Origin of the sequence: Pseudoxanthomonas sp. X-1 (genome assembly GCF_020042665.1) — a bacterium.
GTDB classification, from domain to species: Bacteria; Pseudomonadota; Gammaproteobacteria; order Xanthomonadales; family Xanthomonadaceae; genus Pseudoxanthomonas_A; species Pseudoxanthomonas_A spadix_A.
The window spans coordinates 3,864,147-4,091,405 of record NZ_CP083376.1; the positions used below are offsets into that span (position 1 = coordinate 3,864,147).

Genomic DNA, 227,259 nt, shown 5'->3' on the forward strand with positions numbered 1-227,259 from the left:
TGCTGCACAACCTCTCCGGCGACCCGCTGCCCTCGCGCAGTGACGTGCTCTACCACCCGCAGGTCGATCCGCGCCCGGCGCGCCTGGCCGGCGCCGACCCGGAGCCGCCGGACGATCTGGCCTGGCAGGACGCGCTCAACCTGTACGCGCTGCCGGGCGCCAGCCGGCGCGTGCTGACCAGCGCCAACTGGCTGCCGACGCGGCTGGACGCGGCCGGCAGCCCGCTGACGATGCGCGACACGCGCGCGGCCACGGCCGACCTGTTCGCCATGTTCGACATTCCCTTCGTCTACGGATCGGGCTGGTCGCAGGCCGACGACGAGAAGCGCGCGCAAGTGGTGGTGATCACCCGCTCGCTCAACGATGCGCTGTTCGGCGGCGCCGACAGCGTCGGGCGCACGCTGGTGATCGCCACGCGCAACTTCCGCGTGGTCGGCGTGATCGAGAACTGGAACCCGCAGCCGCGCTTCTACGATCTCAACTCCAGCACCTTCGGCAAGGCCGCGCAGCTGTACATGCCGTTCTTCACCTGGCTGGAGCTGCCCCAGGACTACGGCTACGGGCCGATGGCCTGCTGGGGCCAGGGCAGCACCGGGCTGCACGATCCCAAGGCGCCGAACTGCACCTGGGCGCAGTTCTGGGTGCAGCTGGACGACGCGGCGCAGGCGTCGGCCTATCGCCGGGCGCTGGAGAACTACAGCGCCCAGCAGCGCCAGCTGGGGCGTTTCGAACGCGCCCCCAACGTGCGCCTGCGCGGCCTGGTGGACTGGCTGGATTACAAGCGCGTGGTGCCGGCGACGGTGCGCATGCAGACCTGGATCGCCTTCGGCGTGCTGCTGGTGTGCCTGGTCAACGCGGTGGGACTGCTGGTCTCCAAGTTCATGCGCAAGGCCGGCGAGGTGGGCGTGCGCCGGGCGCTCGGCGCCAGCCGCCGCGCGGTGTTCGCCCAGTGCATGACCGAGTCGGCGCTGATCGGCGCGCTGGGCGGCGCGGCCGGCCTGCCCCTGGCCTGGCTTGGCCTGTGGCTGGTGCGGCAGCAGCCCATGAGCTACGCCGCTTCGGTGCATCTGGATCCGCAGATGCTGCTCGTGGCGCTGATGGTGGCCGTCGGCGCGGCCGTGCTGGCCGGCGTGTGGCCGGCCTGGCGGGCCTCACGCATCGCCCCCGCCCTGCAGGTGAAATCGCTATGAGCCCCTTCGAGACCGTCCGCCCCATCCTCAGCGCGCTGCGCAGCCACCGCGCCGCCGCCCTGCTGCTGGCGCTGGAAATCGCCCTGACCCTGGCGGTGCTGTGCAACCTGGTGTTCATCGTTTCGGGCAATCTGCAGCGCGCGCGCACGCCGACCGGCGTCCCCGAGTCCGACATCGCCCTGATCCAGAGCATCGGCGTGATCGGCGCGGACAACCCCGGCACCGCCGGCAGCAACCTGGCCACGCTGCAGTCGGTGCCAGGCGTGCTGTCGGCGGCCTACGGCGGGCCGCCGCTCTGGCGCGTGGACCGCATCGGCCTGTTCGACAGCGCCGATGCGCAGCAGCCGCTGGCGCAGGCGTATGTATTCGCCGGCAGCCAGGGACTCAACCGCACGCTGGGAGTGCGCATCGTCGAAGGCCGGGACATCGAGGACGCCGAACTGCCCGGCGTGGCCGAACTGGCCGGTGATCCTGCCTCCACGCCTTCGGCCAGCCGGCAGATGCCGGCCCTGCTGACCGCGCCCTTGGCCAGGAAGCTGTTCCCGGGCCAGGCGGCAATCGGCCAGATCCTGCACGCGAACATCTTCGACACGCCGATCAATCTGCGCGTGGTCGGCGTGATGGCGCCGGTGCGCGCGGCGATCACCGGGCGCGCCGAGGACGCCGACGCGGTGCTGACCGAGTTCCGCGTGGCCGGCGAGGGCCTGGGCGGCGGCTACATGATCCGCAGCCAGCCCGGCCAGCTGGCGCAGGTGCTGCCGCTGGCGGCCCGCGCCATGCAGCAGGCCAATCCCGGGCATGTGCAGCAGCGCGTGGTGCCCATGACCAGCCTGCGCGAGGAGCAGTTCCGCAACGATACGGCCACCAACCGCATGCTGCTGACGATCATGGGCATCCTGCTGACGGTCACCGCGCTGGGCGTGGGCGGCCTGGCCAGCTTCTGGGTGCAGCAGCGCACCAAGCAGATCGGCATCCGTCGCGCGCTGGGCGCCACCCGCAACGACATCCTGCGCTACTTCCAGCTGGAGAACTTCCTGATCGTGGGCGGCGGCGTGGCGATCGGCGCGCTGCTGGCCTTCGTGCTCAACCAGTGGCTGATGCAGCACTACGAACTGGACCGCCTCGACGTGAAGACCGTCCTGGCCGGCGTGGTGGCGGTCTGCCTGCTGGGCCAGCTGGCCGTCCTCGGACCGGCCCTGCGCGCCGCCTCCATTCCGCCCGTTGTCGCCACCCGCAGCGCCTGACCCTCCGGAGAGCCCATGTTCGCCTACTACTTCAACCTGGCCCTGCGCAGCTTCAGGCGCAACAAGGTCCTGACCGCGCTGATGGTGCTGGCCGTGGCGCTGGGCATCGGGGCGTCGATGACCACGCTGACGGTGTTTCACATCCTGTCGGGCAACCCGATTCCCGCCAAGAGCGACAAGCTGTTCTACGTGCAGATGGACCCGCGGCCGATGGCCGGCTACAAGCCCGGTGGCGATCCGCTGGATCAGATGACCCGCTTCGACGCCGAGACGCTGCTGCGCGACAAGCGCGCCGACCGTCAGGCGGTGATGAGCGCGGGCAACGTGGCGATCGAGCCGGATACGCCCGGGCTGACGCCGTTCGTGCTGGAGGCGCGCTTCACCTCGGCCGACTTCTTCCCGATGTTCGACGTGCCCGTCGTGCAGGGCCGGGCGTGGACGGGCGAGGACGATGCGGCGCGGGCGCGGGTGGTGCTGCTGTCCAGCGCGCTGGCGCAGAAGCTGTTCGGGAACGCCGATCCGACCGGACGCACGCTGCAGCTGGGCAAGACCGCCTTCCGCGTGATCGGTGTGGTCGGCGACTGGAACCCCAACCCGCGCTTCTACGACCTCACCAACGGCCGCTACAACGGCGAGCCGGAGGAGATCTACGTGCCGTTCTCCACCTCGCGCGATCTGCACTGGGGCAGCACCGGCAACATGAACTGCTGGGGCGATGGCGACGACAAGGATCCGGAAGGCGCCACCGGCCCGAACCAGCCGTGCGCCTGGCTGCAGTACTGGGCACAGCTGGACACGCCGCAGAAGGTCGCCGACTACCGCGCTTATCTGACCAACTACTCCGACCGCCAGCACGCGGCTGGCCGCTTCCAGCGGCCCACCAACGTGCGCCTGAGTGATGTGATGACCTGGCTGGACTTCAACCAGGTCGTGCCCAGCGACGTGCGCCTGCAGGCCTGGCTGGCGCTGGGCTTCCTGGGCGTGTGCCTGCTCAACACCGTCGGGCTGCTGCTGGCCAAGTTCCTGCGCCGCGGCGGCGAGGTCGGCGTGCGCCGCGCACTGGGCGCCACGCGCAGGGACATCTTCCTGCAGTGCCTGATCGAGGCCGGCACCGTCGGCCTGGCCGGCGGCGTGCTGGGCCTGGGGCTGGCGACGCTGGGCCTGTGGGCGGTACGCCATCAGCCGACCGACTACGCAGACCTGGCCCACCTCGACCTGCCAATGCTGCTGGCGACCTTCGTCCTGGCGATCGTCAGCAGCCTCATCGCCGGCGTCCTGCCCGCCTGGCGGGCGATGCAGGTCACCCCTGCCATCCAGCTGAAAACGCAGTGAGGCAGGAGTGAGCGCGGAGCAGTGAGACGCGAGCAAGGCAACGGCCAGACGCTCCGAATTCCTCTTCTACCGCTCACTCCTCACTTCTCACCACTCACTTCCCGCACAGGCCTCCCATGGACATCCGCCCCATCCTCTCCACGCTGCTGCGCCACAAGACCGCCGCCGCCCTGATCGTGCTGGAGATCGCGCTGAGCTGCGCCATCGTGTGCAACGCGCTGTTCCTGATCGGCAATCGGCTCGACCATATGCAGCGGCCCAGTGGGTTCGACGAGACGCATCTGGTGTTCGTGAAGGCTAACGGCATCACCAAGGACGAGGAGGCCAAGGCCGTCACCCGGGCCGACCTGGACGGCCTGAGGGCCATTCCCGGCGTGGATTCGGCCACCGTGGTCAATCAGATCCCGTTCGGAAGCTCGGTGTGGATGAGCGGCATCAAGCTGCGCCCGGAGCAGGAGGACTCGACCCTCAGTTCGACCAATTACATGGTGTCCGAAGACGGGCTCAAGACCCTCGGCCTGCGGCTGCTGGAAGGCCGCGATTTCGCCGCGTCGGAGTACGTGGACGACGGCGACGGCTGGATTCCGTCGGTGATCGTCAGCAAGGCGCTGGCCCAGCGCCTGTTCCCCGATCAGGGCGCGGTCGGCCAGTCAATCTACGTCTTCGGCAACAAGCCGCACCGGATCGTCGGCATCGTCGAGCATCTGCCCAGGCCACGCGACGGCGGCGCCTCGGCGGCCGAGTACGACATGAGCATGCTGTTCCCCGCGCGCGTCAGCTACAGCGATGGCGGCACCTATGCCCTGCGCGTGGGCGACCCGGCGCGGCGCGCGGCGGTGCTGGAGCAGGCCAAGCAGGTCATCGCCTCGCACGGACCCACCCGCATCATCAGCAAAGGCGGCACCGGCACGATGGAAGACAAGCGTGCGCGCTACTACCGCAACGACCGCGCCATGGCCTGGCTGCTGGTGGCGGTAAGCGCGGCGCTGCTGGTGGTCACCGCGCTGGGCATCGTCGGCCTGGCCAGCTTCTGGGTGGCCCAGCGCACCCGCCAGATCGGCGTGCGCCGCGCCCTGGGCGCGACCAAGGGACAGATCCTGCGCTACTTCCAGACCGAGAACTTCATCCTGGCCACCCTCGGCATCGTGCTCGGCATGGTGCTGGCCTACGCCATCAACCAGCTGCTGATGAGCAAGTACGAGCTGCCGCGCCTGCCGCTGAGCTACCTGCCGGTGGGCGCGGTGCTGCTGTGGCTGCTGGGACAGATCGCCGTGCTCTGGCCCGCGCGCCGCGCCGCGGCCGTGCCGCCGGCCATCGCCACGCGCTCGGCGTGATGCCGGCGCACCGCATGTCACGAGGAGTCCGAACGTGATCGCCTACTACCTCCGCCTGGCCCTGCGCAGCCTGCGCCGCACGCCGGTGATGACCGCGCTGATGGTCTGCGCCATCGGCCTGGGCATCGGTGCGAGCATGACCATGCTGACCGTCCTGCACGTCATGACGCAGGATCCGATTCCGTCCAAGAGCGGCGTGCTGTTCTATCCCACGCTCGATCCGCTGCCGTCGGACTACCAGACGAGCACCTGGGGCAACCCGGCCGACAACCTGACCTGGCCCGATGCGATGGCCCTGCTGCGCCAGGGCAAGCCCGCGCGCCAGGCCGTCATGGCCGGCGGCGGGCTGCTGGTCTGGCCGCTGGATGCGGCCGGGCGTCCCACCGAACACGGCGGGCGCTACACCACCTGGCAGTTCTTCGACCTGTTCGGCGTGCCGCTGGAGCACGGCGGCGGCTGGACCGCGGCGGACGATGCCCAGCAGGCCCGCGTCGTGGTGCTGGGACGCGACCTGGCGATGAAGCTGTTCGGCAGCACCGACGTGGTGGGCCGCAGCGTGCGCCTGAAAGACACCGCCTTCCGCATCGTGGGCGTCGCCGCGCCCTGGTCGCCGCAGCCGCGCTTCTATGTGGACCTGGGCGGCGGCCGCTCCTTCGGCGAGGCCGACGACTTCTTCCTTCCGCTGTCCACGGCGATGGGGTTGCAGTTCGACATCTCGGGCAACCGGTCCAGCTGGGCCGAGACCGACATGCAGGACAAGCTGCGCTCGCCCAGCATGACCTGGCTGCAGATGTGGGTGGAACTGGACACGCCGCAGCAGGTCGCCGACTACCGGCGCTTCCTGCACGACTACGCGGCCCAGGAGCATGCCAGCGGCCGCTTCCAGCGCGATCCCGACACCGCGAGGCTGTATCCGCTGATGGACTGGCTGGGCCACAAGAAGCTGGTGCCGTCCGAGGTGCAGCTGCAGCTGTGGCTGGCGATCGGCTTCCTGGTGGTGTGCCTGGTCAACATCGTCGCGCTGCTGCTGGCCAAGTTCCTGCGCCGCGGCGGCGAGGTCGGCGTGCGCCGCGCGCTCGGCGCGCGTGCATCCGACATCCTGCTGCAGCTGGGCTGCGAGGCGGCGCTGATCGGCGTGGCCGGCGGCGTGCTGGGGACCGTCCTGGCCCAGCTCGGCCTGTGGAGCGTGCGCCGTCGCCCCGACGGCTATGCCCGCATCGCGCAGATGGACGCCAGCATGCTGATGGCCTCCGTCGCGCTGGCCATCCTCGCCACGCTGCTGGCCGGCCTGATCCCGGCGTGGCGCGCCAGCCGCATCTCCCCCGCCCTGCAGATCAAGGCAGTCTGACATGGCCCTGCCGCTCAAGCCCATCCTTTCCGCGCTGCGCCACCATCGCCTGACCGCGGCGCTGCTGACGCTGCAGGTCGCGCTGACCTGCGCCATCGTCATCAACGCCGGCTTCCTGCTGGTCGAACGCATCCAACGCATCGACACCGCTTCGGGCCTGGTGGAGGACGAGCTGTCGGTGGTGAGCGCGCGCGGCCTGGACGAATCGGCCAATGCCGCCGCGCAGCAGCGCACCGACCTGGCGGCGCTGCGGGCCCTGGACGGCGTCAAGGCCGCCGCGGCGATCAACGGCGGCAGCCTGCCGCTGTCGAGCAACATCGACATGTCCGGCGCCTGCGCTTCCCAGGCCGATTTCGACCGGGCCAAGGCCGCCCGCGACACCCGCGGCATCGCCGGCTGCATCTCGATGTCGCTCTACAGCGGGTCGGACGGCATGCTCGAAGCGCTGGGGCTGCGCCTGCTGGCCGGCCGCGACTTCACCGCCGCCGAGCGCGAGGCCGACAAGATCACCGCCGTGATCGTCTCGCGCACCCTGGCCCAGCGCCTGTGGCCCGGGGAAAGCCCGGTGGGCAAGCAGCTCTACGGCTTCGAGGGCCCCGTCCCCGTCGTGGGCATGATCGCCGACATCCTCAGCCCGGTGCTGGGCATCGGCGTGGACGATCACATGGTGATGCTGACCGCGCGCAACCGCGCGGAGATCTCCAGCACTTACGTCCTGCGCAGCGCGCCGCAGGATCGCCAGCGCGTCATGCACGCCGCCGCGGCCGCACTGGACAAGGCCGGGCCTGTCAGGCTGATCCCGGAGGACGGGCAGCGGACGTATAGCCAGATCCGCCGCAACTACTTCCAGCGCGATACCACCATGCTCGGCCTGCTGCTCGCCTCGTCGCTGGCGCTGCTGTTCGTCACCGCGCTGGGCATCGGCGGACTGGCGAACTTCTGGGTCGGCCAGCGCACGCGGCAGATCGGCATCCGCCGGGCCGTGGGCGCCACGCGGCGCGACATCCTGCGCCACTTCCAGACCGAGAACTTCCTGATCGTCGGCGCCGGCGTGGTGCTGGGCATGCTGCTGGCCTACGGCCTGAACCAGTTGCTGATGCGCCAGTACGAACTGGACCGCCTGCCGCTGTTCTACCTGCCCATCGGCGCCGCCGTGCTGTGGGCGCTGGGTCAGCTCGCCGTGCTCGGCCCCGCGCTGCGCGCCACGCGCGTGCCGCCAGCCATCGGCACACGGGGCGGCTGAGCCGTGCCCATCCCGAGGAGAACCTGACCATGCCACGCCCTGTCCTGCTCGCCCTGTTGCTGGCCAGCGCCGCGCCCGCGGCGCTCGCCGTCGCTCCGACCGACCGTTCCAGCCACCACGAAAGTCATCTGCGCGTCGACGACAGCTCGCTCACCTGGGACAGCGATGGTCGCAGGCTGGCCCTGCGGGACGCCGCCGATGGTGTTCGCGTCGTGGAGGCCAACACCCTGCGCATGCAGCCGGGCGATGTGGTGACCCGGGTCGGCGAGACGCCAGTGCACGATGTGCGGCAGTGGCTCGCCGCCCTGCGCGCTCGCCCGGGCCTCAGCGTGGCCCTGCAGGTCCGCGGGGGCGACGGCCGCACGCGCGTGGTGCAGCTCTCCGGCGGCGAGACCGCCGACCTGGCGCCGCCACCGCCACCGCGGCCGCCGTTGCCGCCACCCCCGCCTCTGGCCCCGGCGCCGATCCGCTGATGTGCCGATGTCCCACGCAGCGCGTGTCCATTCCGCAGGTCCGGCCGCGATGCACCCCGCGCGGTAAGCTGCATACGATCTGGTCCCTGGCAGGAGTCCGACAATGAAGAGCGTCACCCTGGGCGCGTTGCTGGCCCTCGCGTCGAGCCTGCCGGCCGGCATGGCCGCCGCGCAGGCGCCCTCCCTGCAGGACACCATCGCCGCACTGGATGCGCAGGTGTTCGACGCGTTCAACCGCTGCCAGGATCCGGCGCAGCTGGCGCGCCACGCGGCGTACTTCGATCCGGCCGTGGAGTTCTATCACGACACCGGCGGGGTGACCTGGACCCGTGATGCGATGCTGGCCAACACCAAGCAATACGCCTGTGGCCACTACACGCGCCAGCTGGTGGCGGGCAGCCTGAAGGTCTATCCGGTCAAGGATTTCGGCGCCATCGAACAGGGCCAGCACCGCTTCTGCCAGGCCGGATCGCAGCAATGCGAAGGGCTGGCGGACTTCGTCATTGTCTGGCGCCAGCAGGACGGGCAGTGGACCATCACCCGTGTACTGAGCTACGGGCACCGCAGCCAGTGAGCCATGCCATGATCTGGCCCCGTTCCCCTGACCGGACCGCGCCGATGCGTCTTCCTGCTTCCCTGCTGCTGGCGGCTGCCCTGTGCGCCCTGCCATGGCATGTCGCCGCGCAGGCCGCGCCCGACCAGGGCGTGCTGATCTCGCAGGACACGCTGGATGGCTACACCGGCCGCTACCTCACGCCCGACAGGCTGGCGCTGCGCGTATGGCGCGAGGGCGGCGTGCTGAAGCTGCAGCCCGACTGCGGCACGCCCACGACGCTGATCGCCGATTCGGAGACCACGTTCCATACGAGCGGCGGGACCGCGCGCGTGGAGTTCGCCTTCGACGCGGCCGACCAGGTCAGCCACCTGCTGCTGGTCCAGGGCGGCGCCACGGTCAAGGCCTTAAGACAGCAATGAGTGGCGAGGCGGGAGGAAAGAGTCAAAGCACCCGTCCCTCGCTCCCGCCCTTGCTCGCTGCGCATTCCTCCAAGCTCACTGCCCGCTCCACCTCATGCCGACCCTGCTGATCATCGACGACAACCCGGCCGTGGCCACGGCGCTGAACGTGCTGTTCTCGCTGCACGACATCGCCACGCTGCACGCGTCCACGCCGGATGAGGGCCTTGCATTGCTGGAACGCGAGGCGGTGGACCTGGTGATCCAGGACATGAACTTCTCCGCCGACACCACCAGCGGCGAGGAAGGCCAGGCGCTGTTCGCGCAGATCCGCGCGCGCCATCCCGATCTGCCGGTGGTGCTGCTGACCGCGTGGACGCACCTGGAAGCGGCGGTGGAACTGGTCAAGGCCGGCGCGGCCGATTACATGGGCAAGCCCTGGGACGACCGCCGCCTGCTGGCCACGGTCAACACGCTGCTGGAACTGTCCGAGGCGCGCGCCGAACTGGACCGCCGCCGCGCGCGTGACCGCCTCCAGCGCACGCAACTGGAGCAGAAGTACGACCTGCGCGGCGTGGTGTTCGACGACCCGGCCAGCGAGCGCGTGCTGGCGCTGGCCTGCCAGGTGGCGCGCAGCGACCTGCCGGTGCTGATCACCGGGCCCAACGGCAGCGGCAAGGAGAAGATCGCGCAGATCGTGCAGGCCAACTCGGCGGTACGCCACGGCGCCTTCGTCACGCTCAACTGCGGTGCGCTGCCGAGCGAGTTGATCGAGGCCGAACTGTTCGGCGCCGACGCCGGCGCCTACACCGGCGCCAACAAGGCGCGCGAGGGCAAGTTCGAGGCGGCCGACGGCGGCACGCTGTTCCTGGACGAGATCGGCAACCTGCCGCTGGCCGGGCAGATGAAGCTGCTGCGCGTGCTGGAGACCGGCACGTTCGAGCGTCTGGGCTCCAACCGCGAGCGCAGCGTGCGCGTGCGCGTGATCAGCGCCACCAACGCCGACCTGCCGGCGATGATCCGCGACGGCACGTTCCGCGAGGATCTCTACTACCGCCTCAACGCGATCGAGCTGGCGCTGCCGCCGCTGGCCGAGCGCCCCGGCGACATCCTGCCCCTGGCCGCGCACTTCGCCGACAAGCCCATCGGCGAATCGGCGCGCGCCGCGCTGCTGCGCCACCCCTGGCCCGGCAACGTGCGCGAACTGCGCAACGTGATCCAGCGCGCCAGCCTGCTCAGCCCCGGCGCGCACATCGAGGCGGCCGACCTGAACCTGCCGGCCGCCGCCGCGCCCATGCGCGCCCACGCGCCGGCCCACGAGCCGGACCGGGCGCAGATCGAAGCGGCCATCGCCCGCGCCGGCGGCGTCATCGCCCAGGCCGCCAGCGAACTGGGCCTGAGCCGCCAGGCGCTGTACCGGCGCATGGAGCGCCACGGCATCAAGACCCCGACATGAAGCACTCGCTCGCCGGCCGCCTGCTGCTGTGGCTGATCCCGCTGGGCGTGGCGGCCATCGCGTTGCCGCTGACGCTGCGGCGGTGGCTCGACGACGACTGGCTGGTGGGCATGATCAGCGCCGCGATCCTGCTGCCGCTGGCGGCGTGGATGCTGCACCAGGCGCTGGCGCCGGTGCAGTCGCTGTTCCGCGCGCTGTCCGGCTCGGTCAACAGCTATCGCGACGGGGAGTTCAACTTCGGCATCCACTGGCAGGGCCACGACGAACTGGCCGGCCTGGTGACCTCGCACGAGGAACTGGGCCAGGTGCTGCGCAGCCAGCGCCAGGGTCTGGCCCAGCGCGAGCTGCTGCTGGACAGCATGGTCCAGCACTCGCCGGTGGCGATGCTGCTGCTGGCGCCCGGCGGCGATGGCGGCCTGCGCGTGGTGTTCGCAAACCTGGCCGCGCGCACGCTGCTCTACGGTGGCCGCCGCATGGAAGGCCAGCCGTTCGATCCGCTGCTGCAGCAGGCCCAGCCCGAGCTGGTCGAGGCCCTGCAGCGCGGCGGCGACAGCCTCTTCGCCGTGCCGGCCGACGAGGAAGGCGGCGAGGAGCAGATCTATCACCTGGCGCGGCGCCGCTTCCAGCTCAATGGCCGCCAGCAGGAGCTGCTGCAGCTCTGGCGCCTGACCACCGAACTGCGCCGCCAGGAAGTGCAGACCTGGAAGAAGGTCATCCGCGTGATCAGCCACGAGCTCAACAATTCGCTGGCGCCGGTGGCCTCGCTGGCGCACTCGGGCGGCGAACTGGTGCGGCGGGGACGCCACGACCAGCTCGAACACGTGTTCGCCACCATCGAGGAGCGCGCGCGGCATCTGGAGGAGTTCATCCGCGGCTATGCGCGCTTCGCCAAGCTGCCGCAGCCGCAGAAGCAGCCGGTCGAGTGGGCGGCCTTCCTGCGCGGGCTGCAGCAGCAGATCGGCTTCACCATCGAGGGCCACGCCCAGGACACGCACAGCAGGATCGACCCGGCGCAGTTCGGCCAGGCCCTGCTCAACCTGGTCAAGAACGCGCACGAGTCCGGCGGCGATCCGGCGCAGGTCACCGTGCGCGTGCTGCCGCTGGGCGGCCAGGTGCGCGTGGAAGTGCTGGACCGCGGCAGCGGCATGAACGAGGCCGTGCTGCAGAACGCGCTGGTACCGTTCTACTCGACCAAGCGCAACGGCACCGGCCTGGGCCTGGCGCTGACCCGCGAGATCATCGAGGCCCACGACGGCCGCATCGCCCTGCACAACCGCGAGGGCGGCGGCCTGTGCGTGACCCTGCACCTGCCCACCACCTGATCGGCGGGATGTGCGGCCGGATCGGTGTGGGAGCCGCCATGGCGGCGATGAGGCTTTACCGATAAAGCCCAATCGCCGCCCTGGGTCGAAAGGGCCGCAACGGCGACTCCTGCCTAGACCCTCAGCGTCCCCCGGCGTACGCCGTGCAGTCCACTTCCAGCAGCGCCTTCATCGGCAGCGCGCTTACCGCCATCGCGCTGCGCGCCGGCAGCCGTTCGGGCTTGAAGGCCGCGGTATAGATGGCATTGAACGCAGACCAGTTGGCCATGTCGGTGATCATGACCGTACAGCGCGCCACATCGTCCATCGACCGACCGGCGCGCTGCAGCGCCTTGGCCACGTTGGCCATGGTGTTGCGCGCCTGCGCGTCGAAATCCTCCGGCAGCTTGCCCTCCCCATCGACGCCCAGCTGGCCGGAGACGTACACCGTATCGCCCGCGCGCACTGCCGCCGCATAGGGCGCCTTGCTGCCGGGGGGGCTGAAGTACTCGAGGTCCGCGGCGGGCGCGGCATGCGCGAACAGGGACAGGGACAGGGACAGGGACAGGGACAGGGACAGCAGCACGGTGCTGCAGGGCAGGAGGAAGAAGCGCGTCATGGAGCGGATTCCAGGCAGGAGAGCGGAAGATGCGGACGCAGGCGCCGCGTGATGGCCCCTGCTCTCGCACCGCGTTGCGCGCAACGCCTCCCCTTGAGCGCCCAGCGAACTTACCCGCCTTGCCCGCGCAGGACCAGTGCCGCCCGGGGCGAGCAGCGCGTGGGAAGCGTGGGGAGTGATGACGGCCGCCGGCTCGGCCGCTCAGCCGGCGGGCAGCGGACAGCGCATCGCCACCCGTAGAGGCATCGGGAAGCCGAGCGCGGCCTCCTGCCGCAGCGTCGCGCGCAGCTGCGGCCCCCACTGCGCGGGCGGCAGCTCGACGAAGCCTTCGCTGGCGTAGAAGGGCGCATTCCACGGCACGTCACGCAGCGTGGTCAGCAGCATGCACGGAAAGCCGGCCGCCGTCGCAGCAGCGCGCGCGTGCCGCAGCAGCGCGCGACCGTGGCCACGGCGCGCATGGCACGGGTCCACGTCCATCTGCTGCACGTGGAAGCCCTCGTCCAGCCGCCCGCCGAGCAGGTAACCGGCGCAGGCGCCCTCCTCGTCCAGCGCCACCCAGAGCTGACCGCGCGCGAGCCCGTCGCGCAGGACGTCCAGATCCAGCGCGTGCGCCGCGAACACGGCCTGCGCCACATGCCCCTCCAGCAGCGCACCGGCGCGGCGTTCGATCTCGGGCAGCAGCGCCAGCTCCTGCGCGCGCGCCGCGCGGACGCAGCTGGCCACGGCTTACTTGCGCTTGACCGGGCGCGTCCAGCCTTCGAGCGTCTGCTGGCGGGCGCGGGCGAGGGTCAGCTCGCCGGCCGGCGCATCGCGGGTGATGACCGAGCCGGCGCCCAGCGTGGCGCCATCGCCGATGGAGATCGGCGCCACCAGCGCGCTGTTGCTGCCGACGAACACGTTGTCGCCGATGGTGGTGGTGAACTTGTTCACCCCGTCGTAGTTGCAGGTGATGACGCCCGCGCCGACGTTGGTGCGGCTGCCGATGACCGTATCGCCCAGGTAGCTGAGGTGGTTGGCCTTGGTCCCCACGCCCAGCACGGCATTCTTGGTCTCCACGAAGTTGCCGACATGGACACCGTCGGCCAGCACCGTGCCCGGCCGCAGCCGCGCGAACGGACCGATCTGCACCGCGCCCTCGGTGGTCACGCCTTCGAGATCGCAATGCGCACGCACCTCGGTGCCCGGACCGAGCTTGACGTTCTTCAGCCGCACGAACGGGCCGATCTGCACGCCATCGCCCAGTTCGACCTCGCCTTCCAGCACCACGTCCACGTCGATCTGCACGTCCAGGCCCACGCGCACGGTGCCGCGCTGGTCCACGCGCGCCGGATCGAGCAGCCGCGCGCCGGCCAGGCACAGGGCCTTGGCCTGGCGCATCTGCCAGGTGCGCTCCAGCTGCGCGAGCTGCCACGGGTCGTTGGCGCCCTCGGCCTCCAGCGGGTCGGACACCAGCACCATCTCGGCCGGAGTGAACTCGGCCGCGGCCATGCCGAAGATGTCGGTGAGGTAGTACTCGCCCTGCGCGTTGTCGTTGGACAGCTGCGCCAGCCAGCGGTGCAGCGCGGTCGATTCGGCGGTGACGATGCCGGTGTTGATGGTGCGGATGCGGCGCTGCTCGTCGTCGGCGTCCTTGTGCTCGACGATGGCGCCGACCTTGCCGTTGGCGTCGCGCACGATGCGGCCATAGCCGCTCGGATCGTCCGGCTCGGCCACGAGCACCGCCAGGCGTCCCGGCGCGTGCAGCAGGCGCAGCAGCGTCTCGGCGCGGATCAGCGGCACATCGCCGTAGAGCACCAGTACCGTGGCCGCGTCGGGCACCTGCTCCATCGCCTGCTGCACGGCATGGCCGGTGCCCAGGCGCACGGCCTGTTCGGCCCACTGCAGGTCGGGCTGGTCGGCGAACGCCTCGCGCACCGCCTCGCCACCGTGGCCGTAGACCACGTGGATCGCCTCGGGCTGGAGCGCGCGCGCGGTGTCGATCACGTGCGCCAGCATCGGCCGCCCCGCGACCGGCTGCAGCACCTTGGGCCGCACCGACCGCATGCGCTTGCCCTCGCCGGCGGCCAGGATGATCACGTGCAGGGGAAGCGTCATGGGAGTCCCTTACGCCCGCCACGGGGCTTTCAAACAGCCTGTTAGCATAGCCGAGCGCCTCGCGCGCCCCACAAGGACATCTGCGATACGTGAACAGGAAGATCGAAAGCGCACTGGTCTGGCTTGGACCCGTGCTGCTGTTGTTGGGCTTCTGCCTGCATCACCTCTGGACGCAATGGCCTTCGGGCCGCTTCGCTGAACTGGTCGCCATCGCCCTGGCCGCGCTGGGCTTGGCCAAACTGCTGCAGCGCCTGGCCGGTGGATCGTTGGCCACCTGGCTGGCGGCGATCTGGTGCCTGGCCCTGCTGTTGTTCGCCGGTCCAATCCCTGTCCTGGCAACGGCGCTGTTCTTCCTCTCGCTGGCGGCGCTGGGTGGGTTGCTGTGTCCCTCACAGCCACTGCCGCTGCAGGTCCTGCTGGGCGCGCTGATGTCAGCCGGGATGATCGGCTGGCTGCTGCCGCTCCCCCTCCACTCTGGCTGGAGCTATGGCGTCCTGTGTGCCGGCCTGATCGTTTGGCGGCGCAAGCACCTGCGCATCCAGCTACGCACAACCGCCGCGGCATGGACCGCGGCGGTCGCGGCCTCTCCCGGCAGCGCGGCCTTCGGGATCGTGGCGCTCGGCCTGGCCACGACTCCGGCCTGGCTGCCAACGCTGCAGTTCGATGACCTGGCCTACCACCTGCGCCTGCCGTGGCAGCTGCAGCAGCAGGGCTTCTATGCTGCGGCGCCTGAGCATCAGGTCTGGGCGCTCGCCCCCTGGGCCGCGGACATCCTGCAGGCGATTCCGCAGCTGATCGCGCATCAGGAGGCCCGCGGGCCCGTCAACGCGGTCTGGATCGTGTTGTTGGGCGGTGGCCTCTGGCGGATCGGTGGCAACCTTGGCGTGCCACCGCAGGCGCGCTGGCTGACGGTGGCGCTCGCCGCGAGCTTGCCACTGACCGCGGCATTGGCCGCCAGCATGCAGACCGAGTTGTTGACCGCGGCAGCGCTGGTCTGGATGGCGGCCCTGGTGACTCAGCCACGTAGCGCGGGCCTGCGCTTCTGGCTCGCCCTGGCCGTCCTGGCGGGAGGGCTCGCGGAACTGAAACTGGTCGCCTTGGCCATGGCGGCGGTGATGGTGATCTGGGCATTGGCCCGGCATCGCTGGCCTTCGCCGGCTCGCGGCCTGATCGCCTTGCTCGTCGGTGCCGCGATCGCCGGCTCCAGTTACACCTACGGGTGGCTGCTGGCCGGAAATCCGCTGCTTCCGCTGTTCAACAGCGTTTTCAGGTCCCCCTACTTCGCCCATCAGGACTTCAGCGATCCGCGCTGGCAGACCGGCTTCCACCCCGACCTGATCTGGAACCTCACCTTCTCCACCCACGAGTACCTCGAGGGTTACGACGGCGCGGCAGGCTTCCTGCTGATCGGCCTGTGCGGCGTCTGGCTTGTGGCGCTCCTGCGCAGGGAGACCCGCTCGCTGGCCTGGGTGGCCACGCTGCTGCTCCTGCTGCCGCTCATCCCCATGCAGTACGTTCGCTATGCGTACCCTGGCATGGTGCTGCTTTGCGTATCGCTCGTCGCCGCTCTTTTCCTGACACTTCGTGGGCGACCTCCGCTGGTCCTGGTGATCGCGCTGTGCGTGCTCAACATCAGCTTCCAGGCGAACGCCAACTGGATGCTGCGCAATGGCGCGCTCAAGCAGACCATCAAGACCGCCGGACGGGATCTGCCGCTGATGAAGCGCTACGCACCCCAGCGCGCGCTGGCGGTGTCGATCCGCGATGCCGGCGAAGAACAAGGCAACGTGCTGGTCGTTGGCGAAAGCGCGCCGTTCTTCGCAGAGTTCGGAATCTACGGCCGCTCGGTCAGCTGGTACGCCCCCTCCCTGCACACGCTGGCGGCTGAGGCGAACCGGGACGACACAGGCCTGGCCTGGTCGAAACTCCTGCGCCAGCAGCATGTTCGCCATGTGCTCGTCGACGCGCCGCCTGCGCCAGCGCTCTCCCACGCGCTACGCCTGCTGGGCGCCACGCGTCGGGAAACGGTCGGCGAAACCGCGTGGTGGTCGATCCCCGCAGCACCAGAAACAAGCCAATAAGCGACAGGGCCAGCCATCGTCTCCGCGACCACCAAAGGTCGAAGCGCACGCCCCACGCCCGGTGATGCGAGCGGACGAGGGGTTTCTCCCTGGCTATCATGGCGGCCCCACTCCACACTCCAGGCCCGTGTCACTTCTTCGTCAAGGCGGTAGCTACGTCGTGGTCGGGCTGGCCCAGCTCATCCTGGACTGGAGCGTCTTCGTCGCGCTGAGCGCGTTCGGCCTGCCGGCGGTGCCGGCCAACCTGGCCGGGCGTGTGGCGGGCGCGATGCTGGGGTTCTGGCTCAACGGGCGCTACACCTTCGCCTCGCGCGAGGGCGGGGCGCGGCTGGGATGGTCGCGGTTCGCGCGCTTTCTGGCGGTGTGGATCCCCGCCACGGTGCTCAGCACCTGGCTGATCGTGCTGGTGGAGCAGCGCCTGGGACTGCAGCTGGCGTGGTTGGCCAAGCCGCTGGTGGAAGGCGTGCTGGCCGTGCTGACCTTCGCCGCCAGCCGCTATGTGATCTATCGCTGAAGCCGCGTCGCTTGGTTGGAGCTGGCGTGGCTGACCGAGCCGCTGAGCCGCTAAGCCGCTGATGGAAGGTGGCTGGCGATGCTGACCTCCACCGCTAGTTGCTCGCTGAAGAGCGTCGCTTCAGGTGGAAGCCGCCATGGCGATGATGAGGCCTTCCCTGAAAACTTTCCCGGGTAAAGCCCCATCATCGCCATGGCGGCTCCCACCAAACGTGGGCAGCCCCGCTCCCACAACGCGAAACGCCGGCTTGCGCCGGCGTTTCGCATTTCGCGTCTGCGGCCCAGGCCGGGCCGCCCGAGCGCTCAGTGCTTGAGCGTCTTGCGCAGGCGCTCGAGGGCCTGCAGCTGGACCACCGCTTCCATCAGCTTGCGCTGGGCCTCGGCCAGGTCCTCGGTCTCGCCGCGGTTGGCCAGCACGCGCTCGGCCTCGTCCTTGGCCGCCTTGACCGCGGCCTCGTCGATGTCCTGCGCGCGGATGGCGGTATCGGCCAGCACGGTCACCACCTGCGGCTGGACCTCCAGGATCCCGCCGGAAATGGCGAAGTCCAGCTGCTCGCCCGACGGCGTGGTCACCACGACCTTGCCCGCCTTCAGGCGCGTGATCAGCGGCGCGTGCTTGGGCGCGATGCCCAGCTCGCCCAGCTCACCGGTGGCGACCACCAGGGTGGCTTCCCCGTGGTAGATCTCCTGCTCGGCGCTGACGATGTCGCAACGGATGGTGCTCATGGTTACCTCGCTAGTGCGAGGCGGGATTGGGGATTCGGGATTGGGGATTGGGTAAAGCGGCCGCGCCGCTTCGTCCTCATTCCCACGCCCTTCTCCTCGATACCGCCTTGCAAATCCCTAATCCCGAATCCCGAATCCCAGCCCTTAAGCCTTCTCAGCCAGCTTCTTGGCCTTTTCCACGGCCTCGTCGATGCCGCCGACCATGTAGAAGGCCTGCTCGGGCAGGTGGTCGTACTCGCCGTCCAGGATGCCCTTGAAGCCGCGGATGGTGTCCTTCAGCGCCACGTACTTGCCCGGGGCACCGGTGAACACTTCGGCCACGTGGAAGGGCTGGCTGAAGAAGCGCTCGATCTTGCGCGCGCGCGAGACGGCCTGCTTGTCTTCCTCGGACAGCTCGTCCATGCCCAGGATGGCGATGATGTCCTTCAGTTCCTTGTACTTCTGCAGCGTGGACTGCACGCGACGGGCGACGTCGTAGTGCTCGGCGCCCACCACCAGCGGATCCAGCTGGCGGCTGGTGGAGTCCAGCGGGTCCACGGCCGGGTAGATGCCCAGCGAGGCGATCTGGCGGCTCAGGGTGACAGTGGAGTCCAGGTGCGCGAAGGTGGTCGCCGGCGAGGGGTCGGTCAGGTCGTCCGCGGGCACGTACACGGCCTGGATCGAGGTGATCGAGCCGGACTTGGTCGAGGTGATGCGCTCCTGCAGCACGCCCATTTCCTCGGCCAGCGTGGGCTGGTAGCCCACCGCCGACGGCATGCGGCCCAGCAGCGCCGACACTTCGGTACCGGCCAGCGTGTAGCGGTAGATGTTGTCGACGAACAGCAGCACGTCCTTGCCCTTGCCCGAGGCGTCCTTCTCGTCGCGGAAGTACTCGGCCATGGTCAGGCCGGTCAGGGCCACGCGCAGACGGTTGCCCGGCGGCTCGTTCATCTGGCCGTAGACCATCGCCACCTTGTCCAGGACGTTGGAGTCCTTCATCTCGTGGTAGAAGTCGTTGCCCTCGCGGGTCCGCTCGCCCACGCCGGCGAACACGGACAGGCCGCTGTGCGCCTTGGCGATGTTGTTGATCAGCTCCATCATGTTGACGGTCTTGCCGACGCCGGCGCCGCCGAACAGGCCGACCTTGCCGCCCTTGGCGAACGGGCACATCAGGTCGATGACCTTGATGCCGGTCTCCAGCAGTTCGGTGGAGGAGGACTGGTCCTCGTAGGACGGGGCGGCGCGGTGGATCTCCCAGCTGTCGCTGCCCTCGACCGGGCCGGCCTCGTCGATCGGGCGCCCCAGCACGTCCATGATGCGGCCCAGCGTGGCGCTGCCGACCGGCACGGAGATCGCCTTGCCGGTGTTGGTGGCCACCAGGTTGCGCTTGAGGCCATCGGTGGAACCCAGTGCGATGGTGCGGACCACGCCGTCGCCCAGCTGCTGCTGCACTTCCAGCGTGATCTCGGTGTTGTCCACCTTCAGCGCGTCGTACACCTTCGGCACTTCGCCGCGCGGGAATTCGACGTCGACGACCGCGCCGATGATCTGAACGATCTTGCCCTGACTCATTTTGCTGCTCCGGTTAGCTTTATTTCTGTCCGGATGGCCTGCGCCATCCCTTGGGTTTCGTGATTGGGGATTCGGGATTCGGGAGTGGCGAAAGCGCGCTGCGCTGCTCTTGCCGATCCCGCATCTCCAATCCCGAATCCCGGCACTTACACAGCGGCCGCGCCGCCGACGATCTCGGAGATTTCCTGGGTGATCGCCGCCTGGCGGGCCTTGTTGTAGGACAGCTGCAGGGTGCCAATCAGCTTGCTGGCGTTGTCGCTGGCGGCCTTCATCGCCACCATGCGCGCGGCATGCTCGGAGGCCACGTTCTCCAGCACCGCCTGGTACACCAGCGACTCGACGTAGCGCACCAGCACGTGCTCGAGCACGGTCTTGGCGTCGGGTTCGTAGATGTAGTCCCAGTCGTGCTTGGCGACCTCACCCTCGGCTTCCGGCAGCGGCAGCAGCTGGTCGAAGGAGGCCTTCTGCGACATCGTGTTGACGAAGTGGTTGTAGACCAGGAAGACGCGGTCGACCTTGCCCGACTCGTAGGCCTCCAGCATCACCTTGACCACGCCGATCAGCTGCTCCACGTGCGGCACGTCGCCCAGGTGGCTCAGGCTGCCGACCATGTCGACCTTGAGGCGGCGGAAGAACACCGAGGCCTTCTGGCCGATGGTGACCACGTCGACCTGCGCGCCCTTGTCCTGCCACTGGCGCATTTCGCCCAGGGTCTTGCGGAACAGGTTGTTGTTCAGGCCGCCGGCCAGGCCGCGGTCGGAGGACACGATGATGTAGCCGACGCGCTCGACCTTCTCGCGCTCCACCAGGTAGGGGTGCTGGAAGTCGGTGTTGGCCTGGGCCAGATGGCTGATGACCTGGCGCATCGCCCGCGCGTACGGGCGCGAGGTCTTCATGCGGTCCTGGGCGCGGCGGATCTTCGCGGCCGAGACCATCTCCAGGGCGCGCGTCACCTTGCGGGTGTTCTGCACGCTCTTGATCTTGTTCTTGATTTCGCGTCCGCCTGCCATTACTCGCTCCGCTCGTGGGATTCGGGAATCGGGAATCGGGATTGGCCGAAGCCACCCGCATCCCGCTCCTGCGAATCCCTAATGCCTAATCCCCAATCCCGGCCGCTGCTTACCAGCTACCGGTCTGCTTGAACTCTGCGATGCCCTGCTTGAAGACGCCTTCGATCTCGCCGTCCCAGGCACCGGTGCCGTTGATCTTGTCCAGCAGCGCGCCCTGGGTGTTGGTGAAGTGCGCATGCAGGCCGGCTTCGAAGGCCAGCAGCTTGTTCACCGGCACGTCGTCCAGGTAGCCCTCGTTGACCGCGTAGATGGACAGCGCCTGCAGGGCGATGGACATCGGCGCGTACTGCTTCTGCTTCATCAGCTCGGTCACGCGCTGACCGCGCTCGAGCTGCTTGCGGGTGGCTTCGTCCAGGTCCGAGGCGAACTGCGCGAACGCCGCCAGCTCACGGTACTGCGCCAGCGAGATGCGGATGCCGCCGGAGAGCTTCTTGATGATCTTGGTCTGGGCGGCGCCACCGACGCGCGAGACCGAGATACCGGCGTTGACCGCCGGGCGGATGCCGGCGTTGAACAGGTCGGTCTCCAGGAAGATCTGGCCGTCGGTGATCGAGATCACGTTGGTCGGCACGAACGCCGAGACGTCGCCGGCCTGGGTCTCGATGATCGGCAGCGCGGTCAGCGAACCGGTCTTGCCCTTGACCTCACCCTTGGTGAACTGCTCGACGTAGTCCTCGGACACGCGGCAGGCGCGCTCCAGCAGGCGCGAGTGCAGGTAGAACACGTCGCCCGGGTAGGCTTCGCGACCCGGCGGGCGCTTGAGCAGCAGCGAAATCTGGCGATAGGCCACGGCCTGCTTGGACAGGTCGTCGTACACGATCAGCGCGTCCTGGCCGCGATCCAGGAAGTACTCGCCCATGGTGCAGCCGGAGTAGGCGCTGATGTACTGCATCGCGGCCGACTCGGAGGCGGTGGCGGCCACCACGATGGTGTGGGCCAGCGCGCCGTTCTCCTCGAGCTTGCGCACGATGTTGGCCACCGTCGAGGCCTTCTGGCCGATGGCAACGTACACGCACTTGATGCCCGAGTCCTTCTGGTTGATCACCGCGTCGATGGCCATCGCGGTCTTGCCGGTCTGGCGGTCGCCGATGATCAGCTCGCGCTGGCCGCGGCCGATCGGGATCATGGCGTCGACCGACTTGTAACCGGTCTGCACCGGCTCGTCGACCGACTTGCGCCAGATCACGCCCGGGGCCACGCGCTCGACCGGCGCGGTCTGCGCGGTGTTGATCGGGCCCTTGCCGTCGATCGGCTCGCCCAGCGCGTTGACCACGCGACCCAGCAGCTCGGGGCCGACCGGCACTTCCAGGATGCGGCCGGTGGTCTTGGCCACGTCGCCTTCGCGCAGGTGCTCGTAGTCGCCCAGCACCACGGCGCCGACCGAGTCGCGCTCCAGGTTCAGGGCCAGGGCAAAGGTGGGCGTGCCCTCACCGGCGGGCGGCAGCTCGATCATTTCGCCCTGCATCACGTCGGCCAGGCCGAAGATGCGCACGATGCCGTCGGACACGCTGGTCACGGTGCCTTCGTTGCGCGACTCGGCGGCCAGCTTGACCTGCTCGATGCGGGTCTTGATGAGGTCGCTGATTTCAGAGGGGTTGAGCGTGGTGGCCATGATGGGTTTCCTTGTGCAGCCGGTGCGCGGCTGCGGATAAATGAAAGCGTGTGCCTGTCGCCAGCCGGCCGCTTCGCGTGCCGGCGGCGCCTGGAATCAGCCCGCCAGCGCCGTCTGCAGGCGCGCCAGCTTGCCCTTGAGCGAACCATCGATGACCACGTCGCCGGCATCGATGACGGCGCCGCCGATCAGCGAGGCGTCCACCTCGGTGGTCACCTCGACCTGGCGGCCGAAACGCTTGGCCAGGGCGGCCTTGATCACGTCCAGCTCGCCCGGCGGCAGTTCGGCCGCCGAGGTCACCCGCGCCAGCACGACATGCTCGGCCTGCGCGCGCAGCTGTTCGTAGAGCGCGGCGATCTCGGGCAGCAGCGCCAGGCGGCCGGCATCGGCCAGCACGCCCAGAAAGCGCGCGAATTCCTCGCCCGCGCCTTCGGGGGCCAGCAGCGCCAGGGCCTGCTCGCGGGTCAGCTGCGGATTGGGCAGCAGCGCGGCGACCTGCGGATCGGCCGCGACCTGGGCGGAGAAGCCCAGCGCCTGCGACCACGCCGGCAGCTGCTGCGCATCCTGCGCCGCGCCGAAGGCGGCGCGGGCGTAGGGGCGGGCGAGCGTGATGGACTGACTCATGATCGGATCATCCGCCTTAGATCTGCGCGGCCAGTTCGTCCAGCAGCGCCTTGTGGGCGGCCGGATCGATCTCGCGGTGCAGCAGCTTCTCGGCGCCGCTCACGGCCAGCACGGACACCTGCTTGCGCAGATCCTCGCGGGCGCGGTTGGCGGCGGCGGCGATCTCTTCCTGGGCCAGTTCCTTCTGCCGGTTCGCCTCGGCGATCGCCTCGTTGCGGGCGGCCTCGACGATCTGGTTGGCGCGGGCATGTGCCTGGTCGATGATCTCGTTGGCCTTGACGCGTGCGTCCTTGAGGGCCTCGTTGGCCTTCTCCTGCGCCTGCGCCAGGTCCTTCTGGCTGCGGTCTGCAGCGGCCAGGCCCTCGGCGATCTTCTTCTGCCGTTCTTCAAGCGCCGCGTTCAGCGGCGGCCAGATGAACTTCATCGTGAACACAATCAGGATCACGAAGGAAAGCATCTGGCCGAAGAAGGTCATGTTGACGTTCATGACGTGTCCTCAACGGATTTCGTTCAACCCGCCATGCGTAGGTGCCTGGCGGGCGTTGCCTGGCGGTTCACCTCATGGCGAACCGCGTGCCGGCTGATTAGCCGGCAGCCTGCTGGACAGCGGTCAGCAGCGGGTTGGCGATACCGAAGTACAGCGCGATGGCCAGGCCGATGATGAACGCGGCGTCGATCAGGCCGGCCAGCAGGAACATGCGGCCCTGCAGCACCGGGATCAGCTCCGGCTGACGGGCGGCCGATTCCAGGAACTTGGAACCCATGATGGCGATGCCCAGGCAGGCACCCAGGGCGCCCAGGCCGATGATGAGGCCGATGGCGATGGCGGTCATGCCCTGCAGGTGTGCGATGAATTCCATGAAAACTCTCCAGCGATTGGTTGGTTAGTACGAAAGGGTGAAACGAAAAACGGACGAAGCGGCTTGTTCAGTGGCCTTCACGCGCACCGGCGATGTAGACGACGGTGAGGATCATGAAGATGAAAGCCTGCAGCAGGATGATCAGGATGTGGAAGATGCCCCAGGCCGCGTTGGCGATCACGCCCGGCAGGAAGGTCACCCAGCCGCTCATCAGGCCGGCGATCAGCATGAACACCAGCTCGCCACCGTACATGTTGCCGAACAACCGCATGGCCAGCGAGATCGGCTTGACCAGCCACTCGATGATGTTCATGGCCAGGTTGACCGGCGCCAGGACGATCGCCCCGATGCCGTGCGCGTGGAACGGCGCGGTCAGCAGCTCCTTGCCGAAGCCGAAGCCGCCCTTGGCCGCCAGCGCGTGGCCGATCAGGATGAAGAACACGGTGACCGACAGGGCCAGCGTGGTGTTCAGGTCGGCCGTGGGGACCAGTCGGAAGTAGGTGTGGTGCGCCGCTTCGGCGCCCGCGGTATGGGTGATGAGGAACGACGGCAGATCCAGCGGGATCAGGTCCATCGTGTTCATGAAGACCACCCACATGAAGATGGTCAGCGCCAGCGGCGTCACCGAGTTGCGGTTGCCGTGGTAGGTGTCCTTGACCTGGCCGTCGACGAATTCCATGACCAGCTCGACGAAGGCCTGGCCCTTGGACGGCACGCCGGCGGTGGCGCGGCGAGCGAAGAACGCGAACCAGGCCACAAAAATCAGGCCCAGCGTCAGCGCGATCAGCCAGCTGTCGAAATGGAACGTGCCGCCCAGCGCCTGGCCGGCGTTGTGGCCCAGGTGATGGGTGATGTATTCGGTCAGACCGCCCGAATTGTTGGCTTCACTCACGTGGCAACACCTTTGCGTTGGATCAGATTGGCCAGCACCATGCCCAGCGCGGCCCCGACAAGTCCGGTGATCAGCGCCAGGCCCGGCAACCGAAATCCGGCCAGACCCGCCACCAGCACCAGCAGTACCACTCCCCACTTCGCCGCCACCCCCATCAGCAGTCGCGCGAACGCGACGCCGGCCGGAGCGATCCCGCCGCCCAGCGCCACTTTCGCGGCAGCCCAGGAGCCTGCGGTGAAACCCAGCCCGCCATACAGCGCCCCGAGGGCGTGTTGCGGCGAGTGTGCCAGCCAGGCCAGCGCGACCAACACGGCGGCGGCAGCCTGCCAGGCTGTCGCCCGCTGTGCCAGTTGCCGACCCGTGTCTACGGAGTTCAGCACGTGCGTTGGCCTTGTGGGGTGCGAGAGACGGTGAGTTCGAGTGGCCCCGTCAAGCCGCGAAAGTATAGCAGCGCGGCCATTTTCGCGACAACCTTCAAAAGTCTGATTTGTCTACGAAAAACCTGTCGGTTCGCTCATCTCGCGGCGGGCGCCGCGCTGGAAGCGTTTCCGCAGCACGGCGCGCGCGTGCGCCCTGGCGGGAACTTTCCAGGAGCCCGCCGGTCAATGGCAGGCGAGGTCTGCGACCCACTTCCTCGTCGATGCTCTGTCGCAGACCTTCCCGAGCCCCGGCGCGCGCGTCGGGGCTCTTTTGTTGCCCACCGGGTCGCCATGTGGCTTCGAGCGACACGCGCCGGGCCGTCGGATGAGCGCGATCGCGAACTGCAGGGCATTGCGGCCCGGGAGTCGGCCGTCACACGCTTTGCGCATGAATGAACCTGGCAGTCTCATTTCTTCACTAGCCGTGCACCGGTTCGCGTGCAGCGTGTGCGCACCTGGGCCGGACGTCACCGGCGTTACATTCGATCGCAGAGAGAGCTCTCATGAAAGCCACCCCCTCCCTGGCCTTGGCAGGCCTGTCCCTCGCCCTGCTGGGCACCCTCGCCGCGCCGGCCAGCGCGCAGCAGAACAACGACACCTTCACCCTGCGCGTGGGCGCGATGAACGCCGACGGCGACGCCACCCTGCGCGGCAGCGCCGAGGGCTTCGGCCAGAGCGTGAGCGGCAAGCGCGACTTCGACTTCGGCAGCGCCGAGGTGTCCCCGCGCGTGGATGGCGTGTGGCACATCAGCAACCGCAACCGCCTGATCTTCGACTACTTCCGCTACGAGAAGGACAACAAGCAGACCCTGTCCGAGGACATCTCCTACCAGGGCAACACGGTGCCGAGCGGCAGCTTCGTCAAGCTGGACTCGCGCTTCCAGCTGGCCAGCCTGATCTATGACTTCTCGGTCGTGGAGACCGACAAGTTCTCCCTGGGCCTGGAACTGGGCGCCGAGTGGGCCAAGCTGGACGCCAAGGCCACCGCCGACGCCGGCACGCTGGGCCGCTACCGCGAGACCTGGAAGGAAGACGGCGTTGCCCCCGTGGTCGGCGTGCGCTTCACCGCCACCCCGGGCGATCGCTGGCTGATCAACGTGCAGGGCCAGTACCTGGACGCGAACTGGGGCAACTTCGACTACGACGGCAAGATCAAGCGCGCCAACGCCACGGTCGAGTACAAGTTCACCCAGAACTTCGGCGTGTTCGCCGGCTACGACTGGTTCAAGATCAACTACAGCGAGCCCTACACCTCCGGCGACATCACCGGCCGCGCCGGCCTGGACCTGGAGTTCAAGGGCCCGACGGTGGGTCTGACGTTCGCGTTCTAACGCGCTTCAACGCGATGCGCGCTGAAGCCCCAAGGTTTGCTACGCAAACCTTGGGCCCCGGCTTATACGTCTCCAGATCCCCGCGCCTTCGGCGCGCCCCCTTGACTCAAGGGGGTAGCGCTTCAACGCGCAACGCGCGCTGAAGCCCCAAAGTTTGCTTTGCAAACTTCGGGCCCCGGCTTATGAGTCACCAGATCCCCGCGCCTTCGGCGCGCCCCCTTGACTCAAGGGGGCTCTCCTTTCGGGGCGTGGGTCGGGGCTTGATGAGAGGCCTGGTTCGCGACACAAAAAAGCCCCGGCATGCCGGGGCTTTTTCTTTGGTCAAATTGCGCGCGGGTCTGGAGCTGCCGACGAAACTCCTAGCGTCATTCACGCGAGCGGAAATCCAGGACTTTCACGCGAAGCCCCATAGCCCGACATCGTCGCTCCCGCGATCGCGGGAGCGACGGATGCCGCTTACTTCTTCTTCGGGATGTAGAGGTCGGTGATCGTGCCGTCGTAGACCTCGGCGGCCATGCCGACCGATTCGCTCAGGGTCGGATGGGCGTGGATGGTGTGACCGATGTCCTCGGCCTCGGCGCCCATCTCGATCGCCAGGCCGATCTCGGCCAGCAGGTCGCCGGCATGCACGCCGACGATGCCGCCGCCGACGATGCGGTGCGTGTCCTCGTCGAAGATCAGCTTGGTGAAACCTTCTGTGCGGCCGATGCCGATGGCGCGGCCGCTGGCCGCCCATGGGAACTTGGCCACGCCGACCTTCAGCCCCTTGGCCTTGGCCTCGGTTTCGGTGACGCCGACCCAGGCGATTTCCGGGTTCGTATAGGCCACCGACGGGATCACGCGGGCCACCCACTCCTTCTTCTCGCCTGCGGCGACTTCGGCCGCCAGCTTGCCCTCGTGCGTGGCCTTGTGGGCCAGCATCGGGTTCCCGACGATGTCGCCGATGGCGAAGATGTGCGGCACGTTGGTGCGCATCTGCGGGTCGACCGGGATGAAACCACGGTCGGTGACCTGCACGCCGGCCTTGTCCGCGCCGATCTTCTTGCCGTTGGGCGCACGGCCCACGGCCACCAGCACGCGGTCCCAGGTGCCGGATTCCAGATCGGGCTTGGCGCCCTCGGTGGCCGACTCGAAGGTCACGGTGATGCCCTTCTTCTCGGCCTTGACGCCGGCGGCCTTGGTCTTCAGATGCACCACCACGCCCTGCTTCTTCAGGCGGTCGGCCAGCGGCTTGACCAGGTCCTTGTCGGCGCCCGGCATCAGCTGGTCCATGAACTCGACCACGGTCACCTGGCTGCCCAGCGCGCTGTACACGGTGGCCATTTCCAGGCCGATGATGCCGCCGCCGACCACGAGCAGGGACTTGGGCACTTCGGCCAGTCCCAGCGCGTCGGTGGAATCCATCACGCGCTTGTCTTCCCACGGGAAGTTCGGCAGCTTCACCGCCTGGCTGCCCGCGGCGATGATGCACTGCTCGAAGCGCAGCAGCTGGGTCTTGCCGTCGCCGCCGACGATCTCGATCTCGTTGGCGGACACGAAGGTGCCCACGCCCTGGACCACGCGCACCTTGCGCTGCTTGGCCATGCCGGCCAGGCCCTTGGTCAGCGTGCCGACGACCTTGTCCTTGTAGCTGCGCAGCTTGTCCAGGTGGATCTTGGGCGCGGCGAACTCGATGCCGCACTCCTCGGCGTGGGCAGCCTCGTCGATGACGTTAGCCGAATGCAGCAGCGCCTTGGACGGGATGCAGCCGACGTTGAGGCACACGCCGCCCAGGCTGGCGTAGCGCTCGATCAGCACCGTATCCAGGCCCAGATCCGCGGCGCGGAACGCGGCGGTGTAGCCGCCGGGGCCGGAGCCCAGCACTACGATGCGGCATTCGATGTCGGCCTGGCGGCCGGTGCCGGCCGCGGCCTTCGGCGCTGGCGCGCCTGCGGCCGGCGCGGGCGACGGGTTGGCCGGCGCGGCGCGTGGGGCGTCTGCCGGCGCGGCCGCCGCCTCGCCTTCCAGCACCACCACCAGGTCGCCCTGGTTGACCTTGTCGCCGACCTTGACCTTGATCTCCTTGACCTTGCCGGCGGCCGAGGACGGCACTTCCAGCGTGGCCTTGTCCGATTCCAGGGTCAGCAGGCCCTGCTCCTTGGCCACCGTGTCGCCGACGGCGACCAGCACCTCGATCACCGGCACGTCGGAGAAGTCGCCGATGTCGGGCACCTTCACCTCGATGGGGCCGGCGGCCGGCGCGGGCGCGGCGGCTTCGGGCTTGGACTCGACCTTCTCGGCCTTGGGCGCTTCGGCCTTGGCCGGCGCGGCCGGCGGGGGCGCGGCGGGGGCCGGCGCGGCGGCGGCTTCGCCCGCGGCTTCCAGCACCACGACGACGCTGCCCTGCGAGACCTTGTCACCGACCTTGATCTTGATCTCCTTCACCACGCCGTCGGCCGAGGACGGCACTTCCAGCGTGGCCTTGTCCGATTCCAGCGTGGCCAGGCCCTGTTCCTTGGTCACGGTGTCGCCGACCGAGACCAGCACCTCGATCACCGGCACGTCGGAAAAATCGCCGATGTCCGGCACCTTCACTTCAATGGTGTTCGCCATGCGCGCAGCCTCCGGTTACAGCAGGACCCGGCGCATGTCGCCGAGCACCTTGGCCAGATCAGCGGTGAAGCGCGCGGCCAGCGCGCCATCGATCACGCGGTGGTCGTAGCTCAGCGACAGCGGCAGCATCAGCCGCGGCTGGAACGCCTTGCCGTCCCACACCGGCTGGATGCTCGACTTGGACACGCCCAGGATCGCCACCTCCGGCGCGTTGACGATCGGGGTGAAGGCCGTGCCGCCGATGCCGCCCAGCGAGGAGATCGAGAAGCAGCCGCCGGTCATCTCGGCCGGGCCGAGCTTGCCCTCGCGCGCCTTCTTGGCCAGCTCGCCGGTCTCGGTGGCGATGTCGTTGACGCCCTTCTTGTCCACGTCGCGAATCACCGGCACCACCAGCCCGTTGGGCGTGTCGGCGGCGAAGCCGATGTGAAAGTACTTCTTCAGCGTCAGGTTCTCGCCGGTCGCGTCCAGCGAAGCGTTGAAGGTCGGATACTTCTTCAGCAGCGCGGCGCTGGCCTTGATCAGGAACGCCAGCATGGTCAGCTTGACGCCGGACTTGGACTTCTCCGCCTCCTTGTTGAGCGTCACGCGCAGGTCTTCCAGATCGGTGATGTCGGCCGAGTCGAACTGGGTGACGTGCGGGATCATGGCCCAGTTGCGCGCCAGGTTGGCGCCGGAGATCTTCTGGATGCGCGAGAGCGGCTTGACCTCGGTCTCGCCGAACTTGGCGAAGTCCACCTTCGGCCAGGGCAGCAGGCTCAAGCCATTGCCGCCACCGGCGGCCGGCGCGGCGGCGCCCGCTGCGGTCGCGGCGCCGGCCCCGGACAGGGCCTGCTTGACGAAGCCCTGCACGTCCTCGCGGGTGATGCGGCCCTTGCGCGCGCTGCCGCTGACCTGGGTCAGGTCCACGCCCAGCTCGCGGGCGAACAGGCGCACAGCCGGGCTGGCGTGCGGCACCTTGTCGGGCATCACGCGCGAGGCGTCGAAGCTCACCGGCGGGGTGCTGGTCGGCGGCGACGGCGGCTCGGCCTGGCCGGCGGTGGCGCCGGAGGCGGTGCGCGACTGGGCCTGGGCGATCTCGCGCTGGGTCAGCTTGTCCGGCGTGGTGCCGGCGGTATCGACCGGCTCGACCGGCACATCGGGCTCGACCGGCTTGGCCGGCGACGGCGCCGCCTTGGGCGCCTCGGCGGGCTTGGCCTCGGCCTTGGGCGCGTCGCCCTCGCCGGCCGGCTCGATCAGGGCCACGACCGACCCTTCGGAGAGGGTGTCGCCGACCTTGACCTTGAGTTCCTTGACCACGCCGCCGAAGGCGGCCGGCACTTCCAGGGTGGCCTTGTCCGATTCCAGGGTGATCAGCCCCTGGTCCTTCTGCACCGTGTCCCCGACGGACACCAGCACCTCGATCACGGGCACGTCGCTGTAGTCGCCGATATCGGGGACGCGCGCTTCCTGGGCTTGAGCCATCTTGGGGAACTCCGAAGGATTGGGTGGGACGGGCCGGGCATTGTACGTCCGCAGGGGGGCGCGCCAAGCTTGGCGGATGGTCGTAGCCGAAATTCTGTCAGCGATTGACGAGATATCGTCTTATGCGCCCGATTTCGGCTCGATGAGGGTCCAACACCGCCCGTTCACCCCGGGTTGAGAACAATGCGGGCCGTCGTTTGCACGTTGAAGACGCCCCGCGGATCGCGCCGCCCCATGGCCACCACCGTTCCCAACCGTTTCCCGAGTCCGCCCGCCCTGGGCCAGAACTGCGCGCTGTTCCTGGACGTGGATGGCACCCTGCTGGAATTTCGCGACGACCCCGAGTCGGTCCGTCTGCCGGAAGGCGGCCTGGACACGATCACGCGCCTGGCCGCGGCGCTGGACGGTGCGCTGGCGGTGGTCAGCGGCCGCCCGCTGCAGGCGCTGGACCGGGTGTTCGCGCCGCTCACGCTGCCGGCGGCGGGCATGCACGGGCAGGAACTGCGCGGCGCGCCCCAGGTGACGCGCACGGTCCCGGTTGAGGCCCTGGCGGCCCTGCGTCGCGAGGCCAGCGTGCTGGCGCATCGCTATCCCGGCGTGCGCATCGAGGACAAGGGCAGCAATATCGCCCTGCACTGGCGCGCCGCGCCACGCGCGGCAGAGCCGCTGCGCGCGCTGGCCGCCCGGCATCTGCCGCAGCTGGCGGGATATCGCCTGCAACCCGGCGACCACGTGCTGGAACTGGTACCCAGCGATGTGGACAAGGGCCGCGCAGTGCGTAGGCTGCTCGAACAGCCGCCGTTCGCCGGGCGTACCCCGGTCTTCGTCGGCGACGACCTGACCGACGAGTATGGGTTCGAGGCCGCCAACAGCGCCGGCGGCTGGAGCGTGCTGGTCGGCCGTCGCGCCAACAGCCATGCGATGTACGCGCTGCCCGACGTGGCCGCCGTGCACGCCTGGCTGCAGGCTAGCCTGCGGCACGCATGATGGCGTAGCGGGCTCGGCCCGCTCCGCCACACCGCAATGCTCACTGGTTCCTTCCTCCCCACTTCGCAGCACCCCCACGGAGACCGCATGCGTCAACCCAACCTGGACATGGGCGTGATCGGCAATGGCAGCTTTGGCGCCCTGATCGACAAGCAGGGCCGCGTGGTCTGGAGCTGCATGCCCGCCTTCGATGGCGACCCGGCGTTCTGCGCGCTGCTGGGACCGAAGGACCAGGCCGGCGGCGACTTCGCGGTGGAACTGGAGGACCTGGCCTCCAGCGAACAGCACTACCTCACCAACACCGCGATCCTGCGCACCGTGCTGCGCGACGCGCACGGCAACGCGCTGGAGATCATCGACTTCGCCCCGCGCTGGCGCGAGAACCAGCGCTTCTACCGCCCGGTCAGCATCATCCGCCAGATCCGCCCGCTCACCGGCAACCCGCGCATCCGCGTGCGCGCCCGGCCGCTGGCCGACTGGGGCGCGCGCAAGCCCGAATCGACCTGGGGCAGCAACCACGTGCGCTGGCTGCTGCCCGAGTTCACCCTGCGCCTGACCACCGACGTGCCGGTGCGCTTCATCCGCGAGGAAACCGCCTTCGTCCTCAACCACCCGGTGCACCTGGTGCTGGGCGCGGACGAATCGCTGCGCCGTTCGCTGCCTGGCTACGTGCGCGAGGCCCAGGAGAACACCCACCACTACTGGGCCGAATGGGTGCGCTACCTGTCCATCCCGCTGGACTGGCAGGACGCGGTGATCCGCAGCGCCATCACCCTGAAGCTGTGCCAGTACGAGGACAGCGGCGGCATCATCGCGGCGATGACCACCTCCATTCCGGAGGCGCCGGACACGCCGCGCAACTGGGACTACCGCTATTGCTGGCTGCGCGATGCCGGCTTCGTGGTGCGCGCGCTCAACCGCCTGGGCGCCACGCGCACGATGGAGCAGTTCATCGGCTACATCTTCAACATCGCCACCCACGACGGCACGCTGCAGCCGATGTACGGCATCAACTTCGAGGTGGAGCTGCACGAGCACGAGGTCCCCAGCCTGGCCGGCTACCGCGGCATGGGGCCGGTGCGGCGCGGCAACCTGGCCTGGATCCAGAAGCAGCACGACGTGTACGGCTCGGTGGTGCTGGCCTCGACCCAGCTGTTCTTCGACCAGCGCCTGGTCGATCCGGGCGACCGCCATACCTTCGAGCGGCTCGAACCGTTGGGCGAGCGCGCCTTCGCGCTGTACGACGTGCCCGACGCGGGGCTGTGGGAGTTCCGCGGCCGCGCCGAGGTGCATACCTACACCAGCGTGATGTGCTGGGCCGCCTGTGATCGCCTGGCCAAGATCGCCGAGCGCCTGGAGCTGCCCGAACGCGCCGCGCACTGGCGCGCGCGCGCCGACACCATCCGCGCCACCACGCTCGAACGCGCCTGGCGCGCGGACCTTGGCTGGTTCAGCGCCTCGTTCGAAAGCGACTACCTGGACGCCTCGCTGCTGCTGCTGGCCGACGTGGGCTTCATCGCGGCCGACGACCCCAGGTTCGTCGGCACCGTCGAGGCCATCGGCCGCACGCTGAAGAAGGGCGACGCGCTGTTCCGCTATGTGGCGCCGGACGACTTCGGCGAGCCGGAGACCAGCTTCACCATCTGCACCTTCTGGTACATCGACGCGCTGGCGGCGATGGGCCGCAAGGACGAGGCGCGGGCGATGTTCGAGCGCATCCTGGCGCGCCGCAACCACGTCGGCCTGCTCTCGGAGGACCTGACCTTCGACGACGGCGAGGCCTGGGGCAACTTCCCGCAGACCTATTCGCACGTGGGCCTGATCACCGCGGCCATGCGCCTGTCGCGCTCGTGGCAGGAGGCCTCGTGAGCCGGCTGGTCGTCGTCTCCAACCGCGTCGCCCTGCCCGGCCAGCCGCAGACCGGCGGCCTGGCCACGGGCCTGCGCGCGGCGCTGACCGAGCGCGGCGGCGTGTGGTTCGGCTGGAGCGGCAAGGTCACGCGCGAGCCCAGCGGCAAGCTGCACGAACAGCGCGAGGGCGACATCACCTTCGTCACCATGGACCTGGACCGCGCCGACCACGACGCCTACTACACCGGCTTCGCCAACGGTTCACTGTGGCCGCTGCTGCACTTCCGCCTGGACCTGGTCGACTACGACCGCAGCAAGCGCGAGGGCTACGCGCGCGTCAACGCGCTGTTCGCCGACAAGCTGGCGCCGCTGCTTAAGGACAGTGACACCGTCTGGATCCACGACTACCACCTGATTCCGCTGGCCTCGCTGCTGCGCGAACGTGGCGTCGGCTGCAGGATCGGCTTCTTCCTGCACACGCCGATGCCCTCGGCCGACCTGATCGTGGCCCTGCCCGATCACCAGGGGATCTTCAGCACGCTCTACGCCTACGACCTGATCGGCTTCCACACCCGGCGCGACGTGGAGCGCTACCAGGCCTATGTGCGCCTGTTCGCCGGCGGCAAGGTGCTCGGCCAGGACCTGATCGAGGCTCCCGACGGGCGCCGCGTGCGCACCGGCGACTTTCCGATCAGCATCGATACCGGGCTGATCGCCCAGCAGGCCCGCGCCGCGGCCAACAAGGCGCCGGTGCGCGCGCTGCGCGAGAGCCTGCGCGGCCGCGAGCTGGCCATCGGCGTGGACCGGCTGGATTATTCCAAGGGCCTGCCCGAGCGCTTCAACGGGTTCGAGCGCTACCTGCAGCGGCACAAGGCCCAGCGCGGCAGCCTGACCTTCCTGCAGATCGCGCCGGTCTCGCGCGGCGAGGTCGCCGAGTACCGCCTGCTGCGCGGCCAGCTCGAACAGATCGCCGGCCACGTCAACGGCACCTACGCCGAAGCCGACTGGACCCCGATCCGCTACGTCAACCAGAACTACACCCACGCCACGCTGACCGGCTTCTACCGCATGGCCCGCGTCGGCCTGGTCACCCCCCTGCGCGATGGCATGAACCTGGTCGCCAAGGAATACGTGGCGGCCCAGGACCCCGAGGACCCGGGCGTGCTGGTGCTGTCGATCCTGGCCGGCGCGGCCGACGAGCTGGGCCAGGCGCTGATCGTCAATCCGCACGACCTGGACGGCGTGGCCGACGCGATCGCCACGGCCGCCGCGATGCCCAAGGCCGAGCGCATCGAGCGCTGGCGGGCGATGTTCGCGCATCTGCAGAAGCACGATATTTCCGAGTGGCGGCGGCGCTATCTGGAGGCGCTGGAGCAGGGGTGAGGGACCGCGATGGGAGGCGGCGTCATGGTGCCCCCTCAGGTTGACGGGCTGGACGTCTGAAGGGCGGGAGTTCAGCGCTCATGCCTTCAGGCGCTCCCAAGTATCTAAAGTTCGAAGCTGGAGCCTCCCTCACCTCCGAGAGGAGCGGAGCCTGCCGGATTGCGACGCAACGCTCTGCCAGCTCTCCGCACTTGCCGGCGGACGGCACACTCGCAACCACCTGTCCCTCCCTGCACGCTGGGCGGCATGAAGCCACGGCCAGCGATTGGAGGAGGGATAGAGGCTTTGCCGATATCAACGGCGATGCACCCTATGGCCGCTCCGGCGAAAGCGGGAACCCATGGACTTCTGGAACAGGCGCGCCCAACGCGCCGGCATCGCGTTTTCGCGGACGATGTGCTGACGGGGACGACAGTTTCAGCATGCTGACACGGCGTGGAACCTGCAGCTCGTCGTATGTCCTTACGACGACGGCGCATCTGCGTCTCTGCGCAAATCGTTGCCGAAACCGTCACCCAGGCTGAACGCCGCCATTCAAAATCGCATCGCCTGCGCGTGAAGAAATCCGCCGGGATTTAACACTTTTCTACACCACGCCTAGCGCTGCGCGTTGACGCGCATCCAACAAGATGAAGCGCTGCTGTGCGTGAGCCTGAACCACGTCTGCCGTGCAGGGAATCGTTCATTCGGGCGCGCCTACGTTGTGCGCCGTCCCGCCAACGAGCGGGCCCCACAAGACAAGAACGAAGAGGAAGTCCCCATGAAGTCGATCCGTTTGGTTGGCCTGGCCCTGGTGCCGCTGCTCGCCGCCCCGCCGGTCTTTGCGCAGGAAGCCGTCAACGATTCCACGCCGCACGGCGTGGCCACCAACAGCACTACCGGCGGCGACGCTGACGCGGCGTTCAAGCGCTGGGCCGTGGTCGGCAGCGCCACGATGCTGCAGCCGTCCTCGCGTCCGCTGAAGGGCACCAGCCTCGACGTCGATGGCGACACCGCGCCGACGATCAGCGCCAGCTTCTACGCCACCCCCAACATCGCCGTCGAACTGTGGGGCGCGGCTGACAAGTTCAAGCACGACGTCAGCGACAACGCCGGCAAGATCGGCAGCGTCGACCAGCTGCCGATCGCGCTGAGCGCGCAGTACCACTTCGGCACCCCGGACCAGGTGTTCCGTCCGTTCGTGGGCGTGGGCTACTACCAGTCCAACTTCAGCAACGAGAACCTCGGCAGCGTCCCCGGCGCGCACGTGGGCATCGAAGACGCCAAGGGCGCCATCGGCACCGTCGGCGTCGACATGAACATCAACCCGACCTGGTTCGCCCGCTTCGACGCCCGCTACCTCGACGGTTCGCCGGACCTGACCGTCAACGGCAAGAGCAGCGGCGAGTCGCTGGATCTGAACCCGTGGACGGTCGGCTTCGGTATCGGCGCGCGCTTCTGATCCAAGGCGTCGGTGACATCGCAACCGACAACGCGGCGGCCCTCAGGGGCCGCCGCTTTTTTGTGTGTTTCCGCCAAGGTCCGGGATAGGCAACGCACTTCGCCAACCGGCCTCGACCCGGCCGAGTCGAGCTCCTGCGCATGGAGCAGGACTTCTTTCGACCCGAAGCCAGTCATCAAGACACGCGAGGCAGCGGTCCGGCGGGCGGTGGCCGCGGCAAGCGAGGCAGGAGCCGAGCGCCCGACTCACGGCAGGATGCCCTGAGGGAGGGAAAAGCGGCCACCGCCCGCCGGACCTCTGCCCCTCCAAAGCCAAGAAACATCCGCAGCCCGTCACTCGACGCTCGGAAGAAGAGTTTCTATTTGCAGGACACCCCGGCGCTCACCGCGCCTTCGCGCAAGCGTGGTCAGCATCCTGCGGTAACGAACCATCTGGAGAACCCCATGCCCACCCTGCGCCTGCGCGTGACCGGCGACGATGCCTCCACCCTGCAGCTGACCGATGCGCTGGAGTCGATCGAAGGCATCGAACACATCGAGGAGATCGAGGACCTGATGCCGCACGGGGACGACGACGACTCCAGTTCGGCCGGCCTGAGCGACGACATGGCGTCGAGCTATGCGGTGATCGAGGTCGAGGCGCCCAACGACGAAGGCGTGCGCCGCGTGCGCGAGGTCGCCGAACGCGTGGCCTTCGTCACCGGCGCGGTGATCGAGGTGCTCAACGAGGAAGACGAGCCGTACTGAGTCCGGCCCTGACGGCGCCGCCGCGCTGCGCTACCCTTTGCGCCTTCTTTTCCCGCGCAAGGTGCCCATGCCCTCCTTCGACGTCGTTTCCGAGGTCAATTCCCACGAGTTGACCAACGCGGTCGACCAAGCCAACCGCGAGTTGTCCAACCGCTTCGACTTCAAGGGCGTGGACGCGAAGTTCGTGCTGGAGGACGGCGTCATCACCCAGTCGGCGCCGAGCGATTTCCAGCTCAAGCAGATGGAGGACATCCTGCGCGCGCGTCTGATCGCCCGTGGCATCGATGCGCGCTGCCTGGAGTTCGGCGAGGTGGAGAGCAACCTGGCCGGCGCGCGCCAGAAGATCACCGTCAAGCAGGGCATCGAGCAGAAGCTGGCCAAGCAGATCGCCGCGAAGATCAAGGAATCCAAGATCAAGGTCGATACCCAGATCAACGGCGACAAGCTGCGCGTCAACGGCAAGAAGCGCGACGACCTGCAGGAGACCATCGCGCTGCTGAAGCAGCACGAGTTCGAGCAGCCGCTGCAGTTCGACAATTTCCGCGACTAGTCCGCCCGCATGTCCGACCAGCCCACCGCCACCCTGCACGACCCGCTCGCCGACACCCGCCGCTGGCTGGAGCGCGCGGTGATCGGGCTGAACCTGTGTCCGTTCGCCAAAGCGGTGTACGTCAAGCAGCAGGTGCGCATGGTGCTCAGCGATGCCACCACGCCCGAGGCGCTGCTGGAACAGCTGATGGAGGAACTGGTGCTGCTGCGGGAAACCCCGGCCGAGCTCATCGACACCACGCTGATCGTGCATCCGGACGTGCTGACCGACTTCCTGGACTACAACGACTTCCTCGACAACGCCGACATGGCGGTCGAACAGCTGGATCTGCAGGGCATCCTGCAGGTGGCCAGCTTCCACCCGGATTACCAGTTCGCCGGCGCCGCCCCGGACGATGTGTCTAACTACACCAACCGCTCGCCGTGGCCGACGCTGCACCTGCTGCGCGAGGACAGCGTCGAGCGCGCGGTGGCCGCCTTTCCCGATCCGGACGTGATCGTGGAGCGCAACATCGCCACGCTCGACGGCCTGGGCGTGGAAGGCTGGCGCCGCCTGCTGGACGACTGAGCGCGGCGCACACGCGCCGCAGATGCGGGTGCGCGGAGACTGGGGCGCCATCGCCACCGGAACGCCGACATGCCGCTGACCCCGCCGATCACAGCCTGGAATCCCGCGCCGCTGGCCGGCCGCGTGGTGATGATCACCGGCGGCGCGCAGGGCATCGGGCGCGGCATCGCGCAGGCCGTGCTCGGCGCGGGCGGCCGTGTGGCGATCGGCGACCTGGATGACGAAGCCGGCAAGGCCAGCCTGGCCGAGTGGGCCCGTGGGGACGATGCCTTCTTCAAGCGCCTGGATGTGGCCAGCGAACGCAGCGTGGCTGCATTCGTGGCCGCGGCCCTGAAGCGCTTCGGCCGGCTGGACGGGCTGGTCAACAACGCCGGGCCGCCCGACCCGCACGTGCCGCCGCTGGACATGCTGGACCTGGCGCAATGGAACCAGCGCCTGGCCAGCCTGCACGGCGCTTTCCTGTGCAGCCGGCACGCGCTGCCGGCGCTGCGTATCCATGGCGAGGGCGCCATCGTCAACATCGCCTCGACCCGCGCGCACCAGTCCGAGCCGCACAGCGAGGCCTACGCCGCGGCCAAGGGCGGGCTGGTCGCCTTCACCCATGCGCTGGCCTTGAGCGAAGGCCCGCGCGTACGGGTCAACGCGATCAGCCCGGGCTGGATCGCCACCGAGGCCTGGCGCGGCCCTTCGCGCCGGCGTGCGCCCAGGCTTTCCAAGGCCGATCACGCCCAGCATCCGGCCGGGCGCGTGGGCACCCCAGAGGACATCGGCGCGCTGGCCGTGCAGCTGCTGGCGCCGACGCTGTCCGGCTTCGTCACCGGACAGGAATTCATCGTCGACGGCGGGATGACGCGCAAGATGCAGTACGCCTGAAGCGGCGCGCCGCCTGCTTCACGCGGCGGCTTCCAGTTCGGCGATCCGCGCTTCCACGACCGCGATCTCTTCCTGCAGCTGCGCCAGGCGGGTGCGCAGCTGCGGCAGTTCCAGGTCCTCGACCGGCTTGGCCGCGGGTTTGGGCCGCTTCTTGGCATCGCGCACGCGCTTGGCGGCTTCCTTCAGCTCCTGCGCGCCGCCCTGCGCCGCGGCCTGTTGCTCCTGCGCCGGCAAGGTGGCGACCACGGCGGCGGCGTTGATTGACAGCTCGCCCGCGCGTACCGCGGCGATGACCTCGGGCGCGGCCTGCTTCTGGATCCTCTCGATCGCCGCGACCTGGCTGTTGCTGAGCTTGGCGGCCCGGGCGAGCTCCTCGCGCGTGGGCAGCATCGCCGCGGTCACCGCCGGCGCGGCGGAGGCCGGCGCGCTGGTGTCCCACGGCGGAGCCCCGGCGTCGCCTTCGCCGGCGGGTTCCTGCGCCGCCGGCGCGGGCGCGGCCTGGCGCGAACGTTCGAGCAGGATGTCGCGACGGCGCAGTGCCAGCACGCCGCGCTGGAAGTCCGACACGCTGCGTCGCCCCAGGTGCTGGTCGATCATCCACAGGTGCACGTCTTCCATCGAGGTGAAGCGCGTGTGCTGCACGGTGTTGAAGGGCAGCCCGTGCTTCTGGCAGATGCCATAGCGGTTGTGGCCATCGACCAGCACATCGCCCCACAGCACCAGCGCGTCGCGGCAGCCTTCGGCCAGCAGGCTCTGCTCCAGCGCGGCGTACTCGTCGGGCGTGAGCGGATCGATGTAGGCCTTGAGGTCTTCTCTGACGACGATGTTCATGCGGCTGCCGGGCGTGCGGGGGGGCGGCATTGTAGGCAGCCGGGACGCGCACGTCGCCCTTGCATTGCAGGCGGTTTGCGTGCGGCGTCAGGCACCGGCCAGCCGCGCTTCCAGCAGGCGCTGGGCATCGGTGAGCGAGGCCACGATGCGGTGGCCTCGCGCGCGCAGGGCCTCGTCCGGCATCACCAGATCGGGCACCTGGATCACCGTCATGCCCGCGGCCAGCGCGGCGGTGACGCCGGCCGGCGAATCCTCCAGCGCCAGGCAGCGCACCGGGTCGGCGCCCAGGCGCTGCGCGGCCAGCAGATAGATGTCCGGCGCCGGCTTGGGCCGGCTCACGTCATTGCCCGCGGTCACCGCGTCGAAGTACGCCAGCAGGCCCGCGCTCTGCAGCTTGCGTGGCGCCAGCGGCCGCCGCGTGGAGGTCGCCACGCCGCGCGGAATGCCCTGCTGTTGCAGCCACTGCAGCAGCGCCACGATGCCGGGCCGCAGCGGCACGCCGGCCTCGACTTCCTCGTGGTACAGCACGTGGCACCGCGCCAGCAGCGCTTCGATCTGGCCTTCGTCCAGGCGCTCGCGCAGGATCGCCTTGCAGGCGGCCGTGCTGTGCCCGACCATGCGCAGCCAGTAGTCGTCCTCGATCTGGAAGCCCGCCTCGCGCGCGGCCTGGCTCCAGCAGCGCAGCGAGGCGCGCTCGCTGTCCAGCATCAGCCCGTCCATGTCGAAGATCACCGCCTCGGGCAGGAAGGGCAGCGCGGCCACGTCGGCCTTCATGCCCTGTTCCCCGCGAACAGCGTGGCGAGGTCGACCGCGTCCAGCGCGCGCCACTGGCCTTCGGGCAGATCGCCCAGCGCCAGTCCGCCGATGCGGCTGCGATGCAGGGCCGCGACGTGGTTGCCGACTGCGGCGAACATGCGCCGCACCTGGTGGTAGCGGCCCTCGTGCAGGGTTAGGCGCACCTGACGCGGGGCGATGACCTCCAGTTCGGCCGGCAGCAGCGGCTTGGGGTCCGATTCCAGCTGCAGCGTGCCGCTGGCGAAGGTCTGCGCTTCGTCGCCGCGCAGGTCCTGCGCCAGCGTGGCCTCGTAGACCTTCGGCAGCTGCGCCTTGGGCGAGATGATCCGGTGCAGCAGGCCGCCGTCATCGGTGAGCAGCAGCAGGCCGCTGGTGTCCTTGTCGAGCCGGCCCACGGTGGACAGCGCCGGGTCGCGCCGGCGCCAGCGCGCGGGCAGCAGGTCGTAGACCAGGCGTCCGGTGTCCTTGGTCGAACAGGTGTAGCCGACCGGCTTGTGCAGCAGCACGCACAGGCCCGGCGCGGGATCGAGCGGCTCCCCGTCAATGCGGATGGCGTCGTGCTCGACCGGATCGTCGGTGTAGAGCACCTCGCCGACCGCATCGGTGACGCGGCCCTCACGGAACAACGCCTGCACCTGCTTGCGGCTGCCATAGCCGAGATTGGCGATGTGACGCACGATCTTCATGCGCGCGCGCCGGTGGCGGCGATGACCTTGAAGCCGGCGCTCTCGGCGGCCACGCGCACCTGTTCGAAACGCGCTTCCAGCACGGCCTCGTACGGCAGATGCCGGTTGGCGACCAGCCACAGCTGGCCATTGCGGTTCAGCGAGGAGGCCGCCACCTCGATGAAGCGCCGGCCGATGTCCGGCCGCTCGCCGCGCGCCAGCGCATGGAACGGCGGATTGCTGACGATGAGGTCGTACTTCCTCGGCAGGCCGGCAGCCACGTCGTGCCAGTGGAAGCCCAGCGCCACGCGCGCGGCGTGCGGCGCCAGGTTCCGTTCGGCCAGCGCCAGCGCCCGCTGCTCGGCCTCAAACAGGTCCAGCGAGGCAATCCCCGCGCACCGCGTCAGCAGCGCATCGGCCAGGAAGCCCCAGCCGGACCCCAGATCGGCCGCGCTGCCGCGCAGGTTCGCCGGCAGCGCATCGGCCAGCAGCTGCGAGGCGGGATCGATCCGGTCCCAGGCGAACACGCCCGGTCGGCTCTGGAAACGCCCACCGAGGATGGGGCGCACGCCATCCAGCTGCCGCCATTGCTCCAGCAATGCCGCATCGTGCGATCCGTGCAGCGGCGGGCTCCAGAACACCCGGCAGTGATGCTTGGCGATCGAGCCGCCCAGCCCGGTCAACCGCGCCAGATCCTTCTCGACCGACCTGGCGCCTTCGTCGTTGGCCACGCTGGCCACCACCTGTCCCCCTGGGCCGCAGCGCGAGACCGCGTGTGCCAGCAGTGCGCGCATCTCTTCCTTCTGCCGCGGCGGCAGCAGCAGCACCAGCGGGGCCGTTTCGCTGGCCGCATCTTCGTTGGCCCCAACTTCGAACCCGTCCCGCTGCAGCGCATCGAAGACAGGCCTGAAGGTCTGGGTGCAGCGCAGCGTCAGCCCGAGGCCCCGCAGAGCCGCGCCGGGGCGGGCGCGCAGGAACAGTGTCCGACCGGCCTTGCCGGTGAGGCGGTTCGCGCTCAGCGCGTGCGCGAGCGCCTCAAGAGGAAGATCAGGGGTCGCCAAGGGAAAGAACGCAAAAGCTCGGCCAGGGAGGCGACATTTTAGATCGAATGCATCCGATAGGACGGGCGATGGTCTCATCGCCCCGCCTTGGGTCTCACAGAACACTGGCCCGCTTGGCGGTCGAAAGGCCGTCACGAACGCGTTGTAGGCGAGCGCAGGGCGTGCCCTTCATCCCAGTATTGCGCGGTCGCATCAGACCTAAGGCATGAGCAGATTCCGGATGCATTCGGGTAGCGCTTGAGCTTGCAACTGGGCCGGTGCTACCTTCGCGGCCACATCGCGACTGTCTAGGGATGGATCATGAAGATCAAAGCAAGCACGCTGACGTCCGCCGTCGTCCTGCTGTGCGCAACCGCTTCGCCGGTCATGGCGCAGCAGGTCACCATTTTCGACCTGGCCGATACCAACAAGGACGGTTACGTCGACAAGGCTGAGGACGAAGCGGCCAATCTGAAGAGCTTCAAGCGCTATGACACCGACGGCGATGGCCGCCTGTCCCAGGCGGAAATGGCCGCCAAGTTCAAGGGACTGCCGGCCTCCGAGGTTGCTCGGGGCGTCACCGCCAATCTGTCGTTGATGGATACCGACAAGGATGGCGCCATTTCCTGGGAAGAGTTCAAGCGCTGGTACTCGGCCAAAATGTTCGATGGCCTGGACCAGGACCACGATGGGCGCCTGTCCAAGAGCGAGTTCATTCTCAACGAGAATGCCCCCTGAGTCAGTGCGGGGCCACAAGGTCACGACGCAAAAAGAGCCCCATGCGGGGCTCTTTTTTACTCGGCGGAATGGTTAATGGCTGCCAGGCGAGTCCTTGGCCGCTTTGCCATTGCCTTTCCAGCTGCCGGGCTGCCGGCCAATTGGACACACAGCCTCGTATGCCAGAAAGCCTTTCCAGTCATCGTTAGTCCATGGACGCGGCTGGAACCAGCCGAAGCTGACCGGACATTGGGTGTTGCCCGGATGGGGGACCGGGCACCACGGCAGGAAATGGACGAGGAACGCCATGCCTCCCGTGTATGGATAAGTCGGGTTCCAGGCAGTGTTGCCCCAGTTACCGTTACGCTTCCAGCCCTCGGTGCAGAACACAAACGGATCGTCTTGGCGCGAATCCTTGCGGTAATTGATCGTGTTCTGCTGCGCATATGCTTGGCAGGCCAGCGGGATCAATAGCAATAGTGCCCAACGCAGCTTCATGCTTCACCTCCATGTCCGTGAACAGTGTCGCGGCCGTTAATCGCGGGTTTGGCCTACGCCAAACCAGGGGGGCCAGGCGCGATCTTATCAACTGTTTCGACACCGGCAATGGCATCCCCGACCTCTGTGACATGGCCGGGGAGTTCAAATGGCCGCGCTGTGACGACATCCACGCTTGGCCCTACACGCACCGCCTCTAGGGCCTGGATCCCTCCAAACCGCGGCCCTGGCGGTGGCGACCTACCTGTTCTTGACCTTCCGATCCCCCAGCAGCGCGCTGATCACGATGCTGGCGCCCAGCAGGGCGCCGATGAAGAACAGGATCAGCGCGATGGTGGGATAGCCGAACAGCGTGCTGGCGGTGGGGATGCGCATCATCAGCGCCGAGGCCAGGATCAGCGCGGCGGTGACCACGCCGGCGGCGACGCGGTTGGCGATCTTCTGCAGGCTCTCCATCAGGTGCGATTCTTCCAGCCCGGAGATGCGCATCTGCATCTTGTTTTCCGACAGCAGGCCCAGGATGTCCGAGACCCGGCGCGGGCCTTCGCGGGCCAGCGTCTGCAGGTCCATCAACTCGCTGGCCATGTTGGGCGAAGAGAACGACTGGCGCAGGCGGGCGCGCATGACGTGCTGCAGGTGGCCTTCGACCACGGCCTTGGCGTCCAGCTCGGGCGAGAGCGCACGGCAGACAGTGTCCAGGTTCAGCAGCGCTTTGCCCAGCATCGACAGTTCCGGCGGCGTGCGCAGGCCGCAGGCCATCGCGGTGCGCACCAGGTCCAGCACCACGCGGCCTTCGGAGGTGGTGGCGCTGTGCGCGGAATAGCGGCTGATCAGCTGGCCGATCTCGCGGTTGAAGCGCTCGCCGTCGAAGTCCTCCAGCTGGGTGCCCAGGGCGAGCATCTCGCGCGCGACCTGCTCGCCGCGGCCATCGACCGCGGCGAACAGCAGCTTGAGCAGGGTCTCGCGCTGGCCCGGCGGGACGTTGGCGACCATCCCCAGGTCGAAGATCGCCAGCCGGTTGTCCGGGGTGACGCGCAGGTTGCCCGGATGCGGATCGGCGTGGATTTCCCCGTAGATGAAGATCTGATCGAGGTAGCCGCGCAGCAGCGCCGCCGACAGCGGCTGCATGGAGTGCTCGGTGCGGCGCAGCGGCGAGATCTGGTCCACGCGCGCGCCCTGCACCAGCTCCATGGTCAGCACGCGGCGGCGGGTCAGGTCCCACACCGGGCGCGGCACCATCAGCTCCGGGTGATCCTTCAGATGGGTGGCGAAGCGCTCCAGGTTCTCCGCCTCGGCCACGTAGTCCAGCTCGGCCACCAGCGTGCGGCCGAATTCCTCCAGCCAGTCGCTGAAGCGCAGGTTGCGGCCGACCTTGGTCAGCCGATCGGCGGCGCCGGCGATCGAGCGCAGCATCGACAGGTCCGACAGCAGGCGCTGGGCCACGCCGGGCTTCTGCACCTTGACCGCCACCACCGTGCCGTCGCGCAGCACCGCGCGGTGCACCTGCGCCAGCGAGGCGGTGCCCAGGGGCTCGGGATCGAAGGTCTTGAAGATCTTGCTCAGGCGCACACCCAGCTCGGCCTCCAGCGCCACGCGGATCTGCTCGGCCGGCACCGGCGAGACGTCCTCCTGCATGCGCTCGAGCGCCACGGCATAGGCCGGCGGCACGATGTCCGGGCGCGTGGATAGCATCTGGCCCAGCTTGATGAAGGTCGGCCCGAGCGCCTCGAGGTCGCGGCTGAACTCGTCCGGGGTGCCGTCCTCGACGGTGACGGTGCTCAACAGGGCGTCCTGCGAGAACCCGGAGAACACGCCGGAGCGGCGGTACCGGAACAGGAACTTCATGATCTGCTTGCGCCGCTCCATCGCGCCCTCGCTGTGCGGGGCGGCGGACGGATCGCCGGGAGCGGACGCGGATGCTTCGGTCATGCGGGCCAGGCCTTGAGACAGGTCCACGATTGTGTGAAGGCCGCGGTCTGTGGAGGGTGAAGTGGGCGTCGGCGCTGCCTGTAAGCGCTGTGTAGGGGAGTTGTCTGTGGGAGCCGCCATGGCGGCGAGGGAGGCGCTACCGGCCAAGCCCCATCGCCGCCATGGCGGCTCCCACCGGGGCTCCGCCTTCCTGGCCGAGGCGACGCCCGCCCTACCCCTGCAGCTCGCGCAGCGTCACCGAGGGCGGGGCGTCGAGCACCTTGCGCGTGGCGATCAGGCCGGCGATCAGCGCGGCCAGCATGCCCAGCGCGCCGCCGACCAGGGCCAGCGTCCAGTTCGGCTGCCACGGCAGGTCGAACACCCGCACCGCGACCACCCCGGACAGCACCGAAGCGGCGACGGCGGCCACCAGCCCGGACAGCAGGCCGATGACGGCGAACTCCGAGGCCTGCGCGGCGCGCAGCTGGCGCCGACTGCCGCCGAGCACGCGCATCACGCCACCCTCGAGCAGGCGCTCGTCCTGGCTGGCGCTGACCGCGGCCATCAGCACCAGCAGGCCGGCCGCCAGCGAGAACCAGAACACCACCTGCACCACCGTGCTCACCTGGTCGGCGGTGCTGCGCACCTGGGTCAGCACCTGATCGATGTCGATCACCGACAGGTTGGGAAAGGCCTGCACCAGCTGCGCGGTGAAGCGCGGGTGGTCCGGCGGCACGCGCACGGCGGTGATGTGGCTGGCCGCGTAGTCCTGCAGCACGCCGGGCGAGACCAGCACAAAGAAATTGGGCTTGAAGCTTTCCCAGTCGACCTTGCGCAGGCTGGTGATCCTGCCTTCCAGCGACTGGCCGGCGATATCGAAGCTGACCGTATCGCCGACCTCCCAGCCCAGCTGTTCGGCGAAACCCTCCTCGACCGACAGTTCGGTGCCCGACGTCGGCGTCGCGCCCCAGAACCGGCCGGCGGTCACCTTGTTGTCGTCCCGCAGCGTGGCCGCCGTGGAGAGATTGAATTCGCGCTCTGCGCGGCGGCGCGCTTCCTCGTCGGCGTAGCGCGCGCCGCTGGTCGGCTGCCCGTTATGGGTCACCAGGCGGCCGCGCACCATCGGGAACAGCGTCGGCGCACCCAGCCCCTGGCTGGCGAGGAAGTCGGCCACCGGCCGTACCTGGTCGTCCTGCACGTTGATGATGAAGCGGTTGGGCGCATCGGCCTGCAGCGCCACCTGCCAGCGGTCGAGCAGGTCGGTGCGCACGAAGGTCAGCAACAGCAGCGCCATCAGCCCCAGCCCCAGCGCGGAGATCTGCGCGATGCTGGTGCCGGCGCGGCGGCTGACGTTGGCCAGGCCATAGCGCAGCGCCCCGCGCAGGCGGCCACGCAGGCGCCGCACGGCCAGGATCAGCAGCAGCGCCAGCGTGGCCAGCACCGCTAGGGTGGCGGCGATGCCGGCCAGCATCGCCAGTCCCAGCGTGGCCGAACCGGCCTGCCACCACAGCAGCGCGCCCAGCCCGGCCAGGCCGGCCAGCCCGACCAGCAGGGCGCTGGGCTCGGTGGGATCCAGATCGCGGCGCAGCACGCGCAGGGCCGGCACCCGGCGCAGTGCCAGCACCGGCGGCGCGCCGAAGGCCAGCAGCACCACCAGGCCGACGCCATAGCCACGCAAAACCGGCAGCCAGCCGGCCGGCGGGATCTGCACCTTCAACGCCTGCGCGAGCCAGCCGCCGATGCCCCACTGCAGGGCGAAGGCGATGGCCACGCCGATGGTGCAGGCGATCAGCCCCAGCAGGACCAGCTCGCCGACATGGATGCCGACCAGCCGCGACTGCTGCGCGCCCAGGCAGCGCATGACCGCCACGCCGGACAGGTGCCGCTCGCTGTGCCGGCGCGCGGCCATCGCCACGGCCACGGCCGCCAGGATCACCGACACCAGCGCGGCCAGGCCGAGGAAGCGGCTGGCGCGATCCAGCGCCGAGCGCACTTCCGGGCGCGCGTCCTGGATGGTCTCCAGGCGCTGGCCGCGGCCCAGCGCCTCACGCGCGGTGGCGGTGAAGCGCTCCACCGCGCCAGCGTCGCCGGCCACTACCAGCCGGTAGCCGATGCGGCTGCCCAGCTGCACCAGCCCGGTGGCGGGCAGGTCGTCGGCGTTGAGGAACACCTTGGGCGCGACATTGAAGTAGTCCAGCGCGGCGTCGGGTTCCTGGGTCACCAGCGCGACCAGGGTCAGCGTGGCATCACCCAGGCTGACGCGATCGCCGAGCCTGGCGCCCAGCGTGTCGGCGCCGGCGCGCGTCATCCACAGCGTGCCGCGCGCGGGGATGCCGCGGGCGGCGTGTTCGCCGGGCTTGGCCGCATCGACCAGGGTGAAGCTGCCGCGCAGTGGAAAGCCGGCGCCCAGCGCGCGCAGGTCGCCCAGCCGCAGCTGCGCGTCCTCGCCCTGCCCGACGCGGATCATGGTGTTGAGTTCGGTGGTCTGCGCGCTGCGCAGGCCGCTGGCCCTGGACGCCGCGAGGATCGCGCCGCCGATGGGCGCATCGCCGCGCACCACCACGTCGCCGCCGAGCAGGCGGTTGGCCTCGATCGCCAGCGCGCGCCCGGCGCGGTCGGTGACGAAGCCCACCGAACTCACCGCCACCACGGCCAGCACCAGCGCGGCCAGCAGGATGCGGATCTCGCCCGCGACCAGGTCGCGCCGCAGCTGGCGCCAGGCCAGGCGCAGGGTGTTCATGCGCCGGCCACCAGCACGCCGCTGTCCAGGCGCAGCACCCGCGTGCAGCGCGCGGCCAGCGCTTCGTCATGGGTGACCAGCACCAGCGTGGTGCCGGCCTGCGCGTTGAGCGCGAACAGCAATTCCTCGATGGCATGGCCGGTGCGCTGGTCAAGATTGCCGGTGGGCTCGTCGGCGAACAGCAGGGCCGGCCGGGTCACGAAGGCGCGCGCCAGCGCCACGCGCTGCTGCTCGCCGCCGGACAGCTGCCGCGGGTAGTGGCCCAGGCGCCCGGACAGGCCGACCTCGGCCAGGATGCGTTCCGCCGGCCCCTGCGGATCGGCGTCGCCGCGCAGTTCCAGCGGCAGCATGACGTTCTCCAGTGCGGTCAGCGAGGGCAGCAGCTGGAAGTTCTGGAACACGAAGCCCACCTTCTCCCCACGTACTCGCGCGCGCCCGTCCTCGTCCATCGCCGACAGCACCGCCCCATCCAGCGTGACCGTGCCACTGCTGGGCACATCCAGCCCGGCCAGCAGCGAGAGCAGCGTGCTCTTGCCCGAACCAGAGGCGCCGACGATGGCCACGGTATCGCCCGGGGCGATCTCGAAGGACACGCCATCGAGGATGGTCAGCGTGCTGCCCGGCAGCTGGACCTGCTTGCCCAGCGCCTGGACCTGCAGCACCGGCAGGCGCCGGGAAGTGAGGGAGGTGTCAGCGTGCGGCAAGGCGGCGTCGGCCATGATGAGAAGGTCTTCGGGAACGGGAAAGATGACGATGCCTTCAGCTTATGCGGCCATCGCGCGCACCATGCAATGGGCGCTGGCACTGTGCGTGCTGACATTCATGCCACCTGCGCTGGCGCAGGCGCCGGCCGGCGGCAAGACGGTGCTGGTGATGGGCGACTCCCTCTCGGCCGGCTACGGCCTGGGCCCGCGCGAAGGCTGGGTGCCGCTGACCGCGGCCAGGCTCAGCCGCGAGGCGCCCGGCTGGACGCTGGTCAACGCCAGCGTCAGCGGCGAGACCAGCGCCGGCGGCGCGGCGCGCATCGGCGCCCAGCTGCAGCGACTCAAGCCAGCGGTGGTGGTGATCGAACTGGGCGCCAACGACGGCCTGCGCGGCCTGCCGCTGGCGCAGACCAAGGCCAACCTGGACAAGATGATCCGGGCCTCGCAAGGGGCCGGGGCGAAGGTGCTGGTGCTGGGCATGCGCATGCCGCCCAACCTGGGCCGCGACTACACGCAGGGGTTCGCCGAGACGTTCAGCTCGCTGGCCAAACAGTACAAGACCGGATTCGTGCCGTTCTTCCTCGAGCCCATCGCCAGCGATCGGGCCAACTTCCAGCCCGACAACCTGCATCCCACCGCGGCGGCGCAGCCGGCGATCCGCGACCATGTCTGGCCAGCGCTGGCGCCGCTGCTGAAGTAGTCGCCGGCGTCGGTAGTTCCGTCCGTGCCGGACCGCGGCACGGAACGGTGGCGCGTCCGCGCTCATGGGACCGTCTTCGCATTTCTCCAATGTCCGCTTCATGCCTGGGAAACATCACCCCACCCATGATCGGACCGACTTCCCCCAGCGGAGCGTCCCCATGTTGCGTGCCCTGTTTGTCGGTGGCGTCGTGGACAACAGCGAAATGGATCTGGAAGGCCCCCAGCCGCCGGTCCACTACCCCGAAAACGGCCATACCGGTCATCCCCGCTATCGCCTGCATCTGGTCGGCAAGCACGCCCCGGACAACGCGGTGGTCTATGCGGTCTATGGCGCGCCGGACCTGCCTAGCGAGGAAGTCCAGAGGGTGGCCGAGGAGCGTGGCTATGCGCGGCGCTTCGAGGCTGCGCCTCAGCCGGTCGAGTAAGTCCCCGTGCCGGGCGGGGCCAAGCCCGCCCGGCACTGCTGGATCGAACCGCTTAAAAGGTGCCCAGCGGCATCACCTTGCGCACCTGGTCGAGCCACACGTATTGCGCATGCGCGGGATGGGCGATGTCGTCCAGCCGCAGGAGCGCGTTGTTGCCCTCGTTGCCGTGGTAGTCGCGGAACAGCTGCACGGTGGGGCGCACGGCGACGGTGCCGCGCAGTTCGCGCCCGTCGTCGAGGGTCAGCGCGACCCTGGCCTCGGAGGGGAGTTCGGTGACCAGGGTCTCCAGGCGCGCGATCTCGATCGGATCGGTGTGGACGCGGTCGGCAAGCTGGCTCATATGCGATGCCTGTCAGGACGGAAGGCAAAGATGCTGGCAAGCGGCGCCGTAACGGCGCGTCGAGGCCGAGGGCGTCGCGGATCGGACTTTTCCTACAGGGTGACAGGGCGGCGCCCGAGTGCGGACCGCCTCGATCCGGGAGCACGCTGACGCCTGGCATCCCCCGATGCGATGAGGTCACACCATGCAGCGTCTCCTGCTCACTGTCGCCGCGCGTGACCAGGGCTGGCAGCTCTACGAAGGCGAACACGGCCGCCAGTTCTTCGACAGGCGCGAGGACGCGCTGCACATGGCAAGGCTGGTCGCCAGCGACCTGCATCAGCAGCACGGCGTGCGCAGCGTCGTGGTGATGGACATGGCCGGGCACGAGGCCGTGCTGGTGTCGCGCCACGGCTAGGAGCCGGGGCGCAGCGCCTGCCATGCCTGAGGCCGTGGGCGCCCCGATTGGTTCGCGCGAAAGTCGCCAGGGTCCCGCGCGCGCGGGAACGACGGTAGCGGGTTTGTCGGCGGTTCCGGGTACGAACGGGAGCTGCCAAGACGCCCGCGGCGCAGTGCCGGTGAACGCGCGATTTCCCTGGCGGGGCGCTCGCTCCATGCGAGCACCGCGGCCACGCATTTGCCGCACGGGTCCGCCTCCGGCCTCCTTCGGGGGCGGATCGCGCCTGCGCTACTGCGCGATCCCGGACAGCTGGCGCAGGGCCTGCTCGAAGGTGTCCACCGGCTGGCCGCCCTGCAGCAGGTGCTGCTGGTTGAACACCAGCGAGGGGACCGCGCTGATGCCGGCCTGGCGCCACTGCGCCTCGTCCTGGCGCACGGCCTGGGCGTAGCGATCGCTGTCCAGCACCGCACGGGCCTCGTCGGCCGGCAGTCCGGCCTGCGCGGCAACCTCGGCGAGCACGGCGTGATCGGACACGTCCAGGCCTTCGGTGAAGTACGCCGTCAGCAGCGCCTGCTTGAGCCGCAGCTGCGCCTGGGCGCCGTCGCGTTCGCCGACCCAGTGCAGCAGCCGGTGCGCGTCGAAGGTGTTGAAGCTGCGGGTGCGCTTGTCCAGGTCGAAGACGAAGCCCAGTTCGGCCCCGCGCGCACGAATCGCCTCGCTGTTGGCCTTGTACTGCTGGGCGCTCATGCCGTACTTGCGCATCAGCCGCTGCTGCAGGTCTTCGCCGCCGGGGGCCAGGTCCGGGTCCAGTTCGAACGGCTGGAAATGCAGGTCCAGCTGCAGACCCTCGATGCGCCGCGCGGCGGTCAGCAGCGAGGCCAGGCCGATGGCGCACCACGGGCAGACCACGTCGGAGACGAAATCCACGCGCACCGGGCGGCCGATGCTGTCGGGTACCGCGCTCATGTCCTGCTCCTGGTCCAGGGTCGATGCGCGCATTGCAGCGCGCCCCGGCCAGCGGCTCAACGACGCCGGTGGGATGGATCGTCGCCTCAGCCGGCCGGCAGCGACTGCCGGATCTCGCCGATGCCCGCCCAGGGGTCGGCCTTGAGCCGCGCGGCCCGCTGCAGCGCCTTGTCCAGTGTGAACTGCCCCGGCGAGGTGATCCTGCCCAGGTCCTCCCAGCGCAGTGGCACGGCCACGGTCGCGTGTTCGCGCGCGCGCAGCGACCAGCTGCACACGCTGGTGTTGCCGCGCCCGTTGCGCAGCCAGTCGATGAAGATCCGTCCCTCGCGCTTGGCCTTGCTCATGGTGGCGATGTAGCGGCGCGGTTGCTGCTGGGCCATCGCATTGGCGAACGCCTCGCAGAAGCCCTTGGCCGTGTCCCAGTCCGGCCCGGGCGTGATCGGCACCACCACGTGCAGGCCCTTGCCGCCGGACAGGCGCACGAAGCTTTCCAGCCCGGCCTGGCGCAGGTTCTCGCGCACCTCGCGCGCGGCGTCCTTGGTCGCCGCCCAGGACACGCCCGGGCCGGGATCCAGGTCGAACACCAGCCGGTCCGGCCGCTCCGGCGCGGCCACGGTCGACCCCCAGGGATGCAGCTCCAGCGTATTCATCTGCACCAGCGCCAGCACGCCGGCCACGTCCTCGACGTAGAGGTAGTCCTCCTTGCCGCTCTTCTGCCGCAGCGGGATCGCATGCACGCCGGGGCCAAGCGCGGCGGCGTGATGCTTCTGGAAGAAGCACTGCCCGCCGGCACCCTCCGGACAGCGCAGCAGCGACAGCGGCCGGCCGGCCAGTTCGGGCAGCAGCAGCGGCGCGATGCGCCGGTAATAGTCGGCGACCTGGCCCTTGGTGATGCCGTCGGCCGGGTACACGACGCGCTCGGGATGGGTGATCGTCACCGTCTGCTCCGGCACGGGGTCCTGCTTGGGATCGGCCATCGACTTGTCCTCGCGCAGCCGCATGAAGGCGGCCTGGCGCAGCAGGCCCTCCTTGCCCCAGCCGCGATATGCCACCTCGGCCACCAGCTGCGGCTTGACCCAGTGCACGGAGCGCGCGTTGAACGGCACGTGCGCCGGCAGCGCCACGGCCGCCTTGTCGGTGTGCAGGGGCTTCAAGGTCTTCAACAGCGCGGTCAGCGTGGCATCGTCGAAGCCGGTGCCGACCCGGCCCACGTACCGCAGCGCGCCCTCCTGCAGACGCGCCAGCAGCAGCGAGCCGAAGCCGGTGCGCGCGCCCTTGGGCGGGGTGTAGCCGACGATGGCGAAGTCGTCGGACTGCTCGTGCTTGGTCTTGACCCAGGTGCCGCTGCGCTGGCCCACGTAGGGCGCATCGGCGCGCTTGCTGACGATGCCCTCCAGCCCGGCCTTGCCGCTGGCGGCGAAGACCTCCGGGCCGTGGCCGACCACATGCTCGCTGTAGGCGATCAGGCCGGGCCTGGGCCCGATCAACGTCTTGAGCAGCGCCTTGCGCTCGGCCAGCGGCGCGCGGCTGATGTCGACGCCGGCCACACCCGGCAGGTCGAACACCAGGTAGCGCAGCTGCGCCTTTGACGTCCCCTCGATGCTGCGCTGCAGGGCCGCGAAATCGCTGCGCCCGTCTGCGTCGATCACCACCAGCTCGCCATCCAGGCGTGCATCGTCCACCGGCAGCGCGCGCACGGCCTCGACGACGTCCGGGAAGGTGGCGTTCCAGTCCAGGCCGTTGCGCGAGCGCAGCCGCACCTGGCCGTCGACCAGATCGGCCAGCAGCCGGTAGCCGTCCCACTTGATCTCGTGCAGCCAGTCCTCCCCGTCCGGCGCCTGCGCCCGCAGCGTGCACAGCTGCGCGGCGAAGCCGGCCGGATACGGCGTATCGCGCGCGCCCTCCAGGGCCAGCGCGCGCCGCCGCACGTCGGCGCCGCGCTTGCGGCTGGCGCGCGGCGTAGACGTGCCAGGCCGCGCGGCCTTGGCGCGCGTCTTCGGCTTCGCCGGGCCGTCCGGCTTGGACCCAGCCGCATCGACCAGGTCGTCGGCCTCCGCGTCGGCCGCGTACGCATCGCTGCGCTTGATCAGCAGCCACTGCTTCTGGCGGCCCTTCATCCGCGTGCGCACCAGCTTCCAGGCGCCGCCGAGCTTGTCGCCACGCAGCACGAAGTCCAGCTTGCCCGCCGCGATCGCCTCCAGCGGATCGCCCTCGCAGGCCCAATGGCCATGGTCGAACACATCCACGTGGCCGGCGCCATAGTGGCCCTCGGGGATGTCGCCCTCGAAGGTCGCGTAGTCCAGCGGATGGTCCTCCACCTCCACCGCCAGGCGCTTCTCGCCCGGGCGCAGCGACGGGCCCTTGGGCACGGCCCAGCTCTTGAGCACGCCGTCGGCCTCCAGGCGGAAGTCGTAGTGGCGCGAGGACGCATGGTGCAGCTGCACGACGAAGATCGGCCGGTGGCGCGCGACCTTGCCATCGCCGCGCGGTTCGGGCGTCTGGTCGAAGCGGCGCTTGCGCGTGTACTCGTGCAGCGACATGCCGGTCCCCTTAGCCCGCCTTGCGCAGCGGCGCCTTCTTCGCCGCCTTCTTGGCCGGCTTGGCAGCGGACTTCCTGGCGGTCTTCTTGGCCTCCTTCTTCACCGCCTTGGTGGCCTTGGCCGGACGCTTGGCGACCTGCTCGGTGGCGGTCTTCTTGGCCGGGGTGCGCTTGTTCTCGCCCAGCGACTTCTGCAGCAGCGCCATGAAGTCGACCACGTTGGTGGCATCGCCTTCGCGCTCGTGCGCCGGCTCCTCCACCCGCGCGGTGGCGCCCTTGGCCTGGATGCGCTCGGCGATGATGGCCTGCAGGCGTTCGCGGAACTCGTCGTGGTACTCGTCCGGGTTCCACTCCCCGCTCATGGACTGGATCAGCTTGCGCGCCATCTCCATTTCCTTGGGCGAGACGCGGTAATCGCCGGCATTGCCGCTGGGCAGCTTGTAGTCGTCCGGGGCGACCAGCTCCTGCGGATAGCGCAGCAGCATCAGCACCAGCGCGTCGCCCTGCGGCAGGACCGCGCACAGGTACTGGCGGGTGCGGATCACCACCCGCGCGATACCGGCCTGGCCGGTGTCGCGCAGGGTCTCGCGCAGCAGCACGTAGCCCTTCTCGGCCTTCTTGCCCGGCACCAGGATGTAGGGCTTCTCGTAGTAGCGCACGTCGATCTGCGACGCATCGACGAAGGTCTCCACCTCGACCGACTCATGGCCCTCCGGCGCGGCGGACTTGATGTCCTCCTGCTCGACCACGACGTAGTTGCCCTTGTCATACTCGAAGGCCTTGACGATGTCCTTCCACGGCACTTCCTCGCCGGTCTCGGCATTGACGCGCTCGAAGCGGATCGGCGACTTGTCGCGCGAATCGAGCATGCGGAAGTGCAGATCGACCTTGCGCTCACCGGACATCAGCGACACCGGCACGTTGAGCAGGCCGAAGGTCAGGGTGCCGCTCCAGATCGGTCGGGCCATGACGGGTCCTTCGCACGCGGCAGGCGCCGCAAGGCCACCGAGTGTGCGAACTGCGCCCGTGGATGGATCGTGACGGGCCGCGGCGCCGGCGGCGGCTCAGTCCGCGTCGGGCAGCGCGTAGGCCAGGTCGTAGAAGTGCTGGCCGTTCTCGATGCGGATGGCCAGGGTGCCGGTGATGCCGGCCAGCGCACCGGTGCCCGACGCCGGCGCGACCTGCACTTCCAGCTGCTGGCGCTCGCCCTGCATCACGCCGCGATGCACCAGCACGAAGCTGCCGGCCTTGCCATGCAGCGTGCCGGTGACCCGCTCGATGGCCACGTACGCGGCCGAGGTGGGCACCGCGGCGCGGGCGGCCAGCATTTCGCCGACGCCGGTGGCGACCAGATCGCCGCTGAAACGCTTGTCCAGCGACAGGCGCGAGAGGCTGTTGCCATCGCCCGCATCCGCGCCGATCTCGCCCTGCGGCTGCAGCTTGACCTCGAAGGTCCCCGTGGCGTGATGCATGGCTGGCTCCTGGGCGAAAGCGGAAAAGGGCATCGGCACCACGACCGTCGCTAGCGCCAGGCCCTGTCTCATCCACCGTGCGTGCATCACGCGAGCCCCCCCGTCGACGTAGGCGGCATCCTAACCGAACCCGGAGCAGCACAACGCCGGCCAAACGCGAGGCAGGAGCGCCCGCGTGGCCGGCGCACCTTCAGCGGCACGGGCGTAGCATCGACGCATTCCCCCAAGGCGGGAGTTCCGTCATGAAACGCCCTGTTGTCCTGGCCGGCCTGATGCTGGCCGTCCTCAGCCTGCCGGCCCTGGCCGCGCGCTCCAACGTCACCGATCCCGACCTGCCGCGCGCCCTGCCCGCGCAGGGCCCGGTATCGGTGTCCTGGACCGATCCGGCGCAGTTCACCGACATCCGCAACAGCCCCAACCGCTGGGAAGCCGAGCGCGGCACCTGGGTCGCCGACCTGGCCGGCTACCTGCGTCAGGCGGCCGCCAGGCAGCTGCCTGCGGGACAGACGCTGGACGTGCGCATCACCGATATCCACCGCGCCGGCGAGTACGAGCCCTGGCACGGGCCATCGGCCGATCACATCCGCATCCTCAAGGACATCTATCCGCCGCGCCTGAGCTTCGACTACACACTGCACGATGCCAGCGGCAAGATGCTCGACCAGGGCCAGGCCAAGCTGGTGGACATGTCCTACCTGATGGGGGCCCGGCCGATGGATTCGGACCCGCTGCGTTACGAGAAGCGCATGATCGACCAGTGGACGCGCCGCCAGCTGGGCCGCGACGCCCGGGTCGCCAGCACGCCGTGAGAGACGGCGGCGCGGCGGCGGTTGAACACCGCGCGCGCCGCCGCCATCTTCCCGTCTTCTCCCTGAGACCGCAGGCCCCGCCATGTCCGATTTCGACCTGACGCCCCCCGACACCCTCCAGCGCGCCGAGCTGATCGCGGGCCTGAGCGAGGAGGAACGCCACGTCCTGCTGCAGCACGGCACCGAGGCGCCGTTCTGCGGCGCCTTCCTGGACAACAAGCTCGAAGGCGTCTACACCTGCCGCCTGTGTGGGCTGCCGCTGTTCGCCTCCAGCGCCAAGTTCGACTCGGGCACCGGCTGGCCGAGCTTCTTCAGGCCCTACGACCCGGCCCACATCAAGACCATCCGCGACACCAGCTACGGGATGATCCGCACCGAGATCACCTGCGCGCGCTGCGGCAGCCACCTGGGCCACGTCTTCCCCGACGGCCCGCCGCCGACCTACGAGCGCCATTGCCTCAACTCGGTCTCGCTGTCTTTCACCGAGGCCGGCCAGCCGCTGCCTGATCCGCTGCACCGCGGTGGCGCCGAGGCGCAGCTGGCGCAGGCGGCCTGAGCCGGCGGATCAGCGCCAGCTGAAGTCCCACCGCGTCAGGCGCCCATCGCCGTCGCGGTCGTACTGGGCCATGGCCTGTTCGGCGTAATCGATGAACTCCGCCTCGCTGATCAGCTTGTCGTAGTTCTTGTCCATGGCCTCGATGCGGGCGCGCGCCGTGCCCTCGCGGCCGATGCCGCCGGTGTTGGGATCGATCGAGGCGCGCATCTCGTCCAGGGTGACAAAGCCATCGTGGTCCAGGTCCAGGGCCGCGAAGGACACACGCGCGCCGGCATCGTATTCGGCCAGGTCCACCACCCCGTTGTGGTCGGCATCGAGCTGGTCGAACCGCGCCTGCGAGACCTGCGCCAGCACGGGCGCGGACAGGCCCAGCAGCACCAGGCCGAGCAGCGGTTCGGGGCGGAGACGGGGCATCGCGGGCGGGCCAGGCGGGATCTGGGCGTCATCGTGCCATGCCCCACGCCCGGCCGGTACGGCGGCCGCCCGGTTTTCCGGCCCGGCTATGCTGTGCGCATGAGCGTGTACGTGGACGATGCGGTCTGGCCCTGGCGCGGACGGCGCTGGGCGCACCTAATGGCCGATTCGCTGGACGAACTGCACGCCTTCGCCGCGCGCCTGGGGCTGCCGCGCCGTAGTTTCCAGGACAAGACCAGCGGCGCGCATTACGACGTCGACGCGGAGACCCGCGCCGTGGCCCTGGCACTGGGCGCAGTGGCGATCTCGCGCCACCGCGACCGCGCCCAGGTGCGCGCGGTGATCGCCCGGGCCAAGGCGCAGGGACGCGGGCTGGCCCCATAGCGGTGCCGGGCGCGCCGCCCTTGCCCAGCGTGGGCCCTCGGGCCTCGCAAGGCGGGCCAGCGACCTGGAGGCAGTTCGCGCGTTCGGCCTACACGGTCGGGGCGAAGATCCGCCCGATCCTGCGAAGCGCGCTCAGCCTGCCTCGCTGGCCAGGCGCAGGTCGAAGCCCAGCAGCTGGCTCAGCGCGCGCATGGCCTCGTCGTCGCGGCGCAGCGCCATCCAGCCGCCATAGCCGTCGGCATCGGCGTTCCAGCACCACAGCGTGTAGCCGTGCGGGCGCAGGCTGTCGTAGGCGATGGACAGCAGCTGCGGCACGTCCAGGCCGTCCATGAAGTCCTCGTCGTCGCGGTCGCCGCCCCACTCGATCTGCAGGCCGTAACGCGCGGCCAGTTCGTCGAGCGCCTCCATCGTGGCGTCGATGTCGTCCGGGCCGACGAAGAAGCCCGAGGTCCAGTCCACGATGTCGCGCAGCAGCCAGGGCAAGGGCTGATCATCGCCGGCGGCCAGGCGTTCGCGCAGCAGATCGAACTGGCGCAGCGCGGTGTCCTCATCGCCGGGGTTGATCAGCACCAGCAGGTTCCAGGCCAGCGCCTCGGGCGTGTCGGCCTCGTCCAGGTCCAGGCGATCGGCGTCGTCTTCGTAGTCGGCGGTGTTGTCGGGCATGGCGGGACTCGCTGTGCGGGAAAAGAGGCCCGGCGCACGCGGGATGCGCGCGGCCGGGCCGGCCATTATCCTGTGCGCCCTCGTTGCCCGCAGTGACCGTCCCACCATGAGCGATACCCCTCCCGACCGCCTGGCCGTCGACCCGTCCAGCCGCTTCCACGACCAGGCCGCGCTGGACCGCGGCGTCGGCGTGCGCTTCAACGGCGTCGAGCGCGACAACGTGGAGGAGTACAGCGTGTCCGAAGGCTGGATCCGGGTGCAGGTGGGCAAGTCGCTGGACCGCCGCGGCCAGCCGATGACGCTGAAGATCAAGGGCAAGGTCGAGCCGTACTTCAAGACCGAGGCGGCTTGATCGGCGCATCCCTCTTTGCCCTTGTGGCTTAAGGACTTCACCGGGACAACTCCTCGCCGCCATGGCGGCTCCTGCCGGTCGCGGCTCAGCGCTGGCGGGTTTCGAGCAGGTCCAGGTTGCGGACGAGCTTGCGCGAGACCTCTTCGGAGATCTTGCGTTCGCGCGCCAGGCGGAACAGTTCGGCGCGCTCGGCGCGCAGGCCGGCCTGGCGCATCTGGCGTTCGACCTGCTCGATCCGGCGCGCCTGCTCCGGGGCGATGTCGGCTTCGCCGCCCAGGCGGTCCACGTGGCGCTGGTAGAGCTGGCTGACGCGTTCGGCGCAGGCACCATAGAGCTCCTGCTCCTCGACCTCCTCGGCCGAGGCCACCAGCCGCTGGCGCTCGCTTTCCACCGCCGCCAGGGCGGCGCGGGCGGCGGCCTTGCGCGCCAGGTCCTCTTCCTTCTGGTCATCCTGCTCTTCGGGCAGCTGCAGGTTCTTCAGCAGCGGCGGCAGCGCCACCGAGGCGATCAGCAGCGAGACCAGGATCACCGCCGCGGCCAGGAAGATCGCCAGATCGCGGGCCGGGAACGGTGAGCCATCGCCCATCGCCAGCGGCAGGGTCAGCACGCCGGCCAGGGTGATGGCGCCGCGCACGCCGGCCAGCGAGGTCGCCACGATGATCCGCCAGTTGGGGCTGGCCCGCTCCACGCCGCGCGCGCGGTCGCGCAGGATGTTCAGGCCCAGCGACAGCCACACCCAGGCCAGACGCAGCAGGATCAGGCCCAGGCTGATGGCGGCCACGTAGACGGCCAGCCACCAGGGCTGCAGGTGGCCGGTCTCGTCGATGCTGCGGATGGCGTTGCGCACGATGCCCGGCAGCTGCTCGCCGAGCAGGGTGAAGACGATGCCGTTGAGGGTGAACTGCACCATGTCCCACACCGCCGTGCGCTGGATACGCACGCTGGCCGCGGCGCGGCCGGACAGCTCGACATAGCTCATCGTGATGCCGGCCGAGACCGCCGCCAGGATGCCCGAGGCGCTGACCGCCTCGGCCACCACGTAGGCGGCGAACGGCGTCAGCAGGCTGACCAGGATCGACGAGCCGGCCTCCTCGCCGAAGTGGCGCATGATCCAGCGCTGCAGCACGTTGATCGCCCAGGTCACGCCGATGCCGCAGCCCAGGCCGGCCAGCGCCACCCAGAGGAAGGTCAGCGAGGCGTCGGCCAGCGAGAACGCGCCGGTCAGCGCGGCGGCCACCGCGAACTGGAAGCACACCAGGCCCGAGGCGTCGTTGAGCAGCGACTCGCCTTCCAGGATGTGCATCAGGCGCTTGGGGATGGGCACGCGCGAGGCGATCGCCGACAGCGCCACCGGATCGGTGGGCGAGAGGATCGCCGCCAGGGCGAAGGCCACGGCCACCGGCATGGCCGGGATCATCCAGTGGATCAGGAAGCCCGCGCCGACCACGGTGAACACCACCAGCCCCAGCGCCAGTTCCAGGATCACCGTGCGGTCGCGGAACAGCCCCTGCTTGGGGATGCGCCAGCCGTCCAGGAACAGCAGCGGCGGCAGGAACAGCAGGAAGAACAGCTCCGGGTCCAGCTCCACGCCATGGTTGAACATCGAAATGACCGCGCCCAGCCCGATCTGCACCAGCGGCAGCGGCAGCGAGAATGGCAGGACGCGGACCAGGAAGCCGCTGGCGGCCACGGCCAGCAGCATGGCCAGGACGATTTCGATCGAGTGCATGACCGTGAACTTACCAGACCGACATGCACTGCCTGCTGATCCGGACCGGGCGATGCCTCAGGTCTTGATCTTCCAGCCGGTGCGGAACATCGCCCAGACCGCGACCAGGCACAGCGCCAAAAAGCCGCAGATCGCCGCCAGGCTGACGCCCACGTCCACGTCTGCCAGGCCGAAGAAGCTCCAGCGGAAGCCGCTGATCAGGTACACGACCGGGTTGAACAGGGTGATCTTCTGCCACACCGGCGGCAGCATCGACACCGAGTAGAACGCCCCGCCGAGGAAGGTCAGCGGGGTGACCACCATCAGCGGGATCACCTGCAGCTTCTGGAAGTCGTCGGCCCACAGCCCGATGATGAAGCCGAACAGCGAGAACGTCAGCGCGGTCAGCAGCAGGAAGGCCACCATCCACACCGGGTGCTGGATCTCGTAGGGCACGAACAGCCGTGCCGTGACCAGGATCAGCAGGCCCAGCATCAGCGACTTGGTCGCCGCCGCGCCCACGTAGCCCAGCACCACCTCCACGAACGAGACCGGCGCGGAGAGCAATTCGTAGATCGTCCCGGACCACTTGGGCATGTAGATGCCGAAGGAGGCGTTGGAGATGCTCTCGTTGAGCAGCGAGAGCATGATCAGGCCGGGGATGATGAAGGCGCCGTAGCTCACGCCTTCGACCGATCCCATGCGCGAGCCGATCGCCGCGCCGAACACCACGAAGTACAGCGAGGTCGACAGCACCGGCGAGGCGATCGACTGGGTGATGGTGCGGAAGGTGCGCGCCATCTCGAAGCGGTAGATCGCCAGCACCGCATGCCAATTCAGGCCCAGGCTCATGCGCGCGCCTCCCGCACCAGGCTGACGAAGATGTCCTCCAGCGAGGACTGCGAGGAATGCAGGTCCTTGAAGTCGATGCCCTGCTCGGCCAGGCGCCGGAGCAGCGCGGCGATGCCGGTCTCCTCGGCCTGCACATCGAAGGTATAGACCAGCTGCGTGCCGTCGGCCTGCAGCTCCAGCGGCAGGTCGGCCAGGGCGGCGGGCACGGCCTGCAGCGGCTGCTGCAGGGTCAGGGCGAGCTGCTTCTTGCCCAGCTTGCGCATCAGCGTGGCCTTGTCCTCGACCAGCACCAGGCGGCCGCCGGTGATCACGCCGATGCGGTCGGCCATTTCCTCGGCCTCTTCGATGTAATGGGTGGTCAGCACGACCGTGGTGCCGCGGTCGCGCAGCGCGCGCACCAGCTTCCACATGTCGTGGCGCAGCTCGACGTCCACGCCGGCGGTGGGCTCGTCGAGGAACAGCACGCTGGGCTCGTGCGCCAGCGCCTTGGCGATCAGCACGCGACGCTTCATACCGCCGGACAGCGCCATGATCTTGGAATCGCGCTTGTCCCACAGCGACAGATCGCGCAGGACGCGCTCCAGCAACGCCGGGTCGGCCGGCTTGCCGAACAGTCCGCGCGAGAAACGTACCGCGGCCCGCACCGTCTCGAAGGACTCGGTCGCCAGCTCCTGCGGCACCAGACCGACCAGCTTGCGCACCGCGCGATAGTCGCGCACCACATCATGCCCCTCGATCCGCACGCTCCCCTCGCCCGGACGGACGATGCCGCACAGGATGCTGATCAGCGTGGTCTTGCCGGCGCCGTTGGGGCCGAGCAGCGCGAAGATCTCGCCCTTGCGGATTTCCAGGTCGACGCCCTTGAGCGCCTGGAAACCGCCGTCGTAGGTCTTGGTCAGCCCCTGCACCGAGATGGCGGAGGTCATGATGGCTCCTGTGTTGCGAGGATGGAACGACGCGCCGTGCGCGCAGGCCGCGTAGCCTGCGGCAACCTCCGTGATCGGACAATGCAGATCCGCGCGACGCTGTGTCCGTCGGCCGAGCCGCCGCCGGCCGATTGCGTTCGACGGGATCGTCGCCATGGGCGCGCAGGCCCACGCAGCCCGGCGCACCTCGATCGAATCACGGCGCCGCGGGGCGCATGCTCACCCCGACGTCGCGCAGGCCGCGGCGCGGGCGCGCATTTGGGCGGCCTCGCGCGCGTTGCGGGTCAGCGCGGCGGCCTGCTCGAAACAGGCGCGCGCCTCATCGAGCCGGCCGAGTCGCTCGAGCAGATCGCCGCGCACCGCGGGCAGCGCCGGGTATTCGCGCAGCGCGGCCTCGTCGAGGAGCGTATCGGCCAGCGCAAGGCCGGCCTGTGCGCCCGCGGCACGGCCCAGGGCGACGGCGCGGTTGAGCTCGACGACCGGCGAGGGCGCGACCTGCGCCAGCCGCGCATACAGCCCCGCGATGCGCGGCCAGTCGGTGTCCTGGCTGCGCAGTGCGCGGGCATGGCAGGCGGCGATGGCGGCCTGCAGCGTGTACGGCGCGTCGGCGCCGCCCAGGCGCAGCGCGCGCTCCAGCGCCTGCAGTCCACGGGCGATCTGCAGCCGGTCCCAGCGCGCGCGGTCCTGCGCCTCCAGCAGCACCGGCGTGCCGTCCGGCAGGGCGCGCGCGGCGGTACGCGAGGCCTGCAGTTCCATCAGCGCGAGCAGGCCGAACGCCTCCGGCTCTCGCGGCATCAGCCCGGCCAGCACGCGCCCCAGGCGCAGCGCCTCGGCGCACAGCGCCGGCCGCATCCAGTCCTGGCCGGCGCTGGCCGAATAGCCCTCGTTGAAGATCAGGTAGAGCACGTCCAGCACCGCGTCCACACGCTCGGGCAGATCCTCGCGCGCCGGTGCTTCGAACGCCACCCGCTGCGCGGCCAGCGTGCGCTTGGCGCGCACGATGCGCTGGGCCACGGTCGCCTCCGGCTGCAGGAAGGCGCGCGCGATCTCGGCGGTGCTCAGCCCGCCGAGCAGGCGCAGGGTCAGTGCCACGCGCGAATCGGCCGGCAGTACTGGATGGCAGGCGATGAACATCAGCCGCAGCAGGTCGTCGCCGATGGCGTCGTCCAGCTGCACGGTGCTGTCAGGTCCCGCCATGACCTGGCCCTCCAGTTCGAAGGCGATGTCGGCGTGCTTGCGCTGGTGCAGCTGCCGCTGACGCAGGCGGTCGATCGCGCGGCGCTTGGCGGTGGCCATCCACCACGCGGCCGGATTGTCCGGCAGGCCTTCGCGCGGCCAGTGCTCGAGCGCGGCGACCAACGCATCCTGCGCCAGTTCCTCGGCCTGGTCGAGGTCGCGCAGCATGCGGGTCAGCACCGCCAGCACCTTGGGGGCTTCCATGCGCCACAGCGTGTCGATGGTGCGGTGGAGGTCGGCGGCCATGGTCGGCGATCAGACCACCAGCCGGCGACGCGCGCAACCGCGCCGGCGCGGTGCAGGCGCCCGCCCGGCGCGACGCCGCGCGCACCGATGCGGGGACGCGCCGCGACGTCCCCATGCGCATCCTGACCATGCCCGCGACGCCGCCACGCGCCTAGCGCCGCACGAGCGTCTTGAATCCGCCCCAGACCATGCGCTTGCCGTCGAAGGGCGGCGTCTCCGGCCCCCACCGCTTGAGGCGCGGATCGTCCATCGCGCGCTTGTTGACCCGATCGCGGTGGGCGCGCGACCTGAACACGATGTAGGCGAACACCACGACCTCGTCCGGCTTGAGCTTGACCGCCTGCGGGAACGACGTGTGCTTGCCCGGCTTGACGTCGTCGGCGATGCATTCGACGTACTGCAGCGCGCCATGGTCCATCCAGACCCTGCTGCCCACCCGCGCCATCGCGCGGTAGGCGGCCAGTCTGGCGGTCGGAACGGGAATCACGAAACCATCGACATAGGCCATGTCGGTCTCCTTCGCATCGGATCGGGATGTATCGGGTCGGGGCCGGGGTCAGACCTCGCAGCCCGGCGCAGGGACGGCCACATTGAGCATCCATGGCGTGCCGAAGCGGTCGGTGAGCATGGCGAAGCGCGGCGACCAGAAGGTCGGCCCCAGCGGCAGCTGGATCTGCGCGCCATCGGCCAGGGCCGCATACAGGCGCTCGGCCTGGGCTTCGTCGTCCAGCTGCAGGCTCACGGTGATGCCGTGCGGCGGCGTGTAGTCCTGCGGGGGGCAGGCATCGGAGGCCATCAGGGTGACGCCGCCGGCGACAACCATCGCATGCATCACCGCGTCGTCGGGCATGCCGGGCATCCTGGCGTCGGGCGGCGCCTCGCCGACGGTGGCCATGGCCACCACCGCGCCGCCGAGGATCTCGGCGTAGAAGCGCATCGCCTCGCGGCAGTTGCCATTGAAGAACAGGTACGGGGCTACGTTCATGGGCTTGCTCCTTGGGGTGTGGGGATCAGGACTGGCCGGCGGTGCGTTCGCGCAGCTGGGCTTCCTGCTCGCGCAGTTCGGGCGTGAGGGCCTGGCCGAAGTCCTCCATTTCGAACAGCGGACGCAGCTCGACCTCGGCGCCACCGTCGAAGGGCGCGCGCTTGAGCCACTCGATGGCCTCGTCCAGCGAACGCACCTGCCACAGCCAGAAGCCGGCGATCAGTTCCTTGCTCTCGGCGAACGGGCCATCGATCACCGTGCGGACCTGGCCGTCAAAGCGCACCCGCGCGCCGCGACTGGATGGATGCAGGCCCTCGCCGGCCAGCATGATCCCGGCGTTGACCAGTTCCTCGTTGTAGCGGCCCATGGCGGCGAGCAGTTCGGTGGACGGCATGACGCCGGCCTCCGAATCCGCATCGGCCTTGACGATCACCATCACTTTCATCGCAGTGCTCCTGTCGGTGGATACGCGGACCGCAAGGCCCGCGCTGTGATGGAACGACGTGCCAGCGCGCGCCGGATCGACATCGCGGCGCGAAAAGAATCCGCGATTACCGCCGCGCGGTCCCTGCGGGCGCCGCATGCGCGCCTGCGGCATCATGCGCGCACGCCCTCGCCCAGGAGCCTTCATGCAGTTCCTCATGCTGATCCACGTCGATCCCGCGCTGATGCAGACCCTGCCGCAGGCCGAGTTCGACCGCCTGATGCGCGGCTGCTTCGAGCATGCCGACGCCCTGCAGCGGCAGGGCGTGCTGCTGGCCTCGCAGCAGCTGGAGGGCGCGGAGACCGCGCGTTCGCTGCGCGTGCGCGGTGGCCAGACCCGCGTGACCGACGGCCCCTTCGCCGAGACCAAGGAGCTGCTGGCCGGCTTCAACCTGATCGAGGCGCCGGACATGGCCGCGGCCGAGGCGATCGCACGGAAGTTCCCCTGGGCCGCCTACGGCTGCATCGAGCTGCGCCCGGTGCGCGACATGAACCGGGTGCGCGAGCAGGTGGGCGCCGCGCCCGGCGCGCTGGAGCTGGCGCGCGCTTGACGGCTGCTTCACCGCAGCGGCTCCTAAAGTGCGATGACGTCCGACATCGACGCCCATAGGAGGGCTGCATGTCCGTATCCACGCCATCGACCGATCCGGGCGCGCGCGCCATCGTGGTGGATATCCAGCACGAGCTGCGCTGGTGGCGCGAGCACTACCAGCAGACAGGCCGTGGCGGCTTCGCCCGGGCCGAGCCGACGCTGAAGTTCGCCTACGACAGCTACCTGCTGCATCCGCACGAGCGCCTGCACGCGCTGTGGCCGGACATCCGCCGGCGCTATGCGCTGCTGCCCGCGCACGAGCAGCTCGACCCCGCGCAAGCCGAACGGATCATCGCCGAGGTCTGGGACCACATCCACGCGGGTTGAAGGCCGCGTCGTCGGTCAGCCGCCTGGGGAGGGGGCGCCGTCCGGCGCAGGCGAGACGGCCACGTCGTTCCGCGCGGTCATGTACAGCAGGATCGCGATCGCGACCGCGGAGAGGTTGAGCCCGGCGCCCCACACGCCGCCGCCTCCCAGCACCAGGTGGGACATCGCTCCGAGCCGGCCCACGAACCCCATGGCGCCATTCGATCCATCGAACCACACGCTGAGATTGAACGGCGCCCAGAACTGATAGGACACCAGCGGGCTGTAGACCTGCAAGGTCTGCGGCAGCCAGAACGCCACGCCCAGTGCGGGTGCCGTCGACCAGCCTTCGATCAAGGCGAGCCCAGCGACGATGCCCACCCCATACGCAACCGCGAACAGGCCAAGCAACAACCAGGCAATGGGTTGGGTCACCTGCCCCGAGGCGGCCTGCTGAGTCAGGACGGCCAGACCCGCGCCGCTTCCGGCAATCGCGCCAATCCCCAGCGCCCGTCGCCACCCGCGGCGCAGGGATGTCGCTGCAACGTCCTTGCGCAAGACACATCTCCCTGGGGTTCGAGCGCATGTTCACGTGCGCCCTTGAAGCGGTCAAGCAGATGCGCGGACATCGGGCACCAGCAATGCCAGGTCCTGCCTGAGCAGCGCATAGGCGTCTTCGCGCGCCTTGGCATCGGGCTGGCGCAGCACCCAGGACGGATGCACGGTGGCCAGCGCACGCGCGCCATCGGCCATGACCCGCCACTGGCCGCGCTGGGCCATCAGCTGGAAGTCGGCGCCCAGGACCGCGCGCGCGGCGTTCGCGCCCAGGCAGACGATCGCCTTCGGATCCAGGCGCGCGAGTTCCTGCTGCAGCCAGGGGCGGCAGGCGGCCACCTGCGAGGAGGTCGGGTTGCGGTGCAGGCGGCGCTTGCCGCGCTGTTCGAACCGGAAATGCTTCACCGCGTTGGTCAGGTACAGCGCGCCCCGGTCGATGCCCAGCTCGGCCAGCACGCGATCGAGCAGCTTGCCGGCCGGGCCCACGAACGGCCGGCCGCTGAGATCCTCCTCGTCGCCCGGCTGTTCGCCGACCAGCACGATGCGCGCGTCGGCGGGGCCTTCGCCGAACACGGTGCGGGTGGCCGGCTGCCACAGTTCGCAGCGGCGGCACGCGGCGGCCGCGGCACGCACCGCGTCGAGCGAATCGTCGGCGCGCAGGACCGGTTCCGGCGCGGCTTCGGGAATGCGGCGGCGAGGTGCCTCGGGCATGCGCTCGGCCATCTCGCGCACGCGCGCGCCGGCGGACTGCAGCAGCTCGGGCAGCAGCGCGGCCTCGGGCAGATGCTTCCAATACTTCTGCGGCATCTCCGAACGCATCATGGTCGGGTTGAGCCGTGCGGGATTGAAGATGTTGGCGTAGTAGGTGCGCCACAGCGCCTCGCGCGCATCGTCGGCCGGGGCATCGGCACGCACGCCGCCCGGGCCGAAGGCCAGGGCATCGCCGTCCCAGTGCGCGCTGCGGTAGGGGGTGAGGATCGCCCAGCGCATGCCGGCGAAGCGCCGCGCGAAGAATGGGGCGACGCGGTCGACGATGTGGTGCTCGGGCTCGAACCAGGCCACGAAGGCGTTCGCCTCGCCGGGCACTTCGCGGAAGCGCACGAAGGCCTTCATCTTGTGGCTGTCGCGCCGCACCGCCTTGGCCAGCACGCCGGCGCGATGCACGTCCGCGTCGGTCGCATGCGCGAGCAGGCCGCGCTCGCCCTGCCCCATCCGCCACAGCAGGCGGTACAGCAAGCCATGCCGGTGCGGATCGCGATGGCAGAGCACGGCGCCGGCCAGCGCCAGGAAATCGGAGGAAACCCGCGGCGCTTCGCGCTGGGCCGGCAGGGTCGTCACTTCGGGCGTCGCCAGCAGGCCGCCCTGGGCGCCGCCTTCCCAATCCACCTGGTCCGGGGCCACGTTTGCGCACCAGGCCGCTCGGGCCGCGATGCGCCAGGCCTCGAGGCTCCATGCCGGCTCTACGCGTGCACTGAACATCTCAGCCTGCCCGCCGTGCGGCGCTGCTGCCTTGAAGCAGTGCACTTATTTTGCGCGAGGGATGTCCTGCGCTCACGGCGATTTGAGCGAAGGCATCCACGCGCGAATGCATCAGCGTGGGTGCATCCCCCAACTGCGGAATGGCGGGGCGTGCGCGCTCCGGCTTCGGAGGGGCAGCGGGCCAGCGGGCCGTGACCGCTTTTCCCTCGGTCAGGGCATCCTGCCCTGACTCGGGCGCTCTGCGTCCTGCCTCGCTAGGCGCGGCCACGGCCCGCCGGCCCGCTGCCGCGCGCGTCAAGTCGAAGGACTTCGGATCGAAGGAAGTCCTGATCCATTTGCTGCGGTGCCCCGGCCCCGTTAGGAACTGCAGGGCGATGGGCAGGATCGCCCGCGGCGGCGAGTCCGCCCTCAATGGAGGACCAAGCTGAGGAGCCACGCTGAGTGCCATCAAAACGGGTGGGCGAAATGCGCTCACCGGCCCAGCCCTCCAGCGAAGACCCTCAAAACAGCCCCATCTGTCGCGGCTTCGGTGCCAGCATGCCGCGCAGCTTGGCCGTGTCGTCCAGCGCCGCGCGCGGATGGTGGTCCAGCACCTGCACGAAGGGCAGGAGCTTCTTCATCGGCAGGCGCAGCCGCGTCAGGTCCTCCACCCGCAGCCGGCGGAAGCGCCGCGAGGCGATGATCCGTTCGACATTGCGCGTGCCCAGGCCCGGCACGCGCAGCAGCAGTTCGCGCGGTGCGGTGTTCACGTCCACCGGGAAGCGCTCGGGGTGGCGCAGCGCCCAGGCCAGCTTGGGATCGATGTCCAGGTCCAGCATGCCGCTGGCGGCGTCGGTCGGCGCGATCTCGTCCACCGAGAAGTCGTAGAAGCGCAGCAGCCAGTCGGCCTGGTAGAGCCGATGCTCGCGCTGCAGCGGCGGCGGCTGCAGTGGCAGCTTGCTGGACGCATCGGGAATCGGGCTGAAGGCCGAGTAGTACACGCGTCGCAGCCGGTAGTTGCCGTAGAGATTGGTGCTGGTCTGCAGGATGGCGCGATCGTCCGCGCCGTCGGCGCCGACGATCATCTGCGTGCTCTGGCCTGCGGGGGCGAAGCGCGGCGGCTTGGCGCGCAGCTTCTTCTCCTCGCGCCGCTGCTCCTTGTTCTCCTCGATCCGCCAGCGCAGTTCGCCCATCGCCGCCCGGATGCCCCCGGGCTTCTTTTCCGGCGCCAGCTGCGCCAGGCCGCCTTCGGTGGGCAGCTCGACATTGATGCTGAGCCGGTCGGCATAGCGCCCGGCCGCGGCCAGCAGCTCCGGCGCGGCGTCGGGGATGGTCTTGAGGTGGATGTAGCCGGCGAACCTGTGGTCCTGGCGCAGGCTGCGCGCCACTTCCACCAGCTGCTCCATCGTGTAATCGCTGTTGCGGATGATGCCGCTGGACAGGAACAGCCCCTCGATGTAGTTGCGCTTGTAGAAGTCCAGCGTCAGCCGCACCACCTCGTCCGGCGTGAAGCGTGCCCGGCGGACGTTGCTGGTGACGCGGTTGACGCAGTACGCGCAGTCGAACACGCAGAAGTTGGTCAGCAGGATCTTCAGCAGCGATACGCAGCGCCCGTCGGGCGTGTAGGAATGGCAGATGCCCATGCCCTCGGTGCTGCCGATGCCGCCGGTCCCCAGCGAATGGCGCTTGTCCGCGCCCGAGGAGGCGCAGGAGGCGTCGTACTTGGCCGCATCGGCCAGGATCGCGAGTTTCTCGGTGACGTTCACACCCTCCAGCCTGCCGCAGGCAGGTCTCAATCCGTGAGACGCAACCGGAGTGGCAACTGAACACGCCCCCCGCGACCGCCTCGACGCACGCGGCACGCAGGACCTAGCATTCCCGCCGTCCGTTCCCCCGCGAGGCGCCCGCCATGAACACGCCGCATCCTGCCACCACCGCCAGCCCGGAAGCCCTGTCCCAGCAGGCCGAAGCCGGCGTGCGGCGCCTGGAAGCCGACCTGGGCCGCCCCTTCGACGACAACAGCGAGCGCCTGAGCGCGAGCCTGGCGGTGCTCGCCAGCGAGCAGGGCCTGAGCCGCATCGACCACGTCGTGCTGTCCGAACGCAATGCCCGGGTCGGCCAGGGCGAGCTGGTCTTCGTGGTCCAGGGCGCGCTGGGCGATCCTGCCCAGCTGCGGGCGCACATGCGGACCGAGGAGGCCGTCGCCATGCCCACCGCGCAATCGCGCGAGCGCCTGCGGCAGCTGCAGGAGCAGCACCTGCTGGCCCTGCAGCAGGTGCAGACACGACCCGATCCACAGCTGTCGCGTTGAAAGACGCGGCCGGCGCGGGTCCGCGCCGGTCAGCCCAGCGCGACGCCCCGCACGCGCTGCAGGGCCAGCTCCAGCGGCAGCGCGCGGCCCAGCAGGAAGCCCTGCACCTGCTCGCACCCGTGGCGCCGCAGCCACTCCAGTTCCTCCGGCCGCTCCACGCCCTCGGCGATCATCTCCAGCCCCAGGCTGTGGCCCAGCATCAGCAGCGACTTGCAGATGCTGGCGTTGCGCGGGTCGCGGTCGACGTCGCGCACGAAGGTGCGATCCAGCTTGATCGAACTCAGCGGCAGATGGCGCAGGTAGGACATCGAGGAGAACCCGGTGCCGAAGTCGTCCAGCGAGATGCACACGCCCGCATCGCGCAGACGCTGCATCGCGGCCATGCTCTGCTCGGGCCGGTGCATCATCACGCTCTCGGTCAGTTCCATGTGCAGCGCGCGCGGTGAGATGCCGGCCTGGGCGCAGGCCTGTTCCAGTTCGGACGGCAGGTCGGCCTGCAGCACCTGCAGGGTGGACACGTTGACCGCGACCGGCAGGTCGCCGCAGCCCTGGCGCCGCAGCCAGGCCTGCGCCTGGGCGGCGCGGCGCAGGATCCAGTTGCCCAGCGGCACGATCAGGCCGATGTCCTCGCACAGCGGGATGAAGTCGGCCGGCGGGATCTGCGTGCCGTCGCGCTGCGGCCAGCGCACCAGCGCCTCCAGCGCGGCCACGCTGCCATCGAGGGTGCGCACGATCGGCTGGAAATGCAGGTCGAACTCGCCATGCTCCAGCGCGGTGCGCAGGCGCCCGGCCATGCGCAGGCGCTCGCTGTAGCGCCGCGCCAGCGCGCCGTCGTAGCGGGAGATCTCGAATGCCGAGGAATCCAGCGCATGCGCGGCCAGCGCGGCGTTATCGATGATGTTCTCCGCGCGCAGGCCGCCGCCCTCGTCACCGGCCAGGCCGAAGCGCGCCTCCAGCCGCTGCATCGAGCCATCGCCGTCGCCCACCGGTTCGCGCACCGCCTCGATCGCCGCCTCGATCGCCGGCTGCAGGCGCTCGGCGTGCAGCACCGCCAGCACGAAGTCCTCGTCGGGCTGGTGCGCGGCCAGGCCGAACTGCTGGGCCCACAGCTGCAGGCGCGCGGCCAGCGTGCGCAGCACATCGTCGGCGGTCTGACGCCCCAGGGCATCGCGGATCGGCTGCAGGCCGCGCAGCTGCAGGTACAGCACCTGGTAGCCGGGATGCTGGCCCTGGTCCAGGCGGTCGCTGAGCGTCTGCACATTGATCAGGCCGGTGGTCTGGTCGTGGCGCGCGCGGTAGGCCAGTTCCTTCTCGTACTCCAGGCGCTCGGAGATGTCCTCGGACAGCACCAGCTTGGCCTCGTGTCCCCCGAAGCGGATGTCGCTGACGTACACGCGCGCCTGCAGGGTCGAGCCGTCCTTGCGCCGGTGCTGCGATACGTGCGAGTCCTCGAACCCGGCCGCCAGACCCTGCACCACGCCGCTGCCGCCGGGCAGGCCGGCCGGACAGATGTCCGCCAGCTGCATGGTCAGGAATTCCTCGCGGCTGAACCCGTACTGCAGCGTGGCGGCGCGATTGACCTCCAGGAAGCGCCGGGTGCGCGCGTCATGCACCCAGAACGGCAGCGGGTTGCGGTCGAAGATCAGGCGGAACTGGCGCTCGGCATCGCTCAGGCGCGACTGCGCCTCCATGCGCTCGCTGATGTCCACCAGCGTGCCGGTCATGCGCAGGCCGCCGCCCGCGCCGGCGACCACGCCGCCGCGCGCCACCGCCCAGCGCTCCGCGCCATCCTGGGTGACCAGGCGGAACTCGCACGAGAACGCGCCGCGCGCGCGCCAGGCGCTGATGAACCGCTGCGCCAGCATGCGGCGGTCGCGCACGTGCACGTGCCGGATGAAGGCCAGCAAGGAAGCGGGCTGCGCCTGCCCCAGGCCGAACATCTGGCCGACGTCGGCCCCCCAGACCACCTGCCGGCCGCCTTGTTCCATCGCCCAGGCCCCGACCTTGCCGGTGTGCTGGGCCAGGTGCAGATGCTCGGAGTTGCGCTGCAGCTGTTCGAGCATGCGGCGCTGGTCGCGGTCGGCGCGCCGCACCACGCGCAGCAACACCAGCAGCATCGCCCAGTACAGGACATACAGCAGCGCGGCGATGGCGACGAACCGATGCCAGGGGAGCAGCACCTGCTCGGTGGAGAGCCCTGCCCAGACCCGCAGCGGGTAATCCGGAAGCACGCGCGCGGCCACCACCCGGCGCAAGCCGTCCACCTCGCTGGTGCGCTGGCTGACCGACGCCTGCGGCCGGGGGTCCAGTTCGCCGGGCCCCGGCATCGCGATGCGCATGCCGATGCCCTCGCGCGAGGGCTTGCCGCCCAGACTGCGCACCAGCAGTTGACCGTTCGGGCCGACCACGCCCAGCGTGCCATCGCGCCCCGAGTCCAGGCCATCGATCAGCGCCTGCAGGGCCCGCGCATCCAGCCGCGCCAACAGCCAGCGCGGCGCGCTGTCGCCCTGGACGGACAGCGGCAGGACCAGCGGCAGCACCGGGCGACCGTCTTCCAGCCACTGCAGTGGCCCCAGCCGCAGATGGCCCGGCTCGGAGGCGCCGGCGCTGGCGTTCCACCGCGCGAAGTCCGGATCGCCGCGTCCGGAGGTCAGGGCTCGGCCCCGCGTATCGACCAGGACGATGCTTTCCAGTTCGTGGTGGCGCGAGGCGACGTCGGCGATCAGGTCGCCGATCGGCGCAGGCGCCTGGTCCGGCGCCGCGGCCGACAGTCTCGCCGCATCGGAGGCGATGCCGCGCAGGGCGCGCTCGAGGTTGCGCAGCTCCAGCCCGATCGCGCGCTCGACGCCGACGGCCAGCGCCTGGCTCTGGCGCTCGGCGGCCTGCAGGCGGTTCTGGCGGTCGCTGACGACCCACCAGCCCAGCCCGATCGCCAGGACCGCGCCCAGCAGCAGCCCGAACCCGAGCACCGTGCGGGTCTGCACGACCGACTTGACCGGCGATGGGCCTGGAACCGAACGATCCATGTGCACCCGCTGTTGGACGGAGATCCTGCCCCTCGGAACGATCAGGATCGCATCGCGCTCCCCGACACCGCGCGGCGACTCGCCCGCAGCATACGCCGCGGCTCCGCCGACCGACAGCCCGTTTGCTGGCGGCTCAGGCGCGCCCGGGCCAGTCCCGCATGCGTGCGATCGGCACCGCCATGCGCGCGCAGGCGTGGGCGCATGCCCCATCCGGCAGGGCGAGGCGGAACACCGGCGCCAGGCCGCGCAGGCTGGCGGCGGCCATGGCCGAGCGCGCGCGCCGCGCGCGGCCCAGCGCCAGCAATGCCTGCGCCCAGTCCGGCAACAGCGCCGCGGCCGCGCCGAGGAAGACATCGCGCGACAGCCCGGCGGCGGGCACCGGCAGGCGGATCCTGGCCAGCACGTCCATGACCTCGCGCGAGCGCGCGTCGAAGCGCAGCTGCGGCCGCACCGCCGCGAAGTACGCGTCCACCTGCGCCTGCGAGGCCGGCACCCCGCGCGCGCCCAGCGCTTCGGCCACGCGCCGGACTTCGTCGAAATAGCGGTCCGCCACATCCGCCGGCACCGGCCGGCAGTAGCGCCGATAGCCCTGCAGGAAGCCGTGCGCCTCGGTGACGTGGACCCAGGTCAGCAGGTCCGGATCATCGGCCGCGTAGGGCGTGCCATCGTCCAGCGCGCCCTGCACGCGGGAGTGGATCGCCCGGACCCGTTCGATCAGCCGCTGCGCCTCGGCGGTCGACGCATAACTGGTGCCGGCGACGAAGGCGGTGGTGCGCCGCAACCGGCCGACCAGGTCCTGGCGGAAGTTGGAATGCTCGTAGACGCCGGCCAGCGCGCGCGGATGCAGCGCCTGCAGCATCAGCGCCGACAGGCCGCCGGCCAGCATGCCGGGGAAATCGGCGTGGATACGCCAGGTCACGCTGTCCGGGCCGAACAGGCCCGGATCCCCGCGCGGCAGGTCGTAGTCGATCCCGGACCCACCGCGCGGGAAGGCGCCGAGCACCCAGCGCCGCACCGGTGCGGTGGCGGGGGCGGCGAGCGTGCGGAGCAGCGACATGCCGCCATCCTACCGGCGGCCCCGGCCGGCATCGCCGCCGCACACATGGAAAAGGCGCCACGGGGGGCGCCTTCTTTCAGGTCCGGCCAGGAGGGGATCAGCCGGTGATGCGCTGCCAGACCTCGGCGTAGATCGCCCGCGCCTCCTCCAGGCTCAGACCGCGCGAGCGCACCGCCTGGGAATTGGCGTACAGCGCCGAGCCGGTGTCCTGGTCGGTGTGGGGATGGTTGAGGTAGACGTCGTAGGCGCTGGACAGCGCCGGCCAGTACAGCTCGAAGGACCGATGCTGCGACGCGCGTGGCATGTTGACGTAGTGCTGGCGCCAGTAGTCCCGTTCCCGGTCGATGTCGATCAGGATGGCGCGTTCGTGTTCGGCGTGCTGAGAGGGCATGCGGCTGTCCTGGCCCGGGGGATGGTTGGCCTCGAACCACAGGGTTGCAGCCGGCTTGTAAGTGTTAGGTCTAAGTGACGATGAAATTCATGTTAAACGCCCGAGTGAGCATTGCAGGCGTCACAGTTCAGAGTTGATTGGAAGCGCGAAAGGCGACCCTTTGCGGGCGGAGCGTAATCACCGTTCCTCGGAGGACAGGTGTCAGGCGTGGGTCGGCACCGCGTACTGCAAACGGGTGGTGGCCCGCTGGATGCGGTCCATGACCCGACCGAAGATGCGCCCGGCCAGGCCGGGCTCCAGCCCGTTGGCGATCGCCTCGGGCGAATTGGCGAACAGCACCGCGCCCACTTCGCGTCCTGCGTGCGGGTGGTGCAGATAGACGTGGTACGCCCGGATCAGCAGCGGCCAGCACGCCTCAAAGCCCAGTCCGGCCTGCCGGCACGGCAATTCACCGTAGTGGTGCTTCCAGAAATCCCGCTCTCGGTCGATGTTGACGATGATGCACGCCGCATCGTCGCGGCGGTCCGGTTCGCTGGCCATGGGGAGCATCCGTGGGGGTGGAGGCGATTCGACTTTCGGATGGGCCTGCTTAGGCAGGCGTGAAGGATGCCGCAACGCAACATTCACGGCGCTGGACGCCCGTTCATCTTCTACCTTCGTCTCACGGGAACTTCGCAGCCGGACGGCCTATGCTGCGCCCAAGGGTGGCGGCGCCGGGCCGGCCCCCTGTTCAAGGCGAGGAATCAACATGAGCCAACTCTTCAAGGGCCTGAACCTGCTGCTGGCGGACAACGAGCTGCACCGCAAGCCGCTGGACGAGCAGGCCGCCCACTGGCTGAGCAAGACCGACCGCGGCATCGAACACGAGATCCATCTGCTGGACATCGCCAAGGGCCAGTGGCTGGCCGGCTCGGTGATCGTGTGGCTGGGCGCGTCGCTGACCGCGCTGGCGATCATCGCCGACAACCTGTGGGAACACAGCTACAACCCCAGCTTCCCCAAGATCATCCTGGTGCTGCTGATCTGGGTGGCGATGCTGTTCGTGCTGTGGCTGATCGCACAGGTCTTCGATCAGAAGGCCGGCCTCTCGCGCTGGGTCAGCGCCTTCTCCAGCCGCGAGCCGGTGAGCAACGAGAGCGATTCGGTCGAGCAGGTGCAGGAAGCGCTGGAACTGGCGCGCACCTATCCTGAGGTGCTGGCCTACAAGCAGCGCGTGATCGCGCGCCGGCCGCTGCGCCACGAGGACATCCGCATCATGCGCGAGATGGGCCGCCAGCACCGCCACGCGGACCTGGCGCGCGAGCTGATCGCGCTCGGCAACGACTGAAGCACTTCGCGCGTGCCCGGCCCTGCGCCGGGCACGCGCTCGATGCAAGATCTTTGCGCACTGCGCCGTCGCCGGCGCGCATCGCCGGCGACGACGCACTGGCGAAGCCGGACACCGCTCCGGCCTCTGACGAAGTCACCTCCCACGACGGCCGCCCGTGCCAGCATGCGCCATGCTGTCGTGCATTCTCCCTGCCCATGACGAAGCCGCGCTGCTGCCGGGCACCCTGGCCTGCCTGCAGCGCGCGATCGCCGCGTGCGGCGTGACGGCGGAAATCCTGGTGGTCGACGATGGCTCCACCGACGCGACGGCCGCGCTGGCCCGGGCGGCCGGGGCGCGCGTGCTGTCGATCCAGGCGCGCCACATCGCCGCGGCGCGCAACGCCGGCGCGGCGGCGGCCCGGGGCGAGCGCCTGTGCTTCATCGATGCCGATACCCAGGTCGATGCGCAGGCGTTGGGCGCGGCGCTGGCCGCGCTCGATCGCGGTGCCATCGGCGGCGGGGCGCGCGTGCGGCTGCAGCGGCCGGTGGCCTGGCATGCGCGCGTGGGCGAAGCCGTGTTCGGCACCCTGCTGCGCTGGGCGCGGATCGCGCCGGGCTGCTTCCTGTTCTGCACGCGCCAGGCGTTCGAGGCCAGCGGCGGCTTCGATACGCGCCTGTTCGCCGGCGAGGACGTGGCCATGAGCCGCACGCTGGCCCGGCAGGGACGCTTCGTGCTGCTGCGCCAGTCGGTGTGGACCTCGCCGCGCAAGCTGCAGACCTTCAGCGCCTGGGAGCACCTGCGGCTGGCGCTGGCCCTGGCGCGTCATGGCCGCGGCCTGCTGCGCAGTCGCGAGCGGCTGGCGTTCTGGTACGGACCGCGACGGCGCGGATAGCGCACCGGCGAGTCCCCTGCGGATCGCGTGGCCGCTGCTCGGAAGCGTGCGCGGGGTCCGGTGCGGGGCGGGACCGAGCGGTTAGAGTGCCGTCCGGGGAATGGACTCGAAAAGACGGGGCGCACGAGGCGATGGGGCGGGCGAGGATGATCGTCGCGGCGACAGGACTGGCGCTGCTGGGCGTTGCCGTGCCGGTCATCGCCACGCTGGCCATGTCCTGGCATCTGGCCGTGCGCAACGAGCAGCAGCGGCTGGACCGGGTGGCGACGCTGGCGCTGGAACGCGCGCAGGCCACGATGGACGAGGCGACCGGGGTGCTGCACGCGATGCAGCGCAGCCGGCTCGCGCCCTGCTCGCCCGCGCACATCGCGCGCATGCGGCGGGCGGCGATGGACTCGGCCGTGGTCAAGGAGGTGGGCTTCTTCCAGGGCGGCCTGCTGCGCTGCACGTCGTGGGGACCGACCGAGGTGCACGTGCCCGACGACCTGCCTCCCGATGCGGTCGGCCCGGACGACCTGCGCCTGTTCGCGCACGTGGTGCCGCAGATCAGCGGCGGGCGGCAGATGCTGGCGCTGCACCAGCATGACTACAACGTGCTGATCGACCCGGCGCGTTTCTCCGATCTGGTGGTGGGCCCGGAGGTCGGCCTGCTGGTGCGCAACGCCCAGGGCGTGGTGCTGAGCGAGCGCAGCCTCAGCGACGAGGCGCTGGCCGGCCGCATGCGCCAGCGCCAGGCCAGCGGACGGGATGCGACGCACCTGTTCTCGGTGGTGCGGCGCGATGGTTGGGTCGTGGTGGCCGGCGAACCGGTGGCGCGCGCCGCCAGCGGCCTGCCGCGCCAGCAGGGCATGCTGCTGCCGGTCGGCCTGCTGATCGGGGCGGTGGCGGTGGCGATGGTGATCCTGGCCTTCCGGCGCAGGCTCTCGCCCACCGGCGAGCTGACCCGCGCGGTGCAGCGGCGCGAGTTCGTCGTGCATTACCAGCCGATCGTCCGGCTGGCGGACGCGGCCATCGTCGGCGCCGAGGCGCTGGCGCGCTGGCGGCGGCCGGACGGTACGCTGGTGCGGCCGGACCAGTTCATCCCGCTGGCGGAGCAGAGCGGCCTGATCGATGCGATCACCGACCAGGTCCTGGATGCGATCGTGCGCGACCTGGGGCCGCTGCTGGCCGCCCATCCGTGCCTGTACGTGAGCCTCAACCTCAGCACCGCCGACCTGCGCAGCGGCCGCCTGCTGGCCGTGCTCGCACGCGCGCTGGAAGGCAGCGGCATCGCGCCCAGGCAGCTGTGGCTGGAAGCCACCGAGCGCGGCTTCGTGGACCTCGCCGCGGCCCGCCGCACCATCGAGCAGGCGCGCCAGGCGGGCCATCGCGTGGCGCTCGACGACTTCGGCACCGGCTACTCCAGCCTGCAGTACCTGCAGGGCCTGCCGCTGGATGCGCTGAAGATCGACAAGACCTTCGTCGATGCCATCGGCACCGGCGCGGCCACCGCCGCGGTGACCGGGCACATCATCGACATGGCGCGCGAGCTGGGCCTGCACTGCGTGGCGGAGGGCATCGAGACCACCGCACAGGCCGACTTCCTGCGCGCGCAGGGCGTGGGCTACGGCCAGGGCTGGCTGTTCGGCAAGGCCGCGCCGGCGATGGCCTTCATCGAGCTGTTCCTGGCGCAGCAGGCGTCGCGCGCGGCCGTGCCGGTGCGGGAGGACGACGCGGATCCCTGAGCGGGATCAGGACTCCCCGGCGTTGCCGGGCAGAGAGCGCAACGGGCGCTCGGGGTTCCCTAGGAACGCGCGGGTTACGAGTAATGCTCGGTCTCACGGGAGTTGACGCTGCAAGCCTCGCGGACCGATCTGCAGGTTCTCCCACCCAGCGCGTCGATGTTGCCGGCGACGTTGTAGAAGCTCTCGGCGCGCAGGAAGAAACCGCCCCTGGCTCGCCTGCCGCTGCGCCCCAGGCGCGGAACGTCGTGCGGGGTCGAATGCGAGGCGACCGTGCTGAAGTCGAAATCCTGGTCCCGCCCTCGGCGTTGAAACCCCGCGCCACTACGATCGCCTCCAGCGGCGTGGACTTGCCGCTGCCGTTCTCGCCGACGATGAAGGTCACCGCTTGGTGGAAGACCAGGCGCGCGTCGGCCAGGCCGCGGATACCAGGCAGGCTGAAGAGTACCGGTCCATCGGCGCATCCTTCTCGCGCTTGAGCGCGACATCCAGCAGGGAGTGCGCGGCATCCCAGGAGGGCTTGGGTAGTCCTTCGAGGCGGAGACGCCGCCTGCAAGCCTGACCCGATCGCGCATGCGCGCACCGCGATCAGCCGGCCTTGCCACACCCCGACAGCTGCTTGTCGGCGTACCACAGCGCGCGGCGCGACAGGTCGTAGGCCGCGTCGATGGCCTGCGGCAGCTGGTACTTGGCGCGCGCCGGGTCGGCGCCGTTGGCCAGCGCGTGCTCGCTGCGCTCCAGCGCCTGCAGGTTGCTGCGCACATCGGCCAGCCACTGGTCCTTGCGCGGGTCATGGCACATCAGCGCGCGGCCCTGCAGCGCGTCGAGCTGGGCGCGGATGGCCTTGGTCGCCTCGCCGGTGGGCTGGGGCGCCTTCTCGAAGGCGATCGGCGCGGCCTTGTAGGCATCGCCGGTGGCCTCGCTGCCGAGGTCGCCGCGGTTCTGCGCCAGCGCGGGGTTGAAGCGCGTGTCCGGCGGCGGGCGGGCGGTCGGTGAGCTGCGCCCGCTCTTGAACATGTCGGCGATGGCGCGGTTGACCTTCTGCGTGGCGACATCGCCCAGCGTGCCCTTGGACACCCAGTCCTTCTCGAACCGGGTCTCGTTGTACTGCACCGGGTTGGGGCGCTCCATCAGCGCCTTGGTTTTGGCCGCATCGCGCGCGTTGGCCAGGCCCGGTGGGCTGCCCTGCGGGGCGCCCGGCTCGGCCACGACGCCGGGCGGCAGCTTGGCCCGTCCGTCGCGGTCGTACACCGCGCGGGCGACCTCGCCCGGGTCGGCGGGCGCGGTGGCCTGGGGCGTGGCCAGCGGCGGCGGGATGGTGGCCGGCGGGCGCTGGTGGGCCGCCACGGGCGGCGACGGACGTGAGGGCGCGGCCGTCGCCCTGGCCGCGGCACGCGCAGGCGCGGGCACGTGGGTGGGCGCGTCGGCCTGCGGCCGGGCAACGAATTCCAGCCGCAGGCGTTGCTCCTGGCTGCGCGCGGGGGCCAGCCGCGCCATCGGCGCCTGCAGCAGGACCAGGGCGATCAGGGCCATGATCGCCAGGCTCAGGACCGCTGCGGGGACGCGCAGGCGTGACTCGTCCCATTCCATGTGTGCCGCTGCCGCCAAGTGTCCCCGCCATTGCGCGAATCAAGCGCGGCATTGTGCGCAAGCGCCCGGGCCGAGTTGATGGCATTGCGTTACGCGCCTTCACGGCATGCGACCGCCATTCAGCAAGGACAGGGCGGCGTGATGCTGCGCTGCCGCTCGCCACCGCGGGCGCGCGCTGCCACGATCGCGGCCTGAGAACGTTTACAGCGGGGGCGGTCATGGCGATGCACGGGCGGATGGGCACGGTCCTGGGCCGGGGCATGCTGATGGGGTGGCTGGGACTTTCGCTGCCTGCGATGGCCGCCGACGGATTGCCGCCGCGCGGCCAATGGAAAGCCAGCAGTTCGGCCACCGAGGCGCCGGCGCTGGCCTCGGCGCATGCGTTCGATGGCGACCCGGCCACGCGCTGGGGCGGCCCGTTCTCGCCGGGCCATTGGCTGCAGCTGGACCTGGGCGCGGAGGCCGACATCGGCGGGGTCCGCATCCAGTGGGATGTCAGCCACGCCAACGCCTACCAGCTCCAGGCCTCCGACGACGGCAAGGCCTGGCGCACCATCTACGCCACCACCGACAGTCCGGGCCGCACCGAGTACGTGCTGTTCCCCGCGGTGCGCACGCGCTACCTGCGCCTGGCCGCGCCGGCGCGCACCGCCGACTGGGGGGTGGGCATCTTCGAGTTCCAGCCGCTGACCGCGGCGCAGGCACCGCGCCTGGCAGGCCTGGCCGGCACGGGCGATCCGGCCGCGCTGTGGAGCCGCGGCCCGGCGCGCGCGCTGGGCAGGGTGGGCGGCGGCTACGGCCTGGAAGTGCGCTTTCCGCAGCCGCAGGACGTGGCCGGACTGCAGGTCGACTGGGGCAGGACGCCCGCGAGCGCCGCGCTGGAAGCACGCGACGCGTCGGGTCGATGGACGCCGCTGGCGCAGGCGCCTCAGGCCTTCGGCGCCGCGTCCTATCTCGCCGGCGACGCGCCACGCACGGTGACCGCCCTGCGCCTGCTTGCCCAGGCCGACGCGGCCCCCAGCGTCACCCGCGTGCGCGTGCTGGGGCCCAAGGCGGTGATGACGCCGATGAAGCGCTACCAGCTGGCCGCCACCGGTCCGGATGCGGCGCTGTTCCCGTCCTCGCTGCAGATGAAGCAGGTGTACTGGACGGTGGTCGGCGTGCCGGGCGGGCGGCAGAAGGCGGTGTTCGACGAGTACGGGAATCTGGAGGCGTTCAAGGGCGCGCCGCTGGTGCAGCCGGTCTGGCGCGACGCCGGCGGCAAGGCGGCCGCGGCCACGGTCGACACGCCGATCCGGCATGCCCTGCGCGAGGGCTGGATGCCGATGCCGCAGGTGCAATGGACCGCGCAGCCGGGCCTGGAGCTCAGCAGCCAGGCCATCGCCCTGGAGCACCACGGCGCGCCGGTGGTGCTGGTGCGCCATCGCCTGCGCAACACCGGCGCCACCGCGGTGGATGGCACCCTCTCGCTGCTGACCCGGCCGCTGCAGGTCAGCCCGCCGTGGCAGAACGGCGGCCTGTCGCCGATCCGCGACATCGCCGTCGAGACCGGCCAGGGCGGCGCCGGCATGCGCGTCAATGGACGGCTGCTGTTCCAGAGCGCGAGCGCGCCCGATCTGCAGGGCGTGGCCGCGTTCGGCGCCCATGGCGAAGACGAGATCACCCGCTTCGCCGCCGCCGGCACCGCACCGCAGGCACAGCAGGCCAGCGATCCGCAGGGGCTGGCCGCCGGTCTGCTCGGCTGGCGCGTGCATCTGGCACCGGGGGAGCAGCGCGACATCGTGCTGGCCTTCGCGCTGGGCAACGAGGTGATCGACGCCAAGGCGGTCGAAGCCGCGCAGTGGCCCGCCGCCCCGGCGCTGGACGTGCGGGCGCTGCTGGGCGAAGGCGATGCCGGCGCGCGCTTCGATGCTCTGGCCGACGCGCAGGCCGCGCAGTGGCAGCAGCGCCTGGGCCGGATCGGCCTGTCGCTGCCCGATCCGTCGCTGGTGGACATGCTGCGCGCGCAGGCCGCGTACATGCTGCTCAACCAGAGCGGACCGGCGATGCAGCCGGGCCCGCGCAACTACAACCGCTCCTTCATCCGCGATGGCTCGGCCACCGCCGCGGTGCTGCTGCGCATGGGCATGGCCGACACCGCGCGCGACTACCTGCACTGGTACAGCACCCACGCGGTGCACGACAACGGCCTGGTCTCGCCGATCCTCAACGACGACGGCAGCGTCAACACCGGCTTCGGTTCGGACCTGGAGTACGACGCCCAGGGCCAGTACCTGTGGCTGGTGGCCGAGGTCGCGCGCCTGGATGGCGGCGCGCAGACCGTACGCGCGTACCAGCCGCAGGTGAAGCGCGCGCTGAAGTTCCTGCAGGAACTGCGCGAGCGCACGCTGGTGCCGGGCTATCAGGCCGATCGTCCGGCGCCGGAGCGCTTCGCCGGCATCCTGGCGCCGTCGATCAGCCACGAAGGCTATTCGGTGCCCACGCACAGCTACTGGGACGACTACTGGGCGCTGCGCGGCTGGCACGACGGCGCCTGGCTGGCCGAGCAATGGGGCGACACCGCCACGGCGCAGTGGGCGCGCACGCAGTACACGCTGCTGCGCGATGCGCTGGCCGCCTCGATCCGCGCCACCATGCGCTGGAAGGGCATCGACACGATTCCCGCCGACGCCGACCAGGGCGGTTCGGATCCGACCAGCGTGTCGATCGCGCTCGATCCGACCGGCGCGCAGGACGTGCTGCCCGCCGACGCGCTGGAACGCACTTTCGACGCCTACCTGGCGCAGGTGCGCCAGCGCGACGCCCCCGATGCGCTCTACGCCTACACCCCTTACGAGATGCGCAACGTGCTGACCTTCGTCCACCTGGACCGGCCGGCCGATGCGCAGTTCATGCTCGAGCACGTGGTGCGCGACCGGCGGCCGACGGCGTGGCAGGAGCTGGCCGAGGTCGTGTACTCGGACAAGCGCCATGCCATCTACCTGGGCGACATGCCGCATACCTGGATCGGCGCCGAGTACGCGCGCAGCGTGTTCGGCATGCTGATGTTCGAAGGCGACCGCGCGCTGTCGCTGCTGCCCGGCGCGCCGCCTTCCTGGGTGGCAGGCCCAGGCCTGAAGGTCGACGGCCTGCCCACTGCCTACGGCACGCTGGCCATGCAGGCCAGGCAGGAGGGCCAGCGGCTGACGGTCACCCTGGGCAAGGGGCTCAGGGCCGACAGCGCGCTCAAGGTGTACTGGCCCAACCGCCAGCGCCCGCGCACCGTCACCGTCGACGGCAAGGCCGTGCGCGACTTCGATGCGCAGGGCATCGCGCTGAAGCGCCCGTTCTCCACCCTGGTGGCGCAGTGGTGAGGCCGGCGCCCAAGGCTCAGTCCGGGCGGAAGGCCATCGTCGCCTGCACGGCCTTCTTCCAGCCGCCGTAGCGGCGCTCGCGATCGGCCGCCGGCATGGTCGGCTCGAAGCGCGCATCGACGGCCCACTGGTTGGCGATCTCCTCGCGGCTGGACCAGAAGCCGGTCGCCAGTCCGGCCAGGTAGGCCGCGCCCAGCGCGGTGGTCTCGGACACCTTGGGACGGACCACCGCCGTGTCGAGGATGTCGGCCTGGAACTGGGCCAGGAAGTCGTTGCTGATCGCGCCGCCGTCGGCGCGCAGTTCCTTCAATTCCAGCTTGGCATCGGCCTGCATGGCCTCGAGCACGTCGCGGGTCTGGTAGGCCATCGACTCAAGCGTGGCACGGATGAAGTGCTCCTTGCTGGTGCCGCGGGTCAGGCCGAAGAACGCGCCGCGGACCTCGCTGTCCCAGTAGGGCGCGGCCAGGCCGACGAAGGCCGGCACCATGTAGACGCCGTCGGTGTCCGGCACGCGCTCGGCGTAGGCCTGCGTGTCGCGGGCCTTGCCGAACATGCGCAGGCCGTCGCGCAGCCACTGCACCGCCGAGCCGGCAACGAAGATGCTGCCCTCCAGCGCGTATTCCACCTTGCCGTCGATGCCCCAGGCGATGGTGGTGAGCAGGCCGTTGCTGGACTGGACCGCCTTCTCGCCGGTGTTCATCAGCACGAAGCAACCGGTGCCGTAGGTGTTCTTGGCCATGCCCGGCGTGTAGCAGGCCTGGCCGAACAGCGCCGCCTGCTGGTCGCCGGCGATGCCGGCGATCGGCACCTTGTGCCCGAAGAAATGCCGGCCGGCGGTCTGGGTATAGACCTCGCTGGACGAACACACCCTGGGCAGCATCGCGCGGGGCACGCCGAGGATGTCCAGCAGCTCCTCGTCCCAGCGCAGCGCGTGGATGTCGTACATCAGCGTGCGCCCGGCGTTGGTCTGGTCGGTGACGTGGGCGTGGTCCTCGGAGAGGTTCCAGATCAGCCAGCTGTCGATGGTGCCGAACAGCAGGTCGCCGGCCTGCGCCTTCTCGCGCACGCCCTCGACGTTGTCCAGGATCCACTTGAGTTTGGTGCCGGCGAAGTACGGATCGATCAGCAGGCCGGATCTGGCGCGGAACAGGGCATCGTGGCCCGCCTCGCGCAGCTCCCTGCACACGCTCTGCGACTGGCGCGACTGCCAGACGATGGCGTTGTACACGGCCTGGCCGGTGTGCTTGTCCCACACCACGGTGGTTTCGCGCTGGTTGGTGATGCCGATGGCCGCCACCTGCGATGCGTCGACGTCGGCCTGGGTCAGCACGTCGGTCATCGTGGTCAGCACGGTGGACAGGATCTCGCGCGGGTTGTGCTCGACCCAGCCCGGCTGCGGGAAGATCTGGGTGAACTCACGCTGGGCGATGCCTTTGACCGCGCCACTGCGGTCGAACAGCATGGCGCGCGAACTGGTGGTGCCCTGGTCGATCGCCAGCACGTATTGCTTGTCCATCGGGTGACTCCCTGCGGGTTGGAAGCGCCGGCGCGGTGTGCGCGGCGGAAACGGTGACGCGTGGCTGGTCCTTCAGGCCTTCGGCTTCTGCGCGGCGCGCTGGCGCGCCGGCAGGAACGGATAGATCAGCCACTGATAGGCGGCGGCGCCGACCACGCCGCCGATCAACGGGCCGACGATGGGCACCCACCAGTAGTTGTGCGGCGCGGGGAAGGCCGCGGGCCCCCAGCCGGCGAAGAACGCGAACACGCGCGGGCCGAAATCGCGAGCCGGGTTGATCGCCCAGGCTTCCAGATAGCCCATCGACGCGCCGATGGTCGCCACCAGCAGGCCGATGATCAGCGCGCCGGAGTTGGCGCCCGGCGCCATCTCGTTGTACTGCTCGGTGATGGCGAAGATGCCGAAGATCAGGAACGCGGTGAGGATGGCCTGGTCGGTCAGCGCATGCAGCGGTGTGACCGCGAGCCCCGGCGCGGTGAAGAACACCCCGGCCGCGCCGCCGGCTTCGCGCGTGAGCTGCTTGACCTCGTTGTAGTGATCGATCACCGGCGCATACAGCGCATAGACGATGGCCGCGCCGACCATGCCGCCGATCACCTGCGCGCCCCAGTAAGGCAGCACTTTCTTCCACGAGAACCCGCGGAACAGCGCCAGCGCCAGCGTCACCGCCGGATTGGCGTGGGTGCCCGAAACCGAGCCGGTGGCATAGATGGCGATGGTGACGCCCAGCCCCCAGGCGATGCAGACGCCCCAGTAGCCACCGGCATAGGGATTGGGATCGTAGAGGGTGTACATCGCCGCGACCGAATCGCCGAAGGCGATGATGATCGTCATCGCCACCGCCTCGGAGATCAGCTCGCCCAGAAACTGTCGGCTCATCGCCGGCCTCCCGTCAGGCCAGTGGCGATGGTGCGGGGCTTGGTGGACATGTCAGCAACCTCCCAGTGATGACGTGGTGGCCGCTCGCGCGGCCGGGGATGTCGGATGGAATCAGGCGCGCGTGGCCATCGTCGCGGCAGGAGCGCGCAGCACCTCGGCCAGGCGGCGCTGCTGGGCCGGCGTCAGGCGCAGGCCCAGCTTGCTGCGGCGCCAGAGCAGGTCTTCGGCGTCGACGACCCATTCATGGTGCCGCAGATAGTCGACCTCGGCCTGATAGAGATCGGCGCCGAAGTGCTCGCCCAGGTCGGCCAGCGTCGTCGCCTCGCCCAGGATGTGCCGGGCGCGCGAACCGTAGTTGCGCACCAGCCGCCAGGCCAGTTCCCTGGGCAGCCAGGGCCGCGCCGTGCGCAGCAGCGCCAGGGCCTGATCGAAGGGCAACATGTCCCCGCCCGGCAGCGGCGCCCCGTCCGCGGTCCAGGGCTGCGGCTTGCGGCCCAGCTGCGACTCGAGCCTGTCCACGGCCTGCTCGGCCAGCTTGCGATAGGTGGTGAGCTTGCCGCCGAACACGCTCAGCAGCGGCGGCCCGTTCGCATCGACTTCCAGCCGGTAGTCGCGGGTGACCTCGGAGGCGTTGTCTTCCTCATCCTCCAGCAGCGGGCGCACGCCGCTGTAGGTCCACACCACATCGCCGGGGGCGATGGAGTTGCGGAAGTAGCGGTTGGCCGCCGCGCACAGGTAATCGACCTCGTCCGCGTCGATGCGCGGATGCCCGGGATCGGCCTTGTACTCCATGTCGGTGGTGCCGATCAGGGTGAAGTCGCGCTCGTAGGGAATGGCGAAGACGATACGGCGGTCGGGTTGCTGGAAGATGTAGGCATGGTCATGCGCGAACATGCGCGGCACCACGATGTGGCTGCCCTTGACCAGGCGCAGCGCATAGTCGTGTCGCAGGTGCGCGACCTGGTCCAGGAACTCCACCGCCCAGGGACCGGCGGCGTTGACCAGCGCCCGGGCCTGGACCGTGATGCGCTGGCCCTGCGCTGTCTCCAGTTCGGCCAGCCAATGCGCGCCATCGCGGCGTGCGCTGACGCAGCGGGTGCGGGTGTGGATGGAGGCGCCGCGCTCGGCCGCGTCCATCGCATTGAGCACCACCAGCCTGGCGTCCTGCACCCAGCCATCGGAGTAGGCGAAGCCGGTGGTGAACTCCTCCTTCAGCGGCACGCCCACCGGCGAGCGGCGCAGGTCGACCCGGCGCGAGCCTTCCAGCGTGCGCTTCCCGCCCAGGCGGTCGTAGAGGAACATGCCGACGCGGATCATCCAGGCCGGCCGCAGGTGCGGCTGGTGCGGAAGCAGGAAGCGCAGCGGCCAGGCGATGTGCGGGGCCAGGCGCAGCAGCACCTCGCGCTCGGCCAGCGCCTTGCCGACCAGGCGGAACTCGTACTGCTCCAGATAGCGCAGGCCGCCATGGATCAGCTTGGTGCTGGCGCTGGAGGTATGCGCGGCCAGATCGTCGGCCTCGCACAGGCACACGCTCAGCCCGCGGCCGATCGCGTCGCGGGCGATGCCCACCCCGTTGATCCCGCCGCCCACCACCAGCACATCGACGCGTTCGACCATCTCACCGCTCCTCGACCGGGCCGCCGCCCGCGCGGCGACCGCCTCATGGCGCCGTTCGCGTCTGGACAAAGACGGACAACAACGATCCTAAACGAACATTTACGAACATTTCGTGAGCGCGGCAGGCCCGGTCGGGTTCACGGGTTAAACGATGGTCGAGGGCGCCGCCGCTCTGGGGCGCATTGCGACGTCGCTGAATGCGCGCCCGCAAACCGCCTGTCCGGGGCAGGCCTCCGGTGGCAATGCAGGTCCGGCGCGCCGCCTCCTGCCGGGGATGGCGCCGGCCCGAGTGCGTCCAGTCGGGGCAATCGCCGGACGCCCCAGCACGCCGTCAGTCGCCGACGACGTGGACCCGGGTCTTGCCCGCGGCCAGCACCTCGGCCAGGACGTCCGGCGGGGCGCGGTCGGTGAACCAGTCGTCCACCAGCGCGATCGGCCCCAGCCGGCACAGCGCGTTGCGGCCGATCTTGCTGGCGTCGGCGGCCAGCAGCACCTGACGCGAATGCTCGACGATGGCCTGGGCCACGCGCACCTCCTGGAAGTCGAAGTCCAGCAGCGTGCCGTCCAGCTCGATGCCGGAGATGCCGATGATCCCGAAGTCCACGGTGAACTGGCGCACCAGATCGACGGTCGGCTGGCCGGTCACGCCCTGGTCGCGCGCACGCACCATGCCGCCGGCCACGATCACCTCGAAGCTGGGGTTGGTGCTCATCAGCACCGCCACGTTGAGGTTGTTGGTGATCACCCGCAGCCCCTGCTTGTGCATCAGCGCCGCGGCCACGTCCTCGTTGGTGGTGCCCAGGTTGATGAACAGCGAGGAATGGTCGGGGACATGCGTGGCCACCTCCCTGGCGATGCGACGCTTCTGCTCGGCCTGCAGCGACTTGCGCGTGGCGTAGGCGGTGTTCTCGACGCTGGAAGGCAGGCTCACCCCGCCGTGGTAGCGGCGCAGCAGGCCGGCCTCGCACAGCAGCATCAGGTCGCGGCGGATGGTCTGCTGGGTCACGTCGAACTGCGTGGCCAGCCCGTCCACCTCGGCATAGCCGAGCTGGCGCACCAGCGCCACCAGTTGTTCCTGGCGCCGGTTGAGGACCGGATGTTCCATGCGTACCGCCTGTGCCTGCGAGGTGCCCGCATGATCGTCGATGTTGCGCCCGATGCAACACCGCAGCGCGCAAGACAGGCGCCGCGCAGGTGCCTGCGACGCAGGAACAACACACTGCGTCCGCGCGATCGCGCTGCCCGGCGCGGGCGACTCCACTAGGCTGGCCGCCTGCGTAGAGGATCCCCGATGAGCGACCCCACACCACGCCTCAACATGATCCGGACCGGCCCACGCGGCGGCGTGCCGCTGCTGTTCCTGCATGCGCTCGGCCTGGATCTTTCGGTATGGGAACAGCAGATCCACGCCTTCGCACGCGACCGCGACGTGATCGCGATCGACCTGCCCGGCCACGGACGCTCGCCGCACGGGCAGGAAGCGCCAAGCTTCGCCGGCTTCGCCGAGGCGCTGGTCGCGCTGCTCGGCGCACTGCGCACCGGCCCGGTCGATGTCGTCGGCATCTCGGTCGGCGGCATGATCGCGCAGACCCTGGCGGTGACCTCGCCGACGCAGGTGCGCTCGCTCACGCTTGTCGCCACCTCCTGCACCTTCTCCGATGCGGTCAGGCAGCTGCTGCGGCAGCGCGCGGATACCGTGCGCGCGATCGGCATGGAAGGCATCGCGCCGCTGCACATCGCGCGCTGGTTCCCGGCGGAGTTTCTCGCGGCGCGCCCTGAAATCGGCGACCGGCTGGGCAAACTGCTGCTGCGCAACGACCCGGCCTTCCACGCCCAGCTCTGGGACATGGTCGCCGGCCTGTCGCTGGAGAAGGCGATTGCCTCCCTGCCCCATCCGACCCTGGTCGTCGCCGGCGCGGACGATGCCAGTGCGCCGCCGGCGGCGGGCCAGCAGATCGTCGATCGCATCGCCCATGCGCGGCTGGCGGTCGTGCCGGCGTGCGGTCACTTTCCGCCGCTGGAGCATCCGGACGCGTTCAACGCCTTGCTGCGCGACTTTCTCGCCCAGCTGTAGGCGCATCAGGCACCCGCGGGCTTCACGCACTTACTTGGGCAGGCGCCACCAGGCCGAACCCGCGGTCGGCTGCCGCAGGTCGACGCGCTCGCCGATCACCGGCGTGGACAGCGCGACACCGCGCTCGGCGGCCAAGGCACTGATGCGCTCGAACGGCTCGAACCACGGATGCAGGGCGAGGTCGAAGGTGCCGTTGTGGATCGGCAGCATCCAGCGCCCCTGCAGGTCCAGATGCGCCTGCAGGGACTCCTCGGGACGCATGTGCACGTGCGGCCACTGGCGATCGTAGGCGCCGGTCTCCACCAGGGTCAGGTCGAACGGCCCGAAGCGCTCGCCGATCTGTCTGAACCCATCGAAGTAGCCGCTGTCGCCGCTGAAGAACACGCGCAGCCCGTCGTCGATCAGCACCCACGAGCACCATAGCGTGGCGTTGCCATCGCGCAGCCCGCGCCCGGAGAAATGCTGGGCGGGCGTGGCGACCAGGCGCAGCCCGTCGATGTCGGTGGACTGCCACCAGTCCAGCTGTTGCACCTTGGCCGCCGGCACGCCCCAGCGCACCAGCGTGTCGCCCACGCCCAGCGGCGCGACGAAGTGCTCGGCCGAGGCGGCCAGCGCGCGCACGGCCGCCTTGTCCAGATGGTCGTAATGGTTGTGCGAGAGGATCACGCCCTTCAGCGGCGGCAGATCCTCCAGTGCGATCGGCGGCGCATGGAAGCGCTTGGGCCCGAACCAGGGCAGCGGCGACGCCCGCTGCGCGAAGACCGGATCGGTGATCCAGAACTGCCCGCGCAGCTTGAGCAGCACGGTCGAATGGCCGAGCCGGTACAGGCTGAAATCCGGCGCGGCCAGCAGTTCCGCGCGGGTCAGCGGGCGCACCGGGATCGGACGGTCCGGCACGCTGGTGCGCGGCTTGTCGAACAGCACGCTGCGGAACAGCCGCAGCGATTCCAGCAGCCCGGTGCGCGGGATCGCGATCGCATTGCGGAAGCGCCCTGCGCTGGACTGCAGCGACGCAGCGCGGGATCCGGGTTCGTTGGAGTCAGCCATGGGAGCACCATGGGGACAACGAGCCCGCCTGACAAGCCCGGGCGCGGTCGATCCCGCGTGCGACGCGGCGAGCACCCGCCGTCAGCCCGCCCGATGAGCCTGCTGATGTTCGCGGTACATCGCCGCGGTCAGTTCCAGCCCGACATGCGAGAGCTGGGTGGCCGCGGCGTCGGCCGATTCCTGTGCCACTTCGGTCACACGCTCGAACATGGACGCCTCATAGCGGCACACCGCGTCATGCAGCTCCCCTCGGGCCAGCTGCTCGGCTAGTTCGGCGGCATCGAGCATGGCCGCGTTGACGCCTTCGCCAGCGAAGGGCGACATCAGATGCGCCGCATCGCCGATCAGGGTCAGGCCGGGTCGGCCGTTCCAGCAATGCCCCACCGGCAGGGCGTGGATCGGCCGCGCGACGAAGTGATCGTTGGCCGCACGGAACAGGTCCAGGATCTCCGGCGCGAACCCGGCGAACTCCTGGAGCAGACCCGCGCGCACGGCCCGCGGATCGCTGAAATCGAAGCGCCGCTGCGCCCAGTCCGCCGGCACGCGGAAGATGGCATAGCCCCGCACATGCGCATGGCCGTTGCGCTGGGCGATGATCATCCTGCCCTCGCCCTCGATGTCGAGCTTGCCCGGCCCGACCAGCGCCGAAAGCGCCGGGTGGTCGCGATCGACCTGGTCGATGCCGAACTCGACGAACGTCAATCCGCTGTACTGCGGCCGGTAGGACGACAGCAGCGGGCGCACCCTGGACCAGGCCCCGTCCGCGCCGACCACCAGGTCGAACGGACCGGTCAAGCCGCCGGCCAGTTCGAGCTGCCAGCGGCCGTCGTCCAGCGCATGCAGCGCTTGCGACGGCGCGCCCCAGCGCACGGTGCCGGGGATGAGCGCATCGAGCAGCATGGCGCGCAGTGCGGTGCGATCGACCTCTGGCCGGCTGCGGTCGAAGCCCTCGCGGTCCTCGAAGAGGACCTCGCCGCGATGGTTCAGCAGGCGCTCGCCCTGGTCTTCGTAGCGGGCGATGCGCGCGAAGGCGTCCTGCAGCCCGGCGCGCTCGATCGCCAGCAGGCCCGAGCCGCGGTGCAGGTCGAGCGAGCCGCCCTGGGGGCGGTCCAGCGCGTGCGCATCGCGTTCGAACACTTCGGGTTCGAGCCCCTGCAGCTGCAGCAGGCGGGCCAGCGTCAGGCCAGCCGGTCCGCCACCGACGATGGCGATGCGTGGAAGGTTGGCCATGCGTGCCGCTCCGGATAAGATAGGTGCCTATATTTAAAACATAGCTACCTATGGAAAGTCAAAGCAGCGAACTCGAGCACGCCGCCCGGCACGATCCGCTCAAACTGCTCGGCATCGCCTATCGCACGTTTTCGCGGCTGGTGGACGCGCAGCTGCGCGAGCACGGCTTCGCCATGGGGCAGCTGCCGGTGCTGGTGGCGCTCAAGCACGGCGATGCGCTGTCGCAGGGCGAGCTGGCGCGACGCGCACGGGTCGAGCAACCCAGCATGGCCCAGCTGCTCAACCGGATGGAGCGCGACGGCCTGGTCCAGCGCACGCCCGATCCGGCCGATGGCCGCAGCAGGCTGATCTCGCTGACGCCGCTGGCGCGCAAACGCCTGCCCAAGGCCAGGGCGGTGATGGAGGCCATGGGCGAACAGGCGCTGGCCGGCTTCGACGCGCAGGACCTGGCTCAGTTCGCCACGCTGATGCTGCGGATCAACCGCAACCTGGACGCGTTGGAGTAAGCACCGGGCCGGCCCGGATCCGGGCCGGCGCGGCAACGCGGACGCCTACCTGGTCACGCCGAAACGATAGATCGTGGTCTGCCGGTAGGTCTGGCCCGGATCCAGGCGCGTGCTGGGAAAGTCGGCGTGGTTGGGGCTGTCGGGGAAATGCTGGGCTTCCAGCGCCAGCGCGCCCCAGTGCAGATAGGGCTTGCCGCCCTTGCCGCCTTCGATGCGGTCGATGGCGTTGGAGGTGTACAGCTGCATGCCGGGCTCGGTGGTGAACACGGTCAGCGTGCGTCCGCTGGTGGGCTCCTCGACGATGACCGCCGGCGTCTCCAGCCCCGGCGCGTCGAGCACCCAGTTGAAGTCATAGCCGCCCTGCTTGGGCTCGGCGTGCCGCAGGTCGGCGTTGTCCTCATGGATGCGCTCGCCCAGCGCATGCGGCGTGCGGAAATCCAGCGGCGTGCCGTCGACGGGCAGCAGCTTGCCGGTCGGGATCAGCTGCGCATCGGCCTGGGTGTAGCGCGCGGCGTTGATCTGCACGCGGTGATCCAGCACAGACGGAGCGCCGGCGCCGGCCAGGTTGAAATAGCCGTGGCTGGTGAGATTGAGCACGGTCGGCTTGTCGGTGGTGGCCGTGTAGTCGAGCTTCAGGCCATCGTCCTGCAGCGTGTAGACCACGCTGACGTCCAGCGTGCCGGGAAAGCCCATCTCGCCATCGGGCGAGCGGTAGCGCAGGGTCACCGACGGGGTGCCATCGCTGGCGGGGCTGGCCTCCCACAGCCGGGTGGCGAAGCCCTCCGGACCACCGTGCAGGGTGTTGCCGTTGTTGTTGGTCGGGATCTGGTAGGTCTTGCCGTCCAGGGTGAAGCGCCCCTTGGCCAGGCGGTTGGCGTAGCGCCCGATCAGCGCGCCGAAGTTGGTCTGCACGGTGGCGGCGTCCTTGAGGTAGCCATCCAGCGTGTCGTAGCCCAGCACCACGTCGTCGGCCTTGCCGTTGCGGTCCGGCACGGTCAACGCCTGCAGGATGCCGCCGTAGGTGATGATCGAGGCGGTCATGCCATGGCCGTTGTCCAGCACGAACTTCTGCACCTTGCGCCCGTCGGGCAGCGTGCCGAAGTCGCTGGCGACCACATGCGCGGGGGCCGAGGCCGGCGCGGACGAGGCCGCGGGTGCGGCAGCGCCCGACGCGTCGGGCTGGGCGCGCGTGGCCGGGTCCTCCGGCGGTTGCGAGCAGGCGCCCAGTCCCATCGCCGTCACGGCGGCCAGCAGTGCGATACGCATTGGTCTCTCCCTCCCAGGTGAAGGGCCCAAGTGTGCCTCAAGCGGCCTGCGTGCGCAGGCGTCGCGCTCACCGCCGCGGATCGGGCGGCGGCGGCGCCCGCACCCGCAGGAACCGCGCGAAACGCGGCAAGCCGGTCGCGGTCAGGCCGTTGTGCTGATAGGTCACCCACGCACCGAGCGGCGGCGGCGCGGCACGCTGGGCGTCGCTGAAGCCGGTGCCGATGCGGAAGCGACGCCCGTCCGGCAGTTCCACCAGCAAAGCGCCCAGGCGGCCGGCGTGCCGGCCCTGCCCCGGCACATGCCCGACCACGCGCGCCTCGGCATCGTCCAGGCGTTTGTACTTGAGCAGCGCATCGCTGCGCCCGGGCAGGTACAAGGCAGCGCGATGCTGCAGCATCAGGCCTTCGCCGCCGGCCCTCACCACCCGGCCCAGCTCGGCGTCCAGCGCGGCGCGGCTGTCGAAGCTGCGCTGTTCCAGCATGCGCAGCCGGGGATGCGCGCCTGCGCCCAGCAGTGCCCGCATGCGCGCCACCCGCGCGGCGAAGGCGCCGCCCTCGGCGGGAAGATCGAACACCATGAAGCGCAGCGCGCGCCAGCGCGGATCCTGTGGATCGCCCGCGCGCACCAGCGCGCTGGTCGCGTCGAACTGCCCACGCCCGAGCCAGAGTTCGCCCTCCATCGGCACGGGCGGCCAGCCCCGGGTGAACCAGGCCGGCACCGCGATCGGCTCGCCGCCGCGCGTCCAGAGCGCCCGGCCATCCCAGCGCCCGCGCACGCCATCGAGCTTCTCGCTGACCAGGTACGCGGCGACCTCACCCTGCCCGCGATACGCAGTGGCCAGCATCGGCGGCGCCTGCGGCGCCGCTGCGTCCACCACGCCCGGCCCCGCCAGACAGGCCACCAGCACCATTCCCGCCACGACGCGCATCGTCTGCTCCACGAAAGTCCATTCCGGGCTCCAGCGTGGCCCTGCGCGGCCGCGGTGTCCGTCGGCGCGCGTCCGATACCGACGTAGGACGTCGCCGCGGCCTGATCCGCGTCGGCCTTCCGTCTTATCATCCGGATCGACCCGATGGCCAAGGCTGCCGCCGGGCACAGGGACGCACCAAGGGGACAACATGAAGCGCATCATCTGGACACTGGCCGGCGCGGCCAGCGTGGCGGGCTGCACGGTGGTCAAGGTCGATCCCGGGCAGGAGGCGGTGCTGATCGATCGCCCGCGCCTGTTCGGCGAAGGCGGCATCCGCGACGAAACCATCAAGCCCGGCCTGGCCTACACCTGGCTGACCACCGATGCCATCGTGGTGGACGTCAGCCCACAGGTGCTGGCGGTTGCGTTCGACGACTTCTCCTCGTCGGACAACATCCTGCTCGACTTCGAGACCACCATCCAGTACCGCGTGACCAACGCGCCGCGGCTGCTGCGCAGGTTCGGCCCGGACTGGTTCAAGAACAACATCCGCAGCCAGTACGCGGCCATCGTGCGCGACCAGGTCAAGCGCTTCGACATGACCAGCATGATGAGCGACGTCGCCACCGCCCAGCGCATCGACGACGCGGTGACCGATGCCATCCGCAAGGTGGTCAAGGACCAGGGCCTGGACGTGGAGATCATGAACATCACCCTGGGCCGGGCCAAGCCCAACCCCGACGTGCTGCAGCAGATGAACCTCACCGCGGCCCAGCAGCAGCGGGTCAAGACCCTGGTCGAGGCCACCAACGCCGAACTGCAGCGCGCCAAGGAGCAGAAGGCCATGGCCGATGCGGACAACGCCTACCGCAACGCGATGAACCTCTCGCCCGAGCAGTACCTGGCGCGCCAGATCGCCGAGATCAACGCCGAGGCCTGCACCAAGGCCGCGGCCTGCTACGTGGTGCCCAGCGGCACCAGCGTGGTGGCGAAGTAGGACGCAGGCGCGCGGCTCAGACGATACGCATCCGCCGCCGCCAGCTGGCGATCTGGTTCCAGCGGATGAAGGTGACCAGGCCCGAGGCCAGGATCAGGGCGATGCCGATCCAGGTGACCGCATCGACGCGGCTGTGGAACAGCCAGGCGCCGAAGCCGATCGCCCACAGCATCTGGCTGTACTGGGTCGGCGCGACCGCGCTGACCGGCGCCAGGCGCGTGGAGTACATCATCAGGATCGCCGCCAGGCCGGCCAGCAGCCCGTAGCCGGCGATCAGGCCCCACTGCGCGGTGCTGGGCCAGACGAAGTGCGGCAGCATCAGGATGCCGCCGGCCACCAGCGGGCCGAGCACGCCGGCGCCGTACAGGGTGACGCGCTTCTCCTCCGGCCCGGCCATGCGCAGGCTGATCACCGACACCGCGCCGGTCAGCCCGCACAGGATCGCCGCCACATGGCCCTGGCTGAGCTGGCGGAAGCCGGGCCGCAGCACCACCAGCACGCCAATGAAGCCCACCGCCACCGCCGTCCAGCGGCGCCAGTGCACCTCCTCGCGCAGCAGCAGCACCGACAGTACGGTGACGAAGATCGGCATCAGGAAGATCAGGGCGAAGGCCTCGGCCATCGGCAGGTGGGTGAAGGCGATCACCGACGTCAGGTTGCCGGCGGCGCCGCAGAAGGCGCGCAGCAGCCAGATCGCCGGCTTGCGCGCCACCACCACCTCGCGCCAGCGGTCCTGCGGCTTCTTCAGGAAGGGCACCGCCACCAGCATGAGCAGCGCGCCGAAGAACACCACCTCGTAGGACGGCAGGCTGCCGTCGAGCAGCTTCACGAACGCATCGCTGATCGCATAGGCCGCGTAGCAGGCGAAACCCAGCAGCACACCCTTGAACATCGTGTCGGTTCCGCAAGCTCTTCGGGCGCGTCGCGCCGGCACCACAGTCTACGGGCAGCGCGGGCAGGCGCCGCGCATGGGCGTTGCGAAACTTCATGCCAGGCCTAGCCCGGCCGTGCTGAAATGGCGCACGCCCGCCGCCGGTCTTCACCTGCATGCTTCGTCCGCTCCTCCCGCCCCGCCGCCGGCCTGCCCCCGCTTCATGCCGACAGCGCTCGCGATTGGCACACGGGAACGCGGCATGAGCCAGCCCTGGTTCCCCGCCGGCGGCAGCGCCATGGCCGCCAAGATCCGCGCGCACGACTGGGCCGCCACCCCGCTGGGCCCGCCGGAAACCTGGCCGGCGCCGCTGCGCGCGGCGGTCAACCTGATGGTCAATGCGCCCGAGTGCATGTTCATGGTCTGGGGCGAGGAGGTGACCTTCCTCTACAATGACGTCTACGCGCCGATCCTGGGGCCGCGCGCACCCGGCGCGCTGGGCGCGTCGATGCGCGTGCTGTGGGGCGACGTGTGGGAATCGGTGCGCGGCCCGATCGAGTGCGCTTACCGCGGCCAGTCCGAGCGCCATGTGGAGATGTACATCCAGATGCACCGCTACGGCGTGCCGGAGGACACCTGGTGGACGTTCTCCTTCACCCCGATCTACCTGGACGATGGCCGCGTCGGCGGCGCGTTCTGCCTGACCAACGAGGTCACCCAGAAGATCCTGGCCGAGCAGCGCCTGGCGCGCGAGCACGAGCGCCTGGCCCAGCTGTTCGAGCAGGCGCCGATGTTCATGGCCTTCCTCAGCGGCCCGGAACATCGCATCGAGGTGGTCAATCCCGGTTACATGCGGCTGATCGACCACCGCGACGTGGTCGGCAAGACCGTGGCCGAGGCCCTGCCCGACGCGGTCGAACAGGGCTACCTGGAACTGCTGGACGGGGTCTACCGCAGCGGCGAGGTCTATGCGGCCAACGGTGCGGTCTATGCGGTGCAGGCCGAGCCGGGTGGGCCGGTGCATCGGCGCTACGTGGACATCGTCTTCCAGCCGATCCGCGACGAGCGCGGGCAGGTCAGCGGCGTGTTCGTGCAGGGCGTGGACGTGACCACACGCATCGAGGGCGAGGCCGCCATGCGTGCGCTGGACGCGCACAGCCGCCAGGTCATCGACAGTGCCACCGACTACGCGATCCTGGCCACCGATCTGCAGGGCCGGGTCACCCACTGGAACGCCGGCGCCCACCTGATCCTGGGCTGGAGCGAGTCGCAGATGCGCGGGCACACCACCGCGCGCCTGTTCACCGAGGAAGACATCGACAGCGGCGTGGACGAGCGCGAACTGCTGGATGCGCTGGAGACCGGCCGCGTGGTGCGCGAGCGCTGGCAGGTGCGCCGCTCCGGCGAGCGCTTCTGGGCCAGCAGCGCGACCACCGTGCTGCGCAACGAGGCCGGCATGGCGATCGGCTTCGTCAAGGTGCTCGGCGACCGCACCGCCGAGCGCATGGCCATCGACGCGCTGCGCGACAGCGAGGCGCGCCTGGCGGCACTGGTCAGCGCTTCCTCGGACGCGCTGTTCATGATGGACGCGCACTGGACGCAGATGCGCCAGCTGACCGGCATGGGCGCGGCCACCGATAGTTTCGCGCCGATCGAACGCTGGATGGCGCGACACATTCCCGAGCCCGAGCACGCCCGGGTTATCGCCGCGGTCAGCGAGGCGGTGACCGGTCGGCAGCCGCTGACCCTGGAACATCCGGTGCGGCGCGAGGACGGCAGCCTGGGCTGGTCGCTGTCGCGCGCGGTCCCGCTGTTCGACACGGACGGGCGCCTGCATGGCTGGTTCGGCGCGGCCACCGACATCACCGCGCGCCGCGACGCGGAGAACCAGCTGCGCGAACTGACCGCCTCGCTGGAGGAGCGCGTGCGCGAACGCACCGACGAGCTGCTGCTGGCCGAGGAGAAGCTGCGCCAGAGCCAGAAGATGGAAGCCGTCGGCCAGCTCACCGGCGGGCTGGCGCACGACTTCAACAACCTGCTCACCGCCGTCACCATGGGCCTGGACCTGCTGCAGCAGCGCATCGAGGCCGGCCGTTACGAGCGGCTGGAGCGCTACCTGGAGATGGCCCGTTCCGGCGCATCGCGCGCCGCGTCGCTGACCCAGCGCCTGCTGGCGTTCTCGCGGCGGCAGACGCTGGCGCCCACCGCGGTGGACATCAACCAGCTGGTCGATGGCATGGGCGACATCCTGCGCCGCACGCTGGGGCCCTCGATCCAGACGCATTTCCAGCTGGCCCGCCCGCTGTGGCGGGTGCTGGTGGATGCGCCGCAGCTGGAGAACGCGCTGCTCAACCTGTGCATCAACGCGCGCGATGCGATGCCCGAGGGCGGGCAGCTGATCATCCAGACCCACAACCTCGAGCTGGACGAGGAGGCCGCCGCGCCGCTGGAACTCGCCCCGGGCCCGTACGTGCGCCTGGGCGTGCAGGACACCGGCACCGGCATGAGCGCCGAGGTGATGGAGCGCGTGTTCGAGCCGTTCTTCACCACCAAGCCGATCGGCCAGGGCACCGGGCTGGGGCTGTCGATGATCTACGGCTTCATGCGCCAGTCCGGCGGCCAGGTGCGCATGGCGTCCCGGCTGGGCCATGGCACCACGATGCAGCTGCTGCTGCCGCGCCTGGCCGGCGCCGAGGATGCCGCCGCGGCGGACAGTGCCGAACCGCCCGCGCTTGATCCGTACGCCCGCGGCGAGGTGCTGCTGGTCGAGGACGAGGCGCCGGTGCGGGCGCTGATCGCCGAGGCCCTGGCCGAGGTGGGCTGCCGCGTGACCGCGGTGGCCGACGGCCACGCCGCGCTCGAGTACCTGCGCGGCGACGCGCCCATCGACCTGCTGCTGACCGACGTCGGCCTGCCCGGCGGCCTCAACGGCCGCCAGGTCGCCGATGCCGGCCGCCAGCTGCGTCCCGGGCTGCGCGTGCTCTTCATCACCGGCTACGCGGCCAACGTCGCGGTGGGCGCCGGCCAGCTGGACGCCGGCATGGAAGTGATGACCAAGCCCTTCCAGGCGGCCGAACTGGCCCGCCGCGTGCAGGCGATCCTGGCCCCGCGGGGCTAGCGCAGGTCAAGCTGGCGCGTTTTCGGTGCCCTGGGATGAGCACTGAAACCCGGCGGCAGGGGCATCGAAAGGCATCGCCCCTGCATCGCGCGCCCTGCGCCTCCGGCTTTCCAGCAGGAACCCGACACGCTCCCCAGCCGTCGTTCCCGCGCGGGCGGAAAGCACGGGGTTAGCGACGGGGCCAGAGACAGGTCTTCGCTTCCGATGAACCACGGGCTTGGCCCGGCGCCGGGCCAAGCCGAGCGGTAACAGAACACCAGCGGCACACCATCGCCGTCGGTTCGTACAACGGCGGGTGGCGCGCCAGCCGCCGGGAAGCGCGGGCGGCTAGCGCCCACGCTCCGGCGTCGCGCTCCTCAGTCGACGAGGCTCAGCACCAGCGCACGTACCTGCCGCACCGAGACGCCGGCCTGCTGCTTCAGCGCGTCGAGCGCGTAGGCGCTGAGCACTTCGCGGTCCAGGCGCGCCGCGGAACGCGGCGCCACGACATGCAGGGTGCCGTCCTGCAGCAGCGACAGGCGCAGCGTGGCGGTCTCGTCCGCGTCGATGGCCACCCTGGTCTGGGCCCTGGCGCGCACGCTCTGCTGCAGGTCCGGCGCGGTCGGCGACTCGCCGTCCAGCGGATGCAGGACCAGGCTGCCGCCCAGGTCCTCCACGCGCAGGCGGCCCAGCGCGTGGCCTTCGCCGTCGAACACCGGCAGCACCGTCACTTCCGGTTGCGCCAGGGACTGACCCCCGGTGGCCAGGCTCACGCCGGTGCCGTTGCGCAGCACCTGGCCCATCGCCACATCGCCCGAAGCGCCGCCACGTCCGCCGTCGCCGGCGGTGCTGGCAGTGCCAGCGCCTGCGTTGGCATCGGCCGCGCCACCGCGGACCGCGTTGGCGATGCCCGTGGACGCGCCACCATCTGCCGTACGCGCGCCGCCGCCGTTCCCAGCGCCGTTTCCGGCGCCGCTACCCGCAGCGTTGCCCACGTTGCCCGTGCCACCGGCACCGCCCGAGGCGCCGATGCCGGTCGGATCCAGCGAAGTGCCGACCAGCTGCGGCTGCGCCGATGCGCCAAGATCGCCCATCGCACCGGTCGCCGCGGCGATCGCGCCCGCGGAGGTCAGCGGGCCACCGTCGTTGGTACCGCCCGGCCGCGTGCCGTTACCGCCCAGGGTCGACTGCGAGATCGCATCCACCGCGTTGCGACCGGGCAGCTCGGCGATGCCGGCGATCGTCTGCTGGAGCGCATCGGTCAAGCGATAGTTCCCTGCATCGGCGCCGTTCAAGGTCAGCGAGACCTGGACCGTCTTGCCGAGCGCGGTCGAGGCGTCGTCGTACTGACCCTGTCCCTGCAGCACGACCTCGTCGCCGGAGACCACCCCGCGCAGCGGCGGCAGCACCAGCACCGCGGTGCTGCTGCCGTCGAAGGGCTTGTCCAGCACGGCCACGCTGCCCACGGTCAGCTGCTTGGCCGTGACGTCGCCACGCGACTGCAGACTGGTGTTGACCAACCGATAGTTGCCAGCATCGTCGCCGCGCAGGCCCGCGCTGATGTCCACGCGCTTGTCAGTGCCCGCGTTCTTGTTGTCGTACTGGCCCTGCAGGGTCAGCGCCACATCGTCGCCGCTCACCGTGCCGACCAGGCCGGTGCTGCCGACGTTGGCCGTGCGGTTGCCGTCGTACACCTTGGTCGTCACGCTCAGCGTGCCGGCGTCGATGCTCTTGGGCGTGATGTCGCCGCTGGACTGCAGGCTGGTGTTGGTCAGGCGGTAGTTGCCGGCGTCGCCGCCGAGCAGGCCGGCGGTCACGTCCACCTGCTTGCCGGTGCCCGCGTTCTTGTTGTCGTACTGGCCCTGGAGGGTGAGCGCCACATCGTCACCGCTCACCGTGCCGACCAGGCCGCTGCTGCCGACGTTCGCCGTACGGTTGCCGTCGTACACCTTGGTCGTCACGCTCAGCGTGCCGGCGTCGATGCTCTTGGGCGTGATGTCGCCGCTGGACTGCAGGCTGGTGTTGGTCAGGCGATAGTTGCCCGCATCACCGCCGAGCAAGCCGGCGGTCACGTCCACCTGCTTGCCGGTCCCGACATTCTTGTTGTCGTACTGGCCCTGCAGGGTCAACGCGACGTCGTCGCCGTTCACCGTGCCGACCAGGCCACTGCTGCCGACGTTCGCCGTGCGGTTGCCGTCGTACACCTTGGTCGTCACGCTCAGCGTGCCGGCGTCGATGCTCTTGGGCGTGATGTCGCCGCTGGACTGCAGGCTGGTGTTGGTCAGGCGATAGTTGCCCGCATCACCGCCGAGCAGGCCGGCGGTCACGTCCACCTGCTTGCCGGTCCCGGCATTCTTGTTGTCGTACTGGCCCTGCAGGGTCAACGCGACGTCGTCGCCGTTCACCGTGCCGACCAGGCCGCTGCTGCCGACGTTCGCCGTACGGTTGCCGTCGTACACCTTGGTGGTCACGCTCAGCGTGCCGGCATCGATGCTCTTGGGCGTGATGTCGCCGCTGGACTGCAGGCTGGTGTTGGTCAGGCGATAGTTGCCCGCATCACCGCCGAGCAGGCCGGCGGTCACGTCCACCTGCTTGCCGGTGTCCGCGTTCTTGTTGTCGTACTGGCCCTGTAGGGTCAGCGCGACGTCGTCGCCGTTCACCGTGCCCACCAGACCGCTGCTGCCGACGTTCGCCGTGCGGTTGCCGTCGTACACCTTGGTCGTCACGCTCAGCGTGCCGGCGTCGATGCTCTTGGGCGTGATGTCGCCGCTGGACTGCAGGCTGGTGTTGGTCAGGCGATAGTTGCCCGCATCACCGCCGAGCAGGCCGGCGGTCACATCCACCTGCTTGCCGGTCCCGACATTCTTGTTGTCGTACTGGCCCTGCAGGGTCAGCGCCACATCGTCGCCGCTCACCGTGCCGACCAGGCCGGTGCTGCCGACGTTGGCCGTACGGTTGCCGTCGTACACCTTGGTCGTCACGCTCAGCGTGCCGGCGTCGATCGTCTTGGGCGTGATCGAGGCGGTGCTCACGCGCGGCGTCGAGGTGCCCGCGTCCATGACGTAGTTGTCGGCGTCGTTGCCGCCCAGCTGCGCGTTGACCACAACGGCCTTGTTGTCGCCGACGTTCTTGTCCACGAACGCCGCCTGCGTGGCGACGCTGACGTCGTCGCCGAAAACGGCGTTGCCGAGCGTGACATTGTTCACCTGCGCGCCGGTGCCACCGTCGTACACCTTGCCGGCGACATCGACCGCCACCGTCAACGTGCGCTTGGCGATATCGGCATAGGCCGTGCTGTCGACCAGATAGTTGCCGGCATCGTTGCCGCCCAGGGTGATGCCGGACACGGTGACCTGCTTGCCGGTACCAGCGCGCTTGTCGACGAACGACGCGCCCGACGCGCCAGCGAAGGCCACGTCGTCGCCGCCGATCACCCCACTCAGCGTCGCGGTGCCGAGGCTCGCCGTCGTGGTGCCGTCGTAGACCTTGTCCTGGACCGAGCCGGCGCCCAGCTGGATCGTCTTCTGGTTGATCGTGCCGATGTTGGCGCTGGCACTGGTGCTGGCGACGTCGTAGCCGTAGACGCGCACCGCACCGTTGCTGGCCTGGTCGATGCTCAGGCCGGTGACGGTGACCGCCTTGCCGTTGCCGGCGTTCTTGCTGTCATAGCTCGCCGCGGTGCCGGACACGACGACCGTGTCGCCGTCGATCGCGCCACTGCTCACCGTATAGCCGATCCCGCCGAGCGACGCGGTGGCGTTGCCGTCGTAGGTCTTGCTGGCCGCGCCGGTGAGGGCGACGCCCACGGTTGGGGCGACGCGGTAGAGGAAGCCGCTGCCGGCGTCCAGCACGGTGGTGCCGGTGTCGGCGTTGTACTGCTTGAACTCCGGCGCCAGGCCGCCACGCGTGTCGTCCAGCGGCGAGGCCGAGTACACCAGCCAGCGGCCGTTGCCCGTGCTCACCGCGTTGCTGCCGGCCTGGTTGATGAAGTTGCGGCCCGCCGCCAGCAGCACACCGGTCTGCTGCTGCGCGCCGTTCCCGGCGCTCACCGCCTGCTGCAGCGTCAGGTCCGCGCTCGCGCCGGTCAGGCGCACGTCCACCGCGCCGGTGGAGGCGATACCGGCGAGGCCATCGGCACTGCCCACACGCAGGCTGCCGTTGTTGCGGAAGCTCAGGTCCCCGGTCTGCGCCGCGATGGTGTTCACCTGGTTGTTGGTGGAGTTGAGCGTCACCGCGCCGCTGGAGCGCACGGCCAGTGCGGCCGCGGTCAGCGCGCCGCTGCCCTGGATACCGGCGCCGGCGATGTCGTTGAGCGACAGCGTCTGCGCGGCACTGATGGCCTGGTTCAGGGCCAGGCCGTCCTGCGCTGCGCTGAGATAGAGGCTGCCTCCCGCCACGCCCACGCCGGCGGTCTGCTGCAGGCGACGTGCCTGCACCTGCACGCGGTTGCCGACGGTGACGTTGAAGGCGCCCATCGTGACATCGTTGCCGGTCGCATCCACGCGCAGCGTGTTCACGCCATTGAAGCGCGAGAGCGCCGTGCTGCTGAGCGTCGTGCTGGTGCCGCCGAACGCGAACGGGTTGCCGCCGGCGAGCGCGAAGGCCACCGTGGCCGCGGCCTGATTGCTCAAGGTGGTGCTGGAGGCGTTGAACGCCGTGCCGGCGGTGGCGGCGAGGGCGGCGGCGCTGTTGTTGAAATTAACCGCACTGTTCAGCCCCAACGTGCCGGTCGCGGTCAGCCCGACGGTGCCGGTGGTGCCGGCGCGCACGTTCAGGCCGGTCAGCGTATCCGCCGCGCCCAGGCTCCAGTTCGCGCTGGAGCTGGTGACCTGGCTGGCGCCGCCCACATCCAGCGCCAGGGTCGTGAAGTCGAAAGTGCTGTCGGTGAGCGTGGCGCCCGCGCCGGCGGTGACCGCCAGCTTGGCCGCGGACACGCCGCCGTTGATACCGAGCACGCGCTGGCCGCTCTTCAGGCTCACGGTGCTGGCGCCGGTCACGATGTCGCTGTCGAACACCAGGTCGCCGCCGTCGCTGCGCCCCATCTCCAGCGTGGCCGCGTTGACCTGGCCGATCGACGCATTGCTCAGCCCGGTGCCCAGATGCAGGGCGTTGGCGGCGGTCATCTGCCGGATGGTGACCTTGCCGTTGCCGCCATTGGCGGTGACCTGCTGGCTGAGGTTGATGTTGTCGCCGGTCAGGATGACGTTGCCGGTGCTGTTGCTGAGGCTGCCGGCGGTGATGTCCAGCGTCTTGTCGAGCAGCTCGAAGCTGCCGCTGGCGTTGAAGTTGTAGTTGCCCGACACACTGATGGTGCCGGTGCCGTCGGCGCGGCCGATGGTGAGGTTGCGGATGCCCGGCAGCTTGTTGAGCGTGGCCGCCGAGGCGAAGCCGTTGGCGTCGCCCAGCACCATGTTGACCGTCGGATCGTACGGCTCCAGGCGCATCGAGGCGGTGCTGAGGTTGTTCAGGGTCGACGAGCCCCAGTCGATCTTGTTGGCGCGCAGCACCAGCACGCCGCCGCCGGTATCGAGGTTGACCGCGACGTTGCCGAAGTTGATGTTGCCGCTGGTGTAGATGCTGGCGCCGCCCTTCATGGTGAAGGGGGTATCGATGTCGAAGTCGCCGCTGGCGTCGATCAGGCCATTGAGGATCTTCTCGCCGGTGGTGTAGCTGCCGTCGGCCCTGAACGTCACGCGCCCGGCGCCGAGTGTCATGCTTGAGTTCAGCGTCACCGCACCGCTGCCGGTGGAAAGGTAAACGTTGCCGCCGGAGGTGTTGATCGGCGAGCTCAGGGTCAGGTCGCCGCCGCCCGCATTATCCGAATCGCCCCAGATGCGCACGTAGCCACCGTTGGTGGTCACCGCGCCGCTGACCGTGATGCCGTCGGCACCGTACAGGGTGATCGAGCCGGCACCGGGGGTGCCGTTGCCATTCTGGGTGACGTCGTGGGTCGGCAGCGTGGCCGGGTTGGTCCCGGCGCCATGCGCGATCAGATTGCCGATGCTGCGCAGGTAACCCGTCCCGGTGCGTCCGCTCTGGAAGTAGAGGCTGCCGGTGCCGAACACTTCCACCGTGTTGGTCGGATTAGCGAAGCTGATCGTGCCGCTGGTGTTCTCCAGGCGCAGGCTGACATTGTTGGCCATGCTCAGGCGGCCGTTGCCGCCGTTCAGCGACAGGTCGCCGAAGGTGATGCCGTTGTCGGCCACCAGCATCACGTTGGCGTTCTGCGCCTGCAGGTCCTGCACGTAGACCGTGGTGCCGCCGATGGACCCGCTGCCGGTGCCGCCGGCCTGGATGGAGATGGTGCTCGGATCCAGCAGCAGGTCGCCCATCGCGCCGTGAGCCGCGCTGGCATCGGTGCGGCCGCTGTAGGCCAGATCCTGCTTGCCGGAGACCTCGGCCCGGCCGCCGTCGCCGCCCTGCGCGCCGCCGCGCACGGCGATGCTGCCGGCGAACCGGGTGTCGCCATCGGACCAGACCACCGCCTCGCCGCCGTTGCCGCTGCTGACGGCGCTGGCGTCGAGCGCGACGCTGGCGTCGGCGTCCACGCGGGTGGCGTTGCGCAGCGAGGCGTCATGGCCCTGCCAGCCGCCCCCGACATGGATGGCACCGCCGCCGGTCGCGCCGCTGGCGTCCAGGCGTGCGCCGCCGTCCAGGCGCAGCTGCTGGCCGAGGACGTCGATGCGGCCGCCCTGGCCGGTCGCCGAACTGGCGTCCAGGCGTCCGCTGACGTGGACCTGGCCGGCATCGCCGCCGTCGAGCAGGATGCGCCCGCCATGCACGCCCAGCGAAGTGGCTTCGACCACGCCGTCCATGTTGATGACGCTGGAACGCAGCGCGCTGGCGCCGGCGGCGCTGAGCACCACGTTGTTTCCGCGGATGACGCCGCTCTGGGTCAGTTCCGCCTTCAGCGCGTCCTGCTCGACCGCCAGCGACAGCAGCCCGTCGCTGTCGAAGTCCAAGGCGACGCGATCGCCGGCGGCCAGGCCGACCTGGCCGGCCGTGATGCTGCCGGTGTTGCTCACCGCCGGCGCCAGCAGCGCCACCACGCCACCGTTGGCGCGGATCGCGCCCTCGTTGCGCACCGCACCGGCGGCGCCGGTCGCGGCGAAGCGCGCGCGCCCGGCCAGGAAGTCGCTGTCGCTGATGCCCAGCGAGCTGACCAGCAGCCCGCCCACGTCCACCTGCGCGCCCTTGCCGAAGTACACGCCGTTCGGATTGACCAGCCAGACCTGGCCGTTGCCGCTGAGCTCGCCCAGGACCTGGCTCGTCGTCCCGCCGAGCACGCGGTTGAGCGCGATCGCGCTGCTGTTGGGCTGCTCGAAGCGCACGCTGGCCTGGTCGCCGATGTCGAAGCTGTTCCAGTTCAGGATCAGACGCTGGCTGTCCTGGTGCACGGTCAGGTGGGCGCCCTGCTGACCCAGCTGTGCGTTGCCGGCGGCGATCTGCGCGCCGCTGGGCAAGGTCCCCGGATCCACGGCATAGGCCGACAGGGGCACGCTGCCGATGGCGATCGCGGCGGCGGCAGCGCGCACCACGGTGCCGCTGCGCTTGCCGCGGCGGCGGGAAATTTCGGCGGCGACCACATAGGCGCCACGCAGTTCGTCCCAGATCAAACGGTAGATGTGATTCATGCGAATCGTCCTCGGAATTCGTGGAGTGGCGGCGTCAGAAGCGCAGGCTGGCCTGCAGCCACAGATAGGTGTCGTCGCGCAGGCCGTCGGCATTCAGGCCGCTGGCGCTGCGGCCGGGGTTGTCACCCAGCCGGTGCGCCCAGGCGGCGCGCAGCGACCAGCGCTCGCCCTGCAGGTTCAGTCCCAGACCGGCGCTGGACAGGCCGTACGCATTGCCCGACCACGGCGTCACCGAACCGGCCCAGGGATCGACGTGCTGGCGCACGTGACCGTGGTCGGCGAACAGCAGCGCCTGCGCGCGCACCTGCGAGGCGATGACGAAGTCGCGACGCAGTTCGGCGTTGACCAGCCAGCCCTCGTCGCCGCTGCCCTCGCCCACCGCATGCCCGCGCACCCCGGATGGGCCGCCGAGCAGGAGCTTTTCCGACGAATCCAGGTTCTTGTTGGAGAACTGGCCGTTGGCGCCCAGGTACAGGCCCCAGTTGCTCAGCCCGCCCAGGCTCTGGTTGCGCTCCACGCGCCAGATCAGCTTGTTGTAGTCGCCGCGGGTGCGCGCACTCAGCCCGTCGGCGATGCGGTCGGCGGCGTTGTCCAGATCCACACGGCCGGTCACCCAGCCCAGGCTGGCACCGAAGTAACCGCCGCCCCACCAGCCGTCCCACGCGCTGCCGCTGAGCAGGGTGGTGAGGCGGTCCAGGTTGCGCTCGCGCAGCACCTGGCCCAGCGCCTTGTCGGTGAGCTCGCGACGCTCGGCATCCATGCTGATCCACAGGCTGCGCTTGCGCGTGCGCAGCAGCGGATAGCTGAGGCCGGCGCTGTAGGTGCGCGCGCTGCCCCGCAGGTCCAGCGGCTTGAACTCGGCGCCGATCTCGTAGTGCATCGAGGACGCGGCGAAGTTGGCACGCAGGCCGGACGGGGTCAGGCCCATGGAATAGTTCAGGCCCAGCACATCGCTGCCGCTGCTGTGGCTCAGGTTCATGCCGAGCAGATCCTCGCGCTCGAACGGGCGGTTCACCGCCACCCAGGCGCTGCTGCGCCACCGGCCGGTGTACCGGTTGGAGAAGTTGTCCATCCCGACGCCGCCGGTCCATGCCGGGGCGTCCTCCGTGCGGATCAGCAGGCGGCTGCTGCCGGGCTCGGCGCCCTTCTCCAGGGTGGCGCGCGCGCTCACGCCGGGCACGTCGTTGATCAGCAGCAGCGCGCGCTCCAGCTGATCGTTGCGCACCGGGCCGTCGGGCAGCGCGGCGTCGGCGATGGCGGTCGTGCGCGCGCGCAGCGCCGCGTTGTCGGACAGCACCTGCACGCGACCGGGCGCGTTCTGCAGGCGACCGATCATGATCGCGATTTCCAGCTCGCCGTCGCTCAGGTCCTGGCTCGGCAGGTAAGCGCGCGCCAGCAGATAGCCCTGCGCCTGCAGCGCGGCGCTGACCCGCTGCGCCAGCGCCTGCAGCTGCGCATGCGTCAGCGACTTGCCCAGCGCGTCGGCGACCACCGCCTGCAGCGCCTGCGTGTCGATCGCCGCATCGGCGCCGGTGAAGCGCACCCGGTCCACGCGCGCGCTGAAGGCGCCGTCCTGTGCTTCGGGCAGCGGCTGCTGCAGCAGGGGGGCGGCGTCATCGGCCGGCGGCTGCAGCCGTTCCTGGCGCTGCTGCTGGTTGAGCAGCGATCCCGCATCCGGCGGCGCGGTCTGCGCCAGCGCGAGATTGACGGCAAGTGGCAACGAGCCCAGGCCAAGAAGCTTGGCCAGCCGCGTGGTGTTCATGGATTGTCCCCTGTGGTCTGCGCAGACGGCGCTCTTCGTAATCGGCGCCATTCTGGGGATCGAGAGAACGTGAAAACTTACGATTTCTGACAGTGACGCAGGACGTCAGAGAGGCGCTGCGCGCACCCGCAGGAAGCCGACCCCGCGGCGCACATTCGACCGATTTTTGTCACTTTCTCCTCATGCGCGGCGGCGGCGTCGCCACGCGCAATCCCCTTGTCGCAGGGCGCGCGCGAGGTCTTGCGCAACATCGGCCCGGCACGTCGAGGCAAGCGGCGCCATCCGCTCACTCCACGCCGATGGTCTCCGTGGCGTGATAGCCGCGCGCGTGCTCGGTGCGGATCGGCAGTTCCAGGCCGCAGAGGTCGCGGCAGCGCCGGCGCAGACGGCTGATCATGGTGTCCAGGCGGCGCTGGTCGAAGGCCATCCATTCCCAGCCCAGCGCCTCGGCGACCTCGCGGCGCCCGGCGACCTCGCCCTGGCGTTCGGCCAGCAGCCGCAGCAGCGCGAACTCGCGCCCGCTCAGGTCCAGGCGCACATCGTCCGGCGTATACAGACAGGACTCGCGCGAGTGCAGGCGCCAGCCGCGCGGGATGCGCCGCAACAGCGCCGCCACGTGCGCACCCAGTTCGGAAAGATGCAGGGGCTTGACCAGATAGTGGTCGGCGCCCTTCTCCAGGCCGTGGACCCGGTCCTGGCTGGCGCCGCGGGCGGTCAGCATGATGATCCCGATCTGCGGCCACGCGCGGCGCAGGCGCTCGGCCACTTCCAGCCCGTCGGCATCGGGCAGGCCGCGATCCAGGACGACTAGGTCGAAGCGCAGGTCGGCACCGGCGGCGAGGAACGCGGCGACCGAGTCCGCGGCCACCACGCGATGGCCGATCGCCACCAGATAGGCCTGCAGCTCCTCGCGCAGGTCCGGCTCGTCCTCAAGCAGACCGATCAGCGCCATGACGTCGGGCCTCCGGGCGATGCCGGCATGCATGGCACGGCGGGACAACGGAATCGGATGCGCATGCGCTCACTCCATGGCTGCGGCATTCGTCAGCGGCAAGCGCAGGCGGAAGGTCGCGCCGGCGCCGGCGCCGGCGCCGGCGCTGTGCAGCGTCAACGCGCCACCGAGCCGCACGGCGATGCGCCGGACCAGATACAGCCCCAGGCCCGCGCCGGCGGTGCCGCCGCTGTCGCGACCGCGTGCGAACTTGTTGAAGACGCTGGCCTGCTCGTCCTGCGGAATGCCAGGGCCTTCATCAGCCACGGCGATGACCACCGAGGCGTCCTCCACCCAGGCGCTGACCCGGACAGGCGCTCCCGCGGGGGAGTACTTCAGGGCGTTGGTCACCAGATTGTCCAGGGCGATGCGCAGCAGGCCGCGGTCGCTGTGCAGCAGCGTCGGCGCCGCGGCCAGATCGACCTGAACGCGCTCGCGTGCCGGCTCCATCGCTTCCAGCGCCTCGGCGATCAGCGGCGCCAGGGCGAAGGTGGTGAGCTGCAGCACGCCCTCCTCCGACAGCAGGAGTTCGTTGTCGAGAAAACGCTCGATCAGCCCGTCCATCCGCTCCACCGAGGTCTGGATCTTATCGATCCGGCGCTGGTTCGCCGGCTGCAGCGCGGTCTCGGTATCGCGCAGCATCTGTCCGCTGGCATGGATGATCGCCAGCGGCGTGCGGAACTCGTGCGACAGCATGGTCACGAACTCGCGCTGTTCCTCGCGCAGGCGCTGTTCGGTCGACAGCGCCTGCCGCAGTCGCGCCTTGCTCTGGCGCAGGCGCAGTTCGGTGTCCTGGCGCTGGGCGATCTCCTCGTCCAGTTCGCGGGTGCGCTCACGCACCTTGTCTTCCAGCGACGCCTCAGCGCGCTGGGAGGCGTTCAACGCCAGCGCCAGTGCGTCCTGCCGCTCCTTCTCAAGCGTGTAGAAGCGCTGGGCGAAGCTGAAGGTCAGCAGCAGCAGGTGCAGGGTCAGACCCAGCGCCAGCGGCGCTCCACCCCGCATGAACGGCGTATTGGGGAGCAGGCCGAGATTGATCAGGAAGGCCCGGAAGAACACCAGGTACAGCACCGAGAACGCGACCAGGTACAACCTGGCCGTGGTGTTGCCGCGCCAGGTCAGATAGGCCGCCGCGAGCAGCAGCAGCGGGACACTGAGCAGGCTCATGCCCTGGATCCAGGGCATGACCGTACCGAACGCGCCCAGCAGGAAGCCGACACAGGCGCAGCCCACCACACTCCAGACCACGACCTCGTACACACGCGTGGACCGCGGGAAATACGTCTGCAGGGTCATCAGCCGGACGCTGAAGGACACCGCGATGCCCACGCTCAGCGCCATCACCACGCCCAGCACGCGGTCGCCGCCGTCGGCCATCTCCACATACAGGAACGGGCCGACCAGCCCGCGCGTCTTGTACACGGTGTAGGCGCTGCTGGCGATGTAGGCGACGTACCAGCGCACCGGCCCGACGCCGCTGCGCGTCCAGATGAAGGCGCCGGCCAGGCACAGGGCGATGATGAAGCCGAGGAAGACGCTGCCCTGGGTCGCGGCCAGCGCCTCCTGGGCCAGCAGGGCCTGCGGCTCCCACAGCTTCAGCGCCACCGTCATCGCGTTGCGTTCGGTCAGGCGCAGGTACAGCTCGGGATAGCGACCGTCGGCGGCCTCGAGCTGGAACACCGGCGTGCGCATCAGGTAGGGGTATTCGCGCAGCGACACGTCCTCGCCACGCCGCAGCTCGCGGAAGCTGCCATCCGGCTGCGGCAGGTACAGGCGCACGGTGTCCGCCAACGGCGCATCCACCTGCAGCAGCAGGACCCGCGGCAGAGGCGGCATGCGGTCCAGCCGCAGCCGCAGCCAGACCACGTCGGGGATGTAGCCGAGATTGAACTCCGGCGACACCGGCTGCAGCGCGTCGCGGGCGGCCACCGCGCGCACATCGAGCGTCCCCTGCGGGTCGCGCAGCATCTCCACCTGGCCATCCAGCGCGATGTAGTTGCGGCCCTGTTGGCCGATCGGCGCGACCCAGCCGCAACCACCGAGCAACAGGGTCAACATCAACAGCAGTGCCGGGAAGAGACGCAAAGCGCTACGCGGAGCCGGATGGAACAGGTGCATGGGCAGGCGGTGTCGCAGGAGCACGACGCGGGACCAGCGTGGCAGACCCATCGCCGAGACACGCCTTAGCACCCAATCGCGACCAATAAAAGCGATGGAGAGCACAATTCTCATCGCACGGGTCCGGCTTGTCCATCATGGCCGTCCCGGCCAGGCGCCGACGCAAGCGGCACGCGTGCACGAGTTCGAGCGGCAGAGGATGAAACGTCGCGAAACGGATGCATGTCGCCTCCTTGGCACCGGGCCCTTGCATGGCTCGCTGTCAACCGGTTCCTTCGGTTGCGTGGGACCACGGGCGCCGGCCGGCCAACAGGCGTTTCGCCGTCGTTTTGATCCTCATGCCCAGCAGGGTTGCCGTCATCCCTTGAACTTCAGCGCGGGCGCTACGCCGGGCCGGCCTGCGGCAGACAGCCGCGCACCATCGCCATCAGGTCCGCCAGCGAGAACGGCTTGCGCAACAGCTGCATGCCTGGGCCGAGGAAATCCGGACGCTCCAGCGCCTCCTCGGCATAGCCGGTCATGAAGATCACCGGCAGCGCCGGCGTCAGCGCGCGCGCCGCGTCGGCCAGGTCGCGTCCGCTCATGCCCGGCAGACGGACGTCGGTCAGCAGCAGGTCGAAGCCGGGCTGCGCGCGCAGCTGGTCCAGCCCCTGCTCGGCATCGCCCGCCTGGACGACCTGCATGCCTTCATCGGCCAGGACGTCGGCGGCCATCTCGCGGATGAGTTCGTTGTCGTCGACGAGCAGCACCCGTCTTGCCTGCAGCTGGGTCATGGGCCTGAAGCGGATCGTGGGCGTCTCAGGGTCGGTCTGTTCCGGCACCGGCCCCGCACCGGGCCACCGATCATAAGCGCAGGCCGGTGCCGGGGCTGTCAGCGTCCTGACGGCGGGTACAGGTCCAGCAGGCGCAGGGTCACGCCGTTGGTCCAGCCGAAGCCGTCCTGGTTGGGGTACTCGCCGCCGCCGGCGCGCTGGCCGGTGACCAGCACGTCGTACTTCTCGGTGAGCTTGTGCTCGGCATCGAACACGCCCGACACCCGCGCCAGGAACGCGCGCCCGATGCGTTCGGCCAGCGCGTCCTGGCCGTAGCGGCGCAGGCCGTCCACCGCCACCCACTGCAGCGGCGCCCAGCCGTTGGGCGCATCCCATTGCTGGCCGCTGCGCACCGGCGTGGTGACCAGGCCGCCCGGGCCGACCAGCTGCGCCTGCACGGTGACCGCGGTGCGCTGCGCGTGGTCGGGCGAGGCCAGCCCGGCGAACAGCGGGTAGAGCATCGCCGCGGTCACCCGGTCGCGCGGGGCGCGCGTGCGCAGGTCGTAGTCGGCGTAGTAGCCGGCCGGATTCCACAGGTGGCGCTCGATGGCGGCCTGGCGCTGCGCGGCGCGCGTGGCGTAGTCGATGCGGCAGGCGCCGGGCTGCTGTGCGCAGGCCGCCGCCAGCGTGGCCTCCAGGTGGTACATCAGGCTGTTGAGGTCCACCGGCACGATCTGCGTGGTGTGGATGCTGCCCAGCTGCTGCGGATCGTCGAACCAGCGGCTGGAGAAATCCCAGCCCGACTCGGCCGCCGCGCGCAGGTCGCGGTAGACCTCGCCGGCCGGGCGCGACGCGCGCACCTGCGCGGCGGTGGCCACATCGTGCGCCCAGGCCTCCTGGCGCGGCATGTCGCGGTCGTCCCAGTAGCGGTTGAGCAGGCTGCCGTCGGCCAGGCGCACCACGCGCGCCGAGGCCTGGCCGGGCTTGAGCGCCTCGCTGCCGCGCATCCAGTAGGCGTACTCGGCCTGCAGCTGCGGCAGGTAGCGGCGCCGGACCTCATCGCCCTGCTGCGCGGACGCCTCGCTGACCATGAAGGCGAAGAACGGCGGCTGCGAGCGGCTGAGGTAGTAGCTGCGCGTGCCGTTGGGGATATGGCCGTAGGTATCGACCTGGTAGGCGAAGTTGTCCAGCATCTGCCGCGCCAGCGCGCCGCGGCCGCTCTCGAACAGCCCCAGCATGGTGAAGTACGAATCCCAGTAGTACACCTCGCGGAAACGCCCGCCCGGCACCACCGTCGGCTCGGGCAGCGCCAGCGCGCTGCTGTGCGGGGGCACCTGGCGGAAGCTGCGCGTGAGCACCGGCCACAGCGCATCGATGTGGCCGCGCAGGTCGGTGTCCTGGGCCAGCGTCGGCACCTGCAGCGGCGGGTCCTCGTCGAAGTGCGTGGCCACGAACGCCTTCAGGTCGAAGCCCGGCTGGCCGCGCGCGGCCAGGTACTCGGCCTCGACCCGGGCCGGATCGCCGCGCACGGTCATGTCCACGAAGTGCTTCTGGTCCTCGAACACCCGGCCCATCTGCACCGCCTCGAACAGCCGCGGATAGAGCTGGTCCGGCGTGGCCGGCGCCGCGGTCGTGGCGATTGCAGGCGCCTGCGATACCTGCGCCGGCGGCGTGGCGCAGGCGGCCAGCCCCAGGGCGACGGCGGCAACCAGCAGGTGTGCGGTGAAACGGTGGCGCGGCGCCATGCGCGGCTCCTGGGGCTCGAGGACGGAAGGGAAGATAGCAATCGGACCGCAGCGCCGCGTGGCGGTCACGCCGCGCTGCCGCATGGTCCGCGCCGCGGCGGTATCGTGGGCGCCATGACGCCGCTCAAGTACCTCGCCGGCTATCCCGAGCCCCTGCAACAGCAGGTCCGCGCCCTGATCGACGCCGGCAAGCTGGGCGAGGTGCTGGCCCGCCGCTACGACACCGCCCACGCCGTGCGCACCGACCGCCAGCTCTACGACTACACCCAGGCGATGAAGGAGCGCTACCTGCGCCAGAGCGCGCCGCTGCACAAGGTGGTCTACGACCCCAGGCTGCAGGTGGTCAAGCATGCGCTGGGCACGCATACCCAGGTCTCGCGCGTGCAGGGCGGCCGGCTCAAGGCCAGCCGCGAGATCCGCATCGCCACCGTGTTCCGCGACGCGCCGGCGCCGTTCCTGGAGATGATCGTCGCCCACGAGCTGGCGCATCTGAAGGAAGCCGACCACAACAAGGCCTTCTACCAGCTGTGCACCCACATGAGCGCCGACTACCACCAGCTGGAGTTCGACCTGCGCCTGTACCTCACCCAGCTGGAGCTGGGCGGCGATTGATGCCATGCCCGCACACGGTGCCGTGCGGGATAATCGGCGCATGCCTGAAGACGATCCCCGCCCTGTCCCGCCCGAACCGCCGCTGCCCAGCGACTGCTGCGACAGCGGCTGCGACCCGTGCGTGTATGACCTGCATGCCGAAGAGATGACGCGCTACCGCGAACAGCTCGCCGCCTGGCGCGCACGCCATCCCGAAGCCGATCACTGAGCGAGGCAAGGCGCCACGCCGGCCCGACCGGCGCGCCATCCGCCGCGCAGCAGCCGCGCCGTCGCCGCGCACAGACGCGGCTAGCCGATCAGGCCGCTTCCTCATAACGCCAGGCGTCGGCCTCGATGGCGCGTCGTACCGCGTCGTCCTCGACCAGCTGCGCCAGCACCTGCAGGCGCGCCAGCCGCAGCCAGCCGCCGGCCAGGGTGAGGAGCTGGGTCAGGCCCAGCGCCAGCCACCAGGCGCCCCAGCCCGGGCCGGAGGCGGCGATCCGCAGCCAGCCCAGCGCGGCGATCGTCAGCGCGCCCAGCACGAGGATCGCCAGGCTCAGCGCCCAGGTCGCCAGCGGCCGGCGCAGGTACAGCTTGAGCGCGCGCCACCAGTGCACCACCACCGAGCGGCTGTCGTCGCGCGCGGCAATGCGTGCGCGGGTCAACTCGGTCAGCAGGTACGGCACCAGGCACAGCAGCACCGCGGCCAGCAGCGCACCGCGCTCGGTCCAGTCGACGGTGGACTCGAGCACGGCGTCGAGCCGGCGCTCGCGCGCCACGTGCATCAGCCACACGCCGGCGGCCACGAACGGCGCCAGCGGCAGCAGCGACCACAGCAGCAGGCGCAGCTGGCGGCCGTACTCGCGCATGCCCTCGGCGGCCAGCGCGAACAGTCGCGGGCCGCGGCCCAGCCGCACCGCGGCCACCATCACGCCGGTCAGCCAGGGCCACAGCAGCGCCGTGCCCCACAGCGCGGCGAGCACGCCCCACGCGCTCCCGGTGTCCTTGGCCGCGCCGCCGAGCACATCGCCCAGCACCAGCAGGCTCAGCGCCTGCGCGTGGCGTGGCGCGTCGATGGCGTGGCTGAGCTGCGCGTCCAGCAGCGCGTACAGCGGCAGCGCCGCGACCAGGGCCACCAGCGACAGGCTGGCCCACCACAGCAGCAGCGCGCGCCAGTGCAGCGCGCGGCCCGCCGCGCGCGCCAGGGCCGACAGGCCATGGAAATCGGTCATCGCGCGCCTCACAGGTTCACCAGCGCGGTCTGCAGCGCCTGCAGCAGGGCCAGGATATCGGCGCTCCAGCGCCGCGCCGCGGCGTGGTCGCCCTCGATGCGCCGGCCGTCATCGAGCTTGTTCGCGTCCAGGAAATGCCGCTGCTGCGGGTCCAGCTGGGCCGACACCGCCCTTCGCTGATCGACGAAGCTCCAGCGCTTCCACGGCAACGCGTCGTCCCAGTCGAAGCGGCGCGTGCTGCCGTCGGCGAAGGTCACCACCAGCGTCTGCGGCACGGCCGCCCCGCGCCGGCGCACGGTCACCGTGGTGCGCCAGGCGAACGGGCCGGCTCCGGGCGCTGCCTGCGGATGCGCCTTGTCCCATGCGGCGGTGCGCGCGTCGGCCAGCGCCTCGGTCTCCTCCTCGCCGCGCGTGACCGTCCTGCCTGCCTCGACCACGCGCCCGGCCAGCGGCGTGACCGGCTCGCTGGTCAGGTCGGCCAGGCTGTCGTCGAGCTTGTGCACCGCATACACCTGCTGGTCGAACACGCGCTCGATCAGCGCGCGCTGCCCGGTGGAGGCGACCAGGGATTCGCGCAGGTCGGCGATGGAGGGATGACGAAACCTCCAGGTGGTGTAGTAGTCCTTGAACGCGCGCTCCAGCGCCGGCCTGCCCAGCTCGGTCTCCAGGTCGCGCATCAGCGTGGCGGTGCGCGAATAGACCGAGCCATAGCCGCTGGCGTCCAGCCGGTTCCAGGCGCTGGCGCCGGTGGGATCGCTGGGGTCGTCGACCTGCGCGCCCAGGCGCTCGAACACGAACGGGTCGGTCACCGGCAGGTGCACGCCCACGCGGTTCAACCACGGCGGCAGCAGGTCGTAGCGGCGATGGCCGTCGCGCAGCATGCGCTGGTCCCAGAACTCGTTGAGGCCCTCGTCCAGCATGGGCTCCTCGAACTCGTTGGAGGCCAGAATCCCGTAGAAATACCCATGGCCGAACTCGTGGATGCTGACGAAGTCCAGCGCCGCGGCGGTGGACGAGCCCGGCGGCACCTTGGCGTAGCCCTCGGCGGTGAAGAAGGTGGGGTACTCCATGCCCCCGGCCTCGGCGGCGTTGTACGGCGGGATCACCACCGTCACCGAGCGGTACGGATACGGTCCCAGCGTGCGCGAGAAGTACGTCAGCGCGTCCTGCGTGGCCTTGAGCGCGGGCCCGGCGCTGGCCACGTACTCGGGCGGATACAGCACCTGCACCGCGACCTCCGGACTGCCCGTTCCGGCCCAGGTGCCGCGCAGCGGCGTGGCGAAGCGCTTGTCGGCCGTCCAGGCGAAGTCGTGCACGTCGTCCTGCACGTAGCGGTAGCGGGTGCGCTGATGGAAGGTTTCCGGCGCGCCCTGCAGCACGCCGGTGGCGCCGACGCGATAGTCCGAGGGCACGTCCACGGTGACGTCGTAGTTGCCGAAGTCGGCGTAGAACTCGCTGTCCAGATGGAACTCGTGCGCGTTCCAGCGCGGCGCGGTGGCGCCGCGTTCGCCCGGCAGTTCCAGCACCGCGATCTTGGGGAACCACTGCCCCACCAGATGGAAGCTGCCGAACCAGCCGGTGCGCGCGATCACCCGCGGCAGCTGCGCGGCGAAATCGATGTCCAGCGTGGTGCGCTGCCCCGGCGCCACCGGCTGCGGCAGATCCAGGCGGACCACGGTCATGTCGGTGGCCGGCCCGCCGTCGGGCTGGACGAAGCTCTGCCGCACCGCCCGGCCCGCCTGGCGCACGCTGGTCATGTCGATCCAGCCCCAGCCGTCCCGGCGCACCGGCGTATCGCCGCCCGCGTCCAGCCCCAGGTCGTGCTTCTCGTGGAAGAAGGTGCTGCCGGTGTTGCGGAAGGCGTTGAGGTACAGATGCAGGTAGACCGCGCTGACCGGCACCGCGCTGCGGTTGCGCCAGGTCAGGCGTTCGCGGCCATCGAGGGTGTGGGTGATCGCGTCCAGCCGCACCTGGATGCGGTAGTCGACCACGCGGTCCGACAGCGTCGCTTCGCGGCCGGTGCGCGGGCCGCCCCAGGCGTCGGCGGCGCTGGGCGTGCGCACCGCGCCGGCATCGGCGCCGGCCAGCGCGATCCCATCCCCGTCATCGGCGACCGGCGGCGGCGCACTGGCCGCGGGCATCGGCACCGCCTGGGCCAGCGCCCAGGCCGCACACCCTGCCAGCACCAGCCCGAACCCGATGGCCCATCCGCGCCTGTACATCCTTGATATCCCCAGCCGGCCTCGTGGCGGGCCGGTTCGATGACAGGATGGTAAGGCTTGGCCCGGCGCTGGCAACCCGGCCGGGGCGGATCGCGCTCACGGGCCGGCCACGGCGGCGCGCCTAGGGTCGCGCCACCGTCCAACTGGAGTGTCCCCATGCGCGTGTTCTCGCATCCCCGGTTCCTGCAGGTGTACGCGGCGGCGCTGACCGCCGTGGTGGTCGTGGCGGTCACCACCGGCGCCACGCGCGCGCCGGGCAAGGCCAGCTTCGAGGAGATCACGGTGCAGAAACTCACCCTGGTCGAACCGGACGGCACCACCCGCCTGGTGCTGGCCAACACCGCCAAACTGCCCGGCGTGGTCTTCCACGGCCGCGAGTACGCGCACGAGAGCCGCAAGGCCGACGGCACGGCCGGCATGATCTTCTACGACGCCGAAGGCACCGAGAGCGGCGGCCTGGTGTTCAGCGGGCTCAGGCGGCCCGACGGCAGCATCAGCCGCGACGGCCACCTGTCCTTCGATGCCTACGGCCAGGACGAGTTGTCCACCTGGGTCTCGGCGCAGGACGGCGAGCGGATCAAGAGCGGCGTGCAGTTCAAGGACCAGCCGGACTGGCCGCTGGAGGATGCGCTCAAGGCCATGCAGGCCAAGGCCGGCGCCAGCGAGGCCGAGCGCCAGGCGGCGCTGAAGGCCTTCCTGGCCACGCGCGCGCCGATGCATGTGCAGCGCGCCTGGCTGGGACGCAACCCGGACGCCTCGTCCTCGCTGGACCTGCGCGACCGCGACGGCAGGCTGCGCATCACCGCCCGCGTCGACGCCGACGGCACGCCGCGCCTGCAGTTCCTCGATGCGGACGGCCAGGTCACCGACGAATGGACGCAGACCAAGGGCGCGGTGAAGCGCTAGAGCGGGCTGCGGGGAGCTGTTAGCTCCCCCCTTTAGGCGCAGGCCAAGGGAGCTCGAAGTCGCGGCTAGCGACTGAGGGGGAGAGGTCGATCTTCGCGGGAGGGCAAGAGCAGGAGCAAGGGCAGAGGCGGAAGCAAAAGCAAAAGCACCCCCTCCCCGCCTCCCCCTTCGCTTCGCGAAAGGGGAGGGGCGTTTCTACCGACTGCTGGGAGGGCGGTGAGGTTTCGCCAAAGCGCCTTCGCGCGACGACACACGACACACGACACGCGCTAAGGCTCTGCGACCGTCGCCACGACCTGCGCGCGCAGCCATTGGTGGGCCGGGTCGCGGTGCACGCGTTCGTGCCACAGCATCGCCATCCGGTAGCCGGGCACGGCCAGCGGCGCGGGCACCACGCGCAGCGCCGGATGCCCACGCACCAGCCGCTCGGGCAGCATCGCCACCAGGTCGGTGCGCACCAGCGCGGACAGCACGAACAGGAAATGCGGCACCGACAGCGCCACGTTGCGCTTCAGGCCCAGCGCCGCCAGCGCGACGTCGGACGGCCCCTGAAACCCGCCGCCGTCCGGCGAGACGATCACCTGATCGAGCCTGCAGAACTGCGCCAGCGTCGGCCGCCGCTTCAGGCCCGGATGGCCGGCGCGGCCGACCAGCACATAGCGCTCGTCGAACAGGATGCGCTGCCGCATGCCCTCCGGTGCGTCCTCGACGGTGTGGAACGCCAGATCGATCTGCCCCGCCTCGGCCTGCTGCACGATCTGCCGGGGCACCAGCCCACGCACCGCCAGGCGCGTGCCGGGTGCCGCGGTACGCAGGCCGGCCAGCGTCGGCAGTACGATGGTCGAGGCGGCGTAGTCGCTGGCGGCCAGCTGGAAGGTCCGCGTCGCGGTGGCCGGGTCGAACGGCGCCGGTGGCGCCACCGCCTGGCCCAGGGCTTCCAGCGCGGCCCGCAGCGGTTCGCGCAGGGCGTCGGCACGCGCGGTCGGCCGCATGCCCCGCGGCCCCGGCAACAGCAGCGGATCGCCCAGCAGCTCGCGCAGCTTGGCCAGCTGCACGCTGACCGAAGGCTGCGACAGATGCAGGCGCTGCGCGGCGCGGGTAACGTTGTGCTCGGCCAGCAGCGCATCGAGCGTGACCAGCAGGTTGAGGTCCAGGCGCCGCAGATCGTGCATGGCTATAGCTGGCATTGGCAGGATTCATTTCCACTATAGCGGGGCCGGGCCTACGGTGAGCTTCCCGCCTGCCTCGCCACACCGCCATGAAGGTCCTGATCGTCCACGCCCATCCCGAACCGACCTCCCTGACGCGGCACCTGGCCGACACCGCCACCGCCGCGCTCCTGGCCCAGGGTCACGCCGTGCAGCATTCGGACCTCTACGCCATGGGCTGGAAGGCCGTGTTCGACGCGGACGATTTTCCGCAGCGCCTGGACGCGGCGCGCCTGTCCTTCATCCAGGAATCGGGCCACGCCTTCGCCAACGGGCGCCAGTCGCCGGATGTCGAGGCCGAGCAGCGCAAGCTCATGGCCGCCGATGCGCTGGTCCTCGTCTTCCCGCTGTGGTGGTTCGGCATGCCGGCCATCATGAAAGGCTGGATCGAACGGGTCTGGGCCTTCGGACTGGCCTACGGCTATCGCGGCGCCGGCAACGCGTATCGCTATGGCGAAGGCGGCCTGGCGGGCAAGCGCGCGCTGCTGGGCGTCTGCGTCGGCGGGCCGGAGGCGGACTACGGGCCACGCGGCATCAACGGACCGCTCGAGGATCTGCTGTTTCCGATCACGCACGGGACCCTGTTCTTCCCGGGCATGCAGGTGCTTCCCAGCTTCGCCGTCTACGACACCGGCCGGCTCGATGCGGCGCGCCTGGCCGAAGCGAGCGCGGCCTGGCGGACCCGGGTCGAGCGCCTCTTCGAGGACGCGCCCCTGCCCTTCCGCACGCAGAACGGCGGCGATTATCCGGACCGCCACGTGCTGGCCGATCACATCGCGCCCGGCCGCAGCGGCTTGACCGTGCACCTGGACGCCGACCCGGCCTGAGCCCTCGCCACCTGTCGGGTACGATGCCGGCCCGCTTTCGCTGTCGCGCCGTGACGTGCCCCACCCCACCGCACCCCTGCTCACCCAGACCACCGCCACGGCCTTGATCGCCGCGCGCGATGCCGGCCTGTCCGAATGGCAGGGCTCGCTCGACCTGGGCCGCTCCACCGGCACCGCGCGCCTGGGCGCGTCCGACTGGGAATGGCACGGCGTGCGCTATCCGTATCCGGGCAAGACGCGCGATCGCACGCTGTATTACTTCGACGGCGAGGACTTCGTGCCGGTGTCGCGTTTCGCCGGTTCGCTGATCAAGCTGGTGCCCACGCAATGGGACGTGCCGACCTTCGAGATCGATGGCATCAAGATGCTGCCGACGTCCAAGGAATCGCCGCTGGACGACGCGCGCCGCAAGGTGGCGCTGGTGGCCCCGCGCGGCAAGACCGTGCTGGATACCTGTGGCGGGCTGGGTTACTTCGCCGCCTGCTGCCTGGCCGATGGCGTGGCCCGCATCGTCTCGTTCGAGAAGAACGACAGCGTGCTGTGGCTGCGCACGCTCAACCCGTGGTCGCCCGATCCGGACTCGGCCGAAGCCGGCGGCCGCCTGCAGTTGCAGCAGGGCGATGTCGCGCGCGAGATCGCCGCGCTGCCCGATGCGGCCTTCGACGCGGCGCTGCACGACCCGCCCCGCTTCGGCATCGCCGGCGAGCTGTACGCGCAGGCGTTCTACGACCAGCTCGCGCGCGTGCTCAAGCGCGGCGGGCGGCTGTTCCACTACACCGGCAGCCCCAACAAGCTGACCAGCGGCCGCGACGTGCCGCGCGAAGTCGCCCGGCGCCTGGAGAAGGCCGGCTTCCAGGCGCAGCCCGCGCTGGACGGCGTCCTGGCGGTGCGGCGCTAGGCCCTCGCCTCACGCGGATCGCTCGCCGTCGGCGGACGTCACGCCTGGCCAAGCGCGGACGCACCAGCGCATGCGGCGGGCCGCGCAACCTGTTCACGATTGTCTTGACAGCCTTCGGGCGGCCCGCCACTGTGCGAAGCTGCAGCCAGGGGACTGCGAGGGCCGTGCGGCGCAAGCCGACGCGGCGGGGCTACGGTGTCGCGCGGGCGCCGGGCCAACAAGGGGATCCGCGCCTGCCTCCTGGCCCGCAGGGTGCGTCTTTCCGAAGACGCGCCCGCACGCCTTTGGCGGCACGCCGCCGCGGGGATGAGACCCAGGACGACACGACGAGAAGGAATGCCATGAACAAGTCATCCGCCCTGCTGCTGACGTGCCTGCTGGCCGGCCTGGCCTCGCAGGCCAGCGCCCAGACCGTTTCGCCGGCCTTCGACGCCTGGCTCAAGTCGCGTCGCGCACCGGCCCAGCCGAGCGCGGTCGCACCACCGGCCTCGCCCGAGCAACGTCCGCTGACCGAGCACCGCGCAAGCCAGGCACCCGCCTCTTCCGATGCGCGCCCGGCCCCGTCGACGGCGGCGGCGCCCACCGCGCCGGTCCCGCCGGTGGCCCCCCGCGCCGATGCGCCCGTGGCCGCCGCCCCGCCGTCGGCGATGTATGCGGCGGTGCCGGCCCCGCCGCCGCCCGTGCCGCGCCGACCGCGCGAGCCGCCGCGCAATGCCAGCGGCGCCTTCGTCGGCGTGCAGGCGGGCAAGGGCTGGGTCTACGAAGACGTCGACCAGACGATGTACGGCCTGAGCGCGGGCTATCGCTGGCGCGCCGGCCCGGTGTCCCTGATCGGGGTCGAGGCCACGGCGGGCAGGCTGCAGGAAAGGACCCGGCAGGACGACAAGTATGGCGCCGTCGATTTCTACAGCCTGGGTGCCATCGCACGCTTCAACTTCGGGCGGCGGAGCCCCTGGTTCGCGCTTGCACGCCTGGGCTACTGGTACGGAAACACGACGCAGTACGACGCCATCGGGCGCTACTATCGCGCAGACGGCAGCTCGTACATCAAGTACGACAGCTACCGCGAACACGTCTACGGCGCCTACGCCGGGCTCGGCATCGGCGTGGAGCTTGGCCGCCACGCCAGCCTGAGCCTGAACTACACCGGCTATCTGTATTCCAACAGCTACGACGCCGGCGAGTACGACCCCAACTACGCCGACGCGCTCAACCTGGGCGTCGAGGTGAGGTTCTAAAGCCCGCCTGTTTCCGCGCGCGCTGCGACGCGCGCGACGGCCGCGTTTCGCGGTGCCGCTCCGGGACGCCGGCGTGTCCCGGCACGCTCCATTTTTCTTGACAGCCCCCGGACGCGCGCCCACTGTGCGAGCCTGAAGCCCCGGGGGAGGCCCACGATGAACAAAGCCGTCGCAGCGCTGCTGGCCTGCGTGCTCGCCAGCCTCGCCTCGCAGGCCAGCGCGCAGACCGTCTCGCCCGCCTTCGACGCCTGGCTGAAGGCGCGCCGCGAAGCGCACGCGCGCCTGCTGCCCGCCGCGCCGGCGGCCCCGGCCACCACGGTGGCCACGCCGGGCCTCGGCGTGCCGCATGGCATGGCGGTGGCGAACGCCCCGGCCGAACCGACGGCCGCGACGACGCTCGAGACGGCGCCCGCCGTGGCGCAACCCGCGCCCCCGGCTCCTGACTGCGCCGTCGCGGCGACACCCACGCCGCCCGAGCTCCCCATGCCGGAGCCGCCTGCGCCGCGCGTGGCCCATACCAAGCTCAGCGCGCCGATTTCCAGCGCCGCGCCCTTGCAGGCGCCGACGCCGGCAGTTCCACCCGCGCCGGTCGTCGCCCCGCCCCCCGCCCCACCGGCCGTGCTCGCCGCAGCCGCGCCGAAAGTCGTGATGCCGCCGCCCGCCGGGCCTGCCCGCCATGCGGCGCCGGACGCCGCGCCTGGCACGGTCATCGACGCAGCGCGCATACCGACGCGCGACTACGACATGGCGGTCGGGCCGCGCTTCTCGGTCGCCACCGGCGGCGTGGACATGGGCCAGTATCTGGCGCTGAGCAGGCAGTACCTGCGCTACCAGTAATTTGCCGGCCCGCGACGCCCGCCATCGCGCTCGAGGCCGGCGTCTCCTGAGCCATCGCGGAACCTCGCGAACCGCTGGTTCGGCCCCGCATGCGCATGCCAACGCCGCGCATCATCGGAGGTCGCCTGGCACTGACGCCGGCGAAGCGTCCCTGTCGGCCACGCCAGCACGGACCTCGCATCCGCCAGGCAGCAGAACGCAGACCACGCCGCCCGGTCAGCGCCCCGGAAACACCGGGCAAAAAAAAGGCCGGGGTGAGAGCCGGCCGAAAGAGAACATGGAACAGCGCTAGCCTGCCGGGCGCGGGTCTCACGGAGCGAGACCCGCGCCCGGCATCGGCGTCAGCTGGCCTGCTTCATCGCATGCTTGCGATCTTCATCGCATGCTTGCGATCGCGCATGACCGCGTGGGTCTCCTGCACCTTGGGCAGCAGCTGCACGATTTCCTGCTTGGCGGCGACCGACAGGTCGGCATCGTTGGCGGCGTCCTTGAACGCCTTCAGCAGGCGATCCTCGGACTCCTCGAGCTCGGCCACATAGCCGTACTGGGTGTCGCCGAACGCGGCGCGGACCTTGCCATACAGTTCCTGCATGCTGCCGACCAGGGTGCCGTGCTCTGCCGGCTTCTCGCCGGAGGCGGCCACCACGCTGGTCAGGCGGTTGACGATGTCAGCCTTGGTGCCGGCGATGCGGCTGAACAACGAGGCCAGCTCGGCATCCTTCACCTTCTCGGCGGCATCGCGGTAGAAGCTCTCGCCGTCGCGGGCGATCTCGATCAGGTCGTTGACGGCGTGGGCGGTGTGCTTTTCGACGGACATGGGGTTGCTCCTTGAATGGGAGCGCCAGTCTGCCGAGGCGGCCGAAGCACGCCGTGAGCGGCTTCGGCGCGCACCGTGACGCGGCGCGAACGTCGGCCTCACGCGCCGCATGCGCCGCCACTGCCAGGCGCGCGCGGCGATAATGGCGGCCCTTCTTCCGCCGGTACGACCCGATGCGCTTGTTCGTGCTGCTGGCTGCCTGGATCCTGTTCCTGGCGCTGCCGGCCCAGGCCCGCGTCCGCGTGCAGGACGGCGACCTGCTGTTCGTGACCGCGGCCAGGACCGGCCTGAGCGGCGCGATCGATGACGCCACCGGCAAGCGGGGCCAGCCCAGCTACGACCATGTCGGCCTGGTCGCGCACGACGGCCGCGCGCCGGTGGTGCTGCATGCCGACGAGGCAGGCTCGCGCGCGCAGCCGCTGGCCCGGTTCCTCGAGGAGGCCAGGGCGAAGCAGCGGCAGGTGGTCGTCTACCGGCTCAAGCGCGACCAGCGCGCGGCGATTCCCGATGCCATCGCCAAGGCGCGCACGCTGCTGGGCAGGCCCTACAACGAGACCTACGTGCAGAACGAGGACAGCTACTACTGCTCGGACTTCATCGAACGCGCGTTCCGCGCGCACCATGTCTTCGCACTGCAGCCGATGAACTTCCGCAATCCGCAGACCGGGCAGATCTCGCAGTACTGGATCGACTTCTACCGCGACAAGGGCATGGCCGTGCCGCAGGACGCGCCGGGCACCAATCCCAACGACATGTCCGCCTCGCCGGCGCTGCAACGGGTCGGCGTGCTGCCCTGAACACGCCGGGCGGCGCCGGTCATCAGGTTTTGGACAGGTTTCCGTCACCCGCCGCTGACCCGGCCGGTGCCAAGGTCGCCGCATCCATCACTCACCGGGAGAAGCACATGGGACTGTTCCGCCTCGTCGCCCTCGGCACCGCCGGCGCCATCGCCTACAAGCTCTGGAAAGACCGGCAGGCGCGCGATGCCGCCGCCACCTCCTCCTACGACCGCGGCGACGTCACGCCGCCGCACGGCGATCCGCTGATCGGCGCGGCCACGGCCAGCTGGGAGCCGGAACCGGCGACGCCGGCCGCGCAGTCCAGCCGCGGCTTCGGCGACACCTGAAGCCTCAACGCCGGGGCCGCGCGTCCCGGCGTTTTGCCTCCATGACGCCGAGGACATCATCCGCGGCGCACGGCAAGCCTTCGGACCTGCCGTGCGCCGCTTTGCATTGATCGCGCGTCAGGAGTCAGCCGCCGGCCCGACCTGGTCCGCGATCCGGCGTGCGTAGGCCTGGATCAGATGGATCATGTCCGGGGTGATGGTGCGTGACTCGGCATCCAGCGCACACACGGTGCCGAACACCGTGTCGTCGTCCATCAGGATCGGTACCGAGATGTAGCTCTTGAAGCCGTACAGCGCCGGCAGCGGGCTGCAGGCGTAGACGGGGTGGTCGGCCGCCGCGCCGAAGACGATGACCTCGCGCGACTTGAGCGCATCGCCGCAGATGGTGACTTCCAGTTCCAGCTTCTGGCCCGGCGCCATGCCGAAATCGAGCTGGTCGTAGAAGGCCAGCGCGCTCCAGTGGGTCTGGTCCACACGCGACAGCGCGGTGAAGCGCATGCCGGTGAGCTCATGGATGGCGCGCAGCATCCGCGGCACGCCCTCGACCTGCTCGGCCACCTGCGCATCGATCCATTCCCTGGCCGGCGACGCCTGCGCCGACCTGCCCTTCTCGCGCTTGATCCGCGCCGCCAGGACCTGGATGGTCAGGTGATCGACGAAGCCGCGCACGGCCGAGACCGCGCCGCGGACGATCGGGTTGGGCCCGACCACGCACAGGTGGCGGTCCACGCAGCGCACATCCTTGAACCCATGCCGCAGCTTGAACTCGGCCGCGTGCCTGGACAGCTGCGCCAGCCACTCCGCGCCGGGCGCCGCGTCCAGCAGGGCCACCAGCACGTCGTCGTGCCCGGCCACGCCGGCGCGGCCGGGCACCTCGAAGCCCACGATCAGGGGCAGATGCGGCACGGGCGGGGATTGCGGCATCTGCAGGGATCTTCGGTTGGGTCGGCATAGCTTAACGGGACAGCTTTGTAATTTCGCCGGGTCCGCGCGCCAAGGCGGCGATCGGAGCGACGTTCCGCCCGCCGGTCGCGGACACCCGGCGCCCGCCGCGCGGCGGCACGTCCGGCATGGACCCGCACGGCGAGGTGAGCCGCGCTGCACAAGCCGCCCGATGGTCGCGTCCCGGTCGCGCGCAGGCGCGTAACGTTGGACACGAACGCCAGTGCCCGCCCCGCAGCCTGTTCTTCGTTGGCATGTTTCCTGCTCGCCTAGTTCGCGGCCCTGTCTGGTGGAACGCCCATGGTCCAGTCGTTGAAGACCGAAGATGAACGCCTGGCACTGATCCGCAGCCTGGATCTGGCCAAGATCGTCGACCTGCCCGAGCTGCAACGGCTGACCCGCCTGGTCTGCCAGATCTTCGACGTGCCCATGTCGCTGATCTCCATCGTCGGCGAGGAGCAGCAGTTCTTCATCGCACGCCAGGGCTTCCCGCTCAGCTCCCTCGCCCGCGCATCGTCGGTCTGCGACATCACCATCACCCGCCGGGAACTGGTCGAGATCGAGGACCTGCGCCAGGACCCGCGCTTCGCCGACAACGACCTGGTGCTGCAGGCGCCGCACCTTCGCTTCTACGCCGGCGCACCGCTCATCACCGCGTCCGGATACGCCATCGGCGCGCTGTGCCTGCTGGACCACAGCCCGCGCAGGCTCAGCGACCAGCAGCGCCAGCAACTGGAGACGCTGGCGACGCTGACCGTCGACCAGATCAGCCTGTTGAGCTCGGTGGGTCGGCGCGAGCCGGTCACCGGCCTGCCCAACCGCCAGCAGTTCACCCTGGACCTGGGCGCGCTGATCGAGGCCAGGCCCTACGATCGCCACACGCTGATGGTCCTGGACGTGTTCGACGTGCATGCCGCGCACCTGCTGGGCCAGGCGCGCGGCATGGCGCCGGTGGAATCACTGATCCGCCAGGTCGGCGAGCGCCTGTCCCGGCTGCTGACCGACATCGCGCCGCTGTACCACGTCGGCGTGTCGCGCTTCGCCTTCATGCTCAGCGACCTGTCCAGCGACGAACGCGAAGCGATCCTGGAGCGCGTGCGGCTGGCGGCCACCCGTCCGGTCCTGGTCGACGGCCTGCAGATGCTGCCCATGTGCCACGGCGGCGTCACCGCCTTCGATGCGTCCAACGCCGGCGACGCGCTGCGCCGGGCGATCGTGGCCATGCACCAGGCGCTGGACCAGCGCCAGCCCTGGCTGCGCTACGAACCCACGCGCGACCTGCAGCTGCGCCGCGATTACCGCCTGGCCGCCGATCTGCCGACCGCGATCGCCAACGACCAGCTGTACCTGATGTTCCAGCCCCGCGTGGACCTGGCGACCCGCAGGATGGTCGGGGTCGAGGCGCTGCTGCGCTGGCGGCACGAGGAGCTGGGCGAGGTCTCGCCCGCCGAGTTCGTGCCGGTGGTCGAACGCACCGCGCTGATGCCGCAGGTGACCGACTGGGTGATCCGCCAGGCGCTGTCGCAGATGCGGACCTGGATCGCGCGGGGCATGGACCTGAGGCTGTCGCTGAACGTCTCGCCGGCCGATTTCCGCGTCGGCGACCTGCCGCAGCGCCTGTCGAGCCAGCTCAAGCGCACCGGGCTGGATCCGGCCCTGCTGGAAATCGAGATCACCGAGGGCGAGTGGCTGGAACGCACGCCCGAAGTCTCGCGCCAGCTCAGCGAGATCAGCGCGATGGGCGTGCACATCGCGGTGGACGACTTCGGCGCGGGCTACAGCAACTTCGCCTACCTCACCACCCTGCCGATCAACACGATCAAGATCGACCGCAGCCTGGTGCAGGGCTTCCCCGGCGTGCTGCAGAAGGGCGCGATGGTGCGCTCGATCATCACCCTGGCCCACGACCTGGGCTTCCACACCGTGGCCGAAGGCGTGGAGACCGAGGAAGAAGCGGTGGCGCTGAAGACCCTGCGCTGCCGCGAAGCGCAGGGCTTCATCTTCCATCGCCCGATGCTGCCGCGGGATATCGACCGTTTGCGCGACGTTGCCTGAGCAAGGCGGCCGCAGGACAGGCGCGGGCGCGGGCTGCTCAGGACAGGCCAGCCCTGTCCAGGATCGAAGACGGCCAATCAGGGCCACCAGGCTGGATCAGGTCGCACCGCAGTGCGCTTGTTCGCTGGAAAACGCGACGGCGCAGCGCTCCGCCCCTCCCTCTTGCCGGAGGCGAAGGGAAGGGCTGGGGAGGGGTTCATCGAGCAGCACCACAACCGCAAGCCACAAAACCCCGTGGGAGCCGCCATGGCGGCGATGAGGCTTTCCCGGTAAAGCCACTCGCTGCCATGGCAGCTCCCACCAGGCAAGGCGCCTTCAGCGCAACCCACCGCCCGCCTTGATGCGCTCGCCGGTCAGCCAGCGCGCGTCGTCCGAGGCCAGGAACACCGCCACGTCGGCGATATCGTCCGGCACACCGACGCGGCCCAGCGGCGTCTGCGCCACGATCTGCGTCTGCATCGGCGAACCGATGAAGCCCGCGCTCTGCGCGCCTTCGGTATCGACCATGCCCGGATTGATGCTGTTGATGCGGATCCCGCGCGGGCCCAGCTCGCGCGACAGCACGCCGGTGATCGCATCCACCGCGCCCTTGGTCGCGGTGTAGACCACCATGCCCGCCGGCTCCAGCGCGCTCACCGTCGAGCCGATGTTGATGACGCTGGCGCCCTGCCCCAGGTGCGGCAGCGCGGCCTGCGTCACCTGCAGCAGGCCCAGCACGTTGATGTCGAAATGGCGATGGAAGTGCGCCGGCGTGACGTCTTCCAGCGGCACCGCCTCATACACGCCCGAATTGTTGACCACGATATCCAGACGGCCGAAGCGTTCGACGGTCGCGGCCACCAGCGCCTTGGCCTGTTCCGCATCGGCCACGTCGCCCTGCACCGCCGCCGCCTGGCCGCCGGCCTGGGTGATGCGCGCCACCACCGCGTCGGCGCCGCTGCGGCTGGACGCGTAGTTCACCACCACCGACGCGCCGGCGGCGCCCAGCGCCGTGGCAATGGCCGCGCCGATACCCTTGGAGGCGCCTGTCACCAGCGCCACTTTTCCTGCGAGCTTGCTCATCTTGATGCTTCCTGAAAATGAAGGGGGAAAACGCGCGCCCTGCCAACGCAGGCGGCGTGCCGGCAAAGAATGGAGCGTGGACACGAGCCGGATAAGCCGGGAATCCGGGGAAAAAGCATCCCGCCTGCGGGATAAGCCCAGGGCGCTCGCGTCATGAGATGCGCGCCGTCGCGCCGGCGCGGCGCCGCAACGCGCGCGTTGCCGGAAACGCGCGCGCCGCCATTGCGCAACGGCGGCGCAACGACGGTTGCAACACTGCGTTTTTCGCACGCGGCCAGCGTATCCTGCTAGCCACTTGTCGCTGCCGAAGGCACACATCGCATGGAACCGGCGCGCCCCTCCAGCCCCAAAGGCAACTCAGCGCCGTGCGCCAACTGCGGCACCGGCCAGCCGCTGGATTTCCAGATCCGGATGGCCTTCCAGCCCATCGTCGATGCGCGCACGCGCTCCATCTACGGCTACGAGGCGCTGGTGCGCACCGCCGAGGGCGGCGGCGCCATGGAGGTGCTGGCCCGCGTCACGCCCGAGCAGCTGTACCGCTTCGACCAGACCTGCCGGGTCAAGGCCATCGAGACCGCCGCGCGCCTGGGCCTGCAGGGCTACCTGTCGATCAACTTCCTGCCCAACGCCGTGTACGAGCCGGCCACCTGCATCCAGCTGACGCTGCAGGCCGCGCGGCGCCACGGCTTCCCCAGCGAGCGGTTGATCTTCGAAACCGCCGAGTCCGAACAGGTGCGCGACGAGGCGCACCTGACCCGCATCTTCCAGGACTACCGCGAGCGCGGCTTCCTCACCGCGATGGACGACTTCGGCGCCGGCTACGCCGGCCTGAAGCTGCTGGCCAACTTCCAGCCCGACCTGATCAAGCTGGACATGGCCCTGATCCGCGACATCGACCGCGACCCCGCGCGCCAGGCCATCGTGCGCGGCATCGTCGGCATCGCCAACGCACTGGGCTGCCAACCCCTGGCCGAAGGCGTGGAGACCGTGGAGGAATTCCGCTACCTGCACGGCCTGGGCATCGCCCTGTTCCAGGGCTACCTGTTCGGCCGCCCGCTGCTCGAACAGCTGGGCGAGGTGGAGCCGGCGCTGTGGGCCAAGTGCCTGGACGGCTAAGGCCGTCGATTTGAATAGAGATTTGAATAGATAATCGACCGCCAAGGCTGCCGAAAAGCCTTGCGCCTCAAACCGCTACGCCCGATTCGCCTGGCCGCCAGGCGACCGCCGTGAATAGATTCGCGCAGGCGCACGCCCGATCGCGATGTTCTTGCCAGGCGTGATCCTGGCGTTTCCTGTATCGACATTGCGCCTTTTCGGCGTCCCCACGGCACTACGCGGGCCGAGCTGCCGCGATGATATCGGCCCGTGCTAGGTCTGGCTGACAGCGCTCAGGGCTGTCACCAGCTTCGTTTCAGATCGCCAAGATGCTGGACCAGCGCATGGGCCACGTCGACGGTGGCCTCGCGTGCCGGGAAATGGCCAACGCCGGGCAGCACGATGCGCCGATACCCGCCGGTAAAGAAGCGCGCATCGTGCGCCGACTCCGCCGGTGGGTCGCAGCGGTCGTCTTCGCCCTGGATCATGAGGGTCGGCACGCGCAGGGTCTCGACGGCAGCCAGGCGTTGCCGGGCCGCGGCGTAGCGCGGGTCCAGCGGCTCGGACCGCCAGCGGCTTCGATAACCGTGCAGGGTGACGGCCACCCAGTCGGGGTTGCGGAAACTTTCCGCCGTCCTGGCGAACGCCGCCTCGTCATACCAACCTGGCGGACTCCAGTCTTGCCATTGCAGACGCGCAAAGCCGATGGGATCGGCCGCGACCGCCGCCGCGCCGCCATCGGTCGCCATGAACCACTGATACCACCAGCGCTGGCTCTGTTCGAACGACGCAGGGATCTGAAACCGCCCGCGCGGGGCATAGCCGATCGCCAGCGAAGCGATGGCGGCGACGCGCTCGGGCCAGAGCGCGGCAAGCACATACGCAGCGCGCCCGCCCCAGTCGTGGCCAACAACGGCGAAACGATCCCAGCCCAACGCATCGGCAAGATCGATCGCGTCCTGCGCAAGCGCGACGCCCGTGCCATCGCGCAGCGTGTCCGAAGACCGGAAGCGCGTCGGGCCAAAGCCGCGCAACCAGGGCGCGACCCAGCGATAGCCGGCGGCCTCCAGCGCTGGCGCCACCTGGGCCCAGCCGAGCACGTCATCGGGCCAACCATGCAGCAACAGCACCGGGGACCCGTCCTCAGGGCCGCCGCAGGCATAGCCGATGTCCAGCGTGTCCGTCGCGAGGGTGTGGGTCATGCATCCTCCAATGTCGGAACCAGGCAAAGCGCCACGCACCGTCTTCACGCCCGCGCGAGGCGCCCGACGGAGCCAGGACCGGAAGCCTAAAGCGCACGGATGCGAAAGCGCATGACGGTGACCCCCAGGCGGAGGGCGCCAACGTGGCGGCGCGCCTCTCCGCGCTCAGTGCAGCGAAGTCCGCGCAGGGGCGCCGCACGCGTCCGGCGTCGGACCCGGCAACGCAGGCAAGGTGACCGACGCGTTCTGGTCCAGGGCCGCACGCGGCACGTCATAGCGGGCCGGTGCCTCCCGGACGGAGGACGGCGGCACACGCGGCTCATCGGGCAGCGGCTGGTCCTGGATCTCGCCCAGCAGCGCCAGCGCCTCGCCGGCGCGGTCGAAGATCGAATGCCCCAGCCGGGACAGCGTGCCCTCGGCGAAGTCGGCCATGTCCTCGGCGGAGACCGCATCGGCGTAGGCCCGGATGGTGTCCAGCAGCAGGTTGAGCGCATCGACCTGATCGAGCGTGACGCCGAACAGCATGCGCGGCGAGGCGTTGAAGTCGTAAGGCTTGGGGTGCGGTGTGCCGGCGCTTGCAGACGGCGAGGCCTGCACAGCCTCATGCGTCACTTCATCCGGGGACGCGTGTGCCGGCGCGTACCGTGCCGGCCCCTTCGCCGCGTCGAGCACTTGGGCGAGTTGCTCGACGACCAAACCCAACGAGTATCTCCATTCGCCCAGGAGCGCCTCGGGCGGGCACGCCGGGGACGCGTCGGCAGTCCGCTGCTGCACCAGCCGGGCCAGGAACTCCAAGTGCTCCCTCAACTGCCGCAGCCGCTGCTGGCTCTCCTCGGGCAGCAGATAACCCATCTCACCGTGCTCGCCGAACACGCGCTCGTTCATCGTCGCCTCCTTGTCACCATGAAGTGCCCGCCCGCGGGTAGCGGACGGGAAGTCGGGAGGTTCGAAACCGCTCATAGACGGCGGGCGTATTCCCCTTGCGGGTGTTGTATTAGCCGCCCTCCCGACGCAGGCATCGCGTCGGCTGCACCTGCAAAGATGCAGGCACAAAAACCCCACCTGTTTGACGGAGGTGGGTACCGCTATGAGAGGAGTTTCGACGCTCCTTGAAAGCGAGATTGCTACAGCAAAATTCAGCTGTCAACAGCGCCTCCCGCGCAAATGCAGTTGTGTCTTTGCCCCCTTTTCGAGCGCGCCAGCGTGACATAACTCGCCGATCTGCAGCGTCGCATCGAGTAGCTCTCTTTGTGATGCTCCTACGGCATGTTGCGCCGATCCAGAGTTTGGGATACGAATAGGCAGCGCCAGCGGCGTACTAAACTGGGGAAATGGACTTATGGCGGGGGCCATTCCAAGGATTGCGGCCGGGGTGCTGATTGTTCTCTTGCTACTTGTAGTGGCAGGCGCTGCAATCGCTTCACCATCAGCTACCACTTCAGATGCTAGCGACGCTAGCATCGCGGCTCTTGAGCAACTACTGAGCCAGCCTGAAGGGCAGATCGACCTTGCGCGGGCTAAGGTTACGATTGATCACATGGTCGATCCCAAGGTGGACGTGGAAGCCACGCTTCGCCAAGTCGACCAGTGGGCAGCCAAGACACGCGCGCGGTTTCCGGCAGGTGCGTCGAACAAGGTCAAAATGCACCTGCTGATTTCGACGCTCTACGAGCCTGGCCCCTGGAATGATCACCGGCCTTTCGGCTACGACTACACAGATCCGTTCGGTCAGGACGTCAAGAAGAGCCTGCTGTCGCACTACTTTGCGACGCGCAATGGCCAGTGCGTCATCATGCCGATCGCTTTCCTGGTCATTGGCCAGCGGCTCGGACTGCCGTTGACCATCACCACCGCACCTTATCATTTGGTCGTCAAGTACGGCGACGAAGAACAGGGGCAATGGACGAACTTCGAGGCCACAAGCGGCCTGTTCCATCCCGACAGTGGCTACGAACAGGCCATGAGCATCCCACTGGAGGCGACACGCAATGACACGTTCTTGCGCCCTTTCTCTCAGCGCGAAACGGTGGCCTTGTTCGCAACCGCCTCGCTGTTGCCTTCTTACCAGCAGAAGAAGCAAGCTGAGCGCATTCTTACGGCGACTAGTTTGATCCTTAAGGCCAACCCCAAGGATGTCACCGCGATGGTCGTCCGCGGAGATGCCTACTATCTGCTCATCGAACAGCAGTTCAAGGCCAAATACCCAAAGGCGGATCAGATCCCGCAGGCTCTACGCGCCGAATACGCGGAATACAGCAGGCAGAATCTTGCTTGGTACGAAAGGGCCGAAGCCTTGGGATGGCGCCAATGGGGTCAAACAGAAAAGCAACGCTACCTGCGGCATTTCAACAGCATGAAAGCACAGAGCCAGGGAGGTTCGTGATGCGTAGAACCCTAATATGTGGTGTCCTTGCGATGACGATGGCGGCAACCACAGCCCTCGCATCCAACGACCCAGTAAAAGCCAACCCCAATACCGGCGCCAGCTTCAACCGCTACTCCTATGCCAATAACAATCCCTACAGGTTCACAGATCCCGATGGCCGAGACTGCATTTCCGCGTACGGCACCACCACCTGCTCTACAGAAAACTACGTCGTGAGCTTCCCAACACAGAAAGGCTTTAGAGACTTCACTACGAATTCCCCGAACTACCATGCTTACAGTGTTCCTGCGAGCACGCCCGGAAAGACTCTCGAGCAGAATCAGGCGTATGTAAAGAATAACCCGACCCCTGGCTTTTCTTCACCTGCCACCCCCAACGGAACATTCAATGACGCCACGCCGGTAATTGGCGGGTTGAGTCCTGTGGCGATCAGTCCCGTCACGTCTTTCAGCCTGACCAATCAACTCAATGGCCAGCCGGTTGTCGTGAATGTCACCTTGCCCGGACATCCGCTTGAGTCGGGCATCGTGGTTAGGCAGCCCACCGTTGACGCTAACGGCAACACCACCATTCAGAACTGGGGCGAAGGCACATCCAAACTGCAAGCACCTGGAAGCTTGACCGCCGAGCCCATCAACAGTGTTTGGACAGAGCAGAAGCAAGGAACACCATCGCCTACCGGGTGCAGCTCGGGGAGAAACAATGTCTGCTTTAAGTAATGGGAGACGCATAATTTTGGGAATTATGCTTGCCCCCTTAATACCGGGCCTGCTCATGCTGGCTTTATCGCTTCTGGGAAATCCCGGCGAGGGGATATGGGCGCTGAAGCTGACTGCGATGTTCGCATATCCTTCAATCATCGGTCTTGGGCTGCCCCTACATTTTCTATTCCAACGCAATGGATGGACCAGCGCGTGGCCTTACCTCATTGCGGGCACGATTGCGGGCGTAGCGATCGCGTACTTCGTATTTCCATCGCTCCATGTCCCTGGTTCGGGCCCAGCTAACGCTTCGTCCATTGCAATCGCAGCAATTTGCGCTTTTTTTGGAGCGGTCACGGCCACAACCTTCTGGTCGATTGCCAGACCCAATAAGAGTTTTAGTAGTTAGATCGTGGTCGCAGGAAAAGCAGGCTGCGACGCAGCGCCGCCACTTCAGAGCGCATGAGCGCCTCAAGACCATAGCCAGACTGCATCCCTCCTAATGCGATTCTCGCTATCGCTCGATGCCTTGGCATGCGAGTAGCACTAGCGTCATTCAGAAAAAGCTGATGCGCTCATTCGCAATCGGCTACACCGCCATCGTCGCCGGGCAAGTGCGAGCGGCGACCCATCGCCGCTTGGTGATGGAGCCGTCGATCCGGACGAGACGGTGACGGTCCGCCTAAGCCTGCAGCGCCAGCAGCGCTGTGGAACGCCAGCTTCCGCACTACCATCGAACGACGGCTCGGACGGCATGCAGGGTGGAAAGGCCCTCGAAGGCGAAGGCGTCAGAAAGGGAACTGCACTCCGACAACTGTTTCGGCTCGTGTGAATGCAGTTGTGTCGTCGCGGCACCTTCGACAGAGTAGACGGTGCGCGCATCTCACCCAGGAAGAGGCACACGACGCATGGAAGGCTCACCGGACCTCACGCAGCAAACGCCCGTCAGCGCGAAGCAACATCAGCCCGCTTTAGTGAAGGACTTGAGCTTTCCTTCGCTCGCCGAAGCAATGGCGCGCTACACCCGGGATACCGACCCGAATCGCGCAGGCCGGCTTGAGCGCTGGAGCTTTGTCGTTGCGCTGCTCGGGGCCGGGATCGGCATGCTGCTCGGTTCGATCCTGGAGGGGCGGACCGGCTTGGCTTTCGCCGCCACGGGCCTTGCCTTGGAGATTGGCGGTCTTCTTGTCACGCTGGTGCTGCAGATCAGACGCGAATGGCCGAGCTTCCGCCATCCCTACGCCCAGCACGCGGCCGAGATGGAGCACGAATTCCACTACTACCAAGACATCGTCCAGGCGCTACGCGCCTTCCCCCGCGAGCAGCGCCTGCAGCGCGAAGCCTTCATCCGCAACCGTAGATCGAACATGCACGAACGCCTGGGCCTGTTCACCGGCGGGATGGAGCGGCTGGGCGTCCTACCACTGCTCCTCGCCCTCTACCTGCAGCTCAAAGGCTGGCACTGGGGCGACTGGACCGTCCTGGCCGACATCACCCTGATCCAGGGCTGCCTCGCCTTCCTCCTGCTATTCGCCTACGCGATGTCCTGGCACCTCATTCGACTGCGAACCCGCGTGCAGAGCTACGAACAACTACTCGCCGAAGCGAATCGGCAGGATGCCGTCGCCAAACAGCCGTTGACCTGAGCCCTCCTGTCATCGGCGCCACGGATGCACGTGTAGTGACGACGCCTTCCGTTGGCCCCCAGTCACCGCGTGGCAACGTTGCAATGACCGACACCTCTGACGGCAGGCAGTACTGGCGGTACGCGCAGAGCTCCTGAAGACCAGGGCCGGCAGTTGTCAAAACTGCGAAAACTGCGTTCTGGCCCCCACTTTACGCACGTCTCGCCGCGCTCTTCGTCTAGCTCAAAATCAGCTACGCGAGCTCCGCTTGCGCTTGCGCTTCCGCTTGCCGGCGCTAGCAGAGTTAGGCACATCACTCTGCCCTGACGCATACATCCTGACGTATGTATCCAAAAGCCTGTCTACGGCCAACTCACCTGCATCAACTTTCTCTGGATTGCGAAGCTTTGAAAGGATAGTTACTAGCTGCTGTGCAGGAAATTTAACTACAACAATACCCTTATGGTAGAACTCTCTAAAAGCGTCGAGTTCGCCACCCTTCCTAAGGCCGAATTCAACGTCTCTGCATACTATGAAAGCGAGAGATCCATATTCTCGACCCAAATACCCAGCCACTTGGCGAAACTCCTCCACGCCTATACTTGAGTAATTCTTGACCTCAAAGACCACTTGCCTCGTCTTATAGTCATCTAGTATTCGGCGCCAAATACCTCCCCCTTGGTTCGTGGCAATAATATCTCTTCTCTGAGTAGCATTCGAATTAGCATGAAGCTGCACATTCGTCAAATTTTTTGAAAATGCAATCTCAATTGCTCGCTTACACCAGTTCTCGAATTGAGTCGCACCGGCGTTACCTTCGGGAATTGTATTAAGTTCCGCCATCAATTGACCAAGTATCTTCCTTCTTTGCTCCCCGCTCTGAGATTCAATAGAAATCTCATATTCATCGTAAATCTCTTCGGCCTCATTCTGAGTGAGCTCAAATCCACTTATATTGAGAGCAGGCCAGTAGCAGGGATGTATCATCAAGACGTCATCAGGCGCAAGCGATTTTTCGAACCTTTTGCCGTCGTGAGAGTAAACGAAACTAGCGATTTGCTTATTATAGATACCAATGAAGCCTATCCCGTACAGCGCCTTCAAGACCTCCTGCGGAGAGCCAAGAATCTGGAAATGCTGCATTTCCGCAACACTTAGCGTTGAACGATTCATTACGGAAGCTATTATATCTTGAACGTCGGAAAATCTCATCTTTGCATCCCCATTAGAAAACGAGGATGTAAGCTCCCTCAGACCAGGGAAAACCGACTCATACTCTTTTCCGAGATCGTTAAATCTCGTAAGGGAAATGCCTTTTGCCGATTCATCAAAATCCTCTTCGACCAAAGTACTTCTTCCTTGCCGCTGCGCTTGATAGAAAGCTGCGTTTAGCAACGCAATAACGTCTCTTGGCCGATACAGTGTAAGACGCAGGCATCGCCTAAAACCTTCTCTGCCGTGGAGTTCGTTTGCAGTAATTGAGTTCCAGACTTTCACGTCACTTTCTTTCACGACACCAAAGGCATATCTAATGCGATTGGCCACCATGTAAAACAGTTCCTGCGGATCCCAGTGAAGTCGAAGAACTTGGGATTCGAGATTTCTCGTAAAGTCCTTGTCTTCTGACTCAATAGCCCGAAGCATATTGTCTCGAATAAACACTATTGCTCTGAAATTCTCGGCTAGAGAGGAGCGAATCTCGTCTGTGCCGTAGAGTATTCCATCAATTATTCCAGTGCCAAGGATGTCCGGTTCATAGCCCTCGTCCAATCGATCTACGAGCAGGACATATAGAAGTGAGGAATCTGAGACTATTCGACTTATTTTTTCCGTCAATTTTTCAACGGAAAGGTACGCCGACAGTTCCGCAATGCGCTCTTCTTCATCTTTAAACTCATTCCGAAATTCCTTTAATATATAGCGCATTCTGTCGATAGGGGTTTCACCCATACGTCGCCAGCTATGGACTTCCTTCAAGAGTTGAGAGTCCACCTCTATTTGACGCTTTAATTTGTAATCTGAAAGAAGCTGCGATCCAATTTCCATCAAAATTGCATACTTCCAGGCAATCTTTATCCCAGCCCTCACTTTAGAGAGTCCTTCTCCGAACATCTTAGCCAACGGCCTTAAGCCAATCATTTGCTCCTCAGCGGGAGCAATCTTGATAACCGGCGTTCTGCGATCTGCCCACATCTTACTAAGACGATAGGTTATAGCGCTCTTCCCAGTACCACGTCGGCCAACAACTATGAAGCGATCCACGCTTTCAAATAGAGTTCGGTAGTCCTGCCACTCATAAAAAGATCCGTCTAGCGCTTTATGGTCGTTCTCACCGCGAACATCACCGAACGCGTTTGGCTTTGCGGCCATTGCTTGTCCTCAGAACTAAAATCTGGCAAGGAAGATGTGGCTCGTTGGCTCATCTCTTTTTTAACACACTTGGAAAACCGTTACGTCGGCTCACCCCCTATCGATCTTACTTCGCCTGGTTCCGTTGACCATATCCTTGTCGATCATGCTGGGGTCTTTGGAAGAACAGCGATGGCGGCGCGGTCGAGGTGAGCTGAAAAGTCGATGTGCGGCCCACAGTCCAGGAGTGAGAGCTGCGCTCTGATCCGTGTTTTCACGCTTTCCCTTTCGCCGCCTACGCACACTCGAATCCTCTCAAGCAGGAGGCTCCGCAGTGGCCCGATCAACCCGGTACGACGCGATTGACTTCACCCCGCCCAAGGGCGCCGCGCAGGCGGCGAGCCGGGGACTCAGGCTGCGGGAGACGCATGGCCGCGGCGGGACGGCGGTGGGGGTCGCGCGGGCGCGCGACCTGGCGGCGCAGGCCACGCTGTCGCCGGCGACGGTGCGCCGCATGACCTCCTACTTCGCGCGCCACGGCGTGGACAAGCAGGGCAAGGGCTGGGCCGATCGCACGCACCCGTCCGCCGGCTATATCGCCTGGCTGCTGTGGGGCGGCGATGCGGGCAAGCGCTGGGCCGAGCGGATCGAGCAGCGCATGCGCAAGGCGGAGGCGACCTGACATGGCGACGACCAAGCAAGCGAAGAAAGCCCCCTGGAAGAAGGCCAACCCGGCCAAGAAGTCGGCCAGCAAGACGCTCTCCAGCGGCCAGAAGGCCGAGGCCAAGTCCCGGGCGAAGAAGGCCGGGCGTCCCTACCCCAACCTGGTCGACAACATGGCGGTCGCGAAGAAGACCACCAAGAAGGCCGCCAAGAAGGCGACCAAGAAGACTGCGAAGAAAGCCACCAAAAAGACCGCCAAGAAGGCAGTAAAGAAGACGACGAAGAAGGCCACCAAAAAGACGACCAAACAGGCCACCAAACGCGCAGGCGGCCGCACGAAGAAGACGGCGTCCAAGTAACACGCTTGCGCTGTGGGTCCGCAGGAGTCGGGGCTGCCGCCGATCACGGCAGCCCGTCCTCTGTCGGGTGGGCGTCCATCGCGGCGGCAGTACCGATTTGCGCCAGGCGGCATGCGGCCCGCATGCCGCCCGCCTCAGCGGCGCTTCTTCGACGTTGGCGGCTCTGCCACCGCGATGTCCCGGTCGAGCAGGCAATCGATGAAGGCGCGCAGCGCGGGCAGCATGTGGCGGCGGCTGGAGTAGTAGAGGAACAGCCCCGGCACCGTGGGCGACCAGTCGGCCAGGACGCGCTTGAGCCGTCCTTCGGCCAAGGCGTCGGCGATGCCGCCGTCGTTGTAGGCGTACAGGATGCCCAGCCCCTGCAGGGCGGCGGGCACGATGATGTCCTGGTGGTTGGAGATCACCTTGCCCTCGCCGAAGTATTCGATCGTCTTGTCCTTCTTGCGGAAGGGCCAGCCGGCGATCTTGCCGCTGCCGGGGAAGCGCCAGTTGATGCAGTCGTGGCGGCTCAGGTCCGCCGGCGTGCGCGGTTCGCCGCGCCGGGCGAGGTAATCGGGCGAGGCCACGGCGAGCAGTTCGAAGTCCGGCGTCAGGCGGACGGCGACCATGTCCTTCTGCAGCCGGCCGCCCACGCGGATGCCGGCATCGAAGCCTTCGCCCGCGATGTCGCTCAGTCCGTCGTCGATGACGATGTCGAGCACGACCTCCGGATGCGCGGCGGCGAAGCGCCCCAGGCGCGGGGCGATCAGGCGTTCCACCGCCATGCTGAGCGTGTTGATGCGCAAGGTGCCCGCCGCGCGTGCGCGCGTGCCCACGGCCTGGGCCACCGCCTGGTCCATGTCGCGCAGCATCGGGGCGACGCGCTCGTGCAGCCGCCGCCCGGGCTCGGTCGGCGACACGCTGCGGGTGGTGCGGTTCAACAGGCGAACGCCCAGCCGGGATTCCAGCTGGCGGATGGTCTGGCTGAGGGCGGAGCGCGACACGCCCAGGTGATCGGCCGCGCGGGCGAAGCTCGTGCGGTCGACCACGGCCACGAAGGCCTTGAGTTCGGCGAATTCCGAGCCGCGCATTGTGCTGCTTTTCCTACATAGCCTGATCAGATAGTAGGTGATTCTCTAATCCAATGGCGCGCCTCAAGCTGGATCCACCTTCCCACTGGATCCCTGCGATGCAAGACCTCGCGCTACCCGAGCCGATCGCGGCTTACTTCGACGCCGACCGCCAGGATGGTCAGGCGGTCGCCCGCTGCTTCACCAGGGAGGGCACCGTCCTCGACGAGGGCGGCGTCCACACAGGCGCGGCGGCGATCGACGCCTGGAAGACCGCAGCGTCCGCCAAGTACCGCTACACCGCCAGACCGCATACGCTCGAAACGCAGGGGCGGCGTTACGTGGTCACCAGCCAGGTGTCGGGGGACTTCCCGGGCAGCCCGCTGGACCTGCGCTACATCTTCGTCCTGGAGCGCGGCAAGATCGCCTCGCTGGAGGTCACGCCATGAACTTCGACCTTCAGCTCGCGGGCAAGCGCGTGCTTGTCACCGGCGGCACGCGCGGCATCGGTGCGGCCGTCGTCGCCCTGCTGGCCCAGCTTGATGCGCGGGTGGTGGCGAGCGCGCGCTCCACACCGGAGCACGCGGTGGCAGGGGTCCACTACGTGGCGGCGAACCTGGCGACCGCCGAGGGCGTCGGTGAGGTCGTGGAGGCGACCCGGCAGCAGCTAGGCGGCGTCGACATCCTGATCAACGTGGTGGGCGGCTCGTCGGCGCCCGCGGGCGGCTTCGCCATGCTGGACGACGCGGAATGGGCCAAGGCGCTCGATCTGAACCTGATGGCGGCGGTGCGGATGGATCGCGCGTTGCTTCCGGCGATGCTCGCGCAGGGCGCCGGCGTGATCCTGCATGTGACCTCGATCCAACACGTGCTGCCGCTGCATGATTCGACCACCGCCTATGCCGCGGCGAAGGCGGCGTTGTCCACCTACAGCAAGGCGCTCTCCAAGGAGGTGACCCCGCAAGGCGTGCGCGTTGTGCGCGTCTCGCCGGGCTGGGTGGAGACGGAGGCCTCGGTCGATTTTCTCGGCACCATCGCCGCCAACGCGGGCACGGACGAGGACGGCGCCAGGCAGATGGTCATGGACGCGCTGGGCGGGATCCCGCTGGGGCGGCCGGCCACGCCCGGCGAGGTGGCCGATCTGATCGCCTTCCTGGTGTCGCCGCGGGCGGCCTCCATCTCCGGATCGGAGCACACGATCGACGGCGGCACCGTGCCGACCGCGTAAGCCGCACCGGCCGCCGTGGGCGCTGCGGGTGGCTTGGGCGGCGGGCAGCGCGCTGGGCGGCGGGTCGAAGCCGGATGCGCCCTCGGAGGTTCGGGCGCTTGGCTCTTGGAATCGACTCCGCCGCATCCGGAACGGGCCGCTAGCCCGGCGGCCTGTCGCTCAACATCCTGTCCGTGATCTCGAGCATCGCGCGCAGCCGGTCCATGTGCCTGAGGTCCTGGTGATAGCCGAGCCAGATGTCCCGAGTGGGCGGGGTGCCGCGCGTTTCGATGCGCTGCAGCCCCGCGGTCGCATCGCCCAGCGGGCGCGGCAGCACGGCCAAGCCGCGCCCGCGCAGGCACATCTGCGCCTGCACGCTGCGGCTGGTGCTGGTGAAGACGCGCGGCGCATCGGGGAAGCGCTCGATCAGCCAGGCCACGTCCGGGAAATGGCTCTGCGCGGTGTTCATCAGGATCAGGCCGACGGACGCGGGGTCGGCTTCCACCGCCGCGGCCGTCTGCGCCGTGGCGTACAGGCCGTAGTGCAGGGTCATCAGGCGGCGCTGGACGAGGTCGGGCTCGCTGAAGGGGACCAGGCGGAAGGCGACGTCGGCCTCGCGGCGGGTCAGGTCCAGCTGGCGGTAGCTGGCGATCACTTCGGGCACCACGGCCGGATGCAGCCGCCCCAGCTCCACGAAGACCGGCGCCAGCACGAAGGCGGCGAACCAGTCGGCCGATGAGATCCGCAGCAGGCCCTCGAGCCGGTCATGGTTGCCCGCCAGGCGGCGCTCCATGGACAGCGCGGCGTTCTCCATGGACTCGGCCAGCGACAGCACGCGGTCGCCCGCATCGGTGAGCACCAGGCCGTCGCGGGTGCGGCGGAAGAGCGGCTGCTCAGCCTCGTCTTCGAGCGCCTTGATCCGCCGGCCGACCGTGGGGTGGCTCACGCCGAGGCGCCGGGCCGCTTCGCCCAGCGAGCCCGCGCGCGCGACCGCCAGCAGGATCCTGACATCGCTCCATTCCATCGCCGCACCAGCCGTTCAAATCTGTACGCCGAATATGCAGGAATGGCAGTACACAAACAATGCTGTAAGTCTCACGATGCCAGCCCCTGCATTGGCTCCGGACGAGCCTGGCCCGTCGAGCCGGCATGGCGCCTGGTCTGCCTGACCCGCCCCCGCAGGGACCCGCGGCCTTCCTCGGCCGTTCCCGCCGATCCCGGCGATCCCCCATGCGGAGTCGAACAACGTGAGCAGGTTGCACAACAAGGTCGCCCTGGTGACGGGCGCTTCAAAAGGCATTGGCGCGGGCATCGCCCGCCGGCTGGCCAGCGACGGCGCGCAGGTCGTCGTCCACTACGCCACCGACCAGCGCGGGGCGCAGGCGGTCGTCGCCGACATCGAGGCGGCGGGCGGGCGCGCGGTGGCGGTGCAGGCCGATGTGCGCCACCAGGCCGAGGTCGCGGCGCTGATCGATGCCACGCTCGGGCAGTTCGGCCGGCTGGATGTGCTGGTGAACAACTCGGGCATCTACCAGTTCGCCAGGATCGAGGACAGCAGCGAGGCGCTGTACCGCCAGCAGTTCGACATCAACGTGCTCGGGCCGCTGCTGGTCACCGGCGCGGCGGTGCCGTTCCTGCGCGAGGGCGCCAGCATCATCAACGTCAGCTCGTTCGTCACCCGCGTGCTGCCGGTGGAAAGCGCGATCTACAGCGGCACCAAGGGCGCGCTGGATGCGATCACCGGCGTGCTGTCGCGCGAGCTGGGCCCGCGCGGGATCCGCGTCAACGCGGTCAATCCCGGCCTGATCGAGACCGACGGCACCCACGCTGCCGGCGTCATCGGGTCCGACTTCCATGCGTGGAACCAGGCGCAGACGCCGCTGGGCCGCATCGGCCAGGTCACGGACGTCGCCTCGATCGTCGCGTTCCTGGCCTCCGACGACGCGGGCTGGGTGAGCGGCGAACGCATCCTCGCCTCCGGCGGCATGCGCTGAGGCGGCCCTTCGCCACGACTCGCAAGACGAGGTACTCCTATGAACGCATCAATCGCGGAAGCCAGCGGCCCGGACGCGCGCCGCTGGATCGCCCTGGTCGTCCTGCTGACCGGCACGCTGCTGCCGCCGCTGGACTTCTTCATCGTCAATGTCGCGCTGCCGGCCATCCGCGACGACCTGCACGCCTCGCCGGACGTGTCGCAGCTGGTGGTGTCGGTGTACGCCACCGCCTATGCGGTCACCCTGGTGCTGGGCGGCCGGCTGGGCGACATCCTGGGGCGCAAGCGCACGTTCCTGGCGGGCATGGTCGGCTTCGGCGTGGCGTCCGCGCTGTGCGGGCTGGCGCCCTCGGCCGAGGTGCTGGTCGCCGGCCGGCTGCTGCAGGGCGTGTCGGCCGCGGTGATGGCGCCGCAGTCGCTGGCCTTCATCCATGCGCTGTTCCAGGCGAGCGAGAAGAACCGCGCGCTCAGCCTGTACGGGGCCACGTTCGGGCTTGCGTCGGCGGCGGGCCAGCTGCTGGGCGGCGTGCTGGTGGCGGCCAGCCCGTGGGGCCTGGGCTGGCGGAGCGTGTTCCTGGTCAACCTGCCGGTCATCGCGGTCGCGATCCCCGCGGCGCTGGTGCTGCTGCCCGAGCGCAAGGCCGCGGACCCGGAGCGCCTGGATCTGGCGGGCGCGGCGCTGCTGGCGTTGGGGCTACTGGCGCTGGTGGTGCCGCTGATCGAGGGCCGTGAGCGCGGATGGCCCTGGTGGTGCCTGGGCGCGCTGGCGCTGGCGCCGCTGCTGCTGTTCGTGTTCTGGCGTTACCAGAACGCCCGGGAACGCTCTGGGGGCTCGCCGCTGGTCTCGCCCAGTGCGCTTTCCTCCCCGGCGCTTCGGCGCACGCTGGTGGCGACGCTGTTCTTCTATGCGCTGGCGGCGTTCTTCCTGATCTTTTCGGTCTACCAGCAGGCGGGGCTGCACCACGGTCCCCTGGCGGCCGGCATCGCGATCCTGCCCGTGGGCGTGGGGCTGCTGCTGGGCGCGCTGAGCGGCCCGCGCGTGGCGCAACGGCTGCATGCGCGCACGGCCGCCTTCGCCATGAGTCTGGAAGCGACGGGACTGGCGGTCGCGGCCGTCCTGGTGGCCTTCGCCAAGCCTGCGTGGCTGCCGCTACCCCTGGCGCTGATCGGCATCGGGCAAGGCATCGCGCACCCGGCGCTGGTGCGGCTCAACGTGGACCAGGTGGAGGAGCGCTGGGCCGGGCTCGCCGCCGGCGTGGTCAGCGCCGTGCTGCAGATCAGCGCCGCACTGTCGGTCGCGCTGGTGGGCGGGGTGTTCTTCGCGATGGTGCCCGACGGTGCGAGCGCAGGAGCGGTCGCCCACGGCTTTGCGGTCGCCGCGCTCCTCATCGCCGCCGCGCTGGCGATCGCCGCGGTCCTCAGCTGGCCGCGGGAGCACCGCGATGCCAGGGGCGCCCGCGGCGTGCGGGAGAGCGCATGAGCGCCTGCTTCGCCGCGCCGTCGGCGATCGAGAACGGGATGCGCTCCCCAGGCAGCGCTGAAAAGCGTCTCCACGGGCGGATGGAATATTCCGGCGCTTGATGCGTCACACCACCGATCACGCGATCCACCCTTTCTCACCAACAAGGAACCGCCTCGATGGGCATCTCACCAATTGGCTGGCTGCATACCCTCGGCAGCCTGCCGGCCATCCCCCTGGCCGCTTACATGCTCGTGAAGCATGGCCGCATCACGCCGACCAGCAAGGCGGGCCGCGCCTATTTCTGGTTCATGCTGCTGGGCGTGCTGACGGTGTACCCGATCGCGCACCAGCCGGTCAGCAAGCTCGCCGCGACCGTGACCCTGGCGACCTTGCTGGTGGGCTACGGCATCGCCCTCGCCCGACCCGCCGCGCGATTCTGGACCTACGTGCAGACCATCGCACTCAGCCTGAGCGTGTTCCTGCTCATGGTGCCCACCGTGTCGGAAACCCTGCGACGCCTCCCCGTCAGCCACCCGCTGGCGCAGGACCCCAAGGCGCCGTTGCTGCTTGGCGTGATCGGTGTGCTGTTCCTGACCCTCATCATCGGTGTCCCCCTGCAGCTGTGGGCGCTGTACCGGCAGCAGCGTCGGGCACTGGTGGCGCGTTGATGCATGAGTGAAAGACAAAACCGGGGTCAGAGCGCACCTTTCCTACACCGCGCCCGCCATCACCCGATGTCATGGACGACGCACGGACCAATGCTAGGCGCACTCCGGATGCGAAGGATCGCCCATGCCTCGACAGCACGTCTGGACCCTGACGTGCCCCAGTACGATGCATTCACCACACTTATGCAGCCCCTAGGCAGCGCCATGTGCGCTACAGCGACGACCACTACCGGCGCGCCGGCACCCTATGGGAAGGACGCTACAACAGGATGACTTACCTGCTGCGCTGCTACCGCTACATCGAACTCAAACCCGTCCGTGCTGGCACGGTCGCCGATCCCGCGGACTACCCCTGGTCCAGTCACGCGTACAAAGGACGGGAAAGCCGACGCACTCATCCCACCGCGCTACAGCGCGATCGCCCCGTCGAAGTGCGCGCGACGACCTACCGCTGCTCGTGATGGACGCCACCGACCCCGGCAAGAGCGCCACGATCCGTCTCAACCTGCAGCGCCAGCACGCGCTGGGGAACACGCGGTTTCGCGCGGCCATCGAACGACAGCTCGGACGGCGTGCAGGACAGGACCTGCTGCGCGCAGGGGAAGCCGCCGAAGGCCACTGCGTCAGAAGCGGAAACCACTCTGACCCCTGTTTCAGCTAGATCTTTTCCATTCGAACGTTCAAAAGATCATTAGCAAAAGCTCTAACGATCAGCGCTTCGAACTTCCCGATCAGGATGCCTGGAACCTCGAAGGCACTGAAATATGCTGCAATACCATATAGCGGGACTTGCTGCCGGACGATTTGGCGGGTCTTTTCCTCGTGTCCGCGATATTTCACTCGATTGGTAGGATGCGAAACACGCTTAATACTCTGAACTTCCTTCCTATTCCGGTTAAACGCATTGTTCATCTCAGTCCATAGAGAGAGCTTGTGCGCCTTCCCAGCATAAATCGAACGACCCCGACTGTCGTGAAACACATAGATGCCGTGAGTTGACTCCAACTTTTGGCGAAGTCCGGACAAGTAAGGATGAACTTCGCCAGATTTATCACCAGTGGAAAATAGCTGCCTTTTTCCACCTGCGGTCACATACTGTTCGATGGGAAAGAACTCTGCAACAGGAATAACCGTAGATTTGACCACGGACTCCCGCTGCGCCCTAGCAAAACTGATCGATAGATTCGCCATTTGCCTAGGCGTTAGTATGCCTGTTCTGTATTTAGCCAAGCCAGCCACTGTAACCCCTAAAGCATCAGCAATCACCCGCTCAGTAACTTGGCCGGCCCCATATCTTTTCTTCAGCCGCTTTTCAAACTCATTGATCAGATCATTTCCCTTCATCTTCAGCTCCTTTGATGATGTGTTAAATTGATCCAACCTCAGGCGGCGCTGAAGCTGTCAAAACTTTGCTGCCCGGTTAGGAACCATGATTGATTGCAGGGTTCCACCTAGCAACAGATTATACGTAGCGCCGGCCTAATCGCTTGGACGGGGAGTCCACAGGGATCGAAGGCACCAAAGGCGAAAACTGTACTCTCCCCCTGTCTCCGCCTGTTTCCGACCCACGGTCATCGATGGTACGTCACGTCTGCATCAAATATCGCCGTTGACCGACTCTGCTTTCTCAGCCTCTTTCTTGTCCGCAAACCAGTCTTTGTAAGCACCCGAATCGTAGAACGAAAGTGATTCAATCTCTTTTACCAGAATGACTTTGATCCAGTCATTGATGTTGATCTCTCGCCCGCCCGATGCTTCGCGAATTAGACTAGTAAGCTCATCGCGCTCTCGCTCAAAGCCGCGTTTGACTCTTCGAATGAATTTCCTACCACGCTCGGTTGATCTCAAAACCTCGAACTTCGGGTCAGAAAGATGCACGCCGACCAGTCTAAGCTGCTCTTCTACCGAATAAAGGCGCTGCTTGGCAGCCCACAAATCAATGACAGGATATTCCGTTCGAGCAACCCCCATTCTTAGATTATCTTTGTCGCGCCAAGTTGAAAATGACGGCAAAATCTCAATGCATGCTCTATCTTCGCCCAAATCGAACGGAATCTCAAAGATCCGACCGCAATAGATCTTGCGAGATTTTAGCGTCAACATCACGAGTTTCTGCTCGTCCACAGCGCGTCGCAGCAGCTGGGCCATAGCTCCTCCGTCGCGCTCTGTGAGCCGATCGTAGACACGCTGCGCCCGACTCCTTGCCTTGATGCCGTCAGGCGAATGTGCAAGAGCGCCGCGCCCACCAACCAACCAGACAGAAGCCAGATTGAGCAATCTTGCGGAAACGATAGAGGTGATGATCGTGGCAAGCAGGCGGCCCGCGTGAGGAATCGGAATGGCACCATTGAGAGCCGCCGCTGCCTTGAGAACTAAGTTGTCGCTAGCGAGATATGGCCTCAATAGTCCAAGCACACCAAAAACCATGGCGCCGAGGAGCAGCCCTGAGCCAGCAGCCATGAAGAATAGCTTCTGACCTTCTGCCCTATTGCTGTAGTAGCGAACAGGGTGGAAATTCAGATTAAACAAGTAACCGCTGATCAGTAGCGCCATCAGTACGATGGCAGAGCTTCCTGCTCCCATGTGATGTCCTGTAGATCAGTTAGCGGACGAGTTTGCGCAGTGATTCGATAGCCCGACGACCGTCGTGCTCGTTGATAAACACTTTGTCTGGGTCAACTCTCAACGCGCCTCCGAAACTCTGACTTGTCTGGCGACTACGGATATCTTCGATGGTGCGCTTTTCGATCTCTCGAAGGCGGTCAGAGAGCTTACGGACGGACTCGTTCATCCTGGCATTCCTTGGAGGGCATGAGGGCATCCTGTGCCCTCACAGTCCCACAGATTGAGATTGCCGTCCAGCGTCGGCAGTCTGATCACGCCCCGTCCGGATTCACCTTCTCCACGTCGATCTTGTACTGCTTGATCGCGCGGGCCACGTCCTTGCCGGTCATCTTGCCGTCCTTGGCCAGCGCCGCGATGGCGGCGTGGGCGATGTAGTAGCGGTCCACCTCGAAGAAGCGGCGCAGGTTGGCGCGGGTGTCGCTGCGGCCGAAGCCGTCGGTGCCCAGCACGGTGTAGTTGGTGGTGGGCAGGAAGGCGCGGATCTGGTCGCTGTAGGCGCGCACGTAGTCGGTGGCGGCGATGACCGGGCCCTGGCGGCCTTCCAGGCACTGGGTGACGTAGGGCTTGCGCTGTTCGCCTTCCGGATGCAGGCGGTTCCAGCGCTCGGCGGCGAAGCCGTCGCGGCGCAGTTCGTTGAAGCTGGGGCAGGACCAGATGTCGGCGGTCACGCCGAAGTCCTTGTCCAGCAGCTCGGCCGCGGCGATGGCCTCGCGCAGGATGGTGCCGCTGCCCAGCAGCTGCACGCGCAGCTCGCCCTTCTTGGGCTTGCCGGCGTCGGTGAGCAGGTACATGCCCTTGATGATGCCTTCCTCCGCACCCGCCGGCATTTCCGGATGGGTGTAGTTCTCGTTCATCAGCGTCAGGTAGTAGTACTCGTCCTTCTGCTCTTCCATCATCGACTTCATGCCGTGCTGGAGGATGACGGTGACTTCGTAGCCGAAGGTGGCGTCATAGCTGCGCACGTTGGGGATGGAGCCGGCGATGACCAGGCTGAAGCCGTCCTCGTGCTGCAGGCCTTCGCCGTTGAGCGTGGTGCGCCCGGCGGTGCCGCCCAGCAGGAAGCCGCGGGTGCGCATGTCGGCGGCCTGCCAGGCGATGTCGCCCACGCGCTGGAAGCCGAACATCGAGTAGTAGATGTAGAACGGCAGCATCGGCACGTTGGACACCGAGTAGCTGGTGCCGGCGGCCAGCCAGGACGAGATGGCGCCCGGCTCGCTGATGCCCTGCTGCAGCACCTGGCCGGACTGGTCCTCGCGGTAGTACATCAGCTGGTCGGCATCGACCGGCTTGTACTTCTGGCCGAACGGGGCGTAGATGCCGATCTGGCGGAACATGCCCTCCATGCCGAAGGTGCGCGCCTCGTCGGCCACGATCGGCACGATGCGCGGGCCCAGCTCCTTGTCGCGCAGGGCGATGTTGAGCGTCTGCACGAAGGCCATGGTGGTGGAGTACTTGCGCTCGCCGCTGTCCTTGAGCAGGCGCTCGTAGGTCTGCAGCGGCGGCACGGTGAAGGACTTGTCGGCCTTGCGGCGGCGCGCGGGCAGATAGCCGCCCAGCGCGGCGCGGCGCTCCTTCATGTAGCGCACTTCCGGCGAGTCCGGGCCCGGGTTGTAGAAGGGCACCTGCTCGGCCTCGGCCAGCTGCTTGTCGCTTAAGGGGATGTTGAAGCGGTCGCGGAAGGTGCGCACCGCGTCGTCGTCGAGCTTCTTGGTCTGGTGGGTCGGGTTGAGCGATTCGCCCGCGCTGCCCATGCCGTAGCCCTTGACCGTCTTGGCCAGGATCACGGTGGGCATGCCCTTGGTGTTCACCGCCGCGTGGTAGGCCGCGTAGACCTTGTGCGGGTCGTGGCCACCGCGGTTGAGGCGCCAGATGTCGTCATCGGACAGGTTGGCGACCATGGCGGCGGTCTCCGGATACTTGCCGAAGAAGTTGGCGCGCGTGTAGGCGCCGCCGAAGGCCTTGCAGTTCTGGTACTCGCCGTCGACGGTTTCCATCATCAGCTTGCGCAGCACGCCGTCGGTGTCGCGGGCCAGAAGCGGATCCCAGTACGAGCCCCACAGCAGCTTGATCACGTTCCAGCCGCCGCCGCGGAACACGCCTTCCAGCTCCTGGATGATCTTGCCGTTGCCGCGCACCGGGCCGTCCAGACGCTGCAGGTTGCAGTTGACCACGAAGATCAGGTTGTCCAGGCCCTCGCGGCCGGCCAGGGCGATGGCGCCCAGGGTCTCCGGCTCGTCGCTCTCGCCGTCGCCGATGAAGCACCACACCTTGCGGTCGGACTTCTCGATCAGGCCGCGGTGCTCGAGGTACTTCATGAACTGCGCCTGGTAGATGGCGCTCAGCGGCCCCAGGCCCATCGACACGGTCGGGGTCTGCCAGAAATCGGGCATCAGCCAGGGGTGCGGATAGGACGAGATGCCCTTGCCTTCGCACTCCATGCGGAAGTTGTCCAGCTGGGTCTCGGTGATGCGGCCTTCCAGGAAGGCGCGGGCGTAGATGCCCGGGGCGCTGTGGCCCTGGATGTAGAGCAGGTCGCCGGGGTGGTTCTCCGACGGGGCGCGCCAGAAGTGGTTGAAGCCCACGTCATAGAGCGTGGCGGCCGAGGCGAAGGAGGCGATGTGGCCGCCCAGGTCGCCCGGCTTGCGGTTGGCGCGCACGACCATGGCCATGGCGTTCCAGCGGATGATCGAGCGGATCTTCCACTCCAGCGCGCTGTCGCCGGGGCTCTTGGCCTCCAGGTTGGGGGCGATGGTGTTGACGTACTCGGTGGTGGGCGAGAACGGCAGGTAGGCGCCGGAGCGGCGGGTCAGTTCGACCAGGTCCTCCAGCAGCTGGTGGGCGCGCAGCGGGCCTTCGGCGTCGATGACCGCCTTGAGCGACTGGATCCACTCCTGGGTCTCGGCCGGATCCGGATCGCTCTGCAGCATCTCGTTCAACCAGTTCATTGCCATCTCCTCGCCTGTGCGCCGCGACGTGTTTGCGGCATCGGTGTCGTCTGGGCCGGCGATTGTAAGCCAGGGCGTGGGGCCGCGTCGGTTCGACCTTGGAGGTAGATCGGGCTTTGGGGCGATTTCTGACGATATTTCGTCCGCGCGATGTCCGAAGGCTTGCAGTTGTGAGGATTTCGTATGACGAGGAAGTGTCAGCGATTGTCGCTTCGACACAATTCGATATATCTTTTTACCGAACTTCGATATATCTTTTCCCGGCCGCCGAAGGCCATCCACATGGCCAGGGTGCCGCCGCAGGCGCGGGCAACCGCGCCGCGCAGGCCTCCGCTGCGGCGCCCGCCCACGAGGAGTTGCCATGCATCCACGTTCACGCCATCACGGCCGCGGCCACGATGCGCACGGCCAGGACCGCCACGCCTCGCACGAGGGGCGTGCCCGGCGCGGCCACGACGACCAGGACACCGGCCGGCCTGAAGCGGACGCTCCGGCCGGGGACGGCGGGTCGCGCCCTGCACAGCGCGGGGGCCGCGAGCGCCTGGGCCGTCGCGGCGAGCGCGGCGAAGGTCAGCGCAGCCCGCGCCGGCTGGCGCACGGCGATCTGCGCCTGCTGCTGCTGGGACTGCTGGAGGCGCAGCCGCGCCATGGCTACGAGCTGATCCAGCTGATCGGCGAGATGTTCCTGGGGCAGTACGCGCCGTCCGCCGGCGCGGTCTACCCGGCGCTGGCCCAGCTGCAGGACGACGGCCTGGTGACAAGCAGCGAGGACGGCGCGCGCCGCCTGCATGCGCTGACCGAGGCCGGCCGCGCCTTTGTGCATGCCCACGCGCAGGCACTGGACGACGCGCGCCTGCGCACCAGGCACAGCGCGCGCATGCTGGTGAAGGCCGGCCTGCCCGCGCCGGTGCGCGGCGGCATGAGCGCGGTCAAGCGCGCCCTGCTGGCCCACCATGGCCACTGGACGCCGGAATCGGGCGAGGCGATCGCGCGGATCCTGCAGCAGGCCGCCGCGCAGATCGCGCAGGTGTCGCGTGGCGACTGAGGCGCACCTCGCGGCGCTGCAGTCCGCGGGCCTGCGCCTGACCGTACCGCGCCGGGCCCTGCTGGAACTGCTCGCGCGGCAGCCGGTGGCCTGCGACGCCATGTCCCTGCACCAGCAGCTGCGCGGCCAGGGCCGCCGCGTGAGCCTGGGCACCGTCTATCGCCTGCTGCGCGTCCTGGAGGACCGGCAGCTGGCGATTGCCATCGCCAGCCCGCACGGCCGCACCTTGTGGCGCCTGTGCCAGCCCGCGCCTTCCGCGCCCCGCGATGCGGCGGCCACGAGCGCCTGGTTGCGCTCGCTCGCCGCCGAGCTGGGCTATCGCCTGGTGCCGTTGCACTGACCGCGCCGGGCCGCTTCTTCTCTTTATGGAGTGATCGAACATGTCCTTGCATGAAAGCCGCAGGATTCAACACCCGGTCGTGTTCCGCCGCCTCGAGGTGGTGGAGGCGCTCGACCTGACCCCGCACATGCGCCGCATCGTGGTCGGCGGGCCGCAGCTCGAAGGCTTCGTGAGCGCCTCGCCGGAGGACCACGTCAAGCTGTTCTTCCCCAACCCGGAGGGCGCGTTCGTCACGCCCACGCCGGGACCCAACGGTCCGGCGTTCCCGCCGGGCCAGACGCCCTCGCCGATGCGCGACTACACCCCGCGTCTGTACGACGCCCAGGCCGGCACGCTGGCGATCGACTTCGTGCTGCACGGCGACGGCCCGGCCAGCACCTGGGCCGCGCAGGCCAAGGTGGGCGACGCACTGGCCATGGGCGGACCGCGCGGCTCGTTCCTGGTGGCCGACGACTTCGACCACTACGTGCTGGTGGGCGACGAGACGGCGCTGCCGGCCATCGGCCGCTGGCTGGGCGAGATGCCGGCCGGGCGCAGGGCCACGGTGCTGATCGAGATCCCCGAGGAGGCCGACCGCCAGGATCTGCCGACGCAGGCCGAGGCCACCGTGCACTGGCTGCCGCGCAACGGCGTGCCCGCGCAGCGCAGCGAACTGCTGGAACAGGTGCTGGACGATGTGTCGCCCGACGGCGACGCGTTCTGGTGGATCGCCTGCGAATCGCGCCGCGCGCGGATGATGCGCAAGTTCCTCGAAGGCCACCGCAACGTGCCCAGGGCTTGGATCAAGGCCACTGGGTACTGGAAGCATGCGGATAGTGAGGATGACGAGGAGTGAGTGGGTGCGTGGTAAAGGGGGATGAGTTGGTGCGAGTGATGAGGTAGGAGGCAGGAGCAGGCCTGCGTGCGGTGCGTAGCGAGGTGAGGGGAAAGGAGACGCCTGAAGCTCGTCCCGCTACGTCCGAAGTCACGTCCCTCTCCTTTGCGTAGCGCAAGGGGGGAGGTTGGGAGGGGTGCTGGTGCTGTTGCGCTCGGGCGTTGTCGATGTAAAGCAGGAGCCAGCGCGACAGCAACAGCAACAGCCAACCCCTCCCCCTCAATCGCTCGCCGCAATTTCAAGCCCCCCTTTCGCCTTTGGCGAAAGGGGAGCAAAGCGTTTCGCTGCAGTGCGGATTGCAGGCGGGGCGGGTTTGACGCAGGATCGGGTCGATTTCAATCGATCTAAATCGCCATGCGCCCATCTGCCTCGTCTCCATCGTTCGCGCTTCGCACTGCGCCTGCTTACGCCAGACGCCAGGGTCTGCTGACGCTGGCCGTCGCAGCGGCGCTGTGGCTCCCGGTCGGCGCGTCGGCGCAGACCGCGTTCTCCACCTCGTTCGAGGACGGCCAGCCCGCGCCGGGAGCGGCGAAAGACAGCGGCGTGCAGTTGCGGATCGGCAACGGGCCGAAGGCGCCCTACACGGCCAAGGCCGACGCCGGTTACAGCGGCGTCAGGGCACTGGGCTATGCCGGCGGCGATGGCCGCGCGCAGCTGTTCAAGGTCGATACGGTCATCGAAGCCGACACCACGCTGTCGTGGCTGGTGCTGCCGGAGATCGTCGACGGCGACACCGTGGCCTCCACCCATGTCTCGCTGGATGCGGTGCTGGACGACGGCACGCGCGTGTCCGCCACGCCGGCGCGCGATCAGCACGGCTTCGCGCTGGGCGCCAGGGCGCAGGGCGAGTCGAAGTCGCTGTATCCGCAGCAGTGGGCGCGCAAGGCGGTGCGGCTGGGCGATGTGCCGGCGCTGCGCGGCAAGCGCGTGGTGGCGATCGAACTGGAGCTGCAGCCCGGCGCCGGCAAGACCGCGCGCGGCTGGATCGACGATGTCGCGCTGGGTGAGGTGACGCAACCCAAGCGCAGCGCGCCCACAGACTGGGTGCTGACCACGCGCGGCACGCAGGCCAACAGCACCTTCTCGCGTGGCAACAACTTCCCGGCCACGGCGGTGCCGCACGGCTTCAACTTCTGGACGCCGGTGACCGATGCGGGCTCGCTGTCCTGGCTCTATCACTGGAACGAGAAGAACGACGCGGCCAACCGGCCGCGCCTGCAGGCCCTGGCGCTGAGCCACGAACCCAGTCCGTGGATGGGCGACCGCCAGACCTTCCAGGTCATGCCGTCGCTGGAGCGCGGCGTGCCGGAGGCCGATCGTGCCAAGCGGGCGCTGGCCTTCTCGCACGACAACGAGCTGGCGCGCCCGCAGCAGTATCGGGTGCGCTTCGACAACGGCATCGTCGCCGCGCTGGCGCCGACCGACCATGCGGCGGTGTTCGAGTTCGACTTTCCCGAAGGTGGCGATGCCAACCTGCTGTTCGACAACGTCGATGCGCGCGCCGGGCTGACGCTGGACGCCAAGACCCAGACGCTGTCGGGCTATACCGATGTGCGCAGCGGCCTGTCCACCGGCGCCACGCGCATGTTCGTGTATGCGAGTTTCGACGCGCCGTGGCAGCGCAGTGGCAGCATCGAGACCGGCCGGCCCACCGGCTACATCAAGTTCGCCCAGGGCACGCGCAAGGTGAGCATGCGCATCGCGACCTCGCTGATCTCGCTCGACCAGGCCCGGCACAACCTGGCGCTGGAAGTGCGCGAGGACGACACCGTGGCCAGCGTGGCCGCGCGCGCGCAGCAGCAGTGGGATACGCTGCTGGGCAAGCTGCAGGTGGACGGGGCCAGCGAGGATCAGCGCACCACGCTGTATTCCAACCTGTACCGCCTGCACCTGTATCCCAACTCCGCCTTCGAGAACGTCGGCAGCCAGGCGCAGCCGCAGTGGCGCTACGCCAGCCAGAACAGCTGGTCGGACAAGGCCACCGAAGGCAGCTCGGTGCGCAGCTTCGCGCCGATCCGCGATGGCAAGGTCTACGTCAACAACGGGCTGTGGGACACCTTCCGCACGGCGTGGCCGGCCTATGGCCTGCTGGATGCGCCGCATGCCGGCGCGTTGATCGATGGCTTCCTGGAGCAGTACCGCGCCGGTGGCTGGGTGGCGCGCTGGTCCTCGCCGGGCTATGCCGACCTGATGGTGGGCACCAGTTCGGACGTGGCCTTCGCCGACGCGTATGCCAAGGGCATCGCGGGCTTCGACGCCAGGCTGGCCTACGAGGCGGCGCTGAAGAACGCCACGGTGGTTTCGCCGGACCGGCATGTCGGCCGCAAGGGCATGGCGCACTCGCTGTTCCGCGGCTATGCCGACACCGAGACGCACGAGGGCATGTCCTGGACGCTGGAAGGCACGCTCAACGACTTCGGCATCGCCACCATGGCCCAGGGCCTGTCCAGGACCGCGGCTTCGGCCAGGGACAAGCAGCGCTACGACGAGGAAGCCGAGTACTTCCGCTATCGCGCGGCCGAGTACGCCAACCTGTTCGATCGCGACGTGGGCTTCTTCCAGGGCCGCAAGCCCGACGGCCACTGGCGCGTGGACGCGAAGGACTACGATCCGCGCGTGTGGGGCAACGACTACACCGAGTCCTCCGGCTGGACCTTCGCCTTCACCGCCGCGCACGACGGCAACGGCCTGGCCGCGCTGTACGGCGGGCGCGACGCGCTGGCGCGCAAGCTCGACCAGTATTTCGCGACGCAGGAGACGGCCGACCCGAAGTTCAGCGGCTCCTACCGCGGCGTGATCCACGAGATGACCGAAGCGCGCGACGTGCGCATGGGCATGTACGCGCACAGCAACCAGACCGCGCACCACATCGCCTGGATGTACCTCTATGCCGGCCAGCCGTGGAAGACGCAGGCGCTCACCCGCGAGGTGCTGTCGCGGCTGTACCTGGGCAGCGAGATCGGCCAGGGCTATCCGGGCGATGAGGACAACGGCGAGATGTCGGCGTGGTATGTGCTGGCCTCGATGGGCCTGTACCCGCTGCGCATGGGCTCGCCGGACTATGTGATCGGCTCGCCGCTGTTCAAGCAGTCCACGCTCGCGCTGCCTGGCGGGCGGCAGCTGATCGTGCGCGCGGCGAACAACGCACCCGAGAACGTCTACGTGCAGTCGCTCAAGGTCAACGGCAAGCCGTGGACACGGACCTGGATCCCGCATGCGCTGCTGGCGCAGGGCGCGACGCTGGACTTCGTGATGGGGCCGACGCCGTCCAAGTGGGGCAGCGCGCCGCAGGATGCGCCGCCCTCGCTGACGCCCGCGGGCCACGCGCCGACCACGCTGGCCGACGTGATCGGCCGCGACGCGCAGGTGACCGTAGCCGGCCAGGCGGCGCCGGCGCTCGTCGACGACGATGGCGAGACGGTGACGGCGCTGCCCGGTGGCCAGGCGCAGATCGACATCGCCCTGGCCAGTCCCGTGCAGCCGACGTTCTACACGCTCACCAGCGGTGCGCGCGCCATCGAGCACGCCCGCTGGACGCTGGAGGCGCGGCGCGGCAACGGCGGCTGGCAGGCCATCGACACGCGCAGCGACGAGGCCTTCCCCTGGACGCTGCAGACCCGGCCGTTCCGCATTGCCAAGCCGGGGACCTTCGATGCTTATCGCTTGCGTCTGGAGGCGCCGGGCCGCACCGAGCTGGCCGAGATCCAGCTGCTCGCCCCGCATGAGCCGGTGCCGCTGAAGGAGTAAGCGAAGGGATCAGGTGCCCATGGGTGCAAGCTCCGAGCCGAGGCCGGGGATCACCCGCTCCCGGCCCAGCCCAGGCCCCGTTACAAGCCGTCGTTCCCGCGAACGCGGGAACCCAGCGCCTTCGTGCTTCCTTGCGAAAGTCCATGGATTCCCGCGTTCGCGGGAATGACGGTGGGGCTGCATCGGGCGGCGGTAGGAGAAGGGCGGGAGTGCCGGTCCCTCACTGTCCCTGCAGCTGCGCGAGCCGCTGGCGCAGGCGCCTGGACTCGGGCTTCAGCGCGATCATCTTCTGCACCTGCGCGATCGCCGCTTGGCGATTGCCCGTTTCGCGATAGACGTCGGCCAGGCTGTCCAGCGCGTCCAGCGAAGTGGGATGGATCCGTGCATTGAACTCCAGCACGGCCACCGCCTTGTCCGCCGCCTTGCGCTTCAGCAGGTCGCCGGCGACCTGTTCCAGCGGCTGGCCCGGGAAGTCGTAGCGCTGCGGCTTCTCGGCCCACTGCTGGTCGAGCCAGCGCTTGAGCTGCGCTGCATCCAGGCCGTCGGCCTGCTTGTACAGCTCCCAGTGGACGGAGGTCCGCAGCACCGGGCGCGGCTTGCCGGCCAGGATGGCTTCCACCGCGTCACGCGCCGCCTCGACGCTGTCGTCCTGGGCGTTGTTGGTCAGCATCACGATCTGGATGCCCTGCTCGGGCAGCAGCGTCAGATCCGACTTGAAGCCGCGCCAGTCGCCGCCGTGGGTGACCATGGGCCGGCCGAGCGCGGAGTCCACCAGCTTGAAGCCGAAGCCGTACGGCACCTCGCTGCCGTCGGACAGCGTGGCCCGCGTCGTGGCCAGCGCCCAGTTGGCCTTGGACATCGCCCGCCCCTGCTGCAGCGCGTCGGCCCACAGCTGCAGGTCGTGCGTGGTGGAGTAGATGCCGCCGGGACCGACGGGATAGAAGTTCGGGATCTGGTCGAACGGCTTGCGACTGCCATCCGGGCGGACGATGAAGCCCCACGCGCGCGGCTGGATCAGCGCATCGTTGTCCGGCAGGCGCACGCGCGTGTGCGTCATGCCCAGCGGAGTGAAGAACTCCCGCTGCAGATAGTCGGCGTAGTCCATGCCCGAGACGCGGCCGACGATCTGGGCGAGCAGGATGTAGCCCGTATTGCTGTACTCGAACGCCGAGCCGGGCGCGAACGACAGCGGCGCCTTGTGCTCGACCAGCAGCGACACCGCCTCATCGCCGCGCATCGCGGTGGTGACCTCGCCGCGCTTGAGCAGCTGGGTGTACAGCGGGAAGACGTCCGGCACGCCCGAGGTATGCGTCAGCAGCTGGCGCAGGGTGACGTCGGCGTACGGCAGCTGCGGCAGGTACTTGGCGGCCGGGTCGTCCAGGGCCAGCTGTCCGCGCTCGACCAGGCGCAGCACGGCCGCGGCCGCGAATTGCTTGCTGACCGAGCCGATGTCGAATGCGTGGTCCACCGTCAGCTTGGCCTGCGCGCTGGCGTCGGCGTCTCCCAGCGCGTCCTGGTAGACGAGCTTGCCGTGCTGGGTCACCAGGAAGCTGCCGTTGCAGACCCGGACGGCGTGGCAGTTCTCGAAATAGCGCGCGACTTCGGCCGACCGGGCGGACGGTGCGTCGGGCGCGCCCGCGAACACGGGCAGGACCGCGCACGACAGCGCGACCACGGCCAGGCGCGGCATGCGCTGGCCAAGCTTGCGTAAAGCCTTCATCGAATGATTTCCTTTGTCTTTCTGTACTATTACAAGTAGTACAGATGGATTAAAAAAAAGACGCCTGCCTGGGCGGGCGTCGCTGCGATCGGCGGCTGGCTGGACAGCCGTCAGTGCCAACTGTACTATTTGTATTAGTACACATCAACAGGAGCCGTGCCATGGCCCGGACCGCAGCGCTGATGATCCAGATCGCCACCGGCGATCCGCGTCCCATCGTCCGCCAGATCACCGATGCGGTCCGGATGCGGATCGCGACCGGTGAACTGGCCCATGGCCAACAGCTGCCCAGCGTGCGCGGGCTGGCGCAGCAGTTGACGGTCAATCCCAACACGGTCGCCAAGGCCTACGCCGAGCTGGTGGCCGAAGGCTGGCTCGATGCGCGGCAAGGCATGGGCTTCTACGTCGCACCGCCGCGGCAACGGCTCTCCGATGCCGAGCGCGAACGCCGGCTGGACGAGGCGGTCGCCAAGTTCGTCAACGAGGTGGTCCCGCTCGGGCTGCCCTCCGGCAAGGTGCAGGACCGCATCGCCGATGCGTTCGAGCGCGCGCTCCCGCGCAAGAGCGCCTGATGGGCACGCCCGACTCCCCGAGCGCCCTGGACGGCACGCAGGACCTGGCGATCGAGACGACGCAGCTGAGCAAGCGCTACGGAGACAAGTTCGCGCTGGACGGGCTGGACCTGCGCATCCGCCGTGGACAGATCCATGCCATGGTCGGCGCCAACGGGGCGGGCAAGTCGACGCTGTTCCGCATCCTGCTTGGCTTCCTCTCGCCCAGCAGCGGGCACGCGCGCATCCTCGGCCGCGACAGCCAGCAGCTGACGCCCGGCGATCGCGCGCGCATCGGCTTCGTCAACGAGGAACACACGCTGCCGGGCTGGATGCGGGTCAGCGAGATCACCGCCATGCAGCGCCGCCAGTATCCGCAGTGGAGCCAGCCGGTGTTCGATGAGGTCATCGGCCACTACCGGCTGCTTCCCACGCAGAAGATCGCCCAGCTCTCGCGCGGTGAACGCGCCGGGTTCAACCTGGCCATGGCCCTGGCGCAGCGGCCGGCGCTGCTGATCCTCGACGAACCCACCCTGGGCCTGGACGTGGTCGCCAAGCGCGCGTTCCTGGAATCGCTGCTGCACACCAACGCCATGCAGGACGGCACGGTCCTCTACTGCTCGCACCAGATGGAAGAGATCGAGCGCATCGCCGACAACCTGATCCTGCTCGAGGACGGCAGGCTCAGGCACATGTCGGCACCGGAGGCGTTCTGCGAGCGCGTGACCTACTGGATCGCGGACATCCCGTTCAAGGGTCCAGCGCACGGGACGATTCCCGGCCTGATGGAAGCGCGCACGCTCGACGGCCTGCAGCACTACCTGGTGCTCGACCAGGACGAGACCTTCGCCGAATTCCTGCGCGCCGCGGGCGCGCGCTCGATCAACGCCATGCCGGTCAGCCTGGACCGCGCGGTCAACGCCTTCCTCTCGATGCGCCACGCGGCGCCGCCGGCGCACTGACGCCCGTCCTGGAGAAACACCATGTGGAGCCTGTTCAAGGTCGAGTGCGTGCGCTTCCGCGCCTGGGCCCTCATCGCCGCGGCCGTGCACCTGTGCGCGCTCGGGTTCGGCACGCGTCTGGCCGATCTGGCGCAGCAGACCCTGCCCGTCTATCGCGCGATGGGCAGCGTCTATGCCCTGGCGGGCGTGCTGCTGGGTCTCTACCAGATGGGCGGCTACCGGCGCGGCAGCCACTGGGTCACGCTGCTGCATCGCCCGGTGCCGCCGGCGCGGATCGCGCTCACCCTGTGCGCGGCCGCGGGCGTGGTCCTGCTGGCCGCGGTGCTGTTCCCGACCCTGCTGCTCGCCGCCTGGCAGCAGGGCACGACCGCGCGCGTGGTCGATCTGCGCCATTGGCTGCTGCCCGGCTCGGCGTGGCTGGTGGCGATGGCGGGCTATCTCGCCGGTGCCTTCTGGGCGCTGCGCGGGCCGCGCGCGGCGCTGGCGGCCGCCGCGCTGCTGGCCTGGCTCGCGCTCGCCGATGCGACCGGCGTCGCGATGCTGGCGGTCGAACTGGTCCTGGTGGCCTGGCTGCTGGCGCTGGTGCTGTGCGCCTTCAAGCCCGATGTCGAGGCCACGCCGCGTGGTCCGCTGGCCAGCGCGTTGCTTGCGTTGCCCTTGAGCGCGGGCGCCTATCTGGTCTTCCTGCTGCTGCTGTTCGGGCTGGAATTCCTGTGGATCGCGCAGGGCTCGCATCCGCTCAACACCGCCGTTCCGCCGCGTGGCGGTCATACCGAGGTGGAGCGCATGGAACCGCGCGCACGCATGCTCAAGGCGCTGCGCGAGGCGACGCCGCCCGATCTGGCTCCGCTGGAGGCGGCCGTCGAAGCCAACAAGCCGCAGACCCTGGCTGTCCGCCTGCGCGAACTGCCCCAGCGCAATGCGCTGGCCAACCTGGCACCGACGCAGTTCGACGATTCCGAGCGCCACATCCGCTGGACCTTCAGCCACGATCGGATGCGGCTGCAGGGCGAGCATCTGCTCGATGGCCGCGCGGTGGGCACGCTGGGGATCGGCGCAACCGGCGCCGCCTTCCCGCGCGTCGCCCTGCCGATCGGCCAGGTGCCCGGCCTGCCGGAGGGTGACACCGCACTGCTCGCCGGTGACACGCTGTACCGCTACGACAGCGCCGACCGGAACATCATGCCCCTGGTCGGCATTCGCGCCGGCGAGCCCATCATCGGTGCAGGCCGCGTCGGCGGGCGGTGGGTGCTGATGAGCGACCAGGCGCTGTATGTCTTCCGCGCAGGTGCGAACACGGGCAATGCGCCTGCCGCGGGCGGACCGACGCGCGTTGCGTTGCCCGAGCCGAATGCGCGACTGAGCAGCATCGACCTGGTCACGCTGGACGACGGCGTGCTGGCCTGCCTGGTGTACTCGGAACTGGCGCATACCGAGGATGGGGCGCGACCGACCCGGGTCCTGTTGCGCACCTTCGACGATGGACGCCCCACCCTGCTCCACGTCAAGCCGCTGTCCTTCGACTACCCGGCACTGCACCGCTATCGAAGCTGGTGGCCCTCGCCGGCGCTGCATGCCGTGCTGAGGCAGGCACAAGGATTGCTGGCGCCCGCCTCGCCCTTGTCCGCCGCCCCAATCCCGATGCCGATCGTGGTCCTGGCCGGTGGCCTCATGCTGGCCTCGGCGCTCATGTCGGCCTACTGGGCGCGTCGCAGGGCGCTCACCGGCCCGACGCGTCTTGCATGGATCGTGTTCTGCGCGGCCCTGGGACTGCCGGCACTGGCGGCCTTCGTGCTGATGAAGCCGCGCCCAGGAGGGCGCGCCTGAGCCCCGCCGGCCGGGGATGACGGGCGCCGACGCGTACACCGAATGTGGCTGGCGGTAACGTCGATACCCATGGTGACGCTAGCCGATCCTTGCGCGCCTCGAGTCGCGATGATCCTTCCAGTTTTGTGGCGTGATCCGTGTAGGATCGGCCGCAGGGAGGTAGCGCAACACCGGAATGGAGAGACGCGGGATGGACCCAGCACGTTCCAAGACGGCACTGCTGTACGGCAAGGTCAGGCGCGCCCTGCAGTCCGGGCGCTATGTCCCGGGCGAGCGCATCGATCCGGCACAACTGGCCGGCGAGTTCCGTATGAGTCTGACGCCCGTGCGCTGCGCGTTGTATCGCCTTTCGGGCGAAGGCGTGATCACCACCTACGCCCGCAACGGGTTCCAGGTGCCGCTGCCCACCGAGCTGGGGCTGCGCGATCTGTACGACTGGATGGAGCGGCTGCTGGTCATGGCCTGCGGCTCGCAGAGGCGCGATACGATGGCGCGCGACGGCGCGCCGGCCGCGATCGACGACGACCTGCCCAAGCGCACGTGGAAGCTGTTCGACGCCATCGCGCGTGAGAGCGGGCAATGGTCGCTGCACCAGGCCGTGCGCCGCACCAACGACCGGCTGGCGCCGATCCGCCGCGCCAAGCTGGAACTCATCACGGACGGCGAGGAGGAACTGGACCGACTCCAGCGACGCTACCTCGCGCGCGACACCGTGCGCCTGGAGCAGGCGCTGCACGACTACCACGCCCGCCGCAAGCAGCTGGTGCCGCAGATCGTCGCGCTGCTGGCGGAGCGCCGCGACCGCCTGCACTGAGCGCACCCGAAGAATTCTTCAGGTGCACGACACAAATGATTTGAGAACACGCCATCGCCGTCCCAGGCTGGCCGTGTCATGGAATCGCCATGACACAACCGAAGGAGACAGCGATGGACACCAACGAGCACGTGCGCGACACCGCGCCCGCGGACATCATCGAACTGGGCGTGGCGAGCGTGGAGACCAGGGGAAGTGTCGGTGCCAATGAGCCGATAGGGGGTCACCCCGGCCCGGGGATTTCCGAGGAGTAAGACAGGGGCGCGCCGAAAGGCGCGCCTCTCTCCCGAGGGGGACGCATGGGCATCCAGTTGAATCCCGATCTCTCGTTCTGCGAGCTGGATGGCCGGCTCGTCTTCCTGGATATCGAAAGAGATCGCTATTTTTCGCTTTCCGAGGAGCTCGAGCGCGGCTTCCGCCGCTATCTCGAAACGCACAATCCCCATGACCCGACCGTCGCGCGCCTTATCGCGCACAAGATTCTGCAGCAAGGGCCGTCAACGGATTCTTCCAATCCGCTCGTGCCTCTCGAAGCTCCGGAATGGAGCGCGGTGGAGGCGGGTCATGCGCGCAAGGATTGCTCCATTCGCATGGTCACCGATGTCTTTCGCGTCGTGCTCATGGCGCGCCACCGGCTCAGGACACGCACGTTGGGAGAGATCGCCATGGCGCTCGGCAGGAGCCGGACACACGGCGAGACTCCTGGCAGCACGGCACCGGGCGACGAGGTGCTCCTGCTGGCCGCCAGCTTCAACGCCATCCGACCCTACGTCCCGATCGAGATGCGCTGCCTGATCGACTCCCTGGCCCTCATGCGCTTCCTGCAGGCGCATGGGCATGACGCACAGTTGGTGATCGGCGTCGCGTGCGATCCGTTCTCCGCGCACGCGTGGGTACAGCGCGGCCGCTGCGTCCTGAACGACACGCTGGGCAACGCGGAGTCCCATGTGCCGATCCGGGTGATCTGATGCCCTACGACTACATCGGGCTCTTCGCCGAGGATGCGGAACGCGCAAGCGTCCTCGATGAACTCATCCGCCTGGGAATGCGGCCTCGCGGCCAGGTTGGCCGGGTGACGCTCTTCGCGCCGGACGCGACGCCTGTCGCGAGCGTGCCCGGCGGCGGCCTATGCGTAGGGAAGCTCTACGACAACCATGGGCGTGAGGCAGAGCTCACCTCCGCCTTTGCGCGGCAGGCGGAAAAGGCCACCATGTTCCGGCAGCTGCTCGAGCGCTTCTGGGGCCAATACGTCGTGCTGCTTCCGGCCGATGACGGGAGCGGCGCCGTGTCGGTACTGCGTGACCCTTCCGGCGCCGTGGGCTGTGCCTTTCAGCCACGTGCGCCCTGCTGCTTCCTGACCTCGAGCGTCGGCATCGCCGCCGGTGTTGGGCTCTATCGCAGCGTGATCGACTGGACGTTCATCCAGCACTGCTTGGCCTACCCCCACCTCAAGCTGGAACGTACGGGGCTGGCCGGCCTCCAGGAGCTGCTTCCTGGCAGCGCCGTGACGCTGACCGCGCGGAGCCACGCGGACAGTCAAGCGATGTGGACACCCTGGCAGTTCCTGGGAGGAGCGCAGCACCGGCGCGATCCTGCGACAGCGGCTGGTTCGATACGTGAGGCGGTGACCAAGGTGGTGGATACCCTGGCCAGCGAGGATGGCAGCCTCTTGCTCGAGCTTTCCGGCGGGCTGGATTCCTCCATCGTCGGCGCATGCCTGGCCAGGACCGCCGCGCGGGTGTCGTGCTGTACCGCGGTTACGCCGCTGCGCGGGGCGGACGAGCGCCGCTACGCCGCGCTGATCGCCGAGTTGCTGGATGTGGAGCTTCGCGCATGCACGCTTGACTTCGATGATGCACGGATCGGCTTCCCGGTGCCGGCGTCGTCACTGCGCCCGGCCGTGTGGGCCCTGAGCCGTAGTGTGGGCCGGATCATGGACGAGGCGGCCGAACACGCCAAGGTGAGCGCGCTGTTCTCCGGCGGCGGCGGCGACACGGTATTCGCCTACCTGACCACGGCCTCGCCCGCTGCGGACGCGTTCCGGGCAGGCGGATTGGCGGAGGGGTTCAAAGCGGTCGCCAACCTGAGCCGCCTGCACGGCTGCACCGTGGCCAAGGCCGCATGGCTGACCCTGCGCAAGCTCTACCGGAAACCTCACGATCCTCCTGCACCGGACACCCGGTTTCTCAGCGCGAACTGGCGACTGCCTTCCCTGACGCCCCATCCCTGGTTCAGCGCGCCTCGGAGCGCGCTCGTGGGTGACCGGGAGCGCGTCCTGGGGCTGATCGGCACACAGCTTTTCGGCGACGCAACGCCGCGGGGCGGCGGGCGTCGCGTCCGGATGCCCCTGCTCGCCCAGCCCGTGGTGGAGGCCTGCCTGCGCGTCCCGAGCTGGATGTGGATTGACGGTGGACGGAACCGCGCCATCGCACGGGACGCGTTCTCCGAGGCCCTGCCCGAAGCGATCCTCAACCGACGCAGCAAGGGCACCTTCATGAACTACACCGCCAGCGCGTATCGCAGGAGCAGGCAGACCATCGCCAGCTTCCTGCTGGACGGCAGCCTTCAGGCCCAGGGCCTGCTGGATCGGGCGGCGCTCGAGCGCTATCTGACGCACCCCCCGGTGGCGCGGGACGACACTTTCATGCGCCTCTTCGATCTGTGCATGATCGAGAACTGGGTGCGTCATCATCGCTGACGCGGTGATGCGGAATCCTCGGCAGACATGGCTTTGCCTTGCCTTCGCATCTCATGCCAGTGGCTGTACTGGGCCTGCTTGCTCGGGGACGGGTCTTCGATGCCCTGCAGCCAGAACCTGAACCAGTCCACGTTGCGCTCATAGACCGCCAGCTTGTGCCGGGGCTGGAACTTCTGATGCGGCTCGTTCGGGAACACATACATATCCGCCCTTCCCCGCCGTATCAACTCGGCCGCATAGTCCAACGCCGGAAGGTATTCCTGCTCCGGCATCTGGAACAGGACCGGCGCCTGGATGCGGTCCACATTGAACTCGGGCGACAGCAATCGCCAGCGCTCGGGCATCTGGTCTGGAGCGCCCAAGCCCCAGAGTTCCTTCAGCCCGGCTGCGAACAGGTCGCCTTTCAGCGATCCGAACAGATAGTAGGTGGAAGAGACCGAGGGCGAACTGACCGACGCCGCCGAGAGCAGATCGGTTTGCATGGCGACCCACAGCGTCACCTCGCTGCCAAAGCTCAGGCCGCCCATACCGACGCGGTGCGGGTCGATGCGATGCTCGCCGGCAAGCTGCCTGACGGCGCTCTCCACCGCCGAGCGCGCATCCTGGTAGCGCGACAGCGGATCCAGCCGATACGGCGTGTCGTTGATGCACAGTGCCGAGATCCCGTTTGCCGCGAGACTGGCGAAGGGCCACTCATCGCCCACCCCGCCCCGGACGAACCCCGAGCAGAGGTAATAGTTGACGAACAGCGGAGGCGCGGGCTGCCCAGGCGATGACCTGGCGGCGTAGAACTGACCCGTGAAGACCTGCCCGCGCGCGTCTCGCCAACGCATCACGACCGCAGGAGCCGACATGGCGAGCGCATGGCCCAGTGCCCCATTGGGGTCGTACAGCACGTGCGCGGCTCCGAGATCGATGTCGATGGCCTCCAGGCGCGGCGGCTGATTGGCGCTGGCACGGACACACACCAGCATGCTGGCGGATGCGCCACACCTGCTGCCGATCTCCCGGCCGCCGTTGAGCAGTCCGGCCGCTGTCGCCACCGGATGCACCGCGCCCGTCCGCACCTCCCATCGGAAGATCGACTGCGCGCCGCCCGCCAGACGATCGGTCACGGTGAACAGGACCTCGTCACGCCCGGGTCGCCACTGGATCGCCGAGATCGCCTGGCCCGTACAGAGGGCATGCGTGCATACGACGGGCGGGCCCTCGTCATCGAGCGTGGCCGCCGACAGCCTGACGTTGGGGGGCGACTGCAGACCGTCCTTCTCGCCGAACCGGGTCAGCACGGCGACCCGGCGACCGTCGAACGAGGCGGCGGTTTTCCACGCATCGGGAAAACGGCGCGCGATGCGCGCTTCGTCCGGGACGCCATCCACTGGCTCCGGCTCGGCCTCGGCGAGCGTTCCGGTAGCCAGGTCCAGCGCCTTCCAGCGGTCCGGCACATCGGCCAACAGCGCGGCGCGATCGAACCAGAGCCCGGCATAGCGCTGCGTCGCCAGCCTCCCCTCGACGGCACCGGAGCGCACCAGCCCCTGGCCGATAGGCACCGTGCCGTCGATCCGGACCCCTTGGTCGTACTCCGCCTGCTCCGCGGCCGTGACCGCTTCGCGCGTCGCGCCGACGCTGTAACGCAAGCGCCGGCCATCCCGCGAGAGCGTGAATGCCCTCACATCCGCCGGGTCCTGCGTGATGGGCCGCGCCCCAGCGCCGTCGGTCGAAGCACGCCAGACATCGAGTCTGCCGTCGATCAAGGCGCGGTAGTACACCCATCGCCCGTCGCTCGACCACAGCACCGTGGCAGGCAGAGGCGTACCCGCTGAGTCGCGCAACACCACGCCCCCATCCGCGATACGCCTGGGGAGGGCGCCCGGCTCCAGCGACTGCACGTACCAGAAGGCGTCATACGTGTTGCGCTCCACCGAGGCCTGCTCGACCCGGTACGCCACCTGCCGGCCGTCCGGCGAGATCACCGGGGGCCCGAAGTCGGCGACTTCAATCAGGTCGCGTGGCCCGACCCTGGTCGCAGCGCCGGCGCATCCAGGCAACAGCAGGGCCACCAGCATCAGCAGTCGCATCGCCCTCACCAGTGCTTCGACACGGACACGCTCAGGAACCGCCCGACCGCCGAATAGTTCGTCGAGTCGTACGGGGCATAGCTGGACGAGGGCGCCAGGTACGAAGGTGGCGCACGGTCGAGCAGGTTCTGCCCGGAAACCTCGAGCGCCAACCCGCTCCACGGCTGGCTCCCCGCGCCCGTCTGGTAACGCAAGGTGGCGTCCATCGTGGTGAAGGAGGCGCCCTCGGTGTCGCGCGTCGTGTCCTTGACGCCCTCTTTGTAGTTTCCGAAAAGGCTCGCCGTCAGGCCGTCCTGGTCCCACACCAGGCCCAACCGGGCGCTGATGCGCGCCGGGTGGAACAGCGTGCCCGCCAGCTCGACGGGCGCCTGATCCGCCGCGATGGACTGCGTACTGTCGAGCCAGCTCGCGGAACCGCGTATCGCCAGGTGCCCCCGGCCTGCCTCGAACCGGTAGGAGCCGGAGAGATCGACCCCTTTGATCCGCTGCTGCGATGCATTGACATAGCGTCCGTCGATGATCGCCGCCACCTTGCCGGGGTCGTAAGGCGAACCGACATAATTGTAGAAGTCGCTCACGCCGGCCAATGCCGCGGATTGCTCGGCGGCGCTCGGTGCCGATACCACAAAGTCCGCGTACAGCGGATTGTTGAACACATCGTACGAGGTGATGGGCTGCAGGATGCGCTGGGTGTAATCGATGTCGAACCAGGTCAGCTCGACCTCGAGCCCCGGCAGCGCCACGGGATGGAAGGCCAGCGACGCACTGCGGGTGCGCGCACGTTCCGGCCGCAGGTTCCTGTTGCCGCCGGAGAGCCACAGCGCCGTGGCGTCGGCCGGAAGACCGGTGGCGCCGAAGGTAGAGGCCGGATAGTAGATGCCGGTCTGTCCAGAGAAGCGCTGCATCAGCGTCGGCGCCTTGAACGACTTGCCCCACGCCGCCTTGAACGTGAGCGAGCCACTGGGCGCATAGATCATTCCCAGCTTGGGCGTATTGACCCGCCCGTAGTCGCCATCTTCGCTGCGTACCGCACCACTCAGTTCAAGGCGTTCGATTCCGCGGATGCCCTGGGCCGCATCGACCAGCGGGACGCCAACTTCCGCATAAGCGAAGCGGCTGGCCTGCGCGCCATCGGCGTAACCTCGGTAGAGAAAGTCGTTGGAGCGGTATCCCACGCCCGCCGCCAGCCGCGCGTCGCCAGCGGGCAGCACCAGGATCGCGCCTTCCACCCCAAGCTCGTAACTGTGGCTGGCATTGCTGTAGGCCCCCGTGCCACTACTCAGCGCGTGCCCCGTCGACGCCAGGACGGCCGGCTGGCCGAACTCGGTCTTGTCTTTGCCAAGCGCGACGCCAAGGTGCAGGCTCCAGTCGTCGCCGAGGCGCCACCTCAGGCTCGGCGCAACCAGCGTGGTATGGGTCTTGGCCCGGTACGGGTAGTACACGCTTCCGTACGACTGGGAGGTCCGTGTCTCCCTCGCGCTGCGCAATCCGTCCAGCTGCAGTTCGGCCGTTTCACCAAGGTCTTGATGCAGGCTGAGGATGCCACTGCGCAGTTCGCCATCGGGCCACAGCGTGGAAGGGCGCAGCATGGTGCGGGCATAGCCGCGCTGATCGGAGCGGATGGGATCGTTAGACGCCTGCTTCCACGCCGCGATCAGTCCGCCGCTGGCCCACGTGGTGCCCGCGGTCGCGGTGGCCTCGCGCGTTGCCAGGCCACCCCCCGTCGCTCCGCCATAGCGCCCACCCACGGTGATGCCGTCGAAGTCCCGCTTGAGGATGACATTGGCCACGCCACCCACCGCGTCGGACCCGTACACTGCCGAGGCACCATCGGGCACGATCTCCAGCCTGTCGACCGCTTCCAGCGGGATCGCGCTCAGATCCACCGCCTGCGCGAATCCGCTGTATGCCAGACGGCGGCCATTGAGCAGGGTCAGGCTGGCATCGGGGCCCAGGCCACGCAGATTGAGGCTCGAACCGCCTGTGATGTTCTGATTGGCCGGTCCTCCGGCGGCCGCACCGACCGCGACGCCCGGATTCTGCCCGCCACCGAAGTTCTGCGGCAGGCTGCGGATCACCTCGCCCAGGTCGGTGAAGCCTTCCTCGCGGATGCGGGTGCTGTCGAGGGTGATCACCGGCGAGGGCGTGGTGCCGCCCTTGATGCGGGTGCCGGTGACCTGGACGGTGTCCAGTTGAACGGCGGACTGGGTCGGCTGGTCGTCCTGTCCTGAGTCCGTGGGCTGGTTGCCGCTATCGGTCTTGCGTATGACTTCCTGTGCGTCGACCGCGCCGCTCAGCGCGACGGCGACCCAGAACAGCATGCTGCGAACGACGTGTGGTGATTGCCTCGACTCCATGATGCGTCTTCCCCGTTGGCATCCGACAGGCACGACCTGAGCGTTGCGGCCGTCGGACAGCCGCAGGCGAAGGTGCATTCCCGTCTGTTGACTTGCTTTCCCACGCCCACGCCGAGCGGCGGCCGCACGCGCCGGCTCTCAAGGCGAAAGGCCCCCATGGCTACGATATACGTAGCACCATGAACACTACGTTTTACGTAGTATCGATGTCAAGCGCCGTTTCCGAAGCTTCCGCATATCGAGGACTGATATGCACGCATGACGCGGAAGCCGCCAGGCAATGTCTACGGCCGACGCCTGCGCGAGGCGCGGGACTTCTACGGGTTTTCCCAGCTCCATCTGGCGGTCGCCGCGCGCCTGGACGAGTCCGGCGCCAGTGCGCGGATCAGTCGCTATGAAACCGGCGTCCATCAACCCAAGCTGGGCCTGCAGCAGCGGTTTGCCAGCGTGCTCGCGCTGCCGACGAGTTACTTCTACATCGAGGATGACGCCGAAGCGCTGAAGGTCCTCGATGCATGCCGAAGCGACGCTCCACTCGACACCCTGGCCCGAGTGATGCGTCAGCTGGGACAGACCAGGGCGTCGAGTTAGCCTGTCGCAGGTGGGCACAGCTGACAGGCCCGCCGGGGACAGGGATGACAGGAACCGCAGCACGCTGGAGCGAAAACGCCTAGCTGCCGCAGTCGAGCCCGACGGGCCGCGCGACGGCAAGATGCTGCGCCTCGCCGCTCGGATCCGGGCATGCGCCAACCGGATCAGCCAAGACGAACTTGGTCCGATTCCGCGTCCCACTTGCTCAACGGTGCTGCCCGGATGACTAGGCTACGTTAATCGTAGTATCGAGGACTTCCGGGTCGCCGGAAGCTTTCGTGCATGGAAGGCACTCCCTCACGCGCCCGTGGCTGACAAGCAGGCGCTTCCCGTCTACAGCCGCAGGCTGCGCCAGGCGCGCGAGGCGCATGCGATCTCGCAGCGCGCCCTCGGCATCGCCGCCGGCCTGGACGAGTTCGTCGCCAGCACCCGCGTGAACCGCTACGAGACCGGCGTCCACCAGCCCGACCTGCAGACCCTGCAGCGGCTGGCCGCCGTGCTCAAGCTCCCCGTCGCGTACTTCTACGCCGAGGATGACGACCTCGCGCGACTGATCGCCGAGTTCAAGGAGCGTCCGAGGAGCAGGCGCTAGTCCGAAGTCGCGACGCTTGCTGGGCCCCGCGCGTGTCGTCCCGCGCAACGGGCCGCCAGCGGTGGTCTATGGGACGCCATTCCTGTTGTCCCGGGTGCCGCGTGCTTCATGGTCGGGGCTTCAACGTGTCGCCCCGCCGTTCGAAAGCAAAAGCGCCCCGGCGGGGCCGGGGCGCTTGGGTGGATCAGGCTTCCAGGCCCCACTTGTCGGGGTCGGCGGGCTTCTGTTTGTAGATCGTGCCGGCGAAGTCGACGTGCAGTTCGGTCCAGTCGCCTTCTCCCTGGTAGGCGAGCACTTCGAAGTGTTTCGGCTTGCGTTCCGGCTTGCCGTGTGGGGTCCATCCGGCCTGTTTGACGGCGGCCAGCGCGGCGCGCGGATCGGCGGGCACATCCGGGTGATGGTGGTGATGCTTGGGGCCGTGGTGGGGCTTCTTGTGCTCCACTTCGACGAAGCGTCCGCCCTTCTTGCTGATCCGGGTGACCTTGATCTCCGAGGGCCGGCGTTCGCCTTCCAGCTTCACTGAGAGGCCCTGCTGGAGGGGGAAGGCTTCGGCGCCTTTGGGACCCAGGTCGGCAAGGTGGACCTGGTCGCCCGACTGCAGGGTAAAGCGATGCGCGAAGACGTGTTCGATGACGCCGGTCAGCGCGACTGTTTCATGGTGCGGCATGCATTTCTCCTAAGAGCGCCCAACCGCGGGCGCGCCTAGGGAATGCGTGCTGGACTGTGGAGATTCAAGCAGGTCGCCAGGCGCCCGTTGGCAGGCGTGCAGGTTTGTCGCGCGCATCGGCGATGCGCAGCGCCAAGCCCTGGATTCCCTCGCTCGCGGGCATGAAGAACAGCGGAAGGACCGCGCAATGCTGGCCTCATGCGGCCAGCATTGCGCAGGGGCGGTCCGCTTACTCGCCCTCGCCGCGCTGTGCCAGCTGCTCGCGGATCTGGGCGTCGACCGCGGCGATGGCGGTCATGTTGAGCACGCGGCGCGGGGTGGCGCTGGCGGTGAGGATATGGACCGGCTTGGACACGCCCATCAGGATCGGGCCGATGGCCACGCCCTCGGTGAACACGCGCACCAGGTTGTAGGCGATGTTGGCTGCCTCCAGGTTGGGCAGCACGAACAGGTTGGCGCGGCCCTTCAGGGTGCTGTTGGGCATGATCTGCCGGCGCAGGGTCTCGTCCCACGCGGTGTCGCCCTGCATCTCGCCGTCCATGTTGAGGTCGGGCCGGCGCTTGAGCAGCAGCTCGCGCACCGCGCGCATCTTCAGCGCATCGCGTGAATCGTGGCTGCCGAAGTTGGAATGCGACAGCAGCGCGACCTTGGGCTCGATGCCGAACAGCTTCAGGCGGAAGGCGGCCTGCAGCGTGGCCTCGGCGATCTGTTCGGCGGTCGGATCTTCCTGCACGTGCGTGTCGACGAAGAAGAACGCGCCCTGCTGGTTGATCACGCCGGTCATGGCCGAGGTGGAACTCACGCGCGGCTCCAGCGGGATGACGCTGCGCGCGTAGCCGAGCTTCTTGTGGAAGCGCCCGACGATGCCGGTAAGCATGGCGTCGGCCTCGCCGCGGGCCACCATCACCGCCGCGATCAGAGTCGGCCGCGAGCGCATCAGCTCCTTGGCCGCGGCCACGGTCACGCCGCGGCGTTCGGTCAGGGCGTGGTAGGTCTGCCAGTACTCGTTGAAGCGCGGGTCGTCATGGATGTTGGTGACCTCGAAGTCCTGGCCGGCGACCAGGCGCAGGCCCATGCGCGTGATGCGCTGGTCGATCACCTCCGGGCGGCCGATCAGGATCGGGAAGGCCACGCCTTCGTCGACCACGGTCTGCACCGCGCGCAGCACCACTTCCTCCTCGCCCTCGGCATAGACCACGCGCTTGCGATCGGCGCGGGCGCGGTCGTAGACCGGCTTCATCATCAGGCTGGTGCGGTAGACGAACTGGCTCAGCGTGTTGCGGTAGGCCTCCATGTCCTCGATGGGGCGCTCGGCGATGCCCGAGTCCATCGCCGCCTGCGCCACGGCGCTGGACAGTTCCACCAGCAGGCGCGGGTCGAGCGGACGCGGGATCAGGTAGTCCGGGCCGAAGCTGGGCGTCTCGCCGCCATAGGCCGCGCCCAGGTCAGAGGCCTCGCGCCGCGCCAGGGCGGCGATGGCGCGCACGCAGGCGACCTTCATCTCCTCGTTGATGCCGGTGGCGCCGCAGTCCAGCGCGCCGCGGAACAGGTAGGGGAAGCACAGCACGTTGTTGATCTGGTTCGGATAGTCCGAACGGCCGGTGCCGATGATGGCATCCGGGCGCGCCTCCTTGGCGACCTCCGGCATGATCTCCGGATTGGGGTTGGCCAGGGCGAAGATGATCGGCTGCGGCGCCATCGACTTGACCATCTCGGGCGTCAGGATGCCCGGGGCCGACAGGCCCAGGAAGATGTCCGCGCCCTCGACGATCTCGGCCAGGGTGCGCTTGTCGGTGTCGCGCGCGTAGCGCTGCTTGTCCGGGTCCAGGTCGGTGCGGCCGGTGTGGATGACGCCTTCGCGGTCCAGGGCCAGGATGTTCTCGGGCTTGAGGCCCAGCGAGACCAGCATGTTGACGCAGGAGATGCCGGCCGCGCCCATGCCCGTGGTCGCCAGCTTGACCTCCTCGATCTTCTTGCCGGTGACGATCATGGCGTTGAGCACCGCCGCGCCGACGATGATCGCCGTGCCGTGCTGGTCGTCATGGAACACCGGGATGTTCATCTTCTCGCGCAGCGTGCGCTCGACCTGGAAGCACTCCGGCGCCTTGATGTCCTCCAGGTTGATGCCGCCGAAGGACGGCTCCAGCGCCGCGATGATCTCGATCAGCTTGTCCGGGTCGGTCTCGTTGATCTCGATGTCGAACACGTCGATGCCGGCGAACTTCTGGAACAGCACGCCCTTGCCTTCCATCACCGGCTTGGCCGCCAGCGGACCGATCGCGCCCAGGCCCAGCACCGCGGTGCCGTTGGTGATCACCGCCACCAGGTTGCCACGCGCGGTGTAGGTGCTGGCGGCCTTGGGATCGGCGGCGATCTCCTCGCAGGCATAGGCCACGCCGGGCGAATAGGCCAGGGCCAGGTCGCGCTGGGTGATCATCGGCTTGGTGGCGATGACCTTGATCTTCCCGGCGGGCGACTGGCTGTGGTAGTCCAGCGCGGCTTGCTTGAATTCTTCTTTGGACATCGGCGTGGTGGGCATCTTCGATGGGGGTTGGATTCTAGCGCCGCGATCCTGAGCGGACCGGCAGTGGGGGCGGTGGCGGGTCCCATCTGGCGGGAGCCGCGGCGTCTGCCGCCAGACGCAAGAGGCCGGGCTTGCGGGCCCGGCCTCAGGGTCGATGTCGCGCGGGCGGGCCTTACGCGGTGATCGGCAGGCGGTCCGGATCGGACTCCAGCTTGCCGTCCAGGGCCGCGTTGAGCTTGTCGCGGTCCAGCGCGTTCTCCCAGCGCGAGACCACGATGGTGGCCACCGCGTTGCCGGTGAAGTTGGTCAGCGAGCGGCACTCGGACATGAAGCGGTCCACGCCCAGGATCAGCGCCATGCCGGCCACCGGCACCTCCGGGACCACCGACAGCGTGGCCGCCAGGGTGATGAAGCCTGCGCCGGTGACGCCGGCGGCGCCCTTGGAGCTCAGCATCGCCACCAGCAACAGGGTGATCTGGTGGCCCAGGGTCAGCTCGGTGTTCGTCGCCTGGGCGATGAACAACGCCGCCAGCGTCATGTAGATGTTGGTGCCGTCCAGGTTGAACGAGTAGCCGGTCGGCACGACCAGGCCGACCACCGACTTCTTGCAGCCGGCCTGCTCCATCTTCTCCATCAGCGAGGGCAGCGCCGACTCGGAGGAGGAGGTGCCCAGCACCAGCAGCAGCTCGGCCTTCAGATACCGGATCAGCTTGAGCACCGAGAAGCCGCACAGCCGGCATACCAGCCCCAGAATCACCAGCACGAACAGCAGCGAGGTGATGTAGAAGCTGCCCACCAGCCAGGCCAGGTTGGCCAGCACCGCCAGGCCGTACTTGCCGATGGTGAAGGCGATCGCGCCGAAGGCGCCGATCGGAGCGGCCTTCATCAGGATGTGCACCAGGCGGAACACCGGGGTGACCAGCGCGTTGAGGAAATCGACCACGGGCCGGCCGCGTTCGCCGGTCATCGCCAGCGCGATGCCGAACAGCACGGCCACGAACAGCACCTGCAGGATGTTGTCGCCCACGAACGGGCTGATCAGCGTCTTCGGGATGATGTCCATCAGGAAGCCGGTGACCGTCATGTCGTGGGTCGCGTTGACGTACTGGTCGACCTTGGTGTGGTCCAGGTCGGCGACGTTGACGTTCATGCCCGCGCCCGGCTGCACGACGTGGGCGACCACCATGCCCACGACCAGCGCCAGGGTGGAGAAGAACAGGAAGTAGATCATCGCCTTGCCGAAGACCCGACCCACGCTGCGCAGATGGGTCATGCCGGCGATGCCGGTGACGATGGTCAGGAAGATCACGGGCCCGATGATCATCTTCACCAGCTTGACGAAGGCGTCGCCCAGCGGCTTGAGCGCCTCGCCCAGCTTGGGATCGAAGTAGCCGACCAGCACGCCGATGACGATGGCCACGATCACCTGGAAGTACAGGTGCCGGTAGAACGGAAGCGGCTTGGACGGCGCCAAGCCGGAGCTGGGAATGTGCATGGTCGAGGGACTCCTGAGGAGAGGGCGCGGGCGGTGCGACCCACGGAACGAGGCGCACGGTAGCCCCTGGCGCGGCGGCGGGCATTAGCACATTGGTACTAAGTGCCGGCCGGGAGGCGCCGAGGGTCTTTTCGAGGGAGGAAGACCTGGCGAATTTCATCCGGAAAGCCAGTAGGCGCAGGGTTCCCGCGTCCGCGGGAACGACGGGGCGGCGCCCTGTTTTCGTGGCGATCCGCTTGGCCCTTGCCTGCGGCGCGGGCAGGGAGGCCGGGAGGGGGGGGCTTCCTGCGCCACACCTGCAAAGCCCAAGCAAAATGCCCTTCCCCGGCCCTCCCCTCGCCTGCGGCTAAGAAAGGCGTTTTCTGCGGCTGTCTGCTGTTCGCACCTCACGGGAGGTCGGAGGTTTGCCGGGGGTCCCGCATCCTTCGGTTACCGCGTGGGGGCGCGGCGCCCTCGCCGCAACCGACCTCCACCAGTGTGCGACCATGCCGCGCCCGTGCCCTGCGCGTTTCGATCCGATGCCACAGCCGTGCCCCGCATCCCTCCACGCCTGATCCGGATCGCCGGCTGGTCGCTGCTGGCGGTGGCGATCGCCACGACCGCGATCGGCGCGGCGATGCTGGCGCGCAAGGCCGCGCTGGAAAGCGAACAGCGTGCGCTGGCCGACCAGCTGCACCTGCGCGCGCAATCGCTGCAGCGGCTGATCGAACGCTACCGCGTGATGCCCACCGTGCTGGCGCTGGATCCCGAGCTGCGCGCCGCCCTGCAGCAGCCACGGCAGGCGCGCGACGTGGCCGCGCTCAACCGCAAGCTGGTAGTGGCCAACGGCGCCACGCACGTCTCCACCCTGACCCTGATCGACCGCGACGGCATCGCGGTGGCGGCCAGCAACTGGGACGAGCCCACCAGCAACGTCGGCCAGGACTATGCCTTCCGCCCGTACTTCCGCAACGCGATGCGCGACGGCGCCGGCACCTTCTACGGCATCGGCGTGACCACCGGCGTGGCCGGCTACTTCATCTCCGAGGCGATCCGCGATGCGCACGGGCGCAGGCTCGGCGTGGTCGCGGTGAAGATCACCCTGGACGCGCTGGAGACCGAATGGCGCGACAGCCGCGACCTGCTGCTGCTCAGCGACAGTCATGACATCGTGTTCCTGGCCAGCCAGCCGCGCTGGCGCTACAGCGAGCTGCGCCCGCTGACCGAGCGCGACAACGAGGACCTGCGGGCCACGCGCCAGTACGCCGGCCAGCCGCTGCACCTGGCGCGGCTGCAGGTGGTGGACACCCTGCCGGACGGCGACCGCCGCGTGCAGCTGCGCAACCCCAGCGCGCGCGGACTGTGGCTGTGGAAGTCGCTGCCGCTGGAGGGACCGTCCTGGACCCTGCACGCGCTGCGCCGCGACCGCAGCGTCGCCGCGGCCTGGAGCGCGGTGGCCGTGGCGGTGGCGTGCTGGCTGCCGCTGATCCTGCTGGGCCTGTTCGTGCGCCAGCGTGTGCGCCTGGCCGAACACCGCCGCCTAAGCCGCGAGGAGCTAGAACGCATGGTCGCCCACCACGCCGAGGCGCTGCGCTCGGCGCAGGATGGGCTGGTGGATGCGGCGCGCGCGGCCGCCTCGGGCCAGTCCAGCCTGGAGCATCTGCCGCAGGGCGTGAGCGTGGTCGATGCGCAGCTGCGCCTGATCGCCTGGAACAGCCGCTACCAGGAGATGTTCCAGTTCCCGGCCGAGATGATGCAGGTCGGCCGGCCGATCGAGGACTTCTTCCGCTACAACGCGCGCAAGGGCTGGCTGGGACCGGGCCAGGCCGAGGAGGCGATCCAGCGCCGCCTGGACCATCTGCGCAGCGGCGGGGCGCACATGCACGAGCGCGAGCTGCCCAACGGCCGCGTGTTGGAGATCCGCGGCAACCCGATGCCCGACGGCGGCTTCGTCACCAGCTTCGCCGACATCACCACCTACGTGGCCGCCGCGCGCGACCTGCGCACCCTGGCCAGCACGCTGGAGCGGCGCGTGGAGGAAAGCACCGCCGACCTGCGCGCGGCCACCGCGCTGGCCGAGAACGCCAACCGCTACAAGGCGCGCTTCGTCGCCTCGGCCGTGCACGACCTGCTGCAGCCGCTCAACGCCGCGCGCATGTTCCTGGGCGCGCTGCGCGGCAAGCTGCACGACGAGGAGGAGCGCGACCTCATGCAGCGCGCGCAGACCGCGCTGGCCGCGCAGGACGATCTGCTGGCGTCGATGCTGGAGGTCTCGCGGCTGGAGGCCGGCGTGCTGCAGCCCAAGCTGGAGGACGTGGCGCTGGGCCCGCTGCTGGCCGGGCTGGCCGAGCAGTTCGGCATCCTGGCCCAGGCCCAGGGCCTGACCCTGCGTGCCGTGGACACCCGGGCGCGGGTACGCACCGACCCGACCCTGCTGCGGCGCATGTTGCAGAACCTGCTGTCCAACGCCCTGCACTACACGCCGCACGGCAAGGTGCTGCTGGGCTGCCGGCACGTGCCCGGCGCGATGCGGGTGGAAGTGTGGGACACCGGCGTGGGCATCCCGGAGAACAAGCACGCGGCGATCTTCGAGGAGTTCGCGCGGCTGGACAACGGACTGCGCCACGACCGCCGCAGCGCCGGGCTGGGCCTGTCGATCGTCGAGCGCACCGCGCGCCTGCTGGAACATCCGCTGGCGCTGCGCTCCTGGCCCGGACGCGGCAGCGTGTTCGCCATCACCGTGCCGCTGGCCGCCGCGCCGGACGCCGCGCCGATCGTGCGCGCGCCGGTGCCGGGCGCGCTGGCCGCGCAGCCGCTGCAGGGTACCCGGGTCTGGTGCCTGGATGCCGATGCGCAGGCCTGCGAGGCGCTGATGGCGCTGCTGCGCAGCTGGGGCTGTCAGGTCGCCGGCGGCAGCGCGCCGCAGACGCTGGACACGCTGGCCGGCCAGGACGCCCCGCCCGACCTGGTGCTGATGGATCTGCGCTGGGGCGAAGGGCATGGCGCGGCGGCAGTGGCAGCCCTGGAACCGGCACCGCCGCTGGTGCTGATCGGCGCGCCCGGCGAGCGCGCCGAGGCGCTCGAACACGGCCACGGCTTCCTCGCCCGGCCGATCACCCCGGCCGCGCTGCGTGCGGTGCTGACCCAGCGCCTGATGGCGAGTGGAAGGCTGCGCTGAGGCGGTGCGAGCCGGTCTTTTGACCTAGGGCAAGACGCCTTCCCGGTCAGGCGCCATCGCCGCCATGGCGGCTCCCACGACAGCAGACGCTACAAGGCGTCGTCGGGACCGGGGACGTCGTCCAGTTCGAGCGAGCGCGCCATGACGGCGGCCTGGGTGCGCGAACGGCAGCCGAGCTTGGACAGCACGGCGCCGACGTGGATCTTGACCGTGTTTTCCGCCAGCCCCAGCGCGGCGGCAATCTGCTTGTTGAGCAGGCCCTCGGCCACCAGCATCAGCACGCGGAACTGCTGCGGGGTCAGCTGCGCCAGGCGCGCGGCCAGCTGGGCGTCGGCTTCCGAGCGCGCGGCGGTCAGCGGCGGGAACCAGGTCCCGCCCTCCAGCACGGTGGCGACCGCCTCGCCGATGGTCTCCACCTGCGAGGACTTGGGGATGAAGCCGGCCGCACCGAACTGCTGGGCGCGGCGGATCACGCGCGGATCGTCGTTGGAGGAGATCACCACCACCGGCAGCTCAGGGCGCTCGCCGCGCAGCAGCGCCAGCGCCGACAGGCCGCGCGCGCCGGGCATGGCCAGGTCCAGCAGCACCAGGGCCACGTCCGGATGCTGCTCCAGCGCCACGCCCAGGGTGGAGACGCTGGAGGCCTCGACCGTGGACACGCCCGGGAAGCGCGAAGCCAGCGCGTGCAGGACCGCGGCGCGGAACAGCGGATGGTCGTCGGCGACGAGCAGGGTCGGTGGCGTCATCCGCACAGTCTAGGACACCGCGGGCGGGCGGCGCTCAGGCCGGCGCCGCGCGCAGATGTCGGATTCGCCATGTCGCCCGACCTGCGCGCGTGGATTGTTGTGGATTCGTAAAGCGCGCCGGGCGCACGACTGCGTGCGGTGGACAATTTTTCACCACGGCCGCGTCGCTCCGACTTGATGCGGTAACGCTTCGCGCCTTCGAGGCGGATGTAAAGAAGCCATGAAGTCTCGCGAGCGCGCTCGTCGCGATCTGCGGCGCGTGTCATGCAACATTCATGCATCGCTTGTCGAGCCGCGAAATTCGTGGCTAGTCTCGAGGTGTCGCTTGTACGGAAAGACGCCCAACGCATGTCCTCGTTCGTCCTGACCCTTGCCCTGCTGGCGATGGCCTGTCTGTTGTTGATGTCCGGCCGCGGGCGAGTGTGGAAGGCGTGCGTGCTCTCGCTGCTGGGCGTGCTGCTGAGCACGTGGTGGTTCATCGACCGCCTCAGTGGCGATGGCCTCAACGCGGCCACGCTGTATCACCTCAGGGCGGGCATGGAGGGTGCGGGCGTCTCGGATTTCGCGGGCGACATCGCCGCCTATGTCGCGCTGCTGCTGGCCGCGCTGCTGCCGCTGGGCCTGGCGCGCGTGCGCCGCTGGCGTCTGCGCGGGCATGCGCGGGCCACGTCCGCCGCCTTCGTCGCCGCTGCCGCGATCGCCATCACCGCCAGCCCGCTGCCGCGCGACGGCCTGCGCCTGTATCGCCTCGGCCAACCGGTCGACGGCAGCGTGGTGGCCGACGAGTACCGCGTCCCGCGCGCATCGCTGCCCACGCGCAAGAACATCGTCTGGATCTACGGCGAAAGCCTGGAGCGCACCTACTTCGACAGGAAGGCATTCGCCGGCCTGACGCCCAACCTGCAGCGGCTGGCGGCCGAAGGACTGGACTTCCGCAACGTCACCTCGGCCGATGGCGGTGGCTGGACCATCGCCGGCATGGTGTCCTCGCAGTGCGGGGTGCCGCTGACCGCCGCGCCGGGCGACGAGAACAGCTTCGGGCGCATGCACAGCTTCCTGCCGGAGGCGCAGTGCCTGGGCGACTATCTGCGCACGCAGGGCTATCGCAATGATTTCATCGGCGGAGCCGACGGCGCGTTCGCCGGCAAGGGCAGCTTCCTGGCCAGCCATGGCTACGACGATGTGCGCGATCTGGCCTGGTTCGAGGGCCAGGGCATCGATCCTCGCCATTTCTCGGCCTGGGGCGTGCACGACGACGTGCTGCTGGACCAGGTGTGGGACAGGTTCCAGGCGCTATCGCGCGCGGGCCAGCCCTTCATGCTGACCACGCTGACCATGGACACCCATCACCCCGCCGGGCACCTGCCCGTGGCCTGCCGACGGCAGGGCGAGGACGAGGTGAGCATGCGCGCGGCGATCGCCTGTTCGGACCGGTTGATCGGCGAGTTGGTCGACAGGATCCGCGCCAGCCGCTGGGCCGACGACACGGTGGTGGTCATCGCCTCCGATCATCTGGCCCTGCCCAACGAACTGGCCGGCACGCTGCGCACGCTGCACCGCGAGAACCTGCTGCTGATGCTGGGCCCGGGCATCGCGCCCAGGCAGGTGGAGACGCGCGGCGGCAGCACGCTGGATTCGGGAGCGACGCTGCTGTCGCTGCTGGATCCGGCGCTGGGCGCGATCGGCTTCGGACGCTCGCTGCTGGATCCGCATGCCAAGCCCAGCGGCAGCGCGGCCTTCGCCCGCGCCGACGGCCGGGACTTCCGCCGCTACCTGGCCTATGCCAACCAGCTGTGGACCGGACGGCAGACGCGCACGCTGCGCGTGCACGACGACCGCCTGGTCGTCGGCGTGCAGGAGCTGCGCCCGCCGGTGCTGCTGGACTACGACAGCGGCTGGAACCTGAAGAACATCACCCTGGAAGACACGCCGCGCCGCTTCCGCAAGGCCAGCCCGGAGAACACGCTGGCCTATGTCGACCGCTGCACCGCCTTCGACAACGATTCGCCCGACAGCGGCTGGTGCGCGCTGCTGATCAACAACGCCCGCGACGCGCGCCTGTACCGCAGCGGCGAGCTGGCGCACGGCGTGCGCGTGGATGCGCCGTTGCAGCGCATGGCCGGCGCGCGGCTGGAGCCGCGCCAGCCGGTGATGGTCGGCTCGGCGCTGCGCCAGACCGCACCCGGCCACTACCAGGTCACGCTGACCACCTCGCACCGGCCCAGCCACGCGTTCTGGATCGAGGCCATGGACGCGCAGGGCAAGGTGCTGGCCCAGCACTGGGCGCTGCCCGATCCTTCCGGCCGCATCGAGATGAGCCTGGACCTGGACCGCGAGGTGGACGACATGCAGATCCGCGCCTGGCTGGGTTCGCCCGATGACATCGGCGTGAACGACGACGTGGCCCTGGTCCGCGCGCCGACGCGGGCCAAGCGGTCGTGACCAACCGCCAGGCGTCGCCCGGACTCAGAAGCCGTAGGTGATGGCCCAGACCGCGCCGGGCTCGGTGCGGCGCAGCAGCAGCGGACTGCCCTGCACCTGGCTGCCGTAGCGGGTGGAGGTGAGCTGGGTCGTGGAGGTCCAGTGCGCGTCGAACTTGTGCTCCCAGCCCAGGCCCAGCGACGCCGCGTACAGCCCGGCATCGGCCTGGAAGGGGGCGAAACCGCTGCGTGCGGCCTGGGTCGGCGTCACCCCGAACCAGGCCTGGTTGTAGCGCGCATCGCCCCACCAGGTGTCCAGGTCCAGGGCGATGCCTTCGTGCGCGTTCTGGAACAGCCCCAGCTCGGTCCCCAGGTGGAACTGGGTGCGCGGCGCGGACTGGCGCAGGGTGCGCTCGATCTCGGCGCTGACCGACAGCCATGGCGTGAACTGCGCTTCCAGCAGGGTGTGCGAAGTGAACGCATCGGGCACCTGGCCCATGCCGGCCAGGCGCGTGCTGCCCGAGCGCCAGCGGCTGTCGTGGTCCACCCGGCCAAAGTCGTAGCCGACCGACTGCGACAGGCTCCAGACCGGCCCCAGCTGGAACTGCAGGCCGGCGCCGTGCTCCTGATCGGCGAACAGCACGCCATCCTGCAGCGAGAACACCGGCACGGGCGCGAACCGGCTGCCGCCGCCACCGGGATACCGCGACTCGAGCTGGGCGGCGAGGCCGATCACCTGTTCGTGGTCGCTGGCCGGCTGGGCGGCGGTCGCGTCCTGCGCCTTGGCGGGCGCAACCGCCAGCGTGCCGAGCGCCGGCACCGCCAGCAGGAGGGAAATCAAGCGCAGATGCATGGTCTAGGGTCCTGGGCGGCCAGGCCCCGCCGGCGGCGTTCCGCCAGGCGAGGCGTGGGCCAGCGCGGCGCGAATCCGCTGGCGAGCCAGGCGCATCGATGGAGATTTTCTGGCAAAAAATGTCGGGGCAATGTCGTACTTGCCGCGCCCGGAACGGCTCGGTTCATGCCACGCGCACGCGTGAAGGGCGCGCCCGGCTTCAGGGCGCCTGCGGCTGCACCAGCGCCTGCCAGTTCTCCAGGAACTGACGACGCTTGAGCGTATCCAGGTACACGAGCAGGCCGGGGCCGAGCGTGATCGGCCGCAGCGCGTGCCCGGCCGGCAGGACCGAGCCCAGGCGCGCCTGTTCGGTCAGCACGCGCTGGCCGCGCGGGGACAGCAGATAGTCCAGGAACGATTGGGCCTGCGCGCGGTGCGGCGCCGTGCGCGGGATCACCGCGGTGCGCAGCGCCACCAGCGTGTAGTCCTCCGGCTGCACCAGGCCCAGCGGCGCGCCGGCGTCGATGCGCGCCTGCGCGTAGGAGCCCAGCACGTTGTAGGCCAGCAGCAGCGGGCCGGTGCGCTCCTCCAGCTGGACCGCGTTGCGGCCCAGTGCGGCCAGCAGCGCGGTCGATACGCTGCCGCGCTGCGCGTCCTGGGTGGCGAACAGATAGCCCACGCCGCTGCGCGCGATGTCGTAGGTGCCCACCCGGCCGCGCAGCGGCGCATCCGGCGCGCGCAGCAGGTCCAGCAGCTGGCGGCGCGTGCGCGGCACCTGGTCCGGCCTGAGCAGGCGCGTGTTGTAGACGATGGCCACCGGCTCGGTGCTGATGGCGAAGACCTCGTGCCGCCACTGCGCCCAGTCCGGCAGCGCCTCGGTCTGCGGCGAACGATAGGCCAGGGCATGGCCGTCGTTGGCCAGCTTGGTCTGCAGGTCCATGCTGGCGCTGATCATCAGGTCCGGGCCGCGCGTGTCGCCCGGCGCGCGCAGGTAGCGCGCGTACATCTCCCAGGACACCACTTCCTCGTACAGCACCTCGATGTCCGGATGCAGGCGCTGGTAGTCGGCGATGACGCTGGCGAACACCGGCAGATCGGTCGAGCCCTGCACGCGCAGCTGCGCGGCGGCTTGGCCCGAAGGCGCCGGGAAGCGGCGGGCCTTGTCCGACTGCGCCCAGCCCAGAGGCGCCACGCACAGCAACAGCAGCACGGCGAACAGACGCATCGGGCGCATCAGGAGATCCTCGGCAGGGTCAGCGTCACCACCAGCCCGCCGTCGGTCCGGTTGGACAGGTCGATGCGCGCGCCATGGCTATCGGCCACGCGCTTGACGATGGCCAGGCCCAGGCCGGCGCCGCCCTGCGCCGCCTGGGCACCGCGGGCGAAACGTTCGAACACGGTATTGGCCTCGGCCGGCGGGATGCCCGGCCCGCGGTCGGCGATGGTCACCACGCACTGTGCGTCGTCCACCCGCAGCGCGATCCGCAGCGGACCGTCCGCGCCGCCGTGCTTGAGCGCGTTGTCGATCAGGTTCTTCATTGCCTCGCGCAGCAGCAGCGCATCGCCGCGCACATGCGCCGGCGCCGGGTCGATGTCCAGTTCCAGCATCGGCTGCGGTCCGATCGCCGGCAGGGCATCGTGCAGGGCCTGGCGCAGCACCTCGGCCAGGTCGCAGCGCGCGAAGTCCTGCAGGTTGGAGCGATGCAGCACGCTGGCATCGCTGAGCAGCTGGTTGAGCAGGCGGCTCATGTGGGTCGCGTTGCGTTCCACCGCGGTCAGGCTGCGCCGCATGTCGGCCGGATCGTCCTCGTCCAGGCCCAGCTGCGCCTGGGCGCGCAGTGCGGCCAGTGGCGTGCGCATCTGGTGCGCGGCCTCGGCCATGAAGGCGCGCAGGTTCTCGTTGCTGGCCTGCAGGCGCTGCATGAAGCGGTTGAGCGCACCGACCATCTGCTGCATCTCCTGCGGCGCGCCCTCGGGCAGCGGGCGCAGGTCGAAGGGCTCGCGCCGGGAGAGATCGCCCTCGAGCCGCGCCAGCGGGCGCAGCGCGCGCTGCACGCCCAGCCAGACCAGCGCGGCGCTGAGCAGCGAGAGCAGCGCCAGCGCGGCCAGCGCGCGCAGCACCAGTTCGCCCGCCAGCGCCTCGCGCGCGCGACGGGTGTGGCCCACCTCCACCAGCACCTGCGCCTGCGCCGCCGGCGTGGTGATCCGCCGCGCCACCGCCGCCACGCGCACCGGTTCGCCGCTGTAGTGGGCGTCGAACAGCACCGGCTGCCCATCCTGCGGCGGCCGCCGTGGCGTCGGCAGGTCGCCGTAGCCGGTGATGGTGCGGCCACGACCGTCGAGCACGCGGTAGAAGACGCGGTCCTCCGGCGCCATCGACAGCATGTCCAGCGCCGCGTACGGCAGATCCACCTGCCACTGGCCATCGGCCAGGGCGACGCTGTCCAGGATCGACAGCGCCGAGGACACCAGCAGGTGGTCGTAGGACTGGTTGGCGGCGCGGTTGCCGTAGGCGCGCGCGGCGAAGAACAGCACGGCGATGGCCAGCGCCGACAGCGCGCCCAGATACACCAGCAGCGTGCGCCGCAGCGAAGGCGCGGCGCGGCTCATGGCGCGGCGGCCTCGGCCTTGTAGCCCACGCCGCGCACGGTGGTGATGCGCAGCGGGCCGTGTTCGCCCAGCTTGCGCCGCAGGCGGCCGATGTACAGCTCGATCGCGTTGGGCCCGGCCTCGTCGTCGAAGCCGAACAGGCCCTTGGCGATCTCGTCCTTGCTCACCACCTGCTCCAGCCGGCCCAGCAGGATCTCCAGCAGGCGGAACTCGCGGTTGGGCAGCTCCAGCGCCACGCCATCGACATGCACGGTGTGCGCGGCGGCGTCGAACACCAGCGCGCCCACCTGGACCGCCGCGGACGCCTGGCCGCGGCTGCGCCGCAGCAGCACGCGGCAGCGCGCCTCGAACTCGCGGAAGTCGAACGGCTTGGCCAGATAGTCGTCCGCGCCCACGTCCAGCGCGTGCACACGATCCTCGATGCCATCGCGCGCGGTCAGCATCAGCACCGGCGTGGCGTCGCCGCGCTCGCGCAGCTGGCCGAGCACGGCGAGGCCGTCCATGCGCGGCAGGCCGATGTCCAGCACCACCAGGTCGAAGGTCTGGTAGCGCAGCACGCTGGCCGCGCCCAGGCCGTCGCGCTGCCAGTCCACCGCGTGGCCGCTGCGGCGCATGCGGCGCACGATGGCGTCGGCCAGGTCCTCGTTGTCTTCGACCAGCAGCAGGCGCATCGGCACGGGCCAGCACGGCATGGGGCGTCGCAGGATTCCATCTGCGCGCGGGCGCGTCCATCCCACCTTTGCTGCATTGCAGCGACAGGACCATGACAGCTTGCGGCTCCTAGCCTCCCTCGCAACCTCGGTGCCCGCGCTCGATCCGCGGCGACCGATCCGAACCTGGGAGGGTCCGTGTCCACCACCACCAACTCCATCGCCGCGCTGGCCGCGGTCCTCGGCGCCTGCATCGCCGCACCGGCCTTGGCCGCGGACGAGGACACGCGGCCGATCACGGCCGAACTGGGCGGACGCCTGCACTGGGACTTCGCCGTGTTCGACAACGACACGCGCGGCGTGCCGAACGACAACGACAGCCAGTTCCGCCGGGTCTGGCTGGATGTCTCCGGTCGCTTCTATGGCTTCACCTACAAGGCCGAAGTCGATCTGGCCGGCCTGCAGGACGCATCGGGCAGCGAGGGCATCGTCGCGCGCGATGTGTACATCGCCAGGGCGTTCGACGCCGGCACGCTGACGGTGGGCCAGTTCAAGCAGTACTTCAGCCTGGACGATCGCACCGGCTCCAACTACGGCGCGTTCCTGGAGCGCGGCATGGGGCCGAGCACGCTGGCGCCGATCTACCGCAAGGCAGTGTCCTGGCAGGCCACGCTGCCGCACGGCACCTGGGCGGCGAGCGCCTACAGCCTGGAAAGCATCGACAACAGCGCGACCAGGGGCGCCGCGGTCGGCGGGCGCGCGACCTGGCTGCCGCTGGATGCGGGCAGCACGCTGCGGCACCTGGGCCTGTCGCTGGCGCACGAGGCCTACGACCATCCGGGCACGCGCCGGGCCGCGGCGCTGGTGCTGCGGCCACGCCCGGCCAACGACCTGGCCGACAACAGCCGCCTGACCCTGGCGCGCTTCGACGCCGGCCGCGACACCGACGTGGACAAGTGGTCGCTGGAGTACGCCGAAGTCCATGGCCCCCTGTCCTGGCAGGGCGAATACAGCGGCGCAGTGCTGGACGACGGCGCGCAACAGGCGCAGGTGCAGGCCGCCTACGGCTTCGTCAGCTGGTTCGTCACCGGCGAGTCGCGCGGCTACGACCGCAAGACCGGGCGCTTCTCGCGCATCAAGGCGCTGCGCCACCGCACCGGCGCGCTGGAACTGGCGCTGCGCTACGACCGTATGTGGGGTCGGCAGCATCCCGACGGCATGGCCGACACGATCGATGCCTCGATGCGGGCGGTGACCCTGGGCGCCAACTGGTACTTCAGCCCACACCTGCGGGTGATGTTCGACGCGATCGACAGCCGCAACCGCGACCACCGCACCGGCGCCACGCTGGACCACACCCTGGCCTACACCGGACGCTTCCAGTACGACTTCTGAGCCACCGCCGCACCGCCGGTGCGGCCTCCAACCCTTGAGGAAACGCGGATGCTGACGCTGCTCGGCTTCGGGATGGTCATCGCCTTCATGTACCTGATCATGTCCAAGCGGCTCTCGCCGCTGGTGGCGCTGATCACGGTGCCGATCGTGTTCGCGCTGCTGGGCGGCTTCGGCGGCGGCATCAACGAGATGATGCTGGAAGGCATCAAGAAGATCGCGCCGACCGGCGTGATGCTGATGTTCGCCATCCTCTACTTCGGCGTGATGATCGATGCGGGGCTGTTCGACCCGCTGGTCGGACGCATCCTGCGCCTGGTCAAGGGCGATCCGCTGAAGATCGTGATGGGCACGGCGATCCTGGCGATGCTGATCTCGCTGGACGGCGACGGCTCGACCACCTACATGATCACCGCCTCGGCCATGCTGCCGCTGTACCACCGGCTGGGCATGAACGCGCTGCGCATGACCTGCGTGACCATGCTCGCCAGCGGCGTGATGAACCTCACTCCGTGGGGCGGGCCGACCGCGCGCGCGGCCACCGCGCTGCACGTGGATCCGGCCGATGTGTTCGTGCCGCTGGTACCCGCGATGGTGATCGCGCTGCTCAGCATCCTGGCGCTGGCGTGGTGGCTGGGCCTGCAGGAGCGCCGCCGCCTTGGCGTGATCCAGCTGCCGCCGGGCCAGGACTGGATGGACGCCTCGGTGGCCGAGGACGGCAGCGATGCGCTGCCCACGGTCGAGGATGTCGAGCACATCAAGCGACCCAAGCTGCTGTGGGTCAACTTCGCCCTGACCTGCGCGCTGATGGCCGCGCTGGTGGTGGGCGTGCTGCCGATGCCGGTTTTGTTCATGATCGGCTTCGCCGTCGCGCTGGTGATCAACTACCCGGACCTGGCCGAGCAGCGCCGCCGCCTGGTCAACCACGCCGGCAACGTGCTGTCGGTGGTGTCGCTGATCTTCGCCGCCGGCATCTTCACCGGCATCCTGTCCAACACCGGCATGGTCGAGGCGATGTCGCGCAGCTTCCTGGCCGTGATCCCCGATGCCTGCGGCCCGTACCTGGCGGTGATCACCGCACTGGCCAGCATGCCCTTCACCTTCTTCATGTCCAACGACGCCTTCTACTTCGGCGTGCTGCCGATCCTGTCGCAGGCCGCGGGCGAATACGGCATCACCCCGGTGGAGATGGCGCGCGCCTCGCTGGCCGGCCAGCCGGTGCATCTGCTCAGCCCGCTGGTGCCCTCGACCTATCTGCTGGTGGGCCTGGCCAAGGTGGAGTTCGCCGACCACCAGAAGTTCACCCTCAAGTGGGCGGTGCTGGTCTCGCTGGTGCTGATGGCGGCGGGGCTGGTGTTCGGGTTGTTTCCGTTGGTGGCTTGAGGGCGGGGATTCGGGATTCGGGATTCGGGAAAGCAAACGCCACTGACGCTTCGCAGGCCACGCTCGCTTTTTTACGGGGCCCGGTCTCCGGGTTCCGACACCTCTTCGAATACTTCCAAGGTCCATCCAATGACACTTCGCATCGCTTACGTCACCAGCGGCATGGGCAGCCTCGGCACGGCCATCTGCCAGAAGCTGGCCCACAGCGGCCACACCGTCGTCGTGGGCTGCGGACCCGACTCGCCGCGCAAGGCCGGCTGGCTGCGCGAGCAGCGGGCGCTGGGCTTCGACTTCATCGTCTCGGAAGGCAACGCGGCCGACTGGGACTCGACCGTGGCCGCCTTCGACCAGGTGCGCTCGGAGGTCGGCGAGATCGACGTGCTGGTCAACAACGCCGGCGGCCACCGCGACCAGCTGTTCCGGCAGATGCAGCGCGCGGACTGGCAGGCGGTGATCAATGGCAACCTCAACGCGCTGTTCAACGTCACCAAGCAGGTGATCGACGGCATGACCACGCGCGGCTGGGGACGCATCGTCAACATCGGCTCGGTCAGCGCGCACCGCGGCCAGATCGGCCAGGTCAACTACGCCACGGCCAAGGCGGCGATGGGCGGCTTCACCCGCGCGCTGGCGCAGGAAGTGGCCACGCGCGGGGTGACGGTCAACACGCTCTCGCCCGGTTACATCGCCAGCGCGGCGATCAGCGGCTTCCCGCCGGACATGCTGGAACGTCTGGCCTCCAGCGTGCCGGTCCGCCGTCTGGGCCAGCCGGCCGAAGTCGCCGGCCTTTGCGCCTGGCTGGTCTCCGACGAAGCCGCCTACGTCACCGGCGCCGACTACGCCGTCAACGGCGGCCTGCATATGGACTGAGCACCTCATGCTTCGGTGGGAGCCGCCACCGCGGCGATGGGGCCTTCCCGATAAAGCCCCATCGCCGCCATGGCGGCTCCCACAGGGGTGGTGCTGTTGCTCTTGCTTCGGCGGCTTGACCGGTAAAGCCCCGCTCCCTTTCCATCCCTCCCCTGTGCCGTACGCAAGGGAGTGGGCTCAAACCGAAGTCCTGTGACCTGACGCGCGCGGCAGCGGTCCGGCGGGCGGTGGCCGCGCCTAGCGAGGCAGGATGCCGAGCGCCCGAGTCAGGGCAGGATGCCCTGATCGAGGGAAAAGCGGCCACCGCCCGCCGGACCGCTGCCCCTGCCGAAGCCGCAACGTTCCAGCCCCGCGATCACTACAGCAAAAGAAGAACAAAAAAGGACGGCCAAAGGCCGTCCTTTTCCCTCATCCATCTCCCGCCGGAAGACGTCGCGGCTAGCAATCGAAGAGCTGCAAGTTCAGGCGAAGCGCACAAGACCTGACGCGAGCTTCGCCCATCACCGTACCCACTTCGCCTGGCGGAAGAGCCGCCTCACTTCAGCCCGCGATTCTCCAGCAGCGGCGCGACGCTGGGGTCCTTGCCGCGGAAATCGCGGTACAGCGTGGCCAGGTCGACGGTGTTGCCGCGCGAGAGGATCTTGGCGCGGAAGATGTCGCCGTTCTTGCGCGACAGACCGCCGTTCTCCTTGAACCACTCGAACGCATCGTCGTCCAGCACCTCGGCCCAGAAGTAGGCGTAGTAGCCGGCCGAATACCCACCGCCCCAGATGTGGTCGAAGTAGGTGGTGCGGTAGCGCGGCGGCACCTCGGCCAGGTCGACCTGGTACTTCTTCAGCGCATCGGCCTCGAACTTGTCCACGTCCTGCAGCGGCGCGTCGGCCGGCAGGGTGTGCCAGGACAGGTCCAGCAGCGCCGCCGACAGATACTCGGTGGTGGCATAGCCCTGGTTGAAGGTGCGCGCCTTCTTGATCTTGTCCACCAGGTCGGCCGGCATCGCCTCGCCGGTCTGGTAGTGCCTGGCGTAGTGCGCGAACACCTTCGGATCGGAGGCCCAGTGCTCGTTGAACTGCGAAGGGAACTCGACGAAGTCGCGCGAGGTCGCGGTACCGGCCAGGGTCGGGTACTTCACGTTGGAGAACATGCCGTGCAGCGCATGGCCGAACTCATGGAACATCGTGGTGACGTCGTCGAAGCTCAGCAGCGCCGGCTGGCCCGGCGCCGGCTTGGTGAAGTTGCAGACGTTGTAGACCACCGGCTTGGTGCCGCTCAGCCCGTTCTGGCCGACGAACTCGTCCATCCAGGCGCCGCCGGACTTGCTGTCGCGCTTGAAGTAGTCGGTGTAGAACAGCGCCATCGACTTGCCGTCGTGGTCGAACACCTCGTAGACCTTCATCCCGTCGTGGTAGGTCGGGATGTCGGTGCGCTCCTTGAAGGTGATGCCGTAGAGCTGGGTGGCGGCGTAGAACACCCCGTTCTTGAGCACGTTGTCCAGCTCGAAATACGGCTTGATCTGCGCCTCGTCCAGGTCGTACTTGGCCTTGCGCACCTGCTCGGCGTAGAAGTCCCAGTCGGCGGCGGAGAGCTTGAAGCCGCCCTGCTGCGCGTCGATCACCTTCTGCATCTCCGCAGCCTCGCTGCGCGCCTTGGCGGTGGCCGCGGGCACGGTATCGGTGAGCAGCTTCAGCGCCGCGTCCGGCGTCTTGGCCATCTGGTCGCCCAGGCTGTAGGCCGCATAGCTGTCGAAGCCGAGCAGCTTGGCCTTCTGCGCGCGCAGCTGGGCCAGGCGCTGCACCGTCTGGCGGGTGTCGTTGCCATCGCCCTTCTCGGCGCGCGACTGCGAGGCGCTCATCACCTGCTGGCGCAGGTCGCGGTCCTTCAGCGAGGCCAGCACCGGCTGCTGGGTGGTGTTCTGCAGGGCCAGCAGATACTTGCCGTCGAGCTTGCGCGCGGCCGCGTCCTGCGCGGCCGAGGCGATGTCGCCGTCGGACAGGCCGTCGAGCCTGGCCTTGTCGTCCACCACCACCGCACCGGCGGCGGCCGCCGCGACCAGCTTGGTGTGGAACTGGGTGGACAGCGTGGTCTCTTCGACGTTGAGCTTGCGCAGGGTGGCCTTGTCGGCGTCGGACAGCTGCGCGCCGGCGCGCACGAACTCCTGGTACTGGTACTCGACCAGGCGCTTCTGCTCCGGGTCCAGGTTCAGCGTGTCGCGCTGGTCGTAGAGGCTCTTGATGCGCGCGAACAGCTTCGGATCCAGGTTGATCTCATCCTGGTGCGCGGCCAGCTTGGGCGCGATCTCTTCCTGGATCTTCTGGCGCGCGTCGTTGGTGTCGGCCTGGACCAGGCCGAAGAAGATGCGCGAGACGCGGGTCAGCGTCTGCCCGCTGCCCTCCATCGCCTCCAGGGTGTTGGCGAAGGTGGCCGGTTCGGGGTTGTCGGCGATCTTGCGGATCTCGGCCAGGTGCTGCTGCATGCCTTCCTCGAAGGCGGGCAGGTAGTCGCCGTCCTGGATCTTGTCGAAGGGCGGCGCCTGGAAGGGCAGCGTGCTGGCGCTCAGCAGCGGATTGGCGCGCTGCGGCGCGGCGGCGGCCGGGGCGGATGCGGCGGGTTTCACGGAATCGGCCTCCGTTGGTCCTTGGCAGGCGGCCAGCGCCAGGCTGATGGCGGTGGCGAGAGCGAGGGTGCGGGTCATGCGGGTCCAGCCATTGCGGAAGAGCCGCGCACGCTACCCCATCTGCCCAGCGCTGGCACGTGCCGGACGCTGGCCGATTGGGCCCAAGGTCAGCGTCCTTCCCCGCGCCGTGCCACGCCGCCGCCGGCCCGGCGCGGCCACCGCCAGCCCCCTAGGGCGCCGCCTGTCCGGCCGGCAGCGGCAGCGCGTCGTCCTTGTAGATGGCCACGTGCGGCACGCCGTCGGCGCCGATCCAGCCGCGATACATGCCCTCGGTGTTGAACGGGAACGCGACCACGCCATCGGCGGCCAGCCCGATCGCGCCGCCGTCGCCGCCGGCGGCCGGGATCTGGCGGTTGATCACCGTCTGCGCCGCGCGCACCAGCGACTGGCCGGCGTACTTCATCCGCGCGCAGATGTCGTAGGCGGCCACCGCGCGGATATAGAACTCGCCCCAGCCGGTGCCGGACACGGCGCACTGCGCGTTGGCATAGGTGCCGGCGCCGATGATCGGCGAATCGCCGACCCGGCCGTAGCGCTTGTCGGTCATGCCGCCGGTGGACGTGCCCGCCGCCAGCCGCCCGGCGCTGTCCAGCGCCAGCGCGCCCACGGTGCCGAAGTGCTTGGCCGTGGCGAGGTCGTCGTGGTCCAGGCCCAGGCGGTCTTCCTTCAGCGCCTGCTGCAGCTGCTGCCAGCGCTTCTCGGTGCGGAAGTAGGACGGATCGACCAGGGTGATGCCCTGCTCGCGGGCGAAGACCTCGGCGCCATCGCCGACCATCATCACGTGCTGGGAGTGGTCCATGACGGCCTTGGCGAGCAGGATCGGGTTCCTGACCCGGTGCACGCCGGCGATCGCGCCGGCCTTGCCGCTGGCGCCGTCCATGATCGCCGCGTCCAGCTCGTTCCTGCCGTCGTGGGTGAACACCGCGCCCTTGCCGGCGTTGAACTGCGGCGAATCCTCCAGCACGGTGATGGCCGCGGCCACCGCCTCCGGCGCCGGCTTGCCCTGGGTCAGCAGCGCATGGCCGGCCTGCAGCGCGGCGGTCATCGCCGCGCGCGCCTCGGCCTCGTCGGCCGGGGTCATGCCCTTGCGCTCGACGCCGGCGCCACCGTGGATCACCAGCATCGGCGCATCCAGCAGGGTCAGCACACCATCGCGCACCGCGTATCGATGCTGGAACACCGGCGCGTCCACCGTGCCGGCCGGCAGGTGCAGCACCGAGCCGGCGCCCACGCCCAGCGTGCGCACCTGCGCCAGCTGCATCGGGCTGTCCTCGGCCTGGTGCTCGGTGAAGCCGCCCTGCACCACCGTCGCACCCGCGCCGGGCGAGGTGGCATACACGCGGGCGCTGCCGTCGCCCTCCACCGCCACCGCCGCGCTCTCGTCCACGCCCAGGCCGATCAGCGGATGCCCGGCCAGGGTCTCGGCCTTGGCCACGAAGCCGATCAGCCGGCCCAGCCGGTTGCGTTCGCTGAAATGGGTGTCGGTGACCACGCCCTTGAGCGCGGCCAGGTGCAGGAAGCCGGTCTCGATGGTGTTCTCCGGCCCCAGCGGATCGGCCAGCGCGCGCGGGCTGGTCTGGCTGCCGCCGTCCATGGCGCCGTACAGGTATTCACCCTGCATCGCCAGGCCGGCGCTGGTGCCGCCCAGCGGCTTGCCCGCGGCCACGTGCGCATCCAGCGCGGCCGCCACCGGCGTGTCCTTCCAGAAGCGCACGTAGCGCGACTGGTCGCCGCCGGCGATGAAGATGCCGTCGGCCCGCTTCAGCGCCTGCAGCATCTTCGGGTCGTAGGCCGCCTGGCGGTCGTGGAAGACGAAGGTCTCCACCGACACCGGGCCGCCCACCTCGCGATAGAACTCCTCGCCCACCTCGCCGGCCTGCGAGGCGCGCAGCACCACCAGGTGGCCGTTGCCGGCCTTGGCGAAGAACCAGCGCAGCGCGTCGTGGTTGCGGTCGCCGCCGCCCATCAGCAGCAGGCCGGGCTGGACCTTGCCCGGCGTGGCGGCCTTGGCGTCGCCCAGCAGGTAGCGGTCCAGCGAGGCCGGCGCGGCCATCGCCACACCCGACCAGAGCAGCGCGGCCAGCAGCGGCCAGGACTTGCGTGAAACGGACGGCATGGGCAGGGCTTCCTTTGGAGGGCGACAGCCATGCAGGACGAACGAGCCGCGCCGATCCCCCCGTGGGCAACGGCGCGGCGGCTCGGCTATGGTGCAGGCCATGCGCAACGCCCTGGACGACTGGTTCATCCGCGAGATCCTGATCCACGAGGCGTCGCTGAGCGCGTACCTGCGCCGCAGCTGGTCGCGGCCCGACGAGGTCCACGACCTGCGCCAGGAGATCTACGTGCGCGTCTACGAGGCCGCCGGCAAGGCGCTGCCGACCGCGCCCAAGTCCTTCCTGTTCGCCACCGCCCGCCACCTGATGACCGACCGGCTGCGCCGCGGGCGGGTGGTGTCGATCGAGGCAGTGGGTGATCTGGACGCCTTGCACGTCTTGGTGGACGAGGCCTGTCCCGAACGCGTGTGCGGCGGACGGCAGGTGCTCAGGCGGCTGGCCGAGGCGTTCGACCGGCTGCCGGACCGCTGCCGGGAAGTGGTGTGGCTGCGGCGGGTGGAGGAACTGTCGCAGAAGGAGGCGGCCATGCGCATGGGCATCAGCGAGAAGACCGTGGAGAAGCACCTGGCCAAGGGCATGCGCCTGCTGGCCGGGGCCTATCACGGCGGCGGCCCGGCGCGCCCCGCCGCCGCATCGCAACCGACCGGACACCGGCATGTCGACGGACAGCGCCAGGATTGAGTCGCGCGCGGCCGCGTGGCTGGCGCGGCGCGACTGCGGCGACTGGGACACCCAGGCGCAGGACGCGCTGGAGGCCTGGCTGGCGCAGGCCACCGCGCACCGCATCGCCTTCCTGCGGCTGGAAGCGGCCTGGGAACAGAGCGGCCGCCTGGCCGCGCTCGGCGCCGGGGTGGCGCCGGGCACGGTGCCGCCGCGCGGCGCCTGGTCGTCCCCGCCGGCACCGCCCACCGCGGCCCCCGGCCCGGGCGCCGACCTGTCGCAGGTGGTCTTCGCCCCACGCCCCGCGCGCTCCCGCCGCCGCTGGCCCGCCCTGCTCGCCGGTGCGGCCGCGCTGCTGCTCGCCCTGGGCGTGGCCGGCGCCGGCTGGAGGCATTACGCGGTCACCGAAAGCGCGCGTTACGCCAGCGCACTGGGCCAGCTGCAGCCGGTGGCGCTGTCCGACGGCTCGCGCGCCACGCTCAGCAGCGACAGCCTGATCGAGGTCGCGCTGTCGGCCGCGCGCCGGCGCATCGCGCTGGAGCGTGGCGAGGCCTACTTCGAGGTGGCCAAGGACGCCGACCGGCCGTTCGTGGTCGAGGCCGGCGCGCGCCGCGCGGTGGCGGTGGGCACGCGCTTCTCGGTGCGCCGCGACGGGACCACCACGCGCGTGATCGTCACCGAAGGCACGGTGCGGCTGGAATCAGACGCCCACGGCGACCGTCCTACCCCGACCACGCTGCTGCCGGCCGGCAGCATCGCCATCGCCGGCCCGGACGGGGTGCTGGTGCGCAGCGTGCCGCTGGCCGAGGCCGAGGCCGCGCTGGACTGGCGCGGCGGCCTGCTGAGCTTCCGCGACACCGCCCTGCGCGAGGCGGTGGCCGAGTTCAACCGCTACAACGCGCGCAAGCTGGTGGTGGCCGACGCCGGGGCCGGTGCGCTGCGGGTGTCGGGGACCTTCCAGTGGGACAACGCCGACGGCTTCGTGCGCCTGCTCGAACGCGGCTTCCCCGTGCACGCCGAACGCCGCCCCGGGACGGTGCTGCTGCACAGCCGCTGAGCACGCCGCGCGTCGATCGCGTGGGGGGAGTGGCGAAGTTGTTCGTCCTGAGCCTTGCATGGGCGCGCCCCCCGCACGCCCGCCACTCTGGGGAGAGTCGAATGCATTCCAAGCTGCGAACGCTGCTGTTGAGCGCTGCCTGTGCGGCGGCCCTGTCCGCCCAGGCCCAGGCCGCCAGCCAGCTGGACATCCCGGCCGGCAGCCTGGACGGCGCCCTGCAGGCGCTCTCGCGCCAGACCGGCGCGCAGCTGCTCTACCGCCCCGAGCAGCTGGCCGGCCTGCAGACCCGCGGCGTGCGCGGCGAGCTCAGCCCCGGGCAGGCGGCCGACCGCCTCCTCGAAGGCAGCGGCCTGGTCGCCCGGCGCGACGCCTCCGGCGCCCTGCTGATCGCCCGCCAGGACACGACCCCGCGGCCTGCGCCCGGCGCGCGCCCGAAGTCCGCACCCGCGCCGCAGGCCGACACCGACGCCCCGACCGACCTGGAGCGCCTGCAGGTCACCGGTTCGCGCATCCCGCGCGCCCAGGTCGAGGGCCCGGCGCCGATCACCACCATCACCGCCGAGGACATCAAGGCCAAGGGCTTCACCACCGTGCCCGACGTGCTGCGCGCGATCACCCAGAACGGCGGCGAGACCCAGAGCCAGCAGTCGGCCAACGGCGCGGACTTCTCGCCCGGCGCCCAGCAGGTGGACCTGCGCGGGCTGGGGCCCAACCACACCCTGGTGCTGGTCAACGGCCGCCGCATCGCCGACTTCCCGCTGCCGTTCAAGGGCCGCAGCAACTTCACCGACATCTCCAACATCCCGCTGGGGATGATCGAACGCATCGAGATCCTCAGCGGCAGCGCCTCGGCGGTGTACGGCTCGGACGCGATCTCCGGCGTGGTCAACTTCATCCTGAAGAAGCACGCTGACGGCACCACGGTGGACTACCGCTTCGGCACCACCAGCCGCGGCGATGCCGACTCGTTCGACCTGAGCATCTCCAGCGGCTTCGAGCGCGGCGCCTTCAGCGCCGTCTATGGACTGGAATACACCGGGCAGAACCCGCTGTGGGCCTATCAGCGCGGCATCCAGGACTCCTCGCAGGATTCTCCCGTGGCCAGTGGCCGGATCGCGCGCCGCGGCTTCCTGCGCACGGACTACTACGACACCTACCTCGACCCCGGCCAGGACACCTGCGAGGCGCTGGCCCGCCTCAACGGCAACTCCACCTACTACGCCTCGCGCCCGCGCTACGGCGACTACGATCCGGCGTTGGACGATTACGGCCCGGGCTACTACTGCGGCAGCGACAAGGCGATCGGCTACGGCACCATCATCAGCAAGCGCAAGGGCCTCAACGCCTACGGCAGCTTCAGCTACGACTTCGGCGATGGGCTGCGCTGGTTCGCCGACGTGCAGGCCGGCTACCACACCATCGACCTGTTCCGCGACGTGCGCAGCTGGTCCTACCAGCAGCCCGACGGGCAGAAGGACGGCTACTTCTACAACCAGGCCACCGAACAGGTGGAGTACTGGCAGCGCCAGTTCACCCCGGAGGAAATGGGCGGCCTGAACACCGGCACGGTCCGCAACCGGCAGAAGACCTTCAGCCTCACCACCGGCCTGGCCGGCCGCTTCGGCCAGGCCTGGGACTGGGAGGCCTCGCTGTCGCATTCGCAGTATTCGCTGGCGGTGAGCTGGCCGCAGATCGTCGCGTCCAGGGCGAACGACCTGTTCCTGGGGCCGATGCTGGGCATCGACGAGGACTCGGGCTATCCCATCTACGACGCCGACCCGGCGCGCCTGTACACGCCGCTGACCCGCGCCGAGTACGACGGCATCTTCGCGCGCTCCACCTACCACCCCGAGTCGCGCAACGACACGCTGGCCTTCACCGTGACCAACGCCGAGGTGTTCGCCCTGCCCGGCGGCGCGGCCGGGCTCTCGGCCACGGCCGAGTTCGGCAGCCAGGGCTACGACCTCAAGCCCGATCCGCTGGCCACGCAGAACTACTACTACAGCTGGAAGGACTCCGACGGCCACGGCAGCCGCAACCGCTGGGCGGTGGCCAGCGAACTGCGCCTGCCGCTGCTGGAGCGGTTGAACCTCAGCGTGGCCGGGCGCTTCGACCAGTACCGCTTCGCCGGCCGCAGCGTCGACAAGCCGACCTGGAGCGCGGGCGTGGAATGGCGCCCGATCGATGCGCTGCTGCTGCGCGGCTCCTACGGCACCGCCTTCCGCGCACCGGACCTGCACTACCTCTTCGCCCAGGAAGGCGAGGACGAGACCTCCGGCGTGGACTACTACCGCTGCGATACCGAGGAGGCCGGCACGCCGTACGAGGACTGCAGCTACGGCGATGAGGGCATCGTGCGCACGCGCGTGGGCAACCGCGACCTCAAGCCGGAAACCAGCACCTCGTGGACCGCCGGCCTGGTGTTCTCGCCCACGCCGGGCTTCGACATCTCGCTGGACTGGTTTGACATCGACATGCGCGACCAGGTGCAGGATCTGCGCGTGGACGTGGTGCTGCGCAACGAGCGCGACTGCCTCACCGGCGCGGTCCCGCTCAGCTCGGGCACCTGCGTGGACGCGCTCTCGCGCGTCACCCGCCTGGCGGACGGCAAGCTCTACGGCGTGTCCGTCGAACCGATCAACATCGCCCGCGAGCGCACCTCCGGCGCCGACCTGGCCGCGCACTGGAAGCTGGACACCGGCCTGGGCCTGTTCACCCTGGGCCTGGACTACACCTGGGTGCACCGCCACGACATCCAGGTCTATGCCGGCGATCCGATGGTGGACGAGTTCGCGGTCAACAGCGGCTACGACATCCCGCGCACCAAGACCAGCGCCAGCCTGGGCTGGAGCAGGGCCGACTGGTCGGCCACGGTCTACGGCCAGCGCCTGGGCAAGCTGCCCAACTACGCCTCCTACGACCAGGACTTCGACGAGGACTCGGGCGAGAGTCCGTGGATCGCGGCGACCTGGCGCTACAACCTGTCGCTGTCGCGGCAGTTCGGCGACCGCGCGCGCCTGTCGCTGACGGTCAACAACGTGCTGGACAAGATGCCGCCCAAGGACGCCAGCTACACCGCCTATCCGTACTACGACGTGTCCTGGTTCGATTCGCTGGGGCGCAGCCTGTACCTGGACTTCACCTACAAGTTCGGCGGCAAGCCGCTCTGAGGAGCGGGTGAGGCGGAACGAGGAACGAGGAAGCGCCAGAGCGCACGTGGCGGTCCGCTCTTACTCGTTCCTCGTTCCCCTCAACTCGTTGCTCAGACAGTCCCGCGCGTCTTCCCCATCCACGGCCGGTACCAGGCGCGGATGGCGGCCATGTCGGCCTCCATGTCGGCGCTGGTGTGGAACACCGGGCCCAGGCCGATGATCTTCTCGGGATAGTGGAAGTAGGCCATCAGCACCGGCACATCGGCGGCGCGGGCGATCTTCCAGAAACCGGCCTTCCACTTCTCCACCCGGTTGCGCGTGCCCTCGGGCGTGACCACGAACCAGATGCGCTCGCTGCGGCGGATGGTGTCCACCGCGGTGGACACGACGCCGCCGGCGTTGGCGCGGTCCACCGGCACCACGCCCAGCTTGTGCAGCAGCAGCGACAGCGGCCACCAGAACAGGCTGGCCTTGGCCAGCACCTTGACCTCGAAGCCCATCGCGATCTTGGCCGCCATGCCCCACAGCCCGTCCCAGTTGGACGAATGGGGGGCCACGATCATCACCAGCTTGGGGATGTCCGGCAGCTCGCCGGCGATGCGCCAGCCGCTCAGGCGCAGCAGGGTGCGCGCGCACCAGCGGTTGAAGCGGTTGGGCTTCACGCGCGGCATGTTGCGGGGAGTGGCCGGCATCTGCCCCGGCGGCCTCGGGGTCGGGTCAGTCCCAGTCACGTGCGGTCCGGTTGCGCTTGATCTGGCCACGGGTCTTCTTCTCATCCAGCCGGCGCAGCTTGGAGGCGCGGCTCGGTCGGGTCGCCACGCGGGCCTTGGGCACCGACAGGCTGGCGGCAATGATGTCGGCCAGGCGCTCGCGCGCATCCTGGCGGTTGCGGTCCTGGGTACGGAAGCGCTGCGCGTCGATCACCAGCACGCCCTCGTCGGTCAGGCGCCGGTCGCGGCGCGCCAGCAGGCGGCTGCGCAGGGCCTCGGGCAGCGACGGCGAGCCGGCCACGTCGAAACGCAGCTCGACCGCGCTGGAGACCTTGTTGACGTTCTGCCCGCCGGCGCCGCTGGCGCGCACGAAGCGCTCGATCAGTTCCTCGTCGGGGATCGAGAGCGCAGGGGTGATCTGGAGGGAACCGGCCGGCATGTCGGCGATTGTAGGCCAAGGCGATGACACGCCGTGCGCGGGCGCATCGCGTGCACCGGCGACCACGGCGGTCCTGAACCCCGCCCCGGGCACGCACCTGACGAGTCTGTCATCGGGCTTTGCGGCGCGCGCGAACCCACGCAGAATCGCCGCCTTCGCTTAGTGAAATTTTTACACGCACCCCGCGTCGGCTCGGCACCATCGCCGGTCACGTTGCGCGCCTTTCGAGATCCACATGCCACGTCGTCGATTCACGTCCGTCCTGTTGTTGCTGTCCCTGCTGGCGGCGGTCTGCGCGCCCGCGCTGGCCCGCGTGCCGACCGACGAGGAGATCGACCGACTGCTGGCCGCCTCGCGCGCGCAGAGCATGCTGGCGGCCATCCAGCCCCAGGTCGAGGCGATGCAGCGGGAGCAGTTCGCCCAGCTCACCCAGGGCAAGACGCTGACCCCGCAGCAGCAGGCCGAGATCCAGCAGATCCAGGCCAGGACCTCGGAAATCGTGCGCCAGTCGCTGGCCTGGGAGCAGATGCGCCCGGTCTACCTGGACGTGTACCGCAAGACCTTCGACGACGACGACGTCAAGGCGATGACCAAGTTCTACGAGAGCAAGGCCGGCCAGCGCCTGCTGGACCGCACGCCGACGATGATGCAGAGCCTGATGGTGGGCATCCAGCAGAAGATGATCCCGCAGCTCGAAGCGCTGCAGGCCGAGGTCAAGACGGTCTCGGCCGAGCCCATGCCCGCCCCGCCGGTGTCCCCGCCGGAAGAGCGCCGCAAGCCGGTGACGACCAGCAGCACCCGCAAGAAGGCCACTTCGAGCAGCAAGAAGTCGAGCACCAAGTCGAGCACGAAGAAGTCCAGTTCCAGCAAGTCGAGCAGCGGCAAGTCCGGCTCGACCAAGGCCAGCACCACCAAGAAGGCCACCACCAGCAAGACCCCGGCCAAGAAGACCACCACGACCAAGAAGGCCTCGTAGCGCGGCGGCCGGTGCAGGGCGCGGCCCTGACGCCTGGATATCCGACACCGTGCCGGCAGCCGCAGCCGCAAAGCCTCGCGCCGTTCCCGGCACGCAGACGAAGCAGGACTACCAGCAGCCCCTTCGTCCCCACCGAAGTCGAGAACGGCCCCTCCCCTTTCGCGAAGCGAAGGGGGAGGTTGGGAGGGGGTGCTTTTGCTTTTGACTTCCCCGCGAAGAGCCCCCTCAGTCGCTAGCCGCGACTTCGAGCTCCCCCTTGGCCTGCGGCCAAAAGAAGGGGGCAAGCGCGCGCGCTTCGAGAACGGCCAACTAAGCGTTAGCCTCGCTAGGCGGAAGCGGCCAAAGGCGGTTCTACCGGAAGCCTTAAGGCTCCAACTGCGCCCGCGGCGGCAGCGTCCAGTCGACCGCCCCCAACCCATGCCGATTGAGGTACTCGTTGGCCTGCGAAAAATGCCGGCAGCCCAGGAAGCCACGGTGCGCCGACAGCGGCGAGGGATGCGGCGCCTTCAGCACGCGATGGCGGCGTGGATCGATCACCTTGCCCTTGGCCTGCGCATAGCTGCCCCAGAGCAGGAACACCAGATGCTCGCGCTCGTCCGCCAGCGTCTGGATCACATGGTCGGTGAAGCCCTCCCAGCCCTTGCCCTGATGCGCGCCGGCGCGGCCTTCCTCGACCGTCAGCACCGAGTTGAGCAGCAGCACGCCATGGCGCGCCCACGGCGTCAGGCAGCCGTGGTCCGGCGGGGTGAAGCCGATGTCGCTGGCCAGTTCCTTGTAGATGTTCTGCAGCGACGGCGGCACCGGCACGCCCGGCAGCACCGAGAAGCACAGCCCGTGCGCCTGCCCGGCACCGTGATACGGATCCTGGCCCAGGATCACCACCTTGACCGCCTCGAACCGCGTGGCATCGAACGCCGCGAAGATCTGCGGACCCGGCGGAAACACGTGCGCCCCGGCCTGCTTGCGCTGGCGCAGGAACGCCGCCAGCGCCCGCATCTCCGGCCGCAGCAGCCAGTCGCCCACCCGCGCCTTCCACGAAGGTTCGAGCTGGACGCGGGGATGGGAAGCGTCTTCGGTCATCGCACGATTGTAGGCGGCGCCGATGCTTGCTTGTGTGTGGGAGCCGCCCTTGTGGCCTTTTCGGCCAGTGGCGGCGACGGGCTTTACCGGGAAATCCTCATCGCCGCCATGGCGGCTCCCACGCACCGCAGTGCATGCATCACGCCACCGCCGGCAGCGTCGCCATGTCCCAGCGCGGGGTGACGTGCACCTGCGCGTCGCTGCGCTGGCCGGCTTCCAGGCGCAGTGCGCCGGCGAAGGCGATCATCGCGCCGTTGTCGGTGCACAGCGCCGGGCGCGGGAAGCAGGCGCGGCCGCCGCGCTGCTCGCACATGGCCTGCAGCCTGGCGCGCAGGCGCTTGTTGGCGCCGACGCCGCCGGCGATCACCAGCGTGTCGCTGCCGGCGGCCTCCAGCGCGCGCTGGCACTTGATCGCCAGCGTGTCGACCACCGCGTCCTCGAAGCCGCGCGCGATGTCCGCGCGCGTGGTCTCGCTCTGGTCGCTGTCGCGCCAGGCCAGCAGCACCTGGGTCTTCAGGCCGGAGAAGCTGAAGTCCAGGCCCGGGCGGTCGGTCATCGGCCGGGCGAAGGTGTAGGCCCCCGGCGTGCCGGTCTCGGCCAGCCGCGCCAGCTGCGGGCCGCCCGGATACGGCAGGCCCATCAGCTTGGCGGTCTTGTCGAAGGCCTCGCCGGCCGCGTCATCCAGGGTCTCGCCGAGCAGGCGGTACGCGCCGATCCGGTCCACCGCCACCAGCTGGGTGTGGCCGCCGGACACCAGCAGGGCGACGAACGGCGCCGCGGGCGGGTCGTCCTCCATCAGCGGCGCCAGCAGGTGGCCTTCCATGTGGTGCACGCCGATGGCCGGCAGGTCCAGCGCCCAGGCCAACGCCCGGGCCACGCCGGAGCCCACCAGCAGCGCGCCGACCAGGCCGGGGCCGGCGGTGTAGGCCACGCCGTCCAGATCGCGCGTGGACAGGCCGGCCTCGCCCAGGGTCTGGCGGATCAGCGGCAGCAGCTTGCGCACGTGGTCGCGGCTGGCCAGCTCCGGCACCACGCCGCCGTACTGGGCGTGCAGGGCGATCTGGCTGTAGACCGCGTGGGCGCGCAGGCCGGCTGCGCCGCCCAGGGCGGTGTCGTAGACGGCCACGCCGGTCTCGTCGCAGGAGGTTTCGATGCCGAGGACTTTCATGGCCACAGGATGCGCCCGGACCCGGGCCATTTCCAGTCCGCGCGCTTGCGCGGGGCGGGACGAGCCGCTATAGTGCGCGGCTCACCGGGTTTGAGCCCGGTAATTTTGTGTCCCGGAGATTCCATGCCCAGCGTCAAAGTCCGCGAAAACGAGCCGTTCGAGTTTGCGCTCCGTCGTTTCAAGCGCACCTGCGAAAAGGCCGGCGTGCTGGCCGAAACCCGCAAGCGCGAGTTCTACGAAAAGCCGACCCAGGAGCGCAAGCGCAAGGCCGCTGCCGCGGTGAAGCGCCAGCTGCGTCGCTCCTCGCGCGACGTCACCAAGCGCCAGCGCCTGTACTGAGCGAAGGCGGGTCGTTGCGTCGGCCACCGCCTTGCGCGGTGGACCGGCGGCAAGCCAGACCAAGAGCCGGCACGCGCGAGCGTCGCCGGCTTTTTGTCGTCTCTTTTTCCCGTTCCACCGCGCGGGCCCGCCCGCGCACCTGCCCCGGAGGATGGCCATGAGCCTCAAGCAACAGCTGACCGATGACATGAAGACCGCCATGAAGGCCGGCGAGAAGGACCGCCTCGGCGTGATCCGCCTGATCAACGCGGCGATCAAGCAGCGCGAAGTCGACGAGCGCATCGAGCTGGACGATGCCGCCGTGCTGGCCGTGCTGGAGAAGATGGTCAAGCAGCGCAAGGACTCGGTCAGCCAGTACGAGAGCGCCGGCCGCGAGGACCTGGCCGCGATCGAGCGCGCCGAGCTGGCCATCATCGACACCTACCTGCCGGCCAAGCTGGACGAGGCCGCCATCGCCGCGGCGATCGACGCGGCCATCGCCCAGACCGGCGCCGCCGGCCCGGCCGACATGGGCAAGCTGATGGGCGTGCTCAAGCCGCAGCTGGCCGGGCAGGCCGACATGGGCCTGGTGTCCAAGCTGGTCAAGCAGAAGCTGGCCGGCTGAGGCCGCCCCCGCCTGCGGGCCGCGCGCCGTGCGCCTGACGCACCCGGGCTGCAATCGCAAGCAATTCTCATCTACACTTTCCTGACTGGGTGCAAGCCTTTCGCCGCGCCCGCCAGCAGGTCCGCCTTGCAAGGACCTCCCGGGAACGTTCCACATGTGTGCTCCCACTGCCCGCGCCGGGCTGCGTCCGGCGCTGTTGACCCTGGCCGTGCTGACGGCGCTGCCCGCCGCGGCACAGCAGGCCACCCCGCCCCTCGCCGCCACCGAACTGGACAAGGTCACCGTCACCGGCGAGAAGACCGACCGCTCGCTGCAGGACACCACTTCCAGCGTCGTGGTGACCACCAGCGCCAGGATCGAGCAGGAGAACCTGCTCTCGCTGTCGGACCTGATCAACCGCACGCCCAACGTCACCCCGATGTACGGCCAGCGCGGCTTCACCATCCGCGGCATCGCCGACGAGTCCGGCGCGCCCAACCCGCTGGCCACCATCTACCTGGACGGCGCGGCGCTGCCCAGCCAGGCCAGCGACAGCCTGCCCACCGACCTGTGGGACCTGGCCCAGGTCGAGATCTTCCGCGGCCCGCAGTCCACCATCCAGGGCCAGAACGCCCTGGCCGGCGCGATCGTGATGCGCAGCGAGGACCCGAGCATGGACTGGAGCGGCCACGCCCGCGTGCTGCTGTCCGATCCGTCGGACAAGCGCTACGCCTTCGCCGGTGGCGGCCCGCTGGTGCGCGATGAGCTGGCCTTCCGCGTGGCCGCCGAGAAGCGCGATTTCGACGGCTATGTGTGGAATCCCACCCGCCAGACCGGCGAGGACGCGCTGGAGAGCACCAACGCCCGCTTCAAGCTGCTGTGGACGCCCAAGGGCCTGCCGGGGCTGACCGCGCGCCTGACCTGGATCAACGACAACCGCGACGGGCCGTACATGTACACCTACGCGCGCGGCGATGTGCGCGACCCGTTCGCCCATCCGATCAACACCTCCGACTATCCCAACACCACCCGGGCCCACGCGCAGATCGGCACCGCGCAGGTGGACTACGACTTCGGCAATGCCTGGACGCTGTCCTCGGTGACCGCCTGGAGCAAGGTGACGACCACGCGCCGCGCCGACAACGACCTGGGGCCGGTCGATGCGGCCCACACCCTCACCGACGGCGACTATCGCGGCCGCTCGCAGGAGCTGCGCCTGCACTACGCCGGCGAGCGCCTGGACGGGCTGCTGGGCGCGTACTGGTCGCGCGCGGACGACGCCAACACGCAGTCCAGCCGCACCAACGTGACCACGCCGGTGACGACCATCGCCGGGGTGCTGCGCGCTTCCGGCTTCCCGGCGGCCACAGCCACCGCCCTCGCCACGCGCTACGCGCAGGCGCTGCCGGTGATCCCGGTGGACTACGACAGCGATGCGCCGACCGAGTCGGAAAACAAGGCGCTGTTCGGCGACGGCCAGCTGCGGCTGGCGCCGGCGTGGACCCTGCTGGCCGGTTTCCGCTACGACCGCCAGGACTACACCTTCTCCAACGACACCAGCGCGGTGTTCGCCGGCACCCTGCCCGATCCGGGCAGCTTCGGCGCCGCCGGCTCGCTGCTGTACCAGGCCGCGGTGGGCATCAACCAGGCCGTGCTGGGCCTGGTGCGCTCGGCCAGCGGCGGCTACGCGGCGCCGACCACGCGCACCTTCACCGCCTTCCTGCCCAAGACGGGGCTGCGCTGGGACTTCGCCACGGACAAGTCGCTGGCGCTGACGGTGCAGCGCGGCTACCGCTCGGGCGGCTCCAGCTTCAACATCGCCCGCAGCCAGGTGGTCGCCTACGACCCGGAATACACCTGGAACTACGAGGCGGCCCTGCGCACGCAGTGGCTGGACGGGCGCCTGACCTTCAACGCCAATGCCTACTACATCGACTGGAAGGACAAGCAGGTCACCGCGTACTTCGGCCTCAACACCTACGACTACAACACCGTCAACGCCGGTCGCGCGCACCTGTACGGGCTGGAGGCCGAGACGCGCTACCGCGTCAACGAGGGCTTCGACCTGTACGCCTCGCTGGGCGGCACGCGCACGCGCTACGACGAGTTCCGGACCATCCAGGGCGCGACCATCACCGACTACAGCGGCCAGGAGTTCGCCTACGCGCCGCACTGGACGCTGGCGGCCGGCGGCAACTGGCGCTGGGCGCAGGGCTGGTTCGGCAACCTCAACGCCAACTTCCGCGACAGCGTGAAGTTCAGCGTGGGCAGCGGCGCCGCGGGCGCGCCCTCGCGCACGCTGGTCAACGGCAAGCTGGGTTACGGCAACCTGGACTGGAGCGCTTATGTCTTCGGCAGCAACCTGCTGGACAAGGGCTATGTCCAGTACGCCTGGGCCGATCAGCCGAACATCGTGATCGGCGCGCCGCGCGTGGTCGGGATCGGGTTCGAGGCGTACTGGTGAGGATGATGCGCATGCGCGAGGCAAGCCGATGACGGCGCTGTACCTGCTGGGCGGCCTGCTGGCCGCGCTGGCGTTCTACCTGGCCTGCGCGCACCAGCGCCTGCGGCCGTCGCTGCGCGCGCATGCGCGCGGCCTGCGCGTGGCCGGCTGGCTGCTGTGCGCGGCCTGTCTGGGGCTGGCCATCGCGGTGCTGGGCACCTGGGCCGGGACGTTCGCGGCATTGAGCACCGTGATGCTGGGCCTGGTCGCGCTGCCCTACATGGATGCCTGGCGCCAGGCGCGCAAGGTGGCGCCATGACCGGCAAGTGGCTGGCGGCGATCCTGCTGGGCCTGCCGCTGTCCACCGGCGTGGTCGGGCTGGCGGCACTGCTGTGGCCGGGCCGGCTGGAGGTGCACACGCTGCCGCTGCTGCTGCTCTCCTTCCCGGTGTGGATCGGGGTGATGTCGGCGGCCTTCGCCTGCCGCAGCGGCGCGCGCGCGTGGCTGTGGCTGGGCGGAGCCACGGTGCTGGCCTATGCCGCGCTGTACGCGGCCAAGGCGCTGGGCTGGGCCGCGGAGCTGCCGGCATGAAGGCCGCGACCCTGCGCAGCTTCCTGTCGCTGCACACCTGGGCCGGGCTGCTGGCCGGGATGGCGCTGTTCATCGCCTTCTATGCCGGCGCCTTCAGCATCTTCACCCACGACCTCAGCGACTGGGCCCCACGCCCGGCCGCGGCCGATGCCGCGGGCGCGGACCCGGCGCAGACGCTGGCCCGCGCCCAGGCCCTGGTGGACGCCGTGCAGCGCCAGCATCCGGCCGCGCGCGACGCGATGTTCCTGGTGCTGGCCGGCGACCATGGCCCGGTGCCGCGCGTGTTCCATCAGCCGCCCGGCGGGCGCGAGACCTTCCAGTACCGGCTCGACGAACACGGCGCGGTGCGGCAGTTGCCGCAGCGCGTGGGCTTCGTCGATTTCCTCTACGACCTGCACTTCACCGCCGGGCTGCCGCGCACCTTCGGCACCTATCTGTTCGGCGTGGTGTGCGTGCTGTACGGGCTGGCGCTGGTGTCCGGCGTGGTGGCCTATGCGCCGGTGCTGCTGAAGGACCTGTTCGCGCTGCGCGTGGGCAGCAACCTCAAGCGCCTGTGGCAGGACGCGCACAACGTGATCGGCATGCTCTCGCTGCCGTTCCACGTGATCTTCGCCTGGTCGGGCGCGGTGCTGACGCTGGGCCTGGTGCTGCTGGCGCCGTTCCAGTACCTGGTGTTCGGCGGCAAGCTGATGCAGGTGCTCGCGTCGGACTTCGAGGTCGTCCCGCACGTCGCGCCGGCCAAGGTCGCCGCGCCGACGCTGCCGGTGGCCGAGCTGATCCGCCGCGCGCAGCTGGCGCTGCCGGGCATGGAGGTGGAATCCATCGCCTACCACGATGCCGGCGATGCCAACGCCCAGATCGAGCTGTACGGCGAGATCGACCAGCGCCATCTCAACACGCTGGCGGTGGTCGCGCTCAACGGCGCCAGCGGCCAGGTGCTGCGGGTGGTCGACCCGCGCGGGATGTCGCCGGGCACCGCGATGCTGCGCGGGCTGCAGGCGCTGCATTTCGGCAGCTACGGCCACAACGCGGTGCACTGGCTGTACTTCGTGCTGGGCCTGGGTGGGGCGTTCCTGTTCTACAGCGGCAACCTGCTGTGGATCGAGGCGCGGCGCAAGCGGCGCACGCCGCAGCAGCCGGCGCGCACGCAGGTGATGGCGCGGCTGACGCTCGGCGTCTGCCTGGGCTGCGTGGGCGGGGTCTCGGCGCTGTTCATCGCCGGTGCCCTGCTGCCCGAGGCGCAGGCGAAGTTCGCCTACTACGCGGTGTTCTTCGCGCTGCTGCTGTGGGCGCTGCTGCGTGCGCCGGCCAGGGCCGGTGCGGAGCTGCTGTTCGCCTGCGCGGCGCTGACCGCGCTGGTGCCGGTGGCCGGGTGGATCGGCACCGGCGAGCATCTGTTCGCGGCGCTGTGGCACGGGCACTGGACGCGCTTCGGCGTGGGCGCGATCGCGCTGCTGCTGGCGGTGGCGTACTGGCGCATGGGCGTGGCCGCGCGCCGTCGCGCCCTTGCCGGCGAGGCCAACAGCGTGTGGTCGGCCCAGGCGCCCGCCGGCGCGGGTTGATCCCTTCGATCACCGGCTGGTGACACCCCTGCGGGGCATGCTGATCGGCAACCGTCGCAACGCCGATCCATGCCATGCATCTGCCCTCGTCCGACAAACTGAGCCGTCGCCTGCAGAAGCTGCAGGACAGTTTTCCGGTGGCGCTGGCCAAGCGCTTCGCCGAGAGCGACCTGATGACCCAGGCCGCGGCCCTGACCTTCTACGCGCTGCTGTCGCTGGCGCCGCTGCTGGTGCTGCTGCTGTGGATCGTGGCCTCGCTCTACCCGCCGGCGCAAGACGAACTGCTGCGCCAGATCGCGGGGCTGGCCGGGCCACAGGCCGGCGCCGTGGCGCGCACCGTGCTGACCAACGCCAAGGCCCAGCCCAGCGTGGGATCGCTGGCCGGGCTGTGGAGCACGCTGCTGCTGTTCGTCGGCGCCACGGCGGTATTCGCGCGCCTGCAGGCCGCGTTGAACCTGATCTTCTACACCGATCGCACCGAGCTGACCGGAGGGGTGTGGGATTTCCTGAAGAAGCGCGTGTTCTCCTTCGGCGTGGTGCTGGGGCTGGGCTTCCTGCTGATCGTCTCGATGATGGCCGCCACCGCGCTGCAGGTGGTGCTGGCCAGCGTGCCCTCACTGCTGCCGGTGCTGGGCAATGCGCTGACCTTCGTGCTGTACGCGGCGGCGTTCGGCTTCCTCTACCACTACCTGCCCGACCGGCCGGTCGAATGGCGCCAGGCGCTGCTGGGCGGGGTGATCACCGCCGGGCTGTTCATCGCCGGGCGCTACGGCATCGGCCTGTACCTGGCGAGCACCGACCCCGGCAGCGCCTACGGGACGATGGGCGCGATGGTGATCATGCTGGTGTGGCTGTACTACGCCACGGTGGTGTTCTTCATCGGGGCGCTGCTGACCGCGGTGATCGACGAGCGGATGGATGCCCGTGCCGCGCACCGCGCGGCCGAGCGCGAGGCGGTCTTGCGCCAGAGTCCCACCGAGCGCCCGGCGGCGGTCGATCCGGACGCCCAGGCACTGCCGGCGCAGGAGCTGCCGTCGCATCGGGACTGCGCGCCGCGGGCGTAAGGGTTGCGTTGGAAGGGGTCGGAGCGCTGGCTCCTCGGCTGCCGAGGGTGATGGCGTCGCCTGCCCGCCTGCTCTGGGCCGATGGGCATTGGACGGGACGCTGAGACGGGCTGGTTTGCCGCGAAGAGCACCCGCCCCTCCCCCTCAGCCGCCAGCTCGCGACTTCGAGCTCCCCCTCGCCTGCGGCCGGAAGGGAGGGCGCCCAACGCGGGCTGGCGCGCAGGGAGAGGGACACGCACGGCCGGAGCGCGAGGAAGGGCCGGAGGCGGCTCGGCTTGACGGGCGTGGCATCCTAGTCGTCTGCCATGGCCCGTATCCCCGACGCCTTCATCGACGACCTGCTCGCCCGGACGGACATCGTCGAGGTGATCGGCACGCGCGTGCCGCTCAAGCGCCAGGGCAAGGAATACGCGGCGCGCTGCCCGTTCCACGACGAGCGCTCGGCCAGCTTCACCGTCTCGCCGGTCAAGCAGTTCTATCACTGCTTCGGCTGCGGCGCGCACGGCACGGCGATCAGCTTCCTGATGAACTACGACCGCCTCGAGTTCCTCGACGCGGTCGACGAACTGGCCAAGCGCGCCGGCATGGAGGTCCCGCGCGAGACCGCCCAGCGCAACCAGAGCGACGACAGCCGCGAGCTGTACACGATGCTGGAGGCCAGCGCGCGCTTCTTCCAGCGGCAGCTGGAGGCCAGCGACAAGGCCCGGGCGTACCTGGACGGACGCGGCGTGGACGCGGCCACGCGCGCGGCGTTCGGCATCGGCTATGCGCCCGATGGCTATTCGGCGCTGAAGGACGCGCTGGGCACCGACGCGCGCCGGATGCAGCTGCTCGAGCGCGGCGGCATGTTCTCCAAGAACGACCGCGGCCACGTCTACGACAAGTTCCGCGACCGCGTGATGTTTCCCATCGCCGACCGGCGCGGGCGCACCATCGCCTTCGGCGGGCGCGTGCTGGACAAGGACGACGGCCCCAAGTACCTCAACAGCCCCGAGACCGCGCTGTTCCACAAGGGCCGCGAGCTGTACGGCCTGTGGCAGGTGCGCCAGGCCAACCAGAAGATCGAGAAGCTGGTGGTGGTGGAGGGCTACATGGACGTGGTCAGCCTGTTCCAGTTCGGCGTGAAGTACGCGGTGGCCACGCTGGGCACGGCGACCACGCCGGACCATGCCGAGCTGCTGTTCCGCAACGCGGCCGACGTGTACTTCTGCTTCGACGGCGACGCGGCCGGGCAGCGCGCCGGCTGGCGCGCGCTGGAGTCGGTGCTGCCGCGGATGAAGGACGGGCGGCAGGCGTTCTTCCTGTTCCTGCCCGACGGTGAGGACCCGGACACCATCGTGCGCAAGGAGGGCGCCGAGGGCTTCGCCGCGCGCCTGGCCCAGGCCACGCCGCTGTCGGAATTCTTCTTCGACGAGCTCTCGCGCGAGATCAACCTGGGCACGCTGGACGGCAAGGCGCGCCTGGCCGAACGCGCCAAGCCGCTGCTGGCGCAGATCCCCGACGGCGCCTTCGGCGACCTGATGCGCGCGCAGCTGGCGCGGATCACCGGCGTGGGCGCCAACCCGCCGCCGGCCCCGCCCGCCGCGCGGCCGGTCGCGCGCCGCGCCGCGCCGGGCCCGCAGCAGCGGCCCAGCCTGGTGCGCAGCGCGATCCTGCTGCTGCTGCACGCGCCGTCGCTGGCGCTGGAAGTGCCGATGCCCTACACCTTCGCCGGCCTGCGTTTGCCCGGCATCGCGCTGCTGACCGAGCTGCTGGACATCATCCAGGCGCGCCCGGAGATCACCCCCGGCGCACTGCTGGAGCACTTCGCCGAACGCGAGGAACTGCCCGCGCTGCAGAAGCTGATGATGCAGGCGCTGCCCGGCGAGGAAACCACCTGGCGCCAGGAGCTGCACGATGCGGTGGTGCAGCTGGAGAAGCAGACCCTGCAGCAGCGCCTGGACGAACTGCTGGCCAAGCAGCGCGCGCAGGGCCTGGACGACACCGACAAGTACGAACTGCGCGAACTGCTCAAGGCGCGCGCGTCGGGGCATTGAGCGCTGCGGGTTCCCCGTCGTCGCCCCCACAGAGGCGGGAGCCCGGGGTCTTTGATTGGTTCGCGCGGAAGGCGCTGGATTCCCGCTTTCGCGGGAATGACGGGACTTGGTGTGAGAGCCGCCATGGCGGCGAGGGGCTTTCCCGGTAGAGCCACATTGCCGCCATGGCGGCTCCCACATAAACCCCATCCCATTCCGGAAGGCGCGCGCGGGTCTCACCGACAGCGCCGGTAGAATCGACGTCCCCACCGCTCCACTGCCCCTGCTCGTGAACCTGCTCAAGCGTCTGCGCATCGACAATTTCACGCTCTGCCTGCTGGGCACGGTCCTGCTGGCCTCGCTGCTGCCGGTGCGAGGCACCGCGGCGGCGTGGATGGACGACATCACCGATGTGGCCATCGCCGCGCTGTTCTTCCTGCACGGTGCGCGCCTGTCGCGCGAGGCCATCGTCGCCGGCATGACCCACTGGCGACTGCATCTGACCATCCTGGCCTGCACCTTCGTGCTGTTTCCGTTGCTGGGCCTGCTGGTGCATCCGCTGGCCGCGCACCTGCTGACGCCGGGGCTGGCGCTGGGCCTGCTGTTCCTGTGCGCGCTGCCGTCCACGGTGCAGTCCTCGATCGCCTTCACCTCGATGGCCGGCGGCAACGTACCGGCCGCGGTGTGCGCGGCATCGGCCTCCAGCCTGCTGGGCGTGTTCCTGACGCCGGCGATCATGACCCTGCTCGCCGGCACCCAGGGGCAGATGGCCGATCCGCTGCAGGCCATGTTCAAGATCCTGCTGCAGCTGCTGGTGCCGTTCGTGGCCGGCCACCTGCTGCGCCCGCTGGTCGGCGGCTGGGTCGAGCGTCGGCGCGCGGTGCTCAAGTACACCGACCAGGGCACGATCCTGCTGGTGGTCTACACCGCCTTCAGCGCGGCGGTGGTCGAAGGCCTGTGGCACGACACGCCGCTGCTGGCGCTGCTGGGCGTGGTCGGCTTCGCCGCGGCGCTGCTGGGCGTGGCCATGGGGCTGATAACGCTGCTGGCGCGGCGGCTGGGCTTCAGCCGCAGCGACGAGATCGCCATCGTGTTCTGCGGTTCGAAGAAGAGCCTGGCCACCGGCGTGCCGATGGCCAAGGTGATGTTCGCCGGCGGCGCGCTGGGCGCGATCGTGCTGCCGGTGATGATCTACCACCAGGTGCAGCTGATCACCTGCGCGGTCGTGGCCCAGCGCTATGCGCGCGGCAAGGCGCGCACCGACGCGCCGATCGCCGACTGAGCCGGCGCGTTGGCGTTTTGCCGGCTCCTGGCCCCTGCTCCTACGCGAACAGCTCGAACTGGCTCAGATTCTCGGGCGTGATCAGGCGGAAGCGCGTGCGCTGCTCCGGCGCGCGCTCGAGTTCCTCGTTGGCGTGCAGCAGGTGCTGCAGGCCTGCGAGGATCTGCCCTTCCGGATCCTGGTCGATCACCGCGGCCAGGTCGCCGGCGCGCAGCAGTTCGGCGTGTTCGCGCGTGGCCTCATGGCCGATCCAGACCGGCGCCACCGCCAGCGGATGGCGACGCAGCGCGCGGCGGATGCCGCCCGAGCACGCGCCGGTGCTGTAGATCGCCACGATGTCGTGGCGATGGCGCAGGGTGTCGTGCAGCAGGGCGTGGGCGCGTTCGTTGTCGTCGGCCACTTCCACCGGCGGCAGCGGGTCCAGGTGCGGGAACTGTTCGGCCAGGATCTGGGTGAAGCCTTCCACCCGATCCAGCTGCGAGCGGAAATCCAGCGAGGCCACCGGCATCCAGACCTTGCCCGCCTGGCGGGTGAAGCGCCCGGCCAGATAGCCCGCGGTGCGCCCGGCCAGCACGTTGTCGATGCCCACGTAGGCCAGGCGCTGGATGCCCGACACGTCCGAGGTCATGGTCACCACCGGCGTGCCGGCGGCGTTGACCGCGCGCAGGGCCTGGGCGATGCGCGCGTTGTCGCGCGCCACGATCAGCAGGCCGTGGCGCGGGTACGGGGGATTTTCCAGGAACTCGGCCAGGCGCTCGTCGTCGCGCTCGCCCCAGGCGCTGCGATGCACGGTCACGCGCGGGCCGATCAGGCTGGCGTAGCGGTCCAGCGCGTTGTTGAAGCGCTGGAACAGCGCGATCTCGCTGTGCACCAGCACCACGTCGAAATGCAGCACGCCGTGGCGCACGTCCGGCAGCAGGCGGTTGGTGCCCAGGCGCTTGGCCGCCTCGACCACCTTGCGGCGCAGCGCGTCGGACACGCTGCCGCGCTCGTTTAGCACGCGGTCGACGGTGCTGGGGCTGACGCCCGCCTCGATGGCGATCTCGGTGAAGCGGGGACTGCGCTTGGTGCGGCGGCGCTCGGCACTCATGGATTCAGGCGATCACTCGAAGGAACGTGGCGGCGGCCGAACGGCGCCGCCCGCGCGACCATCCTCCCGCGCGCATGGCGCCGGCGCAACGGGCTCACAGGCTGCGCCCGGCGATGCCCGGCAGCAGCGGCGCCAGCCAGTGGTCCGCCAGCAGGAAGGCGAACAGCACCATCAGGTACACGATCGAATAGCGGAAGGTGCGCATGGCGAAGAACTCGTCCGGCGGGTCCAGCAGCTTCCATGCGTACCACAGGAAGCCCGCGCCCAGCACCAGCGCGCCGCCCAGGTAGAACAGCCCGCTGAGCCCGAACAGCACCGGCAGCAGCGTGGCCTCCACCAGCAGCACGGTGTAGAACAGGATCTGCCAGCGCGTGTAGACCACGCCGTGGGTGACCGGCAGCATCGGGATCAGCGCCTTGGCGTAGTCCTCGCGGCGGAAGATCGCCAGCGCCCAGAAATGCGGCGGCGTCCAGACGAAGATGATCAGCACCAGCAGCAGGCTGTGGCCCCAGTCCCACGGGCCCTCCATGCCGGTGACCGCGGCCCAGCCCAGCATCGGCGGCGTGGCCCCGGCCAGCCCGCCGATGACGATGTTCTGCGGCGTGGCCCGCTTGAGGTAGACGGTGTAGATCACCGCATAGCCGATCAGCGAGAAGAAGGTCAGCACCGCGGTGATCACGTTGACCCACAGCACCAGGATGGCCATCGAGATCACGGTCAGCACCAGCGCGAACACCAGCACCTGCCACGGCTGCACCTTGCCCACCACCAGCGGGCGCCAGGAGGTGCGGGCCATCTGCGCGTCGATGCGCGCATCGAGCAGCTGGTTGATCGCCGCCGCCGCCGAAGCCGCGATCCAGATGCCGAGGAAGCCCAGCAGCCCGTGCCGCACCTGGGTGACGCTGGGCAGGCCGGGGATCGCCAGGATCATGCCAACGAAGGCGGTGAACACGATCAGGGCCACCACCCGCGGCTTGGTCAGGTCCCAGTAGTCCTTGACCGTGGCGCGCGCGGCGCTCATTCCGGCGTCCTCAGTCGCGCCAGCAGCGAGACCATCACGAACAGCAGCACCACCGCGCCGGCGTTGTGCAGCACGGCCACGCCCAGCGGCACGGCCAGCTTGACGTTGAGGATGCCCAGGGTCACCTGGGCCAGCAGCGCGACCAGCAGGCCCGCGCCCCAGCCGCGCATGCCCGGCTGGCGCCACAGCCGCAGCGCGCAGAACGCCAGCCAGCAGGCCAGGACGATGGCCATCAGCCGGTGCGCCATCTGGATGGCGATGCGTGAGGCGCCGTCGAGCACGCCGCCTTCGTAGTCCACGCCGATGCCGCGCCACAGGGTGAACCCCTCGCGGAAGTCGTGCGGCGGCCACCACTGGCCCACGCACTGCGGGAAGTTGGCCATGCGCCAGCTGCCGCCGCCGCAGGCCAGCGCCGCGTAGTTGGCGCTGACCCAGCCGCCCAGCGCGATCTGCGCCACCAGCAGCGCCAGTCCCACGCCCAGCACGCGCTTGAGCGCGCGCGCGTCGACCAGGGTGATCGGCAGCTGGGTCGCCCGCCACGCCATCCATACCAGCAGGGCGAAGGTCGCCAGCCCGCCCAGCAGGTGGCCCATCACCACGATCGGCTTGAGCAGCCAGGTCACCGTCCACATGCCCAGCAGGGCCTGGAAGATGATCATCGCCAGGGTCAGCATGGCCACGCGCGCGAGGTCGCTGTTCGACCAGCGCCAGGCCGCGACCAGCAGGATGCCCTCGCCGATCAGGGCCAGCGCGCTGGCCGCCACGTGCTGGCCCTTCATGTACAGCGGGATGGCCAGCGCCACCAGCGCCGCGGCCACGATGACCTGGACGACGCCCAGCCGGCGTCGGCGCGCGGCCATCAGCGCCAGGGCGAAGATCTCGATGCTGAGCATGCCGGCCAGGAAGCGGTGCACCTGCTCGCGCCAGGCCTTGTGGGTCTCCAGCGGACGGATCTTCAGCTGCGCGTGGTCGATGATCTCCGAGGGCGCCTGCGGCCAGGCCGCGCGACCGTAGCAGGTCGGCCAGTCCGGGCAGCTCAGGCCGGCGTCGGACAGGCGCACAAAGCCGCCGAAGACGATCGTGCTGGCGGTCATGAACGCCGCCAGCCAGGCGATGCGGTGGAAGTGCCGGAACGGCAGGCGTGGGAAGGCAGGCATTACGGTGGGGTTCGCTCTAAAGGAGTTTCAGCAGCTTGGCGACGTCGCTGCGCAGGTCGGCCGGGTCGAAGCCCGGGGCGAAGCGCTGGATCACGAAGCCGTTGGGGTCGATCACGTACACCGGCACGCCCGCGCGGTCGTCCACGCCGGGCAGCGCCGCGCGCAGGGGCGTGTCGGCGGCCAGCACGCGCAGCGAGGCCGGGCGCGCCGCGCCGGCCGGCGGCGGGCCGATCCACAGGATGTGGACCTGGTCGGCGTTGTGGCCGAACAGCTGCCAGACCGTGTCCAGCTGGTGCGACAGGGCCACGCAGTCGGCCACGCAGTCGGCCGGCGGCGCCAGCACGATGCGCCAGGTGCGCTGCGGCTGGCGCCAGGTGTAGGTGCCACCCCCGGCCAGCGCCGGCTGCAGCGCGCGCACGTCCACGGCCGGCTGCAGCAGCTGGCCGTGGTTCTTCAGCCCGGCCGGCTGCCAGCCGGCGAAGCGCAGCACGCCGGCCGCGCCCACGCTGCCGAAGAACAGCACGAACAGGCCAAGCAGGATCCACCGGCCACGGCTTCGGCCAGGAGCGACATCGGAAGGGGTCATGCCCCCATTTTCTCACGGGCAGCGCGCCGGCGCCGCCACGTGAGCACGCCGGCGGTGATCAACACCGCCAGCGCCAGGCCGAACCACTGCACCGCATAGCCCAGATGGCGCTCCGGCGGCAGGGTATTGGGCAGCACGTCGAGGTCGCGCGCGAAGCCGATCGGCAGGGCCGGGTCGAGCTTGAGCACCCGCGGTGCCAGCGCGGGCTGACGCAGCGGCGCGGCCAGCGCGGCCGGGTCCAGCACCACGGCCAGCAGATCGCCGTTGGCCTGCGCCTGCGCGGGCGCGCGCAGCAGCCCGGCCGAGGGCGGGGGCGCCAGCAGGCCGGCGATGCGCCGCGTGTCGGCCAGCGCCGGCACCGGCGGCAGCCGGCGCTGCGCGTCCAGCGGCTGCCAGCCCAGGTCCACCAGCAGCGGCACGCCGCCCGCGTCGGGCACGAACACCCGGTAGGCGCGCACACCGGCCTGGCCTTGGAGGGTCTGGTTGTCCAGCAGCACCGCCGGACCCGGCGCGAAGCGGCCGGTACCGGCCGCCCAGGCGAAATCCTGCGCATGGCCGTGCTGCGCCGCGTCAGCCAGCGGCTGCGGCTGGCGCTCATGCAGCACCTGGGCGACCTGCGCGAGCATCGCGCGTTTCTGCTTGGCACGCCCGAGCTGCCAGGTTCCCAGCCCGCAGAACACCGCGGCCACCAGCAGCGCCAGCGCCCAGCCGGCGGCGGGAGGCAGGCGTCGGCTCACGCCCGTCCGCCCGATGACGACGATAATCGCCGCACGCGGCACGTGGCCGCGCGAGAGATGCGCATGAACGACTCGCTCAAGACCCTGCTGATCGTCGCCTTCCTGATCATGATCGTGTGGAACCTCGGCGCCGGCCTGTACTACCTGCTGATCGACCGGGGCCAGACCAAGCGCACCGTGCGCTCACTGACCTGGCGCATCGGCCTGTCCGTGACCCTGTTCGCGCTGGTGGTGCTGGGCATCTGGGGCGGCTGGATCAAGCCGCATGGCGTCGGTGGCTGAAAGCGAGGAACGAGCGAAGCGGAACGGGGAACGAGTGATCGAGGCCTGCGACGCTTCCACCCTTCATTCGTGCCGCGTTCCTCTCGACGCGTTCCTGCCTCAAAGCACGTAGACGAACAGGAACAGCGCCAGCCACACCACGTCGACGAAATGCCAGTACCACGCGGCCGCCTCGAAGGCGAAGTGGTGGTCCTTGCTGAAATGCCCCTTGAGCACGCGCAGCCACATGATGGCCAACATCAGCGTGCCCAGGAACACGTGCGCACCATGGAAGCCGGTGAGCATGAAGAAGGTCGAGCCGTAGATGCCCGACCCCAGCGTCAGGTTGAGCGCGTGGTAGGCATGGGCGTACTCGGTCACCTGGAAGTACAGGAAGGTGATGCCCAGCAGCACGGTGATGCCCAGCCACAGCAGCACGGTGCCGCGCTGGGCCGCCTTGAGCGCGTGGTGGGCGATGGTCAGGGTCACGCCGGAGGTCAGCAGGATCAGCGTGTTGATCAGCGGCAGGCCCCACGCCGGAATGGTCTGGAAGGTGCCGCCGACCATGGCCGGGCCGTTGGTCGGCCAGCCGGCCGAATAGCCTTCCCACAGCAGCGCGTTGGTCATCACCCCGTCGCCCTGGCCGCCCAGCCACGGCAGGGCGAAGGTGCGGGTGTAGAACAGCGCGCCGAAGAAGGCGGCGAAGAACATCACCTCGGAGAAGATGAACCACACCATCCCCATGCGGAAGGACACGTCGACCTGGCCGTTGTAGCGGCCGCCGACCGATTCGCGGATCACATCGCCGAACCACATGAACAGCGTCGCCGCCAGCAGCACCACGCCGACCAGGAAGGTCCACTTGCCCCAGGCCGCGTCATTGAGCCAGCTGGCCACGCCGATCATCAGCACGAACATCGCGATCGAACCGACAAAGGGCCACTTGCTCTGCGCCGGCACGAAGTAGACATCGGCATCCTGGGAGTGGGTCTGCGCCATCACGCGTTCCTTTGAGGGTCTTGGGCAATCAGGGCGCCGAATGCGCCGTCGGACTCGCCGCCGCGCCCGCCAGGGCCGTGGTCAGCGCATCGTTCTTGAAGAAGGTGTAGGACAGGGTGATCGTGCTGACATCGCTGGGCAGATGCGGGTCGACCATGAAGCGCAGCGGCATGTCGCGGCTCTCCCCGGCCTCCAGCGTCTGCGCGGTGAAGCAGAAGCACTCGGTCTTGACGAAGTACTGCGAGGCCCGCGCCGGCGCCACCGACGGCACCGCGTTGCCCACGATCGAGCGCTTGCCGTCGTTGCGCGCGAAGAACTGCGCCTCGTACAGCTGGCCCGGCACCACCTGCATGCGCTGGACCTCCGGATGGAAGGCCCAGGGCAGCTTCGAATTGACGCCGCCGTCGAACTCCACCGTCACCAGGCGCTTGCTCGCCGGCGCGGCCGCGACCTGCCCGGCCGCGGCCGGGCCCCTGTCCAGGCGGATGCCGAACACCTTCTCGCAGGCCAGCCGGTACAGCGGCACCAGCGAGAAGGTCAGCACGAACACCACCACGGCCACGCCGATCAGCCGCGGCAGGCCGGCGGTGCGCCGATCCGGCGCCGGAGCGGTGGCGTCCTCGGTGCTCACGCGCGCAGCACGCCGGACAGGATGAAGGCGGCATAGATCGCGATCGCGATGCCGCCCACCACCAGCGCGGTGACGCGCGTGGCGCGGCGGCGCCGGGCGGCGTCGGCCATGGGCTGCAGCGGGGCGCGCGGGGTCTCCATCAGTGACCGATGTCCTCGTGCGCCAGATCGCCCGGCTTGATCACCGGCGGCGTGGTGAAGGTATGCGCGGGCGCCGGCGAGGGCACCGTCCATTCCAGGCCCTTGGCGGTCTCCCAGGCGCGCGCGTCGGCCGGCGCGCCCTTCTTCAGCGACCAGCCCAGGATGGCGGCCATCATGAAGGGCGTGAGGAACATGCCGAACGCGCCGATCGAACTGACGAAGTTCCAGTCGGCGAAGACCACGTTGTAGTCGGGGATGCGGCGCGGCATGCCGGCCAGGCCCAGGAAGTGCTGCGGGAAGAACAGCACGTTGACGAACACCACCGTCCACCAGAAATGGAACTTGCTCCAGAACTGGCTGTACATGCGCCCGGTCCACTTGGGCCACCAGTAGTAGGTGGCCGCGATGATCGAGAACACCGCGCCGGTCACCAGCACGTAGTGGAAGTGCGCCACCACGAAGTAGGTGTCGTGGTACTGGAAGTCGGCCGGCACGATGGCCAGCATCAGCCCGGAGAAGCCGCCGATGGTGAACAGGATGACGAAGGCCACGGCCCACAGCATCGGCGTCTCGAAGCTCAGCGAGCCCTTCCACATCGTCGAGACCCAGTTGAACACCTTCACCCCGGTGGGGATGGCGATCAGCATGGTGGCGAACATGAAGTAGATCTCGCCGCCCAGCGGCATGCCCACCGCGAACATGTGGTGCGCCCACACGATGAAGCTCAGGAAGGCGATCGAGGCGGTGGCGTAGACCATCGCCTGGTAGCCGAACAGCGGCTTGCGGCTGAAGGTCGGGATGATCTCGCTGGCCACGCCGAAGGCCGGCAGGATCATGATGTAGACCTCGGGGTGGCCGAAGAACCAGAAGATGTGCTGGTACATCACCGGGTCGCCGCCGCCGGCGGCGTTGAAGAAGCTGGTGCCGAAGAAGCGGTCGGTCAGCAGCATGGTCACCGCGCCGGCCAGCACCGGCATCACCGCGATCAGCAGGAAGGCGGTGATCAGCCAGGTCCACACGAAGATCGGCATCTTCAGCAGATCCATGCCCGGCGCGCGCATGTTGAGGATGGTGGCGATGATGTTGATCGCGCCCATGATCGAGCTGATGCCGGCCACGTGGATGGCGAACACGCTGAAGGCCACGTTGGCGCCGCCCTGCAGCGACAGCGGCGGATACAGCGTCCAGCCGCCGGCCGGGGCGCCGCCCGGCAGGAAGAGGGTCATCAGCAGCAGGGTGAAGGCCACCGGCAGCAGCCAGAACGACCAGTTGTTCATGCGCGGCAGCGCCATGTCCGGCGCGCCGATCTGCAGCGGGATCATCCAGTTGCCCAGGCCGACGAAGGCCGGCATGACGCCGCCGAAGATCATCACCAGCGCGTGCACGGTGGTCATCTGGTTGAAGAACTCGGGCTTGACGAACTGCAGGCCCGGCTCCATCAGCTCGGCGCGGATCACCACGCTCATCGCCGCGCCGATGATGAACATCACGAAGGAGAACAGCAGGTACAGCGTGCCGATGTCCTTGTGGTTGGTGGAGAAGAACCAGCGCTCGACGAACCCCTGGCGATGGCCGTGGTGATCGTCGTGGTGCTCTGCGGCGGCGTGGGCCATGGGCGTGTTCCTCGAAAGCAGCGGGTGTCGCGAGAAGAGATCAGGCCTGCGCGGGCGCGGGCGCTGCTTCGGTGGCGGCGGGCGCGGCGGCGGCGCTGGCGCCGCTGCCGGCCGGCGCGGCCTGCTCCGGCGTCACGTCGGGCGCCGGCGAGCCTTCGGCCGGGGCCGGCGGCACCGGGGCGGCCGGCTTGCGTGCGGCCAGCCACTTCTGGAAGTCGGCCTTGGACACGGCCTGGACCACGATCGGCATGAAGCCGTGGTCCTTGCCGCACAGCTCGGCGCACTGGCCGCGGTAGGTACCGGGCACCTCGATGTTGGTCCAGGCCTCGTTGATCAGGCCGGGGATGGCGTCCTGCTTCCAGCCCAGCGCCGGCACCCACCAGGAGTGGATGACGTCGTCGGCGGTGATGACGAAGCGGATCTTGGTATCCACCGGCAGCACCAGCGGGTGGTCCACTTCCAGCAGGTAGTGCGGGTTGCTGGCGGCGTCGGGCACCTTGCCGGACTGGCGCATCTGGTCGGAGTCGCGCGCCAGGCGGCTGGTGAACTCGACGCCCTGGCCCAGGTACTCGTACTTCCACATCCACTGGTAGCCGGTGACCTTGACGGTCATCTCCGAATCGCGCGTGTCGTACATCGCGATCAGCTTGGCGGTGGCCGGCCAGGCCATGGCGATCAGGATGATCACCGGCACGATGGTCCAGATCAGCTCGGCGGTGGTGTTGTGGCTGAACTGCGCGGCGACCGCGCCCTTGGACTTGCGGAACTTGAACATCGCATAGCCCATCGCGCCGAACACGATGATGCCGATCGCCACGCAGACCCACAGCGCCACCATGTGCGCCTCGTAGGCCATGCGCGCGGTATGGGTGACGCCCCGGCCCATGTTCAGCTGCCACGGCTTGGGATCGGCGACCTGCGCCAAGGCCAGGCCCGGCAGGCCCGCCAGTGTCGCCAGTGTCGCCAGCAGCGCGACGCGGCTGCCTCCCCTTGTCTTGCCTTGCGTCATTGCCTAGACCCCACCTGAGTGTCATCGGTCACGGCCGCACCGCGGCCGCAAGTGAAACGCGTAACTGCCTTGCCAGTTCCTGCCGCTCGGCCGGGCCGAGCAGCCTTCCCACTTCCACCTGGCGGCCGCTGGAGGACAGCGTGACGCAGGCATCGCCGCCGACGCCCAGCCGCACCCAGTACGGATGCGCCCGGAACGCGGCATCGCGCTGCGCGCGCCGCCGCACCTCCACCAGCTCCGGCGCGATCGCGATGACCTCATCGCGCTCGCCGGCCCGCCACGCCGCCCGCAGCGCCAGCCCGACCAGGCCGCCGTGCAGCACCGCGAACACCGGGGCGAAGGCGTTGCCCGCCAGCCAGCCCAGGATCGCCGCGCCCCACATCAGGCCGGTGCAGGCCACGAACAGCGTCACGAACTGACGCGCATTCAGTGCCCGCGGAGGCCGCAGCGTCAGCCGCGTTCCCCGCCCTTCCGGGCCCTGTGTCGCCACTTCGATCATCGCGCCTGCCGCACCCTTGGCTGCGGAAAACGCCTGAATGGTAGCCCCGCGATCCAGCGCCCGGCAACCGACCGGAAATTGTGCAAACGCACATAAAAGCGTTTCCGGCTCAAGGACTTGCGCGCCCCGGCGGATCCGGCGCCCGGCGCGTGGGGAACGGCTGCGACCATGGTCGTATCCGGCGCCGGACCTGCCGGCCGTGTACAACGGACGACACGCGGCACCGGCGGTCCGCCGGCGGGGGACGCGGCTGGCACGCTTCGTGCAGCGCCGCGAAGGGAATCAATGATGGAGCTACCGGCGCGCGGGGGCGCACCGGGATCGCAAGGGGAGTCGTCACCATGGCCAACGCGGTGTTCTTCAGCCTGCTCAGCGACTGCATGCTGGCGCTGGTGCTGTTCGCGTTGTTCTCCTACGTGGCGCACGTGTCGCGCACGCTGTACGGCATCGCGACCTGGGGCCTGGCGCACCTGGCCTATACCCTGGGCGCGGACAGCATCGATGTCCTGGCCAGCGCGCTCCGCGAGGCGGGCCACCCGGTCGCCGCCCTGCTGGCGGTCAACCTGGGCGCGGTGCTGGCCTGCGCCGGCATGGCGGGGCTGGCGTGGGCGCTGGTGCAGTTTGTCCAGCAGCGCCGCCTGCGTCGCCGGGAGCTGGCATGGATGCCGCTGAGCATGGTGCCGCCGGTGATCGCCTGGCTGGCGGCCGGCACCACCGACGCGCAGGGCATGGCGCTGAGCCTGGTCGAGGTGGTGGCGCTGGCCACGATGATCTGGCAGCTGCGGCGGCTGCGCGCCGCGCCGGACAAGGTGCCCGCCCGCCTGATGATGGTCAGCTGCGCGCTGCTGATCGGCATCTACAGCAGCGGCATGTCGGGCTGGCTGGAAGGCCGGGGCCACTACGACATCGACGACCTGTGGGTCAGCTCCGACCTGGCGCTGTGGTTCATGCTCAACTTCTGCATGCTGATGCTGAGCAGCTTCCACGCCGCCGAGGCGCTTCGCCACGGCGCGCTGGTCGATCCGTTGACCGGCGCGCTCAATCGCCGCGGCCTGAGCCACAGCCTGGAGGAGCGCCGCGCGCCCGGCGGCGGCGCCACGCCCGACAGCCTGTCGGTGCTGGCGCTGGACCTGGACCGCTTCAAGGAGATCAACGACCGCCACGGCCACCGGATCGGCGACCAGGTGCTGCAGGCCTTCTCCGACACGGTGCGCGCCTGCATCCGCCAGCACGACCTGTTCGCGCGCACCGGCGGCGAGGAATTCGTGATCGTCACCACCGGCATGCGCTGCGAGGAGGCGGTGCGCCTGGGCGAACGCATCCGCCAGTCCACCGACGCGCTGCGACTGCCGACGCACGGCGGACTGCGCGTGGGCGTCAGCATCGGCGTGGCCTGCGCGACCCGGCGCATCGCCGTGGTGGACCTGATGGACCTGGCCGACCAGGCCCTGTACGAGGCCAAGCGCGGCGGCCGCAACCGGGTGGTGCATCTGCACGACGCGTCCTAGGCGCCGTGGTCCACCTGGCGGGCGCCGCAAAAAAAAGAACCCCGCGCAAGGCGGGGTTCGCGGACATGCCGGCCTGCGGCGCCGGTCAGAACTTGTAGGTGTACGAACCGGCCAGCACGTCGCCGCCCACGTCGAACGAGCCCACCAGCGTGCTGCCGGTGACCGCGGTCTCGTCGATGGTCGGATCGGAGACGAACAGGTGGGTATAGCCCACGTTCCACTCGCTGCTGGGCGACGGCGTCCAG

General features: G+C 69.3%; 199 protein-coding genes and 2 pseudogenes (2 of these 201 running past the window's edge). 97 read left to right on the forward strand and 104 right to left on the reverse strand.

The genetic code is table 11. The features are described 5' to 3' along the window. From LAJ50_RS17385 to LAJ50_RS17435, 11 genes are all read left to right on the forward strand, one after another. Positions 1-1,190 carry the 3' portion of an ABC transporter permease gene (locus tag LAJ50_RS17385; protein WP_138653614.1) on the forward strand. 118 nt of this gene lie to the left of the window's left edge, so 1,190 of the gene's 1,308 nt are visible here — the last part of the coding sequence; the start codon falls outside the window, past its left edge; it ends in the stop codon at positions 1,188-1,190. After that, complete coding sequence (locus LAJ50_RS17390) at positions 1,187-2,434, forward strand: FtsX-like permease family protein (protein ID WP_138653612.1); 1,248 nt, start codon at positions 1,187-1,189, stop codon at positions 2,432-2,434. The genes LAJ50_RS17385 and LAJ50_RS17390 overlap by 4 nt, the downstream gene beginning before the upstream one ends. A gap of 15 nt (positions 2,435-2,449) precedes the next feature. Further along, positions 2,450-3,766 (forward strand): ABC transporter permease, encoded by a 1,317-nt coding sequence (locus LAJ50_RS17395; RefSeq protein ID WP_138653610.1) that lies wholly within the window; start codon positions 2,450-2,452, stop codon positions 3,764-3,766. A 116-nt stretch (positions 3,767-3,882) separates the two neighbouring features. Beyond that, positions 3,883-5,100 carry an FtsX-like permease family protein gene (locus LAJ50_RS17400; RefSeq protein WP_138653608.1) on the forward strand — a complete coding sequence of 406 codons (1,218 nt, stop codon included), beginning with the start codon at positions 3,883-3,885 and terminating at the stop codon, positions 5,098-5,100. Positions 5,101-5,134: 34 nt separating this feature from the next. Next, positions 5,135-6,448, forward strand: coding sequence for an ABC transporter permease (locus LAJ50_RS17405; protein WP_138653606.1), 1,314 nt, complete (start codon positions 5,135-5,137; stop codon positions 6,446-6,448). A 1-nt stretch (position 6,449) separates the two neighbouring features. Next, the gene (locus tag LAJ50_RS17410; protein WP_138653604.1) at positions 6,450-7,691 is read left to right on the forward strand and encodes an FtsX-like permease family protein; all 1,242 of its coding nucleotides are present in this window, start codon (positions 6,450-6,452) and stop codon (positions 7,689-7,691) included. 29 nt (positions 7,692-7,720) lie between these two features. Beyond that, the gene (locus LAJ50_RS17415) at positions 7,721-8,164 is read left to right on the forward strand and encodes a hypothetical protein (RefSeq protein WP_130550291.1); all 444 of its coding nucleotides are present in this window, start codon (positions 7,721-7,723) and stop codon (positions 8,162-8,164) included. A gap of 103 nt (positions 8,165-8,267) precedes the next feature. Then, positions 8,268-8,738 carry a nuclear transport factor 2 family protein gene (locus LAJ50_RS17420; RefSeq protein WP_138653602.1) on the forward strand — a complete coding sequence of 157 codons (471 nt, stop codon included), beginning with the start codon at positions 8,268-8,270 and terminating at the stop codon, positions 8,736-8,738. A gap of 44 nt (positions 8,739-8,782) precedes the next feature. Next, positions 8,783-9,139: a hypothetical protein gene (locus tag LAJ50_RS17425; RefSeq protein WP_138653600.1), complete on the forward strand. Its 357-nt coding sequence runs from the start codon at positions 8,783-8,785 to the stop codon at positions 9,137-9,139. 94 nt (positions 9,140-9,233) lie between these two features. Beyond that, complete coding sequence (locus LAJ50_RS17430) at positions 9,234-10,574, forward strand: sigma-54 dependent transcriptional regulator (RefSeq protein ID WP_138653598.1); 1,341 nt, start codon at positions 9,234-9,236, stop codon at positions 10,572-10,574. Beyond that, entirely contained in the window at positions 10,571-11,896 is a 1,326-nt protein-coding gene (locus LAJ50_RS17435) for an ATP-binding protein (RefSeq protein WP_130550295.1), read from the forward strand. Before LAJ50_RS17430 ends, LAJ50_RS17435 begins: the two co-directional genes overlap by 4 nt. A 121-nt stretch (positions 11,897-12,017) precedes the next feature. Here LAJ50_RS17435 and LAJ50_RS17440 read toward each other — a convergent pair whose 3' ends face one another. The 3 genes from LAJ50_RS17440 to glmU all read right to left on the reverse strand — a co-directional run bounded on the left by LAJ50_RS17440 (position 12,018) and on the right by glmU (position 14,588). Continuing rightward, positions 12,018-12,494, reverse strand: coding sequence for a RidA family protein (locus tag LAJ50_RS17440; protein WP_138653596.1), 477 nt, complete (start codon positions 12,492-12,494; stop codon positions 12,018-12,020). Positions 12,495-12,695: 201 nt separating this feature from the next. Continuing rightward, positions 12,696-13,217: a GNAT family N-acetyltransferase gene (locus LAJ50_RS17445; RefSeq protein WP_130550297.1), complete on the reverse strand. Its 522-nt coding sequence runs from the start codon at positions 13,215-13,217 to the stop codon at positions 12,696-12,698. 3 nt (positions 13,218-13,220) lie between these two features. Next, on the reverse strand, positions 13,221-14,588 hold the full coding sequence (gene glmU, locus LAJ50_RS17450) for a bifunctional UDP-N-acetylglucosamine diphosphorylase/glucosamine-1-phosphate N-acetyltransferase GlmU (RefSeq protein WP_138653594.1): 1,368 nt from the start codon (positions 14,586-14,588) through the stop codon (positions 13,221-13,223). Between the two features lie 89 nt (positions 14,589-14,677). On the opposite strand from glmU, the gene LAJ50_RS17455 reads away from it, so the two are divergent. After that, positions 14,678-16,669: a hypothetical protein gene (locus LAJ50_RS17455; protein WP_138653592.1), complete on the forward strand. Its 1,992-nt coding sequence runs from the start codon at positions 14,678-14,680 to the stop codon at positions 16,667-16,669. 127 nt (positions 16,670-16,796) lie between these two features. Beyond that, the gene (locus LAJ50_RS17460; protein ID WP_138653590.1) at positions 16,797-17,183 is read left to right on the forward strand and encodes a GtrA family protein; all 387 of its coding nucleotides are present in this window, start codon (positions 16,797-16,799) and stop codon (positions 17,181-17,183) included. A 302-nt stretch (positions 17,184-17,485) separates the two neighbouring features. On the opposite strand, the gene LAJ50_RS17465 is transcribed toward LAJ50_RS17460, so the two are convergent. From LAJ50_RS17465 to LAJ50_RS17505, 9 genes are all read right to left on the reverse strand, one after another. Beyond that, positions 17,486-17,908, reverse strand: coding sequence for a F0F1 ATP synthase subunit epsilon (locus LAJ50_RS17465; protein ID WP_130550301.1), 423 nt, complete (start codon positions 17,906-17,908; stop codon positions 17,486-17,488). Positions 17,909-18,052: 144 nt separating this feature from the next. Then, a complete protein-coding gene (gene atpD, locus LAJ50_RS17470) occupies positions 18,053-19,459 on the reverse strand; it encodes a F0F1 ATP synthase subunit beta (protein ID WP_130550302.1) in 1,407 nt (468 codons plus the stop codon). 146 nt (positions 19,460-19,605) lie between these two features. Continuing rightward, entirely contained in the window at positions 19,606-20,469 is an 864-nt protein-coding gene (gene atpG / locus LAJ50_RS17475) for a F0F1 ATP synthase subunit gamma (RefSeq protein ID WP_130550303.1), read from the reverse strand. A gap of 109 nt (positions 20,470-20,578) precedes the next feature. Then, a complete protein-coding gene (atpA, locus tag LAJ50_RS17480) occupies positions 20,579-22,141 on the reverse strand; it encodes a F0F1 ATP synthase subunit alpha (RefSeq protein WP_130550304.1) in 1,563 nt (520 codons plus the stop codon). A 96-nt stretch (positions 22,142-22,237) separates the two neighbouring features. Then, positions 22,238-22,765, reverse strand: coding sequence for a F0F1 ATP synthase subunit delta (locus tag LAJ50_RS17485; RefSeq protein ID WP_130550305.1), 528 nt, complete (start codon positions 22,763-22,765; stop codon positions 22,238-22,240). A 16-nt stretch (positions 22,766-22,781) separates the two neighbouring features. Continuing rightward, positions 22,782-23,252: a F0F1 ATP synthase subunit B gene (locus tag LAJ50_RS17490; RefSeq protein ID WP_130550306.1), complete on the reverse strand. Its 471-nt coding sequence runs from the start codon at positions 23,250-23,252 to the stop codon at positions 22,782-22,784. A 97-nt stretch (positions 23,253-23,349) separates the two neighbouring features. Next, entirely contained in the window at positions 23,350-23,625 is a 276-nt protein-coding gene (gene atpE / locus LAJ50_RS17495; protein WP_093138145.1) for a F0F1 ATP synthase subunit C, read from the reverse strand. Positions 23,626-23,692: 67 nt separating this feature from the next. Continuing rightward, positions 23,693-24,517, reverse strand: coding sequence for a F0F1 ATP synthase subunit A (gene atpB, locus LAJ50_RS17500; RefSeq protein ID WP_138653588.1), 825 nt, complete (start codon positions 24,515-24,517; stop codon positions 23,693-23,695). After that, a complete protein-coding gene (locus LAJ50_RS17505) occupies positions 24,514-24,897 on the reverse strand; it encodes a hypothetical protein (protein WP_224096362.1) in 384 nt (127 codons plus the stop codon). Before LAJ50_RS17505 ends, atpB begins: the two co-directional genes overlap by 4 nt. Before the next feature lie 542 nt (positions 24,898-25,439). Here LAJ50_RS17505 and LAJ50_RS17510 point away from each other — a divergent pair. Next, entirely contained in the window at positions 25,440-26,267 is an 828-nt protein-coding gene (locus LAJ50_RS17510) for a hypothetical protein (RefSeq protein ID WP_138653586.1), read from the forward strand. A gap of 456 nt (positions 26,268-26,723) precedes the next feature. On the opposite strand, the gene lpdA is transcribed toward LAJ50_RS17510, so the two are convergent. Further along, complete coding sequence (gene lpdA, locus LAJ50_RS17515) at positions 26,724-28,859, reverse strand: dihydrolipoyl dehydrogenase (RefSeq protein WP_224096363.1); 2,136 nt, start codon at positions 28,857-28,859, stop codon at positions 26,724-26,726. Between the two features lie 15 nt (positions 28,860-28,874). Next, the gene (locus LAJ50_RS17520; protein WP_130550310.1) at positions 28,875-30,320 is read right to left on the reverse strand and encodes a dihydrolipoyllysine-residue acetyltransferase; all 1,446 of its coding nucleotides are present in this window, start codon (positions 30,318-30,320) and stop codon (positions 28,875-28,877) included. A 234-nt stretch (positions 30,321-30,554) separates the two neighbouring features. Here LAJ50_RS17520 and otsB point away from each other — a divergent pair, with 234 nt between their 5' ends. The 8 genes from otsB (at position 30,555) to LAJ50_RS17560 (ending at position 38,717) form a co-directional block, all read left to right on the forward strand. Continuing rightward, the gene (gene otsB / locus LAJ50_RS17525) at positions 30,555-31,307 is read left to right on the forward strand and encodes a trehalose-phosphatase (RefSeq protein WP_130550311.1); all 753 of its coding nucleotides are present in this window, start codon (positions 30,555-30,557) and stop codon (positions 31,305-31,307) included. 87 nt (positions 31,308-31,394) lie between these two features. Further along, complete coding sequence (locus tag LAJ50_RS17530; RefSeq protein ID WP_130550312.1) at positions 31,395-33,176, forward strand: glycoside hydrolase family 15 protein; 1,782 nt, start codon at positions 31,395-31,397, stop codon at positions 33,174-33,176. Beyond that, positions 33,173-34,540: an alpha,alpha-trehalose-phosphate synthase (UDP-forming) gene (gene otsA / locus LAJ50_RS17535; protein ID WP_138654425.1), complete on the forward strand. Its 1,368-nt coding sequence runs from the start codon at positions 33,173-33,175 to the stop codon at positions 34,538-34,540. Before LAJ50_RS17530 ends, otsA begins: the two co-directional genes overlap by 4 nt. Before the next feature lie 760 nt (positions 34,541-35,300). Further along, the gene (locus tag LAJ50_RS17540; RefSeq protein ID WP_130550314.1) at positions 35,301-35,981 is read left to right on the forward strand and encodes an OmpW family outer membrane protein; all 681 of its coding nucleotides are present in this window, start codon (positions 35,301-35,303) and stop codon (positions 35,979-35,981) included. Positions 35,982-36,424: 443 nt separating this feature from the next. Then, positions 36,425-36,727 (forward strand): hypothetical protein, encoded by a 303-nt coding sequence (locus LAJ50_RS17545; protein ID WP_130552226.1) that lies wholly within the window; start codon positions 36,425-36,427, stop codon positions 36,725-36,727. 67 nt (positions 36,728-36,794) lie between these two features. Next, positions 36,795-37,277 (forward strand): YajQ family cyclic di-GMP-binding protein, encoded by a 483-nt coding sequence (locus LAJ50_RS17550; RefSeq protein WP_138654423.1) that lies wholly within the window; start codon positions 36,795-36,797, stop codon positions 37,275-37,277. A gap of 9 nt (positions 37,278-37,286) precedes the next feature. Further along, complete coding sequence (locus LAJ50_RS17555; RefSeq protein ID WP_138654421.1) at positions 37,287-37,844, forward strand: DUF1415 domain-containing protein; 558 nt, start codon at positions 37,287-37,289, stop codon at positions 37,842-37,844. 69 nt (positions 37,845-37,913) lie between these two features. Beyond that, positions 37,914-38,717, forward strand: a complete 804-nt coding sequence (locus LAJ50_RS17560; protein WP_138654419.1) for an SDR family oxidoreductase — start codon at positions 37,914-37,916, stop codon at positions 38,715-38,717. Positions 38,718-38,735: 18 nt separating this feature from the next. On the opposite strand, the gene LAJ50_RS17565 is transcribed toward LAJ50_RS17560, so the two are convergent. The 4 genes from LAJ50_RS17565 to LAJ50_RS17580 form a co-directional block, all read right to left on the reverse strand. Continuing rightward, a complete protein-coding gene (locus LAJ50_RS17565; RefSeq protein ID WP_138654417.1) occupies positions 38,736-39,548 on the reverse strand; it encodes a plasmid replication/partition related protein in 813 nt (270 codons plus the stop codon). Between the two features lie 87 nt (positions 39,549-39,635). Further along, positions 39,636-40,322, reverse strand: coding sequence for an HAD family phosphatase (locus tag LAJ50_RS17570; protein ID WP_138654415.1), 687 nt, complete (start codon positions 40,320-40,322; stop codon positions 39,636-39,638). Then, positions 40,319-41,029: a pseudouridine synthase gene (locus LAJ50_RS17575; protein WP_138654413.1), complete on the reverse strand. Its 711-nt coding sequence runs from the start codon at positions 41,027-41,029 to the stop codon at positions 40,319-40,321. Before LAJ50_RS17575 ends, LAJ50_RS17570 begins: the two co-directional genes overlap by 4 nt. Beyond that, positions 41,026-42,147 carry a class I SAM-dependent methyltransferase gene (locus LAJ50_RS17580; protein WP_138654411.1) on the reverse strand — a complete coding sequence of 374 codons (1,122 nt, stop codon included), beginning with the start codon at positions 42,145-42,147 and terminating at the stop codon, positions 41,026-41,028. The genes LAJ50_RS17575 and LAJ50_RS17580 overlap by 4 nt, the downstream gene beginning before the upstream one ends. A 222-nt stretch (positions 42,148-42,369) precedes the next feature. Here LAJ50_RS17580 and LAJ50_RS17585 point away from each other — a divergent pair, with 222 nt between their 5' ends. Beyond that, a complete protein-coding gene (locus LAJ50_RS17585; protein WP_138654409.1) occupies positions 42,370-42,786 on the forward strand; it encodes an EF-hand domain-containing protein in 417 nt (138 codons plus the stop codon). A gap of 72 nt (positions 42,787-42,858) precedes the next feature. Here LAJ50_RS17585 and LAJ50_RS17590 read toward each other — a convergent pair whose 3' ends face one another. From LAJ50_RS17590 to LAJ50_RS17610, 4 genes are all read right to left on the reverse strand, one after another. Further along, positions 42,859-43,263: a hypothetical protein gene (locus LAJ50_RS17590; RefSeq protein ID WP_138654407.1), complete on the reverse strand. Its 405-nt coding sequence runs from the start codon at positions 43,261-43,263 to the stop codon at positions 42,859-42,861. A 240-nt stretch (positions 43,264-43,503) separates the two neighbouring features. Continuing rightward, complete coding sequence (locus tag LAJ50_RS17595; RefSeq protein ID WP_138654405.1) at positions 43,504-45,192, reverse strand: AarF/UbiB family protein; 1,689 nt, start codon at positions 45,190-45,192, stop codon at positions 43,504-43,506. Between the two features lie 211 nt (positions 45,193-45,403). Continuing rightward, the gene (locus tag LAJ50_RS20265; RefSeq protein WP_138654403.1) at positions 45,404-47,911 is read right to left on the reverse strand and encodes an FtsX-like permease family protein; all 2,508 of its coding nucleotides are present in this window, start codon (positions 47,909-47,911) and stop codon (positions 45,404-45,406) included. After that, on the reverse strand, positions 47,908-48,630 hold the full coding sequence (locus LAJ50_RS17610; protein WP_138654401.1) for an ABC transporter ATP-binding protein: 723 nt from the start codon (positions 48,628-48,630) through the stop codon (positions 47,908-47,910). The genes LAJ50_RS20265 and LAJ50_RS17610 overlap by 4 nt, the downstream gene beginning before the upstream one ends. Before the next feature lie 34 nt (positions 48,631-48,664). Between LAJ50_RS17610 and LAJ50_RS17615 the strand changes: the two genes are divergently transcribed. Next, positions 48,665-49,315 (forward strand): arylesterase, encoded by a 651-nt coding sequence (locus LAJ50_RS17615; RefSeq protein ID WP_138654431.1) that lies wholly within the window; start codon positions 48,665-48,667, stop codon positions 49,313-49,315. A gap of 163 nt (positions 49,316-49,478) precedes the next feature. Then, entirely contained in the window at positions 49,479-49,742 is a 264-nt protein-coding gene (locus tag LAJ50_RS17620) for a hypothetical protein (RefSeq protein ID WP_138654429.1), read from the forward strand. A 52-nt stretch (positions 49,743-49,794) separates the two neighbouring features. Here the strand turns inward: LAJ50_RS17620 and LAJ50_RS17625 are convergent, their stop codons facing one another. After that, positions 49,795-50,082, reverse strand: a complete 288-nt coding sequence (locus LAJ50_RS17625; protein ID WP_138654399.1) for a DUF3247 family protein — start codon at positions 50,080-50,082, stop codon at positions 49,795-49,797. A 184-nt stretch (positions 50,083-50,266) separates the two neighbouring features. Here LAJ50_RS17625 and LAJ50_RS17630 point away from each other — a divergent pair, with 184 nt between their 5' ends. After that, the gene (locus LAJ50_RS17630; protein WP_130552239.1) at positions 50,267-50,479 is read left to right on the forward strand and encodes a hypothetical protein; all 213 of its coding nucleotides are present in this window, start codon (positions 50,267-50,269) and stop codon (positions 50,477-50,479) included. Between the two features lie 270 nt (positions 50,480-50,749). On the opposite strand, the gene LAJ50_RS17635 is transcribed toward LAJ50_RS17630, so the two are convergent. The 4 genes from LAJ50_RS17635 to LAJ50_RS17650 all read right to left on the reverse strand — a co-directional run bounded on the left by LAJ50_RS17635 (position 50,750) and on the right by LAJ50_RS17650 (position 55,438). Next, complete coding sequence (locus LAJ50_RS17635) at positions 50,750-51,427, reverse strand: DsbA family oxidoreductase (protein ID WP_171044646.1); 678 nt, start codon at positions 51,425-51,427, stop codon at positions 50,750-50,752. Positions 51,428-51,513: 86 nt separating this feature from the next. Then, a complete protein-coding gene (ligD, locus tag LAJ50_RS17640) occupies positions 51,514-53,967 on the reverse strand; it encodes a DNA ligase D (protein WP_138654397.1) in 2,454 nt (817 codons plus the stop codon). 10 nt (positions 53,968-53,977) lie between these two features. Further along, positions 53,978-54,934, reverse strand: a complete 957-nt coding sequence (locus tag LAJ50_RS17645) for a Ku protein (protein ID WP_138654395.1) — start codon at positions 54,932-54,934, stop codon at positions 53,978-53,980. Positions 54,935-55,030: 96 nt separating this feature from the next. Continuing rightward, positions 55,031-55,438: a DUF3224 domain-containing protein gene (locus LAJ50_RS17650; protein WP_138654393.1), complete on the reverse strand. Its 408-nt coding sequence runs from the start codon at positions 55,436-55,438 to the stop codon at positions 55,031-55,033. A gap of 242 nt (positions 55,439-55,680) precedes the next feature. On the opposite strand from LAJ50_RS17650, the gene LAJ50_RS17655 reads away from it, so the two are divergent. Continuing rightward, positions 55,681-56,247 (forward strand): DUF3016 domain-containing protein, encoded by a 567-nt coding sequence (locus tag LAJ50_RS17655; RefSeq protein ID WP_138654391.1) that lies wholly within the window; start codon positions 55,681-55,683, stop codon positions 56,245-56,247. A gap of 82 nt (positions 56,248-56,329) precedes the next feature. Then, positions 56,330-56,803, forward strand: coding sequence for a peptide-methionine (R)-S-oxide reductase MsrB (msrB, locus tag LAJ50_RS17660; protein ID WP_138654389.1), 474 nt, complete (start codon positions 56,330-56,332; stop codon positions 56,801-56,803). Positions 56,804-56,812: 9 nt separating this feature from the next. Here msrB and LAJ50_RS17665 read toward each other — a convergent pair whose 3' ends face one another. After that, the gene (locus tag LAJ50_RS17665) at positions 56,813-57,217 is read right to left on the reverse strand and encodes a hypothetical protein (protein WP_130552245.1); all 405 of its coding nucleotides are present in this window, start codon (positions 57,215-57,217) and stop codon (positions 56,813-56,815) included. A gap of 99 nt (positions 57,218-57,316) precedes the next feature. Here LAJ50_RS17665 and LAJ50_RS17670 point away from each other — a divergent pair, with 99 nt between their 5' ends. Further along, entirely contained in the window at positions 57,317-57,601 is a 285-nt protein-coding gene (locus LAJ50_RS17670; protein WP_130552246.1) for a DUF4031 domain-containing protein, read from the forward strand. Positions 57,602-57,733: 132 nt separating this feature from the next. On the opposite strand, the gene LAJ50_RS17675 is transcribed toward LAJ50_RS17670, so the two are convergent. Then, positions 57,734-58,264 (reverse strand): hypothetical protein, encoded by a 531-nt coding sequence (locus LAJ50_RS17675; RefSeq protein ID WP_130552247.1) that lies wholly within the window; start codon positions 58,262-58,264, stop codon positions 57,734-57,736. A gap of 106 nt (positions 58,265-58,370) precedes the next feature. On the opposite strand from LAJ50_RS17675, the gene LAJ50_RS17680 reads away from it, so the two are divergent. Continuing rightward, entirely contained in the window at positions 58,371-58,616 is a 246-nt protein-coding gene (locus LAJ50_RS17680) for a DUF3297 family protein (RefSeq protein ID WP_130552248.1), read from the forward strand. Positions 58,617-58,701: 85 nt separating this feature from the next. Here the strand turns inward: LAJ50_RS17680 and LAJ50_RS17685 are convergent, their stop codons facing one another. The 7 genes from LAJ50_RS17685 to LAJ50_RS17715 form a co-directional block, all read right to left on the reverse strand. Then, positions 58,702-60,345, reverse strand: a complete 1,644-nt coding sequence (locus tag LAJ50_RS17685; protein ID WP_130552249.1) for a Na+/H+ antiporter — start codon at positions 60,343-60,345, stop codon at positions 58,702-58,704. A 57-nt stretch (positions 60,346-60,402) separates the two neighbouring features. After that, entirely contained in the window at positions 60,403-61,164 is a 762-nt protein-coding gene (locus LAJ50_RS17690) for an ABC transporter permease (protein ID WP_130552398.1), read from the reverse strand. An 8-nt stretch (positions 61,165-61,172) separates the two neighbouring features. Then, on the reverse strand, positions 61,173-62,102 hold the full coding sequence (locus tag LAJ50_RS17695; RefSeq protein WP_138654387.1) for an ABC transporter ATP-binding protein: 930 nt from the start codon (positions 62,100-62,102) through the stop codon (positions 61,173-61,175). A gap of 219 nt (positions 62,103-62,321) precedes the next feature. After that, the gene (locus LAJ50_RS17700) at positions 62,322-63,584 is read right to left on the reverse strand and encodes a sigma-70 family RNA polymerase sigma factor (protein WP_138654385.1); all 1,263 of its coding nucleotides are present in this window, start codon (positions 63,582-63,584) and stop codon (positions 62,322-62,324) included. Between the two features lie 151 nt (positions 63,585-63,735). Further along, entirely contained in the window at positions 63,736-64,092 is a 357-nt protein-coding gene (locus LAJ50_RS17705; RefSeq protein ID WP_138654383.1) for a DUF1428 domain-containing protein, read from the reverse strand. A gap of 48 nt (positions 64,093-64,140) precedes the next feature. Continuing rightward, positions 64,141-64,569 carry a VOC family protein gene (locus LAJ50_RS17710; protein WP_130552253.1) on the reverse strand — a complete coding sequence of 143 codons (429 nt, stop codon included), beginning with the start codon at positions 64,567-64,569 and terminating at the stop codon, positions 64,141-64,143. Between the two features lie 25 nt (positions 64,570-64,594). Then, positions 64,595-65,014, reverse strand: a complete 420-nt coding sequence (locus LAJ50_RS17715; protein WP_138654381.1) for a YciI family protein — start codon at positions 65,012-65,014, stop codon at positions 64,595-64,597. A 184-nt stretch (positions 65,015-65,198) separates the two neighbouring features. Between LAJ50_RS17715 and LAJ50_RS17720 the strand changes: the two genes are divergently transcribed. Together LAJ50_RS17720 and LAJ50_RS17725 are read left to right on the forward strand one after the other, a co-directional pair. Continuing rightward, complete coding sequence (locus tag LAJ50_RS17720; RefSeq protein WP_130552255.1) at positions 65,199-65,603, forward strand: YciI family protein; 405 nt, start codon at positions 65,199-65,201, stop codon at positions 65,601-65,603. A gap of 68 nt (positions 65,604-65,671) precedes the next feature. Then, positions 65,672-65,971 carry a hypothetical protein gene (locus tag LAJ50_RS17725; RefSeq protein WP_138654379.1) on the forward strand — a complete coding sequence of 100 codons (300 nt, stop codon included), beginning with the start codon at positions 65,672-65,674 and terminating at the stop codon, positions 65,969-65,971. Between the two features lie 15 nt (positions 65,972-65,986). Here LAJ50_RS17725 and LAJ50_RS17730 read toward each other — a convergent pair whose 3' ends face one another. The 3 genes from LAJ50_RS17730 to LAJ50_RS17740 all read right to left on the reverse strand — a co-directional run bounded on the left by LAJ50_RS17730 (position 65,987) and on the right by LAJ50_RS17740 (position 69,729). After that, on the reverse strand, positions 65,987-66,508 hold the full coding sequence (locus LAJ50_RS17730) for a hypothetical protein (protein WP_130552257.1): 522 nt from the start codon (positions 66,506-66,508) through the stop codon (positions 65,987-65,989). A gap of 51 nt (positions 66,509-66,559) precedes the next feature. Continuing rightward, complete coding sequence (locus LAJ50_RS20295; protein WP_138654377.1) at positions 66,560-67,984, reverse strand: UdgX family uracil-DNA binding protein; 1,425 nt, start codon at positions 67,982-67,984, stop codon at positions 66,560-66,562. A gap of 500 nt (positions 67,985-68,484) precedes the next feature. Further along, positions 68,485-69,729, reverse strand: a complete 1,245-nt coding sequence (locus LAJ50_RS17740) for a putative DNA modification/repair radical SAM protein (protein WP_130552259.1) — start codon at positions 69,727-69,729, stop codon at positions 68,485-68,487. Positions 69,730-69,872: 143 nt separating this feature from the next. On the opposite strand from LAJ50_RS17740, the gene LAJ50_RS17745 reads away from it, so the two are divergent. Further along, positions 69,873-70,274, forward strand: coding sequence for an XVIPCD domain-containing protein (locus LAJ50_RS17745; protein ID WP_138654375.1), 402 nt, complete (start codon positions 69,873-69,875; stop codon positions 70,272-70,274). 29 nt (positions 70,275-70,303) lie between these two features. Here the strand turns inward: LAJ50_RS17745 and LAJ50_RS17750 are convergent, their stop codons facing one another. From LAJ50_RS17750 to LAJ50_RS17765, 4 genes are all read right to left on the reverse strand, one after another. After that, on the reverse strand, positions 70,304-73,300 hold the full coding sequence (locus LAJ50_RS17750; RefSeq protein ID WP_171044645.1) for an EAL domain-containing protein: 2,997 nt from the start codon (positions 73,298-73,300) through the stop codon (positions 70,304-70,306). Positions 73,301-73,433: 133 nt separating this feature from the next. After that, the gene (locus LAJ50_RS17755; RefSeq protein ID WP_224096365.1) at positions 73,434-74,357 is read right to left on the reverse strand and encodes an oxygenase MpaB family protein; all 924 of its coding nucleotides are present in this window, start codon (positions 74,355-74,357) and stop codon (positions 73,434-73,436) included. A gap of 97 nt (positions 74,358-74,454) precedes the next feature. Then, a complete protein-coding gene (locus LAJ50_RS17760; RefSeq protein ID WP_130552263.1) occupies positions 74,455-74,748 on the reverse strand; it encodes a hypothetical protein in 294 nt (97 codons plus the stop codon). A gap of 201 nt (positions 74,749-74,949) precedes the next feature. Further along, positions 74,950-75,288 (reverse strand): hypothetical protein, encoded by a 339-nt coding sequence (locus LAJ50_RS17765; RefSeq protein WP_130552264.1) that lies wholly within the window; start codon positions 75,286-75,288, stop codon positions 74,950-74,952. A 208-nt stretch (positions 75,289-75,496) separates the two neighbouring features. Here LAJ50_RS17765 and LAJ50_RS17770 point away from each other — a divergent pair, with 208 nt between their 5' ends. The 3 genes from LAJ50_RS17770 to LAJ50_RS17780 all read left to right on the forward strand — a co-directional run bounded on the left by LAJ50_RS17770 (position 75,497) and on the right by LAJ50_RS17780 (position 78,673). Beyond that, positions 75,497-76,075, forward strand: a complete 579-nt coding sequence (locus LAJ50_RS17770; RefSeq protein ID WP_130552265.1) for a hypothetical protein — start codon at positions 75,497-75,499, stop codon at positions 76,073-76,075. A gap of 172 nt (positions 76,076-76,247) precedes the next feature. Next, positions 76,248-76,949 carry a glycosyltransferase gene (locus tag LAJ50_RS17775; protein WP_138655443.1) on the forward strand — a complete coding sequence of 234 codons (702 nt, stop codon included), beginning with the start codon at positions 76,248-76,250 and terminating at the stop codon, positions 76,947-76,949. 146 nt (positions 76,950-77,095) lie between these two features. Then, positions 77,096-78,673 carry an EAL domain-containing protein gene (locus LAJ50_RS17780; RefSeq protein WP_205961567.1) on the forward strand — a complete coding sequence of 526 codons (1,578 nt, stop codon included), beginning with the start codon at positions 77,096-77,098 and terminating at the stop codon, positions 78,671-78,673. Positions 78,674-79,258: 585 nt separating this feature from the next. On the opposite strand, the gene LAJ50_RS17790 is transcribed toward LAJ50_RS17780, so the two are convergent. Then, entirely contained in the window at positions 79,259-80,260 is a 1,002-nt protein-coding gene (locus LAJ50_RS17790) for a hypothetical protein (RefSeq protein WP_224096366.1), read from the reverse strand. Between the two features lie 260 nt (positions 80,261-80,520). On the opposite strand from LAJ50_RS17790, the gene LAJ50_RS17795 reads away from it, so the two are divergent. Then, the gene (locus LAJ50_RS17795) at positions 80,521-83,613 is read left to right on the forward strand and encodes a discoidin domain-containing protein (RefSeq protein ID WP_224096614.1); all 3,093 of its coding nucleotides are present in this window, start codon (positions 80,521-80,523) and stop codon (positions 83,611-83,613) included. Positions 83,614-83,629: 16 nt separating this feature from the next. Here LAJ50_RS17795 and glpK read toward each other — a convergent pair whose 3' ends face one another. The 4 genes from glpK to LAJ50_RS17815 form a co-directional block, all read right to left on the reverse strand. Continuing rightward, on the reverse strand, positions 83,630-85,129 hold the full coding sequence (glpK, locus tag LAJ50_RS17800; protein WP_138655008.1) for a glycerol kinase GlpK: 1,500 nt from the start codon (positions 85,127-85,129) through the stop codon (positions 83,630-83,632). A 72-nt stretch (positions 85,130-85,201) separates the two neighbouring features. After that, on the reverse strand, positions 85,202-86,008 hold the full coding sequence (locus LAJ50_RS17805; protein ID WP_138655010.1) for an MIP/aquaporin family protein: 807 nt from the start codon (positions 86,006-86,008) through the stop codon (positions 85,202-85,204). Positions 86,009-86,119: 111 nt separating this feature from the next. Beyond that, the gene (gene glpD, locus LAJ50_RS17810) at positions 86,120-87,625 is read right to left on the reverse strand and encodes a glycerol-3-phosphate dehydrogenase (protein WP_138655012.1); all 1,506 of its coding nucleotides are present in this window, start codon (positions 87,623-87,625) and stop codon (positions 86,120-86,122) included. A gap of 331 nt (positions 87,626-87,956) precedes the next feature. Next, positions 87,957-88,730 carry a DeoR family transcriptional regulator gene (locus LAJ50_RS17815; protein ID WP_138655014.1) on the reverse strand — a complete coding sequence of 258 codons (774 nt, stop codon included), beginning with the start codon at positions 88,728-88,730 and terminating at the stop codon, positions 87,957-87,959. A gap of 186 nt (positions 88,731-88,916) precedes the next feature. Between LAJ50_RS17815 and LAJ50_RS17820 the strand changes: the two genes are divergently transcribed. Further along, positions 88,917-89,699 (forward strand): alpha/beta fold hydrolase, encoded by a 783-nt coding sequence (locus LAJ50_RS17820; protein WP_138655016.1) that lies wholly within the window; start codon positions 88,917-88,919, stop codon positions 89,697-89,699. Between the two features lie 30 nt (positions 89,700-89,729). On the opposite strand, the gene LAJ50_RS17825 is transcribed toward LAJ50_RS17820, so the two are convergent. Together LAJ50_RS17825 and LAJ50_RS17830 are read right to left on the reverse strand one after the other, a co-directional pair. Next, the gene (locus tag LAJ50_RS17825; RefSeq protein WP_138655018.1) at positions 89,730-90,746 is read right to left on the reverse strand and encodes an MBL fold metallo-hydrolase; all 1,017 of its coding nucleotides are present in this window, start codon (positions 90,744-90,746) and stop codon (positions 89,730-89,732) included. An 81-nt stretch (positions 90,747-90,827) separates the two neighbouring features. Continuing rightward, entirely contained in the window at positions 90,828-91,976 is a 1,149-nt protein-coding gene (locus tag LAJ50_RS17830) for an NAD(P)/FAD-dependent oxidoreductase (protein WP_138655020.1), read from the reverse strand. Positions 91,977-92,026: 50 nt separating this feature from the next. Here LAJ50_RS17830 and LAJ50_RS17835 point away from each other — a divergent pair, with 50 nt between their 5' ends. Next, positions 92,027-92,482: a MarR family transcriptional regulator gene (locus LAJ50_RS17835; RefSeq protein ID WP_130552278.1), complete on the forward strand. Its 456-nt coding sequence runs from the start codon at positions 92,027-92,029 to the stop codon at positions 92,480-92,482. A gap of 45 nt (positions 92,483-92,527) precedes the next feature. On the opposite strand, the gene LAJ50_RS17840 is transcribed toward LAJ50_RS17835, so the two are convergent. Continuing rightward, entirely contained in the window at positions 92,528-93,748 is a 1,221-nt protein-coding gene (locus tag LAJ50_RS17840) for an aldose epimerase family protein (RefSeq protein ID WP_138655022.1), read from the reverse strand. 67 nt (positions 93,749-93,815) lie between these two features. Continuing rightward, entirely contained in the window at positions 93,816-94,688 is an 873-nt protein-coding gene (locus tag LAJ50_RS17845) for a DNA ligase (RefSeq protein WP_224096367.1), read from the reverse strand. Positions 94,689-94,866: 178 nt separating this feature from the next. Between LAJ50_RS17845 and LAJ50_RS17850 the strand changes: the two genes are divergently transcribed. Continuing rightward, positions 94,867-95,655, forward strand: a complete 789-nt coding sequence (locus LAJ50_RS17850) for an SPFH domain-containing protein (protein ID WP_138655024.1) — start codon at positions 94,867-94,869, stop codon at positions 95,653-95,655. Positions 95,656-95,671: 16 nt separating this feature from the next. On the opposite strand, the gene LAJ50_RS17855 is transcribed toward LAJ50_RS17850, so the two are convergent. Beyond that, the gene (locus LAJ50_RS17855; protein ID WP_138655026.1) at positions 95,672-96,547 is read right to left on the reverse strand and encodes a DMT family transporter; all 876 of its coding nucleotides are present in this window, start codon (positions 96,545-96,547) and stop codon (positions 95,672-95,674) included. Between the two features lie 241 nt (positions 96,548-96,788). Between LAJ50_RS17855 and LAJ50_RS17860 the strand changes: the two genes are divergently transcribed. Beyond that, positions 96,789-99,644: a PAS domain-containing sensor histidine kinase gene (locus LAJ50_RS17860; RefSeq protein ID WP_224096368.1), complete on the forward strand. Its 2,856-nt coding sequence runs from the start codon at positions 96,789-96,791 to the stop codon at positions 99,642-99,644. Between the two features lie 356 nt (positions 99,645-100,000). On the opposite strand, the gene LAJ50_RS17865 is transcribed toward LAJ50_RS17860, so the two are convergent. The 6 genes from LAJ50_RS17865 to treA form a co-directional block, all read right to left on the reverse strand. Next, positions 100,001-107,257: a YDG domain-containing protein gene (locus tag LAJ50_RS17865; RefSeq protein ID WP_224096369.1), complete on the reverse strand. Its 7,257-nt coding sequence runs from the start codon at positions 107,255-107,257 to the stop codon at positions 100,001-100,003. A 34-nt stretch (positions 107,258-107,291) separates the two neighbouring features. Further along, complete coding sequence (locus LAJ50_RS17870; RefSeq protein WP_138655052.1) at positions 107,292-109,019, reverse strand: ShlB/FhaC/HecB family hemolysin secretion/activation protein; 1,728 nt, start codon at positions 109,017-109,019, stop codon at positions 107,292-107,294. 286 nt (positions 109,020-109,305) lie between these two features. Further along, complete coding sequence (locus LAJ50_RS17875) at positions 109,306-109,971, reverse strand: response regulator transcription factor (protein WP_224096370.1); 666 nt, start codon at positions 109,969-109,971, stop codon at positions 109,306-109,308. A gap of 69 nt (positions 109,972-110,040) precedes the next feature. Next, positions 110,041-112,065: an ATP-binding protein gene (locus LAJ50_RS17880; RefSeq protein WP_224096371.1), complete on the reverse strand. Its 2,025-nt coding sequence runs from the start codon at positions 112,063-112,065 to the stop codon at positions 110,041-110,043. A gap of 443 nt (positions 112,066-112,508) precedes the next feature. Continuing rightward, positions 112,509-112,871 carry a response regulator gene (locus LAJ50_RS17885; protein ID WP_171044678.1) on the reverse strand — a complete coding sequence of 121 codons (363 nt, stop codon included), beginning with the start codon at positions 112,869-112,871 and terminating at the stop codon, positions 112,509-112,511. Positions 112,872-112,996: 125 nt separating this feature from the next. Then, a complete protein-coding gene (treA, locus tag LAJ50_RS17890; protein ID WP_138655048.1) occupies positions 112,997-114,622 on the reverse strand; it encodes an alpha,alpha-trehalase TreA in 1,626 nt (541 codons plus the stop codon). A 114-nt stretch (positions 114,623-114,736) separates the two neighbouring features. Between treA and LAJ50_RS17895 the strand changes: the two genes are divergently transcribed. After that, entirely contained in the window at positions 114,737-115,234 is a 498-nt protein-coding gene (locus LAJ50_RS17895) for a M48 family metallopeptidase (RefSeq protein WP_138655046.1), read from the forward strand. Positions 115,235-115,274: 40 nt separating this feature from the next. Next, the gene (locus tag LAJ50_RS17900; protein WP_138655044.1) at positions 115,275-115,442 is read left to right on the forward strand and encodes an oxidoreductase-like domain-containing protein; all 168 of its coding nucleotides are present in this window, start codon (positions 115,275-115,277) and stop codon (positions 115,440-115,442) included. A gap of 88 nt (positions 115,443-115,530) precedes the next feature. Here LAJ50_RS17900 and LAJ50_RS17905 read toward each other — a convergent pair whose 3' ends face one another. Both LAJ50_RS17905 and LAJ50_RS17910 read right to left on the reverse strand, forming a co-directional pair. Then, on the reverse strand, positions 115,531-116,445 hold the full coding sequence (locus LAJ50_RS17905) for a hypothetical protein (RefSeq protein ID WP_138655042.1): 915 nt from the start codon (positions 116,443-116,445) through the stop codon (positions 115,531-115,533). Positions 116,446-116,453: 8 nt separating this feature from the next. Continuing rightward, the gene (locus LAJ50_RS17910; protein ID WP_224096372.1) at positions 116,454-118,667 is read right to left on the reverse strand and encodes a M1 family metallopeptidase; all 2,214 of its coding nucleotides are present in this window, start codon (positions 118,665-118,667) and stop codon (positions 116,454-116,456) included. 156 nt (positions 118,668-118,823) lie between these two features. Here LAJ50_RS17910 and LAJ50_RS17915 point away from each other — a divergent pair, with 156 nt between their 5' ends. Next, positions 118,824-119,573, forward strand: a complete 750-nt coding sequence (locus LAJ50_RS17915; protein ID WP_138655040.1) for a hypothetical protein — start codon at positions 118,824-118,826, stop codon at positions 119,571-119,573. 269 nt (positions 119,574-119,842) lie between these two features. Here LAJ50_RS17915 and LAJ50_RS17920 read toward each other — a convergent pair whose 3' ends face one another. Further along, positions 119,843-120,745, reverse strand: a complete 903-nt coding sequence (locus LAJ50_RS17920; RefSeq protein WP_138655038.1) for a LysR family transcriptional regulator — start codon at positions 120,743-120,745, stop codon at positions 119,843-119,845. 86 nt (positions 120,746-120,831) lie between these two features. Between LAJ50_RS17920 and LAJ50_RS17925 the strand changes: the two genes are divergently transcribed. The 4 genes from LAJ50_RS17925 to LAJ50_RS17940 all read left to right on the forward strand — a co-directional run bounded on the left by LAJ50_RS17925 (position 120,832) and on the right by LAJ50_RS17940 (position 124,581). Further along, positions 120,832-121,608: an NAD(P)H-dependent oxidoreductase gene (locus LAJ50_RS17925; protein ID WP_138655036.1), complete on the forward strand. Its 777-nt coding sequence runs from the start codon at positions 120,832-120,834 to the stop codon at positions 121,606-121,608. 55 nt (positions 121,609-121,663) lie between these two features. Further along, positions 121,664-122,506 carry an SAM-dependent methyltransferase gene (locus LAJ50_RS17930; protein WP_138655034.1) on the forward strand — a complete coding sequence of 281 codons (843 nt, stop codon included), beginning with the start codon at positions 121,664-121,666 and terminating at the stop codon, positions 122,504-122,506. Positions 122,507-122,847: 341 nt separating this feature from the next. After that, on the forward strand, positions 122,848-123,744 hold the full coding sequence (locus LAJ50_RS17935; RefSeq protein ID WP_224096373.1) for a porin family protein: 897 nt from the start codon (positions 122,848-122,850) through the stop codon (positions 123,742-123,744). Between the two features lie 156 nt (positions 123,745-123,900). Then, the gene (locus LAJ50_RS17940) at positions 123,901-124,581 is read left to right on the forward strand and encodes a hypothetical protein (RefSeq protein WP_224096374.1); all 681 of its coding nucleotides are present in this window, start codon (positions 123,901-123,903) and stop codon (positions 124,579-124,581) included. Positions 124,582-124,936: 355 nt separating this feature from the next. Here LAJ50_RS17940 and LAJ50_RS17945 read toward each other — a convergent pair whose 3' ends face one another. Beyond that, positions 124,937-125,398, reverse strand: a complete 462-nt coding sequence (locus LAJ50_RS17945; RefSeq protein ID WP_138653028.1) for a PA2169 family four-helix-bundle protein — start codon at positions 125,396-125,398, stop codon at positions 124,937-124,939. A 173-nt stretch (positions 125,399-125,571) separates the two neighbouring features. Here LAJ50_RS17945 and LAJ50_RS17950 point away from each other — a divergent pair, with 173 nt between their 5' ends. After that, complete coding sequence (locus tag LAJ50_RS17950) at positions 125,572-126,195, forward strand: YiiX/YebB-like N1pC/P60 family cysteine hydrolase (protein ID WP_138653026.1); 624 nt, start codon at positions 125,572-125,574, stop codon at positions 126,193-126,195. A gap of 107 nt (positions 126,196-126,302) precedes the next feature. After that, entirely contained in the window at positions 126,303-126,524 is a 222-nt protein-coding gene (locus tag LAJ50_RS17955) for a hypothetical protein (RefSeq protein ID WP_130552300.1), read from the forward strand. A 117-nt stretch (positions 126,525-126,641) separates the two neighbouring features. On the opposite strand, the gene LAJ50_RS17960 is transcribed toward LAJ50_RS17955, so the two are convergent. After that, positions 126,642-127,430, reverse strand: coding sequence for a GAF domain-containing protein (locus LAJ50_RS17960; RefSeq protein WP_224096375.1), 789 nt, complete (start codon positions 127,428-127,430; stop codon positions 126,642-126,644). Between the two features lie 336 nt (positions 127,431-127,766). Here LAJ50_RS17960 and LAJ50_RS17965 point away from each other — a divergent pair, with 336 nt between their 5' ends. After that, on the forward strand, positions 127,767-129,521 hold the full coding sequence (locus LAJ50_RS17965) for a sensor domain-containing phosphodiesterase (RefSeq protein WP_138653022.1): 1,755 nt from the start codon (positions 127,767-127,769) through the stop codon (positions 129,519-129,521). 315 nt (positions 129,522-129,836) lie between these two features. Here LAJ50_RS17965 and LAJ50_RS17970 read toward each other — a convergent pair whose 3' ends face one another. Further along, positions 129,837-130,583 (reverse strand): glucose 1-dehydrogenase, encoded by a 747-nt coding sequence (locus tag LAJ50_RS17970; protein ID WP_138653020.1) that lies wholly within the window; start codon positions 130,581-130,583, stop codon positions 129,837-129,839. A 411-nt stretch (positions 130,584-130,994) separates the two neighbouring features. Here LAJ50_RS17970 and LAJ50_RS17975 point away from each other — a divergent pair, with 411 nt between their 5' ends. Beyond that, positions 130,995-131,699, forward strand: coding sequence for an EAL domain-containing protein (locus LAJ50_RS17975; RefSeq protein WP_205961529.1), 705 nt, complete (start codon positions 130,995-130,997; stop codon positions 131,697-131,699). Positions 131,700-131,980: 281 nt separating this feature from the next. On the opposite strand, the gene LAJ50_RS17980 is transcribed toward LAJ50_RS17975, so the two are convergent. Further along, positions 131,981-132,880 (reverse strand): alpha/beta hydrolase, encoded by a 900-nt coding sequence (locus LAJ50_RS17980; protein WP_138653016.1) that lies wholly within the window; start codon positions 132,878-132,880, stop codon positions 131,981-131,983. A gap of 165 nt (positions 132,881-133,045) precedes the next feature. Further along, positions 133,046-133,765 carry a hypothetical protein gene (locus tag LAJ50_RS17985; RefSeq protein ID WP_138653014.1) on the reverse strand — a complete coding sequence of 240 codons (720 nt, stop codon included), beginning with the start codon at positions 133,763-133,765 and terminating at the stop codon, positions 133,046-133,048. A gap of 652 nt (positions 133,766-134,417) precedes the next feature. Here LAJ50_RS17985 and LAJ50_RS17990 point away from each other — a divergent pair. From LAJ50_RS17990 to LAJ50_RS18000, 3 genes are all read left to right on the forward strand, one after another. Then, positions 134,418-135,263 carry a transglutaminase-like domain-containing protein gene (locus LAJ50_RS17990; RefSeq protein ID WP_224096376.1) on the forward strand — a complete coding sequence of 282 codons (846 nt, stop codon included), beginning with the start codon at positions 134,418-134,420 and terminating at the stop codon, positions 135,261-135,263. A gap of 32 nt (positions 135,264-135,295) precedes the next feature. Beyond that, positions 135,296-135,985: a hypothetical protein gene (locus tag LAJ50_RS17995; RefSeq protein WP_138653012.1), complete on the forward strand. Its 690-nt coding sequence runs from the start codon at positions 135,296-135,298 to the stop codon at positions 135,983-135,985. A gap of 890 nt (positions 135,986-136,875) precedes the next feature. Continuing rightward, complete coding sequence (locus LAJ50_RS18000) at positions 136,876-137,613, forward strand: hypothetical protein (RefSeq protein WP_224096377.1); 738 nt, start codon at positions 136,876-136,878, stop codon at positions 137,611-137,613. A 228-nt stretch (positions 137,614-137,841) separates the two neighbouring features. On the opposite strand, the gene LAJ50_RS18005 is transcribed toward LAJ50_RS18000, so the two are convergent. Continuing rightward, the gene (locus tag LAJ50_RS18005) at positions 137,842-139,962 is read right to left on the reverse strand and encodes an ATP-binding protein (RefSeq protein ID WP_138653010.1); all 2,121 of its coding nucleotides are present in this window, start codon (positions 139,960-139,962) and stop codon (positions 137,842-137,844) included. 313 nt (positions 139,963-140,275) lie between these two features. On the opposite strand from LAJ50_RS18005, the gene LAJ50_RS18010 reads away from it, so the two are divergent. Together LAJ50_RS18010 and LAJ50_RS20300 are read left to right on the forward strand one after the other, a co-directional pair. Then, a complete protein-coding gene (locus tag LAJ50_RS18010; RefSeq protein ID WP_205961527.1) occupies positions 140,276-140,623 on the forward strand; it encodes a hypothetical protein in 348 nt (115 codons plus the stop codon). 1 nt (position 140,624) lies between these two features. Then, positions 140,625-140,795: pseudogene (locus LAJ50_RS20300) on the forward strand (DNA-binding protein); the annotation flags it as partial. A 302-nt stretch (positions 140,796-141,097) separates the two neighbouring features. Here LAJ50_RS20300 and LAJ50_RS18020 read toward each other — a convergent pair. Beyond that, entirely contained in the window at positions 141,098-142,033 is a 936-nt protein-coding gene (locus LAJ50_RS18020) for a LysR family transcriptional regulator (RefSeq protein ID WP_138653006.1), read from the reverse strand. A 98-nt stretch (positions 142,034-142,131) separates the two neighbouring features. Between LAJ50_RS18020 and LAJ50_RS18025 the strand changes: the two genes are divergently transcribed. Together LAJ50_RS18025 and LAJ50_RS18030 are read left to right on the forward strand one after the other, a co-directional pair. After that, on the forward strand, positions 142,132-142,461 hold the full coding sequence (locus tag LAJ50_RS18025) for a nuclear transport factor 2 family protein (protein ID WP_138653004.1): 330 nt from the start codon (positions 142,132-142,134) through the stop codon (positions 142,459-142,461). Next, a complete protein-coding gene (locus tag LAJ50_RS18030; protein ID WP_138653002.1) occupies positions 142,458-143,240 on the forward strand; it encodes an SDR family oxidoreductase in 783 nt (260 codons plus the stop codon). The genes LAJ50_RS18025 and LAJ50_RS18030 overlap by 4 nt, the downstream gene beginning before the upstream one ends. Before the next feature lie 139 nt (positions 143,241-143,379). Here LAJ50_RS18030 and LAJ50_RS18035 read toward each other — a convergent pair whose 3' ends face one another. Then, the gene (locus LAJ50_RS18035) at positions 143,380-144,243 is read right to left on the reverse strand and encodes a LysR family transcriptional regulator (protein ID WP_138653000.1); all 864 of its coding nucleotides are present in this window, start codon (positions 144,241-144,243) and stop codon (positions 143,380-143,382) included. Between the two features lie 223 nt (positions 144,244-144,466). Between LAJ50_RS18035 and LAJ50_RS18040 the strand changes: the two genes are divergently transcribed. The 5 genes from LAJ50_RS18040 to LAJ50_RS18060 all read left to right on the forward strand — a co-directional run bounded on the left by LAJ50_RS18040 (position 144,467) and on the right by LAJ50_RS18060 (position 148,003). Then, on the forward strand, positions 144,467-145,213 hold the full coding sequence (locus LAJ50_RS18040; RefSeq protein ID WP_138652998.1) for a glucose 1-dehydrogenase: 747 nt from the start codon (positions 144,467-144,469) through the stop codon (positions 145,211-145,213). A gap of 39 nt (positions 145,214-145,252) precedes the next feature. Beyond that, positions 145,253-146,692, forward strand: a complete 1,440-nt coding sequence (locus tag LAJ50_RS18045) for an MFS transporter (RefSeq protein ID WP_138652996.1) — start codon at positions 145,253-145,255, stop codon at positions 146,690-146,692. 158 nt (positions 146,693-146,850) lie between these two features. After that, positions 146,851-147,342: a hypothetical protein gene (locus LAJ50_RS18050; RefSeq protein ID WP_138652994.1), complete on the forward strand. Its 492-nt coding sequence runs from the start codon at positions 146,851-146,853 to the stop codon at positions 147,340-147,342. Positions 147,343-147,611: 269 nt separating this feature from the next. Then, the gene (locus LAJ50_RS18055; protein WP_205961526.1) at positions 147,612-147,803 is read left to right on the forward strand and encodes a hypothetical protein; all 192 of its coding nucleotides are present in this window, start codon (positions 147,612-147,614) and stop codon (positions 147,801-147,803) included. Then, entirely contained in the window at positions 147,803-148,003 is a 201-nt protein-coding gene (locus LAJ50_RS18060; RefSeq protein ID WP_138652992.1) for a hypothetical protein, read from the forward strand. The genes LAJ50_RS18055 and LAJ50_RS18060 overlap by 1 nt, the downstream gene beginning before the upstream one ends. Here LAJ50_RS18060 and LAJ50_RS18065 read toward each other — a convergent pair. From LAJ50_RS18065 to aceE, 4 genes are all read right to left on the reverse strand, one after another. Next, complete coding sequence (locus LAJ50_RS18065; RefSeq protein ID WP_138652990.1) at positions 148,000-148,686, reverse strand: hypothetical protein; 687 nt, start codon at positions 148,684-148,686, stop codon at positions 148,000-148,002. The two genes, LAJ50_RS18060 and LAJ50_RS18065, sit on opposite strands and share 4 nt — an antisense overlap. Positions 148,687-148,938: 252 nt before the next feature. After that, on the reverse strand, positions 148,939-149,895 hold the full coding sequence (locus LAJ50_RS18070) for a hypothetical protein (protein ID WP_138652988.1): 957 nt from the start codon (positions 149,893-149,895) through the stop codon (positions 148,939-148,941). Positions 149,896-149,944: 49 nt separating this feature from the next. Then, positions 149,945-150,133 carry a hypothetical protein gene (locus tag LAJ50_RS18075; protein WP_138652986.1) on the reverse strand — a complete coding sequence of 63 codons (189 nt, stop codon included), beginning with the start codon at positions 150,131-150,133 and terminating at the stop codon, positions 149,945-149,947. A gap of 85 nt (positions 150,134-150,218) precedes the next feature. Continuing rightward, a complete protein-coding gene (gene aceE / locus LAJ50_RS18080) occupies positions 150,219-152,912 on the reverse strand; it encodes a pyruvate dehydrogenase (acetyl-transferring), homodimeric type (RefSeq protein WP_138652984.1) in 2,694 nt (897 codons plus the stop codon). Between the two features lie 361 nt (positions 152,913-153,273). On the opposite strand from aceE, the gene LAJ50_RS18085 reads away from it, so the two are divergent. The 4 genes from LAJ50_RS18085 (at position 153,274) to LAJ50_RS18100 (ending at position 158,918) form a co-directional block, all read left to right on the forward strand. Beyond that, positions 153,274-153,957, forward strand: coding sequence for a PadR family transcriptional regulator (locus LAJ50_RS18085; RefSeq protein ID WP_138652982.1), 684 nt, complete (start codon positions 153,274-153,276; stop codon positions 153,955-153,957). After that, positions 153,947-154,297, forward strand: coding sequence for a transcriptional repressor (locus LAJ50_RS18090; protein ID WP_171044588.1), 351 nt, complete (start codon positions 153,947-153,949; stop codon positions 154,295-154,297). Before LAJ50_RS18085 ends, LAJ50_RS18090 begins: the two co-directional genes overlap by 11 nt. A 40-nt stretch (positions 154,298-154,337) precedes the next feature. Continuing rightward, positions 154,338-155,132, forward strand: a complete 795-nt coding sequence (locus LAJ50_RS18095) for a siderophore-interacting protein (RefSeq protein ID WP_138652978.1) — start codon at positions 154,338-154,340, stop codon at positions 155,130-155,132. Between the two features lie 393 nt (positions 155,133-155,525). Further along, positions 155,526-158,918, forward strand: coding sequence for a GH92 family glycosyl hydrolase (locus LAJ50_RS18100; protein ID WP_138652976.1), 3,393 nt, complete (start codon positions 155,526-155,528; stop codon positions 158,916-158,918). Positions 158,919-159,138: 220 nt separating this feature from the next. Here LAJ50_RS18100 and LAJ50_RS18105 read toward each other — a convergent pair whose 3' ends face one another. After that, positions 159,139-160,638 carry a serine hydrolase domain-containing protein gene (locus LAJ50_RS18105; RefSeq protein WP_138652974.1) on the reverse strand — a complete coding sequence of 500 codons (1,500 nt, stop codon included), beginning with the start codon at positions 160,636-160,638 and terminating at the stop codon, positions 159,139-159,141. Between the two features lie 161 nt (positions 160,639-160,799). Between LAJ50_RS18105 and LAJ50_RS18110 the strand changes: the two genes are divergently transcribed. The 7 genes from LAJ50_RS18110 to LAJ50_RS18140 all read left to right on the forward strand — a co-directional run bounded on the left by LAJ50_RS18110 (position 160,800) and on the right by LAJ50_RS18140 (position 167,490). Continuing rightward, on the forward strand, positions 160,800-161,210 hold the full coding sequence (locus LAJ50_RS18110) for a GntR family transcriptional regulator (RefSeq protein WP_138652972.1): 411 nt from the start codon (positions 160,800-160,802) through the stop codon (positions 161,208-161,210). After that, positions 161,210-162,151: an ABC transporter ATP-binding protein gene (locus tag LAJ50_RS18115; RefSeq protein WP_138652970.1), complete on the forward strand. Its 942-nt coding sequence runs from the start codon at positions 161,210-161,212 to the stop codon at positions 162,149-162,151. Before LAJ50_RS18110 ends, LAJ50_RS18115 begins: the two co-directional genes overlap by 1 nt. Before the next feature lie 21 nt (positions 162,152-162,172). Then, positions 162,173-163,978 carry a hypothetical protein gene (locus tag LAJ50_RS18120; RefSeq protein WP_138652968.1) on the forward strand — a complete coding sequence of 602 codons (1,806 nt, stop codon included), beginning with the start codon at positions 162,173-162,175 and terminating at the stop codon, positions 163,976-163,978. Positions 163,979-164,168: 190 nt separating this feature from the next. Further along, complete coding sequence (locus LAJ50_RS18125; RefSeq protein WP_138652966.1) at positions 164,169-164,792, forward strand: GntR family transcriptional regulator; 624 nt, start codon at positions 164,169-164,171, stop codon at positions 164,790-164,792. 113 nt (positions 164,793-164,905) lie between these two features. Further along, complete coding sequence (locus tag LAJ50_RS18130) at positions 164,906-165,046, forward strand: benenodin family lasso peptide (RefSeq protein WP_130552331.1); 141 nt, start codon at positions 164,906-164,908, stop codon at positions 165,044-165,046. Positions 165,047-165,091: 45 nt separating this feature from the next. Further along, entirely contained in the window at positions 165,092-165,760 is a 669-nt protein-coding gene (locus LAJ50_RS18135; RefSeq protein WP_138652964.1) for a lasso peptide biosynthesis B2 protein, read from the forward strand. Next, positions 165,760-167,490, forward strand: coding sequence for an asparagine synthase C-terminal domain-containing protein (locus LAJ50_RS18140; protein WP_138652962.1), 1,731 nt, complete (start codon positions 165,760-165,762; stop codon positions 167,488-167,490). The genes LAJ50_RS18135 and LAJ50_RS18140 overlap by 1 nt, the downstream gene beginning before the upstream one ends. Here the strand turns inward: LAJ50_RS18140 and LAJ50_RS18145 are convergent. Further along, positions 167,481-169,568: an Atxe2 family lasso peptide isopeptidase gene (locus tag LAJ50_RS18145; protein WP_138652960.1), complete on the reverse strand. Its 2,088-nt coding sequence runs from the start codon at positions 169,566-169,568 to the stop codon at positions 167,481-167,483. The two genes, LAJ50_RS18140 and LAJ50_RS18145, sit on opposite strands and share 10 nt — an antisense overlap. A gap of 5 nt (positions 169,569-169,573) precedes the next feature. After that, positions 169,574-171,889 (reverse strand): TonB-dependent receptor, encoded by a 2,316-nt coding sequence (locus tag LAJ50_RS18150; protein WP_171044587.1) that lies wholly within the window; start codon positions 171,887-171,889, stop codon positions 169,574-169,576. Between the two features lie 294 nt (positions 171,890-172,183). Between LAJ50_RS18150 and LAJ50_RS18155 the strand changes: the two genes are divergently transcribed. Together LAJ50_RS18155 and LAJ50_RS18160 are read left to right on the forward strand one after the other, a co-directional pair. Beyond that, on the forward strand, positions 172,184-172,516 hold the full coding sequence (locus LAJ50_RS18155) for a helix-turn-helix transcriptional regulator (protein WP_205961525.1): 333 nt from the start codon (positions 172,184-172,186) through the stop codon (positions 172,514-172,516). A 307-nt stretch (positions 172,517-172,823) separates the two neighbouring features. Continuing rightward, positions 172,824-173,108: a helix-turn-helix transcriptional regulator gene (locus LAJ50_RS18160; RefSeq protein WP_138652958.1), complete on the forward strand. Its 285-nt coding sequence runs from the start codon at positions 172,824-172,826 to the stop codon at positions 173,106-173,108. Between the two features lie 184 nt (positions 173,109-173,292). Here the strand turns inward: LAJ50_RS18160 and LAJ50_RS18165 are convergent, their stop codons facing one another. The 3 genes from LAJ50_RS18165 to LAJ50_RS18175 form a co-directional block, all read right to left on the reverse strand. Then, a complete protein-coding gene (locus LAJ50_RS18165) occupies positions 173,293-173,775 on the reverse strand; it encodes a hypothetical protein (protein ID WP_138652956.1) in 483 nt (160 codons plus the stop codon). 229 nt (positions 173,776-174,004) lie between these two features. After that, positions 174,005-176,299 (reverse strand): NADP-dependent malic enzyme, encoded by a 2,295-nt coding sequence (locus LAJ50_RS18170; RefSeq protein ID WP_138652954.1) that lies wholly within the window; start codon positions 176,297-176,299, stop codon positions 174,005-174,007. Between the two features lie 172 nt (positions 176,300-176,471). Beyond that, positions 176,472-177,794, reverse strand: a complete 1,323-nt coding sequence (locus tag LAJ50_RS18175) for a dicarboxylate/amino acid:cation symporter (RefSeq protein WP_138652952.1) — start codon at positions 177,792-177,794, stop codon at positions 176,472-176,474. 529 nt (positions 177,795-178,323) lie between these two features. Here LAJ50_RS18175 and LAJ50_RS18180 point away from each other — a divergent pair. Next, positions 178,324-180,951 carry a PAS-domain containing protein gene (locus tag LAJ50_RS18180; RefSeq protein ID WP_138652950.1) on the forward strand — a complete coding sequence of 876 codons (2,628 nt, stop codon included), beginning with the start codon at positions 178,324-178,326 and terminating at the stop codon, positions 180,949-180,951. 89 nt (positions 180,952-181,040) lie between these two features. Here the strand turns inward: LAJ50_RS18180 and LAJ50_RS18185 are convergent, their stop codons facing one another. Further along, entirely contained in the window at positions 181,041-181,697 is a 657-nt protein-coding gene (locus LAJ50_RS18185) for a response regulator transcription factor (protein ID WP_138652948.1), read from the reverse strand. Positions 181,698-182,045: 348 nt separating this feature from the next. Here LAJ50_RS18185 and LAJ50_RS18190 point away from each other — a divergent pair, with 348 nt between their 5' ends. Beyond that, a complete protein-coding gene (locus LAJ50_RS18190) occupies positions 182,046-184,139 on the forward strand; it encodes a phosphoglycerol transferase I (RefSeq protein ID WP_138652946.1) in 2,094 nt (697 codons plus the stop codon). Positions 184,140-184,163: 24 nt separating this feature from the next. On the opposite strand, the gene LAJ50_RS18195 is transcribed toward LAJ50_RS18190, so the two are convergent. From LAJ50_RS18195 to LAJ50_RS18210, 4 genes are all read right to left on the reverse strand, one after another. Beyond that, positions 184,164-184,970: a MipA/OmpV family protein gene (locus LAJ50_RS18195; RefSeq protein WP_138652944.1), complete on the reverse strand. Its 807-nt coding sequence runs from the start codon at positions 184,968-184,970 to the stop codon at positions 184,164-184,166. Positions 184,971-185,169: 199 nt separating this feature from the next. Next, on the reverse strand, positions 185,170-186,174 hold the full coding sequence (locus LAJ50_RS18200; protein ID WP_138653036.1) for an ABC transporter substrate-binding protein: 1,005 nt from the start codon (positions 186,172-186,174) through the stop codon (positions 185,170-185,172). Between the two features lie 8 nt (positions 186,175-186,182). Then, the gene (locus LAJ50_RS18205; protein WP_138652942.1) at positions 186,183-187,559 is read right to left on the reverse strand and encodes a sensor histidine kinase; all 1,377 of its coding nucleotides are present in this window, start codon (positions 187,557-187,559) and stop codon (positions 186,183-186,185) included. Next, positions 187,556-188,230, reverse strand: coding sequence for a response regulator transcription factor (locus tag LAJ50_RS18210; RefSeq protein ID WP_138653034.1), 675 nt, complete (start codon positions 188,228-188,230; stop codon positions 187,556-187,558). Before LAJ50_RS18210 ends, LAJ50_RS18205 begins: the two co-directional genes overlap by 4 nt. Before the next feature lie 177 nt (positions 188,231-188,407). Here LAJ50_RS18210 and LAJ50_RS18215 point away from each other — a divergent pair, with 177 nt between their 5' ends. The 3 genes from LAJ50_RS18215 to phbB all read left to right on the forward strand — a co-directional run bounded on the left by LAJ50_RS18215 (position 188,408) and on the right by phbB (position 191,854). Further along, positions 188,408-189,604: a porin gene (locus tag LAJ50_RS18215; RefSeq protein WP_224096378.1), complete on the forward strand. Its 1,197-nt coding sequence runs from the start codon at positions 188,408-188,410 to the stop codon at positions 189,602-189,604. Positions 189,605-189,652: 48 nt separating this feature from the next. Next, a complete protein-coding gene (locus LAJ50_RS18220) occupies positions 189,653-190,984 on the forward strand; it encodes a CitMHS family transporter (RefSeq protein WP_138652940.1) in 1,332 nt (443 codons plus the stop codon). A gap of 129 nt (positions 190,985-191,113) precedes the next feature. Then, a complete protein-coding gene (phbB, locus tag LAJ50_RS18225) occupies positions 191,114-191,854 on the forward strand; it encodes an acetoacetyl-CoA reductase (protein WP_130521557.1) in 741 nt (246 codons plus the stop codon). A 535-nt stretch (positions 191,855-192,389) separates the two neighbouring features. Here the strand turns inward: phbB and dcp are convergent. From dcp to LAJ50_RS20305, 3 genes and pseudogenes are all read right to left on the reverse strand, one after another. Beyond that, on the reverse strand, positions 192,390-194,546 hold the full coding sequence (gene dcp, locus LAJ50_RS18230; RefSeq protein ID WP_138652938.1) for a peptidyl-dipeptidase Dcp: 2,157 nt from the start codon (positions 194,544-194,546) through the stop codon (positions 192,390-192,392). 151 nt (positions 194,547-194,697) lie between these two features. Next, entirely contained in the window at positions 194,698-195,651 is a 954-nt protein-coding gene (locus tag LAJ50_RS18235; protein ID WP_224096615.1) for an isoaspartyl peptidase/L-asparaginase, read from the reverse strand. A 237-nt stretch (positions 195,652-195,888) separates the two neighbouring features. Beyond that, a pseudogene (locus tag LAJ50_RS20305) lies at positions 195,889-196,773 on the reverse strand (cyanophycinase); the annotation flags it as partial. On the opposite strand from LAJ50_RS20305, the gene LAJ50_RS18245 reads away from it, so the two are divergent. The 3 genes from LAJ50_RS18245 to LAJ50_RS18255 all read left to right on the forward strand — a co-directional run bounded on the left by LAJ50_RS18245 (position 196,745) and on the right by LAJ50_RS18255 (position 201,529). Then, on the forward strand, positions 196,745-197,323 hold the full coding sequence (locus LAJ50_RS18245; protein WP_138652936.1) for an RNA polymerase sigma factor: 579 nt from the start codon (positions 196,745-196,747) through the stop codon (positions 197,321-197,323). The pseudogene LAJ50_RS20305 and the gene LAJ50_RS18245 sit on opposite strands and share 29 nt — an antisense overlap. After that, a complete protein-coding gene (locus LAJ50_RS18250; RefSeq protein WP_224096379.1) occupies positions 197,298-198,359 on the forward strand; it encodes a FecR domain-containing protein in 1,062 nt (353 codons plus the stop codon). Before LAJ50_RS18245 ends, LAJ50_RS18250 begins: the two co-directional genes overlap by 26 nt. A gap of 101 nt (positions 198,360-198,460) precedes the next feature. Then, on the forward strand, positions 198,461-201,529 hold the full coding sequence (locus LAJ50_RS18255; RefSeq protein ID WP_138654956.1) for a TonB-dependent receptor: 3,069 nt from the start codon (positions 198,461-198,463) through the stop codon (positions 201,527-201,529). A gap of 92 nt (positions 201,530-201,621) precedes the next feature. Here LAJ50_RS18255 and LAJ50_RS18260 read toward each other — a convergent pair whose 3' ends face one another. Both LAJ50_RS18260 and arfB read right to left on the reverse strand, forming a co-directional pair. After that, on the reverse strand, positions 201,622-202,203 hold the full coding sequence (locus LAJ50_RS18260; RefSeq protein WP_224096380.1) for a lysophospholipid acyltransferase family protein: 582 nt from the start codon (positions 202,201-202,203) through the stop codon (positions 201,622-201,624). Positions 202,204-202,228: 25 nt separating this feature from the next. Then, on the reverse strand, positions 202,229-202,660 hold the full coding sequence (gene arfB, locus LAJ50_RS18265) for an alternative ribosome rescue aminoacyl-tRNA hydrolase ArfB (protein ID WP_130552351.1): 432 nt from the start codon (positions 202,658-202,660) through the stop codon (positions 202,229-202,231). Positions 202,661-202,895: 235 nt separating this feature from the next. On the opposite strand from arfB, the gene LAJ50_RS18270 reads away from it, so the two are divergent. After that, positions 202,896-203,636 carry a DUF2059 domain-containing protein gene (locus LAJ50_RS18270; protein ID WP_138654958.1) on the forward strand — a complete coding sequence of 247 codons (741 nt, stop codon included), beginning with the start codon at positions 202,896-202,898 and terminating at the stop codon, positions 203,634-203,636. A 363-nt stretch (positions 203,637-203,999) separates the two neighbouring features. On the opposite strand, the gene ung is transcribed toward LAJ50_RS18270, so the two are convergent. Continuing rightward, complete coding sequence (gene ung / locus LAJ50_RS18275) at positions 204,000-204,716, reverse strand: uracil-DNA glycosylase (protein ID WP_138654960.1); 717 nt, start codon at positions 204,714-204,716, stop codon at positions 204,000-204,002. A gap of 139 nt (positions 204,717-204,855) precedes the next feature. After that, complete coding sequence (gene tsaD / locus LAJ50_RS18280; protein ID WP_138654962.1) at positions 204,856-205,884, reverse strand: tRNA (adenosine(37)-N6)-threonylcarbamoyltransferase complex transferase subunit TsaD; 1,029 nt, start codon at positions 205,882-205,884, stop codon at positions 204,856-204,858. A gap of 123 nt (positions 205,885-206,007) precedes the next feature. Between tsaD and rpsU the strand changes: the two genes are divergently transcribed. The 9 genes from rpsU to LAJ50_RS18325 all read left to right on the forward strand — a co-directional run bounded on the left by rpsU (position 206,008) and on the right by LAJ50_RS18325 (position 215,763). Beyond that, a complete protein-coding gene (rpsU, locus tag LAJ50_RS18285; protein WP_002808376.1) occupies positions 206,008-206,223 on the forward strand; it encodes a 30S ribosomal protein S21 in 216 nt (71 codons plus the stop codon). Positions 206,224-206,380: 157 nt separating this feature from the next. Next, positions 206,381-206,827: a GatB/YqeY domain-containing protein gene (locus tag LAJ50_RS18290; RefSeq protein WP_130552355.1), complete on the forward strand. Its 447-nt coding sequence runs from the start codon at positions 206,381-206,383 to the stop codon at positions 206,825-206,827. A gap of 154 nt (positions 206,828-206,981) precedes the next feature. Beyond that, entirely contained in the window at positions 206,982-209,270 is a 2,289-nt protein-coding gene (locus LAJ50_RS18295; protein WP_138654964.1) for a TonB-dependent receptor, read from the forward strand. 28 nt (positions 209,271-209,298) lie between these two features. Continuing rightward, positions 209,299-209,568: a hypothetical protein gene (locus tag LAJ50_RS18300; protein WP_138654966.1), complete on the forward strand. Its 270-nt coding sequence runs from the start codon at positions 209,299-209,301 to the stop codon at positions 209,566-209,568. Then, entirely contained in the window at positions 209,565-209,840 is a 276-nt protein-coding gene (locus LAJ50_RS18305) for a hypothetical protein (RefSeq protein WP_138654968.1), read from the forward strand. Before LAJ50_RS18300 ends, LAJ50_RS18305 begins: the two co-directional genes overlap by 4 nt. Further along, positions 209,837-211,402, forward strand: a complete 1,566-nt coding sequence (locus tag LAJ50_RS18310) for a PepSY-associated TM helix domain-containing protein (RefSeq protein ID WP_138654970.1) — start codon at positions 209,837-209,839, stop codon at positions 211,400-211,402. Before LAJ50_RS18305 ends, LAJ50_RS18310 begins: the two co-directional genes overlap by 4 nt. 74 nt (positions 211,403-211,476) lie before the next feature. Next, positions 211,477-212,466 carry a YihY/virulence factor BrkB family protein gene (locus LAJ50_RS18315; protein WP_138654972.1) on the forward strand — a complete coding sequence of 330 codons (990 nt, stop codon included), beginning with the start codon at positions 211,477-211,479 and terminating at the stop codon, positions 212,464-212,466. Between the two features lie 305 nt (positions 212,467-212,771). Then, complete coding sequence (dnaG, locus tag LAJ50_RS18320) at positions 212,772-214,502, forward strand: DNA primase (protein ID WP_138654974.1); 1,731 nt, start codon at positions 212,772-212,774, stop codon at positions 214,500-214,502. A 268-nt stretch (positions 214,503-214,770) separates the two neighbouring features. Further along, positions 214,771-215,763: a bile acid:sodium symporter family protein gene (locus LAJ50_RS18325; protein ID WP_171044674.1), complete on the forward strand. Its 993-nt coding sequence runs from the start codon at positions 214,771-214,773 to the stop codon at positions 215,761-215,763. 40 nt (positions 215,764-215,803) lie between these two features. Here LAJ50_RS18325 and LAJ50_RS18330 read toward each other — a convergent pair whose 3' ends face one another. The 5 genes from LAJ50_RS18330 to LAJ50_RS18350 form a co-directional block, all read right to left on the reverse strand. After that, on the reverse strand, positions 215,804-216,853 hold the full coding sequence (locus LAJ50_RS18330; RefSeq protein ID WP_138654977.1) for a LacI family DNA-binding transcriptional regulator: 1,050 nt from the start codon (positions 216,851-216,853) through the stop codon (positions 215,804-215,806). Positions 216,854-216,947: 94 nt separating this feature from the next. Then, positions 216,948-217,874: a heme o synthase gene (gene cyoE, locus LAJ50_RS18335; RefSeq protein WP_130552364.1), complete on the reverse strand. Its 927-nt coding sequence runs from the start codon at positions 217,872-217,874 to the stop codon at positions 216,948-216,950. Further along, positions 217,871-219,031, reverse strand: coding sequence for a COX15/CtaA family protein (locus LAJ50_RS18340; RefSeq protein WP_138654978.1), 1,161 nt, complete (start codon positions 219,029-219,031; stop codon positions 217,871-217,873). The genes cyoE and LAJ50_RS18340 overlap by 4 nt, the downstream gene beginning before the upstream one ends. Before the next feature lie 16 nt (positions 219,032-219,047). Beyond that, a complete protein-coding gene (locus tag LAJ50_RS18345) occupies positions 219,048-219,617 on the reverse strand; it encodes a hypothetical protein (RefSeq protein WP_138654980.1) in 570 nt (189 codons plus the stop codon). Continuing rightward, on the reverse strand, positions 219,614-220,354 hold the full coding sequence (locus LAJ50_RS18350; protein ID WP_224096381.1) for an SURF1 family protein: 741 nt from the start codon (positions 220,352-220,354) through the stop codon (positions 219,614-219,616). Before LAJ50_RS18350 ends, LAJ50_RS18345 begins: the two co-directional genes overlap by 4 nt. 63 nt (positions 220,355-220,417) lie before the next feature. Between LAJ50_RS18350 and LAJ50_RS18355 the strand changes: the two genes are divergently transcribed. Next, positions 220,418-220,636, forward strand: a complete 219-nt coding sequence (locus tag LAJ50_RS18355) for a twin transmembrane helix small protein (protein WP_130552367.1) — start codon at positions 220,418-220,420, stop codon at positions 220,634-220,636. Positions 220,637-220,735: 99 nt separating this feature from the next. Here LAJ50_RS18355 and LAJ50_RS18360 read toward each other — a convergent pair whose 3' ends face one another. Genes LAJ50_RS18360 through LAJ50_RS18385 form a run of 6 tightly spaced genes read right to left on the reverse strand, consistent with a single transcriptional unit; the run spans position 220,736 to position 225,506 of the window. Continuing rightward, entirely contained in the window at positions 220,736-221,614 is an 879-nt protein-coding gene (locus LAJ50_RS18360) for a cytochrome c oxidase subunit 3 (protein WP_130552368.1), read from the reverse strand. A gap of 28 nt (positions 221,615-221,642) precedes the next feature. Continuing rightward, positions 221,643-222,245 carry a cytochrome c oxidase assembly protein gene (locus LAJ50_RS18365; protein WP_130552369.1) on the reverse strand — a complete coding sequence of 201 codons (603 nt, stop codon included), beginning with the start codon at positions 222,243-222,245 and terminating at the stop codon, positions 221,643-221,645. Beyond that, entirely contained in the window at positions 222,242-222,385 is a 144-nt protein-coding gene (locus LAJ50_RS18370) for a hypothetical protein (RefSeq protein ID WP_165424177.1), read from the reverse strand. Before LAJ50_RS18370 ends, LAJ50_RS18365 begins: the two co-directional genes overlap by 4 nt. Next, the gene (gene ctaD, locus LAJ50_RS18375; protein ID WP_130552370.1) at positions 222,385-223,998 is read right to left on the reverse strand and encodes a cytochrome c oxidase subunit I; all 1,614 of its coding nucleotides are present in this window, start codon (positions 223,996-223,998) and stop codon (positions 222,385-222,387) included. The genes LAJ50_RS18370 and ctaD overlap by 1 nt, the downstream gene beginning before the upstream one ends. A gap of 40 nt (positions 223,999-224,038) precedes the next feature. After that, positions 224,039-225,007, reverse strand: coding sequence for a cytochrome c oxidase subunit II (gene coxB, locus LAJ50_RS18380; RefSeq protein WP_224096382.1), 969 nt, complete (start codon positions 225,005-225,007; stop codon positions 224,039-224,041). A gap of 28 nt (positions 225,008-225,035) precedes the next feature. Further along, complete coding sequence (locus tag LAJ50_RS18385) at positions 225,036-225,506, reverse strand: DUF2244 domain-containing protein (RefSeq protein ID WP_130552372.1); 471 nt, start codon at positions 225,504-225,506, stop codon at positions 225,036-225,038. 341 nt (positions 225,507-225,847) lie between these two features. Here LAJ50_RS18385 and LAJ50_RS18390 point away from each other — a divergent pair, with 341 nt between their 5' ends. After that, the gene (locus tag LAJ50_RS18390; RefSeq protein WP_138655384.1) at positions 225,848-227,014 is read left to right on the forward strand and encodes a GGDEF domain-containing protein; all 1,167 of its coding nucleotides are present in this window, start codon (positions 225,848-225,850) and stop codon (positions 227,012-227,014) included. Between the two features lie 85 nt (positions 227,015-227,099). Here the strand turns inward: LAJ50_RS18390 and LAJ50_RS18395 are convergent, their stop codons facing one another. Next, positions 227,100-227,259, reverse strand: partial view of an outer membrane protein transport protein gene (locus LAJ50_RS18395; protein WP_165424186.1) — the 3' portion only. The gene runs 1,193 nt beyond the window's last position; 160 of the gene's 1,353 nt are visible here — the last part of the coding sequence; its start codon lies beyond the right edge, outside the window; its stop codon occupies positions 227,100-227,102.

Excerpts from the sequence above, each read along its gene's own strand:
- LAJ50_RS17390 (WP_138653612.1), top strand. The coding sequence starts at position 1,187 with ATGAGCCCCTTCGAGACCGTCCGCCCCATCCTCAGCGCGCTGCGCAGC.
- LAJ50_RS17395 (WP_138653610.1), top strand. The coding sequence starts at position 2,450 with ATGTTCGCCTACTACTTCAACCTGGCCCTGCGCAGCTTCAGGCGCAAC.
- LAJ50_RS17400 (WP_138653608.1), top strand. The coding sequence starts at position 3,883 with ATGGACATCCGCCCCATCCTCTCCACGCTGCTGCGCCACAAGACCGCC.
- LAJ50_RS17410 (WP_138653604.1), top strand. The coding sequence starts at position 6,450 with ATGGCCCTGCCGCTCAAGCCCATCCTTTCCGCGCTGCGCCACCATCGC.
- LAJ50_RS17415 (WP_130550291.1), top strand. The coding sequence starts at position 7,721 with ATGCCACGCCCTGTCCTGCTCGCCCTGTTGCTGGCCAGCGCCGCGCCC.
- LAJ50_RS17420 (WP_138653602.1), top strand. The coding sequence starts at position 8,268 with ATGAAGAGCGTCACCCTGGGCGCGTTGCTGGCCCTCGCGTCGAGCCTG.
- LAJ50_RS17425 (WP_138653600.1), top strand. The coding sequence starts at position 8,783 with ATGCGTCTTCCTGCTTCCCTGCTGCTGGCGGCTGCCCTGTGCGCCCTG.
- LAJ50_RS17430 (WP_138653598.1), top strand. The coding sequence starts at position 9,234 with ATGCCGACCCTGCTGATCATCGACGACAACCCGGCCGTGGCCACGGCG.
- LAJ50_RS17435 (WP_130550295.1), top strand. The coding sequence starts at position 10,571 with ATGAAGCACTCGCTCGCCGGCCGCCTGCTGCTGTGGCTGATCCCGCTG.
- LAJ50_RS17440 (WP_138653596.1), bottom strand. The coding sequence starts at position 12,494 with ATGACGCGCTTCTTCCTCCTGCCCTGCAGCACCGTGCTGCTGTCCCTG.
- glmU (WP_138653594.1), bottom strand. The coding sequence starts at position 14,588 with ATGACGCTTCCCCTGCACGTGATCATCCTGGCCGCCGGCGAGGGCAAG.
- LAJ50_RS17465 (WP_130550301.1), bottom strand. The coding sequence starts at position 17,908 with ATGAGCACCATCCGTTGCGACATCGTCAGCGCCGAGCAGGAGATCTAC.
- atpD (WP_130550302.1), bottom strand. The coding sequence starts at position 19,459 with ATGAGTCAGGGCAAGATCGTTCAGATCATCGGCGCGGTCGTCGACGTC.
- atpG (WP_130550303.1), bottom strand. The coding sequence starts at position 20,469 with ATGGCAGGCGGACGCGAAATCAAGAACAAGATCAAGAGCGTGCAGAAC.
- atpA (WP_130550304.1), bottom strand. The coding sequence starts at position 22,141 with ATGGCCACCACGCTCAACCCCTCTGAAATCAGCGACCTCATCAAGACC.
- LAJ50_RS17485 (WP_130550305.1), bottom strand. The coding sequence starts at position 22,765 with ATGAGTCAGTCCATCACGCTCGCCCGCCCCTACGCCCGCGCCGCCTTC.
- LAJ50_RS17490 (WP_130550306.1), bottom strand. The coding sequence starts at position 23,252 with ATGAACGTCAACATGACCTTCTTCGGCCAGATGCTTTCCTTCGTGATC.
- atpE (WP_093138145.1), bottom strand. The coding sequence starts at position 23,625 with ATGGAATTCATCGCACACCTGCAGGGCATGACCGCCATCGCCATCGGC.
- LAJ50_RS17510 (WP_138653586.1), top strand. The coding sequence starts at position 25,440 with ATGAAAGCCACCCCCTCCCTGGCCTTGGCAGGCCTGTCCCTCGCCCTG.
- lpdA (WP_224096363.1), bottom strand. The coding sequence starts at position 28,859 with ATGGCGAACACCATTGAAGTGAAGGTGCCGGACATCGGCGATTTTTCC.
- LAJ50_RS17520 (WP_130550310.1), bottom strand. The coding sequence starts at position 30,320 with ATGGCTCAAGCCCAGGAAGCGCGCGTCCCCGATATCGGCGACTACAGC.
- otsB (WP_130550311.1), top strand. The coding sequence starts at position 30,555 with ATGGCCACCACCGTTCCCAACCGTTTCCCGAGTCCGCCCGCCCTGGGC.
- LAJ50_RS17530 (WP_130550312.1), top strand. The coding sequence starts at position 31,395 with ATGCGTCAACCCAACCTGGACATGGGCGTGATCGGCAATGGCAGCTTT.
- LAJ50_RS17540 (WP_130550314.1), top strand. The coding sequence starts at position 35,301 with ATGAAGTCGATCCGTTTGGTTGGCCTGGCCCTGGTGCCGCTGCTCGCC.
- LAJ50_RS17545 (WP_130552226.1), top strand. The coding sequence starts at position 36,425 with ATGCCCACCCTGCGCCTGCGCGTGACCGGCGACGATGCCTCCACCCTG.
- LAJ50_RS17550 (WP_138654423.1), top strand. The coding sequence starts at position 36,795 with ATGCCCTCCTTCGACGTCGTTTCCGAGGTCAATTCCCACGAGTTGACC.
- LAJ50_RS17555 (WP_138654421.1), top strand. The coding sequence starts at position 37,287 with ATGTCCGACCAGCCCACCGCCACCCTGCACGACCCGCTCGCCGACACC.
- LAJ50_RS17560 (WP_138654419.1), top strand. The coding sequence starts at position 37,914 with ATGCCGCTGACCCCGCCGATCACAGCCTGGAATCCCGCGCCGCTGGCC.
- LAJ50_RS17565 (WP_138654417.1), bottom strand. The coding sequence starts at position 39,548 with ATGAACATCGTCGTCAGAGAAGACCTCAAGGCCTACATCGATCCGCTC.
- LAJ50_RS17570 (WP_138654415.1), bottom strand. The coding sequence starts at position 40,322 with ATGAAGGCCGACGTGGCCGCGCTGCCCTTCCTGCCCGAGGCGGTGATC.
- LAJ50_RS17575 (WP_138654413.1), bottom strand. The coding sequence starts at position 41,029 with ATGAAGATCGTGCGTCACATCGCCAATCTCGGCTATGGCAGCCGCAAG.
- LAJ50_RS17580 (WP_138654411.1), bottom strand. The coding sequence starts at position 42,147 with ATGAGACCATCGCCCGTCCTATCGGATGCATTCGATCTAAAATGTCGC.
- LAJ50_RS17585 (WP_138654409.1), top strand. The coding sequence starts at position 42,370 with ATGAAGATCAAAGCAAGCACGCTGACGTCCGCCGTCGTCCTGCTGTGC.
- LAJ50_RS17590 (WP_138654407.1), bottom strand. The coding sequence starts at position 43,263 with ATGAAGCTGCGTTGGGCACTATTGCTATTGATCCCGCTGGCCTGCCAA.
- LAJ50_RS17595 (WP_138654405.1), bottom strand. The coding sequence starts at position 45,192 with ATGACCGAAGCATCCGCGTCCGCTCCCGGCGATCCGTCCGCCGCCCCG.
- LAJ50_RS20265 (WP_138654403.1), bottom strand. The coding sequence starts at position 47,911 with ATGAACACCCTGCGCCTGGCCTGGCGCCAGCTGCGGCGCGACCTGGTC.
- LAJ50_RS17610 (WP_138654401.1), bottom strand. The coding sequence starts at position 48,630 with ATGGCCGACGCCGCCTTGCCGCACGCTGACACCTCCCTCACTTCCCGG.
- LAJ50_RS17615 (WP_138654431.1), top strand. The coding sequence starts at position 48,665 with ATGCCTTCAGCTTATGCGGCCATCGCGCGCACCATGCAATGGGCGCTG.
- LAJ50_RS17625 (WP_138654399.1), bottom strand. The coding sequence starts at position 50,082 with ATGAGCCAGCTTGCCGACCGCGTCCACACCGATCCGATCGAGATCGCG.
- LAJ50_RS17630 (WP_130552239.1), top strand. The coding sequence starts at position 50,267 with ATGCAGCGTCTCCTGCTCACTGTCGCCGCGCGTGACCAGGGCTGGCAG.
- LAJ50_RS17635 (WP_171044646.1), bottom strand. The coding sequence starts at position 51,427 with ATGAGCGCGGTACCCGACAGCATCGGCCGCCCGGTGCGCGTGGATTTC.
- ligD (WP_138654397.1), bottom strand. The coding sequence starts at position 53,967 with ATGTCGCTGCACGAGTACACGCGCAAGCGCCGCTTCGACCAGACGCCC.
- LAJ50_RS17645 (WP_138654395.1), bottom strand. The coding sequence starts at position 54,934 with ATGGCCCGACCGATCTGGAGCGGCACCCTGACCTTCGGCCTGCTCAAC.
- LAJ50_RS17650 (WP_138654393.1), bottom strand. The coding sequence starts at position 55,438 with ATGCATCACGCCACGGGGACCTTCGAGGTCAAGCTGCAGCCGCAGGGC.
- LAJ50_RS17655 (WP_138654391.1), top strand. The coding sequence starts at position 55,681 with ATGAAACGCCCTGTTGTCCTGGCCGGCCTGATGCTGGCCGTCCTCAGC.
- msrB (WP_138654389.1), top strand. The coding sequence starts at position 56,330 with ATGTCCGATTTCGACCTGACGCCCCCCGACACCCTCCAGCGCGCCGAG.
- LAJ50_RS17665 (WP_130552245.1), bottom strand. The coding sequence starts at position 57,217 with ATGCCCCGTCTCCGCCCCGAACCGCTGCTCGGCCTGGTGCTGCTGGGC.
- LAJ50_RS17670 (WP_130552246.1), top strand. The coding sequence starts at position 57,317 with ATGAGCGTGTACGTGGACGATGCGGTCTGGCCCTGGCGCGGACGGCGC.
- LAJ50_RS17675 (WP_130552247.1), bottom strand. The coding sequence starts at position 58,264 with ATGCCCGACAACACCGCCGACTACGAAGACGACGCCGATCGCCTGGAC.
- LAJ50_RS17680 (WP_130552248.1), top strand. The coding sequence starts at position 58,371 with ATGAGCGATACCCCTCCCGACCGCCTGGCCGTCGACCCGTCCAGCCGC.
- LAJ50_RS17685 (WP_130552249.1), bottom strand. The coding sequence starts at position 60,345 with ATGCACTCGATCGAAATCGTCCTGGCCATGCTGCTGGCCGTGGCCGCC.
- LAJ50_RS17695 (WP_138654387.1), bottom strand. The coding sequence starts at position 62,102 with ATGACCTCCGCCATCTCGGTGCAGGGGCTGACCAAGACCTACGACGGC.
- LAJ50_RS17700 (WP_138654385.1), bottom strand. The coding sequence starts at position 63,584 with ATGGCCGCCGACCTCCACCGCACCATCGACACGCTGTGGCGCATGGAA.
- LAJ50_RS17705 (WP_138654383.1), bottom strand. The coding sequence starts at position 64,092 with ATGGCCTATGTCGATGGTTTCGTGATTCCCGTTCCGACCGCCAGACTG.
- LAJ50_RS17710 (WP_130552253.1), bottom strand. The coding sequence starts at position 64,569 with ATGAACGTAGCCCCGTACCTGTTCTTCAATGGCAACTGCCGCGAGGCG.
- LAJ50_RS17715 (WP_138654381.1), bottom strand. The coding sequence starts at position 65,014 with ATGAAAGTGATGGTGATCGTCAAGGCCGATGCGGATTCGGAGGCCGGC.
- LAJ50_RS17720 (WP_130552255.1), top strand. The coding sequence starts at position 65,199 with ATGCAGTTCCTCATGCTGATCCACGTCGATCCCGCGCTGATGCAGACC.
- LAJ50_RS17725 (WP_138654379.1), top strand. The coding sequence starts at position 65,672 with ATGTCCGTATCCACGCCATCGACCGATCCGGGCGCGCGCGCCATCGTG.
- LAJ50_RS20295 (WP_138654377.1), bottom strand. The coding sequence starts at position 67,984 with ATGTTCAGTGCACGCGTAGAGCCGGCATGGAGCCTCGAGGCCTGGCGC.
- LAJ50_RS17745 (WP_138654375.1), top strand. The coding sequence starts at position 69,873 with ATGAACACGCCGCATCCTGCCACCACCGCCAGCCCGGAAGCCCTGTCC.
- LAJ50_RS17750 (WP_171044645.1), bottom strand. The coding sequence starts at position 73,300 with ATGGATCGTTCGGTTCCAGGCCCATCGCCGGTCAAGTCGGTCGTGCAG.
- LAJ50_RS17755 (WP_224096365.1), bottom strand. The coding sequence starts at position 74,357 with ATGTCGCTGCTCCGCACGCTCGCCGCCCCCGCCACCGCACCGGTGCGG.
- LAJ50_RS17760 (WP_130552263.1), bottom strand. The coding sequence starts at position 74,748 with ATGCCCTCTCAGCACGCCGAACACGAACGCGCCATCCTGATCGACATC.
- LAJ50_RS17765 (WP_130552264.1), bottom strand. The coding sequence starts at position 75,288 with ATGGCCAGCGAACCGGACCGCCGCGACGATGCGGCGTGCATCATCGTC.
- LAJ50_RS17770 (WP_130552265.1), top strand. The coding sequence starts at position 75,497 with ATGAGCCAACTCTTCAAGGGCCTGAACCTGCTGCTGGCGGACAACGAG.
- LAJ50_RS17775 (WP_138655443.1), top strand. The coding sequence starts at position 76,248 with ATGCTGTCGTGCATTCTCCCTGCCCATGACGAAGCCGCGCTGCTGCCG.
- LAJ50_RS17780 (WP_205961567.1), top strand. The coding sequence starts at position 77,096 with ATGATCGTCGCGGCGACAGGACTGGCGCTGCTGGGCGTTGCCGTGCCG.
- LAJ50_RS17790 (WP_224096366.1), bottom strand. The coding sequence starts at position 80,260 with ATGGAATGGGACGAGTCACGCCTGCGCGTCCCCGCAGCGGTCCTGAGC.
- LAJ50_RS17795 (WP_224096614.1), top strand. The coding sequence starts at position 80,521 with ATGCTGATGGGGTGGCTGGGACTTTCGCTGCCTGCGATGGCCGCCGAC.
- glpK (WP_138655008.1), bottom strand. The coding sequence starts at position 85,129 with ATGGACAAGCAATACGTGCTGGCGATCGACCAGGGCACCACCAGTTCG.
- LAJ50_RS17805 (WP_138655010.1), bottom strand. The coding sequence starts at position 86,008 with ATGAGCCGACAGTTTCTGGGCGAGCTGATCTCCGAGGCGGTGGCGATG.
- glpD (WP_138655012.1), bottom strand. The coding sequence starts at position 87,625 with ATGGTCGAACGCGTCGATGTGCTGGTGGTGGGCGGCGGGATCAACGGG.
- LAJ50_RS17815 (WP_138655014.1), bottom strand. The coding sequence starts at position 88,730 with ATGGAACATCCGGTCCTCAACCGGCGCCAGGAACAACTGGTGGCGCTG.
- LAJ50_RS17820 (WP_138655016.1), top strand. The coding sequence starts at position 88,917 with ATGAGCGACCCCACACCACGCCTCAACATGATCCGGACCGGCCCACGC.
- LAJ50_RS17825 (WP_138655018.1), bottom strand. The coding sequence starts at position 90,746 with ATGGCTGACTCCAACGAACCCGGATCCCGCGCTGCGTCGCTGCAGTCC.
- LAJ50_RS17830 (WP_138655020.1), bottom strand. The coding sequence starts at position 91,976 with ATGGCCAACCTTCCACGCATCGCCATCGTCGGTGGCGGACCGGCTGGC.
- LAJ50_RS17835 (WP_130552278.1), top strand. The coding sequence starts at position 92,027 with ATGGAAAGTCAAAGCAGCGAACTCGAGCACGCCGCCCGGCACGATCCG.
- LAJ50_RS17840 (WP_138655022.1), bottom strand. The coding sequence starts at position 93,748 with ATGCGTATCGCACTGCTGGCCGCCGTGACGGCGATGGGACTGGGCGCC.
- LAJ50_RS17850 (WP_138655024.1), top strand. The coding sequence starts at position 94,867 with ATGAAGCGCATCATCTGGACACTGGCCGGCGCGGCCAGCGTGGCGGGC.
- LAJ50_RS17855 (WP_138655026.1), bottom strand. The coding sequence starts at position 96,547 with ATGTTCAAGGGTGTGCTGCTGGGTTTCGCCTGCTACGCGGCCTATGCG.
- LAJ50_RS17860 (WP_224096368.1), top strand. The coding sequence starts at position 96,789 with ATGAGCCAGCCCTGGTTCCCCGCCGGCGGCAGCGCCATGGCCGCCAAG.
- LAJ50_RS17865 (WP_224096369.1), bottom strand. The coding sequence starts at position 107,257 with ATGAATCACATCTACCGTTTGATCTGGGACGAACTGCGTGGCGCCTAT.
- LAJ50_RS17870 (WP_138655052.1), bottom strand. The coding sequence starts at position 109,019 with ATGAACACCACGCGGCTGGCCAAGCTTCTTGGCCTGGGCTCGTTGCCA.
- LAJ50_RS17875 (WP_224096370.1), bottom strand. The coding sequence starts at position 109,971 with ATGGCGCTGATCGGTCTGCTTGAGGACGAGCCGGACCTGCGCGAGGAG.
- LAJ50_RS17880 (WP_224096371.1), bottom strand. The coding sequence starts at position 112,065 with ATGTTGACCCTGTTGCTCGGTGGTTGCGGCTGGGTCGCGCCGATCGGC.
- treA (WP_138655048.1), bottom strand. The coding sequence starts at position 114,622 with ATGGCGCCGCGCCACCGTTTCACCGCACACCTGCTGGTTGCCGCCGTC.
- LAJ50_RS17895 (WP_138655046.1), top strand. The coding sequence starts at position 114,737 with ATGACGCCGCTCAAGTACCTCGCCGGCTATCCCGAGCCCCTGCAACAG.
- LAJ50_RS17900 (WP_138655044.1), top strand. The coding sequence starts at position 115,275 with ATGCCTGAAGACGATCCCCGCCCTGTCCCGCCCGAACCGCCGCTGCCC.
- LAJ50_RS17905 (WP_138655042.1), bottom strand. The coding sequence starts at position 116,445 with ATGACCGATTTCCATGGCCTGTCGGCCCTGGCGCGCGCGGCGGGCCGC.
- LAJ50_RS17910 (WP_224096372.1), bottom strand. The coding sequence starts at position 118,667 with ATGTACAGGCGCGGATGGGCCATCGGGTTCGGGCTGGTGCTGGCAGGG.
- LAJ50_RS17915 (WP_138655040.1), top strand. The coding sequence starts at position 118,824 with ATGCGCGTGTTCTCGCATCCCCGGTTCCTGCAGGTGTACGCGGCGGCG.
- LAJ50_RS17920 (WP_138655038.1), bottom strand. The coding sequence starts at position 120,745 with ATGCACGATCTGCGGCGCCTGGACCTCAACCTGCTGGTCACGCTCGAT.
- LAJ50_RS17925 (WP_138655036.1), top strand. The coding sequence starts at position 120,832 with ATGAAGGTCCTGATCGTCCACGCCCATCCCGAACCGACCTCCCTGACG.
- LAJ50_RS17935 (WP_224096373.1), top strand. The coding sequence starts at position 122,848 with ATGAACAAGTCATCCGCCCTGCTGCTGACGTGCCTGCTGGCCGGCCTG.
- LAJ50_RS17940 (WP_224096374.1), top strand. The coding sequence starts at position 123,901 with ATGAACAAAGCCGTCGCAGCGCTGCTGGCCTGCGTGCTCGCCAGCCTC.
- LAJ50_RS17945 (WP_138653028.1), bottom strand. The coding sequence starts at position 125,398 with ATGTCCGTCGAAAAGCACACCGCCCACGCCGTCAACGACCTGATCGAG.
- LAJ50_RS17950 (WP_138653026.1), top strand. The coding sequence starts at position 125,572 with ATGCGCTTGTTCGTGCTGCTGGCTGCCTGGATCCTGTTCCTGGCGCTG.
- LAJ50_RS17955 (WP_130552300.1), top strand. The coding sequence starts at position 126,303 with ATGGGACTGTTCCGCCTCGTCGCCCTCGGCACCGCCGGCGCCATCGCC.
- LAJ50_RS17965 (WP_138653022.1), top strand. The coding sequence starts at position 127,767 with ATGGTCCAGTCGTTGAAGACCGAAGATGAACGCCTGGCACTGATCCGC.
- LAJ50_RS17970 (WP_138653020.1), bottom strand. The coding sequence starts at position 130,583 with ATGAGCAAGCTCGCAGGAAAAGTGGCGCTGGTGACAGGCGCCTCCAAG.
- LAJ50_RS17975 (WP_205961529.1), top strand. The coding sequence starts at position 130,995 with ATGGCCTTCCAGCCCATCGTCGATGCGCGCACGCGCTCCATCTACGGC.
- LAJ50_RS17980 (WP_138653016.1), bottom strand. The coding sequence starts at position 132,880 with ATGACCCACACCCTCGCGACGGACACGCTGGACATCGGCTATGCCTGC.
- LAJ50_RS17985 (WP_138653014.1), bottom strand. The coding sequence starts at position 133,765 with ATGAACGAGCGCGTGTTCGGCGAGCACGGTGAGATGGGTTATCTGCTG.
- LAJ50_RS17990 (WP_224096376.1), top strand. The coding sequence starts at position 134,418 with ATGGTCGATCCCAAGGTGGACGTGGAAGCCACGCTTCGCCAAGTCGAC.
- LAJ50_RS17995 (WP_138653012.1), top strand. The coding sequence starts at position 135,296 with ATGACGATGGCGGCAACCACAGCCCTCGCATCCAACGACCCAGTAAAA.
- LAJ50_RS18000 (WP_224096377.1), top strand. The coding sequence starts at position 136,876 with ATGGAAGGCTCACCGGACCTCACGCAGCAAACGCCCGTCAGCGCGAAG.
- LAJ50_RS18005 (WP_138653010.1), bottom strand. The coding sequence starts at position 139,962 with ATGGCCGCAAAGCCAAACGCGTTCGGTGATGTTCGCGGTGAGAACGAC.
- LAJ50_RS18020 (WP_138653006.1), bottom strand. The coding sequence starts at position 142,033 with ATGCGCGGCTCGGAATTCGCCGAACTCAAGGCCTTCGTGGCCGTGGTC.
- LAJ50_RS18025 (WP_138653004.1), top strand. The coding sequence starts at position 142,132 with ATGCAAGACCTCGCGCTACCCGAGCCGATCGCGGCTTACTTCGACGCC.
- LAJ50_RS18030 (WP_138653002.1), top strand. The coding sequence starts at position 142,458 with ATGAACTTCGACCTTCAGCTCGCGGGCAAGCGCGTGCTTGTCACCGGC.
- LAJ50_RS18035 (WP_138653000.1), bottom strand. The coding sequence starts at position 144,243 with ATGGAATGGAGCGATGTCAGGATCCTGCTGGCGGTCGCGCGCGCGGGC.
- LAJ50_RS18045 (WP_138652996.1), top strand. The coding sequence starts at position 145,253 with ATGAACGCATCAATCGCGGAAGCCAGCGGCCCGGACGCGCGCCGCTGG.
- LAJ50_RS18050 (WP_138652994.1), top strand. The coding sequence starts at position 146,851 with ATGGGCATCTCACCAATTGGCTGGCTGCATACCCTCGGCAGCCTGCCG.
- LAJ50_RS18055 (WP_205961526.1), top strand. The coding sequence starts at position 147,612 with ATGACTTACCTGCTGCGCTGCTACCGCTACATCGAACTCAAACCCGTC.
- LAJ50_RS18060 (WP_138652992.1), top strand. The coding sequence starts at position 147,803 with ATGGACGCCACCGACCCCGGCAAGAGCGCCACGATCCGTCTCAACCTG.
- LAJ50_RS18065 (WP_138652990.1), bottom strand. The coding sequence starts at position 148,686 with ATGAAGGGAAATGATCTGATCAATGAGTTTGAAAAGCGGCTGAAGAAA.
- LAJ50_RS18070 (WP_138652988.1), bottom strand. The coding sequence starts at position 149,895 with ATGGCGCTACTGATCAGCGGTTACTTGTTTAATCTGAATTTCCACCCT.
- LAJ50_RS18075 (WP_138652986.1), bottom strand. The coding sequence starts at position 150,133 with ATGAACGAGTCCGTCCGTAAGCTCTCTGACCGCCTTCGAGAGATCGAA.
- aceE (WP_138652984.1), bottom strand. The coding sequence starts at position 152,912 with ATGAACTGGTTGAACGAGATGCTGCAGAGCGATCCGGATCCGGCCGAG.
- LAJ50_RS18085 (WP_138652982.1), top strand. The coding sequence starts at position 153,274 with ATGCATCCACGTTCACGCCATCACGGCCGCGGCCACGATGCGCACGGC.
- LAJ50_RS18095 (WP_138652978.1), top strand. The coding sequence starts at position 154,338 with ATGTCCTTGCATGAAAGCCGCAGGATTCAACACCCGGTCGTGTTCCGC.
- LAJ50_RS18100 (WP_138652976.1), top strand. The coding sequence starts at position 155,526 with ATGCGCCCATCTGCCTCGTCTCCATCGTTCGCGCTTCGCACTGCGCCT.
- LAJ50_RS18105 (WP_138652974.1), bottom strand. The coding sequence starts at position 160,638 with ATGAAGGCTTTACGCAAGCTTGGCCAGCGCATGCCGCGCCTGGCCGTG.
- LAJ50_RS18110 (WP_138652972.1), top strand. The coding sequence starts at position 160,800 with ATGGCCCGGACCGCAGCGCTGATGATCCAGATCGCCACCGGCGATCCG.
- LAJ50_RS18115 (WP_138652970.1), top strand. The coding sequence starts at position 161,210 with ATGGGCACGCCCGACTCCCCGAGCGCCCTGGACGGCACGCAGGACCTG.
- LAJ50_RS18120 (WP_138652968.1), top strand. The coding sequence starts at position 162,173 with ATGTGGAGCCTGTTCAAGGTCGAGTGCGTGCGCTTCCGCGCCTGGGCC.
- LAJ50_RS18125 (WP_138652966.1), top strand. The coding sequence starts at position 164,169 with ATGGACCCAGCACGTTCCAAGACGGCACTGCTGTACGGCAAGGTCAGG.
- LAJ50_RS18130 (WP_130552331.1), top strand. The coding sequence starts at position 164,906 with ATGGACACCAACGAGCACGTGCGCGACACCGCGCCCGCGGACATCATC.
- LAJ50_RS18135 (WP_138652964.1), top strand. The coding sequence starts at position 165,092 with ATGGGCATCCAGTTGAATCCCGATCTCTCGTTCTGCGAGCTGGATGGC.
- LAJ50_RS18140 (WP_138652962.1), top strand. The coding sequence starts at position 165,760 with ATGCCCTACGACTACATCGGGCTCTTCGCCGAGGATGCGGAACGCGCA.
- LAJ50_RS18145 (WP_138652960.1), bottom strand. The coding sequence starts at position 169,568 with ATGCGACTGCTGATGCTGGTGGCCCTGCTGTTGCCTGGATGCGCCGGC.
- LAJ50_RS18150 (WP_171044587.1), bottom strand. The coding sequence starts at position 171,889 with ATGCTGTTCTGGGTCGCCGTCGCGCTGAGCGGCGCGGTCGACGCACAG.
- LAJ50_RS18155 (WP_205961525.1), top strand. The coding sequence starts at position 172,184 with ATGACGCGGAAGCCGCCAGGCAATGTCTACGGCCGACGCCTGCGCGAG.
- LAJ50_RS18165 (WP_138652956.1), bottom strand. The coding sequence starts at position 173,775 with ATGCCGCACCATGAAACAGTCGCGCTGACCGGCGTCATCGAACACGTC.
- LAJ50_RS18170 (WP_138652954.1), bottom strand. The coding sequence starts at position 176,299 with ATGTCCAAAGAAGAATTCAAGCAAGCCGCGCTGGACTACCACAGCCAG.
- LAJ50_RS18175 (WP_138652952.1), bottom strand. The coding sequence starts at position 177,794 with ATGCACATTCCCAGCTCCGGCTTGGCGCCGTCCAAGCCGCTTCCGTTC.
- LAJ50_RS18185 (WP_138652948.1), bottom strand. The coding sequence starts at position 181,697 with ATGACGCCACCGACCCTGCTCGTCGCCGACGACCATCCGCTGTTCCGC.
- LAJ50_RS18190 (WP_138652946.1), top strand. The coding sequence starts at position 182,046 with ATGTCCTCGTTCGTCCTGACCCTTGCCCTGCTGGCGATGGCCTGTCTG.
- LAJ50_RS18195 (WP_138652944.1), bottom strand. The coding sequence starts at position 184,970 with ATGCATCTGCGCTTGATTTCCCTCCTGCTGGCGGTGCCGGCGCTCGGC.
- LAJ50_RS18200 (WP_138653036.1), bottom strand. The coding sequence starts at position 186,174 with ATGCGTCTGTTCGCCGTGCTGCTGTTGCTGTGCGTGGCGCCTCTGGGC.
- LAJ50_RS18205 (WP_138652942.1), bottom strand. The coding sequence starts at position 187,559 with ATGAGCCGCGCCGCGCCTTCGCTGCGGCGCACGCTGCTGGTGTATCTG.
- LAJ50_RS18210 (WP_138653034.1), bottom strand. The coding sequence starts at position 188,230 with ATGCGCCTGCTGCTGGTCGAAGACAACGAGGACCTGGCCGACGCCATC.
- LAJ50_RS18220 (WP_138652940.1), top strand. The coding sequence starts at position 189,653 with ATGCTGACGCTGCTCGGCTTCGGGATGGTCATCGCCTTCATGTACCTG.
- phbB (WP_130521557.1), top strand. The coding sequence starts at position 191,114 with ATGACACTTCGCATCGCTTACGTCACCAGCGGCATGGGCAGCCTCGGC.
- dcp (WP_138652938.1), bottom strand. The coding sequence starts at position 194,546 with ATGACCCGCACCCTCGCTCTCGCCACCGCCATCAGCCTGGCGCTGGCC.
- LAJ50_RS18235 (WP_224096615.1), bottom strand. The coding sequence starts at position 195,651 with ATGCTGGTGATCCACGGTGGCGCCGGCGTCGAGCGCAAGGGCATGACC.
- LAJ50_RS18245 (WP_138652936.1), top strand. The coding sequence starts at position 196,745 with ATGCGCAACGCCCTGGACGACTGGTTCATCCGCGAGATCCTGATCCAC.
- LAJ50_RS18250 (WP_224096379.1), top strand. The coding sequence starts at position 197,298 with ATGTCGACGGACAGCGCCAGGATTGAGTCGCGCGCGGCCGCGTGGCTG.
- LAJ50_RS18255 (WP_138654956.1), top strand. The coding sequence starts at position 198,461 with ATGCATTCCAAGCTGCGAACGCTGCTGTTGAGCGCTGCCTGTGCGGCG.
- LAJ50_RS18260 (WP_224096380.1), bottom strand. The coding sequence starts at position 202,203 with ATGCCGGCCACTCCCCGCAACATGCCGCGCGTGAAGCCCAACCGCTTC.
- arfB (WP_130552351.1), bottom strand. The coding sequence starts at position 202,660 with ATGCCGGCCGGTTCCCTCCAGATCACCCCTGCGCTCTCGATCCCCGAC.
- LAJ50_RS18270 (WP_138654958.1), top strand. The coding sequence starts at position 202,896 with ATGCCACGTCGTCGATTCACGTCCGTCCTGTTGTTGCTGTCCCTGCTG.
- ung (WP_138654960.1), bottom strand. The coding sequence starts at position 204,716 with ATGACCGAAGACGCTTCCCATCCCCGCGTCCAGCTCGAACCTTCGTGG.
- tsaD (WP_138654962.1), bottom strand. The coding sequence starts at position 205,884 with ATGAAAGTCCTCGGCATCGAAACCTCCTGCGACGAGACCGGCGTGGCC.
- rpsU (WP_002808376.1), top strand. The coding sequence starts at position 206,008 with ATGCCCAGCGTCAAAGTCCGCGAAAACGAGCCGTTCGAGTTTGCGCTC.
- LAJ50_RS18290 (WP_130552355.1), top strand. The coding sequence starts at position 206,381 with ATGAGCCTCAAGCAACAGCTGACCGATGACATGAAGACCGCCATGAAG.
- LAJ50_RS18295 (WP_138654964.1), top strand. The coding sequence starts at position 206,982 with ATGTGTGCTCCCACTGCCCGCGCCGGGCTGCGTCCGGCGCTGTTGACC.
- LAJ50_RS18300 (WP_138654966.1), top strand. The coding sequence starts at position 209,299 with ATGACGGCGCTGTACCTGCTGGGCGGCCTGCTGGCCGCGCTGGCGTTC.
- LAJ50_RS18305 (WP_138654968.1), top strand. The coding sequence starts at position 209,565 with ATGACCGGCAAGTGGCTGGCGGCGATCCTGCTGGGCCTGCCGCTGTCC.
- LAJ50_RS18310 (WP_138654970.1), top strand. The coding sequence starts at position 209,837 with ATGAAGGCCGCGACCCTGCGCAGCTTCCTGTCGCTGCACACCTGGGCC.
- LAJ50_RS18315 (WP_138654972.1), top strand. The coding sequence starts at position 211,477 with ATGCATCTGCCCTCGTCCGACAAACTGAGCCGTCGCCTGCAGAAGCTG.
- dnaG (WP_138654974.1), top strand. The coding sequence starts at position 212,772 with ATGGCCCGTATCCCCGACGCCTTCATCGACGACCTGCTCGCCCGGACG.
- LAJ50_RS18330 (WP_138654977.1), bottom strand. The coding sequence starts at position 216,853 with ATGAGTGCCGAGCGCCGCCGCACCAAGCGCAGTCCCCGCTTCACCGAG.
- cyoE (WP_130552364.1), bottom strand. The coding sequence starts at position 217,874 with ATGAGCGCCGCGCGCGCCACGGTCAAGGACTACTGGGACCTGACCAAG.
- LAJ50_RS18340 (WP_138654978.1), bottom strand. The coding sequence starts at position 219,031 with ATGCCTGCCTTCCCACGCCTGCCGTTCCGGCACTTCCACCGCATCGCC.
- LAJ50_RS18345 (WP_138654980.1), bottom strand. The coding sequence starts at position 219,617 with ATGACCCCTTCCGATGTCGCTCCTGGCCGAAGCCGTGGCCGGTGGATC.
- LAJ50_RS18355 (WP_130552367.1), top strand. The coding sequence starts at position 220,418 with ATGAACGACTCGCTCAAGACCCTGCTGATCGTCGCCTTCCTGATCATG.
- LAJ50_RS18360 (WP_130552368.1), bottom strand. The coding sequence starts at position 221,614 with ATGGCGCAGACCCACTCCCAGGATGCCGATGTCTACTTCGTGCCGGCG.
- LAJ50_RS18370 (WP_165424177.1), bottom strand. The coding sequence starts at position 222,385 with ATGGAGACCCCGCGCGCCCCGCTGCAGCCCATGGCCGACGCCGCCCGG.
- ctaD (WP_130552370.1), bottom strand. The coding sequence starts at position 223,998 with ATGGCCCACGCCGCCGCAGAGCACCACGACGATCACCACGGCCATCGC.
- coxB (WP_224096382.1), bottom strand. The coding sequence starts at position 225,007 with ATGACGCAAGGCAAGACAAGGGGAGGCAGCCGCGTCGCGCTGCTGGCG.
- LAJ50_RS18385 (WP_130552372.1), bottom strand. The coding sequence starts at position 225,506 with ATGATCGAAGTGGCGACACAGGGCCCGGAAGGGCGGGGAACGCGGCTG.
- LAJ50_RS18390 (WP_138655384.1), top strand. The coding sequence starts at position 225,848 with ATGGCCAACGCGGTGTTCTTCAGCCTGCTCAGCGACTGCATGCTGGCG.